Genomic DNA, 217500 nt, shown 5'->3' with positions numbered 1-217500 from the left:
CGAATGGTGTAACCATGGCCATGCTGTCTCCACCCGAGACTCAGTGAAATCGAATTCGCCGTGAAGATGCGGTGTACCCGCGGCTAGACGGAAAGACCCCGTGAACCTTTACTACAGCTTGGCACTGAACATTGAACCTACATGTGTAGGATAGGTGGGAGGCTTTGAAGGCGTGACGCCAGTTGCGCTGGAGCCGTCCTTGAAATACCACCCTTGTATGTTTGATGTTCTAACGCAGGGCCCTGAATCGGGCTCGCGGACAGTGCCTGGTGGGTAGTTTGACTGGGGCGGTCTCCTCCCAAAGAGTAACGGAGGAGCACGAAGGTTGGCTAATCCTGGTCGGACATCAGGAGGTTAGTGCAATGGCATAAGCCAGCTTAACTGCGAGACGGACAGGTCGAGCAGGTACGAAAGTAGGTCATAGTGATCCGGTGGTTCTGAATGGAAGGGCCATCGCTCAACGGATAAAAGGTACTCCGGGGATAACAGGCTGATACCGCCCAAGAGTTCATATCGACGGCGGTGTTTGGCACCTCGATGTCGGCTCATCACATCCTGGGGCTGAAGTCGGTCCCAAGGGTATGGCTGTTCGCCATTTAAAGTGGTACGCGAGCTGGGTTCAGAACGTCGTGAGACAGTTCGGTCCCTATCTGCCGTGGGCGTTGGATGATTGAAGGGAGTTGCTCCTAGTACGAGAGGACCGGAGTGAACGAACCTCTGGTGTTCGGGTTGTCACGCCAGTGGCACTGCCCGGTAGCTAAGTTCGGAATCGATAACCGCTGAAAGCATCTAAGCGGGAAGCGAGCCCTGAGATGAGTCATCCCTGACCCCTTGAGGGTCCTAAAGGGCCGTTGGAGACCACAACGTTGATAGGTGGGGTGTGTAAGCGCGGCGACGTGTTGAGCTAACCCATACTAATTACCCGTGAGGCTTAACCATACAACACCCAAGAAGTGTTCTAAGGCTTGTAGCAAACCTAAGCGAACTACTAATTCAGTGATAATGACCAAGTCGTTATTCACGTCAGCTTTCTAGATTAAGAATTTGCCTGGCGGCCATAGCGCCGTGGAACCACCTGATCCCATGCCGAACTCAGAAGTGAAACGCGGTAGCGCCGATGGTAGTGTGGCATTCGCCATGCGAGAGTAGGACACTGCCAGGCTCCCAATACAAGAAACCCCGCTCATCGAGCGGGGTTTTTTATTACCTGCAATTTATTGAGTCGTCTGATATTTGACCTGATTTATTCCTTTCTTCTGTTTTATTGTTACTCGCTGTTGTCTTTCTGTTAAACGAATGGCCTGATGTTACGCTTTTACTCTTTCTTCATGTAAAGCCATTGCTCTGTATGGCAGGGCTGGCATCGCCATAACCCGTGAATCCCATGATCGCCTATACGTCATGCTCTCTTGCTTGGGGTCTAGGCTTCCTGAGTTAGCCGTCCCCTCTTTTTAAGCCGCAACCCCATCGTCCCTGCTTTTCTATGACTGTGTTAACCGGCTATGACTTTATTCCGAAGAGGGGTTATTGGCGGTACCAACATGCTGGAGCTGCGGTTGCTGAGTGTTGTCGTTGTGGTTTGGGGAATAAGAAAGTGGGCTGGGATGTGCGCAGTAACTCAGATCTTCGAGGTTGATTGGTGATTTTCTGGTGGTTATTGAGCCCGCAGACGGGAAGATTAGGAGGATGTTGAAGAAGACTAATGTGTTGAGAGCTATGAGGAGTGGCAAATAGCAGGCAAATAAAAAGCCCACGCAACATGGTTGCATGGACTCGGTATGAATGGCGGAGGAGGTGGGATTTGAACCCACGGATGGTCGCCCATCGCCGGTTTTCAAGACCGGTGCATTCAGCCGCTCTGCCACCCCTCCGCAGCAGTGCGGCGAATATTACCATGCTGATCCGGCTTGTAAATCCCCGTCCGGTTTGATTGCTGGTTAATTGCGCGAAATGATATGAAAAAGTGGCAATCAGGGCGCATCAAGCGCTTTTTTGGCCAGATAACTTGACTTGAAAACAGACTCAACCACTATAGTGGCCTCTATCATATCCTCTGCAAGATAACGTTATGACTATTAAAAATGCCCTGTTTTGCGCGCTGGCTGGCGTGACCCTGCTGGCGACGCCGGTACATGCAAGCGAGCTGACCAAAAGCGATGTCGAGCAAATCGTTCGCGACTATCTGGTCAAGAATCCCGAGATCCTGGTCGAGATGTCCAATGCCCTGCGTGCCAAGCAGGAGAGCCAGCAGGCCGAGAGTGACAAGGCGCTGATCAAGGCTCACTCCAAGCAGCTTTATGCCAATCAGGATCCCGAGATGGGGAATCCGAAGGCATCTCTGACCATTGTGGAGTTTTTCGATTACAACTGCGGTTACTGCAAGCGGGCCCATCCGCTGGTCAAGCAGCTGATGGCGGAAGACAAAGACATCCGGTACATCTACAAGCAGTTCCCGATTCTGAGCGAGTCCTCCTACTTCGCTGCCCGTGCTGCGTTGGCGGTCCAGCTGGGTCAGCCTGACAAATACCAGGCGTTCCACGAGAAGCTCTATAGCCATCAGGGCCCGCTCGCAGATGAAGCACAGGTCAAGCAGTTGGCAGTGGCGGCCGGTGTTGACTGGAGCAAGGTGGAGGCCAAGATCAAGGATGGCAGCATCGATCAGAATCTGGGAACCAACCGTGCGCTGGCGGAAGCGCTCGGCATCTCCGGTACCCCGGCCTTCATCATCGGTGATCAGATCCTGCGCGGTGCCCCCCGTGATCTGGCCAGCCTGAAGGGGTTTATCAAGGATGTGCGTGCCGGCAAGAGCATTCAATAAGCAGTTGTTATGGTCGAGGGCCCAGCGCCCCGGCCAGATACAGAAAGAGGGTCGGTATCACTACCGGCCCTCTTTTTTATTATGTCCTTTGGCACAGGTGGTCGTCGCGAAAGGACCATAACAACGTGCTCAGGACCCGGCCTGTTGGCCTCAGTAACAAGTATTAGCAGAGTCGTTCGGAGTCTACTGATAAATATTTCGCCTTGCAGAGGCGTGTCGTGAGCATTGCTTAATTCCGGTCAAGATTTTTTCTGCTGCTTGCCTTAGAATCGCCGCCCGTTGCAGGAGAAACCCCTATGTTAGTTGATATTTTACGGCTGGTTTTTATAGCCGGAGGCCTCGTATTCATCTTTATGCTGGTACAAGCCTGCTGGCGGAAGAAGCAGAGTGGATCCTTTGAGGCGACCCCCTTCTGGCCGGTGGCATTGATCGGTGGGGTTGCCAACTTCCTCGATACCCTGGGGGTGGGCAGCTTTGCGGTAAAGACCGCCTGCTACAAGCAGTTCAAGCTGATCGATGATCGAGTGCTGCCGGGTACCCTCAATGGGCAGTGCGTGCTGCCAACCGTGACTCAGTCGCTGATCTTCGTCGGCGCAGTAGCAGTGGAGCCGCTGACGCTGATCAGCATGATGATGGCCGCCGCAGCGGGCGCAGCCTGGGGGGCTCGCCATGTGGCCTCGTTTGATCGGCAGACCATCCGGTTGGTGATGGCCATCTCCTTGCTGGTCGTCGCAGGGCTTATCTTTGCCGGTCTGCTGGGGCTTTTCCCTGTAGGCGGCGATGCGATGGGGCTCAGCGGCTACAAGCTGGCGATCGCCCTGCTCGGCAATTTCATCTTCGGAGTGCTGATGAATGTCGGTATCGGCTTGTTTGCTCCCTGCATGACGCTGGTTTATCTGCTGGGGATGAATCCGCTGGCGGCGTTTCCGATCATGATGGGCTCCACCGCCGTGCTTAGCGTTTTCTCCGCAGGCACCTTTATCCGTAAAGGGGCATTCGATGCCAAGGCGGTGTTGGCGGTAGCCATCTTTGGCCCCATCGGTGTGGTGCTGGCCGCCATGCTGGTCAAATCCATGGATATGGAGATGCTGAAGTGGCTGGTTGCCTTTATCGTCATCTATACCTCCTGGACCATGTACGCTTCCTGGCGGGCGGCGCGTCGCTCCCCTGTGCAGCTGACGGTGGAGAGCGCAGGCTAGCCTGTACCAGTGCCGCTTCGGCCTTGGCCCCCAGAAAAACATAGAGGCCGAGCGCCAGCAGCAACCCCACCGCACACCCCATCACCCCGACCGCAGGCCAGAGCAGCTCGCTCTGGCCGAGCGAACCTTTGAACAGCAGCAACAGCCCCTCGATGGAGACCGCGATCAGAATGGCGGCGATAAAGCGGGTGATGGTGCGGCGAATGGCGCTGTGGCGGAAGATATCCTTATGCAGCAGTACCTCCTCTTCCAGAATGGTCTTGCCCAGATCGAACACCGCCAGTGCCAGCGTCAGGAAGATGATGGCGCTAAAGGCGCCGAGCTGGTTCTGCCGCTCGCCGCACAATAGCTGGTAGAGCTGCTCCAGCCCGTGCCAGATCAGGGTGGCGACGATGAGAAACAGCGCCATGCTGAGCACCACATAGACCGCCTTGAACCAGGGCATGGCGCGGCGGCGCTCCCTGTCCCATCAACCAGCCAATCAGCTGATTCAGACAGACGGTGATCTCCCGTCCTTGCCCCTGCACAATAAGGTGCAGCCGGTTATGGGCCGCCGGTGCCGCAGGCTGGATGCACATCGGCCCCTGATAATGGTCAATGCTGACCACAAAGGGATACCCCTTGAGCGAGGCAAGGGGAGCGTTGAGCAGCCCCTGCAGTAGCGGGGTCAGCTCCTCCTGATACTCCTGATAGCGCCGCAGCACATCGATGGGGCTCATCTCTGCCATATGGACCTCGGTGACGTGGGCTCTTGTGGTGAATGTGCAAATAGTGGGCCTGCTTTATGACAGGGATGGCGGGGTAAGTTGCACCAGAGAATGACAAATCGGTGGATGACGAGGGGGTAATGCACCAGAAATGGGCGTATTGCCGCCCTGTGTGGTGATGGAGTCTCTGTAATAGAAAAGGGCCCATGACGGGCCCTTTGCGACAACCAGCGGCGATTTAGCCAGCCAGCTTGGCGAAGCTGCGTTCGGCGGCGGCCAGAGTGTGTTCAATCTCCTTGTCGCCGTGAGCCAGCGACAGGAAGCCTGCCTCGTAGGCGCTCGGCGCCAGATAGACGCCCTCTTCGAGCATCAGGTGATAGAAGCGCTTGAAGCGTTCCATATCGCAGCGAGTGACCTGCTCGTAGCGGGTGATTTCGGGCTCGTCGGTGAAGAAGAAGCCGAACATGCCGCCCACATAGTTGATGGCGAGCGGGATACCGTGTTTGGCGGCGGCCGCTTTCAGTCCCTCGGCAACACGAGCTGTCTTGGCGCTCAGCTGCTCATAGAGACCCGGCTCCAGCAGCAGATCCAGCATGGTCAGACCGGCCGCCATGGCCACCGGGTTGCCGGAGAGAGTACCCGCCTGATAGACAGGGCCGGTCGGGGCAATGTGCTGCATCACCTTCTTCTTGCCGCCGAAGGCGCCCACAGGCATGCCGGCACCGATGATCTTGCCGAGGGTGGTGAGATCCGGGTCGATGTTGTAGTGACCCTGAGCACCGCGCAGGGAGACGCGGAAGCCGGTCATCACCTCGTCCAGGATCAGCAGGGCACCGAACTCGTCACAGATGGCGCGCAGCCCTTCCAGGAAGCCGGGGACCGGCGGGATGCAGTTCATGTTGCCTGCGACCGGCTCGACGATGATACAGGCGATCTCGCTGCCGTACTGGGTGAAGGCTTCACGCACCGAATCCAGATCGTTGAAGACGCAGGTCAGGGTGTGTTTGGCGAAATCGGCTGGAACGCCCGGGCTGTTGGGTTGACCCAGGGTTAGGGCGCCGGAACCGGCCTTGACCAGCAGAGAGTCGGCGTGGCCGTGGTAGCAGCCCTCGAATTTGACGATCTTGTCGCGGCCGGTGTAGCCGCGGGCCAGACGGATGGCGCTCATGGTGGCTTCGGTGCCGGAGTTGACCATCCGAACTTGCTCCATGGAGGGGACGATCTGGCGGACTTTCTCGGCCATCAGCACTTCGATCTCGGTCGGCGCACCGTAGCTCAGCCCCTTCTCAACGGCCTTGATGACGGCGGCCTTGATGGCCGGGTGGTTGTGACCCAGCAGCATGGGGCCCCAGGAGCCGATGTAATCCACGTAGGCCTGACCATCCACATCATAGAGATAGGCGCCATCGGCGTGATCGATGAAGCGGGGCGTGCCGCCGACCCCATTGAAGGCGCGGACCGGTGAGTTGACGCCACCCGGAATGGTCTGGCGGGCCTGTTCAAACAGCTGATCTGATTTTGACATGGATCATCCTTAATGGGATTTTGGTCGTCACACAAGGGATTGCAGCCGATTGAGACTCGGCAGGCCGGAGCATCAGGAGTATGCTTTGCGCTCTCGCCACCCGGACTCTCGGTCTGCTCCCGTGACAAAAATTTAACGGGCCGACTATAGCAGAAAGCCCCAGCCCTGGGCAGCCGAGCAACGCGCCGGGTGATCCTGATCTCAGCTAGCTGACGATATGGTTTTTCCAAGTTGGTGTAACAAGATGGCGCAACAAGCTCTCTCCTCTGAAGCCGATACCTCTTCGCGGGGGCCGCTTTCCCGCATTATCCGGCAAGACAAGATGCCCTTGCTGGTGCTGCTGCTGGCGGCGCTGGTCGGTACCCTGGCTGGACTGGTGTGCGGCCTGTTTGAATCGGGAGTCCACTGGCTGGCAGAACAGCGCATCGCCTTGCTGGCAGAGCGTCCCTGGTGGCAGCTCGGTCTGCTTGGCTTTGGCTTCAGCGCCTTGCTGGGATTTGTCGGTTACTTCCTCACTCATACCTTTGCCCCGGAAGCGGGCGGCTCCGGCATTCCCGAGATCGAGGGGGCGATGGACGATCTACGCCCGGTGCGGTGGTGGCGAGTGTTGCCGGTCAAGTTCTTCGGCGGCATCTGTACCCTGAGCTCCGGCATGGTGCTGGGGCGGGAGGGGCCTTCGGTACAGATCGGCGGCAACCTCGGCAAGATGGTGGCGGATATCTTCCGGCTGCCCAAGGAACATGGCCATGCCCTGTTGGCCGCCGGTGCGGCGGGCGGTCTGGCGGCAGCCTTCAATGCGCCGCTGGCGGGCATCCTGTTCGTGATGGAGGAGATGCGACCGCAGTTTCGCTACTCCTTTCTGGCCATCAAGGCGGTGGGGATCTCCGCCATCATGGCGACCCTGATGCTGCAGAACATGAAAGGGCAGGGGGCGGTGATCACCTTGCCCCATTACGATGCGCCCGCCCTCAAGGCGCTCTGGCTGTTCCTCTTTATGGGGGCCACCTTCGGGGTGCTCGGTTTTGTCTTCAACAAGCTGGTGCTGGCCTGTCAGGATGGCTATCTGGCGTTGCATCAGAACAAGCGCCACCGTTTCGTGGCCATCGGCATGCTGGTCGCCGGAACGTTTGGCGTGCTGTCGCTGTTTGCTCCTTCGGTGACGGGCGGCGGCACAGAGCTTATTCCTCATCTGATGGGGGATAAGTATGCGATGGCGACCCTGTTCCTCATTTTCTCGGTGCGGCTGGTTGCGACCCTCATCTGCTTCTGCTCCGGTGCCCCGGGCGGGGTATTTGCACCGACCCTGGCGTTGGGCACCCTGTTTGGCGTGGTGTTTGGCCATCTGTTTCATGCGGCGTTTCCGGAGCTTGGCATCGAGCCCGGCGCTTTTGCCATTGCAGGGATGGGGGCGCTGTTTGCTGCCACAGTGCGTGCTCCCATCACGGGCATCGTGCTGGTCACCGAGATGACCGACAACTATCAGCTGATCCTGCCGATGATGATCACCACGGTCGGTGCGACTCTGGTTGCCCAGTGGCTGGGTGGCCGACCCATCTATTCCCAGATCCTGGAGCGAACTTTACGGCTCGCCGCGCGTCAAAAGCGGGGTGATGGCAGCGCCACGGCCAGTTAATTTTTCCCTTTATCGCCTGTGACCCCGGTCAGGGCGGTATAGTGAAGGGAGAGGCGCTGCCGTAAATGGCGTGATAACGGGATGAGGGGCTATGTCCAATCTATTGAAGTTATTGGTCGTGTTAGCCGTTGGCGGGCTCATCGGTTACTTTGTCGGTAACCGTCAGGAGCTGGCCCAGAGCAGTCTGTTGGTGGTACAGCAGGAGACGCTGGATCGTCAGAGCAAGGCCATCGGCCAGCTCAAGACCGAATTGGGGGTGAAAGATACCCAGCTGGCGACCCAGAAAGCGGCCTTTGAGCAGTTGCAGACCACCCTGAAGAGTCAGGAGGCGCAGGTGCAGGAGCTCAAACGCCAGCTGGCCTTTTTCGAGCGGATCATGCGCCCCACCGGCGAACAGGTGGGGGTAGTGATCGACAACCTGACTCTGCAGGAGACCAGCATTCCCGGTCGCTACCACTATCGTCTCGCCCTGACCCAGCCCGCCAAAAAGCGGGAGCTGTTCCGTGGTCAGGTGCAGATCCGGGTCGAGGGGAGCCTGGCTGACAAGCCGAAGACGCTGACCGGTCGCGATCTCGGAATGAAGGTGAGCGAGTGGCGTTATGCCCTGCGTTATTTCCAGCTGCTGGAAGGGAATTGGCAGTTGCCGGAAGGCTTTGTGCCGGATCGGATCCGTGTCACCATCAACAAGGACGGCAGGCAACCGGCGCAAGAGCTGCTGGTTGAGTGGGGTGAGGTGATCAAGCCGCTGGTCGCTGCACCGCCTGCTCCGGTTCCCGCGGCCGGTTAAACGTGGTGAATACTTGAACTGAATGGTCGGGTATTGGATAATTTCGCGGTTTCCATGTTTGTGGATCTAATGGTTGTGAGGTCAGTAATGAGTGCAGTAGCAGAAGCCCCGTTGCCCATCCAGATGACGGATGCGGCGGCCAACAAGGTGAAGAACCTGATCACCGAGGAAGAGAATCCCGAGCTGAAGCTGCGGGTATACATCACGGGTGGGGGCTGCTCCGGTTTCCAGTATGGCTTTACCTTTGATGAGAAGATCAACGACGGGGACACCGTAGTCGAGAAGAATGGCGTCACCATGGTGATCGATCCCATGAGCCTGCAATATCTGGTAGGCGGCAGTGTGGATTACACCGAGGGTCTGGAAGGTTCACGCTTCACCGTGACCAACCCCAATGCCACCACGACCTGTGGCTGTGGCTCCAGCTTCTCCATCTGATCGGCATTATCGGTCTGATGAAACGGCTCTCGGCAACGAGGGCTGTTTTTGTTTGTGGTGATCAGTGAACGCCATCAAACAGCATTTCTCTAAAACGATAAAGGCGCCTCGATGGCGCCTTTGTTGTTTCAGGATGGCTTAGCGGGAGCTTGCCGCCGCGACCAGCGGGATCCGGTTCACTGCCTTGCCCATGTAGGCGAGGGTGATGGTCACAATGATGCAGGTGAAGCTCAGCCACATGTAGGGCAGGTAGTCGAGGGTTGCCACCCCCAGCACCCCGGCCATGAAGATGCCGTTGTCGCTCCAGGGCACCATGCCGCAGGTGAGGGTGCCGCCAAACTCGGCGTTGCGAGAGAGGTTCTTGCGCGCCAGTCCCAGTCGGTCGTAGTTTTTGGCCATGATCTTGGGGGTCAGGATCAGCGATACATACATTGCCGAGCCAAACACGTTGGCCAGAAACGCAGTGCCGATGGTGTGGCTGGTCAGGCTGCCGACGCTGTTGATGCGCTTCTCGAAGGCGCTGGCGATCACTTCCAGAATGCCGACCTTCTCCAGCAGGCCGCCAAACCCGAGACCGAAGATGATGACCGCGACCGAGCCCAGCATGGACTCCATGCCGCCGCGACCGAGAATGTTGTCGATAAAATCGATGCCGGAGGTGATGGCAAACGGACTATAAGCCGAGTGCATTGCCTTGACCGGATCCATGCCCTGGAAGGCGATGGCCCAGATCAGGCCCAGCAGGGCGCCGAAGCTGATCACCGGGAAGGCGGGCTTGCGATTGGCCAACAGGCCCAGTACCAGCACCACCGGCACTATGGCCAGTGGGGTAATGTTGAACTGGTTGTCGAGAGCCTCCATCACCAGATTGACCTGCTCCAAGCTGACGTTGCCCGAATACTGCATGCCCACCACGGTGAACAGCACGGCGGTGATGACATAGGAGAGCAGGCTGATAGGCAGCATCCCCTTGATATGCTCCACCACATCGACGTTGGACATGGTGGACGCCAGCACTACTGAGTCGGAGAGCGGAGAGAGCTTGTCACCGAAGTAGACGCCGGAGAGCACGGCACCGGCTACCAGTGGCGCAGGCACGCCGAGGCTGTGGCCGATCCCCATCATGGCGATACCGGCGGTGGCGGCAGAGCCCCAGGAGGTGCCGGTGGCCAGCGAGGTCAGGGAGCAGATGATCAGGGTTGCCAGCAGGAAGATGGACGGATGGATCACCTTGAGGCCGAAGTAGATGATGCTGGGGACTATGCCACCGGCAATCCAGGTGCCGACCAGAGCACCGACGGAGACCAGGATCAGGATGGCCCCCATCCCCTTGGCAACGCCGTCAACGGCAGCCTGTTCCAGGGATTTGTAATCGTGGCCGAGTTTGATGCCAAGCCCCATGATGACGAACCAGGCGATGAACAGCGCCAGCTGGATCGGCAGATCGAGCACGCTGGTGAACGAGAATGCCAGGGCCAGGAAAATGGCCAGACAGGCAAACACCTGTGCCATGCCCGGTAGTCGGATGTGGTTTTGTTGGTTTTGCATAGATACTTCCTAAACTCTTGCTCGCCAAGGTCACTCCCTCTCGTCCTGTGGATACATCGATCCCGAGGAGGCAACCCAAAAAGAGGCCGCAATCTACCACAAACCCGGCGGGTTAAAGCCCCATCAAATTGGCAAAAATGCACATATGATTGAAAAAATCACAAATTAGTTGATCTCATAACCCGTTTTTGAGCGGCCTGTTGACACAGGGGGTCACATACGAAGCTTGCCTGTGACGCCACTTGCATCCCCAATAGATGCAGATGATAATTATTATCAATTTCTGATTGGGGAGAAAACAATGCGCTGGATATTGCGGGGTATGATGTTGCTGGTGGCGGTGGCCGTACTCGCATGGGGTCAGGATAAAGAGTACGGCACCTGGAGTGTAGGTTTTCTGCTGGCTGCTTGGGTGATGCTGGAGCCCGGATTGCGGCCTGCCTTGATCTTGCTGCCAGTGGCTGGGTTGACCGGTATCGTTACCCTGCTCTGGCAGCAGCCCTGGTTATGAGCTTTTGACGGGAGCCTGCTTGATCTTCTGCTGTGCCACCTTGAGCGATTCGACCACCAGTTTCTCCATTTCGGTGCGCTTGGCGTCGGTCAGGAAGTAGATCATGTCGACATTGTGGCGAATATAGTGGGCGGGGAGCTGGTTGAGGGTGAGGCAGCAGAGGTCGGCCATCTGATCGCTGTTGAGCTTTTGCTGCAGCCCCTGTTTCTCAATCTCCTTGAGCACCAGATGTTCGTAAAAGTTGTGAATGTCGGTATCCAGTATCATATGCGTTCCTTGGCATGACGATGAGCGGGGAGTCGTCAAAAGCATAGCCATAACAAGGAGTAAAAACAAAAGGCCCATCACTTTCGTGATGGGCCTTTTGCGTAATGAATGGTGCGAAGAGAGGGACTCGAACCCTCACATCCGTGGGACACTAACACCTGAAGCTAGCGCGTCTACCAATTCCGCCACCTTCGCACACTGATTTTCTCCAGCTGGTTTTTAAATGCGGTTGGAGCGCATTGCTCTGTTTTTACATGTCAGAAGCATGGTGCGAAGAGAGGGACTCGAACCCTCACACCCGGGGGGCACTAACACCTGAAGCTAGCGCGTCTACCAATTCCGCCACCTTCGCACATTCGGGTTTCCAGTCTGGATTTACATGCTGTCTGGATAAAGCATGGTGCGAAGAGAGGGACTCGAACCCTCACATCCGTGGGACACTAACACCTGAAGCTAGCGCGTCTACCAATTCCGCCACCTTCGCACATTGTGTTACCAGTTTTGATTTACATGCTGTCTGGAGAAGCATGGTGCGAAGAGAGGGACTCGAACCCTCACACCCGGGGGGCACTAACACCTGAAGCTAGCGCGTCTACCAATTCCGCCACCTTCGCACATTCGGGTTTTCTAGTTGGATTTACATGCTGCTGAATCAGCATGGCAGTATTGGTGCGAAGAGAGGGACTCGAACCCTCACATCCGTGGGACACTAACACCTGAAGCTAGCGCGTCTACCAATTCCGCCACCTTCGCATCACTGCGGAGGGGGATTCTATAGAGTTTTGGGGGAGCGTCAACAGCCAAAGGGGACTTTTTTCGCTGTTGACGCCCAAAGTGGCGCCAAGGGTACAAAACTTCAGCAATTAGCTGACGTCTGGCATTCAGTAACGGCCCAATGCGTTCTGATACATCCGTTCATACTGGGTGACCGAGTCAGGCCAGTTGAAGCGGGTGCTCATGGCATTGCGCTGTACCTTGGCAAAACGCTCTTTGTCCTGCAGGAAATAGAGCAGGCTGCGGCGCATGGTATCGAGCAGGATGGCGGCAGTCGGATCGTTAAAACAGAAGCCGGTGGCATGCTCGGGATCGGCATCCCAATCCACCACGGTATCTTTCAGACCACCCACGGCGCGCACCAGTGGCAGGGTGCCATAGGCGAGACTGTACATCTGGTTGAGGCCGCAAGGCTCGAACAGAGAGGGCATCAGGAAGAAGTCGGCACCGGCTTCGACCAGATGGGCCAGCCGATCGTCATAGGTGTTGATGAAGGCGAGCTTGCCCGGATAATCCCGGGCCATGGTTTGCAGTTGCGTGGCGAGCGCAGGATCGCCAGAGCCGACGATCACCACTTGTACCTGATGGTGGAGGAATTTCTCCAGCGCAGGGAGCAGCAGGGGAACACCCTTTTGCTCGGTCAGGCGGCAAACCATGCCGTAGATGGGCAAGTCCGCCACGGCCAGCCCCGCTTCCTGTTGCAGGCTCTCTTTGCAGAGCTGTTTGCCAGCCATGTTGTTGATGCTGTAGGTCGCAGGCAGGAATTCGTCGAACTCCGGATCCCAGTCCTTGTAGTCGCAACCGTTGAGGATGCCGCAGAGATCCGCCGCCCGTTGCTGGAAGATATGCGCCATGCCGTGGGCGCCGAGGTGAGTCAGCAGCTCCTGGGCATAGTTGGGGCTGACCGCATTGATCTTGTCGGCGTAGAGCACCCCGCATTTGAGCAGATTGACGTGGCCGTAGTCGTAGTTGATGCGGCGTTCGTAGTCGGCGATCTCGGGCATGGCCCAGAACTGCTCTCGGCCAAACACCCCCTGAAACGCCGCATTGTGAATGCTAATTACGCTGCGGGTCTGCTGGAAGAAGGGGTTGTGAGCGTGGCGGGTTTTCAGCAGCAGTGGCAGCAGGCCGGTGTGCCAGTCATTGCAGTGGGCGATATCCGGGGCAAAGCCAAGCTGCTCGCAGGCATGGAGGGCCGCGGCCGAGAAGAAGGCAAAGCGCTCGCCATTATCCGGATAGGCCTGATTGTTCTCGGCGTAGAGCTGGGGACGATCGAAATATTGCGGGCAGTCGAGCAGATAGACGCAGACGCCATCCAGCTCCATCTGGTAGATGCGATAACCGATATCAGGCAGCCCGGGGTGGGTCGGCAACCAGCGTGACGCCACCAGTCTGGCCTCATCCCGTCGCTTTATCGTCTTGTAGAAGGGGAGCATGATCCTGACATCATGCCCCTTCTGGGCCAGGTACATCGGCAGGGCTCTGGCGACATCGGCCAGGCCCCCGGTCTTGACCAGCCCCTCAACTTCCGAGGCAACAAACAGGATTTTCAGTGGGTTAATAGCCAACTCTTGCTCCCTTAGGTACCACCACGATACCGCCTTCGGATACGGTAAATCGCTCTCTATCGTGGTCCAGATTTTCACCGATAACGGTGCCGGGCGCAATTTCAACATTTTTATCTATAATCGCGCGCCGGATGGAGCACCCTTCACCAATCTTCACGTCCCCCAGCAGCACGGATTCACTTATATGGCTGCACGCGCCGATATTGCAGCGGAAACCGAGGATGGATCGCTGGATCTGGCTGCCCTGAATGAAGCAACCGGCGGAGATCAGCGAGTTGGCGATCTTCACCTTGCACTCGTCGCTGTCGATGAAGGTAGCAGGCGGCAGCGCCGGATAGTGGGTGTGCAAGGGCCACTTGCGGTTATAGAGGGAGAAGGGGGGATTGTCGGCCACCAGGTCCATGTGCGCTTGCCAATAAGAGTCGAGGGTGCCCACATCCCGCCAGTAGACGTGCGGTTTCTCGCCGGGGATGACGTTGGTGCTGTAGTCGTAGACATAGACGGGGGCGCGCGGGTATAGGCTCGGGATCACATCCTTGCCAAAGTCATGGCTGGAGTTCTCCTCGGCGGCATCCCGCTTCAACTCGCGGCAGAGGGCATCGGTCTCGAAGATGTAGTTGCCCATGGAGACCAGCGCCTGGGTCGGATCGCCGGGAATGTGCTTGGGCTGCTTTGGTTTTTCCTGAAAACCGATCATCCGCCCTTCAGTATCCACCTCGATCACCCCGAAGGCGCTCGCCTCTTCGATGGGCATGCGCAGGGCCGCGACCGTCATGGCGGCGTTCTTCTGTTTGTGGAAGGTGACCATCTGGCTCACATCCATCTTGTAGATGTGGTCTGAGCCGAAGATGCAGACGTGATCCGGTTCGGCCCGCTCGATAAAGCCGAGGTTCTGGTAGATGGCATCGGCGGTGCCGTCATACCAGCGTTTGCCCATCCGCATCTGGGCCGGGATGGGATCGATAAAGCGGTCGGTGATGCCGACGATATTCCAGCCCTTCTTCATGTGCAGGTAGAGGGACTGGGATTTGAATTGGGTCAGTACATAGATGCGCAGAAAGTCGGCGTTGACGAAGTTGTTGAGGACAAAGTCGATCAGCCGGTAGCTGCCACCAAAGGGGACGGAAGGCTTGCTGCGGGTAGTGGTCAGAGGCTGCAGGCGAGTACCTTCGCCACCAGCCAGGATCATGGTCAAAATGCCTGCCATCGTATTTCTCTCCCTGAATGAACAACATGAAAAGGTTTTCAAAACTCGGCATAAAAACACCCCTAAAGGGGTGGTTTTTATCGTGCTCTTAGTACCTTACCAGATCCCGTATGGGGCTCTCTAGCTGTTTTCTTGTACTGCTTACACTTAATTACACTTTGCTCAGATAGACCTTGAATTTGGCATCACTGCTGATCACTTCAGTCCGTTTGAAGTGTGTCTCCAGTATAGGCTGGTAGCGCAAGAAGGCGTTGGCAACAATGGTCAGCGAACCATTTGACAGCAAAAATTCCGGCGCCTTGGCCAGGAACTGCTCGGTTGCCGCATAGAAGGTTTTGAGACCCGCATGGAATGGCGGGTTGGAGACGATGTGCTGGAAACGGGTGGAGACATCCGAGTAGACATCGGAAGCGGTGACCTTGCCCTGCAGACCGTTGATCGCCAGGGTGCGGCGGCTCGATTCGAGTGCCAGTGCGCTGATATCCACCATGTTGACTTGCAGATCCGGATTGCGCTTGGCCAGTACGGACCCAATCACCCCGGCGCCGCAGCCGAAATCGAGCAATTCGCCCGTCATCGGTGGCACGGCAGCCAGCAGCATCTGGGTGCCGAGATCCAGCTCGGCGGCGCTGAAGACGCCGGGCAGCGCCAGCACGGTCAGTTCGGTATCACCGGCCTTGCACTGATAGCGGCCAAACCAGCTATCCAGATCGAACGGGGCGACCGGTTGGCTCAGCTCACCGTGATAGAGGGAGCAACGGCGTGCCGAATCGCGCTTGATCGGCTTTTCGCTATAGGGGGCCAGCAGCTTGTCGGCGCCATTGATGCCGCCGCGGTTTTCACCGGCGAGGAACAGATCGGCACCCGCTTCCAGCAAGGGGGTCATCATGGCCAGCAGATATTGTGCCTCGGCCTTGGCCTTGGGCATCAGTAGCAACAGGGCATCGAAACGGGGGGCGCCACCTAGCTGGTGGTCGAACAGGATTGCCTCGCCGAGGGCGGCCTGCTGGCTGCGGTAGTAGCAGTAATCGGTGGTAAAGACGGTCAGGGTCCGGGCCAGGCTCGCCAGTTGGCGGGGGTAGTCATCCTCCAGCGCGCCGCAGACAAGTAGCCGCTTGCCGACAAAGAGGGCTTGGTTTCGTTCCAGCATCTGGCTGACGGCACTGATAGGGCTGCTCATCGGGTCTCTCCACGCAATTTTGGGCGGCCATTATACATAGCCCCTTTCGCCTTGACATTTATGCCGTGTTCCCGAAATATGCCCAGACACCATTTTTTGACCAGAGATGACGAAATGCGGTTCAACGGGTTGAAACGAAAGCACAAAAAAAGCCTGAAATTCGGGCCTGCCGACGTTCGCGCGTAACCTCTCATCCCTGAGAAGCTTCAAACCCCGGTTGCGCACATCGTACCGGGGTTTTTTATTGCCATATGCGCGTCATTTAGGAGAAGGAGATCCCATGTTTCAAGGTTCAATCGTTGCGTTGATCACCCCGTTTCGACAGGGAAAGCTGGATGAAGAGGCGCTGCTGCGTCTGGTGGAGTGGCATATCGAGCAGGGTACTCACGGCATTGTGCCGGTGGGTACCACGGGGGAGAGCCCGACCCTGACCCACGACGAGCACTGCCGGGTGGTGGAGCTGGTGGTCAAACAGGTCGCTGGCCGTATTCCGGTGATTGCCGGAGCGGGCTCCAACAATCCGGTCGAAGCCATCGAGTACACCCTCCATGCCGAGCGGGTGGGGGCTGATGCCACTCTGCATGTGGCCGGTTACTACAACCGCCCCAATCAGGAGGGGCTCTACCACCACTTCAAGGCGGTACACGATGCCACCGCCAAGCCGATCATCGTCTACAACATTCCGCCGCGCGCCATCGTTGACGTGCAACCGGCGACCCTGGCCCGTCTGGCCGAACTGCCGCGCATTGCCGGGGTGAAAGATGCCACGGGCGACTTGGCCCGCCCCTGGACCGAGCGCCAGCTGATCAAAAAGCCCTTCGCCTGGCTCTCCGGTGAGGATGCCACTGCGGTTGCTTACAACATCGGCGGCGGTCAGGGCTGTATCTCTGTGACCGCCAACGTGGCGCCCAAGCTGGTGGCCGAGGTTCAAAATTTGGCGCTGGCTGGCAAGTGGCAAGAAGCGCGTGAGCTGCAAGACCAGCTGATTCCGCTCCATCAGGCGATGTTTGCCGAGCCGAGCCCGGCCGGTGCCAAATATGCCGCTTCCCTGCTCGGTTTCTGTAGCGAGGAGTGCCGACTGCCGGTGATGCCGCTGTCAGAAGCGACCCGCGAGCGCATTCGCAGCGCCATGCAGCAGCTCAACCTGCTGTAGTGCAAAACGGGTGAGCCAAGGCTCACCCGTTTTGTTTTCGGCTTTTGTTTCCGGTCTTTATTTCCGACCTTTAGTACAGGTATGGCCACGCTCAGGCTGCGTGATGCAGCCATGCGGCGATGGCCAGCTGCAACTCGACATACGCCGGATAGGGGAAGAGATCGGCCAGCTCGGCAGGCCACTCGTCATGCTCGTCCGACTGGGCTTGCAGATGGGCTTGCAGGTTGGTCAGGGCGGGTAGCCAGCGCGCTGGTTGTGGCAGCGCGGCCGCACTGCGGGCGACCAGATCGATCCCCTGGTACAGGGCCGCGAGTGCCTGCTGTTGAATGCCTTTATCCTGAGGATGCTCCAGCCAGAGCTGCTCGTGATGCTGCCAGTGGCGCAGCCCCTCGCTTACCCCCGTTATACCATCCATACCTTCATGTTCGACCAGCGCCTGCAGGGCCAGCGGTTTGCCAAGACCAGCCAGTCGATAGCCACGCTGGGCCTTGGATTGGGCGCCGAGACGCAGCCTACCAAGCTTGGCGAGGCGTTGGGCCAGTGCAAACAGCGCCGCGGTCGCGCCTGATTTGAGCTCCAGTTCCAGCTCGTTGATGGTGGTGCTGCCTTGACTGCCGACGATCTCTCCCTGATCCCAGGCCAGCTCAATCTCGGCTCCCTCGAAGGCGATCAGCCAATGGCGGCGCAGGAAGTCAGTACGAAACTGAGCGACCAGCTGTTGCTGAATGTGGTCGCGCTCGGTCAGGGTCGGCCAAATCTCATCGGGAAAGGCCGAGAGGGTCGGCAGATCGCCGCTCACGGGGGTGTTGTACTCGGGTCTGGCGTGCAGGCCGCCCACCACCTTGCCGCGGCATTTGATGGTCTGTTCGGCAAAGGCATCGCAGCGGCGGATCCGCAGTCCCATCTCCAGCTGGCGCAGAGCCAAGGTCGGCGTATCGAAATAGACGTTGCCGAGCTGCTGTTGTGATGATTCTTTAATCTCAAGAGAATTCAGCAGGTTGGATAACTCGGCTTGAATGTCGCTGGCGACAAAAAACTTTATCTCGATCTCAGTTTGCATAGTCATTCCGGGCTGGCAGGCAACTTTGGGGGGCAGGATTCGGGTCGCGGGGATATAATGCCCGCGAGACGACTAGATTAATTCGCGGTTTAATTGAGGGCGCAGTTCGGTTACCATGCGCGCCTCATAAAATCGTATCGAGTGTTTTTTCACCGACACAGGTTTGGCCATGCCAGTAAATACTATTTTGGGGCTTTTTGCCAAGTCCCCCATCAAGCCGCTGCAGAAGCATATCGTCAAGGTTCACCAGTGCTCCCAGCAGTTGGTTCCCTTCTTTGACGCCGTTGCCGAAGACCGTTGGGAAGATGCCGAGAAGATCCGGCAGCAGATCGCCCAGCTGGAAAAAGAGGCAGATACCCTCAAGCGTGAAATCCGTCTGAAACTGCCTCGCGGCCTGTTCCTGCCGGTTGCACGTACCGACCTGCTGGAGCTGTTGACCCAGCAAGACAAGATTGCCAACCGTGCCAAGGATATCTCCGGCCGCATGCTTGGTCGTCGCATGGAGTTCCCCGCCGAAATGCGGACGGATTTCATGGCTTACCTCAAACGTTGTATTGATGCGACCGCTCAGGCCGAGAAAGCGATCGGGGAGCTCGACGAGCTGCTCGAGACCGGCTTCAAAGGACGGGAAGTGGAAATGGTTGCCGAGATGATCCACCAGCTGGATCTGATCGAGGACGATACAGACACCATGCAGATCGGACTGCGCCAACAGCTGCAAGCGGTTGAGCACAATTACAATCCGATCGATGTGATGTTCCTTTACAAGATCCTCGAATGGGTAGGTGACCTGGCAGATCAGGCTGAGCGCGTAGGCGCCCGTCTGGAACTGATGCTGGCTCGTTCGTAATCGACTGACTGGGTAAACACTACTAATGGACATTATCGCGAATTACGGCACCACTCTGGTGCTCGTGGCGGCCTTGTTCGGCTTTTTGATGGCTTGGGGCATTGGCGCGAATGACGTGGCCAACGCCATGGGGACATCGGTCGGCACCAAATCCCTGACCATTCGTCAGGCGATCATCATTGCCATGATCTTCGAATTTGCCGGTGCCTATCTGGCCGGTGGCGAAGTGACGGCCACCATCCGTAACGGCATCATCGACAGCAATGCGTTTGTCGATAGCCCGGACCTGCTGGTGCTCGGCATGATCGCCTCCCTGCTGGCGGCGGGCGCCTGGTTGATCCTCGCCTCCTACTTCGGCTGGCCTGTTTCCACCACTCACTCCATCATCGGCGCCATCGTCGGTTTTGCGGTGGTGAGCATTGGCCCGGAAGCGGTGCAGTGGAGCAAGTTTGGCGGCATCGTCGGCTCCTGGGTCATCACCCCGGCCATCTCAGGTGTCATCGCCTACTTCATGTTCATCAGCGTGCAGAAGCTTATCTTCAACACCGATGACCCCCTGAACAACGCCAAGCGCTATGTGCCGTTCTACATGTTCCTGACTGCGCTGGTGATCTGTCTGGTGACCATCAAGAAGGGGCTGACCCACGTCGGTCTGCACCTGAGCGATGGCGAGGGCATTCTGCTCTCCATCGCCATCTCCATCGCAGTGGCGTTTGCCGGCTGGATCTACATTCGCGGCCAGAAGTACAACCCGCAGGATGACAGCAAGATGCACTTCGCCAACGTGGAGAAGGTGTTCGGCATCCTGATGGTGATCACCGCCTGTGCCATGGCCTTTGCCCACGGCTCCAACGACGTGGCCAACGCCATCGGCCCGCTCTCTGCGGTGGCCTCTATCGTGGCTTCCGGTGGCGAGATTTCCAGTCAGGCTGCCATTGCCTGGTGGATCCTGCCCCTCGGCGGTATCGGTATCGTGATCGGTCTGGCGACCATGGGCGAGAAGGTGATGGCGACGGTCGGTACCGGCATCACTCACCTGACCCCGAGCCGTGGTTTTGCTGCCCAGCTGGCGACTGCCGCGACCGTAGTGATTGCCTCCGGCACCGGTCTGCCCATCTCCACCACCCAAACCCTGGTCGGTGCTGTGATGGGGGTCGGTCTGGCGCGCGGTATTGCGGCGCTGAATCTGGGGGTGCTGCGCAACATCGTGGTCTCCTGGATCATCACCCTGCCTGCCGGTGCCATTCTGGCTATCGCGATCTTCTACGTGCTGCAGGCCTGCTTCTCCTAATCGAAGCGGCATTCAGCAAAAAGCCCGAGTCATCGACTCGGGCTTTTTTATTGTGCGCGGGAGCTGAGGCGCAGCTCCCTTTGCATATCAGCCTTAGAGGTTGGCGCAGATCTGCCACAGATCGTACTGGATAGCGGCGGCGGTCACTTCCCGACCCGCCCCCGGCCCCTGAATCACCAGTGGGTTGGTGCGGTAGCTGTCGCTCTCGATGGCGAAGATGTTGTCGCACGGCAAGAGGTTGGCAAACGGGTGATGGGGCTCCAGCGCCTCCAGTCCGACCCGCGCCTTGCCGTCATGCTCGAAGCGGGCCACGTAGCGCAGCACCTTGCCGAGGCGCTTGGCCCCTTCGAAGGCGGTCTGGATCGGGCCATCCAGCTCTTTCAGTCTGTCCATGAACTGATCGGCGGTCACCTTGCGCAGCGTGACGGGCACCAGATTCTCCAGCTCGATATCGGCGGAGTCGAGCTCGAAGCCCGCTTCCCGCGCCAGAATGAGCAGCTTGCGCCGCACATCCTGACCGGAGAGATCTTCGCGGGGATCCGGCTCGGTCAGGCCGTGCTGCCACGCCTCGTCCACCAGCTCGGAGAAGGGGCGGGTGCCGTCATACTGCTGGAACAGCCAGGAGAGGGTGCCGGAGAAGATGCCGGAGACCCCCTGAATGCGGTCGCCGCTCTGGCGCAGCATCTGGATGCTGGACTGGATCGGCAGCCCGGCGCCCACGGTGGCGTTATAGCGCCACTGCACCTGATGGTCGCGGCAGGTCTGCTTGATGCGCTGGTAGAACTCGCTGTCTGCGGCACCGGCAAACTTGTTGGCGGCGATTATGTGAATGCCGAGCTGGGCAAAGTCCGGGTAGTAGCGGCTCACCGTCTCGCTGGCGGTCATGTCCAGTGCAATCAGCGCATCGAAGCCGTGCTGCTCAAGCTGGGAGAGCAACTCCGGCCAGATCAGCGGTTTGGGGTTGAAGTTGTCCTGTACCTTGAGGGGGTTGAGTCCCTCTTCATCCAGCAGGCCGCCTTCCGAGCTGAACACCCCGTAGAGGGTGAGCGCCAGATTGAGTTCATGTTCCAGCCGTGCTTTTTCGCGGGCATAGAGGCTTAGCCAGTGGCCGCCGATATTGCCCTTGCCGAACAGCACCAGACCGACCCGGTTCGGGCGGCTGAAGAGGGCGCTGTGCAGGGCGATGAGCAGCGGCTCAAGCACTACCTGACGCAGCACGGCCACCAGACTCAGGCCATCTCGGGCCACCTGTACGAACTCCAGCGGTTGATCTGCCAGCAGCTGATAGAAGCGATGACACTGCTCCGCGTTGTCGGTGACACCGGCGCCGACCAGCGCCACCAGACTGAACCCCTCTTTCTGGATGAGGCCGGTGAAGCTCCCTTGCAGCTGGAAGTCGCGCAGCAGCTCGAAGGCGCCTTGTGCCACCTCGAGGGTGTAGGCGAGACGCAGGATCCGGCGATCCGGCTGGCGCTGCAGGGTGAGCGGGTTGAGGCGGTGACGGGCCAGATGGGCCTCGATGGTGGCCACCGTCTGCTCATAGTTGGTCTGCGGCAGCACCTTCAGCTCGATGAGGGCGATCTGATCCACCGAGGAGACGATGCGGGCGCCGCCGGAGCGGGGGGCGCGGCGCAGGATATGGGTGCAGCCCTCGTCCGGGTTGTAGCTGCAGCGCAAAGTGAGGCGCTGGCGGCTGTCGGCCACAGGTTGCAGGGTGCGTGAGTGCAATACCGAAGAGCCAAGGCGGGCCAGCTCGTTGGCTTCGGCGAGGCTCAGTCGCTCCAGCAGACGCGCCTCCTTCACCCGACGGGGGTCGGCGCTGTAGACCCCGGCCACATCGCTCCAGATGGTGGTGGATTCGCCGTCCGCCAGCAGTGCCAACAGGCTGGCGCTGTAGTCGGAACCGTTGCGACCGAGCAGCAGGGAGCGCCCCTCCATGTCGGCGGCGATAAAGCCGGTCACCACGATGCGACCGGCATGTTCGGCCAGCCGTGCCTTGAGCAGCTCGCTGGAGAGGGCGGTATCCACCTTGACCAGAGCGCCATCCTCGGCGCGCAGGAAGCTGCGGGCATCGAGCCAGATGGCCTTGTCGCCTCGGCTGGTGAGCAGGGCCGCCAGCAGGCGCGCCGACCACACCTCGCCAAAGGCGAGCAGGCCGTTGCGGGCGAAGCGGTCAAACTGCCCCTCAAGCGTCTTGGCGATGAGCTGCATGTCGTCGGCCAACTGCTTGCTCAGGTCGAGCTGCAGTTCACCCTCCAGCAGGCCGTCGATCAGGCTCTGCTGATAGGCCTGTAGGGCAGAGATGGCTTCACCTGCGGCTTCATCCCCCGCTTCGGCCAGCTCCACCAGCTGGATCAGCCGGTTGGTGGTCTTGCCGGCGGCGGAGACCACGATCAGTTCATCCCCGCCCACCTGTTGTTCAACGATACTGGCGACCCGGCGATAACAGACCGGATCCGCCAGACTGCTGCCACCAAATTTGTGGACGTGACGTCGCTTCAATCCTGCTTCTGCTGCCACCGCGATCTCTCCTTGTTGCTGCTGTTCCATTACTTCGCTACCTGTTCTGCCTGCTGCGCCTGTTCAAAAGCCTGAGCCAGATCGGCCACCAGGTCTTCACCGTGTTCAATACCGACCGACAACCGCAGCAGCTGGGCGCTGATACCAGCTGCCTGCTGCGCCGCCGGGGTCATGGCCCTGTGGGTCATGCTGGCCGGATGGGCCACCAGACTCTCCACCCCGCCGAGGGACTCGGCCACCGAGAAGAGGGTGAGGGCCGCGAGGAAGGCGCGAATGCCTGCCTCGCTGCAATCGAGTTCAAAACTTAGCATGGCGCCGAAGCCGGACTGTTGACGGCGCGCAATATCGTGGCCCGGATGGCTCGGCAGGCTGGGGTGATAGATGCGTTTCACCAGCGGCTGCTGTTGCAGGAAGGTGAGGATGCGATCGGTATTCTCCTGATGGGTGCGCAATCTGGGGGCCAGAGTGCGCAGGCCGCGCAGGGTGAGGTAGGAGTCGAACGCCCCGGAGGTGAGCCCCAGACAGTTGGCCCACCACACCAGCGACTCGGCCAGTGCGGCCTCCTTGGCAATTGCCACTCCGCCCACCACGTCGGAGTGACCGTTGATGTACTTGGTGGTGGAGTGCACCACCACGTCGGCACCGAGGGCCAGGGGTTGTTGCAGCAGGGGGGAGAGGAAGGTGTTGTCCACCACCACCTGCGCACCCACCTCGTGGGCGGCGCTGGCAATGGCGCTGATATCCACCACCCGCAGCAGCGGGTTGGAGGGGGTCTCCACCCATACCAGCGCAGGCTTCAGGGCCAGCGCGGCGGCCAGTGCGGCCTCATCCCCCTGATCGACAAACTGCACCCGGTAGTGGCCCTTGGCCGCCAGATACTCGAACAGGCGCCAGGTGCCGCCGTAGCAGTCGTGGGGGGCGATCAGCAGATCTCCCGCCTTGAGCAGTGCTGTGGTGACCAGATGGACGGCGCCCATGCCGGTGCCGGTAACCACGGCGCCAGCGCCCCCTTCCAGCGCCGCCAGCGCGTCCGCCAGATTGGTGCGGGTCGGATTGCCGGAGCGGGCATAATCGTATTGACGGGGCTCGCCAAAGTCGGCAAAGGTGTAGTTGCTGGAGAGGTAGATGGGGGGCACCACGGCACCGTGCTGTGTGTCTGTCTCAATCCCGGTGCGAACCGCCAGGGTGGCCTTGTGGGTCATATCACTCTCCTTGATGTCTCTTCACACGCTGGCATCTTGCTGCCACACGCCATCCCGCCATTGCGGGCTCATGGTCAACCACACTACGCCAGCTTAAAAAGGCCGTCAACACTTCCAGACGTCTAAGTGGCTTTGCTGTTGGATTGCCATTAATTTCCTTAAGGGTTAAAATCCGCGCTCACGGCTAAATGAGAACAGGTGAGTCATGGGAACAGAGTGGAACGGCGACTACGTCAGCCCCTACGCGGAACACGGTAAGAAGAGCGAACAGGTCAAGAAGATTACCGTCTCGATCCCGCTCAAGGTGTTGAAAGTGTTGACCGATGAGCGCACCCGCCGTCAGGTGAACAACCTGCGTCATGCGACCAACAGCGAGCTGCTCTGTGAAGCCTTCCTGCACGCTTTCACCGGCCAGCCGCTCCCTTGCGACGAAGACCTGCGCAAGGATCATCCGGACAGCGTCCCTGCCGAAGCGCGCGCCATCATGGAAGCGCTGGGCAAAGAGATCGAAGATTTCGACAAGGAATAACCCCCAATGACGCGGCCCTGGCCGCGTCATTGCTATCTGCCATGTCCCGCTTCAGTTTGCGCCACTATCACCATCACGTCTGCAGCCATAGCCACGACTTTGCCCAGCTGGTGATCCCCCTCGATGGCCCCCTTGAGATCGAGGTGCAGGGCCATGGGCGTCGGCTTGCCCCCGGTTCTGCCTGCATCATCGCTCCCGGCGAGCGGCACGACTACGCCGCCGATCCGGCGCTTTCGTTTCTGGTGCAGGAGAGCGACTGGCTGCCCGGCGATCTGGCGGCCCGCCCCTTTATCGAGCTGGATGAGCCCCAGCGTCACTACCTCGCTTTTCTGCACAGTATGGTGGCCGAGGGTCGGCAGGTAGCGGGCATGGCGCAGGTGTGGCTCTCCCTGCTGGCGGAAGGGCAGGGGATGCAGAGCACTGCCACGCCGCGCCTTGCCGCCCGCATCCTCAAGGTGCAACGCCATATCGATGCCAACCTCGCCGCCCCGCTGACCAATCAGCAACTCGCCGCCATCGCCTGCCTTGGCCAGAGCCAGTTCAAGCTCGCCTTTCGCCAGCAGTTGGGGGTGAGCGTCTCCCACTACATTCGCAGTCGGCGCATGGCGCTGGCGTGTACCCTGCTTGCCAGCACGCAGCTGCCCGTCGGCGAGATTGCCAGCCGTTGTGGTTACCAGAATCAGGGGGCCTTCAGCGAGCGCTTCCTGGCCGAGACCGGGCTCACTCCGTCCCTCTGGCGCCAGCAAAACGGCCGCCTGCCGTAACGAAACGGCTGATCGCCGAAGACGGGATGCTCTCTTTGGGCCATGCTGCGGGTCATGCAAGGTGCACGATAAACTGGAGCCGAAATGGAGACGATTAGCTGGCAGGATTTCGAGATGGTAGAGCTGAGGGTGGGTACTCTGGTGCGGGTCGAGCCGTTCCCCGAGGCGCGCAAACCGGCCTACAAGGTGTGGGCGGATTTTGGCCCCGAACTGGGGACACGCAAGAGCAGCGCCCAGATCACCGCTCTCTACCAGCCAGAGCAGCTGGTGGGCCGCCAGATCATCGCCGTAGTCAACTTCCCGACCAAGCAGATCGGCCCGTTTCAGTCTGAATTTCTGCTGACCGGTTTCTATCGGCCGGATGGCGCTGTAGTGATGGCTATCCCCGAGCAGGCGGTGGAGAACGGCGCCAGGCTGGGCTGAGCTCACCCCCGAATAGAGACAAGAGAGGCGACCCCGGGGTCGCCTCTCTTTTTGTTATCTGCTGCGAGTCGTTACTTCAACAGGCTGAAGATCAGCGCCGATACCGCCAGCGAGCCGGTCAGCAGGATAAAGCCGTTGGTCCAGCCGTGACGGAAGCGGGCCAGCGCCTCCACCTTGTAGATGGCAATCACCGGCATGATAAACAGGATCATGGCGATGACCGGGCCGGAGAGGGTCTCCATCAGCCCCAGAATGCCCGGGTTGATGACGGCGGCACCCCAGATAGATAAGAACATCAGGGCGATACCCAGTTTGTCCGCCTTGGCCAGCGGCAGGCCGGTGGGCTTGGCGATCAGGCTTTTCAGGCTTTCGCGGGCACCGAGGAAGTGGCCGAGGAAGGAGGAGCTGATGGCGATAAAGGCTATGAGCGGCCCCAGAGTCACGATCACCGGGTTGTCTGTGATGTTGGCGAGATAGGAGAGCACAGAGACGTTCTGGGCCTTGGCTTCAGCCAGCTGGGCTGGCGAGAGGCTCAGCACGCAGGAGAAGACAAAGAACAGCACGAAGCCCACCAGCATCACTGTGGTGTTGCGCAGGATCAGGCCGCTCTTGGCTTCCGCCTGCTCGCCATATTCCCGACGCTGCACGTTGGCAAAGCCGGAGATGGCGGCGGCGTGGCTGAAAGCGAACACGGTGACCGGCAGTGCCAGCCAGACGGTATTGAGGAAGCTGACCCCTTCAAACGCGGTCACTTCCGGCCATTGCCACTGGGGAATGAGGTAGCAGGAGAGCGCCGCCAGAATGGCCGCCAGCGGATAGACCATAAAGGCGAAGGCGCGCAGCATCGCTTTCTCCCCCGCCAGCATCACGGCGATCATGGCAAACACCAGCACGCCGGAGAGCATCACCCGATCCGGGGTCGCCATGCCGAGCTGGTTGACCATGAAGCTCTCTACCGTATTGGTAAGCCCGACCCCGTAGATGAGCAGGATCGGGAAGATGGAGAGGAAGTAGAGCGCCGAGATGAGGCGACCGGCCATCTTGCCGAAATGCTCCTCCGCCACTTCGGTGAAGTCGGCGTGGGGGCGTGACGAGGAGAGCACGAAGCGCGCCAGCCCGCGGTGGGCGAGGAAGGTCATGGGGCCTGCCAGTACCGCGACGATAACGAGGGGCCAGATCCCGCCCAGACCCAGATTGATGGGCAGGAACAGGATGCCGGCGCCAACGGCGGTGCCAAACAGACTGATGACCCAGTGGGTGTCGTGACGGCGCCAGCGGGTGGTGCTGGACGTGGTGGAGCAGGAACCGGATAGCTCCTTGGTAGCCTCTACAGATAAACTCATTACTAATTCACTTTTTGTTAGTGTTTTAATCTGAGTTCATTGTGGTTTATCGGGATTTAATTCTCAAAAAGCGAGACTGAAACATATCACTGCCATTGCGGGGTTTAGCCAGCGAGATTGGGAATGGAATCTGGGTCACAGAATGGAACAAAACTGATATTTGTGATTTATCTGAAATATAAAACCAAAATTTAACCTACTGTCATTTTTTTATTTTGGCTAATCAGGTGTTTTCAGAATTACGTGAAAAATCGTACCATTTCTCGCCGACCGATTGTGATGTTTCACTATCATTTCGCTTCTTTGCCAGCGTATCACGCTGTTCAAGAGCGCCTTGACCAGCGGATCACACCGGCCATCACCCGGGGCAACTTCCCTGAAAAAGCAGGCGGCCATCGGGCCGCCTGCTTGTCGGGTGTGATGATATCGCTATCCGCCTAGTGGGCCAGAATGTTGCCCCAGGCGAGATCCGGATCTCCCATCACGATAAAGTCAGGGTTCTCCAGCGACTCGGTTTCGTTGTAGCTGAGTGGCTGCAACCCCAGGCTGAGGATGCGGCCACCGGCCGCCTCGACGATGCACTGGGCGGCGGCGGTGTCCCACTCGCCGGTGGGGCCGAGCCGCACGTAGCAATCGGCAGCCCCTTCCGCCACCAGACAGGATTTGAGGGAGCTGGATCCGAGCGGGATCAGCTCGTAGTTGATGGCCGGGTTGAGGCGGCGGGTGAGGTTCTCCAGCTTCTGGCGGCGGCTGATGGCGACCACCAGCGAGTCAGGCTGGTCATGCTCGTGGTGCATGGCGCTGATGGGCAACACCTCGCCATTCACCTCCTTGAAGGCGCCGTAGCCGCGCACCGCCCAGTAGAGCACGTCAGACTCGGGGGCGTAGATGACCCCGAGTACCGGCACATTGTCCCGCACCAGGGCGATCAGGGTGGCGAAGTCGCCGCTGCCCGCGATAAATTCGCCAGTGCCGTCGAGGGGATCCACCAGCCAGTACTGCCGCCAGTTGGAACGCTGGCTGAAGGGGATGTCGGCCGCCTCTTCGGTCAGCACGGGAACGTGGGGAGTGAGCGCCGAGAGCGCCTGTTTGAGGTAGGCATCGGCAGCAAGATCGGCACTGGTGACCGGGGTCGCATCCTCCTTCAGCTGACGCTCGAACTGACCGCCGTGATAGATGTCGTGAAGGATCCTTCCGGCTTCGCGGGCAATCTCCTTGACCCCCGGCACCCAGGCCAACAACTCCTGCATCTCGTTATCCTCTGTCTGTTAACTGCCCGTCTGCGGGCTACTCTGCCTGCTCCGCCAGCCACTTCTGGGCCAAGAGCAGGGCACTGATGCTGCGCGACTCGGTGAAGTCGGGCCGCGCCAGCAATTCGTCGATCCGGTTCAGCGGCCAGGGGATCACCTCCAGCGGTTCGGGTTCATCGCCGATCCGCTGTTCGGGGAAGAGATCCCGCGCCAGTAAAATGTCCATCCGACTGGAGAAGTAACCCGGCGCCAGCGACACCTGTTTGAGCAGGGTGAGGCTGTTGGCGCCAAACCCCGCCTCCTCCATCAGCTCCCGGTTGCCCGCCTCGAAGGCATCTTCACCGGGGTCGATCAGCCCCTTGGGAAAGCCCAGCTCGTAGGAGTGGGTGCCGGCGGCATATTCGCGCACCAGCAGCAGGGTGTGGGCATCGAACAGCGGTACCACCATGACGGCGCCACGATTACCGCCGCGCATCCGCTCGTAGACCCGCTCTTCGCCGTTGGAGAATTTGAGGTGTAGCGATTCCACCTTGAACAGTCGGCTCTCGGCCACGATATCGGCCTTGAGGATCTCCGGCTTGCTCTTGGGGTGATCCAGTTGGTCGGCTGAGATGTGCTCGGGTTTGCTCTTGTGGGGGTCGCTCATCGGACGCTGGCTGCTCGTTAAAAAATCGTGCTTCAAGAGTAAACGACTCCCACACCGAACACCACGGGGCAGGGAGGGGAAAGGGGGAGGAAAAATCCGTTATACTGCCGCCCCGTTTTCCGAGATCCGCGATCAAGAGGCCCGATGTCACACTCCTGCTCCACCACCTTGCCCTGGCACCAGATAGATACCGTCTTGCTCGATATGGATGGCACCCTGATCGATCTGCATTTTGACAACCACCTCTGGCAGCAGCTGGTGCCGGAGCGTTACGCCGAGCGGCTCGGGCTGCCACTGGATGAAGCCAAAGCGCAGATCGACGTCCACTATCACGCCGTCAACGGCACCCTCAACTGGTACTGCGTAGATTACTGGAGCGAGACCCTGGGGCTCGACATTCGTGCCCTCAAGCAGGAGCTGCTGGCGAAGATCCAGTGGCGTCCCCATGCCATCCCTTTTCTGGCCGAGCTGCGCGCCGCGGGCAAGCAGCTGGTGCTTTTCACCAATGCCCACCCCGCCAGTCTGTCGGTGAAGGATGCGCAGCTGGGACTAAGCAACCATCTGGATCTGATGGTGAGTACCCACGAACTGGGCTGGTCGAAGGAGAGCCAGCACTGCTGGAAGGCGCTGGCCGAGCGGCTGGCGTTCGATCCGGCCCGCACCCTGTTTGTGGATGACAGCGAGCGGATCCTGCGGGCTGCCGCCGACTATGGCATCGGCTATCAGCTGGCGATCCAGAATCCGGATAGCTGCAAGCCGGAGCAGAGCATCACCGCTTTTCCGGCGATCCGCGATTATGCGGAGTTGCTGCCGTTGGCAATCTGAATTTGCTGAAACGAAAGAGGGCTGCATCGTGCAGCCCTCTCAGTATCTGAAACCTGGCGGTGGAAAAATCACAGCTCCCGAAACGGGCGCCGCTTCTCCTCTTCGATGACGATCGCCTCCAGATTGGCGACCCGCTCCTGCAGCTCCCGAATGACCAGATCCTGCTTGCCGAGGCGGTCGGTGATGCGGGCATCCCCCATCTGATAGCGGGCCCGCTTGCCGAGATATCCGAACAATAGGCTGATAAATACGATCAGGACTATGCCTGTCCACATGGTCATGTCACGACTCCTTATCGATATCAATATGGTCGTCATAGACGGCGAAAACGCTGATGAGATCTGCTCTGTTTTCTCACAGCCGCCGGGCGGCCGCAATGGGGCCCATTGTCCCTTTATGACGCAGGCAGCTATTGCTGCCAGAGAGGGCGGCCAAGCCAGAGTCCCCACAGGGTGAGGTGCAGCAGCACGATAAACCAGAAGACCAGCCGGTAGCTGCGCTTCTGGGTCTTGTGACGCAACCACTGGCGGGCAACCAGCGCCCCCGGCCAGCCGCCGCACAGCTCCAGCAGATGGAGCCTCGATTCGGGAATGCGCCACTCTCCCCGCACCGCCTGCCGCTTGTCCCAGGCGTAGGCCGCCACTGTCAGCAGACTCATGGTCAGCAGTGTGGCCAGCGGCCACCACTGCTGTTCGCCTAGGCCGAGCCAGAGAGCGGCGCCCAGTGGCAGCAGCGCCAGCGCCATCATTGGGCCAACTCCCAGCAGCGCTCCTCATCCTGCTTGAGTTTGCGGATCACCTTGGCCGGATTGCCTACTGCTACCGAGTCAGCCGGGATGTCGCGGGTCACCACGGCGCCGGCGCCAATGATGGAGCGCGGCCCTATGGTGACGCCGGGGCAGATGATGGCGCCGCCGCCAATCCAGCAGTCGTCACCGATCCGCACCGGCTTGTTGTAGGCGGTCCAGTTGCGTCGCTCCAGATAGTTCATGGTGTGGGTGGCGGTGTAGATCTGCACGTTGGGGGCCAGCAGCACATGGCTGCCGATGTGCACTTCGCCCACGTCGAGAATGGTGACGTTGAAGTTGAAGAAGGTCTTCTCGCCGATGTGGATGTTGCGGCCAAATTCGCAGGTAAACGGCGTGCTGATCCAGCAGGAGTCGGGGCAGTGGCCGAACAGCTCGCGGCAGATCTGCTGGCGCAAAGAGGCATCGCCCGCCGATGAACCATTGAGCCGGGCCAGCAACGCCTGACCGCGGATCCGGTCGTTGGCTATCTCCTCGCTCTGGCTATCCAGTGCCCCGCCAGCCAGTACCTTGTCCCAGTCGCTCGCCATTGCTACCTCCTCATGCTGCAAGAGCAGGCAGTATACGTGACTGTCAGGGGCGCCGTCAGTCTGTCACTTGTTGCAGGTGATCCCCGTCAACCTGCGGGCCAGACGAGGGGCAGGATCAGCAGGGCCGAGACGAAGTAGGGGAGCAATACCCGCAGCCCGAGACTGCGACCGCCGATGCCGAGGGCCAGCAGCCCCTTCACCAGCGAGTTGACCAGCCCGGCCAGCAGGATGCCGCGGGCGGCGACCTCCAGTGCCAGCTCCTTGTGGGAGAGCTGGGAGAGCGACAGCGTGATGGCGTCCACATCGGTGATCCCCGACACCAGCGCCAGCAGGTAGACCCCCGAGTTGCCCACCTTGCTCTGCAACAGGGTGGCCATAAAGCCGATCAGTGCCAGCAGCAGGCCGAACTTGATGGCGGTGGCCAGATCGAGCGGGTTGCTGGTTTCCGGTTTTACCGGGCCGTCGGTCAGCTCTTCGCGCTGGTGCCAGAACCAGAAGGCGAAGCCGTAGACTGTGGTGGACAGCAGCAGCAGGGGGGCGACGAGGCGCATCGCCAGCTCGCTGTGAATGAGCAGCACCAGCACCAGCAGCCGCAGCCACATGGTGGCCCCTGCCAGCAGGATACCGGTGGCCAGCAGCCGCTCCAGCCCGCCCTGCTCCTTGTTTAGACGGGCGAACTGCAGGGTGAGGGCGGTGGAGGAGGCCAATCCTGCCAGTATGCTGGTGAGCACCAGTCCGGCGCGAGTACCGAGCAGCCGCACCGCGAAGTGGCCACAAAACGAGATGCCGGCGATCACCACCACCATCAGCCAGATCTTGAAGGGGTTGAAGGCATCGAGGGGCCCCATCTCCTCGTTGGGCAGCACCGGCAACAGCACCAGCGAGATGAGCAAAAAGCGCAGGGTGGCGTGAAATTCGGTTTCGCTGAGAAACAGCATCCCCTGCTGGATCTTGCCCTTGAGCCCCATCAGCAGGGCCGCCAACACAGCGCAGGCGACCGCCTCGCTCGGGCTCAGCAGTACCGACATCAGCCCCAGCAGATAGGTGAGCAGCATAGCCACCGAGCTGGTGAGGCCGAACTCCCCCTGCCAGCGTTGGGCCAGCCAGACCGAGAGGCCGCAGCCGATCACCACCGCCAGCAGGCCGAGCAGCGGCAGCCAGGGGCCCAGGGTCGGCAGCAGCAAACCGCACACCCCGCCGAGCAGGCCGATGAGGCCGTAGGTCCGCATCCCGGCGATGCGCTGGTTATCCCCCAACTGGCGCACCTGCCAGCCCCGCTCCAGTCCGATAATCAGGCCGATGGCCAACGAGACCAGGGCTCCGTTGACCGGTTCTGCATTGATCCACATAACGACTTCCTTTTCGTCATCTGCCTGCCTTGTTCCCATGATGGCACAGCGAGCAAGGGGCCAGAGGGGCATGGCTCACAGAGTCTGCGTCCGGCTCCCGGTGCGGGTGGCTGAGCTGATATGAGCAAAAGAGATAAGCAAAGAGTTATTTCTTTCTTCTGGGCATAACAACTCCACGGCATGCTGTTCTCAACCCAACAAGATATGGAGAATCACCATGAAACTGCGAATGACCGCCCTGACCCTGCTCTCTCTGCTGGCATTTGGTCAGGCCAATGCCGATCCGCCTGCTCAATGTCTCTTACGATCCGACCCGCGAGCTGTTTCAGGAGTACAACGCCGCCTTTGCCAAGGAGTGGAAGGCGAAGACCGGCGACGACGTGGTGGTGAGCCAGTCTCACGGTGGCTCCGGCAAGCAGGCCCGCGCGGTGGTGGATGGACTGGAGGCCGACGTGGTATCGCTGGCGCTGGCCTACGATGTCAACGCCATCGCCAAGGCGGGGCTGACCGCTGCCGACTGGCAGAGTCGCCTCGGCAACAACGCCTCGCCCTATACCTCCACCATCGTCTTCCTGGTGCGCAAGGGCAATCCCAAGCAGATCAAGGATTGGGATGATCTGGTGCGCAAGGATGTCGCCATCGTGACTCCCAACCCCAAGACCTCCGGCGGGGCACGCTGGAACTATCTGGCCGCCTGGGGCTATGCCCTGAAGAAGAGCGGCAGTGAAGAGGGGGCCAAGCAGTTTGTCGGCGATCTCTTCAAGAACGTGAAGGTGCTGGACTCAGGCGCCCGCGGTGCCACCACCAGCTTTACCGAGCGGGGTCTCGGTGACGTGCTGCTGGCGTGGGAGAACGAAGCCCTGCTGGTGCTTGGTCAGACGGGTGCCAGCGACAAGTTCGAGCTGGTGGTGCCTTCGGTCTCCATTCTGGCGGAGCCGCCGGTCACGGTGGTGGACAAGGTGGCCAAGAAGCACGGTACCGAAGCGGTGGCCAAGGCCTATCTCGATTATCTCTACTCTGACGAGGGGCAGCATATCGTCGCCAAACATCACTATCGCCCCAGCAACCCGGCGATCCTGAAGGAGACGGCAACCCAGTTCCCGCAGCTTGCCTTCTTTACCGTCAAGGATCTGGAAGGGGATTGGGAGAAAGCCCAGAAGAAACACTTCGCCCAGGGCGGTCTGTTTGACCAGATCTATCAGCCGGGTCGTTGATAGCTTCGTTATCCATCACTGAACTGGCCCCTGTGCCAGCCGATAGGAGCACCAAGATGAACAAGATCCTCCTGGTTCCCGGTCTGCACAACAGTGGGCCGGATCACTGGCAGAGCCGCTGGCACGATCATTTTCCCCAATGGCAGCGGATGACCGGGCTGCCGTGGGACAAGCCGGATCTCAGGGTCTGGAGTGCCAAGCTGGCGAGCAAGTTGAAACGTCGCCGCAGCCGGGTCCATCTGGTGGCCCACTCTTTCGGCGCCCTGACCGCCATCGCGGCGGCCCGCTTGCAGCCGGAGAAGGTGGCCTCGATCTTTCTGGTGGCGCCCGCCGATCCCGCCCGTTTTGGCATTGCGGATGAGGCCTTGGCCGGGCCGCTGCAGGTGTCGGCCCAGCTGGTGGCCAGCCGCAATGATCCCTGGATGAGCTTTGAACGGGCCGAATACTGGAGTCGCCAGTGGCAGGTGCCGCTGTTCGATGCCGGTGAGGCGGGCCATATCAATGCCCAGTCCGGTCATGGGGACTGGCATCAGGGGCTGCATTTGCTGGGGGCTCTCTACCGCCGTGGTGAGCTGGTGGTGGCACCGGTCAAGACCGCATCGCCCCGGCCGGTCGTACTGGGCTTTCGCTAGGTATCTGTGAAGTGGTTGGAGGGTTGGCGAGCGCGCTGTTCGCTGGCTACTCCATGCCCCCGTTCTTTGAATGCTCCGCTCCGTATTGCTCCATTTCTTAGGTCTTTTATTTATATAAAAGACCTTTTTTTATTTGGATCGCTCTAAAAGCCTTGTCCCACCGTTGTTAGATAAAAAAGTAATTAGCAAAGTCGCAAATGGTGTTTGTTGCCGATGAGGGGAGTGAGCAGAATCACCATATCGAAAATTCTTCATAACAGATGGATGTGTTATGCGATTTGGTTCTTATTCTGTCCTGCCCGGTTTTGGCCCCACCTTGGGGTTCAGCCTGCTCTATCTGGGCCTGCTGGTGCTGTTGCCGCTCTCGGCCCTGGTGCTGTTTGCGATCAACAACCTGACCGCCGCTGAGTTCTGGCAGGTGATCGGTTCCCCCGGGTGCTCGCCTCCTTTCGCCTGAGCTTCGGTGCGGCCTTTGTCGCTGCGCTGCTCAACAGCCTGTTTGGCCTGATCCTGGCCTGGATCCTGGTGCGTTACACCTTCCCCGGTCGTCGTCTGGTGGATGCGCTGATCGACCTGCCATTTGCCATGCCGACCGCCGTTTCCGGCATCGCCCTGTGCGCCATCTTCGCCCCCAACGGCTGGATCGGCCAGTTGCTGGCGCCGCTCGGCATTCAGCTCGCCTACAACCCTATCGGCGTCGTTATCGCACTCACCTTTATCGGATTGCCGTTTGTGGTGCGTACCCTGCAGCCGGTGCTGCGGGAGGCTGAAACCGAGCAAGAGGAGGCGGCCGCCAGCCTCGGCGCCGATCGCTGGCAGACCTTTCTGCGGGTGCTCTGGCCGACCCTGGTGCCTGCCCTGCTCACCGGTTTTGCGCTGGCGTTTGCCCGCGGGGTAGGGGAGTACGGTTCGGTCATCTTTATCGCCGGCAACCTGCCGATGGTCTCCGAAATCGCGCCGCTGATGATCATGAGCCACCTGGAGGAGTATGACTACGCAGGTGCCTCCGCCATCGCCGTGGTGATGCTGCTGATTTCGTTCATTTTGTTACTGCTAATCAACAAGTTGCAGGCCTGGAGCTGGTCTCGCATCGGAGGGAGCCGGATATGAGTTCATCTGCTATCGCCATTGAGGCGGCCTCTGTGGAGGCGACCCCCGCTCGCAAGGCACCGGTCGTGATCCGTGAACCCCAGTGGGTAAAGTGGCTGCTTATCACGGTCGGTTTGGGCTGGTTTGCCGCCCTGTTGCTGCTGCCGTTGGCCACCGTCTTTATTCAGGCGCTGACGCCGGGGCTCGCCTTCTTCTGGCACGCCATCAGCGAGCCGGATGCCTTGAGCGCCCTCGGTCTCACCGCACTGGTAACGTTCTGCGCCGTTCCACTCAATCTGCTGTTCGGGATTGCGGCGGCCTGGGCCATCGCCCGTTTCCGCTTCCCCGGTCGGCAGCTGCTCATCACCATCATCGATCTGCCCTTCTCGGTGTCGCCGGTGATCGCCGGTCTGATGCTGGTGTTGATGTTCGGCAGCCGCGGCTGGTTTGGTGACTGGCTGAGCGAGCACGACATCAAGATCATCTTCGCCACCCCGGGGATCATCCTGGCCACCACCTTCATTACCGTGCCCTTCGTAGTGCGCGAGCTGCTGCCCCAGATGGAGGCGCGCGGCCCGGAAGAGGAGGAGGCGGCCATCATGCTGGGGGCGAGCGGTCTGCAGATGTTCTGGCGCGTCACCCTGCCCGGCATTCGTTGGAGCCTGATGTACGGCCTGCTGCTCTGTACCGCCCGCGCGGTCGGGGAGTTTGGCGCGGTGTCGGTGGTTTCCGGCCATATTCGCGGCCAGACCAATACCCTGCCGCTGCATATCGAGATCCTCTACAACGAGTACCAGACCGGCGCCGCCTTTGCAGTGGCAAGCCTCTTGGCTCTGTTCGGGATCTTCACCCTGCTGGGGGAAACCCTGTTGGCCCGGCTGCGTGCCCAGCCCACCAAATCTCAATGAATTACCGTTTTAAAGAGGCAGCCATGAGCATTCAGGTTCAACAACTCAACAAGCATTTCAATCAGTACGCGGCGCTGGCAGACATCAACCTCGACTTTCACGACGGTGAGCTGGTGGCGCTGCTCGGCCCCTCCGGTTGCGGCAAGACTACCCTGCTGCGGATCATCGCCGGGCTGGAGCAAGCCGACAGTGGCAGCGTCATCATCCGCGGTGAGGATGCCTCGGATCTCCATGTGCGCGAGCGTAACGTCGGCTTCGTGTTCCAGCACTACGCCCTGTTTCGCCACATGACGGTGTTCGAGAACGTGGCGTTTGGCCTTAGGGTCAAACCGCGCAGTGAACGCCCGGCCGAGGCGGCCATTCGTGCCCGGGTCAAAGAGCTGCTGGATCTGGTGCAGCTCAGCCACGTGGCCGAGCGCTATCCGACCCAGCTCTCCGGCGGTCAGCGTCAGCGGGTCGCGCTGGCCCGCGCGCTGGCGGTGCAGCCCAAGGTACTGCTCTTGGACGAGCCCTTCGGCGCCCTCGATGCGCAGGTGCGCAAGGAGCTGCGCCGCTGGCTGCGCGAGCTGCACGACGAGCTGCACGTCACCAGCCTGTTCGTCACCCACGATCAGGAAGAAGCCTTGGAGGTAGCAGATCGGGTGGTGCTGATGAACGCCGGACGGGTCGAGCAGATTGGCACCCCGGCCGAGGTCTACGACCAGCCCGCCAGCTCCTTCGTCCACAGCTTCCTTGGCAGCGTGAACCAGTTCCGCGGTCGGGTGGCGGAGCAGGGATTCGGTGTCGGCGAGCAGCTGCTCGGCGGGCCGTCGGCTTCTCATCTGGCCCACGGCAGTGCCGCCATCGCCTATGTCCGTCCCCATGAACTGGAGATTCTGCCAGCCGATGCGCCGGGCGGGATCCGCGCCACCATCACCCGTCTGCTGCCCATGGGGCCACGCATTCGGGTGGAACTGCGTGGCGATGGCGAAACCAAAGGGGCCCACTATGAGGCGGAGCTGAGCAAGGAGGCGGCCAAGCTGTTTGCTCCGGGACAGGGGGTGAGGCTGGTGGCCAGACAGGCGCAGTTCTATCCCGATTATCAGATTTGATGCTGTGTTGCGGGCGGTGTGGTCGCCCGTTTCAGGCTGTTAGCCGGGCATGATCCCGGCCAAATAACAAAAATGAGAGGGGCGGGCAGATTGTGTCGCCCACTCTTCGCAGGAGGCGACAAGGTGAATTTTCAGCAGTTACGCATTATCCGGGAGGCAGCGCGGCGGGATTACAACCTGACCGAGGTGGCCAACGCCCTTTTTACCTCGCAATCCGGGGTGAGTCGCCATATCCGCGAGCTGGAAGAGGAGCTCGGTATCGAACTATTTATCCGCTACGGCAAGCGGCTGCTCGGTATGACCGAGCCTGGCAAGGAGTTGCTGGTGATTGCCGAGCGCATTCTCAATGACGCCAACAACATCCGCAAACTGGCCAGCACCTTCGCCAACCGCGACTCGGGCCGCTTGCTGGTGGCGACCACCCATACCCAGGCGCGCTATGCCCTGCCGCGGGTGGTGAAGGCGTTTCGCGAGCAGTTCCCGCTGGTACAGTTGGAGCTGCGTCAGGGCAGCCCGGAGGAGATAGTGCGGCTGGTGCAGACCGGCGAGGTGGATATCGGCATCAGCAGCGAGCAGCTCGACAAGAGCGAAGGGGTGGTGGCATTCCCCTACTACCGCTGGCACCACAATATCGTGGTGCCCGGGCAACATCCGCTGGCGGGTGAGCGGGATCTGACGCTGGCGGCGCTGGCCAACTGGCCTATCGTCACCTATCAAGCCGGGTTGACCGGGCGGGTACGGGTGGATGAAGCCTTTGCTGCGGCTGGTATCGAGCCGCAGATCCTGTTGACGGCGCAGGACTCCGATGTCATCAAGACCTATGTCGAGCTGGAGATGGGGGTCGGCATACTGGCTGACATGGCGTTCGACGGCCAGCGTGATCAGGGGCTGGTACAGCTCGACGGCAGCCATCTGTTTGCCCCCCACACTGCCTGGATTGGCCTCAAGCAGGGGCAGTTCCAGCACAACTTTGCCTGGCAGTTTATCCAGCTCTGCAACCCCGAGCTGGCGCTGGCGGATATTCAGGCCCGCGCCATGGGCAGCGAACCCGCCCTCGACTTCCAGATTTGAATCGGAAGAGACGACAGAAGGGGAGCCAATGGCTCCCCTTCTGCTATCCGGTGGCGAGTTACTTCACTTCATCCCACGCCATCTGCCAGTGGGAGCCGATGCCCGGCTCGTACTGGGTGGCTGTGGTGGTCCACTGCTGGCAGTAGCCGCTGTAGGGGAAGGGCTTGCACTGATAGACCTTGCCATTTTTCGGCTGCTGCACCTTGGTGCCGGCGGCATAGGATTTGAGCGAGTTCGGGAAGACGAAGTCGTATTCGCCGCTGCTCTGCTCCTTGAACATCAGATCCATGGTCTGCTGAATGGTCTCGCCGCCCGTTTTCGGGGTGGCCTTGATCACCAGCTGGTGGTGACCTGCCTTGAGCCCTTCCAGCGCCATGGTGAAGGTGTGGCTGCTGTCTTTGATATCTGCACTGCTTTCACCTTTGGCCACGCCGCCGTGGTCATAGAGGGTGTTGGAGACGGCCAGATCGCCCTGTGCGGTGACGGTGAAATCGAGGGTTGCCTTGCCGTTGTCCAGCACATAGTCGCTGGCCAGACCGCTGACGCTGATACTGTCCACCACCGGCGGTTGCTGCTGTTGCAGGTCAATCTCGACTCGCTTCAACTCGCTGTTTCGCTTCAGATAAATGGGGTTCATGCCATAGACCGGATTGAACTTGCCATCGGCTCCTTGCTGACCGGCGCGGATCAGGCTTTGCTCGGCGTTGATCTTGCTGGCGAGGGCATGGGCCCAGTTGTTCTTCTGGCCCTGTTCGGCATTGGTGATGGTCAGCACGGTTTGCAGATCGGGGCGCTCGCCGTTGGCATCGAATACCCGGGTCATCGCCTTGTCGCCTGCCGTGAGGTCGATGGAGGGGTAGATGGTGCCGGACTGGCTCCACTCCAGCGGCGGCTGACTACCATCTTTGAACTTGGCATCGATGATGTTGTAGAAGCTGTTGCTGGTGTCGCCCACTTCCCACACGCCGAGGATCACTTGATAACCGGTGCGCTCCGGCAGGATACAGTTATGGGTCACCTGCTTGGGCGGCTGTACCATGTTGCCATCGATGACGCAGAAGGGATTAAGGTCAAACGAGGCACGGGTGAGCGGCTGGTTGGGGTTCCAGTCCTGCTTGGTGAGGTAGTAGCGCCAGTTGCGGGTGACGTGGTTGGCGGTGAAGGTCCAGCTGATGGCGAAGGGGCCGGGCTGTACTTCACGTTTGGTCCAGCGGTCGCTGGTCTGGATGTTCAGCTCGCTCCAGCGCGGGCTGCCCGCCGAGGCGATTTGACCATCCTGCGGGCCGGTTTGCGGGAAGCCTGATGGGCCCTCCACGCTCTGGGGTTCCCACTGTACGCCTCCACACTGGCTGTTGCCGCCGGTTTTGCACAGGTAGTTGCGGCTCTCGGGCTGGCTGATGTAGCCATGCGCCAGAGCGCTGCCGCTGGCCAGCAGGGCCAGCATCGCCGCGATGTGATTGAGTTGGATTTTTGCTGCCATACATTCCTCTGTTCGATAGATGTGGGCAGTCAGTTGGCCGGGGAGTTCCCCGATGCACACTTGCGTGTGGCAACCCCGCTATCCTGGACAAAACGTCTGTAGACCGGAGGCTTTGCGTCCCGACCTTTCGGTCAGTTTGCCAAATGACTAGATGGTTAGTGATGGGCCAAATGTTCGGCCATCAGCATTGTGCACTGCATTGATTAATTATTTGAAGTTAAATGTTTAAATGCACCGTTCAACGGCACATTGCTCATTCTAACTGACTGTTTTTAAATTGTTCTCTTATCTGTGAATGGCGTCGAATGCCGTTGAATATGCCGATAAGATGCATGCTGATTGCGTGTTGGCGGCGTAAAAAAACCTGCCAGCTTGGCTGGCAGGTCGGGTGACAAGGCGACACAGGTTGACGCCATCAATGACGGGCGTGCTGCTCGCCGGAGGGGGGAGATTGGGGCGCCATCATCGGCGCCGCGGCGGACTCCTTGCCCAGTTTGAACACCGCAAGCCGCTCATCCAGGCTGCGGGAGAGACCGGCCAGCAGCTCGCTCTCCTGCGCCAGTTGCGAGGCGGACTGGGACATCTCCAGCGCCGAGTCGTTGATGCCGCTGACATTGCGGTTCATATCCTCGGCCACCATGCTCTGCTGCTCGGCGGCGGTCGCGATCTGGGTTGCCATGTCGCTCACATGCTGGATGTGGTTGACGATCAGGGTGAGATCCTGCCCCGCCTGCTGGGACTGGTTGACGCTGCTCTCTGCCAGTTTGCGGCTGGTGTCCATGGCATTGGCGGCGGTGACGGCCCGTTGCTGCAGCTGGGCAATGGTGCTCTGGATCTCTTCGGTGGACTGGCGAGTACGGCTGGCCAGCTGGCGCACCTCGTCGGCCACCACGGCAAAACCGCGGCCCTGCTCACCGGCACGGGCTGCCTCGATGGCGGCGTTGAGGGCCAGCAGGTTGGTCTGCTCCGAAATAGCGCTGATGACGGCGGTCACTTCGCTGATCTGCATCACTCCCTCTTTGAGCTGGTTGACCTGCTGGGTGGCCTGCTCCACCTCGGTGGCCAGCGCCTTGATGCCGTGCACGCTGGCATGAACGTCACGGTTGCCGAGCCCGGCTTCACCGGTCGCTTCCTGGGTATCCCGCGCGGTATTTTCGGCGTGTCCGGCCACATCTGAGATGGTGGCGCTCATCTCGTTCATGGCGGTAGCGAGCTGGGCCAGCTGATCCCGCTGGCTGGTGACCGCCTGATTGGTCTGCTCGGCAGAGGCGGCGATGCGCAGGGCGGCATCCGCCACGTTGCGGGCCCCCTGGCTGGCCTCCAGCAGGGCGTGACGGATGGCATCGAGACTCTGGTTGGTGCAGCGGGCGACCACTCCCAGCTCATCCTTGCCCTGTACCGGGATGCTCACTACCAGATCCCCCTTGGCGACCCGCTGCATGGCGTGGTTGATCTGGCTGAGGGGGGAGACGATGGAGTGGGTGATGCGCCAGCCCAGCAGCCCCATCAGCAGGATCACGATGGCGGTGGCGGTACCCATCTTCATGTACTGGGCCCAGATGGTCTGCTGAATATCCTGCAGCAGCATGCCGGAACCGAGGATCCAGCCCCAGGGCTGATAGCCGGAGACCATGGAGAGCTTGTCGGCGGTCTCACCGGACGGGCCGACCCACACATATTGCAGAGTGCCCTGTTTGCCCCCTTTGGCGATATCCACCATCTGATACCAGAACTGCCCGGCGGTGGCGGCACCTCCTTCACCCATCTTCTGGCCGACCAGTTCGGGACGGATGGGGTGAACCACCATGGTGCGGTTCTCGTCGATGACGAACAGGTAGTTGTTGCCATCAAAGCGGGTGTTGGTCAGCAGCTTGCGCGCTTCCTGCTGGGCCTGCTCTGCTGGCAGGGTGCTGGCCAGAAACTGGATCTGGCTCATGGCCTGCTCCAGTACCGCATTGAGCCGCGCCTCTCGCTCGCTCATCAGATTGCGCTGGAGCGCGTTGGCCGAGATAAGCAGCAGCGAGACAAAACCGACAAACGCCAGTGCGAGCAGCAAAATCAATTTGCGGCTCACGGTAATATCACCGAGCTTGAACATGACTAAACCCTCATTTCCCTGTTGATTTTATGTGGCTCTGTACCGCGGCAGCCAGTTCGTAAGAGTTAACAACTCATTTACTTTCAGTCTCTTGCCGAGCTTTCTCAAATGAGCGTTTTAACATCAGTATAGTCAGCAGACAGCAACCCCCACTTTTTGGTAGCGTGTTGATGCGCATCCCAGCGCAATTTTTGCCAAAGAGTGTGAATGGTTTGGCATTTCTTCAAAAAAAGGAGTGGGCCCCGCTGCGGGTGACCCCATAACAAGAGGGAATTTATGAGTTCCATTGCCAGGAATTACTTCAAACAGCTCAACGCCGACTACCTGCAGGTGCACAGGCGCAAGGAGGATCTCTTCTGGTCCACCTATATGGGCACCAGCGATGATCAGGCCGGTTTCACCGCGGCCGAGCAGGCCTACAAGGCCTTTTGTGCCAATCCGGCCCGTCTGCCCGAATTGCGGGAGATGCTGGTGCAGGCCGACGAGGATGACCTCAAGCGCGGTCTGCAAGGCTGGATCGCCTTCTTCGAGTGCAATGTGATTGAAGATCCCGCCGCTGCCGCCCTGATGGATGAGCTGGTAGCCGCCGAGGCGGAGCTGTTCGCCCGCCGCAAGGGGCTGAAACTGACCCTGCTGGATGAGCAGGGCCAGCAGGTCGCAGGCAGCCTGCCCGCCGCCAGTACCTCGCTCGCCGCCAGCCCGAACGAGGCGGTGCGCCAGAGCTCGCTCGCCATGTTCCACACTCTGGAGCAGTGGGTGGTCGGCAACGGTTTTCTCGAGGTGGTAGCGATCCGCAACCGCTTTGCCCGCGCCATGGGCTATCGCGACTACTTCGACTACAAGGTGCGCAAGAACGAGCAGATGAGCCCGGAGCAGCTGTTCGCCATCCTCGACGACTTTATCGCCCGCACCGATGGGCGGCTGCAGCAAAGCCTCGCCGAGCTGAAGGCCGCCAAGGGCGAGGCGGCCCTGCTGCCCTACAACCTGCGTTACAGCGTGAGCGGCGATGTGACCCGCCAGCTCGATCCTTACGTGCCCTTCTCGCGGGCGCTGCGGGATTGGGTCGAGAGCTTCCGCCGGCTCGGCATCCAGTATCGCGGGGCGACCCTGACGCTGGATTTGCTGACCCGGGAGGGGAAATACGAGAACGGCTTCTGCCACGGCCCAGTGCCGAGCTTCTTCCAACAGGGGGAGTGGGTGCCGGCGGTGGTCAACTTCACCAGCCTGGCCGATCCGGCGCAGGTGGGCAGCGGCTGGAGTGGCCTCAACACCCTGTTCCACGAGGGTGGCCACGCCGCGCATTTTTCCAATGTCACCGGCAACGCCCCCTGCTTCTCACAGGAGTTTCCGCCCACCTCAATGGCCTATGCCGAGACCCAGTCGATGTTCTGCGACAGCCTGCTGGACGATGCCGACTGGCTCAAGCGCTACGCCAGAAATGCGGCGGGAGAGGCTGTTCCCGACGCCCTTATCAAGGAGATGATTGAAGCGCGTCAGCCGTTTCGCGCGTTTAATGAACGCCAGATCGCGCTGGTGGCCTACTTCGAGCGGGATCTCTACGCCATGGATGAGGCCGAACGTAGCCCCGAGGCGGTGCTGGCGCTGGCCCGCCAGTGGGAGCGCAAGATTGTCGGAGTGGAGAGCCCGCGTCCGTTGCTGGCCATTCCGCACCTCCTTAATCAGGAGTCGGCCTGCGCCTATCACGGCTACCTGCTGGCGCTGATGGCGGTGGAGCAGACCCGCGCCTATTTCCTCAAGCGTGATGGCTACCTCACCGACAACCCGCGTATCGGGCCGGATCTGGCCGCCCACTACTGGGGGCCGGGCAACGGCATGACTCATGATGAGACCTTGCGCAGCCTGACTGGTGAAGGCTTCAGTGCCGTGCCGCTGGCCGAGGCATGCAACCTGAGCGCCGCCGAAGCTTGGCAACAGGCGCAAGCCTGCATGGCCGCCGCCCAGCAGCGCCCCGCGGCTGGCGAGGGAAGCCCGCTCGACGCCCATATCCGGGTGGTACACGGCGCCGAGCTTATCGCCGACAACAGCGAGTCGGAAACCCGCATGCTGGCCGATTTCGAGGGGTGGATCCTGAGCCACAGCGCACGAGCCTCAGTTGCGTAAGCTGGAATGCTCCCGGTTCTTGAGCCGGGGGCACTCTTGGCGTGGTTCTGATGTATGTTCGCGGCTATGGCTGGTACAGCTGCAGAAATGTTGACGACACAGACTGTCGCATAATGCTTTTGGTATGCGGATTTCAGATTAAATATGTATTCATATGAATAGGCCTGTGCAGAGCAGGTCATAAGCTCACGGAACCTTATCGCCTCGGGTTTTTGTTTATTTTGTTAATAGTGTTTTCTGTAGTTATCTTTGTGCATAAAGATTGATCTATTCATCTTTTTGAGAACCATTCCCATCTTGTCGGATTGACTAAATTGTCCACAGCTGCAAAATCGCCCACCTTGCCACTCCCGATGTGAATCGGGTTCGGAAAGCCTCAGATCTCCGCCCGGAGATGGCTGGGCCGCACATAGGAAAGGTGTGGCCGCTGCCCGCCTTTCACCCTCGAAATCAGCACACAAGTCAGGAAGCCCTCTTGCTCATCAGGCAGGAGCGGACGGGTGTGTATATCCGTATGGTCGTGCAGGGACGATATGACCAGCGTTTGTTATGGGTGGTATGTTGCGAATGAATCGCATCTTTTTGATGTTGGCGCTGTTGCCCCTGCTGGTGTGTGCCAGTGAGGTGGACAGAGTGCGTGAAGCCTGGGTGATCAAGGCCCGAGCGGGAGAGCTGGATGCGGCAGCGCACGGGCTGGATGCTCTCTATCGACAAAGTGGTGATGGCAAGGTGCTCGATGATCTGATTGCCGTGCAGCTGTGGCGGGGTGATCGCAAGGGGGCGTTGGCCGCCTGTGAGCCGTGCGAGCTCAGCCCCATCAGCAACAGTACGCTGGAAGGGGTGGCCCGTGCCGCCCGCGACGAGAAGCGCTACTCCGAGGCGATCAGCTATTACCGCATCCTGCAGGGACGCGATCCGGCCAACCGCAATGGCTGGCTCGGGCTGTTTCTCACTGCCAGTGATCAGGGCAACCGCGAGCTGGCCCGCCACGCAGCGGCTGATTATGAAGCCCGTTTCGGCCGCGACCAAGCGATCCTCGAAGCCCGCATCTATGCCGCCCGCCAGGGTGAAGATCCCATGGGTGAGCTGCTGGCCCGTCAGCAGTGGCTGGACCTAGAGCCGGACAACCCCGAGCAGGTGCTGGCACTCTATCGGGTAGCCGTGAGCCTGGGGGCGGGGCCTGCGGCAGCAGACCTGATGGGCCGTTACCCCAAGCTGTTCAAACCCGTCGACCGGCTCTGGCTCGACTACTACCAGGCGGTTAATCTGCTGCGGATCTCGGCCCAGACCGAGGATCCGGTGCTGGCCCGTCGCTCCCTTACCCGCACGCTGGCGCTGCAAGAGCGGATCTTGGCCCGCGCCCCCCACGATCATGTGCTCTATATCAGTGCCCGCCGAGATGTAGTGGTGACGCTGGTGGCCCTCGGCGAGTTTGCCCGAGCCGAACGGGAGTCCGCTACGCTGCAGGCCGAGGGGCCATTGCCTGACTATGTGCTGGAGGCGCGCGCCGATGCACTGGCCGGGCTGGGGCGGGTGGATGAGGCTTCCGTGATTTACCGGCAACTGGCGACCCCTGCACGGGCCAAAGACAAACGCCTGCTGGAGAAGCGCTTCTACGCCTATTCGGATGGCGAGCGCTATGGTGCGGCACAGGGTCTGCTGGCTGGTTGGCAGGAGCCACCGACTCGCTGGGATTTCACTGGCAACATGCGGATGGCCAATGACGACTACGAGAAGGTATTGCAGCTGAAAACCTTGCTGCAGGCCTGGCGTGGTGAGGCGGGTGCGGCAGAGCAGCAGCTGGAAGGGTGGCTGAAGAGTGCGCCTGCCAATCCCTGGCTCTGGCTGCAACTGGGGGATATTCGCCGCTGGCGGGGTCATCCCGACGGGGCCGAGCAGGCGTATCGGCAGGCCGTGCGCTGGCTGCCAGCAGGACGCACCGTGCTGGCCGAGCCGGGTCGCCTCAACGCCCGGCTCGACAAGGGGGACTGGCAGGGCACGCCACAGGCCGTGCGCACCCTTGGCAACCTGACCCGGGATCGTCAGGAGTTACAGCAGCGGCTGACTCTGGAGCAGGCGCCACAATTTGTTACCGACCTGACCCATGGCCGCAACGAAGGGGGCTCGGTGCAGGCCAGCCGTGACTGGAGCTACGACAGCCGCCTCTACAGCGCTCGCACTGATGGCGGTGATCGGCTGTTTGTCCGTCGTCAGGGCAGCTTTGGCGAGTTCGACCAGCAGCCCGAGCGCGCCGCCTATACCGGGCTGGGGGCCGAGATCTTTTTCTACCCGCTGCAACTGACGCTGGAGGGGGGCACGGGCAGCGAGCTCAACCACAAAGGCTATCTCTGGAGTCGCCTCGATTGGCGGCTGGATGATCACTGGACATTGGGTGCAGCCATCAATCTCAACAGTGCCGACACCCCGCTGCGGGCATTGGCGCGCGGCAACTACGCCGATCAATACCAGTTCGATCTGGGCTGGCGTCAGGATGAGACCCGCGAGGGGGCGCTGCGGCTGGAGCGGATGGATATCAGCGACGGCAACCGGCGGCTGACCGCCTCCGGCTGGCTGCGTCAGGATCTCTGGCGTCGGGATCGCTGGTGGTTCGATACCACCTTGCGCGGCGCCACCTCCCGCAACGAGGCGTTGGAGGTCGACTACTTCAACCCCTTGCAGGATCGCAATCTGGAGCTGGAGCTGGCGGGGCGCTACCGGCTGCCGCTGGATGGGCGCCGCTCTTTACTACAGAGCCTGACCATGAGTGGCAACCACTACTGGCAGCAAGGCTATGGCAGCGATCAGGGGTGGCAGCTCAGCTATCGCCACGACTGGATCCTCTCTCCCGCCCTCAGCCTGGGCTATGGCCTTGGCCGCCGTCAGGCCATCTATGACGGCAATCCCGAGTTCGGAAATTTCATCTTCGCCAATCTGCAATGGAGTTTCATGTGATGAGACGCTGGCTTGCTCCTTTCGTTTTGCTGCTTGCACTGCTGCCTTCGCTGACGCAGGCAGCCCGGCAACCCGATGACTATGTGGTGCTCTGCTACCACGATATCGTCGATCTGAAATTGACCCCCAACCTCAAGCTCTATCCCCAGACCATCCGGCGCGACACCCTGATCCGCCACTTCAACTGGATCAAGCAGCAGGGCTATCACCCGGTCAGCTTCCAGCAGATCCTGGATGCCAAAGCGGGCAAGGCACCGCTGCCGGAGAAGGCGATCCTGCTCAGCTTCGATGACGGCTACGAGAGCTTCTACCGGCTGGTCTATCCGCTGCTCAAGCTCTACAACTACCCGGCGGTCTTTGCGCTGGTGGGCAGCTGGCTGGATGTTGCCGATGACAAGATGGTCCCGTACGGCAATGACAAGCTGCCACGCAGCTACTTCGTTGGCTGGCCTCAGATCCGCGAGATGCAGGACTCCGGACTGGTGGAGCTGGCCTCCCACACTTTCACCTCCCACTACGGGCTGCTCGCCAACCCGCAGGGCAACGTGCAGCCGGCGGTGACCACCGCAGGCTGGAGCCAGAATGGCTACGAGAGCATGGCCGACTATCGGGCCCGGATAAAAGCGGACTTCGACGCATCGGCCAGCCAGCTCAGGGAGCAGACCGGTCGGGCACCACGGATCCTGGTCTGGCCCTACGGCGCCTTCAACCAGACGGCGTTGGAGCTGGCCAGTGCGGCGGGGATGCCCTACACCTTCACCCTGGCGGAAGGGCTCAACAAGCTGAGTGACTCGGGCAGTACGGTGCGCCGCTATCTGCTGGAGGAGGACACCAGCCTCGAAACCCTGGACGAGATCATGGGGGGCAATACCTGGGAGCGGCAGGTGGAGCGCTTGGTGCACGTGGATCTGGACTATGTCTACGACAAGGATCCGCAGCAGATGAACAAGAACATCGACATGCTGCTGGACCGGATCAAGGGTTACGGTATCACCACCGTCTATCTGCAGGCCTATGCCGATGACAACGGCGACGGGGTTGCGGAGGCGCTCTATTTCCCCAACCGTCATATGCCGGTCAAGTCGGATCTCTTCAACCGGGTGTCCTGGCAGCTCAAGACCCGTGCCGGGGTCAAGGTGTTCGCCTGGATGCCGGTGATGGCCTACGACATGGGGCCGAACCACGCCTATGTCACCGACAGCCGTACCGGCGCCCCCGCCAAGGGGCAGTATCTGCGCCTCTCGCCCTGGGATCCTGCCAGTCGCCAGCTGCTGCTGGATATCTACGAGGATCTCGGTTTTTACACCAAGTTCGATGGTCTGCTGTTCCATGACGATGCGTTCCTCAGCGACTACGAGGGGCCGATGTCGCTGGCTCGCACCCCGAATGCGCTGCAGGCGCAGGGGGAGCAGAAGACCGATTTGCTGATCGACTTCACCATGGCGCTGCGTGATGCCGCTGCTCGTTACCGGCAAGGGGGCGCCGACGGCCTCAAGACCGCCCGCAACATCTATGCGGCGCTGGTGACCGAGCCGCAATCCCAGCAGTGGTTTGCCCAGAGCATGGCGGCGTTTGCCAAGGCCTATGACTACACCGCCGTAATGGCCATGCCCTATATGGAGCAGGCAGAAAACCCCGATGAGTGGCTGGCCAGGCTGGCGGAAGATTCGCTGGCACAGGTGCCGGCCAATCGGCTGGTGTTCGAACTGCAGAGCCGCAACTGGCGCACCGATCAGCCCATCCCCGATGCCGAGTTGGCGCGCTGGATGCAGATCATCCAGCGCAAGGGGGTGACCAACTTTGGCTACTACCCGGATGATTTTCACAACAACCAGCCGGATCCGGCAGTGCTCAAGCCGGTCTTCTCGGTGCAGACCCAGCCTCAGCCGACCCAGCTGCCGGTGACGCCGGTCGCAGTCAGTGCAGCTAAAGCCACCCCAGGGGAGGCGATGCGGTGAAGGATCTTCTGGAAGGGATAGCCATCTTTACGTTGGCCTATCCCAGTCTGATGGCCATGGTGTGGGTTTGTGGTGGTCTCTATTACTACTTCCAGTGGGAGCGAAGGGATATCGCGCTGGCCAAGCGGGGGCTGGAGCTCCCCTATTACCCCAGAGTGACCCTGATGGTGCCCTGCTACAACGAGGGGGCCAACGTCGAGGAGACCATCGGCCACCTGCTGCGCCAGCGCTATCCCGATTTCGAGGTGCTGGCCATCAACGACGGCAGCAAGGACGACACAGGCGCGCGGCTGGATCGACTGGCGCAGCAGGATCCGCGCCTGACCGTGCTCCACCAGCACAATCAGGGCAAGGCGATGGCGCTCAACAACGGGTTGACCGTGGCCAGCGGGGAGATCCTGGTCGGTATCGACGGCGATGCGGTACTCGACTATGACGCGGTACGCTGGATGGTGAAGCACTTCATCGAGAGCCCGAGGGTCGGGGCGGTCACCGGCAATCCGCGGGTCCGCACCCGTTCCACCATCATCGGCAAGATCCAGACCGGCGAGTTCAGCTCCATCATCGGCCTCATCAAGCGGGCCCAGCGGATCTACGGTACCGTCTTTACCGTCTCCGGGGTGGTGGTGGCCTTTCGCAAGCAGGCGGTCGAGGCGGTCGGTGGCTGGAGCAATGACATGGTGACCGAGGACATCGACATCAGCTGGAAGCTGCAGCTTGCCGGCTGGCTCATCCACTATCAGCCGCAGGCGCTTTGCTGGGTGCTGATGCCGGAGACTGTGCGCGGTCTCTACAAGCAGCGGCTGCGCTGGGCGCAGGGTGGCGCCGAGGTGTTTCTGCGCTACGGGTTGCAGGCGATGCGCTGGCGCAACCGCCGCTTCTGGCTGCTGCTGCTGGAATATCTCTCCAGCGTTGCCTGGTGCTACAGCATGCTGCTGCTGGCGCTAATCTGGCTGATTGAGCCTGACGTGAGCGGACTGGCGGTGGGCCACCTGTTCCAGTGGAGCGGGGTGATGATGACCGCGATTTGTCTGGTGCAGTTCGGGGTCAGCATCCTTATCGACAACCATTACGACAAGCGCATGGCCCGCAGTTTTATCTGGTGTGTCTGGTATCCGCTCATCTACTGGCTGCTCAATCTGGTGACCGTGGTGGTGGCGGTGCCCAAGGCGATCCTGCGTCGTCGTGGCCAGTTGGCGGTGTGGGAGAGTCCTGACAGGGGGGAGTCGTTCCGTGACAAAACATAAGTTGGCGAACGAGATGATCATCAGCAACGGTACCCGGCGCAGCTGGAAGTATCGGCTGCGGGATCTGCTGATCCTGCTGGTGACCTGGGTCGGCTGGATTTTTCTGGCCCTGCAACCCTGGCTCAACTATCTGGAGGCGGAGGAGGATGAGAGCTTTATCGGCTCGCTGGATGCCATCGAAGTGGGACAACTGTTTCTGGCCCTGCTGTTCGGCATCTTCCTGCTGATCCACTCCTGGGCAAAATACAATAGGCTGCTGCACCGGTTGGTGGGCAAGCGAACGGCCTCAAAAGCGCCGTAATCATGAGGGGCCGGTCGGCCCCTCACTTTTTATTACCGGTCACGGGCAGCGAAACGGGCGGGGTATCCGGAGCATTTTTCCGGGCCGGTTTGCCATAGCGATGTCGCCGACACTCCCAAAACCAGTCGTTTTTCCCCTAATTTTTCATTCATCAATAACTTTATTTCCGCAATTTTCACAGATGGCGTGGCGCTCAAAGCGATCCATGTTGGCCAGAAAGAGGCCGGCGGCCCAGCCGGTAATGAAGTCCTTGATAAAGGCTTTGCGCTTTTGCTCCGGGGTCAGCTGCTGGCCAAAGGATTTGTCGACCAGCACCACGACATGGTTGGTCTCGCGTTGACAGCTTGAGCAGACGCGTTGTTCGGTGGATGAAAGCAAGGGGGAGCTCCTTGTCCGGAAGGTGGGCAGCAGGGTTTCCGCCGCAGATATGTGTCGTCCCCATTTGATTCCTTTTGCAGGTAGATCGTCAATCACGGCAGAGGTGGATTTTGCACTATTCCCCATGAAGAGAGGGCCAGTCAGCAAGGGTGACCAGAGGGGCCGGCGGGCCCCTCTGCTGTTGCCGTTTGTCACACATTGCCACACAAGCTTCCCCCTCTGGCAAAGTCTTGTGACCGGACGGGGTTGTAATGGAGCCATGAGCAGGGATGAGGCCCTGCCGCGATGGAACCAGGGAGCATGTTATGACGGGTAAACGGGTGTGGTGGCTGTTGCCGCTGCTGGCGGTTGGAGTCTGGTGGCTGGGTTATGCGGGGGACGCCAACGGGGTGTGGCCCTGGCGCCATGAGATGTTGCTGCTGACGGGCCTGCTGGGGATGGCCTATATGGCCATTTCGCTTTTGCTGGCGTTGCGCCTGCCGCAGTTGGAGGTGTGGTGTGGCGGTCTGGACCGGATGTTGCGATGGCACCGCCAGACGGCCATCGGCGGCGCAGTGGCGCTGACCGCCCACTGGCTGCTGGTGGAGGCGCCCAAGTGGGCGGTCTCGGCGGGTTGGCTGAGTCGTCCCGCCCGGCATGGGGCCAGTGCAGCTGGAGCTGGTGCAGGTAATGGCATCTCGCTCCATGCCCTTGGCAATACCCTGGGTGAGTGGAGTTTCTATCTACTGATCGCGTTGGTGGTAGTGAGCTTGCTGGCGCTGGTGAGTTATGGCCGTTTTCGGCTGATCCACCGGCTGGCGCCGCTCATCTATCTGGCGGGATGGGGACACGGGCTTTGCCTGTTGCCTCAGGCAGGGGCCATGACGCCTGTTGGGGTATCGATCTGGTTGATCGGCGGGATCGGTGCTATCGGGGCCCTCTACTCCCTGCTGGGACAAGTGGGGGCGAGGGATCGCCATCCCGGCCGGGTCATTGCGGTGCGGGCGTTGGCGGATCACACCTGCGAGCTGACCATGCAGCTGGAGCGGCCGCTCGCCCATTACCGCCCGGGTCAGTTTGCCTTTTTCGAATTTGATGCCAAGGAGGGGCCGCACCCCTTTACCCTGGTGCGGGTGTCAGCGGATCGGCGCCAGCTGGTGATCGCGGTGCGGGCGCTCGGGGATCATACCCGTCAGCTGGTGGCAGAGGCTCGCGTCGGGGATGGAGTGGTGGTGACCGGCCCCTATGGCGCCTTTGTTGCGCAGCAAGGGGGAGGGCGAGCCCTCTGGCTGGGGGCCGGGATCGGTATCACGCCGTTCGTCGCCTGGCTGGAGGGGCTGGCTGCCCGTGGGGAGCGGGGCGAGGGGATCACCCTGATCCAGTGCGCGCCGGATCTGGCGGGGGCCGTTTACCACCGACGGTTGGCCGAGCTCTGTCAGCGCACCGGCGTGCGCTATCAGCTGCATCTGGACAAGGCGGCTGGGCGGCTGGATCTTACCCGCATCGCGCAGGATGCCCCCGAGCAGGTATGGTTTTGCGGGCCAGAGGGGATGGCAGATGCCCTGACCCGGCTGTTGCCGGACGGGCATCTGCATCGCGAGCTGTTTCGCTTTCGTTGAGCGCAGTTATTTGGCGTTGGCTGGCAACTGCTTGAGGGCGGCTTGTACCGCCGCCTCCAGCTGCGGGTCGCGCCCAGCCACCATGTCGGCGGGGGTGAGCGGCACCTGCAGATCCGGGATCAGTTCCTGATTCTCGTAGAAGGTGCCGTCCGGTTTGCGCAGCCCCAGGGTCGGAATGCCGTAGGAGAGGCCCGGGATTAGCCGGGAGTCGTGGCTGTAGACCATGGTGCCGGTGCCGGGCACCGGATCGCCGACGATGGGGCCGACCTTGAGGGTGCGGTAGTACTCGGGGAAGGCGGAGCCTTCCGAGTAGCTGCCAGCGTTCACCAGCACCACCGAAGGCTTGGTCCACTGGCGAGTGGCGGCGTCGGTTTCCCCCTTGCCCTGACGGGGCCAGCTGCTGGCCATCCCCTTGGTGCTGCCGCTGCCGGTCAGAAACTCCACCAGGGTATTGGCGAGATAGCCGCCGCTGTTGAAGCGGACATCGACAATCAGCGCATCGCGATTGCGCTGTCTGCCGAGGGCATCCGCCACCACCGCATCGTAGACCTCGCTATTCATCGCCGGCAGATAGACGTAGCCGACCCGTCCTCCGCTCAGTCTGGCCACCAGCTCCCGCCGTTTCTCAATCCAGCGATCCTGTTGCAACTGGTACTCCTGCTGTTTGTCGATGGCGGTGAGCTCCACCTCGTCAGTTTGCTTGTTGCCCGCCTGCTGGAAGGTGAGTGCAAGCCGGGCGCCAGCCTGATGGTTGAGGGCCCGATCCAGCTCGGCCAGATTGGCAATCGGGCTGCCGTTGATGGCGAGCAGGCGGGCGCCCGGGGCGATATCGCTCTCCTGATCCAGCGGGCCGCCAGAGAGCAGGGCGGTGAGCATCACCCCCTGCTCGCCATCCTGCCAGTAGCCGCCAAGGCTGGCGGTCTCGTCCGCCATGCGCGGGAAGGGGGCGGGGCCGCTGCCCCAGGTGTGGGAGACATTGAGCTCGCCAGCCAGCTCCGCCAGCAGGTTGCCAAAGTCCCGCGGGTTGCCGATGCCCGGCAGCAGGCGGCGGTAAGCGGAGACATAGCTATCCCAGTTCACCCCGTTCATGTCGTCCAGATAGAACTCGTCCCGGGTGAGCCGGGCGATCTGATCGAAGGCGGCGGTCATGCGTTCCTGCCAGCGGCTGGTGGGCTGCAAGGCGAAGGGGGCGCTGGTGGCCTCGCCGGAGTCGAGGTGGATCCGGGTGATCTCCCCATCCCGCACCAGGGTAGCCAGGGTGCCCTGCTGGTTGAGGCTTGCCAGCGCTGGGCCGGGCTGCTCGCCAAACAGTTCGCTGGTTTTGCCTTTGCGCAGATCCTGGCTGTAGCCCTTGATCTCGCTCTCGCTGTTGACCCCCATCTCCTCCACCAGATAGATCAGCTGGTCGCCGATGATGCGGCTGGCGAGCAGGGTGCCGGTGGGTTGCAGCAGCAGCGCTTCTCGATGGTTGAGACGATCGCTCTCAAAGCCGTATCCCCCTTTCGGCGGCTCCAGTTCGGCAATGGCATCAGCTCTGGCGGCGCGGCTGCTGTAAATGCCGAGCAGGTTGGTGACGAGGGGCTCGCCATCGGGCCCCAGTGCGCCAAACCGGGTCGATTGCCAGTAGAGGATGGCGCCATCCTGACTCCAGCCCGGTTGCCCATCCTGATAGCCGTTGAGGCTGACATTGACCGGTTTGGCCTTGAGGTTGGCCGTGTCGATCACCGCGATCTCCTGCTCTGCCGCATCGGGGCGGAAAGTGAGCGCCAGATGGCGTGAGTCGGGGGCAAAGGCGAGATGTACCTCGTGGCGCGACGGGTTGAAGCTGGCAGGCACCAGCTCCCGCTGCTTGTTGCTCGCCAGATCCAGCAGATGGATGGCCTGGCCATCCACCACGAATGCGAGCTGTTTGCCATCGGGGGAGAGCACCGGACGGCTGATCCCCTTGTCGGGAATCGCCAGTAGCAGACTCTCGGTCAAAGTGCCGGGATCGCTGAACAGCAGATCAGGGTCCCCCTTGCGCAGGCGATAGAGGGCGGCTTGCCCCTGCTGCTCCGACAGATAGATGAGGGCGCGCCCCTGCTCGGCGAAGAGAGGGCTGGATTGCTCGCTCGGATCGCGGGTCAGCTGACGCACCCGCTCCCGCTCGGGGTCGACGGCAAACAGGTTGCCTTCGCTCACCAGGATCAGCTCATCCGCCTCTTCGCTGACCAGCGCTTCGTCTGCCAGGGTCAGGGCCTCGCTCGCCTCATCCGGCGCGCTCGCCACTTGCGGGGTGAGGGTCAGCTTGCGTGGCTCGCTGCTACCGGCATCGAGGCGATAGAGTTCACCCAGCCATGACCAGACCAGATCGCCATTGCGAGAGGCGCTGAGCCCCCGCACCGGATGGCCCTGATAGTGGGTCAGCTGTTGCTCCTTGTCGCTGGCGAGATCCTGGCGCCAGACGTTGAAATCGCCGCTGCGCTCGCTCAGGTAAAAGAGGGTATCTCCCTTGTCGCTCCAGACCGGATCGGTGGCCGCCACCCGATCTTCGGTCAGTTGCTTGTGCTGCTTGCCATCAAACAGCCAGAGACGGGGCACCGCGAACGAGTGCTGATGCTTGCGAAAGGGTTGATCCGCCGCGGGCATCTGGTAGACGAGCCGCTCTCCGTGGGGGCGGGCCAGGGTCGCAGGCAGCGGCAGATCGGCCTGCAAGGTGCCGCCGGTGATCGGGGTCCAGTAGAGCTCGCCCCATTGGTAGCCTTCCGCGACAAAATGGTCGGCATCGGGTGCACCCAGGCGCTGACTGCTCAGCAGCAGCCGTTTGCCATCGGCGCTGAAGGCTTGCGGCAGATCGGTGCGCGAATCGTGAGTGAGGCGCACCATCTCGCCGCCGTTGGCGGGTACCACGAACACATCCTCGTTGCCGTAGAGATTGGCGGCAAAGGCGAGCTGTTTGCCATCCGGCGACCAGATTGGCCGCTGGCTCAGGTAGTCGCTGCCGGTGAGCGCCGTGGCGGGGCCACCCTCGGCACTGGCGACAAAAATGCGCCCCTGCCAGGTGAAAGCAAGCTGCTTGCCATCGGGGGAGAGGGCGGGCTCGCGTAGCCAGAGCGCATCGGCGGCGACACTGGCGGGCAGCCAGAGCAGAAGTGGCGAGAACAGCAGGGTGGCGAGGCGGCACGAAGAGCGCATGGCATGATCCTGTCGGGGAGTGGAGTGTTATCTTCGCCGATCATTGCCCCGGGTGCCAGCGCGATAATTTTTTGTATCTTGTTGTTTTAACTGTTAATTACCAATGCCAAATGACGGCGTTCAAGGAAGATGGCCTGGCTGCGGCAAGATATGTTTTGCCGGGCATATTGAGTATTGATGGCGATCCAATATCATGGCGCTCGCTCGCCGCTCGGCGGGCATCGTTCAGATGATCTGGTAACAAGAAAAGCCCGCACCAGAGGCTTGTCGAGGGATGGAATGAGAGCCGTATTACTGTGTTTGTTGGGGCTTTGGCCCGCATTGAGTTTTGCCTTGACCGAAAAAGCCGATTTGGTGGTGGTCAAGAAGTCGACCTATAGCCTGACCCTGATGAAGGATGGCAAAGAACTGAAGCGCTACTGGATTGCTCTGGGCCCGGCGCCCAAGGGGCACAAGCAGCAGGAAGGGGATCAGCGTACGCCGGAAGGGCGCTACACCCTCGACTACAAGAAGACCAATTCCGGCTACTACAAAGCCATCCATATCAACTATCCGAACCTGGATGACATCAAGCGCGCCAATGAGCTGGGTGTTCGTCCGGGTGGCATGATCATGATCCACGGCCAGCGCAACAGTATTGGCAACCGCAGGGTTCAGCCTTCCAACTGGACCAATGGCTGTATCGCCATGCTCAACCACGAGCTGGATGAGGTGTGGGACGCCGTTGACCCGGGTACGCCCATCGTCATCGAGCCCTGATCCCCTTGTGCACGCCCGCGACTCCGCGGGCGTTTTATTTCCCGCCAGTGATGACGTGACAGCGCTTGCTGTCCCGTGCTAGTTTTTTCGGCTCGCTTTGGCTGTGACAAGGAAGATCACATGATGTCAGTAACGAGCGTGCCCGAGCGAACGGGGATGCTCTGGTGGCGTGCCACACTGGATATGCTCCCGCTCTCCATTTCTGTGATCCCCTGGGGGATCCTGTGTGGCGCTTTGGCGTTGCAGGCAGGGCTGAGTCCGCTTCAGGCTCAGCTGATGTCGTTGCTAGTCTACGCCGGAGCCGCCCAGCTCTCGGCCACGACCCTGTTCGGGGCGGGCACGCCCCTGCTGCCCATCATGGGCTCCACCATGGTGATCACTTCCCAGCATCTACTATACGGCTTCACCTTCCGCCGTGACGTATTGCCGCTCTCCCTGCGCTGGCGGGCCAGCCTTGCTTTTTTCCTGACTGATGAGATGTTCGCTGTGGCGCTGAAAGACCGGGAGCGCAGCGGCCACTTTGATCCGGCCTACGCGCTCATCGCGGGATTCGTCTTCTATCTGTTCTGGAATCTGGCGACCCTGCTCGGCATCGCGGCCGGTCAGTACATCGATGGACTGGACAGCATGGGGCTGGATTTTGCCATCGCGGCCACCTTCATCGCCATGACCATTCCCGCCATGAAAAACTTGCCCATGGTGGCGGCCACTCTGGTGAGCGGCGGCACAGCGTTGATTACCAAGCCGCTGCTGGCGGAGATCCACATCATCGTCTCGGCTCTGGCTGGCATGGTGGTGGGCTATGTGCTGCACCGGATGAGGAGGTAGCGTGAGCTGGCTGATGATTGGCCTGCTGGCCCTGATCACCTTTTTCAACCGCTTCGCCTTCTTTTCTCGGTTGACCCGATATCAGCCGGGTGCCGAGATGGGGGCGTTTCTCGGCTTCTCGGCCCAGTCGGTGCTGACTGCAATCTGGTTGCCCATCGTCTTTAGCTACGAGCCGGGGATAGGTCTTGACTGGGATCCTGACTACCTGACTACCTGACTGCCACCCTGTGGGTGATGCTCTTGACCCTGTTGCGGCTGCCGACTCTGGTTGTGGTGGTGGGCGGAATGGGGGGCTTCTTTCTGCTGCGCTGGCTGGGAGGCATAGCCGAGCTCTTGCCTTTGTGAAGCGCGAGCCGTGATCTTGTGTAATGGATGTCATTATTCGACATCCGTCATGTCATGAATGTCACTTCAAAAAAAGCCTGCAAATGGTGAGGATATGGGCTCTATCCGTGAAGGAGTGTCCCATGTCTTTGATCGAAACCTGTCAGCGCATCGTGCGCGATCCCCATCTCTCCGCCGCCCAGAAGAGCCACGCGCTGGCGCTGGCCGCCGAGAATGCGTTGCCCTACCCCGACCTGCCTGCCGCAGTCGCCGAGGCGATGGAGCAGGGTTTTATCTGCGACATGTTCGAAGGGCACGCCCCCTACAAGCCGCGTTATGTGCTGCCGGACTATGAAACATTCCTGACTCAGGGCTCTGCCTGGCTGGAGTTGGCGGCGCCGCAGGATTTCGACGAGGCGCTCAATGCCCTGCGCATCCTCTATCACCATGTCCCCTCTGTCACCGGCATGCCGGTCTGGCTGGGGCGGCTCGACCACCTGCTGCTGCCCTTCGTCGGCGAACTGGATGACGAGACCCTCTATCACAAGCTGAAGGGGTTCTGGGTCTATCTGGACAGGGTGCTGCCGGACGCCTTCATGCACGTCAACATCGGGCCGGATGACAACCGCATCTGCCGCCTGATCCTGCGTATCGACAACGAGCTCAAGCAGGTGGCGCCGAACCTCACCTTCTTCCACGATCCGGAGCAGACCCCGGACAGCCTGCTGCTGCAGGCGGTGAAGAACATCGCCGAGTGCAGCAAGCCGCACATCGCCAACTACCCGATCCACCGCGATACCTTCGACGCTCGTGGTTTTGGTATCGTCAGCTGCTACAACGCCCTGCCGCAGGCGGGTGGCGCCAATACCCTGGTGCGCATCTCCCTCAAGCGGGTCGCCGAGCAGTGTCAGGGGATCGATGATTTCCTCGGTTGCCTGCTGCCCCATTACTGCCGCTTGGCCTCTCAGCTGATCGACGCGCGGACCGCCTTCCTCCACGATGAGTCCGGTTTCTTCGACAGCTTCCTGGTGAAAGAGGGGCTGCTGGATGAGGATCGCTTTGTCCCCATGTTTGGCATCTACGGCATGGCGGAAGCGGTCAATATCCTGATGGATAAAGAGAATCTGCCGGATCGCTACGGCCATGGCGAGGAGGCGAACCAGCTTGGCTATCGCATCTCGGCCCAGCTCTCGGAATATGTCACTGCGACGCCGCAAACTCATGCCTGGGGTGGCCGCGCTTTGTTGCATTCGCAAGGTGGCCTCAGCATCGATGTGGCTGTGACCCCCGGGGTGCGCATCCCCTACGGGCAGGAGCCGGATCCGGCAAGCCATGTGCTGGCACTGGCACCGCACCACACCTATTACCATTCGGGGATCAGCGAGATCCTGACGCTGGATCCCACCATCCGCCAGAACCCGCAGGCGCTGTTGCAGCTCTGCAAAGGGGCGCTCGCTATCGGTATGCGCGAGTTCACCGCCAACGTGGCCGACAGCGATCTGGTGCGGGTGACCGGCTACATGATCCGCAAGAGCGACGTGGCCCGCTTCGCAGAGGAGGGGTCGCGCTTGCAGACCACCTGTCTCGGTGCCGAGGCGAGTGAAGTGACCGCCATTCGTCAGCGGGCACCACGAGTGGTCGCCCACGAATCGACTATCGGCGAGTATTGAGTTCGCACCGATGGCTGATGTTTTGCCAACACGCAGCGCCCTGGTAAGCAGAGTGCTGCCGTTCTCCTGTGTCGACGGGCCGGGCAACCGGCTGGTGCTGTTTCTGCAGGGCTGCAACTTTCGCTGCCCCGGCTGCCACAACCCGCACACCATAGGGCTGTGCGACGATTGTGGCGACTGCCTCGAGGTCTGCCCGAGCGGTGCCCTCACCTTGAGCGAGGGCAAGGTGCAATGGCAAGCAACGCTCTGCACCGATTGCGACGCCTGTCTGGATGTCTGCCCCCGTAGTGCCAATCCCAAGACTGCCACCATGACGGTGGCCGAGGTGTTGGCCCTGCTGCGCCGCTACGGCCCACTGCTGAGCGGGATTACCGTCTCCGGTGGTGAGGCGACCACCCAGCTCCCCTTCGTGGTTGCGCTGTTTGCCGCCATCAAGGCCGCGCCGGGTCTGACCCATCTCACTTGCCTGCTCGACAGCAACGGTTCGCTGGCCGAAACCGGCTGGCAGCGGCTGCTGCCGGTGCTCGACGGCGCCATGCTCGATCTCAAGGGGTGGCGTGACTCGGTGCATCACACCCTGACCGGCTATGGTCGCGAGCGGGTGCTAGGGTCGCTGCAACTGCTGGCACGCCACGGCAAGCTGACCGAACTGCGGCTGCTCCATGTGCCGGGCAAGAGCGATTTTCTTGATGCGAGTGGTGAGCTGGACGCAGATCTTGCCGCCTTCTTGCAGCGGCTGGGGCCTGTGCCCATTCGCCTGAACGGCTTTCGCCATCACGGAGTGCGGGGAGAGGCGGCGCAATGGCCAGAGGCTCACCAAACCGAGTTGGAACAGCTGGCCAGCCGTTTGCGTGCAGCGGGATTGGGGCCGGTCTCACTGCCTGCCTTGATGGGCTGAGTGGCTGCGTCATCCGGTGATCGTCATGGCGTGAGGTGTGGCATGGAAAGGCCGCAACTGTGATTTCTGTCTATTGGAGGGGGCGAGAACGGCGGCTAGAATAATGGCCATCTTCTTACCCCTCAATGACAGATAATCATGAGTGAAAGCAAGGCGTTATATCGGGTTCAGTTTATTTGCCACAGCGAGCGCTACGAAGTCTATGTGCGCGAAGTCAATCAGGGCCAGCTGTTCGGTTTTATCGAGATTGCCGACTTTGTCTGGGACAACCACACGGCGCTTATCGTCGATCCCAGTCACGAGAAGCTCAAGAGCGAATTTGCCGATGTGCGCCAGACCCTTATTCCCATGCATCAGGTGCTGCGCATCGATCAGGTGAAAAAGCAGGGGGCTGCCCGCATCACGGATCTGGGCTGCAATGTCGCCTCCTTCCCCAGCCCCATCTATACCAAACGTCCCTGATCCCTTATTGCCCTTGATGTTTCGCCGCGGTGAAACATCAATCTCTGCTCGTTGTCGCCCGGCTCAGGGCTCAATCAATTCGCGACCCAGTTGCAGGATCCGCTGGCGGAACCAGTGGCGGGCCGAGCCATCACCGGCCGGGCCATACCAGACCAGACTGTGACTCACCTTGCCGTAATCGAACGGTGCCGGACGCATCACCAGATCCGGCTGACTGGCCATGCAGGCCGCCCAGCCACCGATGGCGGTGAGGATCAGGTCGGTCTGGGGGAGCAGGGCCGCCGCGCTGGCAAAATCGGGCAGGGTGGCGCCAATCTGGCGACGCACCTGCTGCTGGGCCAGGCTCTGTTCGAAGAAGGGGTTGGCCAGCTCCTGATCCCGGATGGCGATATGGCGCCAGCTCAGGTAGGCATCGAGATCCCAGGGCTTGGCTAGCGCGGGATGGTTTTTGCGCAGCAGGCAGACCAGTTTTTCTTCCTGCAGGGTCTCCCACACCAGCCCGGGCTGGCGCGGCAACGGCTGGCTCTGGTCATGGGGCAGGATCACGAAGTCGAGTTTGCCCGCTGCCAGCGCCTCCAGCCCCTGCTCATCCTTGTTCCAGATCTCCGGCACCATGCCCGGCACCTCTTTCATCAGCTGACCCAGAATGGGGCCCACCGGCCAGGTCATCACGCTCTCGCGCAATCCCAGCCGCAAGCTGCCCTGCCACTGCTGCGGGTTGAAGGCATTCTGGCGAGTGAGGCCGTTCAGCTCCCCCAGCAGTCGATGCAGGGTGGGAGCCAGTCGCTCGGCCATGGGGGTGAGCAACAGCTGGTTGCCCTGACGGTAGAGCAGTTGATCCCCCAGCAGATCTCGCAGTTGGTTGAGGGTTTTGCTGACGGTGGAAGGCGTGGTGCAGAGCCGCTCGGCGGTGCGGGTGACGCTCTGGTTGTCGAGCAGCAGGTGCAGGGTGACCAGATGGCGACCTCCCAGCCTAGAGAGAGCGATCAGATCCATAGTGGCTCCTGAAATTGATGAAGATAAACAGGCTTGGAATCAGAAAGATTCAACGTGACCTGCTGGCATTCTCTCACAGCAGGGGGAGGGTGAGCAGACCCATCAAGAGGTGACCGCGAACGCAACAGACAAAAAGCCCCGCCAAAGCGGGGCTTGCGCGGATTAGCCTTTGAGCACCGCCGCCATGGCGTCAGCCACGTAGTCGACGTTGCGGCTGTTGAGGCCCGCCACGCACATGCGGCCGGAGCGCACCAGATAGACGGCGAACTCTTCGCGCAGTCTGTCCACCTGCTCCGGGGTGAAGCCGGTGTAGCTGAACATGCCGCGCTGGTTGATGAAGTAGCTGAAATCACGGCACGGTACCTTGGTGTTCAGCACCTCGAACAGCTTCTGGCGCATCGCCTTGATGCGGGTGCGCATCTCGGTCACTTCATCGACCCACATGGCGTGCAGCTCGGGCTGGCTCATCACCGCCGCGGTGATCTGGCTACCGTGGGTGGGAGGGCTGGAGTAGTTGCGACGCACGGTGGCCTTCATCTGGCCCAGCACCCGGCTAGCCTCTTCGGCATCCTTGCAGATGACCGACAGGCCACCGCAGCGCTCGCCGTAGAAGGAGAGGTTCTTGGAAAACGAGTTGCTGACGAAGAAGCTGACACCGGCGGCCACCATGGCGCGGATGGCGTAGGCATCCTCTTCCAGTCCGTCACCGAAGCCCTGATAGGCGATATCCATAAAGGGGATCAGGTTCTTCTCGACCACCAGCGCAATCACCCGATCCCACTGGGCGCGGGAGAGATCCACCCCGGTCGGGTTGTGGCAGCAGGGGTGCAGCAGCACGATGCTCTTGGCCGGCAGGGTGCTCAGGCAGTCGATCATCTCATCGAACTGCACGCCGCCAGTGGCCGCATCGTAGTAGGGGTAGTCGTGCACCTTGATGCCGGCTCCCTCGAACATCGCCTTGTGGTTGTCCCAGGTCGGATTGCTGACCCATACCTCGGAGGTCGGGAAGTAGCGCTTGAGCAGATCGGCGCCGATCTTGAGCGCGCCTGAGCCGCCGATGGTCTGGATGGTGGCGATACGTCCCGCCTTGACCGCTTCATGGTCGGCACCAAACAGCAGGTGCTGCACCGCGGTGCGGTAGTTGGCGGCGCCTTCCATCGGCTGGTAGGGGCGCGGGGCCGGGGCGGCGGCGCGCTGGGCTTCGGCCTGCTGCACCGACGGCAACAGCGGAATGCGGCCCTGCTCGTCGTAGTAGAGGCCAATCCCCAGGTTCACCTTCTGCTCGCGGGTGTCTTTGTGGAAGGTCTCGACCAGGGTCAGGATGGGGTCGCCAGCATAGGCATCGACGTGTTCAAACATGGGGGATCCTTGAAATTGACTGTCCAGTAAAACCGGCGGTCAGCCGGGCTGGACATCATGGCGCAAAGCTGGCGGTGGCTCAAGCCCGACGCTGGTCGAGCCTGAAGGGATGGCGCCGCCATCCTGCTTACTTCAAATAGGATCGCAGGACGCTGACCACCTGATCCAGATCCTCCAGCCGCTCGGCCGGGGTGGCATCGGGGGCGCCGAGATGCTCGCGCATATGCCCTTCCAGCACCTCCAGCATCAGGCCGTTGACGGCGCCGCGGATGGCGGCGATCTGCTGCAAAATAGCGGCGCACTCGCTCTCCTGCTCCAGCGCGCTCTCCAGCGCACCGGCCTGTCCCTTGATACGGCGCACCCGTGCCAGCAGCTTCTTTTTGTCGTGAATGGTGTGGGACATGACGGATCCTCTCGATCAATAAAACTATACTGGGGTATAGTATATTGCATCATCGCTCTCAGGAGAAATCCATGTCATCCCTCGCTCAATCCCACTGCCATCACCCCGTCATCCACGAGGGCAATCCGCTGGCTGAACAGAAGACCCGCTGGGCCGTATTGCTGACCGTCATCATGATGGTGGCGGAGATCGGCGGCGGCTGGTTCTACAACTCCATGGCGCTGCTGGCCGATGGCTGGCACATGAGCTCCCACGCGCTGGCGCTCGGTCTCTCGATGCTGGCCTATCGTGCCGCCCGCCACTTCGCCCGCGACCACAGATTCAGCTTCGGCACCTGGAAGATCGAGGTGCTGGGTGGTTTCACCAGCGCCCTGTTGCTGGTGGGAGTGGCAGTGTTGATGCTGTTCGAGTCGGTGTTCCGGCTGCTGGATCCCAGCCCGATCCACTATCAACAAGCGATCGCTATCGCGCTGGTGGGGCTGTTGGTGAACCTCGCCTGTGCCTGGCTGCTCAAGGATGATCACGGCCACCATCACCATGGGCATGACCACCATCATGAGCATCACGACCACGATCATCATCATGACCATGACGATCACCACGGCCATCAGGATCTCAACCTGCGCGCCGCCTATATCCACGTGCTGGCGGATGCGGCCACTTCCGTGCTGGCGATTCTGGCGCTGACGGGAGGTATGTTGTGGGGGGCCGACTGGCTCGACCCGTTGATGGGTATAGTGGGTGCCGGACTGGTGGCGGTATGGGCCTGGGGTCTGATGCGCGACTCCGGCCGGGTGCTGCTGGATGCCGAGATGGATACCCCGCTGGTGGCGGAGATCCGCGAGGTCATCGCCGAACTGCCGGGCACTGATATTCGCGATCTGCACGTCTGGCGGGTAGGGCAGCAGCAGTATGCCTGCGTGCTCTCTTTGCTGATGGTCAATCCGCTACCGGCGCAGCAGATCCGCGAACGGTTGGCGATCCATGAAGAGCTGGTGCATGTGACCATCGAGATCGCCAGCGAACAGGATAAATAACGGGGGCCCTTGGCCCCCTTGGTTTCAGTGCCGTTGGCACTCTGATGTCAGTGCGGCTGCCCGGTGATTTCATCCTGGGGCTTGTGTTGCCACACAGCGCCGAGCAGCAGCTTGAGCAGCAGTCCGGGCGGGTTGTCCAGCAGCTTGCCGGACTCCAGCAGCAACTGGCCATCGGCGCGAAATCCGAGGCTGGCATCTATGGTGCCATCCTCCGAGACCACCTGGATCAGGCCATTGAGGGCGGAGCGCTCACCGGGCTGACAGCGCAGCCGCAGTTCGCGGGGTTCCCCCAACAGGGTGAAGGCGCGGCTCAGTGGGGGCGAGTCTTCATAATCGGGCCAGTTGAAGAAGTGATACTGTTCGGCCAGGGCGCCAGCCTGCTGGCAGAACTGGTCGAACAGCTGCCCGATCGCCTGATACTCCTGATCGAGTCGTCTTGCCTGCTCTTCAATCCGTTTCATTGTTTACTCCTTGTCTATCCACTTGATCAGACATTGCTTTTCTGACCCCGTGACTGCCGTTTTCCAGATATGAGGCCAAATGGCTGCGAGGTCTGTGAGCCGGATCGAAGTTTCAGTCTGAAAACGTTATCTTGTTGAAACTGGGTGGTTTTTTTGCCCTTCTGCTCACATTTGAATCGATTGCCGCTGATTAATATGGCACCGCCTGGCAATGACCGGGTGCTCGACTATCGAGACTAACTACAGCGGGAATTATAAAAATATGGATATGAAAAAGACCAAAGTGGCGCTGGTAACAGCCTCACTGCTCGCGCTTTTGTCTGGCTGTAATGACAACAGCTCTGATGCCTCCGGTGTGAACCCCGTCCCCCCTACACCGCCTACACCTGAAGTCACCGATGGGCCTGTCGCTCGTCTGCCCAAGATGGATCCCCCGAAAGAGTTGCTGGTTGCCGGCGAAAATCAGGTGGTCATTGCGCTGGTGGATACCCAGTCGGCAGCCAAGGGAGCCAAGGCACCGTTTGACAGCTACAGCCTGCATCTGTGGAACAAGGACGCCTGCCTGGCAACGGCTGATAGTGGCCTGAACAGCGGGTGGGATGACAAGAGCAAGACACCTGCCACCGCCGACAGCTTTGGTCCGGCCTGGGTCGTGCCGCTCAAAAATGTGGAAGGGTGCATCAACTTTATCGCTCGCAACGGCGATCTGGCCAACCTGACCGGCAGCGATATGAAGGTGATCTTCAATGAGCACCCGGATCGCACCGTGGCCATCGTCGCGGGCAAGAAAGATCTGTTTGGCAGCCGTGCCGAAGCCTTTACCGCCGCCTTTGGCGTGGCGGGGGCCAGCGCTCATCTTATCGATGGCAATACCCTGATTTGGCAAGGGGGCAAGGACAAGCCCCACGTTCGCCTCTATTACACCGACTCGGGCACCATCAAGGCCAATGCCGATGGGGTGTTCGATTTCCCCTATATCAGCCTGACCGCGACCACTCTGACCGCCGAGCAGCAGGCCAAATATCCGCATCTCAAGGATGCCGCCGCTTTTGCCCTGCCTGCCGGTAAAGATCTCAAACCCCTGCTCAAGGGTGAGCTGGTGGCTATCGGCACCGATGCCGACGGTATCCTGCAAGGAGCCACCCTGGTGCAGAGTGCCGGCGCCCTCGATGCGCTTTATGCTCCCGAGGCGACCAAGCTGAGCTATGGTGCCGTGGTGGAGGGTAACCGGGTGACCTTCCGTCTCTGGGCGCCGACCGCCAAGTCGGTCAAGCTGGCCCTCTACAACGCCAGCCACCAGAAGAGTGGCGAGGTAGCGATGACCTTTGACAGCGCCAGCGGCAGCTGGAGTTATGAAGGGGGCAGCGAGCTGATCGGCCAGTTCTACCGCTACGACATGGAGGTCTACCATCCGCTGAGCCGCAAGGTCGAGCACTACGAGGTGACCGATCCCTACTCCTTGAGCCTCGCGATGAACTCCGAGTTCAGTCAGGTAGTGGATCTCGACGATCCGGCCCTGAAACCGGAAGGGTGGGACAGCCTCAAGGCGCCCCACAGCCAGCAGAACCCTGCCGACATCACCATCTATGAGGCCCATGTTCGCGACCTGACCGGTAACGATGCCTCCACCGATGAAGAGAAGCGCGGCAAGTTTGTCGGCCTGACCCAGCCTGACTCTGTGCCGGTCAAGCACCTGCAGGCACTGGCCAAGAGCGGCGTCAGCCACCTGCACCTGCTGCCGGTGTTCGATATCGCTACCGTCAACGAGGATCCGGCCAAGGTAGCCAATCTCGGCGATGACTTCAGCAAGCTCTGCCAGGTCAATCCGGATGTGAAAACATCCAGATTTGGTGGCTATTGCGGTGGCGGTCAGACCGTGGGAGATGTGCTGGCCGACCTGCAAGGGGGCGACAGCAAGGATAATCCGCAGGTGCAGGAGCTTTCCGGTTACCTGCGCGGCGTCGACTCCTTCAACTGGGGTTATGATCCCTACCACTACACCACGCCGGAAGGCTCCTACGCCACCAACGCCGAGGGCACCAAACGTATTCTGGAGTTCCGCGAGATGGTCAAGGCCATCAAGCAGAACATCGGCATGAACGTGGTGATGGACGTGGTCTACAACCACACCAACGAATCCGGGCTCGGCCCCAAGTCGGTGCTCGACAAGATAGTGCCCTGGTACTATCAGCGCCTCAATCCGGAGACCGGCTCGGTGGAGAACTCCACTTGCTGCTCCAACACGGCGCCGGAACACGCCATGTTCGCCAAGCTGATGGATGACTCCTTGGTCACCTGGGCGCGCGACTACAAGATCGACGCCTTCCGCTTCGACCTGATGGGCCACCATCCAAAAGATCAGATGGTGCAGGCGCTGGCCGCGGTGAAGAAGGTCAATCCCGAGATGTACTTCTACGGCGAGGGGTGGAACTTCGGCGAAGTGCAGGATGACAAGCGCTTCGTGCAGGCGACCCAGAAACATCTGGCTGGGACCGGTATCGGCTCCTTCTCCGACCGCTTGCGCGATGCGGTGCGCGGCGGCAGTCCGTTCGATGGCGGCGATACCATTCGCAAGACCCAGGGCTTTGGCAACGGTGCCTTCGTCGATCCTAACGAAATGAGCAAGGTGGAGCTGGCAACGGCCTTGCACCAGTCCGATCTGGTACGGCTCGGCATGGCGGGTAACCTCAAGGAGTTCGTGCTGACCGACAAGGATGGCATGCCGAAGAAAGGCGCCGAGATCGACTACAACGGTCAGAGCGCCGGTTATGCCCAGGATCCGGTGGAAGTGCAGAACTACGTCGACAAGCACGACAACCAGACCCTGTTCGACAACCTGATCTACAAGGCGCCTGCCGGAGCCGATCTGGTGCGGATGCAGGGGGTCTCGCTGGCGACTGCCATGCTGGGTCAGGGCATTCCCTTCACCCACGCCGGTGTCGAGCTGCTGCGTTCCAAATCCATGGAGCGGGACAGCTATGACTCGGGCGACTGGTACAACAAGGTCGACTACACCCTGGGCGACAACAACTTCGACAAGGGGTTGCCGCGCAAGGACAAGGATGGCGACAACTATCCGCTGATCGAGCAGGTGCTCGGCAAGCATGCCAAGCCGGGCTCGGCCGAGATGGCGCAGATGGTGAGCTTCTATCAGGAGCTGGCGGAATTGCGCAACTCCTCCTGCCTGCTGCGTCTGGGCAGCGGTGCCGAGGTGATCAAGCGGGTCGACTTCCGCAATACCGGCCCGGATCAGGTGCCCGGCCTTATCGTCATGACGGTGGATGATGGCGTCAATGCGGGAGCGGATCTGGATCCGGCCATCGACGGTCTGGTGGTGATGATCAACGCCACCAACCAGAGCCAGAGCATCGGCGACTTCCGTGATGGCAACGATCAGCCCATCGATCTGAGCGGTATGGTGCTTGGCAGCAAGCATCGTGCAGTCGACAGCATCGCCAGCGGCGCCGCCTATGATAATGGCCAGCTGACGCTGGGGGCCTGGTCTGCCGCCGTGTTCGTCAAGCCGCAGTCTGGCGCCCAGGGCGCGGGCCTGCCGGTCAGCAAGAAGACCGACTTGAGCACCCTGCCACCGTTTGGCAACACCGATGTTTATCTGAAGGGCTTCTTGGACCCCAGTTTTGGCGACAAGAATCCGCTGACATTTACCAGTAACTTCATGTACGAGTTCAGCGCAGAAGTGACGGCGGAGCAGCTTGGTAGCACCGAATTGAAGGTGGCGGACTCTAGCTGGAGCATTAACTACGGCAGTTGCAACGTTGGTGACAAGCTGGTGGTCGGCACTCCGCTGACCCTTTGCAAGGGGGGAGAAACCGGCAATATCGGTGTCGATCTGGCCAAGGCAGGCAGCTACAAGTTTGTCTTCACCGCCATGAACAAGGACAAACCGACCCTGAGCGTCAGCTTCACCGAGCCGGTGCAGAGCTGCAAGGTGCTGGATACGGTGGCGGGCAATCCGCTCGGCTACAACCTGTTCGTCAAGGGTGAGCTCTCCGGCTGGGGAGCCCAACCTCAGTACCAGCTGAGCTACAAGGGGATGGACGGTGATCTTGCCATCTATCAGGCGGCGTTCAACTACACCGGCAGCACCGAGTTCAAGGTGGCCAACGAGGACTGGAGCAAGGAGTACCTGCTCAACGGTGGCGGCGCGGTGAACGCTGAAACCGGCTATTCGTTCGCCTTCTCCAAGGGGGGCAGTGCCAATAACAGCATCACCCTGCCGCAGGGGCTGTGGAGTGTGCTGGTGAAGGTTGACCCGGCTGGCGTCAAGGCGGGTACTGCCGTCATTCAGGAGTGCAGCGTCAAGTAAGCAAGCCATTGAGTCCGGGGGATGGCTCGGCGCCCCCGGGTTGAATTCCACCTTGCCAAGGGTGGGATAACTCCGAGAGAGTAAGCAAAGCGCGACTGCCGACCGGCAGGCGCGCTTTTTCTTTTACGGGGTGCCGTGAGAGGAATGAGAGGAAAAAGAAAAGCCGTCCCGGTTAGGGGACGGCTTTTGGCTGGGATGCCATTGGCTGGCTTAACGCTTGCGCAGCAGCCGCAAGGCGTTGGCGGTCACCAGCGCAGTGGCGCCGGTATCGGCCAGCACCGCAATCCACAGGCCGGTGATGCCGAGCAGGCTGGTGACCAGGAAGATGGCCTTCAGCCCCAGCGCCAGCGCGATATTCTGGTGAATATTGGCCAGTGCCGCCCGCGACAGCCGGATCATCGCGGCGATGCCACCGAGCTGGTTGTGGGTCAGCGCCGCATCGGCGGTCTCCAGCGCCACATCGGTGCCGCCCCCCATGGCGATGCCGATACTGGCCCGCTTCATGGCGGGGGCATCGTTGATGCCATCGCCGATCATCGCGACTTTCTGCGAGCTGGCGAGCTTGGCAATTTCATTGACCTTGCCCTCCGGCAGCAGACCGGCGCGCCAGCCCATGCCCAGCTCGGTGGCGATCGCCTCGGCGGCACGGGGGTTATCCCCGGTTAACATGATGCTGTTGAGCCCGAGTCGGTTGAGCTCTTGCAGCGCGGCTGCCGCCTCCGGCCGGATCTGATCCCGCAGCGCCAGCAGGGCGACCGGCAGAGCCTTGTCGCCGATGCTCTGGCAGAGCACCACAACGGTCTTGCCCTGCCGCTCCAGCGAACCAATCCGGGTTTGCTGTTCCATATTCAGGGCCGCCACCCGGCTCGGTGCCAGCAGTTGCCACAGTTCACCGTTGATGCGTCCCTCAACCCCCATGCCCGGCAGTGTGCGCAGGTCGCGGGCCTCCGCCAGCGTCAGCCCCTGTTCGGTCGCGTTGGCGACCACGGCGCGGGCCAGCGGGTGGTGGGAGCCCTGCTCGATGGCAGCCGCCAGTGCCAGCAACTCGGTCTCCGGTTGGCCATTGAGGCTCACCAGCTCGGTCAGCTGCGGCTTGCCCAGGGTCAGGGTGCCGGTCTTGTCAAACGCCACGGTATCGATATGGGCCAATCGTTCCAGCGCGGCCCCCCCTTTGATCAGCGCCCCCTGACGGGTTGCGGCGGCCAGCGCCGAGGTAACCGCTGCCGGGGTGGAGATGACCAGCGCGCAGGGGCAGCCGATCAGCAGCAGCGCCAGCCCGCGATAGATCCACTCGTCCCAGCTCTGGCCGAAGGCAAGGGGCGGCACCAGCACCACCAGCAGGGCGACCAGCATCATGGCCGGGGTGTACCAGCGGCTGAAGCGGTCGATAAAGCGCTCGATGGGCGCGCGCTGACTTTCGGCCTCCTCGATGAGGTGTAGAATGCGGTCGATGGCGTTGTTGCCGGGCTCGGAGACGACTTCAAGGCGCAGCACTCGATCTGCAGCCAGACTGCCGGCCGGCACCTTGTCACCCTGACGGCGTTCCACCGGAATGGATTCACCGGTCAGGGCGCTCTCGTCAAACGCACCGAGCTTATCGAGCAGGCGGGCGTCGGCAGGTAGACGGGCACCCGGGGCGATTTCGATAATGTCGCCGGGACGCAGCTCATCGGCGCCGACCTCTTCGCGCACCTCGCCCTCGGCAGTGGTACGGATGCGCAGCGCCTTGTCAGGCACCAGCGCCATCAGCGCGGTCACTCCGGCCCGGGCGCGTCCGGCGGCGTAGGCCTCCAGATGTTCACCCAGCATAAAGAGCAGCAGCACCATGGCCGCTTCGGCGGTTTCACCGAGGAACAGGGCGCCTAGGGCGGCCACCGTCATCAGGGTCTCGATGGCGAAGGGGGAGCCGCTTTTGGTCAGCGCCCACGCCTTGCGGGAGATGGGCCACAGGCCCCAGAGGGTGGCCAGGGTAAAGAGCGGCTGACCGAACTCTTTCGGCAGCAGGGCGGCGACCAGCATCAGACTGGCCAGTGACAGGGGCTGCCAATATTTGCCCAGTGTGGTCAGCAGCGGGCTTTGGCGTGTTGCTTCCTTTGTGATTGTGTGGGCTGTATTGGCCTGAGCACCCTTGAGCTGGAAACCGGCGGCCAGCACGGCGGCGGTGACGGGATCTGGGGAGAGGCCTGGGGCCAGATCCACTACCAGCTTCTCGGTGGCAAACAGCACGCGCGCCTGTTGCACGCCGCTCACCCGGCTGACGGCGGTCTCGATCTTGCGGGCGCAGCTGGGGCAATCCATCCCCAATACCTGCCAGCTGTGGCGGCTGTTGCCTTGTACCGGTGCAACTAGCGGGTCGGCAGGGGGCATATCGTGCTCATGCTCATGCTCATGCTCATGCTCATGTTTATGATCGTGAGCTGGCGATAAGGGGGCGCTGCAGCACGCTTTATCGTGACAGCCCCCTCGGGGAGGCTCTTCATCCCCGGGGGATTCATTGCCGTCACGGGATGCGTGCTCATGAGGTGTCTGGGTTGAACAGCAACTGACGGGCGTGGTGTTGTCGCAGCAGTGGCTATCGTGGTGATGCTCACTCTGGCCGGAGGCCGCCTTGCTGACGGCCTTGATGGGGGCAGCGTGCTGATGATTGCAGCAGGATTTGCTCATGATGAGTCCCTCTTGATGGATCCCGCCCCTGCGAGATCCCTGATTACCGAGAAGGAGTCTAAACCTTGGTGTTAAGTCCAAGGTCAACCCCTTTATATCCCTTGTCTTCGCGGGTGTTTGTCTGGTCCCGCCGCCCCTATACTGATCACTCGGATTTTTACTACACCAATAAAGGACATAACACATGAGCAACTCAGTCACTCTGCAAGGCAACCCGGTCTCCGTCGCTGGTCACTTCCCGGTCGCCGGTGAGCAAGCCAAGCCCTTCTCCCTGGTGGCCAAGGATCTCTCCGACGTGACCCTGGCAAGCTTTGCCGGTCAGCGCAAAATCCTGAACATCTTCCCGAGCGTCGATACCCCGACCTGCGCGACCTCTGTGCGCAAGTTCAACGAGCAGGCCAGCGCGCTGGAGAACACAGTTGTGCTGTGCATCTCCGCCGATCTGCCGTTCGCCCAGTCCCGCTTCTGCGGCGCCGAAGGTCTGGACAAGGTAGTGACCCTCTCCACCCTGCGCGGTGCGGCCTTCATGGAAGATTACGGCGTGGCCTTCTCTTCTGGCCCGCTGGTAGGTCTGACCGCTCGCGCCATCGTGGTGCTGGATGGTGACAACAAGGTGCTGCACAGCGAGCTGGTCGCCGAAGTGGCCGACGAGCCGAACTACGCTGCGGCGCTGGCCGTGCTGTAAGGCTGCAAGCCATAAAAAATCCCGCTTCGGCGGGATTTTTTATGCGGGAATTGTCCGTTCAGGGCGTAGCTGGCGGGGTGGTCGCCGGTTCAGCCTTGGCGGCAGGGGAGGGTTGCCACTCCACATAGGGGCGGTGGATCTTCTCGTAAATTTCGGCCAGTTTGCCGGTGGCAGCCAGCTGATCGATGGCTTGGCGGAGAAATTCGTCCATCTCATCACCTGCTGCCCCTTTCTGGATGATAAAGACATCCTCGAAATCCCCGAAAAATTCTCGCCTGATATTGGTCAGCCCCAGCTGCTTGAGCATCAAGTCGGCCTCCTCTTGTGCCCAGACAAAGGCGTCGATACGGCCGCGTGAGAGCTTGCGCAGTGACTGCTCGATACTCATCGAGCGCTGCACCGGGAAGGGCATATAGTCGGGTACGGCCTCGATCAGCAGATCCCGTTTGGTGGGCACTATGCCATAGGCCATATCCGTGGTGACCGGATAGGCGGTATTGCTGTAAATCACATGGGCAACCTTGCCAAAACTGCGGGTGCTGAAGCGATAAGCCAGCATATCGATATCCTTGAGGTTGCGGATGGCGGGCAGCCCCAGATCAGCCTTGCCGACACTCACCCCAGCCATGGCGCGCCATGGGGTAGATGGTGATCTTGATGGTCACATCGGAGTAGAGATCATCGATGGCATGCACCAGGTCGACAAAGGGGCCTGTCTTGTCGGCATTGATCAGCCCTGGCAGCTCGCCAAGGTGGGCATTGAGGATGCGCACCGGTTTAGACGGCTCGGGGGCAGCGTTGTTCTCCGGAGTCTGCGACAGGCCGAGAGTGGCGCTGCCGAGCAGGGTGACCACGAGCAGCAGAAGGGGGATGTGTCTGGTCATGGCGGGTCTCTCTTGGTGATGGGGCTGCTAAAGTGTAGTCAGCCGGTCGCCAGCCCCTCTCGGCCGGGCCATCATGGATAGGGTTTTACTTCTCGGCCCCCGCTCACTAGACTTCGCCTCCCACTTCTTTGTTGACGTAGCGCCATGACCTTTAGCGAACTTGCCCTCCATCCCGCTCTGCTTGCCTCTTTGCCCGCCACCTTGCAGACGCCGACCCGCATCCAGCAGCTGGCGATTCCGGCTGCGCTGGCGGGGCAGGATCTGCTGGCGCTGGCCCAGACCGGCAGCGGCAAGACGCTGGCGTTTGGCTTGCCGCTGCTGCAACGGCTGGATCCTGCCTCCAGCCAAGTGCAGGGTCTGGTGCTGGTGCCGACCCGCGAGCTGGCGATTCAGGTCACTGCCGCGCTAAAAGAGGGGGCCGAGGCGCTGGGGCTGCGTATCGTGACGCTGTGTGGGGGCGTTGCGCAGGAGCGGCAACAGGCCGAACTGGCGCAGGGGCCACAGCTGCTGGTCGCCACGCCGGGGCGGTTGCGGGATCTGCTGACCCAGCAACTGTTGGGGCTGGATGGTTTGCAACTGCTGGTGCTGGATGAAGCGGATCGCTTGCTGGAGATGGGCTTTGCTCCCGACATCAAGGCGCTGCTCGGCTTTATTCCGGCGGATCGCCAAACCCTGCTCTTCTCCGCCACCTTGCCTGCCGAGCTGGAGGCGCTGGCCAACGGCTTGCTGAGCGAGCCTACCCGCATCGAGGCCAACCCCCTCAACAGCGTGGTGAACGAGATCGAAGAGCGGCTCTATCTGGTCAACAAGAGCAGCAAGGTACCGGCGCTCATCAGCCTGCTCAAGGAGCAGGCGTGGCCGCAGGTGCTGGTCTTTATCAGTGCGCGGGATGATGCCGACGGGGTTGCCAGAAAGCTGGCCAAGGCGGGCATTGCGGTGGCCGCCCTTCATGGCGAGAAGGAGCAGGCGGTGCGCGAGCAGGCGCTCGGCGATTTCAAAGAGGGCAAAATTCGGGTGCTGGTGGCCACCGACCTGATGGCGCGCGGCATCCATGTGGAGGCGCTGCCGGTGGTGATCAATCTGGACTTGCCCGCCAGCGCCCCCGTCTATGTACACCGCATCGGTCGTACCGCCCGGGCTGGTCGCGAGGGGTTGGCCATTTCGCTGGTCTGCCATGGCGAGAGTGACATGCTGCAAGCCATTCGCACCCTGACCGGCCGCGAGCTGCCGTTGGGCGATCTGGCGGAATTCCCGGTTACCGACCAGCCTGCCAGCGGGGAGGGCAAGCGCCCCCCGCGTGACAAGCAGGCCAATCGCCGTACTCAGGCCAAACGCAGCGTCAAGCTGTTCAAGGGCAAGCGCTGACCTCAGGGTTTGCCTTGCTCCCGCGCGAAGAAGTCACGACGCCACTGGCTCAACACCTCCTCCTTGTGCTGTTGCCACAGCGCAGGATCCATCTGCTGTTGGCTGGTCGCCAGTTGCTGCTCCAGCTCGGCCAGCTCTCGCTGGTAGCGGCTGCGTTGATCGAGCTGCTGCTGGCGCGCCCCGGCAAACGCCAGCGTGGCTTCAGCCTTCTCTGCGGGGAGGAAGTGGCGGGCCAGGGTGGCCAGATCCTCATCTCCCCAAAGCTGACGAGCTTGCTGCAGGCGGGCATCCGGGTTGAACAGATCCACCGCCAGATCCGGGTGATCTGCTGCCCACTGATCCTGCAAGCGGCTGAGGGCGTCCAGTCGCTCGGCCAGCGGTAACTGCTCGTTTTCTTGCGCCAACTGATCCAGCGCCAGGGCATAGCGCCCCTGTAACCGGATCAGACTCTCCCCCTCGCTCAGCCACCCGGCCTCTGTTGCTTCCAGATTGCTCACACGCTGCGCCAGCGGCAACTCGCTGTCGCTGATCTCGCTGGCAAGCTGGTTGATCAGTTCATCCGGCATCGCCTGCCAGCTGCTGGGCACTCCTTTGCTTTTGCCATCCATCCCCTCAGCGTTTGGCATGCGGGGAGGCGGGCTCCCCGGTTCTGCTGGCAACTGCACATCGGCCGGAGAGGTCGTCTCCGACCGTTCTGGCGATATCGGGGACTGCTCTTCCTGCCAGCCCAGATTCACCAGCAAAAGGGTCAGGATAGCCAGCGCCAGTATCCCGTAACGGCGAGTCATCGGCTGATCTCTCCCTTGACCGGGAAGTGGTCTGAGAGGTTGCTGGCGGGCCAGAGGCTGCCATCGCTGCTGCGCGGGATCCAGACCGTGTTGAGGTTGTGGCTGGCGCTGCCGTACTCCCGACTCACTACCAGATAGTCCAGATACTCGACGTTGGCGCCACCGGAGAGTGGGCCACCGGCATAGGGGTTGATCCTGGGATCGAAAGTGGCTTCGGTGTAGCCGCCATAGGCAGGTTCATGAGCGTTCAGATTGGCCAGCATATTGGCGTAGTCATCGGCAAACTTGCGCTTGTTGACGTTGAAGTCGCCGCCGTAGATGACGGTGTCGCTGGCGGGGATCTTCAGGCTGGCAGCCAGAGAGCGGATCTGACCGAACTGGATCTGGCGCAGCTTGCGCGCCTCGTCGGTGTCGAAGCTGGCGGTGTGGGTGGCGAACAAGTGCCACGCCTTGCCCCCCTTGATCACCTCGGCGTACATCACCCCCTTGTCGGCGAAGCAGTCGGTGCCGGTGCATTGGGGATAGACCAGCTGGGCCTCCCGCACTATGGGATAGCGGCTGACGATCACCACGCCGCCGTCGTGGACGTTGACCCCGGGCTTGTCGAGCACCTTGGTCTGGTAGGGATACTCTTTTGCCAGCGCCTGCAAAAAGCCGTCGCGGCGGCCATCGAACACCTCTTGCAGCAGCAGGGCGTCATAGCCCTTGAGGTAATCAGGCAGCAAGGTCAACCGCTCGCCGATGCTGGAGGCGATCACCGGCAGTGCCCAGACGTTGTAGCTGGCCACCTTGAGCCTGTGTTCTGCCGGTTCCGGTTGCTCCCGTTTTTGGGGGGGCGTGATCATATAGTGCAGATCGTCGTAGCGGCCGGTGAACTTGGCGGCAAAGGCCAGCTCTTGTGGCCCGGCAACGCGGTGGATCGCCCGATCGTTTTGCCAGCCGGATGCGCTGGTCGGCGTTTCGCCACCGTGCTGCAAGGTGGTGTTCCACCAGGTTCCCTCCATCAGCTGGTTGAGCCGATAGACGTCGCCACCCGCTGTGGTCACGCGGGTTTCGAACAGATAGCTCTTGCCCGCCTTGACCCCCTCATAGCGATTGAAGCTGAGTACCATGGCACTCTCCCATGGGCCCAGTTCGGTGCGGTGCTGACTCCACTGACTGCCGGGTTGCAACTGGCCGCTGCCGCTTTGGCGGATGTCGATCTGAAGCGGTTCAGGACTGTTGTTGGTGAGATAGACATCGGTATCGGCCAGTGCCAGTTGCGGGAACTGGCTGACCAGCAGCAGGGCGGCATAACTGAGGGTTTTCTGCATCACAGGATCCTTTTGGTTGCAGGGCAATGGAAAGTGACTGTTATGGCGAATGCAGAGGTCAGTTTGTTTACATTTTGGTTACAAGTAAATGAATTGGTTTTGTTTGGAGCTTTATGGGGTGTAAAGCGAGCGAGGCAGCACGCTTAAAGAGAGAGGGAAGAGCGAGGGAAGGCGCCCGTGTCAGGCGCCTTCAGGAGTTAGCGGTGGGCCAGCGGGTAGGTGAAGAGCGCCAGATGGGCGAAGTTGAAGGCGAAGTGGATCAGGATGGCCACGGAGAGTCGCCCGCTGAGCTGGAATGCCAGGCCATAGCAGCAGCCTGCCAGGGTCGCAAACAGCGCCAGCAGCGGGCCACCGGGCAGGTGGATGGCTCCGAACAGTAGCGCAGCCACGACGATGCCAATCCAGGGGCGGTAACGTTCGGTCAGCGCCTGCTGGATCGCGCCACGAAACAGCGCCTCTTCCGCCACGCAGGTGAACAGCAGATTGTTGAGTGCAAACAGCCACCACCAGTGGGGCAGACCCACTTCCGGTTTCAGTGCCCCCAGTTGCCAGGCGATGACCAGCAGGGCACCCAGCGGCAGCAGCAACAGGGCCAGTGGGCGCCAGCGGATGGTGCCCCCCTTGCCCAGCAGCATCGGGCAGGCCAGCAGCAAGCCAAAGAGCAGCAGCGGTTTGTCGAGGTTCAGATACATGTTGAACGGCACGCTGGCGGGGCCTGCCAGCGCCTGATCCAGCACCTTGAGATTGTTGAAGCCGGGGATCAGGTGCAGGGTCAGCGCAATCGCCCAGAGGATCAGCACCACTCTGGCCGCCATCGCCCGGCGGGCGGGGAGGGTTGGCGTACGCCACGCCAGCAGTAATCCTGCGACCGAGACCAGCAGGGCGGGTAGCGTCATTCGGTCAAGCCACAGGGCCAGCAGCAGGGAGAGTCCCAGCAGGGCAAAGGCGGGAAGACGCTGGCGGAAGAGGGCAAGCAGCACGGCCAGCGCCAGCGCGCCCCAGATAAATGAGTCGGGAAGGGGTAACATTGGATCTCCTTGATCGAGGCAGGCGGCAACCTTAACAAGAGGGCGTCAGCAGGACAACCGCGCAGGAGGTGGTCGGATCCCTTCTCTATACTCATCAACAGGGTAAAGGGAGAGCAGCTGATGAAGCACTGTCTGTGGTTGTTGTGTTGTTGGTGTGTCTGGCTGCAGGCCGCACCCTTGCTGCTGGTGACCGGTGAGTTCACCCCTTATACCGGCAAGGCACTGCCTGAAGGTGGCGAGAGCACCAGGCTGGTGACGACCCTGCTGCAAGAGGCCGGGTATCGAGAGCTCCAGGTCGACTACCTGCCCTGGCCCCGCGGCTATCAGTTGACCCGCAATGGGTTGGTCGCGGCCACCTTCCCCTACGCCTGGACTGCCGAGCGGGCCAAGCTCTTCCACTACAGCGCTCCCATTCATATAGATCGCCTCTCCTGGTTCACCTATCGGGGGAGTGAGGCCATTCAGGCTGGCCGCTGGCAAGGGTTGCGTGTCTGTATTCCGCTGGGGTGGAGCACCAGCCATGCCGACGGGGTGATCAAGCGTTTCGGGCTGGATCTGCAGCGCCCCAAGACTCTGGCACAATGTCTGCAACTGCTGGCTCGCAAACGGATCGATCTGCTGCCGATGAACGAGACGGTGACCCGGGATGCCAGCCGTCAGCTGTTTGGCGACCCCTGCCATCTGCAGGCATTGCCCCACTTTCGCCAGAGCGATACTTTTTATCTGATCATTTCACGGCAGTACCCGGAGGCCGCCAGCCTGCTTGAGCGCTTCAATCATGCCCTGGCTGCCGCCCGTGCCGATGGCCGCTATGACCAACTGATCTCCCGAGCCGGAAAGGGGATCGATTGCCGTTGAGAGTGCACGGCCGGAAAACAAAAAGCCGGAGCAGTGGCTCCGGCTTTCTTTTATGCCTTCAGGGGCGATTAGCGGCCTGATTCTGCGATCACGCGGGCGATGATATCGGCGCGCTTGCCGGCTTCCAGTTCGCCCAGGGCGATCAGGCCAGCCTTGAAGATGACGTTCTTCGGCAGGCTGACATCGTCCAGCGTGGCGATCGCTTCAACGTGCATGCCGTTCAGACGGCTGGCATCGCGCGGGCTCAGGTTGACCTGAGTGTTCATCACCTGCTTGCCTTTCTTCTTGGCAGGTGCAGCCGCTTTCTTGGTGGATTCCTGTTCTTCGTCTTCCGGCAGTTCGTCATCAAAATCGTAAATAGACATAGTCAATCCTGTTGAGTTAGGCAAAAGGGCACATTTGCCCGACATTGGGTCAATCAGCCCATATCCTCGTTACGGATAAAGGCGCGCCAGGAGCCGAGCACCTGGGCAAAATCTTCCAGCCCGCACATGGCCAGCTGTTCATCATCGTAGTAGGCGAGATCGTCAAGATCCTCACCCAGCTCGATATTGAGGGCGTTGGCTTTCACCTCCGCCTCTTCATGGGTCAGCAGCAGGGAGTAGTCACCGCCGTTGAGCCGGTATTCGACTCGGGTGCGGTTGGAGAGCTGATCAATGATGGAGAAGAGCTCGTCGAGCTTCTCCTCATCCTTGCCAACCTCGTCGATCAGCCACTGACCGATGGCTTCATGGCCCATGGAGAACCGGGCGCGATAGCCACCAAACGGGTCGCGGCGAAATTCATAATCCATAGCACAGTCCAGATCGGAGGGATGGGCCATCACGGGCAGGCGGGTGCAAGCACGCAATTCCTGCTCCATGGCGGGGCACACATCGGGTAAAGTGGCCTATTCTAGCGATCCCCCTCTCGCTTGTCTTGATGATGTGGCATCTTTGCGCCCATGTGCTCTGAATCGCCCCGTGGTGGCGCTGCCAGATCAGCCCCTTGTCCGGAGATGTTATGCAGCTAAACGATAACCTTGCCCGCCAGATCGTCGCACGGGCGATGAAGATCCTCTCCTTTTCGGTCAACGTGATGGACGAACATGGCCTCATCATTGCGTCCGGCAATCCGGAGCGGATCCATCAGCGCCACGAAGGGGCCGTGCTGGCATTGACCGAAAACCGGGTGGTGGAGATCAGCGAAGCGACAGCCCTGCAGCTCAAAGGGGTGCGACCCGGCATCAATTTGCCCATCTCCTATCAGGGGGAGCTGATCGGGGTGATCGGCATTTCCGGCGATCCGGAGGAAGTGCGTGCTTACGCCGAGCTGGTGCGAATGACGGCAGAGCTGATCCTGGAGCAGGCGGCGCTCACCGAGCAGTTGCAGTGGGACAAGCGCCACAAGGAGGAGCTGGTGTTGCAGCTAATTCGGGGCGAGGGGCGAGTCGATCAATTGCAGCAGGCGGCCCGCTTTCTCGGGCTGGAGTTGGCCCAGCCTCGGGTGGTGGCCGTGCTGGCGCTGGAGGAGGCGGATCCGGCGCGTCTGCGAGAGCTGGTTCATCAGCTGGAAAATCCGGAGCGGGACAATCTGGTCGCCATCAACGGGCTCGACGAGATAGTGGTGCTCAAACCGGCGCAATTGAGTGAGGGCGTCTGGCAATCGGCGCAGGAGCGCAGCCGGATCAAGCAACTGCTGGCGCGGATTCCCCACTTCAAGGTGCATATCGCGGTGGGCGATTACTTCGCCGGGATCGACGGGCTGGCTCGCTCTTATCAGACGGCGCGCGATACCCTGCGCCGTGGCATGCGCCAAGCGCCGCGCAAACAGGTCTACTTCTTTGAGGATTACCGTTTGCCGGTGCTGCTCGGCAGTCTGGCGGACTCATGGCAGGCGGATCAGCTGCGCACACCGCTGCAGAAACTGGCCCGGGAAGATGGCAAAGGGGCGCTGCAGAAGACCTTGCGCCACTATTTCTTGCAGGATTGTGATCTGCATCGCTGTGCCGAAGCCCTGTTCATTCACCCCAATACCCTGCGCTATCGGCTGGGGCGGATAGAGCAGATAACCGGGTTGAATTTCAACAAGTTAGACGACAAATTTTTGCTCTATCTCGGCCTTAATCTCGACTTGTGATTGTGAATTTAGACAAAAAAATACATTTACATGATGTGATTTTTGGCTATTCAGCCAAAGCATTCTGATTGCAGATCTCCATAATGGCGGCCATTCACTCCCATTGAAGGTGTCCGTCATGATCCCGGTTACAGCCCTTGGCGCCATCGCGGCGCTCTCCATCGCCATCATCCTCATTTTGAAGAAGGTGCCGCCCGCTTACGGCATGATCGTGGGTGCCCTTGCCGGTGGCCTGATTGGCGGTGCCGATCTGACCCAGACCGTCGCCCTGATGATCGGCGGTGCCCAGGGGATCACCACAGCTGTGATGCGGATCCTGGCGGCCGGTGTACTGGCGGGCGTGCTGATCGAATCGGGTGCGGCCACCACTATCGCCGAGACTATCGTCAAGAAGCTGGGTGAAACCCGCGCCCTGCTGGCACTGGCGCTGGCGACTCTGATCCTGACTGCGGTCGGCGTATTCGTGGATGTGGCCGTTATCACGGTCGCCCCCATCGCGCTGGCCATTGCCCGCCGTGCCGACCTCTCCAAGGCGGCCATCCTGCTGGCGATGATCGGCGGCGGCAAGGCGGGTAACGTCATGTCCCCCAACCCCAACGCCATTGCCGCGGCTGATGCCTTCCATCTGCCCCTGACCTCAGTTATGGCTGCGGGCATCATTCCGGGTCTGTTCGGTCTGGTGATGGCCTACTGGCTGGCCAAGCGGCTGAACAACAAGGGCAGCAAGGTTGCTGCTGATGAAGTGGTGAGCTTTGCCGGTGCCAAGTTGCCGGGCTTTGCCGCCGCCATCAGCGCGCCGCTGGTCGCCATCCTGCTGCTGGCCCTGCGGCCGGTCGCCGGTATCGTGGTGGATCCGCTGATTGCACTGCCGCTCGGTGGTCTGGTTGGTGCCCTGATGATGGGTAAATTCAGCAAGGTGAACCAGTTTGCGGTCTCCGGCCTCGCCCGTATGGCGCCGGTTGCCATCATGCTGCTGGGTACCGGTACCCTAGCGGGCATCATTGCCAACTCCGGCCTGAAAGATGTGCTGATCAGCGGCCTGACCGCCTCCGGTCTGCCTTCTTACCTGCTGGCGCCTATCTCCGGTGCCCTGATGTCGCTGGCAACCGCCTCGACTACCGCCGGTACCGTGGTGGCCTCCAACGTATTCAGCTCCACCCTGATTGAACTGGGGATCAGCAGTCTGGCCGGGGCGGCGATGATCCATGCCGGTGCCACCGTGTTTGACCACATGCCCCACGGCTCCTTCTTCCACGCCACCGGTGGCAGCGTCCACATGGGGGTGGGGGAGCGTCTGAAACTTATCCCTTACGAAACTGCAGTCGGTCTGACCATTGCCACTGTCTCCACCCTGATGTTTGGCGTGTTTGGCCTCGCCTAAGGAATTGATATGAAAATTGTTATTGCCCCCGATTCATTCAAGGAGAGTCTGAGCGCCATGGCGGTGGCTGATGCCATCGAGGCTGGTTTCAAACAGGTGTTGCCGAACGCCACCTACGTCAAATTGCCGATGGCCGATGGCGGTGAAGGTACGGTGCAATCGCTGGTGGATGCCACCGGTGGCCGCATCCTGCCGGTCGAAGTGACCGCCCCCCTTGGCAACAAGGTACAGGGCTTTGTCGGTCTGCTGGGTGATGGCGAGCGCGCCGTCATCGAGATGGCCGCTGCCTCCGGTATCCATCTGGTGGCGCCCGAGCAGCGCAATCCGTTGCTCACCTCCAGCTTCGGCACCGGCGAGCTGATCCTGGCCGCGCTGGAGATGGGGGTGAAGCACCTCATTCTCGGTATCGGCGGCAGCGCCACCAATGACGGCGGTGCCGGCATGATCCAGGCGCTCGGCGGCAAGCTGCTCAAAGCGGATGGCTCTGCCATCGAGTTGGGCGGCGCAGGTCTCAGTGAGCTCGCGACCATCGATCTGAGCAGTCTGGATCCGCGTCTGAGCGATCTGGTTATCGAGGTGGCGTGCGATGTGAACAACCCGCTGTGCGGCCCGAAAGGTGCCTCCGCCGTGTTTGGCCCGCAAAAGGGGGCGACTCCAGAGATGGTTGTCGAACTTGATGCCAACCTCTCCCGTTATGCCGACTGCATCGAGCAGGCGCTCGGCAAGCAGGTGAAGGATATTCCGGGGGCGGGTGCTGCCGGTGGCATGGGGGCCGCGCTGGTCGGTCTGCTTGGCGCCGAACTCAAGCCTGGCATCCAGATCGTCATCGAAGCGTTGAAACTGGCCGAGGAAGTGGCCGATGCGGATCTGGTTATCACCGGCGAAGGTCGTATCGACAGCCAGACCATCCATGGCAAGACGCCAATCGGTGTCGCACGTTGCGCCAAGCAGTTCGGCAAGCCGGTGATCGGCATCTCCGGTTGCCTGACCGACGATTGCGGTGTGGTACACGATCACGGGCTGGACGCGGTATTCGCCGTGGTCAACCGCGCCATGTCTCTGCCGGAGGCGCTGGAGAGCGCCAGCACCAATATTCAACTCACTGCGCGCAACGTAGCGGCGCTCTATCAGCTCAAGGGCTGATCCGGTTCGGCCGATGCGCCCCATCGGCCACTCAATATCCCCGTTTGGGGCATCTCCCATCCCGCGAGATGTCTGACTGCCCTGGCACTTATTTGCCGATCCATCGTGATCGGCTCTTTTCTTTCTGTTCCTTTGTCTTGCCACACTTTTGACTCCATGGGTCAGCGCGGTTTTGATAGGCGCACATCTCCCTTTACGGCATAGTGGTCGTACCAAGTACAAGGAGAGACTCATGTTCCTGCTGACCCTGGGGGTTGCGCTGTTTACCCTGATCCATCTCTACCCCTGTTTTGCGGTGGCCCATCGGGCGCGGCTGCGCGAGCGGCTGGGTGAGAATCGCTACAAGGGGCTCTTCTCCCTGCTGGTGTTTGTCGCCATCGCCTGCATCATCGCCGGTTGGCGCTCGGCCAGCTCGCTGCCGCTCTACTTCCTGCCGGATTGGGGGCCGATGACCATGACGGTGATGATGCCCTTTGCGCTGATCCTCTTCTTCTCCGGCCAGGGGCCCAACCATCTGCGCCGTTGGCTGGTGCATCCCCAACTGCTCGGTACCCTGCTCTGGGCGGTGGCCCATCTGCTGGTCAACAGCGAGGCGCGATCTCTGGTGCTGTTTGGCGGCATCGGGCTCTGGGCGCTGGTGAGCATGGTCTGGATTTCGGTGCGGGACTGGCAGCGATATCCCCGTCCGGCGGCCAACTGGACTGGCACCGGCATCAGCGTCGGGGCGGGCCTGGCTGCCACCGCGCTGCTGGTGTTCTGGGGCCACGGCTGGCTGACCGGCATTCCCCTGCATTGAGAGTGAACTGCGGCTCTGGTAACCGCGTATGATGGACAAAACAAAAGGAGTCTTGGCGATGAAATGGTTCACTCTGTTGCTGTTATTGGGGGCCGGAGCGGCCTCTGCGGCGTGCCCCGATTATTTCAATGTGGAGATGCGGGAGCTAAACAACTCTCAGCGCCATAACCTCTGTCAGCTGACCGAGGGCAAGGTGGTACTGGTAGTCAATACCGCCTCCTACTGCGGCTACAGCGGCCAGTTCCGCGATCTGGAGCAGCTCTACCAGAGCTACAAGGATAAAGGGCTGATTATTCTGGGCTTTCCCTCCAACGACTTCTGGCAGGAGGCGGGCAACGAGACCAAGACCGCCGAGGTATGCCGCCGCGACTATGGCGTCACCTTCCCGATGTTCAATCGGGTAGCGGTGCGGGGCTCCGATGCAGTGCCACTGTTCAAGGGGCTGGCGGCGGCCGCTGACGGGGATGAGCCGAACTGGAACTTCCACAAATATCTGGTGGGGCGGGATGGCAAGCTGATCGCCAGCTACGGCGCCAACCAGAATCCGGCTGACGACCCCCTCAAACTGCAGATCACCCGGGCGCTGGGGCTCTGACCCTACCCCTTGGCGGGCGGCTCTGGAATAATGGGCTCCCGCCACTCAATCCGGTTATCTTGTGCTGCAACGTCTTCCTCAAATGGTGATCTTCGATGCGCTGGTGCGCGAGCAGGGGATCTCTGCCGCCGCCCGTCGTCTCGGGGTCTCCAAATCCCATATCAGCAAGCAGCTGGCGCTGCTGGAGACCACCCTTGGCGCCCAGCTGGTCCAGCGCACCACCCGCCGCTTCGTCCTGACCGAGCTGGGTCAGGAGTATGCCCGTCATTGTCATGCGCTGGTGGCGGTGGCGCAGGAGGCGGACTCCATGATCGCCGAGCGGCGCGGCAAGGTGAGCGGCGTGCTCCATCTCGGGGTGGGCCAATCATTTGGTCGTCTGCACGTCATTCCTCATCTCAAGGCGTTTCAGGATCGCTATCCCGAGCTGGAGCTGGAGGTCTCGCTGTTCGACCACAGAACCAATCTGGTGGATGAGGGGCTGGATCTCTGGCTCACCACCTATGAGGACAAGCCGGAAGGGCTGGTGGGACAGCGGCTGGCCGACATTGGCTTCGTGGTGGCGGCTTCGCCGGATTACCTGCTGAGCCACGGCACGCCGCTTCATCCCAAGGATCTGGCCCAGCACAACTGCATCACTTACCAGAGTCGGGAGCGGCGCTATCACCAGTGGTCGTTTCGCCAGGGCAAGGAGCGTCAGACGGTGCAGGTGGCGGGCAACTATCGGGTGGATATGGCGGAGGCGGTGCGGGATGCGGCGCTGGCCGGGCTCGGTATTGCCTATATTGCCAACTACTTGCTGGACAAGGAGTTACAGAGCGGCAAGCTGATCCCTGTGCTGCCAGGGTGGCGACCGAACCAGCAGATGGCGGTACATGCCGTTTATGCCCGTCGCGAACATCTGGATCCCAAGATCCGTCTCTTCATCGATTTCCTCAAGGCCCGCTTTGGCCCTGAACCCTATTGGGAGCAGCGACTGGCCCCCTGGCTCGGGGGTAAATTGTCCGGCGGTGAGGAATAATTGTTTCCATATAAGAACTCTCGATTTCTCCTGATACTAAAATCGAACCAAATCAGCCAGTTGGCGCAACCGATATCGTGCAAACGTTTTTTCTAACAGGGTTGTAACCAAGCGGACTTGCAGTGACGGGGTGAGAGGCGCAGAATCCGCGCCCATCTTTTGCCCCACCTGATGGAGTCCCTATGATTGCCCTGCTCGGCATCCTGAGTATCCTGGCGCTTGCCGTCATCTGCTCTGATAATCGTCGTCGTATCCCGTTGCGAACAGTTGGCCTTGCCCTCTGCCTGCAAATCATGTTTGCCGGTCTGGTGCTCTGGCTGCCTGCCGGTCAGCATGTGCTGAACGGGGTCAGCGAGAGCGTAAGCAGCGTGATCGGTTATGGTCAGGAGGGGATCGCCTTCCTGTTCGGCGATCTGGCCAAGTTCAAGCTGGGCTTCATCTTTGCCTTCAACGTGTTGCCGGTCATCATCTTCTTCTCCGCGGTGATCGCCATCCTCTACCACATCGGCATCATGCCTCGGGTGATCGCCCTGCTGGGTGGTGGCTTGCAGAAATTGCTGGGCACCGGCCGTGCCGAGAGCCTCTCCGCCACTGCCAACATCTTCGTTGGCATGGTGGAAGCGCCGCTGGTGGTCAAACCCTACCTCTCCAAGATGTCCGATTCCCAGTTCTTCGCAGTGATGAGCTGCGGTCTCGCCTCCGTCGCCGGTGGCACCCTGGTGGGCTATGCCAGCCTCGGGGTTGAGCTGAAATACCTGATCGCTGCTGCCTTCATGTCTGCCCCTGCCGGTCTGGCGATGGCCAAAATCCTGGTGCCGCCGGGAGCTGAAGAGGTCGATCACCATCAGGATGTGGAGATCCCCCGCGCCACCAACGTGATCGAAGCGGCGGCCGATGGCGCCATGTCTGGCCTCAATATCGCGGTGGCGGTCGGTGCCACCCTGCTGGCCTTCGTTGGCGTGATCGCCATGCTCAATGGCCTGCTCGGCTGGGCTGGCGGTCTGGTAGGGCTGGATCTGAGCTTCCAAATCATTCTGGGCTGGCTGTTTGCCCCCGTCTCCTGGCTGATCGGTGTGCCCTGGGATCAGGCGCAAGCCGCTGGCGCCCTGATCGGTACCAAGATCGTGGTCAACGAGTTCGTCGCCTTCATCGGTCTGGTGCAGGATCAGACCCTGAGCGAGTCGAGCAAGGCCATCGTGACTTTCGCCCTGTGTGGCTTTGCCAACATCTCCTCCATGGCGATCCTGATCGGCGGTCTGGGCTCCATGGTGCCGGAGCGCAAATCCTTCATCGCCCGTTACGGCATGCGCGCCATTCTCTCCGGCGTGCTGGCGAACCTGATGAGCGCCTGTCTGGCCGGTCTGTTCCTCGCCCTGTAACCGCTGCGGTACGGAATAGATGTAACAAGGGCGCCCTGATGGCGCCCTTGTCATATGGATAAAATGAAGCCCCGGCCTTGGTCGGGGCTTCTTGTTGCTGCTCAGTCGACGTAGAAGGTTTGCTGGAAGCTGAGGTTCTGTTGCTGCCCGCCGCCCATGATCTTCAGGGTGAACTGATAGGTATCTTCGTTGCGGTAGGGGAGGGTCGCCAGATAGTAGATGGCATCCCCCTCTTTTACCTCCTGAAAGTTCAGGGTGCGGATGGTGCCGGTCAGGTTCTTGGCCTCACCGGTGATCCCTACGGCTTGCGCCACTTTCTGCTTGTCCTGTACCGCGATATTGATGATGGCGTTGTAGCGACTGCGCTCCAGTCCATACGCCTTGGCGACCTCGGGGGTGAGGAAGCTGGAGTTGAAGGCGTTGTAGTGCACCAGCCAGGGCCCCAGCTCCTTCATCTGTTCTGCCTTGAGCGGCAGGGTCATCAGCAGTGCCAGCAGGCCACTCATCCAGGCTGTTTTCATCTGTCATCCCTCTCATATCTACGGTTGGCGCAGGCCGATTCATTCAGCCTTGCGTGTCATTCAGCAGTGCACTCACTTCTTGCGGCAACTGTTTGGGGCTGTCGATGGCGACGGTTTTGTGTCGCCCCAGCTCGCCCCGCACTATGGTGATCTGTCCCTTGGCCACCTTGAACTGCTTGGCCAGAAACTTGATCAGATGGCTGTTGGCCTGGCCATCGACGGGCGGCGCCGTGATGGCCACTTTCAGCTCTTCGCCATGCAATCCGATGATCTGGTCCCGACTCGCCTTGGGCTGGATCACCAGATGCAGTACCAGTTCATCCCCTTGTTGCAGGACGGCTGGCATCAAATCATCCACCACAGCTGGCCGAACAGGTCACCCAGCAGGTAGTTGATGGCTTGCAGGCCGATAAAGGCGACCAGCACCGAGAGATCCAGCCCGCCCAGTGCCGGCAGTACGCGGCGGATAGGGGCGAGGAATGGTTCGGTCAGCTGATGCATCACGTATTCGATGGGGTTGCGGCCCTGGCTGACCCAGCTCAGGATGGCGCGGATCAGCAGTACCCAGAAGATCATCGAGCCCGCTTTTTTCAGCACAGTCAGCGCGGCAAACAGGCTGATGCTGAGCCAGTCCGCCAGCAGCACGTTCATGCTCTTGAGCAGGGCCAGCTTGGCGAAGGCGATGGCCAGCGCCAGCACCACGGAAGCGAGATCGATGCCGCCAAAGCCCGGGATAACGCGGCGCAGCGGGATCACCAGCGGATTGGTCAGTTTGACTACCATCTGGCTCATCGGGTTGTAGAAGTCGGCACGGGCCCACTGCAGCCAGACGCGCAGCAGGATCACCATCAGGTAGAGATCGAAAACGGTGTTAATCAGAAAGTAAGCAGTGTTCATCTGGGCTCCTGTTAGAAGAGAGTTTCCATTTCGGTGGCGCGAGCAACGGCCGCCTGCATGGCTTGCGCAGTCAGCGGCATCAGCCCCTGCTGCTGGAATGTCTTGATGGCTTCGGCTGTGGTGCCGCCCTTGCTGGTCACCTGTTCACGCAGGGTCTGCAGCGCCAGCTCCGGGTTTTGCTCCACCATGGCGGCTGCGCCCAGCGCGGTCTGCTGCACCAGCAGGCGTGCCTGTTCGGGCGAGAAGCCCAGTGCCTCCGCCTCTTCGGCGATGGCCTGCATAAAGAGGAAGAAGTAGGCCGGGGCACTGCCCGCTGCGGCGATGATGCCGTTGATGCCGGACTCCTGCTCCACCCAGAGGGTCTTGCCGACCGCCTGCATCATCTGCTCGGCAAACTCGCGATCCGCGGCGGCAATATGCTCGGGCGCATAGAGGCCGGTCATGCCCAGACCCAGCAGGGCAGGGGTATTGGGCATGGTGCGGATGATGCGGTCGTGGCCACCGGCCATCTCGCCAAGGCGCGCCACCTTGATACCGGCCGCGATGGAGATGAGCAGCTTGCCTTCAAGGGAGCCCAGCTCTTCAACCAGTGCTGCCAGCATGCCGGCCATCAGCTGTGGCTTGACTGCCAGCACGATCACTTCGGCGTCTCGGGCCGCCTCGGCATTACTCTGGGTGATGCGAATGCCATGTTCGCTCGCCAGCGCTTCCAGCTTGGGCAGACTGGGGTTGGCAGCAGTGATCTGCCCGGCGGGATAACCCGACTTGACCAGTCCGGCGATGATGCTGCGGCTCATGTTGCCCGCGCCGATAAAGGCCAGCGTTCTATGCTGCATCAGATGCTCCTGTAGCATATGGGGTCGCGGCGGGGTTGGCGCTGCCTGCACCACCTGACGCCAGAATTCGGTGTTCCATCAAACGCTCCTGTTGATGAAGTCGCGGCAAGAGGCGGACTTATGGGTTATCCGCTGGCCTTGCCTATGAGTAGTCACGGGCGCCGAAGATGGCGGTGCCGACCCGCACCATGGTGCTGCCGTGGGCTATCGCCAGTTCAAGATCCTCGGTCATGCCCATCGAGAGGGTATCCACCGTGGGGTATTGTCGCGCAAGCTCGGTGAACAGAGTCTGCATGCGGGTCATTTGGGCGGCCAGTACGCTCTCGTCACTGGTGTGCTCGGGAATGGCCATCAGTCCCCGCAGCACCAGTCGCTCACTTTGAGAGACCTGCTCGGCAAGGCGGAAAATCTCTTGTTCCGACGTTCCGGATTTACTGCTCTCTCCGCTAATATTGATTTGCAGACAAACATTTAGCGGTGCCATTGTAGTTGGGCGCTGGTTGTTGAGGCGGTCGATCAGCTTGTCCCGATCCACGCTCTGCACCCAGTCAAACCGTTCGGCGACCAGTTTGGATTTGTTCGATTGCAAAGGGCCGATAAAGTGCCACTCTATGTCTCTATATTCCGGCTGCTGGCGCAAGGTATCGATCTTGGCCGCTGCTTCCTGAGCGTAGGATTCGCCAAAGCAGCGCTGACCTGCGGCATGGGCGGCCATGATGGCCTCGACAGGCTTGGTCTTGCTCACGGCCAGCAGGCGGATCTGCTGCAGGTTGCGGCTCGCCCGTTCGACGGCCTGGGCAATACGTTCCTTTACCTGAAACAGGTGCTGGGCAATCTGGTTCATATTTCGTTAGTGATCTTGTGATGGGAGAATGACAAGTCTATGGATATCACAGAGTTATTGGCTTTCAGTGTAAAGCATAAAGCCTCGGATCTACACCTCTCGGCCGGGGTTCCCCCGATGATCAGGGTTGATGGTGAGGTTCGCAAGATCAATTTGCCCGCCCTGGAACACCGGGAAGTGCATGCCCTTATTTACGACATCATGAACGACCATCAGCGCAAGGAGCTAGAGGAGAACTTCGAGGTCGACTTCTCGTTCGAGGTGCCCAATCTGGCCCGTTTCCGGGTCAACGCCTTCCAGCAGGCGCGCGGCTCTGGCGCGGTATTTCGTACCATCCCCAGCACTGTGCTGAGCCTCGAAGATCTCGATGCGCCGGAGATTTTCCGCAAGATCGCCGAGTTCCCGCGGGGTCTGGTGTTGGTGACCGGCCCGACCGGTTCCGGTAAGTCGACCACCCTGGCGGCCATGGTCAACTACATCAACGAGAACTTCCATCACCATATCCTCACCATCGAAGACCCCATCGAATTCGTCCACGAGAACAAGCGCTGTCTGGTGAACCAGCGGGAAGTGCACCGCGATACCAAGAGTTTCAGCAACGCCCTACGCTCGGCACTGCGGGAAGACCCGGACATCATTCTGGTGGGCGAGATGCGCGACCTTGAGACCATTCGTTTGGCCATGACCGCCGCCGAAACTGGCCATCTGGTGTTTGGCACCCTGCACACCTCGTCGGCGGCCAAGACCATCGACCGTATCATCGACGTCTTTCCTGGTGCGGAGAAGGACATGGTGCGCTCCATGCTCTCCGAATCCCTGCGGGCGGTCATCTCCCAGACCCTGCTCAAGCGCATTGGCGGCGGTCGGGTTGCGGCTCACGAGATCATGATGGGCATTCCGGCGGTCCGTAACCTGATCCGGGAGGACAAGATTGCCCAGCTTTACTCGGTGATCCAGACCGGGATGACCCACGGCATGCAGACCATGGATCAGAGCCTCAAGCAGCTGGTGAGTCGTGGCGTGGTGGCATCCCTCGATGCCAAGGCCAAGGCTGTTGATCCCAACAGCATTTAAGCGACTCGCACCCAGGGAGGGATAGATGATGAATCTGGATGATCTGCTGAGCGAGCTGGTCGAGCGAAAGGGATCGGATCTGTTTGTGACGGTGGGCTCGCCGCCCACCCTCAAGGTGAATGGCCATCTGGTGTCGCTGGGGGGGGAGGCGCTCGACAAGAAGGGGGCGCTGACGCTGGTCAGGGATACCCTCAGCAGCGATCACTTCGAGCGCTATATCCGCACCAAGGAGGCCAACTACGCGATCTATCGCGAAGCGCTTGGCCGTTTTCGGGTCAGTGCCTTCTGGCAGCAGGAGCTGCCCGGCATGGTGGTGCGGCGTATCGAGACCCGCATTCCCACCTTTGAAGATCTGCAGCTACCCAAGATCCTGCAAGAGGTGGCGATGGCCAAGCGGGGACTGGTGCTGTTTGTCGGCGCCACCGGGGCGGGCAAATCGACCACCCAGGCGGCGATGATCGGCTATCGCAACCAGCATGCCGATGGTCACATTCTGACGGTGGAAGATCCGGTGGAGTTCGTCCATCAGCATGGTCGCAGTCTGGTGACCCAGCGAGAGGTGGGGATCGACACCGAGTCATTCGATGTTGCGCTGAAAAGTTCGCTGCGTCAGGCGCCGGACGTGATCCTGATCGGCGAGATCCGGAGTCAGGAGACCATGGAGTTTGCCCTGCAGTTCGCCGAGACGGGACACCTTTGTCTCGCCACTTTGCATGCCAACAATGCCAACCAGGCGCTGGATCGCATCCTCCATCTGGTGCCGCAAGACAAACACCGCCAGTTCCTGTTCGATCTCTCTTTCAACCTCAAGGCCATCGTCGCCCAGCAGCTGGTGCCGAGTATGGATGGCAAGCGGCGCTGCGCTGCGTTCGAGATCCTGCTCAATACCCCGCTCATCACCGATATTATTCGCAAGGGAGAGATGCATCGCCTCAAGGAGGTGATGACCAAATCCACCGAGCTGGGTATGCAGACCTTCGATCAGGCGCTCTTCAGCCTGTTTTGCGCCGGCCAGATTGGCTACAGTGAGGCACTCGCCCACGCTGACTCGGCCAACGACCTGCGACTGCTGATCAAGCTCTCCGGTCGCGAACGGCTCGGCACCGGTACGCTGGACAATGTGACGCTGGATGAATGAATCATGGGGCCGCTCTGCCGTTCGGCCCCTCGCCATAAAGGAACGTTATGCTGATTGTGGTTTCCCCGGCCAAGACGCTGGATTACGAGTCACCGCTGGTGACACCCCGTTTCACCCAACCCGAGCTGCTGGATCACTCTGCCGAACTGATTAGCCGGGCCCGCCAACTGAGCCCGGACCAGATCGCCACTCTGATGAAGATCAGCGACAAGCTGGCCGGTCTCAATGCCGCCCGTTTTGCCGAGTGGCAGCCAGACTTTACTCCTGCCAATGCCCGTCAGGCACTGCTGGCTTTCAAGGGGGATGTCTACACCGGTTTGGCGGTAGAGGATTTCAGCGAGGCCGATTTTGACTTCGCTCAGGCACACCTGCGGATGCTCTCAGGCCTCTATGGCGTGTTGCGTCCCCTCGACCTGATGATGCCCTACCGGCTGGAGATGGGGACCAAGCTCGACAACGATCGCGGCAAGGATCTCTACCAGTTCTGGGGCGAGGTGATCACTCACCATCTCAACGACGCGTTGGCAGCGCAGGGGGATGAGGTGTTGATCAATCTGGCTTCCGACGAGTATTTCAAGTCGGTACGCCCCAAGAGCCTGAAAGGGCGGATTGTCACCGGTGTTCAAGGATGAGAAGAACGGCCAGTTCAAGATCATCAGCTTCTACGCCAAGAAGGCGCGCGGCATGATGGCTCGCCACATCATCAAGCACCGTCTGACCGAGGTGGAGCAGCTGACCGGTTTCAACGCCGAGGGCTACTACTTCGTACCGGAAGAGTCGGACGCCAATACCCTGATGTTTAAACGCGCCGAAAATTAATTACAAAAAGAGGGAACCAATCTTTCGACCCGCGGGTCTGAATAAGTGAATCCTCTGTTGTAAGCACTTTTTATTCGCCGACGTTTGATACGTCGGCTTTTTTATTGCCGTTTTTATTGTCCATCGATTGCCTTCGCCGGGACTATGTGGTTCAGATAGACTCAAGACAGGGAGCGAGTCGTTGCGAGGTGAATATGGAACAGAAAAATGCCATTCGGCAGGTTGCCGTCCCTTGGGCTCCGTCCCGCCAGCTCCCACCCGGGCTGGTCGTTGCCGAGCTGCATCAGGATCTCTGGAGCGACTCTCTGACCATCATGCTGGGGCGGGCACGCAGCATCGATCTGCCCCCGCAAATCCTCTGCCGGGTCTATTTTCGCCATATCTACGCCCTGCGTGTTATCGAAGATTGCGATCTGGCCGAGGGGAAGGATAGTCATGCCATCGAAGAGCAGATCCAGCTCATCACCCCATCCCGTTTTGCCAGCTGGTTCCATCAGGAGTCGGACGGTCTGCATCTGGATGAAGATCTGCAGCACTATCGCATCTCGACCTGGGATTATTGCGCCGATGTGCTGACCTCTTCGGCGCCGGAGCTGCAGTTCCTGCCCCAGAGCGAGTAGCCAGCTGTTACGTCAGAGGCGAAGGATGATCCTTCGCCTCTTGGTTTTTGGGCGGGCGCAGATTTTGTGGCGTTCAGGCCATTCAGCCCAAGTGGTGGCCTGTTGTGTTAGCACAAAAAAAGCGCCTCAGAGGAGGCGCGGGGAAAAAGACAGATTGGAAGCGTCACATGGGTGCTACTTGAATCAGCGAATGAGCCGTGCCATTCAAGTATGGAGCCATCATGCCAAGCTCAATCTGAAGTAGTTCTGAGGCGATTCTTCATTTTCTGTTCATCTTGTCAGCAAAGCGTGGTCACTGACTGAAAGCCTTTTCATTCTGGTCGCGATATTGTCCCGCCCTCTCCAAGGCGCTCATCGTCTCATGGGGCCAGCTCGAATGCTGTGCCTACCTGTTCCAGTGCCAGCAACCAGCGCTTGATGGGAATGCCGCCAGCATAGCCGGTCAGCTCGCCGCTGCGTCCGATCACCCGATGGCAGGGCACTATGATGCTCAGCGGATTTCGCCCATTGGCAGCGCCCACAGCCCGCACCGCCTTGGGATTGCCGATAGCCTGGGCAATCTCGAGATAGCTCACGGTCTCGCCATAGGGGATATCACACAAAGCGTTCCACACCGTTTGCTGGAACGGGGTGCCCTTCGCTGCCATGGGCAGGTCGAACTGCTGCAATTTTCCGGCAAAATAGGCGGTGAACTGGGCAAGATAGGGCGCCAGCGCCTTGTCATCCCGTTGCCAGTCAGCTTGCGGCATGACGGGCCGCTCCCCGAGCATGAACTCTACGTGGCGCAGGCCATCCTGATCGATGGCGACCAGCAGCGGGCCGCGGGCGCTGTCGCAAAAACTGTATCTCATCGGCTGACATCCTTTGGGAGTTGGGGGTTGGCTCAGTCCAGAACCGGTTTGCCGCGGGCGGATTTGATATCCCCCTTGCGCTTTTTGGCATCGACCCGTTTGCGCTGGGAGCTGCGGGTCGGCTTGGTGGCATGACGAGCCTTGGGGCGCCAGGCTGCTTTTTTCAGCAACTCCACCAGACGGCTCATCGCCTCCTTGCGGTTCATGTCCTGGCTGCGATGGCTCTCGACCCGGATCAGGACAAAGCCATCGTGTACCCGGCTGTCGCTCAGCTTGTCGAGACCCTCCTTGTAGAGGGGCGTCAGGCTGGGAGAGTTGCGGTAATCGAAGCGCAACCAGACGGCGGAGTCGGTCTTGTTGACGTGCTGTCCACCGTTGCCCTGTGCCCGCATGGTCTGAAATTGCAGCTCATGCCAGGGAATCGTGACGCTGTTGGAGATAACTAACATGCTGTTTTGCTCTTGTTTGGTGCATACCCGCTGACCGCTGCAGCATGGTGCCTCATTATGGGGCGTGCTGGCCGGTTATGGGGATGTGCCTGGCGAATGGCGCAGGCATTAAACTCTATCTATATGAAATAAAACAATAAAAATACTTGGCATAAGAATTGAAACCCGATTCATGACACACCATGGATTGGGAGCAACCAGATGAAGCTGATTAGTGCGATTATCAAACCGTTCAAGTTGGACGATGTCCGCGAGGCTATTGCCAACCTGGGGGTGGAAGGGCTGACCGTGTCCGAGGTCAAGGGATTTGGCCGCCAGAAGGGACACACCGAATTATACCGGGGAGCCGAGTATCAGGTCGACTTCCTGCCCAAGGTGAAACTGGAGATTGCTACCGCCGATGATAACGTGGAAGGGGTGATCGAGGCGATCTGCAAGGCGGCCTATACCGGCAAGATCGGCGACGGCAAGATTTTTGTCTACGACTTGCTGCAAGCGGTGCGCATCCGCACCGGCGAGAGTGACGACGAGGCGCTGTGATGAACCGCATCCGTGACGTACAGATCTGTTGACCTCCCGATCTCGGGAATTCCCGATGGCGTGAGCGCTTATTGAAGCCTGATCAACATAACGTTTTGCTCAGAAGAGGCCGAATGGGATTCCATCCGGCCCTTTTCATTTATGGGCGATTAAATATGTGATGTGGCGACGGCAAGCTTTCTTGATCCACTCATAAGATGTATGCAGAATGCAAACGGAAATCGTTATCACTCTGTATAGCTAATCAAGGAATGGATGATGAAAATGAAGATGTTGGCACTGGCTTTCTCTGCGTTGGCAGCTCAGTCGGCATTGGCGGCCGGGGAAGTGAATGTCTACTCCAACCGGCAGGATGAGCTGATCAAGCCCATCATCCAGCAGTTCGAGAAGGAATCTGGCATCAAGGTGAACGTGGTGTTCGCCAAAGAGGGATTGAACGAGCGTCTGGAGCGGGAAGGCAAGCTCTCTCCGGCCGACCTGATGCTGACCGTCGATATCAGCCGTCTGACCGATCTGGTGGACAAGGGGCTGGTGCAGCCGGTGGACAGCAAGATCCTGCAGGAGAACATCCCCGCCATCTATCGTGATCCGGAGAACCGCTGGTTCGCGCTGACCACCCGGGTTCGCGCCATCTACTCCAGCAAGGATCGCCTCGGCAAGCTCGATACCATCAGCTACGAAGATCTGGCCAAACCGGAATTCAAAGGGAAAATCTGCACCCGCAGCGGCAAGCATGAGTACAATGTGGCGCTGGTCTCCTCCATGATTGCACATCACGGCATGGCCGAGACCAAAACCTGGCTGGAAGGGGTCAAGGCCAACCTGGCGCGCAAGCCGCAGGGCAACGACCGGGATCAGGTCAAGGCGATCAAGGATGGTATCTGTGACGTGTCGCTCGGCAACAGCTATTATCTGGGCGCCATGTTGAAAGATCCTGCGCAGAAGTCCTGGGCGGATGCGGTCTATATCAACTTCCCGAACCAGGCTGACCGCGGTGCCCACGTCAACGTGAGTGGCGTGGCCATGACCAAGTATGCCAAGAACAAGGCCGAGGCCCAGAAGCTGATGGAGTTTCTGGCTGGCGACACCGCCCAGCACATGTATGCGGACGTGAACGCCGAATATCCGGTCAAGGCCGGAGTCGAGCCTTCCGCCATGGTCAAGTCCTGGGGCAGTTTCAAGTCTGACGCACTACCGGTCAGCGATTACGCCAAGCACCGCAAGGACGCCTTGCAGTTGCTGGATGAAGTGAAGTTCGATTTGTAATCAGATGGGGCCAACGGCCCCATCAACATCTGTGGTCTCATGAAAAATTTTGGATGGATGACCGGCAGCTGGGCCATCGCCCTGCTGCTGGGTTTACCGGTTATAGCCCTGCTTTTCTCTGCCTTCTCGGCTGAGAGGGAGCTGTTTCGCCACCTCGCCGATACCGTGCTGCTCGATTATCTGGGCAATACCCTGGGGCTGGTGGTCGGTGTGGTACTGCTAAGCCTGCTGTTTGGTGTACCCACCGCCTGGCTGGTGGCCATGTGTCAGGTGCCGGGGCGGCGCGCTTTGCAGTGGGCCTTGATGCTGCCGATGGCGATGCCCTCCTATATCGTTGCCTACGTCTATACCGACTTGCTCGATTACTCGGGCCCGCTACAAACCGGGTTGCGAGCGCTCTTTGGCTGGAACAGTCCGGCCGATTACTGGTTTCCTGCCATTCGCTCCCTTGGTGGCGCCGCCTGGGTGCTGGCGCTGGTGCTGTTCCCCTATGTCTATCTGTTAACCCGCGCCTCCTTTCTCGAGCAGTCAGTCAGCCTGATCCACTCCAGCCGCCTGCTCGGCTGCACCCCGTGGCAGAGCTTTCGTCGCCTCAGTCTGCCGCTGGCGCGCCCCGCCATCATGGTGGCGGTATCGCTGGTAGCCATGGAGACGCTGGCCGATTTCGCCACCGTACACTTCTTTGCCATCAACACCCTGACCACGGCTGTCTACGACACCTGGCTCGGCTACGGTAGTCTGGCCACCGCGGCCAAACTCTCCTGCCTGATGCTGCTGGTTGTGGTGCTGCTGATCGCGCTGGAGCGTCGCTCGCGCAGTCGACAGCAGGTGTTCCAGAAGTCCATGGGCCATGAGCAGCCGCTGCGCTATCCGCTCAAGGGGATTGGCCGTTGGTTGGCCGGTCTCTGGTGCTGGGGGCTGGTGCTGGCCGGTTTCGGCCTGCCATTCGTCATCCTGCTCGATTACGGCGTGCGTTACTTCGAGTTGTCGTGGACGCCGGAGTTTGTCCGCTTCGCCGGCAACAGCTTGGCTATCTCGGCGCTGACCGCTCTGCTGGCGATGGGCATCGCCCTGCTGCTCGGCTTCTTCCGCCGTCTCGATGGCGGGTTCAAGAGTTTGCTGCCCCTGCGCATCGCCGCCATGGGTTACGCCATGCCGGGCACCGTGCTCGCTATCGGGGTGCTGGTGCCGCTCACCGCCCTCGACTTTGCCATCAACGATCTGGCCGAGTGGCTCGGGCGTCAGGGGCCGGGCTTGCTGCTGACCGGTACCATCACCGCCATCGTGTTCGGCTATCTGGTGCGCTTCGTGGCCATCGCCATCGGCTCGGTGGAGAGCAGCATGGGCAAGATCTCCCCCAGCCTCGACATGGCGGCCCGCTCTCTGGGGCAAGGGGATGGCGGCATGCTGCGGCGGGTTCATCTGCCGCTGGTGCGCCGGGGTCTGTTTGCCGGTGCCATGCTGGTATTCATCGAATCCATGAAGGAGCTGCCTGCCGCTCTGCTGCTGCGGCCCTTCAACTTCGATACCCTGGCGACCCACGTCTACCAATTCGTCTCGGACGAGATGCTGGAGCGCGGCGCGCTCGGGGCCATCGTCATCGTGCTGGTGGGACTGTTGCCGCTGATCTGGGTCAACCGCAGTCTGGACACTCCGGGCCACTGAGTCGCCACGTCGGCCAATGATATTGCATGCGGTGCGCTGAAAAAGGCCGCGCACCGCCAGAAACGAGAGGAAGTCAGCCTTGTCCTGTTTGCAGGTTGAAAATGTCAGCTGCCGTTATAACGGCCGCAATGTGCTGGAACAGCTCTCCCTGACGGTGGCAGACAACGAGATCGTCTGCCTGCTGGGAGCCAGTGGCTGCGGCAAAACCACGCTGCTCAAGGCCATCGCCGGGCTGCTGCCGCTGGCCGATGGCTCGATTCGCCTCGGCGATACCCTGCTCGACGGGCCGGGTGCCAGCGTGCCGCCCGAGGCGCGCAACATCGGTATGATCTTTCAGGATTACGCCCTCTTCCCCCACCTGACGGTGGCCGACAACGTCGGTTTCGGTCTGACCAAATTCGATCGCCGCGCCCGCCAGCAGCAGGTTGACGAGGCGTTGGCGCTGGTCAATCTGCAGGGGCTGGGGGAGCGTTATCCGCACCAGCTCTCCGGCGGCCAGCAGCAGCGGGTGGCCATCGCCCGGGCGCTGGTGTGCAAGCCACGGCTGATGCTGCTGGATGAGCCCTTCTCCAACATCGACACCCAGGTGCGGATGAAGTTGATCCTCGAGATCCGCGCCCTGCTCAAGCAGCAGGGGATCGGCGCCATCTTCGTCAGCCACAGCAAGGAGGAGGCGTTTGCCTTCGCCGATCGGCTGGCGTTGTTTCGCGCCGGTCACATCGAACAGGTGGGGCAGCCGGAGCAGCTCTATCGCCGCCCGCAAAACCGCTTCGTGGCGGAGTTTCTCGGCGGGGTCAACTATCTGGCTGCCGAGGTGGTGGACAGCCACTGTGTGCAGACGGCGCTCGGGGTCATTTGTGGCAGCGAGCCTCATGGCCGCGCGGTGGGCGAGCAGTTGCAGCTGATGCTCAGACCTCAGCAACTGCTGCTGGAAAACGCCGCAGATGGGGCGCTCAAGGTGGTGGAGCAGCAGTTCCTCGGCCACCACTGCCGGGTGCTGTTCGAGTGTGGCGATCTGCAGCTGGAGGCGAGCATTGGTGAGCCCCTTGATGGGATGCGGGCACGGATCAAGGTTGCCCCCCATGGGCTGGTGTTGTTTGACCCTTTACCCTGAACGCGTGATATCGTCGTGAAATCAAAGAACTGGATCCACTCTGGTTTATAATCGCGCAACGCTAATAGCCCATAACGCTAACGCCTACTCAGGGGAGAGATATATGAAAGCCCAAGCCGGGATCTGCGCAGAGCCGAATCTGCACACCCTCTATCTGATGTTCAATCGCACCGGCGATGCCGCCGAACTGGTCGGCCGTCTGGCCAAATTGCCCGCCCTGTGGCAGGCGGTGGCTGCCGATTTCCCCGAGGCCGGTTTCAGCGGTCTGGTCGCCGTTGGCGCCGATGCCTGGGATGGTCTCTACCCTGCTGCCCGTCCCCCCCAGTTCCGCAGCTTTATGGCGCAATCCGCCAACGGTCAGGAAGCCCCCAACACCCCGTTTGATCTCTTTATTCAGCTGCGCGCCGATCGGGTGGATGTGCTGCACCACGCCGGTCACCGTGTGATGGCACTGCTGGCCGGACTGGTCGAGCTGGCCGAAGAGGTGCGCGGTTTCCGCAACCTGGATTGTCGTGACCTGACCGGTTTCGTCGACGGTACCGAGAACCCGCAGGATGAGCACCGTGCCGAAGTGGCGCTGGTGGCCGATGGCGAGTTTGCCGGTGGCTCCTACATTCATGTCCAGCGCTGGGTACACGCCATGAGCGACTGGGAGAAGCTGGCGCAGAAAGAGCAGGAAGACATTATCGGTCGTACCAAGCCCGACAATATCGAGTATGAATCTGCCGCCAAACCGCTGACCGCCCACATCAAGCGGGTCAACCTCAAGACGCCGAAAGGGGAGTCTATGGAGATCCTGCGCCAGAGCATGCCCTGGGGCACCATGACCGAGCAGGGGCTCTACTTCATCTCCTGCTGCCGCACACCGCAGCACTTCAACGCCATGCTGGCCAGCATGTACAAGGGGGAGGGCAGCCACTTCGATCACCTGTTGCGCTTTACCAAGGCAGTGACCGGCGCGGCCTTTTTCGCCCCATCTGAAGGTTTTCTGATGGCGCAGGGCAAATAAGCCCGCCTGACGAAGACTCAGAAAACAAAAATCCCGGCCTTGGCCGGGATTTCTCGTTCTGGCGTGACTGCTATGATGCGGTGGCGGCCATTACGGCGTCTGTTCGAACAGCTCGAGGGCGGAGAGATAGAGCTCTTCGATATCGGTGTCGCTGGTCGGGGTGATGAAGATGGTGTCATCACCGGCGATGGTGCCGAGGATCCCCTCTGCCTTGCCGAGGGAGTCGAGCAGGCGGGCAATCAGCTGGGCTGCGCCCGGGCTGGTGTGGATCACCACCAGTGCGCCGTTGTGATCGACGTCCAGTACCAGATTCTTGAGCGGGCTGGAGGTGGTGGGCACGCCCAGTTCCACCGGCAGGCAGTAGACCATCTCCATCTTGGCATTGCGAGTGCGAACGGCGCCGAAGCGGCTCAGCATGCGCGATACCTTGGACTGGTTGATGTTCTCGAAGCCCAGCTCTTGCAGGGCGGTGACGATTTCTGCCTGGGAGCCAAAGCGCTCTTCTTTCAGCAAGGCTTTAAAGGCCTTGGCCAGTTTTTCTTGCTTGTCGTTGTGTTTCATCTTGGTCTCACGAATGAGGAGGTGTGGCGGCCTGTGCGATACAGGCGGCAGATACGAACAGCGGGGCCATTTTGCATTCATATGCCGTTTTTTGCAAGGAAGCGGCGCTTGTTCTGCATATTGATTCAAAAATGGCTTGCATCAACCTTTATTAGGGATAGAATCGGGATGAAATTTTGAAAACTTATTCAATTGGGCTGTATGGGTATTGAATTAATAGGTATCGAGAAGTCCTGGCACAAGGTGCCGGTTCTGCAACAGGTCAGCTTTCGGACATCCCCCGGTGAAACCTTGGTGTTGCTGGGCCCGAGCGGTGCTGGCAAGAGTTCCCTGCTACGGATGATGAACCTGCTGGATACCCCGGATGCGGGTGTTCTGCGGATTGGCGAAAGTGAATTTTCTTTCCCGAACTCCCTCTCTGCTGCCGAATTCAACCGCCAGTCCCAACTGCTGCGTCGCAAGGTGGGGATGGTGTTCCAGCAGTACAATCTGTGGCCACATCTCACTGTGATGGAGAATCTGATTGAAGCGCCGGTCAAGGTGCTTGGCATGAGCAAGGAGGCTGCCATCGAGAAGGGGGCCTATCTGCTGGCCCAGCTGCAACTGGCGGACAAGCGCGATGCCTGGCCGGCACGCCTCTCCGGCGGTCAGCAGCAGAGGGTGGCCATTGCCCGTACCCTGATGATGGATCCGGAAGTGCTGCTGTTTGACGAGCCGACTGCTGCCCTCGATCCCGAGATCACCAAAGAGGTGGCCGAGATCATCCGCAACCTGAGCCAGACCGGCATTACCCAGGTGGTGGTGACCCACGAGGTCGACTTTGCCCGCAAGGTGGCCAGTCAGGTGATTTATCTGGAGAAGGGGCGGATCATCGAATCCGGCACCGCTGCAATTTTCCAATCCCCGCAAACCAGCCGGTTTGCCGAATTCTTGATGCATTGATATTGAATCGATAAGGAAGCTGTCATGAAAAAGAGTCTGTTGTTGGTTGCTGCCATGGGCCTGTTGAGTACCTCCGTCATGGCCAAAGAGATCAAGTTCGCTACCGAGGCCACCTACGCGCCGTTCGAATACCTGGATAACAAGAACGAGTTTCAGGGTTTTGACATCGATCTGGCCCGTGCCATCTGCGAGCAGGTCAAGCTGGAGTGTAGCTTCCACAACCAGGCCTTTGACAGCCTGATCCCCAGCCTGAAATTCCGTCGCTACGATGCTGCCATCGCCGCCATGGACGTAACCCCGGAGCGGGCCGCTCAGGTCGATTTCTCCGACATCTATTACGAGAACTCGGCAGTATTCGTCGCCAAGAAAGGTGCCTTCAAGGGGCCGGAAGAGATGGTAGACAAGACCGTCGGCGTGCAGAACGGCACCTCTCACCAGTCATATCTGGTGGATAACTGGGTGAGCAAGGGCCTGCTGACCGTGCCGTACGCCAGCTACCAGAGCGCCTTCCTCGACATGATGAATGGCCGTACCGATGGCGTGTTTGCCGATACCGCCGTTGCTGCTGACTGGCTGAAGCTGCACAAGGAGTATGCGGTGGTGGGTGCGCCGGTGACCGATGCCAAGTACTTCGGTACCGGCTTTGGCATCGCGGTCGCCAAGGGCAATCAGGAGCTGCTGACCCAGCTGAACAAGGGGCTGGCCGAGATCAAGGCCAACGGCACCTATCAGAAAATCTTCGACAAATACTTCGCGCAGTAAGCCATGTTGAGCCTGTTGTTGGATGCAGCCTGGATGACCCTCGGGCTGGCCCTGGCATCACTGGTCGGGGGCATGGTATTGGCACTGGCGTTCAGTGCCGCCGAGCTCAGCAAGCAGCGTGCATTGGTGTGGCCGGTGGCCACCCTGACCACGCTGATCCGTGGCCTGCCCGAGTTGCTGGTGGTGCTGTTCATCTACTTCGGCTCGACCCAGGTGTTGTTCCTCATCACTGGCGAGTATGTGGAGTTCAGTCCGTTCGCCTGTGGCGTGCTGGCGCTTTCCCTGCTGTTCGCCAGCTATGCGACCCAGACCCTGCGGGCGGCGCTTAATGCGGTGCCTTCAGGTCAACGGCTGGCGGCGCTGGCGTTGGGGTTGAGCAAGAGCCACATCTTCTTTCGCATCGTGTTGCCGCAGGCGTGGCGTCACGCCCTGCCGGGCCTCGGCAACCAGTGGCTGGTGTTGCTGAAAGATACCGCGCTGGTGTCGCTTATCGGGGTCAACGAGATGATGCGTCAGGCGCAGATGGCCTCGGCCAGTACCTATGAGCCTTTCACCTGGTATGCCGCTGCGGCCCTCATCTATCTGGCTATCAGTCTGGTGAGCGAGTACGGCCTCGGGCTGGCTGCCCGCTACACCCGCCGCTACGGAGGATAACCGATGCAAGAGTATCTCGTTACGTTGCTGGGCGGTCTGGTCACCACGCTGGAGCTGACCCTGTTCAGTCTGCTGCTGGGGATTGTGTTGGCGGCCCTGATGACCTGGGTGCTGGAGCTGCGCCTGCCGGTGGCGACCCAGCTGGTGCAGCTGTGGGTGCTGCTCTTTACCGGTACGCCGCTGCTCATTCAGATCTTCCTGATTTACTACGGGCCGGGTCAGTTTGAGTGGCTGAAAGCCAGCCCGCTCTGGCCGCTGCTCAAGCAGCCCTGGTTCTGCGCCGTGCTGGCGCTGGGTCTCAACACGGCGGCTTACTCTACCCGGTTGTTCAAGGGGGCGCTCGATGCCATCCCGGCCGGTGAAGTAGAGGCGTGTCGTGCGCTTGGCTTTAACGGCCGCCAGACCTTGTGGATGAAGGTGCGCCATGCCGCCCGTCATCTGGTGCCTGCCTACTCCAACGAGGTGATTCTGGTGCTCAAGGGGAGCTCCCTCGCCAGTACCATCACCATCATGGACATCATGGGGCTGGCGCAGGGGTTGAACGCCCAGACCTACGATACCCTGGCTGTGTTCGGGGTGGCTGGTGGGCTTTATCTGGCGATGAACGGATTGTTAACAATTGGTTTTCGCTGGTGTGAAAAACGGGCGCTGGCATTCCAATCCTGAGACCCTCAGATCTACCTCTTTATGGTAAGGAGAAGTGCAGAAAAACTGTGCTTCTCCTCCAACTTTTTGTATTTCCCTCCAATTTTTGCTCCCGCATGTTTCGTGGCTCACAGAACCCGTGACTGCAACTGTTATCAGATTGTTTTTTATGGGGGGATCCATTAAGGTTGGGCGCACAACAACAAACAACCTTAAACCTACGCTTAAACATGGAGTTGATCATGAAAGTTGCCGTTCTGGGTGCCGCTGGTGGCATCGGTCAAGCCCTCGCTCTGCTGTTGAAAAACCGTCTGCCGGCTGGCTCCGAGCTGAGCCTGTATGACATCGCCCCGGTTACTCCGGGTGTGGCCGTTGACCTCAGTCATATTCCTACCGACGTCGCCATCAAGGGCTTCTGCGGTGAAGATCCGACTCCTGCGCTGGTTGGGGCCGATGTGGTGCTGATTTCCGCCGGTGTGGCACGCAAGCCGGGGATGGATCGCTCCGACCTGTTCAATATCAACGCCGGTATCGTCAAGAATCTGGTCGAGAAGTGCGCGGCCACTTGCCCGAAAGCACTGATCGGCATCATCACCAACCCGGTCAACACAACTGTGGCTATCGCCGCCGAAGTGCTGAAGAAAGCCGGTGTCTATGACAAGCGTCGCCTGTTCGGTGTCACCACCCTGGACGTGATCCGCGCCGAGACCTTCGTGGCCGCTGCCAAAGGGTTGAACATCGACAAGGTACGCGTCAACGTGATCGGTGGTCACAGTGGCGTCACCATCCTGCCGCTGCTCTCCCAGATTGAAGGTGCCTCCTTCACTGCTGAAGAAGTTGCAGCCATGACCAAGCGCATCCAGAATGCCGGTACCGAAGTGGTTGAAGCCAAGGCTGGTGGCGGTTCCGCAACCCTCTCCATGGGTCAGGCGGCTTGCCGTTTTGGTCTCTCCCTCATCAAGGGTCTGCAGGGCGAAGCCAACGTTGTCGAGTGTGCCTACGTGGAAGGCAACGGCGAGCACGCCACCTTCTTCGCACAGCCGGTACTGCTGGGCAAGAACGGCGTCGAAACTGTACTGGATTACGGCAAGCTGAGCGCCTTCGAGCAGGAAGCGATGGAAGGCATGCTGGCTACCCTGAAAGCCGATATCCAGCTGGGTGTCGATTTCGTCAAGTAAGCGGGTCAACCGTGCCAACAAGGGAGCTTCGGCTCCCTTTGTATTAATGGGAACCGCCCGGCAGGCTAAGGGGATGGGGCTTGGTGCCGATAACAGAGTGCAGCAGGAGATCCTTATGATGAAACCCCTTACCCTTCTCGTTCTTGTCGGTGCATTCACCGCGCCCCTCTATGGTGCCGAGGCGGTATCGGCTGCCGTATCGAGCGATGTGCCTGCAGCAAGTGCATCGGCACCGACCGCAAGCAGTGCTGCGGTGGCAACGGCCCCTGTCTCTGCTGCTACGCCAGCGCCCTCTGAGGCAGTCCCCGTCTTGCTTCCGGCCGAGCCGGTCACACCCGTTGCCAGCAGTGGCGAGGGGGCCGCGCCGCTGCCAAAACCGGTTGAGCCTGCCGCTGTGGTGGCGCCTCCCGCACCTCTGGCCGCAGGCGAGTTGCAGGCGGTGCCGCTCTATCGTCAGGACGAGCTGCTCAACTGGATTGAGCAGGGGCGCCACCTCACTCAGGTTAAACAGGATCGCTGTCAGCTGACTCAGGATATCGAAGCGCGCGCCTCGGTGATGAAGATCCCGGCCTATCAATTCCTCTGGGGGGATATGCTGGCGTGGGGGGTCTGTACCAAATCCAATGCCGAACTCGGGGTGCAATATATGTGGGAGGCGGCCAATCAGGGGTTGGCGCCAGCGCTGGAGCAGTTGGGCCGCTACTACTGGAAAGGAACTTTGGTGCAGAAGGATTTGGTGCGAGCCGAGACCCTGATGCGCGAGGCGGCCAGCCTCGGTTTTCTGCGGGCCCGCATCGAGTGGGTCGAGATGCTGCTGCAGGGGATGGGCAGTCCGCTCGATTATGAGGACGCCTATCGCTGGCTCCATGGCTCCGTCATAGGTGACAAGGCGCTGCACCAGAAGGCGGCGAGTCTGCTCAACCGTCTTGGCAACCGGATGCCGGCCAACGTGGTGGCCCGCGCCAAGGCGATGCACTGATCCAAAAAAAATGACCCACAGATCAGCACCTGTGGGTCCGGTTCCAGCCGCCGTGCCATGACAGGCCGGAACCTCCCTCTGTTATATGGCTGCCCGCGCCTTAGAGATCTTGGTGGGGGCCAAAAACTTCGTAATGGAGCTGCCCCGTTGGTACTCCAGCCGCCAGCAGCTGCCGCCTGATCTCTTGCATGAAGCCGACAGGGCCACAGAAGTAGTAGTGGGCCTCTGGCGTGATGCGCTCCTTCACCACAGTCAGATACATGGTGCCGGCCAAGTCGTAATCTTCACCCTGTACATCGCTGGCCTCCGGCTCCCGATACCAGACCCGGCTCAGCAAGTTGGGATGCTGGCGGGATTTTTGCTTAATATCCTCCCGGAAGGCGTGTACAGCGCCCTGTTCGCAGGCGTGCAGCCAGGTGATCTCTGCCTGATGGCCGCTCGCCAGCAGCTGGTTGAGCATGCTCATCATCGGTGTCACGCCGACACCGGCTGAGAGCAGTACCACCGGGGTCTGGCTGTCGGCTTTCAGGTAGAAATCGCCGGTAGGGGGCATCACCTCGATCTTGTCACCCGCCTGCAGGTGATCGTGCAGCAGGTTGGAGACCTGACCCTGCGGTTCACGCTTGACGCTGATGCGGTAGTCCTGCCCGTTGGGGGCATCGGAGAGGGAGTACTGGCGGATTTCCTGATATTCCAGCTCGGGGTGAACCAGCTTGATGCTGAGGTATTGGCCCGGTTTGAAGGCCAACACTGGCTTGCCATCTTCCGGCGTCAGCAGGAAGGAGGTGATGAGGGCGCTCTCGGCTCGCTTCTCCTTGATGATGAAGGTGCGGGTACCTTGCCAGCCGCCATCCTGATTGGCCTTCTCCTGATAGATCTCCCGCTCGCGGCCGATGAAGATGTTGGCCAGCACGCCATACGCCTTGCCCCATGCCTCCAGCACCTCGTCGGTGACCGCACTTCCGCCCAATTCTTTGAGCGTGGCCAAGAGATGACTACCTACAATGTGATATTGTTCCGGCTGGATCAGGAATCCGGTATGTTTGTGCGCAATCCGCTCGACCGCACCGGCGAGCGCTCCCAGATTGTCGATATTCTTTGCATACGCGGCGACTGCATTGAACAGGGCCAGCGGCTGGCCGCCACTGCGTTGGTGGGCCAGGTTGAAGATATCTTTCAGCTCCGGGTTATGGCTGAACATTCGTTGGTAGAAGTGCTGGGTGAGGGCAGGGCCTGCCGATTCGAGCAGCGGAATAGTGCTTTTGATGACGGCAACGGTGGTTTGATCTAGCATATGGGCCTCTTTCTAATTGAACATATAAAATGTCATTTAATAAGTGGCATCCTAGATGTTTATTTGATTTGAATCAATACTCCACTTTTCGCATCGCGCTAATCAGGTTTTATGAGACTAACCAGTTATACAGATTTCGGATTGAGAGCCCTGCTCTATCTTGCCACCCTGCCGGAAGGGGAGTTGTCGAGCGTTGCCAAGGTATCGGCCCTGTATGGCGTTTCCCGCAACCACATGGTGAAGGTGGTCAATCAGCTGGTGAAGCTGGGCTATCTGCAATCCCAGCGTGGCAAGAATGGCGGTATTCGCATGGCTTGCGATCCCGCCACCATCAATATCGGGCAGGTGATCAGGGCGCTGGAAGGCAATCTGGACGGCATTGACTGCGGCTCGCCCGCTTGCCACATCGTCTCTGTCTGTCTGCTCAAGAGTGCGCTGAAAGAGGCGATGGATGCGTTTCTGGCGGTGATGGACAGCTATACGCTGCAAGACCTGCTGGCCAACCGCGACGAGTTGCAACGGGTGTTTGGCGAGTTGATCCCGACGCTGGTGCTGGAGCCGGATGATGAAGATGAACAGTGACGATGAGCAATAGAAAAGGGCTGCCACTGGCAGCCCTTTTTCAATCTTGCGAATCCGATTCCGCCCGGTACGATGCCGGCATGATCCGCGCCATCTTGACCATGTTGTTCTCCACATCGAGGATCTCGATAGGATAACCGGCCAGCCGGATCCCGATGTTGGGCTGGGGGATCTCCTCCAGATATTCGAGGATCAGACCGTTGAGGGTGCGCGGGCCGTCGATGGGTAGGTGCCAGTTCATCTCCTTGTTCAGCTCACGAATATTGGCTGAGCCTTCGACCAGATAAGAACCATCTGACTGGGGGTGGATCTCGTCGCTCGGCGCTGGCGTCATGGAGGTGGTGAAGTCGCCCACGATCTCTTCCAGAATATCGTCCAGGGTGATCAACCCCTGAATGTCGCCGTATTCGTCGACGATCAGGCCAATTCGCTCCTTGTTGCGCTGGAACTTGGCCAGCTGCACGTTGAGCGGCGTACCTTCCGGAATGAAGTAGATCTCGTCCACTTCCCGCAACAGACTCGATTTGTTGAACTGGTCCCTGGCTACCAGCCGCAGGGCATCGCGCGCGTGTAAAAATCCGACAACGTCGTCGATATTGTCGCGATAGAGCAGGATCTTGGTGTGAGCGCAGTGGGCCAGCTGGCGCTGGATGCTCTTCCAGTCATCGTTGATGTCGATGGCGTAGATATCGCTGCGCGGCACCATGATGTCCTCGACCAGCATCTTGTCGAGATCCAGAATGCTCAGCAGCATCTCTTGATGACGCTGGGGGATCAGGTTGCCCGCCTCATTGACGATGGTGCGCAGCTCCTCGGTGTTGAGGGAGTCATCCTTGTTGGGATTGATCTTCAGCATCTTGAGCAGGCCGCTGGTGATGCCGTTGATCAGCCAGACCAGCGGTGAGAGCGGCACCATCAGCCCCTTGAGGATCCAGGAGGCGGGATAGGCGATCTTCTCCGGAAACATGGCGGCCAGGGTCTTGGGGGTCACTTCACCGAATACCAGTACCACCAGCGTCAGCCCGAAGGTGGCGATGGCGACCCCGAGATCACCAAACAGTCGGATACAGACGATGGTGGCGATGGCGGAGGCGAGGATATTGACCAGATTGTTGCCGATCAGGATCAGCCCCAGCAGGCGATCGGGGCGGGCGAGCAGTTGCTCGACGCGACGTGCGGCTTTGTGTTTGGTCTGTGCCAGATGCCGCAGTTTGTAGCGGTTGATGGACATCAGGCCGGTTTCGGCACTGGAGAAAAAGGCGGAAAGAAGGATCAAGATAACGAGAACAATCAGTAATGTACTCGTTGAGATGCTGTCCAAAAAGGGCTCCTGTTGGATGGTATGGCTAAAAGAGTATAGGTGTCAGCTCAACAGCACTTCTTTGACGAAGCGGCTGCCAAAGTAGGCAAGAGTCAGGATGAAGCTGCCGATCAGACTGAGCGTGATGACTTTGCGGCCGCGCCAGCCATAGGTGTGATGACCCCACAGCAGCAACACGTAGACACACCATGCCAGGATGGAGAGCACTGCCTTGTGAGACTTGCCCTGGGCGAACATATCTTCGAGGAAGAAGAGGCCGGAGGCGATGGAGAGTGTCAGTAGCAGCACCCCTGCAGAGATCAACTGAAACAGTCGTTTCTCCACCGTCATCAGTGGCGGCATGGCTGGCAGGTTGCTGATTTTTCGAGATTTAAGCTGCTTGTCCAAACAGGCGAGCTGCAGCGCAAACAGACAGGCGATCATCAATACCGAGTAGGCCATCAGGGCGAGGCCGATGTGCAGCAACAGCTGGGGATGGGCCTCCAGATGGGTTATGTAGCGACCCGGGATCAAGGCGCTGGCAGCCAGCAACAGGGCCGAGAAGCTGTAGACCACCGGCAGCAGGATCCAGCCGTTGAAGCGGCGGGTTACGCAAGTCATGAAGCAACTGATAATAAGGCTGACCAGCGAGGCAACGTTGAGCATGCTCAGGTTCTGGCCGTAACTCTGCAATACCTCTGAACCGAGGGCACTGGCGTGGGCGATCAGGGCCAATCCGATACAGGCAAACAGGGAGCGCTGTCTCACCGGCTTGGCGCTCAGTAACAGATGCAGGGAGGCGATGATGGCCAGCAGATAAAACGCCAGGGCCAGAACAGAGATTACGATCATAACCAGGTCGTTGTTGCACAAGCTTTTGAGGGTAAGAGGGGCAGTATACCTTGCACGAGAAGTGCTCGCCAGTTGTGCAACGGCCGATCTGCCCATATATAGGGAGAAGCTCCCTGCTGCTGCGGTGCGGTGAATAATCGTCCTCGCGCCCGCTCTGGGTTATAATGCCCCCAATTTATTACGCCAAGAACCGGAATCCGTCATGTTTGAGAATTTGACTGAACGACTCTCGCGCACCTTGCGCAATGTCAGTGGCCGTGGTCGCCTGACCGAAGACAATATCAAGGAAACCCTGCGCGAAGTCCGCATGGCGCTGCTCGAGGCGGATGTCGCCCTGCCTGTCGTGCGTGATTTCGTTGCGCGTGTCAAAGAGCGCGCAGTCGGGCAGGAAGTGGCCAAATCCCTGAGCCCGGGCCAGGCATTCATCAAGATTGTGCACGGTGAACTGGTCACCGTAATGGGGGAGGCCAACGAACAGCTCAACCTGGCTGCCCAGCCGCCTGCGATCATCCTGATGGCCGGTCTGCAGGGTGCCGGTAAGACCACCACGGTTGGCAAACTGGCCAAGCTGCTCAAAGAGCGCAGCAAGAAGAAGGTGCTGGTAGTCAGTGCCGACGTCTATCGTCCGGCGGCGATCAAACAGCTGGAAACCTTGGCCAATGATATCGGTGTCGACTTCTTCCCGAGCGATGCCAGCCAGAAGCCGGTCGATATCGCCACCGCCGCCATCGACCAGGCGCGCAAGAAATTCTATGACGTGGTGATCGTCGATACTGCCGGTCGTCTGCACGTTGATAGCGAGATGATGGCCGAGATCCAGGATCTGCATGCGACCATCAAGCCGGTCGAGACCCTGTTCGTGGTGGATGCCATGACCGGTCAGGATGCCGCCAACACCGCCAAGGCGTTCAACGAAGCGCTGCCGCTTACCGGTGTGATCCTCACCAAGGCGGATGGTGACGCCCGTGGTGGTGCAGCCCTGTCGGTGCGCCACATCACCGGCAAGCCGGTCAAGTTTATCGGTATGGGTGAGAAGACCGATGCGCTGGAGCCGTTCCACCCGGATCGTCTCGCCTCCCGCATCCTCGGTATGGGCGATGTGCTCTCTCTTATCGAAGAGGTCGAGCGCAACGTCGATAAAGAGAAAGCGGCCAAGCTGGCCAGCAAGGTCAAGAGTGGCAAGGGTTTCGATCTCGAGGACTTCCGCGAGCAGCTGGCCCAGATGCGCAACATGGGCGGCATGATGGGGATGCTCGACAAGCTGCCCGGCATGTCCGGTCTGCCGGATAACGTGAAAGATCAGATGGATGACAAGCTCACCGTGCGGATGGAGGCGATCATCAGCTCCATGACGCCCAAGGAGCGTGCTCACCCCGATCTCATCAAGGGTTCCCGCAAACGCCGTATCGCCGCAGGTTCCGGCATGCAGGTGCAGGATGTGAACAAGCTGCTCAAGCAGTTCACCGAGATGCAGCGCATGATGAAGAAAATGTCCGGTAAAGGCGGCATGCGCAAGATGATGAGCCAGATGAAGAACATGATGCCCCCCGGTTTCGGTGGCGGTCGCGGCCCGTTCTGATCCGGCCTGCGTGTTGATGGGGGTCTGCAGCGGCAGGCCCCTTTTCATTGCCGCTCTGCGCAAAAAATGGCTGGCTTGGTTGCAATTATTACGAATCCAAGTAGAATTACGCGGCTTATTTTAAGCTAGGGTCCGCGTGTTTGCGGGCCTTGTTCATTAGATGTTAATGAGGACGATATGGTAACCATTCGTTTACAACGTGGTGGCGCGAAAAAGCGTCCGTTCTACCAGGTAGTAGTTTCTGACAGCCGTTGCGCCCGTGACGGTCGCTTCATCGAGCGCGTTGGTTTCTTCAACCCGGTTGCTGCTGGTCAAGCTGAAAAGCTGAACCTGGACCTGGCTCGTATCGAGCATTGGGTTGCTACTGGTGCCGCTGTTTCTGACCGCGTTGCCAAGCTGATCAAAGACGCTAAAAAAGCTGCTTAATCAGCCCAACGGTAAGGAGTTAAGGTGGAAAAACCTGTAGTTCTGGGCACCCTGGGTACCGTTTATGGCATCAAGGGCTGGCTTAAAGTGAACTCCTTCACCGATGTTGCCGAAGCGATTTTCGATTACAACCCCTGGCTGATTAATCAGAACGGGGCGTGGCGTGAAATTCGGGTTTCATCCTGGAAACGTCACAACAAGGGTCTGATCTGCAAACTCGATGGTATCGATGTGCGCGAAGATGCCCTGGCATTGACCAATGTCGAGATTGGCGTACCCGCCGATCTGTTGCCTGCGTTGCCTGAAGGTGAGTTCTACTGGCGTGACCTGATTGGTTGCTCCGTGGTGACCACCAAGGGATACGACCTGGGCAAGGTGACCGAATTGATGGAAACCGGCTCCAACGATGTGTTGGTGGTTGAGGCCAATGTAAAAGATGCCTTTGGTGCAAAGGAGCGGTTGATTCCGTTCCTGGAAGAGCAGGTGATCAAGAATATTGATCTGACTGCTCGAACAATCGAAGTTGATTGGGATCCTGGTTTCTAGTTTCCCGCGCTAACACGGGTGCCGGAGGTTTCTTATGTGGATTGGGGTCATTAGCCTCTTCCCTGAAATGTTCCGAGCCATTACCGAGCACGGGGTAACGGGTCGGGCCGTCAAGAGTGGCCTGCTGCAGATTGAGTGCTGGAACCCCCGGGAGTTTACCCACGACAAACACCGTACGGTCGATGATCGTCCTTATGGTGGTGGGCCCGGCATGTTAATGATGGTTCAGCCGCTGCGTGACGCGATTCATGCAGCCAAGCAAGCGGCGGGAGACGGGGCGAAAGTCATCTATCTCTCTCCTCAGGGACGCAAGCTGACTCAAGCGGGCGTAACCGAGTTGGCGACGAATCAGAAACTGATTCTGGTAGCCGGTCGATACGAAGGTATCGATGAACGCGTGATACAAACCGAAGTCGACGAAGAGTGGTCTATCGGGGATTACGTGTTAAGTGGTGGCGAGTTGCCTGCCATGACCCTGATCGATGCGGTTTCGCGTCTGGTTCCAGGAGTCTTGGGTGATCAGGCCAGTGCCGAGCAGGACTCCTTTACGGATGGCTTGCTGGATCATCCCCACTATACTCGGCCGGAGGTGTTGGATGGATTGGCGGTGCCCGAGGCGCTGACAAGCGGCAATCACGAAGTGATTCGACGCTGGCGTCTCAAGCAGTCGCTCGGACGAACCTGGCAAAGAAGGCCGGAACTTATTAACAACCTAGCTCTGACTGACGAGCAAGAATCACTTCTTGCCGAGTATGTCCGCGAAGTGCGTGACAGCGTTAAGTAGAGTTTTCAGTTTATCCTAGGTAAGGAAAGACAATGAGCAAGATTATTCAGCAGCTTGAACAAGAGCAACTGCGTACCGACATCCCGGCTTTTGCCCAGGGCGACACTGTACGTGTTCAAGTTCGTGTTAAAGAAGGTGGTAAAGAGCGTCTGCAGGCTTTCGAAGGCATCGTTATTGCCAAGCGTAACCGCGGTCTGCACTCTGCTTTCACCGTTCGCAAGATCTCCAACGGCGAAGGTGTTGAGCGTGTATTCCAGACTCACTCTCCGCTGATCCACAGTGTAGAACTGAAGCGTCGTGGTGATGTTCGCCGCGCCAAACTGTACTACCTGCGCAACCTGTCCGGCAAAGCTGCTCGTATCAAAGAGAAGCTCAACTAATTCGATTCGAATTAGTGTCGGTATGTCGGCAAATAGCTCGACAGGTAGTGAAAAGGCTCGCCAATGGCGAGCCTTTTTTGTATCCGTCTATTGGCTCTCTGGTTGCCGTTACTGGATGACCCGTACCACCGAGTTGTCACGCCCGAAGGGGCCAGGCACATAGTCGTCCGCAGCCCAGTCATTCTCGTAGAGGGTTTCCCCTGCCGGGGTGATGAGTTGGTAGCAATATTCAAAGTAGCCCGGGCCGTCGGTCGGCAGATTGAGGGTGGCTTTGAACTCGCCGCTCTTCATGCGTTTCAGCTCGACCGGTTGCCACTGGGTGAACTCGCCGATCAGCATCACCTGTTCCGCCCCTGCAGCCGCCTCTTTCTCTACGGCAAAGGTCACCTTGACCTCGGGCTTGGACTTCAAAAACTGTTTGATCAGTGGCATGACGCCTCCTTGTCTGTGAGTTAAAAATGGCTCCTGTCTATTTTTATACCACCATATGACAAAGATGTTGATAAGGCAGATCAAGTCGGCAAGGCAAAATAGCGTTGCAGCAAACTGTGGGTGAAGTCGATCTTGAGATAGAAGCCGCGGGGCAGGGTCATGATGGGTTGACCATCGCGGCCGATAGCGCGAGTCAGCGCCTTGTTGTTGGCCGCCTTGGGCCGCAGTTGCATCACTTGGCCGTGGCGGGCGCTGATCTGCTCCACTTCTCCCAGCACTATCATGTCCATCAGCTCCTCCCAGTCCTGACGCAGTAGCCGATCTTCCTCTTCATTCGGGCTCCACATCAGCGGCATGCCGACTCGCCGCTCGCCAACCGGGATCTCGCGACTGCCTTCCACCGGGATCCAGAGCACCCGGGAGAGCTTGTTGCGTACGTTGGACTCCTCCCAGCGCTGGCCGCTGACGCCGATCAGCGGGGCGACGCAGACGAAGGTAGTCTCCAGCGGTTTGCCTTGAGGATCCACGGGGATCGTCTTGAGTTCGATCCCCAGCTCCGGGAAGTCCTGCTCCGGCTTGCTCCCGGCGCTGGCCCCCAGTTGCAGCTCGATCAACTGACCGACCCACCCCTTGTCACGTCGCAGGTCTTTGGGCACAGCGACGCCAGCCTCGACGGCCAGCTGCGCTAGCGTGAAGCCGGCCATGGCATAGGCGCGGCTCAATAACTCCTGCTCGGATTGGGGATTACTTGGCATGTTTGGCTCCATCTTGCTCGCCATATTCTAACAGGGGAGGATCCCGAGAAGGATCGCTGTTTTTATAACCGATCCTGAGTGGATAAGATCAAATGCAGAGAATTTGGGGGCTATCAGTTCATCGTTATGATTTTAAAGGGTTTTGTCTGTTTTATCGAGCAGTAAGCCAGGTCTGGTTTGACCTCGAAATAGTTGTCCAAGGGTTTGTGCATGATGTTACACACAGTTATCCACAGAAATCTTGGATAAGTGGATGAAAGTGGGTGGAGTCGCTGATATGTTACAAAAAATTGTGAATGCCACCCCATTTTTACAGGGTGAACGGGGTAGATATTGTGCCACTCCTGTGGATAATTTCGCCGCGGTGGATCTTTGAGCAGTTGAACTTGTTCACAATCTGGATCATGGATCTGGCTCTTGGGGGGACATGGATCTAGATCCAGTTGTTTCACATCAAGCTTATAAAAAATAATGATTTTTTATATTTTATGTCGCGTGATGATGCGGAGAGGCACTTTCCGCGTACAGTTAAAAAGTACTGTATATACCCGTTTGCTAACAGCTTTATGCACAGCCTGGGTGGGCAACTTGGGGGAGCGGATCCTTGGATTTGTTTATAAGTATGTTTGAAATCGAAAGTTATTCATGAAACAGGGGATTCACTCCTTGTTTGCTGCCACGGAGTGAATGTGGAACAATCTCCTTATAGATTCAGCCTTTATAAGGTGATCACGTGATTGATGGCGACGGATTTCGTCCCAATGTCGGTATCGTGATCTGTAACCGTGAAGGACAAGTGTTGTGGGCTAAACGCTATGGGCAGCACTCCTGGCAGTTTCCGCAGGGGGGAGTTGATGATGGTGAAACGCCAGAGCAGGCCATGTATCGAGAGCTTTATGAGGAGATTGGCCTCAAGCCCGAAGATGTGACCATCATGGCCACCAGTCGTAACTGGCTAAAGTACCGTTTACCCAAACGTCTTGTCCGCTGGGACAGTTCACCGGTCTGTATTGGCCAAAAACAAAAATGGTTCCTGTTACAGCTGAATTCGGGCAAGGAGTCGCGGATCCAGTTCGGCTGTCATGGCCATCCCGAATTTGACGACTGGCGTTGGGTCAGCTTCTGGTACCCGGTGCGTCAGGTCGTCTCGTTCAAGCGGGAGGTTTACCGCCGGGTCATGAAAGAGTTTGCCCCGCTGGCGATGCCAGTGCCGGCAGTGCAGGTCAACAAGAAGGATGGGCGACGCAATCGCGCCCGTTAAGGAGCACAGATTAGTTGTTAACGGAACTGAGACGTATCGTCGAGAGCATGGCCGAGGCCAATACCCTCGAGCAGGCCTTGCAGGCATTGGTGAGCCAGACCCGGCACGCCATGGCAGTGGACTGCTGCTCCGTCTATGTCTCGGAACCCGAGGTGCGCCGCTATCGCTTGGCGGCTACCGACGGCTTGGCCCCGTCCGCAGTCGGCAAGGTGACTCTGCCTTACGAGCAAGGCATCGTCGGTCTGGTGGGTCAGCGGGAAGAGTTGATCAACCTGGCTGATGCCCCCGCGCACCCCAGTTTCAAATTCCTGCCCGATGTTGCCGAAGAGGCGTTCCGCTCCTTCCTCGGCGCTCCCATCATGCATCAGCGTCAGGTGGTCGGCATTCTGGTGGTGCAGCAGAAGGAGAGCCGCCGCTTCGATGAGGGGGAAGAGTCCTTCATGGTCACCCTGGCGGCCCAGCTGGCGGCGCGGATCGCCCAGGCGCAAGCCAAGGGGTGGTTGCAGAAGACCGACTGGAGCAAGCCGCTGCGTGGTATTGCCGGTGCCAGCGGCATCGCCATGGCCAAGGCCTGGGTGTGGCGGCCCCGTAAGGCGCTCTCGTCCATTACCCCGCGCAAGGATGAAGACCATGCCAGCCAGCTGGCGCGGCTGGAGCTGGCGGTTGAGGAGGTGCGCCACGATCTGGAGAGTCTGGCGCTGCGCTTTCGCGAGAGCTACAGCCAGGATTCGGTGGCGATCTTCGATATCTACCTGCATCTGCTGAACGATCCCGGCTACATCAAGCCGATTCGCAACAAGGTGAGCAAGGAGCACTGGACTGCGGTATCTGCGGTCAAGCTGATCAGTGATCGCTTGATCGAGCAGTTCAAAGGGATGAAGGATCCCTACCTGCAGGAGCGTTCCACCGACGTGAAGGATATTGCCCAGCGGCTGATCAGCCGACTGGTGCAGAATGAACCGGAACATATCTCCATCGGTGAGCCGGTGGTGCTGGTTGCCGACGAGGTGACGGCCACCATTCTGGCGGAAGTGCCCCGCGAGTATCTGACCGGCGTGGTCTCGCTCAAGGGGGGAACAAACTCCCACGCGGCTATTCTGGCCCGCGCCATGGGGGTCGCCGCCATCATGGGGGTTGATCTGCCTCTTGGTGACATCGGTGGTCGCATGCTGGTCGTCGATGGCTACAGCGGCGATCTCTTCATCGAACCCAATCAGGTGATCCTGACCGAGTATCGTCAGCTGCTGAGCGAAGAGCGGGCGCTCGATACTCTGGTGCGCAGCGTCGACAACCTGCCATCCGAGACGGCCGACGGCACCAAGGTCTCTCTGCTGCTCAACGCCGGGCTCAGTGCCGATACCGAGATCTCCCTCAATCAGCTGGCGGACGGGGTCGGGCTCTATCGCACCGAGATCCCCTTTATGCTGCAGGAGAGCTTCCCCTCCGAGTGGGAGCAGACTGCCCGTTATCGCGGTATTCTGGAGACCTACCGCAACCGGCCGGTCTGCATGCGGACGCTGGATGTGGGCGGCGACAAGCCGTTGCCCTATTTCCCCATCGTCGAGGAAAACCCCTTCCTTGGCTGGCGGGGGATCCGGATCACCCTGGATCACCCCGAACTGTTTCTGGTGCAGCTCAAGGCGATGCTGCGGGCCAGCGAAGGACTCGACAATCTGGCCATCATGCTGCCGATGATCAGCAGCGTTAGCGAAATCAAAGCCTCCCGTCGTCTGCTGGATCAAGCATGGCGGGAAGTGTCGGAAGAAGCGGCGAGCCGCGATGCGGTGATCCGCTACCCCAGCCTCGGGGTGATGATCGAGGTGCCCTCAGCCCTCTTTATCTTGCCGGAGATGGCGCCGCTCATCGACTTCTGGTCGGTGGGCAGTAACGACCTGACCCAGTACCTGCTGGCGGTAGATCGCAACAATTCCCGGGTTGCCAACATCTACGATGCCTTCCATCCTGCGGTGATCCGCGCCCTGCAAAAGCTGGTTGATGCTTCCCACCGTTACCAGAAGCCGGTGTCGGTGTGTGGCGAACTGGCCGGTGATCCGGTCGGTGTATTGCTGCTGCTGGCCATGGGCTATCGCCGCTTCAGTATGAACACCCACAACATCGCCCGGATCAAGTACGTGCTGCGTCAATCCACCCTGAGCGAGTTGACCGAACTGATGGCCGATGGCCTCAAACATGACAACCCCCACGTACTGCGCGGCCTGTTTGCCCGTTATCTGGAGGAGCACGGTTTGGGCGGTTTGCTGCGAGCCGGTCATAAATCGAAACAGAGTGATTGATAATCATGCCTTGTCCCTGCTGACGAATGATCGGAAAATGCGGCTTTTATTTTGACTGGGGCCGCATATGCAGCACGATGGATATTGGGTTTTCTCGCAGATTGATCCCGTAGCATTCAGTTTGGGACCACTATCGGTACGCTGGTATGGTCTCATGTACCTGTTCGGTTTCGCTTTTGCCATGTGGCTGGCTGGCCGTCGCGCCGATGCACCGAACAGCGGCTGGACCCGCAACGAGGTGTCGGATCTGTTGTTCTACGGTTTCCTCGGGGTGATCCTCGGTGGCCGTGTCGGTTACGTGCTGTTCTACAACTTCGATCTCTTCCTCGCGGATCCCACCTATCTGTTCAAGATCTGGACCGGCGGTATGTCGTTCCACGGTGGGCTGATCGGGGTGATCACCGCGATGATCTGGTTTGCCCACAAGACCAAGCGCCACTTCTTCACCGTGGCCGATTTTGTGGCACCGCTCATTCCGTTTGGTCTCGGCGTCGGCCGGATCGGCAACTTCCTCAACGGCGAGCTGTGGGGCCGGGTCACCGATGTGCCCTGGGCCATCATCTTCCCGGAGGCCGGCCCCGAGCCGCGTCATCCCTCCCAGCTCTACCAGTTCGCGCTGGAAGGGGTGGTGCTGTTCATCATCCTCAACCTGTTCTGGCGCAAGAATCCGCCGCGCGGCGCCATCTCCGGCATGTTCCTGCTGTTCTACGGCCTGTTCCGCTTCCTGGTGGAGTTTGTGCGCCAGCCGGACAGCCAGCTCGGTCTCTACTTCCAGGAGATCAGCATGGGTCAGATCCTCTCCACCCCGATGATTATCGCCGGTGCCCTGATGATCTGGGCCGCCTACAAGCGTCCGCAGTTGTTCGGTAATGCCGTGAAGGAGGCGAAATAATGCGAGCTTATCTCGACCTGATGCAGAAAATCCTCGATGAGGGCACCGTCAAGTCTGACCGTACCGGCACCGGTACTGTCTCCCTGTTCGGCCATCAGATGCGCTTCAATCTGGCGGAAGGTTTCCCGCTGGTGACCACCAAGAAGTGCCACCTGCGCTCCATCATTCACGAGCTGCTCTGGTTCCTCAATGGGGATACCAATACCGCCTATCTGAAGGAAAATGGCGTCAGCATCTGGGATGAGTGGGCCGACGAGAATGGCGATCTGGGGCCGGTTTACGGCGCGCAGTGGCGCTCCTGGCCTGCTGCCGACGGGTCTGTCATCGACCAGATCCAGAAGGCGGTGGATGACATCAAGCACAACCCGGATTCGCGCCGCATCATCGTATCCGCCTGGAACGTGGGCGAGCTGGACAAGATGGCGCTGGCTCCCTGCCACGCCTTCTTCCAGTTCTATGTGGCGGACGGCAAGCTCTCCTGCCAGCTCTACCAGCGCAGTTGTGATGTGTTCCTCGGCCTGCCGTTCAACATCGCCAGCTACGCCCTGCTGACCCATATGATGGCCCAGCAGTGCGATCTGGAAGTGGGTGACTTCGTCTGGACTGGCGGTGATGTGCACCTCTACTCCAATCACATGGAGCAGACTGCGCTGCAGCTCTCCCGCGAGCCGCGCCCGCTGCCGACCCTGGTGATCAAGCGCAAACCTGACTCCATCTTCGACTACAAGTTCGAGGATTTCGAGATCGAGGGTTATGACCCCCACCCCGGCATCAAGGCGCCCGTCGCCATCTGATAGCAAGGCGCCTCAGGGCGCCTTTTTTATGCAGTTAAATAATTGAAAATTCATTTTATTGATTAATAAGACGGTAGCCAGAGACGAGGAAAAACCTGCTTATAGCAGGTATGTTCTATTTTGCCTTCGGTTTTTTCGTTGTATTGAGCAGCAAGAAACGATTTTCCATTGGTTGTTGCAGGAGATAGACTCAAACCAAAGCAATACGGTGGAAAATTTAACCATGAGTGACGTAATCAAAAAGTTCCTGAAGCTGGAGGCCGCCTCCGGAATTATTCTGATCATGGCTGCCATGCTGGCAATGATTTTAGCCAATACCGCGCTGGCTGGCGGGTATCAGGCGTTTCTCGACACGCCGGTGCAGGTGCGCATCGCGGCCCTAGACATCAACAAGCCGCTGCTGCTCTGGATCAACGATGGCTTTATGGCGATCTTCTTCCTGCTGGTTGGTCTGGAAGTGAAGCGTGAAATGCTGGAAGGGGCGCTCTCCTCTCGGGTGCAAGCGACTTTTCCAGCTATTGCGGCGGTGGGCGGCATGCTGGCTCCGGCCTTGATCTACGCCTTTTTCAACTATTCGGATGAAGTGGCGCGTGCTGGCTGGGCGATCCCGGCTGCGACCGACATCGCCTTTGCCCTCGGGGTGATGGCGTTGCTTGGCAAGCGGGTGCCGGTGAGCCTCAAGGTATTCCTGTTGGCACTGGCCATCATGGATGACCTCGGTGTCATCATCATCATCGCGCTCTTCTATACCCAGCAGTTGTCGCTGGAGGCGCTGGCCATCGGTATTCTGGCAACCCTCACTCTGCTTTGGATGAATCGCCGTGGTGAGGACAGGATCAGCCTCTACATGCTGGTTGGTCTGGTGCTCTGGGTTGCGGTGCTGAAGTCTGGCGTCCATGCGACCTTGGCTGGCGTGGTAGTGGGCTTTATGGTTCCGCTTAACGGCAAGCGTTACGCCTCGCCGCTCAAGTATCTGGAGCATCAGCTGCACCCCTGGAGTGCCTATCTGATCCTGCCGCTGTTTGCCTTTGCCAACGCCGGGGTATCGCTGGAAGGGATTGGTATCTCCTCCCTGCTGAGTCCGGTACCTATGGGGATCATGCTGGGGCTGTTTATCGGCAAGCCGCTCGGGGTGTTCACCATCAGCTGGCTGTCGGTCAAGCTGGGCATCGCCCAGTTGCCGCCCGGGGTCAACTTCAAGCAGATTTTTGCGGTCAGCATCCTCTGTGGCATCGGGTTCACCATGTCGATGTTTATCGCGTCGCTCGCCTTCGAGCACGGTGGGCTGGATTACGGCAGCTACTCTCGCCTCGGGATCCTGGTGGGCTCCACCATGGCGGCGGTAGTCGGCTATCTGGCCTTGCGCATGGCCCTTCCCAAGGGTGAAGGGGAACAGAGTACGGAGGGACTATGAAGCTGCATACAGGGTTGTTGATGCTGTTGTTGAGCCCCGCGGCATGGGCCGGCGGGCTGGAGGATTGCAAGCAGGACGCCACTTCGGCGAACTGCTCTGCCTATCTGAACGGAGTGGTAGACAGCGCCCTGCTGCTGGGGGACAAGCAGGCCAAGGCGCGCTTTGGCGAGACCTTCTCCGAGCGGGCGCTGAGCAGCCGGGCTGGCGAGATGGTCAAACGCTCCAACAAGCGTTATTGCGCTGACCGGATGCCGGACAAAGCACGCCTCAAGGCCACTCTGATGGAGCAGTTTGGCGCGAACAAGGTTGACTCGGTTAGCGACATGTATGACATTCTGGCGGTTGAACTCAGCTGCTACCGGAGTCCGCGTCAAGCGGGAACCCCATCGGATGTCACACCTTAACTACAACCATCTCTACTATTTCTGGATGACTCAGAAGAAGGGCTCCGTTACCCAGGCAGCGGAAGCCCTTTTTTTGACCCCGCAAACCGTCACCGGTCAGATCAAGCTGCTGGAGCAGCGCCTCGGGGGCAAGCTGCTCAAACGCAAGGGGCGCTCTCTTGAGGCGACCGAGCTGGGCCAGCTGGTGTTTCGTTATGCCGACAAGATGTTCAGCCTCTCCTACGAGATGCTCGATATCGTCAACTACCGCAAGGAGAGCCAGATCCTGTTCGACGTCGGCATCGCCGATGCCCTCTCCAAGCGCCTTGCCAGCCGCGTGCTGCTCTCCGTCATCCCCAACGATGGTTCCATCCATCTGCGCTGTTTTGAATCAACCCACGAACTGCTGCTGGAGCAGCTGAGCGAGCACAAGCTCGATATGATCCTCTCCGACTGTCCGGTGGACTCCAGCCAACATGCGGGGCTGCTCTCCAAACGGCTGGGCGGCTGTGGCGTCAGCTTCTTCTGCAAGGCGCCGCTGCCTGAAAAGCCCTTTCCCGCCTGTCTGGAAGAGCGCAAGCTGCTGATCCCCGGTCGCCGTACCGCCATGGGGCGTCAGCTGACTCAGTGGTTCGAGCAGCAGGGTGTCTCCCCCAGCATTCTTGGCGAGTTTGATGATGCCGCCTTGATGAAGGCGTTTGGCTTCTTCAATCAGGGCATCTTCATGGCGCCGACCATCTATCGGGAGGAGATCCTCGAGGGGGAGGGGGTGATGCTGATCGGGGAAACCCAGGATCTGATGGAGGAGTATTACGTCATCTTCGCCGAGCGGATGATCCAGCATCCGGCGGTGAAGCGGGTCTGCGAGAGCGATTTTACCTTTCTCTTTTCCGGCCAGGAGAACTTCTCCGCCATCCAGCCGGCCACCCTGTCGTTTTAAAACGACCCGTCACCACGTATCATCGGCGATCAGTGGTAGAGGAGAGATGTGATGCAACTTGAAGAGATGGAAGCCAATGCGAGTAAAGCGGTGGCCTTGCTCAAGGCGCTGGCCAACGAACGGCGGCTGTTTATTCTGTGCCAGTTGCTGGAGCGCGAACTGTCAGTGGGGGAGCTCAACGAGCGATTGGGATTGAGTCAGTCGGCATTGTCACAGCATCTGGCGCTGCTGCGGCGGGATGAGCTGGTGACGACGCGCAAAGAGGCCCAGACGGTCTACTATTCGCTGCGCAGCCATGAGGTGCGTGAAATGATCAGCTTGCTGCATCGACTTTATTGCAGCGCAGATAAATAAAAAACCGGCACTAAGGCCGGTTTTTTCAGCTTTGATCAGCAGACGCTGATTAAGCCATAGCTTTGATCTGGGCAGACAGGCGGCTCTTGTGACGAGCAGCTTTGTTCTTGTGGATCAGGCCTTTGGTCGCCATACGATCCATGATCGGCTGAGCAACAGCGAAAGCGGCAGTCGCGGCAGCTTTGTCGCCAGAGGCGATAGCAGCAATGACTTTCTTCAGGTAGGTACGGGTCATGGAACGACGGCTGGCGTTGTGCTGACGGCGTTTTTCTGACTGAAGAGCGCGCTTCTTAGCAGATTTGATGTTAGCCAAGGTAAAACTCCTAAAACTGTCTTAGCGAGTGTATTGAAAAGGCCCGGAAATATGCCCTTCCAACCACATATTGTCAAATGATTTGTGCAAATAAACACCGCCTCCCGGTGGTGTGTCAGTAGGGAGACGGTTAAACTGTCGGCCGATTCTAGCAGCATTCTTTTCATTCTGACAGTTCCAGAGGCCTCGTCTTGAGTAAGAAATTGATCAAATCCGGCATGATAGTGTCCGGAATGACGCTGGCATCCCGCGTAATGGGCTTGGTTCGCGATGTGGTCATCGCAAATCTGCTCGGTGCCGGGGTGGCCGCCGACGTCTTCTTTTTTGCCAATCGCATTCCCAACTTTCTGCGTCGTCTGTTCGCCGAAGGTGCCTTCAACCAGGCCTTTGTTCCCGTGATGACGGAGTACAAGAAAAATGGCGACGAGGGGGAAGTGCGTGAATTGCTGGCGGCGGTAGCGGGCACGCTGGGGGGGATAGTGACTGTGGTCACCCTGCTCGGGGTGCTGGGGTCGGGTGTGCTGACCGCGCTGTTTGGCTGGGGCTGGTTCTGGGACTGGCTGCACGGCGGCCCTGCGGCCGAGAAGTTCGAGCTCGCCAGTCTGATGCTTAAAATCACCTTCCCCTACCTCTGGTTTATCACTTTTACCGCCATGGCGGGGGCCATCCTCAACACCTTCGGCCGCTTTGCAGTCTCGTCGTTTACGCCGGTGTTTCTCAACATCACCATGATTGCGGCGGCCTGGTGGATTGCACCGCTGATGGACAAACCTGAGATCTCGCTGGCGATTGGTGTCTTTTTGGGCGGTTTGGTGCAGTTTTTGTTCCAGTATCCCTTTTTGCGCCAAATCAACATGCTGGTATGGCCCAAGTGGGGATGGAATCACCCTGGGGTGGTGAAGATCCGCACCCTAATGATCCCCGCCCTGTTCGGGGTATCGGTCAGCCAGATCAACCTGCTGGTCAACACCATGCTGGCTTCGTTTTTGGCGACCGGTGCCATCAGTTATCTCTACTACTCGGATCGCCTGCTGGAGTTCCCCCTCGGTCTGTTTGCTGTGGCCATCAGTACCGTGATCCTGCCTGCGCTGGCGAAGAAGCATGTGGATGCCGATCCGGCCGACTTCTCCCGCACCATGGATTGGGGGGTGCGGATGGTAATGCTGCTCGGCCTGCCCGCCATGATAGGCATTGCGGTGATGCGCGAGCCCATTTTGCGAGTGCTGTTCATGCGCGGCGAGTTCGGCCTGCATGAAGTGAGCATGTCGAGCGCGAGCCTGCTGGCCTCCACTACCGGTCTGCTCTCCCTGATGCTGATCAAGGTGCTGGCGCCCGGTTACTATGCCCGTCAGGACACCAAGACGCCGGTGCGGATCGGGGTGATGTCGATGATTGCCAACATGGTTTGCAACCTCATTTTCATCTACCCGCTCGGTTACGTGGGGTTGGCGCTCTCGACCGCCTGCTCGGGTACTCTGAATGCGGCCTTGCTGTTCAAGGGGTTGTACCAGCAGAGCGTCTATCGTCCCTCCCGCCATACCGGCGTGTTCTGCCTCAAGCTGCTGGTCGCCAGCGTGCTGATGGGGGGCGTGCTCGCCTATCTGTCGCCAGACTTGGCCCAGTGGGGCGCATGGAGCATGGGCAAGGCCAGTTTGCAGCTGACCATGCTGCTGTCGCTGGGGGCCGGGGTCTATGCCGTGGTGTTGCTGCTGCTGGGCATTCGGCCGCGTCACCTTAAATCGGGGCAGCAGTAGCCGTGATCCTGCGGCGCCATGGGGATAGTGCCTCATGGCGCCGCAGATGGGCGGGCTTGGGCCCGGATAGTTGAAATCAGGCTATGAGGGCTGACCCTGCCTGCTGCCTGATATATAATCCGCCGATTTCCATGGCAGCAACGCACAAGGCACTGATGGAGCTTATTCGCGGCATTCACAATCTCAAGCCCCGTCACCGGGGATGTGTATTAACCATTGGCAACTTTGATGGGGTTCATCAGGGTCACCATGCGGTATTGGCACGTCTCAAGGAGAAAGCGGCCCAGCTGGGATTGCCCGCCTGCGTCATGCTGTTCGAACCGCAGCCGCTGGAGCTGTTTGCCGGCACGGCTGCGCCCGCCCGGCTGAGCCGGTTGCGGGAGAAGTATGAAGCGCTGCAGGGGCTGCATATCGACCGCATGCTCTGTGTGCGCTTCAGCCACCGCTTTGCCGAGCAGGCGGCCTCGACCTTCATCGAGCAGTTGCTGGTGGAGAAGCTCGGGGTGCGCTATCTGGTGGTCGGCGATGATTTTCGCTTCGGCAAGGGGCGGGAAGGGGACTTCCACCTGCTGGAGGAGGCGGGTCATCGCTTCGGCTTTGAGGTGATCAGTACCCAGAGCTTCCAGCTCGAACGGCAGCGGGTCAGCAGCACCCTCGTACGCGAGGCCCTGAAAGCGGGCCGGATGGCGGAGGTGGAGCTGATGCTTGGCCGCCCCTACATCATCAGCGGCCGGGTGGCCCACGGCGACAAGCTGGGGCGCACCATAGGTTTTCCCACTGCCAATCTGGCCCTCAAGCGTCAGGTGATCCCGGTCGGTGGCGTGTTTGCGGTGGAAGTGATATGTTCCGGCAAGACCTTCCCCGGTGTAGCCAATGTGGGTGTACGGCCGACCTTGAGCGGTACACAAGCCAGATTGGAAGTACATCTATTTGATTTTTCTGGTGATCTATATGGTCAGCAGGTCAAGGTGCTGCTTCGCCACAAGCTGCGCGAAGAGCAGAAGTTTGCCTCTTTCACTGCCTTGAAAGAGCAGATCGAACGAGATGCCCTGGCGGCCCGAGCCTGGTTCGGGCTGCCACAATTCAATTTACCCAGCACTCTTTTAGAAAAGAAGGGAACCCAGGACTGATGAGCGACTATAAACACACCCTGAATCTTCCGGAAACCGAGTTTCCGATGCGTGGCGATCTGGCCAAACGCGAACCCAACATGCTGAAACGTTGGTACGATCAGGATCTCTACGGCGCTATTCGCCGCGCCAAAGCGGGCAAGCCTTCTTTCATTCTGCATGATGGCCCCCCCTATGCGAACGGCAACATTCACATCGGTCACTCGGTCAACAAGATCCTCAAAGACATCATCATCAAGTCCAAGGGCCTCTCCGGTTTCGATTCCCCCTATGTGCCGGGTTGGGATTGCCACGGTCTGCCTATCGAACTGAAAGTGGAAGGCATGGTCGGCAAGCCGGGCGAGAAGGTCTCTGCTGCCGAATTCCGCGCCGAGTGCCGCAAATACGCCAAGACCCAGATCGAAGCGCAGAAGACCGACTTCATCCGTCTGGGTGTGCTGGGCGACTGGGAACACCCCTATCTGACCATGGATTTTGGCACCGAAGCCAACATCATCCGCTCCATGGCCAAGATCGTTGAAAACGGCCACTTGCACAAAGGCTCCAAGCCGGTGCACTGGTGTACCGATTGCGGCTCCGCGCTGGCTGAAGCCGAGGTTGAGTACTACGACAAAAACTCCCCCTCCATCGATGTGCGCTTCAAGGTCGTTGATGAGGCGACCGTTGCCGCCAAGTTTGACTGCGCCGAAGGCCACACCGGCAAGGGCCCGATCTCTGCGGTGATCTGGACCACCACTCCGTGGACCCTGCCAGCCAACCGCGCCATCGCCATGCACGCCGATCTGGATTACGCACTGGTGCAGGTTGAAGGTGAGCATCCCGAGCGTCTGATCCTGGCCGCCGAGCTGGTCAAGGATGTGATGGATCGCGCCGGTATCGAGCAGTTCCACAATCTGGGCTACGCCAAGGGTGCCGCACTCGAGCTGCTGCGCTTCAACCACCCCTTCTACAGCTTCGACGTGCCTGTGGTACTGGGTGACCACGTCACCCTGGATGCCGGTACCGGTGCCGTCCACACCGCCCCTGGCCACGGTCAGGAAGACTTTGTGGTCGGTCAGAAGTACGGTCTGGAAGTGGCCAACCCGGTTGGCAGCAACGGCGTGTACCTGCCGGATACCGAACTGTTTGCTGGCCAGCACGTATTCAAGGCCAACGCATCTGTGGTCGAGGTGCTGACCGAGCGTGGCGCCCTGCTGCATCACAAGGTGTTCAACCACTCCTACCCGCACTGCTGGCGTCACAAGACCCCTATCATCTTCCGTGCCACCCCGCAGTGGTTCATCAGCATGGAACAGAAGGGTCTGCGCAAGCGCGCGCTGGAAGAGATCGAGCGTATCGAGAAGGACGGTATCAAACAGCACGGCCAGAGCGGCTGGGTACCTGCCTGGGGTAAAAACCGCATTCAGGCGATGGTCGAGAACCGTCCTGACTGGTGTATCTCCCGTCAGCGTACCTGGGGTGTGCCCATCTCCCTGTTCGTCCACAAAGAGACCCAGGAACTGCATCCGGAATCCGTGCGCCTGATGCATGAAGTAGCCAAGCGTGTCGAGCAGTCCGGCATTCAGGCATGGTGGGATCTGGACAAGGCCGAGCTGCTGGGTGCCGATGCCGACATGTATGACAAGGTGCCTGACACTCTGGACGTCTGGTTCGACTCCGGTTCTACCCACGCTTCCGTGGTTGATGCCCGTCCCGAGTTCAATGGCAAGCCGGCCGACATGTATCTGGAAGGTTCTGACCAGCACCGCGGCTGGTTCATGTCCTCCCTGATGATCGGCGTGGCCATGAAAGACAAGGCTCCGTACAACCAGGTGCTGACTCACGGCTTCACCGTGGATGGTCAGGGTCGCAAGATGTCCAAGTCCATCGGCAACGTGGTGAGCCCGCAGGACGTGATGAACAAGCTGGGTGCCGACATCCTGCGTCTGTGGGTAGCGAGCACTGACTACACCGGCGAGATGACTGTCTCCGACGAGATCCTCAAGCGCTCTGCCGATGCTTATCGTCGTATTCGCAACACTGCCCGCTTCCTGCTGGCCAACTTGAACGGCTTCAATCCGGCGACCGACATGGTGGCACCTGCCGACATGGTAGTGGTGGATCGTTGGGCTGTGGGTCGTGCCAAAGCGGTACAGGCCGAGATCATGGCGGCATTCGACGAGTACAACTTCCACGGTGTAACCCAGAAGCTGATGCAGTTCTGCTCCATCGAGATGGGCTCCTTCTATCTGGATGTGATCAAGGATCGTCAGTACACCGCCAAGGCTGACAGCCTGGCCCGTCGCTCCTGCCAGACCGCCCTGTATCACATTGCAGAAGCCATGGTGCGCTGGATGGCGCCGATCATGAGCTTCACCGCCGACGAGATCTGGGCTCTGCTGCCGGGCGAGCGCGGCGAGTTCGTCTTCACCGAGGAGTGGTACGACGGCCTGTTCGGTCTGGAAGCGGGTGAATCTCTCAACGACGATTTCTGGGCCGAGATCCTCACCGTGCGTGGTGAAGTGAACAAGGCGCTGGAAGTGGCCCGTGGCGAGAAGCGTATCGGCGGTTCCCTACAGGCCGAACTGACCCTGTTCGCCAAGCCGGAGCTGGCTGCACGCCTGAACGCCCTGGCTGATGAGCTGCGCTTCGTGCTGCTCACCTCCAAGGCCAAGGTGGTCGTGGCTGACTCTGCGCCGGAAGGCTCTGTGGCGACCGAGCGTGATGACCTGTGGCTGAGCGTGGCCCAGTCTGCCGCCGCCAAGTGCGACCGCTGCTGGCACCATGTAGAAGATGTGGGCACTATCGCGGGTCACGAAGAGATCTGTGGTCGCTGTGTGACCAACGTTGAGGGTGACGGCGAAACGCGTCAATTTGCCTGATGAACATGACTCAACATAAAAGTGGCCTGCGTTGGCTGTGGCTGGCAGTGCTGGCCTTTGTACTGGACCAGGCGAGCAAGCTCGCCGTGGTCAAGTTGCTGCCATTTGGTTACCCGGGGGTGGAGATCACCCCCTTCTTCAACCTGGTTCATGTCTACAACAAGGGCGCCGCATTCAGCTTTCTGGCTGATCAGGGGGGCTGGCAGCGCTGGTTCTTCGCGGTGCTAGCTTTTGCCATCTGTGGATTGCTGATCCACTGGCTGCGCAAGCAGTCGGTGACCCAGCGTTGGAGCGGTATCGCCTATTCACTCATCATCGGCGGCGCCCTCGGCAACGTCTTTGATCGACTGGTGCTGGGCCATGTGGTCGATTTCCTCGACTTCTACTGGCAGCGTGCGCACTGGCCGGCATTCAATCTGGCCGACAGCTTTATCTTTATCGGGGCCGCCATGATTGTGCTGGACGGTTTCCGTGGTGAGAAAAAGGAGCAGGCATGAGCCAGCAGATCACCGCTAACAGCAGCGTGCTGTTCCACTTCTCCATCAAGCTGGAAGATGGCTCGGTTGCCGACAGCACGGCGCTGCACGGCAAACCTGCCCGCCTGCGGATGGGCGATGGCAGCCTGACCCCCACCTTTGAGCAGTGTCTGCTGGGGCTGAGCGAAGGGGAGAGCAAGAGTTTTACTCTGGCGCCGGAAGAGGCCTTTGGCCTCTCCAACCCCGACAACATCTACCATCTCGACCGTGCCAAATTTGGCGCCGATGTGGAGCCAAAAGTCGGCACCATCATCCTGTTCGATCAGCCCAATGGCAGCGAGCTGCCGGGCATCATCCGGGCGGTAGCCGGTATGTCGGTCACGGTCGATTTCAACCACCCGCTGGCCGGTCATACCGTCACCTTCGAGGTGGAGATCCTGGGCGTTGATGATGAGGAGAAGGTGCATTAATGGATATTCTGCTCGCTAACCCTCGCGGTTTTTGCGCCGGTGTCGATCGCGCCATCAGCATTGTCGAGAGCGCGCTGGAGAAGTTCGGTGCCCCCATCTATGTCCGCCACGAAGTGGTGCATAACCGCTATGTGGTGAACAAGTTGAAAGATGCGGGCGCTGTCTTCGTCGAGGAGCTGGACGAGGTGCCTGACGACAGCATCGTCATCTTTTCTGCTCACGGCGTGGCCAAGACAGTGCGCGAGATGGCCAAGTCCCGCGCCCTCAAGGTATTCGATGCAACCTGTCCGCTGGTGACCAAGGTTCACATGGAAGTCCATCGCGCCAGTCGCAAGGGCTCCGAAGCCGTGCTCATCGGCCACGCCGGTCACCCCGAGGTGATCGGGACCATGGGGCAGTACGAGAATCGCGAAGGCGGCATGTATCTGGTGGAGACGCCTGAAGATGTGGCCAAGCTCAAGGTGAAGAATCCGGATGACCTCTGCTTTGTCACCCAGACCACCCTGAGCGTGGATGAGACCTCTGACGTCATCGATGCGTTGCGCAAGCACTTCCCCAAGATCCAGGGGCCGCGCAAGGATGATATCTGCTACGCCACCCAAAACCGTCAGGATGCGGTGCGGGAGATGGCGGGGCTGGTGGACGCCATGCTGGTGGTGGGATCTCGCAACTCTTCCAACTCCAACCGTCTGCGCGAGCTGGCCGAGAAGGTGGGTGCCAGAGCCTATCTTATCGACGATGCGTCGATGATCGAGGCGAGCTGGCTGGAAGACGTGAAGGCGATTGGCGTCACTGCAGGTGCATCCGCCCCCGAGGTGCTAGTGCAAAACGTGATTGCCCGCCTGCGCGAGCTGGGAGGCAAGGTGGTTGCCGAGCATCCTGGCCGTGAAGAGAACGTAGTCTTTGAGGTTCCTCCCGAACTTAGAATAATTTGAGTGCAGCCAGGAAGGCTTAAGAATAAAGTGTGTTGATAATGACGCCGGGTTTGTTCAAGAGACAGGCTCGGCGTTAAACTTATGAAGCAGTCTGTCACCAAGGATGGGATATGATTGGATACTTTCGTGGCTTTTCTCTTATTGAGTTGATGATTGTCATCGCCATCGTGGCGATTCTTGGCACCATCGCTTATCCCGCCTATCAGCAATATGTACTGACCAGTCATCGTGTCGAAGCCAAGAGCATGCTGTTGAATGCGGCCAATCGGCAAGAAACCTATTTTATGGATTTCAATCAGTATGCATCCTCTGCTGCTGCTCTTGGTATCAGTAGTGCATCTGAGAATGGCCTGTATCAATTATCTATTGCCGTATCAGGCAACACCTACACCTTGTCAGCCAGTGCTGGTGCGACGACGGCCCAAGCCAAAGATACCGATTGCACGGTGTTTTCCATTAATCAGTTGGGTGTCAAAAGTGCTTCCGGTGCAGCTAGCAATAGCTGTTGGGAATAGCCATGGCCATTCATGTTTCATCACATGAGAGAGGATTCAGCCTGCTGGAGGTGATGATAGCTGCAGTAGTGTTGTCATTTGGCTTGCTGGGACTGGTTGCTATGCAGGCTCAGTCGAAGTTTTCCGGATATGAAGCCCGACAACGAACAATTGCCAGCTGGTTGGCTAACGATATGGTCGAAAGGCTCAGAGTCAACCGTGGAGCCTGGGAGTCGCAAGCTAACAATACCTGGATTGTCAGCGCCGGAACTTCATCATTGCCAGCCTGCGCTAATGAAAATGGCACTATGAGCAGCTGTAGCGATGCTCAGTTACGGGATCTCGATCTTTATTATTGGCGACAGTCATTAATTGGAAGTGCTGCTTCGGGGGCCGGAGCAACATTACAAAATCCCACCGGCTGTATTATCAAGGGAGCCAGTAATGCATTGACGGTCTCAATTTTTTGGGCTGGACGTGAATCATCTCATGATGGGGCAAATGGCGTTGCGTCAACGATTACGACGGCATGTGGAATTGCAGGTGTTGATTTAACGAGGCGTCAGTTCGTTCTGATGACGACGCTATGAAACATCATGGATTTACGCTGGTTGAATGGCTCATCACAATGGTGATTGGTGTTTTTCTACTCGGTGGGGTGATGAGTATTTTTGTGGCCTCCCGCGCAACCACCAATGAGTCCTTCGATCAGAGTGAGCTGCTCGAAAATGGTCGAATTGCCATGCGTCTCATCACTCAGGATTTACGCTGGGCCGGGTTTTGGGGGGATTTCACGGGGGGGGCTCTGATTGCGGGTGATGAGCTCACTTTGTCTGCTGATGCTACCGTGACAAATGACTGTCTGGATGAGAGAAATGAAGGGAGTCTACCCTCCAACCTTTTTCCAGTACGCCCGCTGTGGGTTACTCATATCAGTGCTGCAGGCACCATGAGTGGTTTTGCCTGTATCTCATCTTCTACTCGCGTTGCTGGCTCGGATGTTATCAGTATCAAGCGCCTGATTGGCAATCCGGTGACAGGAGGACTAGATGCCAATCGTTTCTATATGGCCACCAATACTCAACAGGCTCATTTATTCAGAGGTAATGAGACTGCGCCTTCCGAGGCGGCCATGCCGATGCGTCAGATTTGGGAGTACCAGCATCATGTCTATTACCTCTCGCCTAATGGTCGTGGTGGTTTTGAACTGCGCAAGCGTATCCTCACTGCTGATGGCGGTTCTTGGTTGATATCTGGGGCTTTGGTTGATGGTATTGAACGCATGGTGCTGTTGTTTGGGGTCGATACCAGCAATGTGCCGGATGGTCGTGTAGACAAGTTTTCCGCCATAGATGCAGTCACCTCGCAAGAGTGGGGCGAGGGGCGGGTCATCGCAGTCCGTGTTTTTTTGCTTGTGCGCTCGCTGCAGGCATCCAGTCGCTATACCAACAACAATGTCTATCAACTGGGAGATATCAGCGTGGCTGGCAATGGGGATGGGTTTCGACGCTTGTTGCTGGAAAGTACTGTGGTACTGCGTAATCCCATGGTGATGGCGGGAGGTGGGTAGTGAAGCATTCACGTGGCGTGGCATTGATCGTGGCGCTGGTGATTCTGGCCCCTTTGACTTTGATTGCCGTGGTGTTGATGCAATCTGGGGGCATGGATTTACGTGCTAGTGGAGCGGCGGCAGCGTTACAGCAAGTCGAACACAGAGTAGAGGGCATCATAGGTGGCGCCATGCAGCAAGCAGGGCTTGCTACCCAGATTGCTCAGATGCCTTCGGTTTCGACGGCAACATCAACAGTGAGTGGCTCTATGGGTAACGCCACCATGCAATATAGAAGTGAAACAGTGTGCAAGCGCCGATTTGACGCGACCAGCAAGAACGTCATACCAGCCTGCCGTTATGTAGAGCTCGAGGCAAGCCAAGCGTACGGAAAACAGGGGCGTCCTATGACGTGGACGGTTGGAGTCGAACAGCCATTGTTAAAGACGGCTGAATAGGAGCGACAGCGATGTTACATCATGGAAAACTGTGGCTGATGGCCCTGTGTGCACTTAGTGTGCCAGCTGTTGCCAGCGATGCTTACTCGGATGATACCGAACTGTTCATCTATGACTTTTCGAAAGCGGGAGATTATCGGCCCAAGGTGCTGATCATTTTCGACAACTCTGGCAGTATGGCCGAAACCATGGAGCTGGAGCGGGAAAAGTATAATCCTGCCACTGTCTATCCAGCGCTGAGCCGGGATCCTGATACCAGTAATTCGCGTAATTATATCTATTACTCGACCGATGGTTCTGTGCCCGCCATCAATAGTTATCAGCGTTTTCGCGACAGCATCAATGCTTGCGCCTCATCAAAGCCCCCCCTAAGCACGGTCGGTTATTTTCAGTCCCAAGTCTGGACGTATGTCTATTCAAGTTATCGCAATGGATTACCTCGTCAGGGGGATTGGGAGACCATCTCTGGCAAGTACGAAGATGACATCACCATTGTCGACTGCAAGCAGGATATTCAGAACCGCAATCCTGCCAATCCTTTCAACGGAACGCTGGTGGTGGGGGCGGTCGGCGATGGTTATCCGGTCGACAAAACCAGCAACACTCGCGGCGAGTGGTATTACACAGCTAATGCGAATAATGCCACATCGGGTAGCAATACCAGTGTAACTCTCTACACTGCCAACTATATCCGCTGGTATTACGGGCCGACGGGTTATGCCGTTGAATCACGCTTGCGTATCGCCAAGGATGCGGTCAAGTCGGTGATCTCCTCCACTCCTGGGGTTGATTTCGGCTTGGCCATATTCAATACCAACAATAGTACCAGCACCAATGGTGGCAGAGTGGTACGCCGCATCCTCAGTAACGACGATATTGTCGGCACCATTACTGCCGAACAGGACTTGCTCAATACTGTGGAAGACCTGTCGGCTACGACCAATACGCCATTATGTGAAACCCTCTATGAAGCCTACCGTTTCTATGGAGGGCAATCTGTACTTTATGGCAAGCAAGGTGGTACGCGGGACAAGCTTGCTGAAGAGCCGGAAGGTACTTACACCTCGCCTTATGACAAATGTTCAAATAATGGCTATGTCATCTATGTCACTGATGGAGCGCCTACCAGCGATACGGCTGCTGACAGTGCAGTAAAGGCGTTGACGGATTCGCTAAGTGCAGATGAACGGGCTGCCTACGGCTCAACAGTGGGATATGGTTCCGGCACCTCCAAGAGCTATCTGGCCGCGATGGCTGGTTACATGAAGAACAAGGATGTAAATACTTCATCGCCCGGCAAGCAGACTGTTACCACGTTTACCGTGGGATTTGGTGATGACGCGATCTCTGGGGCGGGCAATCTGCTGGCAGAAACGGCGAGACGTGGAGGTGGCCAATATTACCCTGCGGTCAGTGCTGAAGCGCTCACACAGGCGTTGCGATCTTCCCTGTTAGCCATTTTGCGGATAAACACCTCTCTGGTGTCGCCAGCTATCACCACTAACAACTTTGACCGGACTCGCAGCCTCGATAATATCTATTACGCCATGTTCGAGCCTGATACCGGGCCGCGCTGGAAGGGTAACCTGAAGAAGCTGGTTTTGTCTGGTGATGGGTATGTGGCAGATGTTAACGGTTTGCCCGCCATCAAGGTAGATGGTTCCATTCTGGATCAGGCTCAGACCTACTGGTCATCGGAACGGGATGGCAATCTGGTTGCCAAGGGCGGTGTGCAGTCCATGCTGGCAGAGAAGACCAATCGCAATATTTATGTGATCAATACGGTTGCATCGCCCAAGCGATTGGACGCTTTTAACAAAGCCAATTTGGTGTCGATCGCAGGCTCTGCCGACAATTTGGCCAGCTACATGCGGTTAGCCAGTGCCACCGAGCTTGACGGACAGATCGACTGGACAAAAGGTGTCGATGTGGACGATGAAGATTATGATGCCAGTACCACCATTCGGCCATACATAGTGGGAGACCCCCTGCACTCTCGTCCATTGGTGGTCAATTATGGTTGCTCCATTGCTTCAGGCCAGAGTACCTGTACCCCTGATTTGCGGATCCTTATGGGAACCAATGCTGGTTTCCTGCATATGTTCAAAGATCTCGGTAGTACGGTTGATGAAAGCTGGGCCATGATCCCCTATGAACTGTTGCCCAGGCAAGAAGCTCTACGTCTCAATGCCGAGTCTGGCGATCATATCTACGGTGTTGATGCTTCACCGGTTGCGTTGATCAAGGATGCCAACAGGAATGGTGTTATCAAGGCATCCGAGGGAGACTTTGTCTGGCTGCTTTTCGGTTTGCGAGGGGGTGGTAGTAGCTACTATGCACTCGATATTACCAATCCAGATGCCCCCAGCTTGAAATGGACGATCAATAGTCAGACTGCGGGCTTCTCATTACTGGGGGAAACCTGGTCAGTACCGGAGGTGGCTTATATTCCTTGGGATGCTCCTCCGAGCAACAAGCGATTGGTGATGGTTTTTTCCGGTGGTTACGATGCCAATAAGAGTAAAGTCGGGATAGGTAGCTCTGACAGCAAGGGTATGGGCGTCTACATGGTCGATGCCGATAGTGGTGCTCTTGTGTTCAGCGCAACACCTGGAGCTGGCTCCAGTACCAACAAGCAGGTGACTGCGATGGTTGATAGCATGCCGGGGTCAGTTTCCACTCTAGACAGTGATGGTGATGGGAAAACTGACCGAATTTATGCTGGTGATACAGGCGGCAATATCTGGCGCCTGGATATGCCTTCAACCAGTACTAGCTCCTGGAGTATTTTCAAGTTTGCCAGTCTTGGGTCTGATGATGTACAGGCTAATGACCGCCGCTTTTTCACTCAGCCTGTATTGGTACGTACTATAAACAAGCAAGTGACCAAGACGGTAATTAGTGGCGAAGATTATTTCTCGTTCAAAGATAGGCCATTCGATGCAGTGTTGATTGGTTCTGGTGATCGAAACCGCCCATCGTCCGAGTCTACCGTGCAAAACGCCTATTTTATGTTGCGTGACTACGGGGTAGTTACCAAGAGTTATAACACTGCTGCTCCAGCCCCTATCACGATGACGGACTTGTATGACGTATCGGTGGATCCTCTGGCTGGTGTCACGGACACCAATGACCTGCTTAGTTTGAGAGCTGCCATTACCAGTAAATTGGGTTGGAAATATTGGCTAGCCGAGTCAGGAGAGAAGTCGATGGGGTCTGGGGTTGTGCTGCAAGGCAAGCTCTATTTCACCTCTTTTTTGCCGCAGGTTCAGTCATTCGAGGAGTGTACGATCCAGTCGATAGGCGCCATGCGGCAGTATATGGTCGACATGCATTACGGTACCTCTTTCAAATATGTGGTGGATCAGGATGGTAATGAAATCCCGGAACGCTATGTGGAAGTAAATAACAAGGTGGCCGATGATCTGGTGATCCATGCTGGTGATGATTCAAAGATCCGGATTATTGGTGGTGCCCCGGGTGAAGAGGTGATTCTCAAAGACGAAGGAGAAGGGGTTCCTGAGCGTTGTACCGGCGAGGGGGAGTGTTCGGAAGGTGCGGAGGAGGCTGAAATGGATATGACGCCCAAGAAAATATACCTGTATGAGGATGAGCCACAATGAAAATGATCCTCTGGCTGATGGCGTTGTCAAATGCGGCCAATGTCTATGCTGTCGTGGATAGAAAATGCTATGTCGAGTTGGCAAATGATACCTATGTCGTTATTCAGGGAACGATAAAGGATAGCCAGAGTGCTGAAATCGTCTTTCAAAAGAAAGGGTTTGAACTGAATGGGCAACTCCTGATGGTGAAGAGAGTTATCGAGTGTCAGTCAACCGAACAGCCATTTAATCTTGAGGCTGCGCAACGGCAAGAGAAACTGCAGCCAAGATAGTGGTCAAGGGCAAATGCTGGTGGTTTCGGATTTACTGCTGCGACCTGATGCTGCGATTACAACATCAACTCTGGGTTCTTCGCTGATGCAGACCCTTACGGTCATATTGGTACCTAGGCTGGTTCCATCAGCGGCAAACAAGACTCGTGGTCTGGTTGAACTGATGGTGGCATCAGGAGTAAAAGCTGGTGTGCGTGCGAGTTCTACTTCCCCTTCGCCCAGCTCGGCATTACCGTCATCATCGATGAAAACCAATAATTGAACCGGATCCTGTTCAACACACTCGTTATTGTTGTTTATTAGGCATGCGGTGACGGTTTGCTGGTCACTGATAGCTTGGGTGCGGGCAAAGCGCAGGAGCTTAATCAACCGCTCGCTTTCATAGTTAGCCGTGCTGTCTTTGAGCAGAGAGCCTAAAGAAGGAATACCAATCCCCAAGAGAATGACGCCCAGTGCAATGGCTATCATCAACTCCATCAGGGTAAATCCGGCGTTTTTCATATCTGCGAAGGCCTGTCGTTCCGTGACTATCTACAGCTTATCCTTCTCACTGGTTGCTGTCACACGGTTACGCCTGTCTTGAACTGGCAGATTGCCCCCCTTTTCTTTATCATTCCCCATCATTTTCGAATTCAAGATGCATCGCCATGGCAAAAGCCCTCTCTCTGATGCTTGCCCAGTTGAATCTGACGGTAGGCGCCATCGAAGATAACACTGACAAAGTGCTCGCTGCGGCAGCTCAAGCCGAACAGCAAGGTGCCGATCTGCTGGTCTGCTCCGAGCTGGCCCTGACCGGCTATCCACCGGAAGATCTGCTGCTGCGCGCCGATCTGATGATCCGGGTCGAAGCCGCGTTGGCTCGTGTAGCCGAATGGCAGGGCAACTGTGCCATTTTGGTGGGTCACCCTTGGCGTGAAGGAGAGGCGCTCTACAACGCTGCCTCCCTCTATGAGCACGGCAAGCTGATTGCCCGTTACTTCAAGCAGGACTTGCCCAACTACGGGGTATTCGACGAGAAGCGCTACTTCACCGCCGCGACCGAAACTTGTGTGGTGCCGTTCCGTGGTCACAATCTGGGGCTGCTCATCTGCGAAGATCTGTGGCAGCCTGGCCCGGCGCTGGCCGCCAAGGCGGCAGGGGCCGAGCTGCTGCTCACCATCAATGCGTCGCCATACGATCAGGAGAAACCCTGGATCCGCCGCGAGCTGATGGCGGAGCGCTGCGATCAGACCGGTCTGCCGCTGGTCTACCTCAATCAGGTGTGCGGTCAGGACGAGCTGATTTTCGACGGCTGCTCCAAGGTGTTCAGCAGCCAGGGCGAGTTGACTCACAAGCTGGCCCCGTTTGCCGAAGAGCTGGCGCTAGTACGTTTTGCTGATGGCCAGCCGGTGAAGGAGCGGGAACCCGCTGCGCCGCTGGAGCCGTTGGCCGAGACCTATCAGGCGCTGGTGCTGGCGGTGCGCGACTATGTCACCAAGAACGGCTTTCACGGCGCTGTGCTGGGTCTATCCGGTGGTATCGACTCGGCGCTGACGCTGGCCATTGCGGCCGATGCCATCGGTGCCGACAAGGTGCAGGCGGTGATGATGCCGTTCCGCTACACCGCCCAGATGAGTGTGGAAGATGCCAAGGAGCAGGCCGAGCGGATGGGGGTTGAGTTCAACATCATCTCCATCGAGCCGATGTTCGAAGGGTTTATGACCCAGCTGGCGCCGCTGTTTGAAGGCACCGCTCGCGATACGACCGAAGAGAACCTGCAGGCCCGCTGCCGCGGCGTGCTGCTGATGGCGCTCTCTAACAAGCGTCGTCGTATCGTGCTGACCACCGGTAACAAGAGCGAGATGGCGGTCGGCTATGCCACTCTGTACGGTGACATGGCCGGTGGCTTCGACGTGCTGAAAGATGTGCCCAAGACGCTGGTATTCAAGTTGTGCGAATATCGCAACTCGGTGGACTATGTGATCCCGCAGCGGGTTATCGACCGTCCTCCTTCAGCGGAGCTGGCGCCGGATCAGGTGGATCAGGACAGCCTGCCGCCATACGACATCTTGGATGCCATCCTCAAGCGTTACGTGGAAGAGGATGCCTCGGTCGCCGACATGGTGGCAGAAGGGTTCGAGGAAGCGGTGGTGCGCAAGGTGATCCGGCTGGTGGATCTCAACGAATACAAGCGCCGTCAGGCGGCGGTCGGGCCCCGCATTACGGCTCGCAACTTTGGTAAGGATCGCCGTTACCCCATTACATCCGGGTTCGGCAAACAGAACTGGTAAGGAGTCACCATGAAGAAGATTGAAGCCATCATCAAACCGTTCAAGCTGGACGATGTGCGCGAGGCCCTGGCCGAGATCGGCATCAACGGCATGACCGTATCCGAAGTCAAAGGCTTCGGCCGCCAGAAGGGCCATACCGAGCTCTATCGCGGCGCCGAATATATGGTCGACTTCCTGCCGAAAGTGAAGGTGGAGCTGGTGGTGCAGGACGAGGATCTCGATGCCTGTCTGGAAGCGATCCAGAATACCGCTCGCACCGGCAAGATTGGTGATGGCAAGATCTTCGTCTGTGAGGTGGAGCGTGTCATTCGTATCCGTACCGGCGAAGAGAACGAAGACGCGATCTGACCTTGGCTATCTCTTTACCTGACCAGAGGTGCGAAGTGCGGCCTCATTTGATGGGGGGGATGCGTTTTGTGGTTGTGGCCAGCCTGTTGGCGGGCCTGACTGCTTGCAGTAGCCGTCCACCGGCTCAGCCGGAGAATCTGTGCCAGATCTTTCGCGAGAAGCCGGACTGGCACAAGGCCGCGCTCAAGATGAACGAGAAGTGGGGGACGCCGATCCATGTGGTGATGGCCATGATGTATCAGGAGTCCTCTTACGTACATGATGCCCAGCCGCCGATGCAGTATTTCCTCTTCATCCCGACCGGGCGGGCCAGTTCGGCTTATGGTTATGCTCAGGTCAAAGATGAAACCTGGGCGGATTACCAGCGAGAAACCGGCAACAGCTGGAGTGACCGCGATGATTTTTCCGACGCCATCGATTTTATGGGTTGGTACACTAACAAAGCCCAGCGGCTCAATGGCACCTCCAAGTGGGATGCCTATGGCCAGTACCTCAACTATCACGAAGGGTGGGGTGGCTACCGGCGTGGCAGCTATCGCAGCAAGGGGTGGTTGATGAAGACCTCTCGCAAGGTAGAGGCTCGCGCCCAGCGCTACGGCGCCCAGTACCGTCAATGCAAGGATCAGCTCTCCCGTGGGGGCTGGTTCTGGTAACCAAATCAGGAGTCAAAAATGCCGTTATTGGACAGTTTTACCGTTGACCACACCCGTATGGAGGCGCCAGCGGTGCGTGTGGCCAAGACCATGCAGACCCCGAACAAGGACACTATTACCGTGTTCGACCTGCGTTTCTGCGTACCGAATCAGGAGATCCTCTCCGAGCGCGGTATCCATACGCTGGAGCACCTGTTCGCCGGTTTTATGCGTGATCACCTGAACGGCAATGGCGTGGAGATCATCGACATCTCTCCTATGGGTTGCCGTACCGGCTTCTACATGAGCCTGATCGGCGCGCCGGACGAAGCCCGTGTTGGCGCCGCCTGGCAAGCTGCCATGAGCGACGTGCTGACCGTGCAGGATCAGGCCAAGATCCCCGAGCTGAACGAGTATCAGTGCGGTACCTACAGCATGCACTCGCTGGAAGAGGCGCACGCCATCGCCCGTCATGTGCTGGAGCGCGGTATCGGCGTCAACCACAACGACGAGCTGGCCCTGCCGGAAGAGAAGCTGAAGAGTCTGTGAGGCTGATGAGCTGTCGCTCATCGGATAACCTCTTCAGGGAATGTTAAAAGAGCCGGTCAGCCATGCTGACCGGCTCTTTTTTATTCCGCCTGATCGCGGTTATGGGGATGACTTGCTCCCCTTGCCGACTCTGATTAGGATGGTTTTTGACCTGAACCTGTTGGCGGAGGTGTGACGATGAAGGGGATATTGCTGCGTTGGCTGGCCCGTTACGATGCATGGTGTGAGGAGTGGGGGCTCACTCAGGAGAACCGGCGCTGCTGCACGCCGGTTCGTTATGATGATGATTCAAGCAAAGAGCGAGCTTGCGCAGAAGAGGCTGAGCTCAATCAAAATTGCGGGTCACGGCGCCGGTAACGCTGTTGTACTCGAAGCCGAGGCCGTTTTCATACTCTGAGTCAGCCGGGAAGCGACCCATCGAGTCGCGCAGGATATAGCGGCAGTTATCGTGGTGTAGTCCATTTTCAACCTGGCTGGGGATTTCAATTATTTGCGAGTAATAATCAGCTTTTTCCTCTAATTTCTTTGAGACTGTTTGGTCTGTGTCGAGGAGTGCCTCGAATAGGAGTTTGCAGTCGTTTATGCTGCTTACTGATATTTGCTCGCTAGTTCCTCCTGTAAAAATGACATCAGTTCCTTGTATGTTGTAGTCTTCTTCTGTCCCCACAGGCCAGCCGTAGTGGTTGATATCCAGATCTTTCTTGCCCATCCCACTGAAGTTATACAGTGCGAGGTCTTGTCCCTGAACTTTCACCGCCCAGCCAGCATGAGCCAGCTGAACTGCACTGGCAAAGCTGCCTGCGGTCGCCGAAACCGTGCTTTTCAGGGCATCATCCTTGATATTGATAAAGCGGGGCAGGGCGGTGACGGCCAGGATCCCCAGCACTATGATCACCAGCACCAGTTCAATCAGGGTAAAGCCGTTGTTTCTGTTGTTCATCATGTTCAATGACCCATTAAATACCGCAAACAGGTGTGAGTGATATGCAGCTGATAGATACCCATTGCCATCTCGACTTTCCGGTGTTCGACCAGGACAGGGAGGCGCTGCTGGCCCGTTGTCGGGCATTAGGGGTGACGGAGTATATCATTCCTGCCATCGCAGAGGATAACTGGACTCGTGTGATGGCACTGGCAGAGCAACATGACGGCCTCTTTTATGGTCTGGGCATTCATCCCTGGTATGCCGGTGAACAGCGGGAGGGGGTGATGGAGCGGTTGAGAACGCTGGTGATGAGCCAGCCTGCCGGGCTGGTGGCCATTGGCGAGTGCGGGCTGGACCTCCGTTCTCACGTGCCGCAGGAGGGGCAGCTTGCGCTGTTTGAGGCTCAGATCCGGCTGGCTGCCGATGTCGGGCTTCCCCTGATGATCCACTCGGTGCGTGCCAATGACACTGTGGCCAAGCTGTTGCGCCGTTTCAAGCCGCCTCGTGGCGGGGTGATCCATGCTTTCAGCGGTTCGTTGCAGCAGGCGGAGGCTTTCTGGCAACTAGGCTTTCGACTCGGGGTGGGCGGGGTAATCAGTTTTGAGCGGGCGAACAAGACGCGAGAGGTATTTCGGGCTATGCCGCTCGAGGCTTTGGTGCTGGAAACCGATTCGCCAGATATGCCGTTGCAAGGCGCACAAGGCACCCGGAATACCCCGGAAGCGCTGCCGAAAATAGCGGAAATATTGATGACCTTGCGGGATGAACCATCGGCAGATGTTGCCGAGGTGTTATTTGAAACTGCCCGGCATATTTTCCATCACGACCAATAGCCATGAAACAAATTCGCAACACCTGATTTAGTTGTCAGGAAAAAAAATGAGCGTAAAAATCGTTTGCTGTCTAATTTTGTGACACTTGGACATTTTGATAACGATAAAATGTGACCAGCATTCTATTTTATCGGACTTTAATTAGTATAATGCGCTCCCCTTGATTAGTTGGGTTTAATAACAACTCGCTAACAAGTCAGGTGCTACTAGAGGAAGATAATAATGAATTTGTTCATGGGTCTGGTAGGGATGGCGACGCTCGTCCTTATCGCGGTGCTGTTCTCCAGCAATCGCAAGGCAATCAACGTCCGTACCGTTGTCGGTGCGTTCGCAATTCAAGCCGGTCTGGGGGCGTTTGTTCTCTATGTTCCGGTTGGTCGCGATATCCTGGTCGGCGTGTACGCGGTATCCAGCGTGATCAGCTACGGCCAGAACGGGATCGACTTCCTGTTTGGCGGTCTGGTCAGCAACAAGATGTTTGAAGTGTTCGGTGGCGGCGGCTTTGTCTTTGCCTTCCGTGTTCTGCCGGTCATCATCTTCTTCTCTTCCCTGATTGCAGTGCTCTACTACCTGGGCATCATGCAGATGGTCATCAAGTTGCTGGGCGGCGGTCTGCAGAAAGTACTGGGTACTTCCCGCACCGAATCCCTCTCTGCAACTGCCAACATCTTCGTCGGTCAGACCGAAGCGCCGCTGGTGGTTCGTCCTTACATCGCCAAGATGACTGACTCCGAGCTGTTCGCCGTCATGTGTGGTGGTCTGGCTTCCGTTGCCGGTTCCGTACTGGCCGGTTACGCCTCCATGGGCGTGAAGATGGAGTACCTGATTGCTGCCTCCTTCATGGCTGCACCGGGTGGTCTGCTGTTCGCCAAGCTGCTGGTTCCCGAGACCGAGACCCCGAACTACGACGAAAGCTCTGCCGATGCCGAGCTGGATGACAAGCCTGCCAACGTCATTGACGCTGCTGCTGCTGGCGCTTCTGCCGGTATGCAACTGGCCCTGAACGTCGGCGCCATGCTGCTGGCCTTCATCGGTCTGATCGCCATGATCAACGGCATCTTCTCCGGTGTGGGTGGCTGGTTCGGTTATCCGCAACTCTCTCTGGAACTGCTGCTGGGCTGGATCTTCTCCCCGCTGGCCTTCCTGATCGGTGTGCCCTGGAATGAAGCAGTGGTTGCTGGTTCCTTCATCGGTCAGAAGCTGGTAGTGAACGAGTTCGTGGCTTACCTGAACTTCGCTCCGTACCTGAAAGACGAAGTGCTGATCAACGGTGTAGCCATGTCCGATCACACCAAGGCGATCATCTCCTTCGCGCTGTGTGGTTTTGCCAACCTCTCCTCTGTTGCCATCCTGCTGGGTGGTCTGGGGTCCATGGCGCCGAACCGCCGCGGCACCATTGCACGCTTTGGTCTGAAAGCCGTACTGGCAGGCTCTCTGTCCAACCTGATGTCTGCAACCATCGCAGGCTTCTTCCTGGCACTGTCCGGCATGTAATCGCCGCCTGACTGACAGGGTATAAACACGAACGCCACGGCATCTGCCGTGGCGTTCGCGTATGGAGCGGTGACAACCGTTTTCCTATCTAAACTAATAATAAAATGAGTCAAATCGGAGGTTATATGAATGAAGTGCTACTGGCGATGGTGGCCGGCTTTATAGTTGGTTTGTTGTTTTCTTTCCTCAAATTGCCGATCCCGGCGCCTCCCGTTTTGTCCGGGGTAATGGGGATCGTCGGGGTCTATCTGGGGGGATTGGCCTACTCCTGGATCCTGACTCGTTTCTTTTCGTAAGGCTTTTTTAGACCTGGATTTGCCAGATGTGAGGTACCTCTGAAATTGGCAAATCCGGCTTGCAAACAGGGGGTATCTCGGCTGAAATAGGCGTTGCCAGCAGGGTGCTGGCAATGACTAATGCTCGATGAAATCGGGTGTTGGCGGTCAAATGGAATTGATTGGGAAGTCGGGTCAGATGTTGTCGGCCTTTCTCAAGTCTTCATGGAACCAAGTCCGCACTTTTGTAAGAAAGTGACAGGGCTCTTGCCTTATTTACAGTCGCAGTGCCTGCAGGGTGTTTTGAATAGCATCCCGATAGTGCCGGTGCCTTCGCACTGTAATTCCATTCCCGTATAGCTGGGGATTACTGCCTGTGCATCCATCGCTGGATGGTATGGTGGTGCCCAGTTATCTGGATTAAATCGAGACTTTGGAGAACAGAATGACTGATCTGAAAGTGGCCGCTCAGCGCGCCCTGAACCTGATGGACCTGACCACCCTGAACGATGACGACACCGATCTGAAGGTGATCGACCTGTGCCATAAGGCCAAGTCACCGGCTGGCCTGACCGCCGCCGTCTGCATCTACCCCCGTTTTATCCCTATCGCTCGCAAGACCCTGCGTGAATCGGCGCTGCCGACGTACGCATTGCGACCGTGACCAACTTCCCGCACGGCAACGACGACATCGAGATCGCCGTGGCCGAGACCCGTGCCGCTGTCGCCTACGGTGCCGACGAAGTGGACGTGGTGTTCCCGTACCGCGCCTTCATGGCTGGTAATGAACAGATCGGTTTTGATCTGGTCAAAGCCTGTAAAGAGGCCTGCGGTGCCAACGTGCTGCTGAAAGTGATCATCGAAACCGGCGAGCTGAAAGAAGAGGCGCTGATCCGTCGCGCTTCCGAGATCTGTATCGATGCCGGTGCCGATTTCATCAAGACCTCCACCGGCAAGGTGCCGGTCAATGCGACCCTGGAAGCGGCGCGGATCATGATGGAAGTGATCAAGGCCAAGAACCCGAAAGTCGGCTTCAAGCCTGCTGGTGGCGTGAAAGACGCAGCCGTTGCCGGTCAGTATCTGGCCATGGCCGAAGAGATCCTCGGCAACGACTGGGTGTCCGCCCGTACCTTCCGCTTTGGTGCATCCAGCCTGCTGGCCAGTCTGCTGGCCACTCTGGGGCATGGCGACAAGCCGGCCAACACCAGCGGTTACTAATAGGTTGATGAGAGGGCGGACTGCTGTCCGCCCTGTTAGCCCCCACCATGCGGTGTGCGGGCAAGGATTCAGGCTTGTGTAACGCCAGCAATGGCGGAGGGAATGAAAGATGTTTTTGCCTCAAGAAATTATTCGCAAGAAGCGCAACGGTGAAGCGCTCAGTACCCAAGAAATTCAATTCTTCGTTCAGGGCATTACCAATAACACCATCGGCGAGGGGCAGATCGCCGCGCTGGCGATGGCGGTCTACTTCAAAGACATGACCATGGATGAGCGGGTTGCCCTGACCTGCGCCATGCGCGACTCCGGCATGGTGCTGACCTGGGATCACCTCAATCTGGGTGGCCCGATTGTCGACAAACACTCCACCGGCGGTGTGGGTGACGTTGTCTCCCTGATGCTTGGCCCGATGGTCGCTGCCTGCGGCGGTTTCGTGCCGATGATCTCCGGCCGTGGTCTGGGCCACACCGGCGGTACCCTCGACAAGCTGGACGCCATTCCCGGCTACCAGACCTCGGTCGACAACGATCGTTTCCTGAAAGTGGTGAAAGAGGCGGGTGTCGCCATCATCGGCCAGACCGGCGATCTTGCCCCGGCTGACAAGCGTATCTATGCAGTACGGGACATCACCGCCACCGTCGAATCCATCGCCATGATCACCGGCTCCATCCTCTCCAAGAAGCTCGCCTCCGGGCTCGAAGCGCTGGTGATGGATGTGAAAGTGGGCTCCGGCGCCTTTATGCCGACCTTCGAAGCCTCCGAAGAGCTGGCCAAGAGCATAGTCGCCGTGGCCAACGGCGCCGGCTGCCGCACCTCTGCGCTCTTGACCGATATGAACCAGGTGCTGGCCTCCAGCGCCGGTAACGCGGTGGAAGTGCGTGAAGCGGTGCGTTACCTGACCGGTGAATACCGCAATCCGCGCATCCACGAAGTGACCATGGCGCTGTGCGCCGAGATGCTGATCTCTGCAGGCTTGGCCAGCGACGAGCGCGATGCCCGCGCCAAGCTGCAGGCGGTGCTGGATAACGGCAAGGCGGCCGAGATCTTCGGTCGCATGGTGACAGGTCTCGGTGGCCCGGCCGATTTTATGGAGCGTTACGACGCTTACCTGCCCAAGGCAGCCATCGTACGCCCGGTCTTCGCGGCCAACAGCGGTTTCGTAACCGCCATGGATACCCGCGAACTGGGTCTGGCTGTGGTCGCCATGGGCGGTGGTCGGCGCGCTGCCGGTGACAAACTTGATTATGCGGTCGGTCTGACCGACTTTATCCGCCTGGGTCAAAGCGTCGATGCTGACAAGCCGATCGCGATGATCCACGCTCAGACTGAAGAGCAATATGCTCAGGCTGCCAGCATGGTGCAGGCGGCTGTCCGGATTGGTGGCGAGCGGCCGGAGGCACTGCCTGAAGTGTACCGCCGTATCACCCTGGCCGATTTGTAACAAGGGGAAGACCCATGAAACGTACCTTTATTCTGATGATGGACTCTTTCGGTATTGGCGCTGCTGCCGACGCCGACAAGTTCGGAGATGTGGGTGCCAACACCCTTGGCCATATCGCCAAGGCGTGTGCGGCAGGTGAAATTGAAGGCCGTGGCGCCCTCAATCTACCCAACCTCAACAAGCTGGGCCTGGGCCACGCTTGCGAGCAGGCTTCCGGCTACTTCCCGGAAGGGCTGAAAAAAGATATCGAGGTGGTCGGTGCCTACGGCTTTGCGCAGGAGCTCTCCTCCGGCAAGGACACCCCGTCCGGTCACTGGGAGATCGCCGGTGTGCCCGTGCTGTTCGAATGGGGCTACTTCAAGGATCACCACAACAGCTTCCCGCAGGAGCTGCTGGACGCCATCGTCGAGAAGGCTGGTCTGCCGGGCTATCTCGGTAACTGCCACGCCTCCGGTACCCAGGTGCTGGACGATCTGGGCGAAGAGCACATGAAGACCGGCAAGCCGATCCTCTACACCTCTGCCGACTCCGTGTTCCAGATTGCCTGCCACGAAGAGACCTATGGCCTCGAGAAGCTCTATGAGCTGTGCCACATCGTGCGTGAGCTGCTGGAGCCCTACAACATCGGCCGCGTGATTGCGCGTCCGTTCGTGGGTACTGGCAAGGGCAACTTCAAGCGTACCGGCAACCGTCACGACTACTCAGTGCTGCCGCCGGCGCCGACCGTGCTGGATTACATGAAAGATGCGGGCGGTCAGGTAGTCTCCATCGGCAAGATTGCCGACATCTATGCCCAGCAGGGCATCACCAAGCAGGTGAAAGGGACCGGTCTGACCGAGTTGTGGGATCGCACGCTGGAAGAGGTGAAAGCGGCCGGTGACAACACCATCGTCTTCACCAACTTTGTCGACTTCGACTCCTCCTACGGCCATCGCCGTGATGTTGCCGGTTATGCCGGTGCGCTGGAGTATTTCGATTCCCGTCTGCCGGAGCTGTTTGAGCTGCTGCAGGATGGCGACGTGGTGGTGCTGACTGCCGACCACGGCTGCGACCCGACTTGGGGTGGCACCGACCACACCCGCGAATACATTCCTGTGCTGTTCTTCGGCAAGCCGGTCAAGGCTGGCTCCGTCGGTCGTCGCGAGACCTTTGCCGATATCGGCCAGAGCATCGCGGCTTACCATGGCCTGCCGAAACTGGCGTACGGTACCAGCTTCCTGTAATTTACCCGCCCGCCACTTCGGCGGCGGGCAATTTATAAAACAATAAAACTCAACCTAGTGTGAAGGAATCAAGAGAATGGCAACTCCTCATATCAATGCGAAAGATGGCGCCTTTGCTGATACCGTGCTGATGCCGGGCGACCCCCTGCGCGCCAAGTACATCGCTGAAACTTTCCTGGAGAACGTCGAGCAGATCTGCGACGTGCGCAACATGTTCGGCTTTACCGGTACCTACAAGGGCCGTCGTATTTCCGTCATGGGTCACGGCATGGGTATCCCGTCCTGCTCCATCTACGCAAAAGAGCTGATCACCGATTACGGTGTGAAGACCCTGATCCGTGTGGGCTCCTGTGGCGCCGTGCGTGAAGACGTGAAACTGCGTGACGTGGTGATCGGTATGGGTGCCTGCACCGACTCCAAAGTAAACCGCCTGCGCTTCAAGGATCACGACTTCGCTGCCATCGCCGACTTCGACCTGGTTGCCAACGCTGTACAGGCCGCCAAGAACAAGGGCGTTGCCGTGCGTGTGGGTAACATCTTCTCCGCCGACCTGTTCTACACCCCGGACCCCTCCATGTTCGACGTCATGGAAAAATACGGCATCCTGGGTGTCGAGATGGAAGCCGCCGGTATCTACGGCGTGGCCGCAGAGTACGGTGCCAAGGCGCTGACCATCTGCACCGTCTCCGACCATATCCGTACCGGTGAGCAGACCACCTCTGAAGAGCGTCAGCTGACCTTCAACGACATGATCGAAATCGCACTGGATTCCGTCCTGCTGGGCGACAAGTAATTCCCTTGCGAATAAGAAACGGCGGCCTTCTGGCCGCCGTTTTTGTATCTGCTTTCTGGTTGCGCCATCAGTTTTCCGGAGGTGGCGAGGGGGGCGTACTCTTTTTCTTGTGCTTGCGCACCCGCATGTAGTTGCGGCGCACGCCGTAGGAGATGAGCACTCCGGCCAGCAGGGCGACCAGCAGCATCAGCCGCTGTTTCTCCTGCACCACCTTGAGCCGGGTGTCCTTGTCTGCCAGCATCCGCTGCTCTTCCAGGGTGATGCGCAGGAAGCCGATGGTCTGCTCGCCATCCCGGATCTCCTGCACGAACTGGATCCGCCCCTTGCCCTGCTCCGGCAGCGACTTGTTATCGCTGCCGATGGGCAGCAGGCTCTCCAGCGGCACCGCCTGCTCAGATTGGGCGAGGGGAATGCCGCGTCCGTCGTAGAGGGTGGCATCGAGGATCTCCGGCTCCGCCGCCAGATCCCGCGCCAGACGCTCCAGCTCGCTGCTCTTCTCCTCCTTGATCCAGCGCTTCATGTCGCGGGAGGCATAGGCGACCAGCGCCTGTGCCCGGTTGCGCGCTTCGCTGTGCAGCGAGGCCTGGCTTTCACCCTGCATATGAATGAGCACACCGAGCACCCAGCATCCGAGCAGGATACCGGCACCCAGGCTGAGAACACGTTTGATGGGAAGATGACGCTGCAAGCGCGAGACCTCATGGTAACAAGGAGTGGCGGGATCTTGGCGCTTGCCTGTACAAAAAGCAATACGCTACTCTGGGCCAGCATTGTTAACCCCCCTGATCACCAAGGAAGGCGTATCCCTTATGTTGTTGTCCCGGCTCCCCCCTCTGTTATCCGATTGGCCCGCGTTGTTGTCCGGCTCACCCTGTTGGCAGCTCAGCGCAGATGCGTTGCAACCGACAGAGACTCCGCAGGCTGGCGGCTGGTTGGTGCTGTTTGGCAAGGGACTGGGCGCCTCCCATCTGGCGCGTCTGTCGTCACTGTTGGCTGTACAGGAGTTGGCGGCCACCCTCTATCCTCCCACCGAGGTGGCGGGCGTGCCGTTGCTGCTGCTTGGCTGCGATCGCTTCTCTTCCGAGCTGGTGGCCGAGCTCAAGAGCGGTGAGTGGGAGATCGATCTCTGCCATCTGCCCGCCCTGCCGACCCTGAACGAGCCCGGCCTGCTGGTGATGGACATGGACTCCACCGCGATCCGCATCGAGTGTATCGACGAGATTGCCCGGCTTGCCGGGGTTGGCGAGCAGGTGGCGGCAGTGACGGCCGCAGCCATGCAGGGCAAGCTGGAGTTTGCCGACAGCCTGCGCAATCGGGTGGCCCTGCTGGCAGGCGCGCCGGTCACCATTCTCGACGAGGTGGCGGCATGGATGCCCTGGATGCCGGGCTTGCAGCTGATGGTCGATACCCTCAAACAGGCGGGGTGGCGTGTTGCCATCGCCTCCGGCGGTTTTACCCGTTTTGCTGGCCAGTTACAGCGCGAGCTGGGGCTCGATGCCATCTTCGCCAACGAGCTGGCGGTGGAGGGGGGCCAGCTGACCGGCAAGGTGAGTGGGCGCATCGTTGATGCCAGCGTCAAGGCCGAGGTGTTGCAGCAGCTTGCTCAGGAGTACGGCATTGCTGCCGACCAGACCGTGGCCATCGGCGATGGTGCCAACGATCTCAAGATGATGGGGGTCGCGGGTCTTGGCATTGCCATTCACGCCAAACCACTGGTGCGGGCGCAGGCGGCGGCCACCCTCAATCATCACGATCTGGAGGGGGTGGTCTGCCTGCTGGCGGCGCGGGCCTGCAGCGAGCAACGCTGGGACAAGCGCTGACAGTGTTTCAAGGAGGAAACCAATAAAAATGGAATTGTTGCAGCAGTCTCTGTTTATCCCCTGTGGTGGCCATCAATTGCATGTTCGCCACATCAAACCCCGGGTCGCCGTGCATGGAGAGCCGATCCTGATGGCGCATGGCGCCATCGAGAACGGGCGGATCTTCTATACCGAATCGGGCAAGGGGCTGGCCTGCTTTCTGGCCCGCCATGGCTATCAGGTTTATGTGGCTGATTTGCGGGGGCGGGGGCTCAGTACTCCTGCCATCGCCGAGCAGGCAGAGCACGGCCAGCATGAGCTGATTACCGAGGATCTGCCCGCCCTGCACCGCTGGATTGCCGAGCGTCACCAAGGCTTCAAGGTGCACTGGGTGGCTCACTCCTGGGGCGGCGTCATCATGGCCTCCACGCTGGTGCGCTTTCCCGAACTGGCGGAGCAGGTGGCCAGCCTGCTCTTCTTCGGTACCAAACGCGGCGTGTCGGTGCACAATCCCGAGCGCTGGCTGAAGGTGGATCTGATCTGGAATCGGTTGGCCCCCTGGCTGGCCCGCCGCCGTGGTTTTCTGGCGGCTCGCACTCTGAAGATCGGTGCTGACGACGAGCCGCTGCGCTATCTGCAGGAGACCATCCCCTGGGTCAAGTGCGGCCCCTGGCAGGATCCTCACGACGGTTTTGCCTATGACGAGGCTGCGGCACGGGTCAACTGGCCACCGCTCTGGATGATTTCGGCCAAAGCGGACAAGGTGCTGGGTCACCCGACCGATGTGCGCCGCTTCAGCGACGAGATGGGTTCGGCCACACGTCACACCCGATTGGGGCGGGATAATGGCAACCGCCTCGATTATGACCACATCAATATGCTGACCGCCCCGCAGGCGCAGGAGGATCACTTCCCCCAGATCCTTGACTGGCTGCTCAACCCGCAGGCGGCATGACAAGAAACAGGGCGCATCGTGCGCCCTGTTTCTTGTGGGGGTGTTTCGGGATGTTCAGTTCAGCGGCGGCGTGATGCCAAAGCGGAACAGGGTGGCCCGGGTAGTATCGGTCAGCTCGCCGACACCCACCACGCTCCACAGCTCCTCTTCCAGCTTTTTGGCCTTGTGGATGGCGAACTTGGCGATGTAGTCCAGCTCGTTGGCGATGAAGTTGGTGTCGGGCCGCCCGGTACGGGAGATGCCGACCAGTACCGAGTAAAACTCTCCCTGTTGTTGTGCCAGTTCGATGAACTGACGCTTCTCTTTGACATTGGCAAAGCTGCTGGCCAGTCGGCTGCTGAAGATGGGCAGGCCGGCCTTGGTCTGGATGCTGGCGATATAGACCTCGTCTTCTCTCGGTTTGTCCTCCCGCTCGATGGCACGTAGCGGGTTCATCAGCAGCTCCTTGAGCAGCTCCCCCTGAAACAGCGGGTAGAGGTTCTCCTGCTCCGGCAGCTCGGCACAGGCTTGCAGCAGCCGCTGCAGACTGCGTGGTTGCAGAGACTTGCCGATGGAGGCCGGTTTGGGCGCGCCTTTCAGCTTGTTGACATAGACCGGCGAGTTGAACAGGTGGTGGGTGTAGATGTTGCGCAGTGCCCGCGCCAGCCCACGATAGCGGCGCTGCTCCTGCGCCGCCTTGAGCTTGTTCTGGTTGCTCTCGATCAGCAGGCTGAAGAATTGGCGGCCGGTATGGCGATCCGAATCCCCTTCGATGCAGAGGTGCAGCACGGTGCGGGTCATGTTGAGGCTGACCAGCCGGTAGGAGAGGCGCTGCAAATCCATGCTCTTGGAGAGCTCCTGCAAGCGGGGCAGGGCGATGGTCACCACATCGTTTTTCTCGCCGATAAAGGCATCTTCCAGCTCGATTTGCAGGCCGTGAGTCGAGATGTCGCGGGTCCAGCCGATCCAGGATTTGCCGTTGTGATGGATGGCAACCGCCGTCTTGTGGATGTAGCGCGATTCCTTGCGCAGCTGAACATAGTGCAGGGTCTCGATCTCGAACGGGGCAACCCCCTGTTCGTGACCAAAGCGCTGCAGCTCGTTGGCGTTGTTGCTGACCCCTTCCTGATGGAACTCTTCTCGCTGGGACTCTAGGCCGATCTCCTGCAGCAGGCCGCAATAGCCGATCTGCTTGAGCCGCTCGAGCAGCAGGATGTCTTGTAACTGCGGATTGTCCTGCCCCTGCAGTTGCCCCACATCCGCCTCGACCAGATCGCATGCCTCCAGCGTGAACTTGTAGACACGCCAGCTGGGGCGGCGGGAGCCTACCTGGAAGAAGAGGGCGGTGAGGCCACTCTGGCGCAGCTCCTCGGCGGTGGCGGAGAAGAAGTAGATGTGGCTGCGCACCGTGTGGGTAAAGCAGTAGATGATGGTCTCGGTGGTGGTGCCGGGGGCCGGGCAGAGCCGTTTCATCCGCTCTGCGCTGAAAAGCCCCGCGAGGGCATCGCGGTTTTTCTCATCGCGCCAATACTCCAGCAGGTGCTGGTTGTTTTCCGTACGCAGGGCAATCTCGAGATTGGGGCTGTCGCCAGTGCCGAAGAAGAGCGGCATGCCGGTCATCCGCGGCAGGTAGAACTGCTCATACCCCTTGATGATGGCGGCGGAGAGCAGATAGTCGACACTGACCCGATAGCGGATCTTGTTGGCGTCGATAAAGTCGCTGAGGAAGGCATCAAAGGCGGGCTGTTCGCCGGAGCGCACCAGTCGCAGCCAGTATTTCCCCTCTTTGCTCTCTTCGCCGAGGATCTGATAGCCGACCGGCTGATGCAGCACCGGATTGGGGGTGTCCCGCTCCAGTCCGGTAAAGAAGACCTCTACCTGGGCGCCTGTGTGATAATTCGGCAGATAGGGCACCGAGACCCGCATGCCACCCAGCGAGAGATCGGAACTCTTGGCGAACAGCTTCTCCCCGTCCTGAAACTTGATCAGCACCGGCGAGCTAAAGTGCATCCGCTCCTGACGGCGGCCGTAGTAGCTGGCAAAGGCAATGGTGTTGACATCATATTGCCGGAAGGGGCTGGCCGGCGGCGACAGCTGACCATCCACGCGGGCGTTGTGGTGCTGTTTTTGCCACTGTTGCAGCGCCTCGTAGACACCGAGGGTATAGATATCGCGGTAGAGATAGCACTGGGACTGGAACAGGGCTATCGCATCGGCGGGCATGAAGTGAGTGATGCCGTCGAACTCATGCACCAGGCACTCATCCTCCAGCTCATCGCGCATGTCGATGACCCTGCGGCAGGGGGAGCACTTGCGCTTGAGCTCCATCTTGATCAGAAAACGGCTGTTGCTGTTTTCCTCCTGAGTCATGCGGTTGAAGATCTCCTCGAAATCTTTCTCCCGCAGCAAGGGGACGAGTTGTTCAATCAGATGTTGCTGGTGTTCTGAATCCATTTGTTCCTGCCACGGAAAGTCACTTTTCCGATTCTGGGTTTGATCTGTCGGTCGCAAACAAGTATATCAAGCAGGAATTCATCCTGTCCCCGAGTTATCAATGGCCAAAAATAAAACTGCTTATGTTTGTTCCGAATGTGGTGCCGACTTCACACGCTGGCAAGGTCAATGCAGCGAGTGCAAGGAGTGGAATACCATCACCGAGGTGCGCCTCGGCTCGGTGAGCCCCGCTGGCAAGAGTGCCCGTTACACCGGTTATGCTGGCGCGGTCGGCAGTCAGGTACAGACACTGGCAGAGATCGCCACTACCGAAATTCCCCGTTTTACCTCAGGTTTCAAGGAGCTGGATCGGGTGCTTGGTGGCGGTGTGGTGCCCGGTTCGGCCATTTTGATCGGCGGCAACCCGGGGGCGGGCAAGTCGACCTTGCTGCTGCAGACCATGTGTGGTCTCGCTGAACGGATGAAAACCCTCTATGTCACCGGCGAGGAGTCGCTCCAGCAAGTCGCGATGCGGGCCAACCGCCTTGGGCTACCCACCGACAAGTTGCGGATGCTTTCCGAGACCAGCGTCGAGCAGATCTGCCTGATTGCCCAGCAGGAGCAGCCGCAGATCATGGTGATCGACTCCATTCAGGTGATGCATGTGGCGGATGTGCAATCGTCCCCCGGTTCTGTCTCTCAGGTGCGTGAAGCGGCGGCGCTGCTGACCCGCTACGCCAAACAGAATCATGTGGCCATCTTTATGGTGGGTCATGTGACCAAGGATGGCAGTCTGGCGGGTCCCAAGGTGCTGGAGCACTGCATCGACTGCTCTGTGCTGCTCGATGGTGGCCATGACTCCCGTTTTCGGACTCTGCGTTCCCACAAGAACCGCTTCGGTGCGGTCAACGAGCTGGGGGTCTTTGCCATGACCGAACAGGGGATGCGCGAGGTGAGCAATCCCTCCGCCATCTTCCTCAGCCGGGGGCAGGAGCAGGCGCCCGGTTCCATCGTCATGGTTATCTGGGAGGGCACCCGGCCGCTGCTGGTGGAGCTGCAGGCGCTGGTGGACTACTCCCAGCTCTCCAACCCGCGCAGGGTGGCGGTGGGGATGGATCACAACAGGCTCGCCATGTTGCTGGCGGTGCTGCACCGTCACGGCGGGTTGCAGATGGCGGATCAGGATGTCTTCATCAACGTGGTTGGCGGGGTCAAGGTCGAGGAGACCAGTGCGGATCTGGCGCTGCTGCTGGCGATGGTCTCCAGCTTCCGGGATCAGGCACTGCCCAAGGATCTGGTGGTGTTCGGCGAAGTGGGTCTTTCTGGTGAAATTCGCCCGGTGCCGTCCGGCCAGGAGCGGTTGCAGGAGGCGGCCAAGCACGGTTTCCGCCGTGCCATCGTGCCGCACGCCAATGCCCCCAAGCATCCCATCGAAGGGATGGAAGTGGTGCCGGTCAAGAAGCTGTCTGAGGCACTCGAGGCGCTGTAATCCCTCAGCATTGCAATCGATATAACCGCACAACGAAAAAAGAGCGCCTCGGCGCTCTTTTTTATGGGCTGGAACCTGCCATCAGGGCTGGCTATGTTCCAGATGTTCGCTCAGCAGTTGTTCCAGCTCGCGGTGGAGCAGCTCTTCGTCACCGACGTTGAGCTCGATCATCCGCTTGAGGTGGGTGGCGCTGTCGATATCGATGTGGTGGCAGTAGAAACCCAGCTTCTTGCTGGCTTCGTGGGTCAGCTCGACCTGCATCTTGATTTCGATATCACTACCGCTTAGCACAAAGCTGAGCTGGTACTCCTTGTTGTCACGACTCTCCCAGTCGTCGGGGCGGATCAGCAGGGCTCCCTGCAAGGAGACGTCGACAAGCTGGGTCTGCCACTTCTGTTCCCCCTGGGTGAGTTCTGCCATGGTCAAGTAGAGGATTCGTGCAAAACGGCGGCGCTCAGACATGCTCATCTCCTGTATGCAATAAGTGTGGACGCTAGGGTCATTGCTCTGAGTGTAATCCACCTTGGTTGCCAGTATCTTGAACTTGCTCCGAAAATGGCATTCAGGCTTGCTGGGTACTTAAGGATTCCACCACATGAAGCGCCTTGACCAGGCGGTCTTCCTGTTTGAACCGCTCTTCCAGAACCGGACCCAACTCGTTGAGATCATCATCCAGTAGCAGCAATTGGGCCTCGTCGGCATCACTGTATTTGTCGTTGAACTCGAGGGCGAATTCAGTGCTGTTACGAATATGGGGATAGATGCGCTTGGCCAGCTCCAGTGTTTCGCCGCTGGCTTGCTCGAAGGCGGTGACGACGTGGTGGTAGATCTCGAAATGGCCTGCACTGACATAGTCGACCAGGCGGTCGCAAAACTGATGCAGCTCTTCTGTTTTGGGCAGGCTGCGTTGCTTGGTCCGCGCCGGAGTGAGGCCTGCCAGCTGCATGTATCCAACCAGCAACGCTTGCCTTGCATCCAGCCAGTCGTCGATAGCCTTATGCTTGCCTGCCAGCGCCTGCTTGGTCTGTTCCAGTTTCGTCAACATAATCCCTATCCCTCCGTGGGGCAAAGGCCGGCCGATTGTTCGGTATTCCGAGCCGTCTGAGCAGTGACACAACCTATAACTAGGGAAAATCTGGGCAAGCGTCAATAGCCATGGGGGGATAATGTTAAGTGACGAAGAAATAGTCAGCGGATCGTGTCTGCGTGCTAGCAGGTTTCAGGCCTGCTCACGGTTTTTCGCGTGTGGAATGTGACTATTTCCGCAGATCTTGATGAAAACCCCAGCGTTTGACGCGTTCGGCTCGATAAAGGCTTTGCCTGTGCGTTTTTTTTTGCATAGAGTGACCCAGCGCTAAATGCCCGATCATAAAGGAAATGTTATGAACAAAGCTCAACTTGTCGATGCGATTGCCGCCAAAGCAGATCTGAGCAAAGCTCAGGCCAAAGTGGCTCTGGAAGAGATCATCAATGGTATTACCCAGAGCTTGAAAGAAGGCGATGCTGTGCAACTGGTCGGTTTTGGCACCTTCAAGGTCACCCACCGCGCAGGCCGCACCGGTCGTAACCCGCAAACTGGTAAAGAGATCCAGATTGCTGCTGCCAACGTGCCTTCATTTGTGGCTGGCAAGGCTCTGAAAGACGCCGTCAAGTAAGTCCGAAAGTCTGTTTTGTCCAATGCCAGTCAGCTTGCTGACTGGCATTGTTTTTATGGGATTCTCCCATCCTTCCTATTAGTCCTTCCTGACTTTTCCTTCTGTCAGCCTCGTTGCGGCTGAGGCCTTATGCCGTTTGCGGGTTGGATGGCAGCGGCCAGATCCGCTCATAGGCCCAGGTAAAGACCATGATGTAGACGAGGTAGAAGGCGACGAAGCCGAGATCCAGCATCAGGGCGTCCCACACTCCCAAATCGAGCCAGAACATGACACAGGGGAGGGAGAGCATCATAAAGCTCGCCTCATAGCCAAACGCGTGCAGGAAGCGGTCCAGTGGTCGTTTGTTGGTGCGCCCGCACAGTTTGAGCAACCCCTTGTCGAACAACAGGTTCCAGCCGTAGGTCCAGGCAGTGGCGACGATGGAGAAGAAGATGGCCAGCGAACCGACCTCGGCGACGCCCTGACCGAACAGCTGGCTGATCAGCGGTGCGACCAGTGCCAGCCCGATGCCTTCGTAGAGAACCAGATAACGAAGTCGATCAGGGGTGGTGCGAAGTTGAGTACTACTCATGGGGATATGCCTCCTGTGGGAGGCGCATTCTAATCAGGGAGTGGTTAAAAGAGAAGCATCGGCCCGTCGTGACTGGCGTTGAGGGGCATGATGATGCCCCCTCTTTGCGATACGTCTCTATTGCCAATTTGGGCGTTAGCCCTGAGTGGTCAAGTCTGCGACTCAGGCGCCGGTTGGCGTGACCCGTGTCAGCATGGCAAAGCCCTCTTCCACTTGTGTGAGCTCTACCTTGACCTCCCCCAACTCGGCGAGCGAGGCAACATGAGTGCCACCACAGGGAATGGTCACCTCCTGGCCTTCCAGCATGCAGTGCCAGTAACGGGAATCGATGATCGCCTCGCCAGCGCGGCTACGGCGGATCTCGCCTCCGGCTGCGATCCAGTCGGCCAGTTGCTGGTTGACCTTCTCTTCAATCACCGCCAAATCTGCCAGCAGCGCCTCGCTGTTGACCCCCTTCTTGCGCAGGCTCTTGCCGATGCGGTACTGCTCCCGTGATCCGTTAGGCTCGACCCGAGAGCTTTGAATAGCCAGACGGTCGAAGTCGGGCTGGCCCAGTGCATCGCGCTCGCTTACCTCCTTGCGCCAGTAGGGAATCAGTACTCGATTGAGCGCCAGCGCCGCCAGATGGCAGCCGCTATGGCCCAGACTCAGGGCGTGGCGGGCAGCGCTATCTACTTGCAATTCGACCTGGCTGCCAACGGCTAGCGCGTGGTCACCGGTCAGTGGATGGACCACCACGAAACGCCACCCCTCAGCGCCCCGTTTGACCGGAATGGCAGTATCGACGAACAGTTCGCCATCCGGGCTAATGGCCCCCATTCGGCAAGGGCCAATGGTGGCTTCGCCCCCTTCCCAGCGTACATGGCCCACATCCCCCGGCTGATCGGGCCAGAGGTGGCTCTGGGGATGAAAAGGGGTGAGGTCGGTGACCAGCAGCGTGGTGTCACCGCGCTGGCAGCAGACCACGCTGGCCTGCTCCTGATGATGGCCCAGTACGAAGCTGGCTCGGGTATGTTCCATGGCAAGGCTCCCGCAACGATAAATGAGAAGAGAAAGCGGCAGCATACGCCAAAGTGCGAAAGGGCTCATTAACCAGTGTTAATGAGCCCCTCTTCTCGGTTTTACGGTTCGCTAGATCATGGCAACCAGCAGATAGGCGTTGAGCCCGATCACCAGCGCAACGATAAGGCGTCCTACCGCCTGGGTGACGGGGTGGTTACGATGTTGTCCCATCAGTGCCCGATCGCCGGTCAGCATCAACAGCGGGATCAGGGCCAGCGCGATGCCAAAGCTCAGGACCACCTGACTCAACACCAGAATTTCGGTGGTGTTGAGCCCCATGGCGATCACCACAAAGGCGGGTGCCATGGTGATGGCGCGACGCAGCCAGAGCGGGATGGTAAAGCGGACAAAACCCTGCATCACCACTTGCCCGGCCAGGGTGCCCACCACGGTAGAGCTGATGCCGGAGGCGACCAGCGAGAGACCAAACAGGGTGGCGGCAGCCTGACCCAGCAGCGGAGTGAGGGTCTGGTAGGCGGATTCCAGCTCCGCTACCTGCTGGTGGCCCGAGCTGTGGAACGCGGCGGCCGCCATCGCCATCATCGCCAGATTGACGAAGCCGGCGATGGTCATGGCAATCGCCACATCGACCCGGGTGGTGTGCAGCCGCTGGCTGACCGAGCCCTGATCCTGCGTGTGCTGGGTCAGGGCCGAGTGCAGATAGATAACGTGGGGCATCACGGTGGCACCGAGCACACCTGCGGCCAGATAGACGGCATCGCTGTTGGGCAGACCGGGGAAGAGGGCGCCCTCCAGCAGGCTGGGCAGATGGGGGCGGGAGAAGATCAGCTCGACGATGTAGGCCGCCGCGACAAACATCAGCAGGCCACCGACCACGAACTCCAGCGGTTTCTGGCCACGGGATTGCAGCATCAGGATCCCCCAGGTCACTACGGCGGTGATACAGGCTCCTTCAAGCAAGGTCACGCCAAGCAGCAGCTTGAAGCCGACTGCGGCGCCGATAAATTCGGCCAGATCGGTGGCCATGGCGATGATCTCTGCCTGCACCCAGTAGGCCCAGACCGCCGGTTTTGGCAGTCGGTCGCGGATGTGCTCCGCCAGATTCTTGCCGGTGACGATACCGAGTTTGGCCGAGAGGGTTTGCACCACCATTGCCATCAAGTTGGCCCATACCACTACCCAGAGCAGTTGGTAGCCAAAGGTAGAGCCCGCCTGAATATTGGTGGCGAAGTTGCCTGGGTCGATATAGCCGATGGCGGCGATAAAGGCAGGCCCGAGCAGGGTCAGTTTGAATTTGCGGGCTGGAATCGTAGTCGTCAGTGCGGGTTGCATGGCATCACCCTCCATAAGGATATGGAGAGAGAATAGATCTAAGTGATAATCATTATCAATTGTTGTTTCTGATGATTTCCATCGGGAAAAACATTTAAGGCAGTCAGTTGCAGTGAGGGATGTGATTTCGTACAATACGCCGCCCTAGAAAAGCAGCGACTAAACACCTTTATGTTCCTTGCCTCCGAGGTCTGGCTGCACCTGGGCGGAGGCTGAATTAATCCGTAAGGAGCTAAAATGCGTCATTACGAAATCGTCTTCATGGTTCATCCGGACCAGAGCGAGCAAGTTCCCGGCATGATCGAGCGTTACACCGGCGCCATCACCACCTCCGGTGGTACCATTCATCGCCTGGAAGATTGGGGCCGTCGTCAGCTGGCTTACCCGATCGACAAACTGCACAAAGCCCACTACGTTCTGATGAACGTAGAAGCAGAGCAAGCCGTTATCGATGAGCTGGAAACCAACTTCCGCTTCAACGATGCCGTTATCCGCAACATGATCATGCGCACCAAGCACGCCGTGACTGAAGTTTCTCCGATGGCCAAGGCCAAAGAAGAGCGCTTCACCCGTCGTGACGACGAGCGCCGCGAAGAAGCTACTGAAGCTGCTTCCGAAGAGTAATTCTGGATCACTGACTAGAGGATAAAGGCCATGGCACGTTATTTCCGTCGTCGTAAGTTCTGCCGCTTCACCGCCGAGAACGTTACCGAGATCGACTACAAAGATATCGTTACTCTGAAAAACTACATCACTGAATCTGGCAAGATCGTACCGAGCCGTATCACCGGTACCCGCGCCAAGTATCAGCGTCAGCTGGCACGCGCCATCAAGCGTGCTCGTTACCTGGCTCTGCTGCCGTACACCGATCTGCACAACAAGTAAGAATCGGCCCGGCACTTAAGCCTAACTCAACGAAATTTATAGAGGAAAGGTAATGCAAGTTATCCTGCTCGACAAAATCGCCAAACTGGGCGGTCTGGGTGACCAAGTTTCCGTGAAATCTGGTTATGCCCGTAACTACCTGATCCCGCAAGGCAAAGCTGTTATGGCCACCAAGGCCAACATCGAAGCTTTCGGTGCTCGTCGCGCTGAGCTGGAAGCCAAACTGGCTGCCAACAAAGCTGCTGCTGAAGAGCGTGCTGCCAAGCTGGCCGAACTGGCTACCGTGGTTATCGCTTCCAAGTCTGGCGACGAAGGCAAGCTGTTCGGTTCCATCGGTACCCGTGACGTGGCTGAAGCCATCACTGCTGCTGGCGTAGCCGTTGCCAAGAGCGAAGTCCGCATGGGCAACGTTCTGCGTAACACCGGTGACTACGAAGTTGCTGTTCAGCTGCACGCTGACGTTAAAGCAACCGTACAGATCCAGGTTGTTGCCCTGTAATAGCGATTCGCTTTTGCAGAGAAAACCCGCGCACTTGCGCGGGTTTTTTATTTTCCGGCCCGGGGGTAGAGTGAAGGTCTGTTCCACTGGAGGAGATCTTTATGGCTTGGGTAGAAGGTCGCGTCATCGAACGCATCGAATGGACACCCACTCTGTTCTCCCTGCGGGTAGCGGCCGAGCTGGCTCCCTACAAGGCAGGCCAATTCACCAAGCTGGCCCTCGAGCAGGGCGATCGCCGCATTCAGCGCGCCTACTCCTTCGTCAATCCCCCCTCTGCGCCATATCACGAGTTCTATCTGGTCGAGATCCCGAGTGGTGAGCTGACTCCGTCCCTCGGCTCGCTGCAAGCGGGCGATACCCTGCTGGTGCAATCCCAGGCCACCGGCTTTCTGACGCTGGATGAGGTGCCCGCCGGGCGCGATCTCTGGCTGCTCTCGACCGGTACTGCCATCGGCCCCTTCCTCTCCATGCTGGCCGATGGGGAAGCCTTCAACCGTTTCGAGAATTTGGTGCTGGTGCATGGGGTACGTAAAGGCGAGGAGCTGAGCTATCAGGATTTGATCGCCAGCTTTGCCGAGCAATATGGCGCGCGCTTTCGCTATGTCCCCTTTGTCAGCCGCGAGCCCTGGTCCGATGCAATGGCAGGGCGGATCCCGGCGGCGATTGCCAATGGTCAGTTGCAGGATCGAGTGGGGTTGGAGTTCTCACCCGAGCTGAGTCAGGTGCTGATCTGCGGCAATCCGGAGATGGTGAAAGAGACCCAGCAGACCTTGCTGGCGCTGGGGTTGGCCAAGAATCTGCGGCGTGCGCCGGGCAATATCAGTGCGGAGAATTATTGGTAAAAAAATCAGCACAGGGGCGCCAGGCCCCTGCTGCATCAGGAGAGGGCGTTCAGTTCTTCTTGCCGTTGCCTTTGTTTTTATCTTTCTGTTTGTCGTGACCTTGCCCGGGGTTATTGCCGCTGTGGATGCTGCGGTTGTAGTGAGCCCGGTACTTGCCATCCATCTTGTCGCAGTTGAGTTTGATCCGGCTGTCGCCAATGCCAAGATCCAGACAGTTGTCCTGCCACCAGTCGTACTCTTTGTCATCCCAGTCGAGATTGATCTTGATGTCATCACCGGAGATCTTGATGCCATCGCTGTTTTTGCTTGGCGGTGCCGCAACCGCGATGCAATGTGCCATCAGCAGGGAGAGCAGCAGGGCACCACGCTGGATAACGGGGTTGTGTTTGGCTTGGGTCATCGCAAGGGTACTCCTGTCGTTATTGGCCACTCTGCGAGTTGGCAGGGAGCTGGTTGGTTTGCGGTGGCTGGTTGCGGTTCTCTTCATCTTCCAGATTGAATTTGACCGCCCTGCAGTCGGCCGGGGCGGTTTCGCCGACCCCCAAGTCGAGGCAGTCGTTCTGGGTCCAGCCGAACTGCTTGTCATCCCAGTCCAGATTGAATTTAAGCTCATCGACGGAGAATTCGGAGCCACTGCTCTCTTGATATTGCTGTGTCGCTGCGGCGCTGCCGGTAACCAGGAGAAGGGAGAGTAGCAAAGTGGTCTTACTGTTCATGATGGCCTCGGATAATTGCAACGGTGGATGAGTGTACAGACCGGAGCTGAACCCGGGCGGAACTGTTCCCCATCTCACCACATGATCAAGTCAGGGAGGGATTGTATCGCTTTTCTGCTGCCGATTTGTCCGTTTTGGTCGCACTCTGGGCAGCTGGTTGCCAATCTGAAGGAATTCAGTCATTTGCCCTTCTCTGAGCGAGTCTGGCGACTATAATCGGCAGCCAACTTTTCCTGCACAGCACACCCCTTCATCATGACCACACAGGACTCCTCCACATTGCGCTACCCCAAGGGGTGGTTTGCTCTGACGACGGTATACAGTTTCACCGGGTTGGCCATTCTGGCTTCCATTATCTTCTCCCTGCTGCTGTTCCTCTCCATCGATGACAACCCGCTGATGAAGTGGCTGTTCGGCGGCTTGGCCATCATCTTCGAGCTGGGCAAGTTTTATGTCTGGTACGAGTACGGCGAGCGCAAGGCGCGGCGGGATTTGAGTGGTGCTTTCTGGTCGCTGCTGTTCTACAGCGTGCTGGCGGCCATCTCCATCGGCGGCAGTATTGGTGGCATCAACAGCGCCACCAACACGGTACTGAGCCAGCAGGCGCGCCACGAACGGGAACTGGCCCGTTTCGACGAGCAGATCGCCAGCATCGAGCGGCAGATCCAGCTCAACGAGGAGGCGGCCCGCAAATATATCGAGCTGGAGCGTATCTCCAGTGGCGTCTCCTCGTTGCAGCACGCCAACACCAAGCTGCGCTTGCAGCAGGATGAGCTGCGTCAGCAACGCGATGCCAAGCCGGTCAACGAACAATCTTCCATGCTGGGGCTGATGAGCAGTCTGGCGGACGGGGTAGGGATGAGCATCAGTCAGGTGCAGTTCCTGCTGGTCTGCTTCCTCTCGGTGCTGCTCGACGTGTTCGGTGCCTTTTTCGTCAGCCTGATCGGCGAGGAGAACCGCTTTCGCCGGATGTGGCGCTGGCAGCAGGATCAAGCTCGCAGAGAGGCGCAGGCAGCGTTGGCGATGGCAGCCCAGCCTGAGCCCATCATGCCCCCCGAGCCCGCCCCCGAAGTGCTGGCGCAGGTGCGCGGTGCGCTGGTGAGCGGTGAGCTCAAGTGCAGTAAGCGCTCGGTGGCACAGGCGCTATCACTCTCGCTGGAGGAGGTGGATCGGGTGTTCCACCATCTGCTGTCGCAAGGGGTGCTGGGGCAGGGGAGCAATCGACACTACTACCTCAATCCGGCGCTGGAGCAGTAACCCGGATAGTGAGAAGGCCACCGGAACTCGGTGGCCTTTTTCGTTATCGAGTGGCTGTGGCACTCAGTGAGTCAGCACCATCATCAGGCTGAGGAAGGCGGCCAGTCCGCCACCGATGCCGATGATCCAGTAAAACCCCTTGGCCCCCTGTTTGAGCGGGATGCGGAAGTAGAGCAGAAATGCCCACCACCCCAGTGCCAGCAACAGAGGAATAAGAAACATTCGAGCCATGGTGTCCTCGCTGTTATTCTGTTGACCCTTGATCAATCAACAGGATGGATTGTGCAATGACGCAACTACAGATTACCGCATTCGGTGACCCCTCGGTACTCAAGCTCAACCCTTCCCTCGATAAGGTGCCAGCCGATGGCGAAGTGCGGGTACGCATCTGCTTTGCGGGGGTGAACCCCATCGATGCCAAAACCCGCGCCGGTCTTGGCTGGGCGGCGGCCCAGAACAAGGACAAGCTGCCCTGGACGCCGGGTTATGACATCTCCGGCGTGGTGGAGAAGGTAGGCCCCGGTGTGACCTCGCTGGTCGAGGGGGATCGGGTGTGCGGCATGGTCGGTTTTCCCCTCGCCGCAGGTGGCTACGGGGAGTCTGTGGTGGCAAGCGAGAGCGAGCTGGTCAAGCTCGACGGGGTGAGCCTGCAGCAGGGGGCGGCGCTGCCGCTGGCCGGTCTCACCGCCTGGCAGGGGCTGCTTGAGCACGGCGGCCTCCAGAGCGGTCAGCGGGTCTTGATCCTCGCCGGTGCCGGTGGGGTCGGCCATCTTGCGGTGCAGTTTGCCAGCGCCTATGGCGCCGAGGTGGTGGCTACCGCCAGCCCCGACAACCATGGCTTCCTGCATGCTCTGGGGGCGCGCTGGATGGTGGATTACCATGATGCGAACTGGCCAGCACAGGTGGTGGCAGAGGCCGGTCAGGTCGATCTGGTGCTGGATCTGGTGGGCGGCGAGAGCGGCAAGGCGGCGCTCGCTTGCGTCAAGTCGGGTGGCCGTCTGGTGACGGTACCCACCATCACTGCCCAGTTGATCAAGGATGCTGGGGTTGCGGCGGCTATCGAGGTGGTCGGCATGCTGGTGCACCCCGACCAGAAGCAGCTGGGTCAGATGTTGATGCTGCTGCGTCAGGGGGAGGTGAAGGTCACCCTCGCCGGTGAATTCCCCCTGGCCGAGGGGGCGCTGGCCCATCAGGCCATCGAAGGGGGCCATGTACGCGGCAAGTTGCTGCTGCGCATGCCTGCGGCCGATGGCCTGCCCGGATGAGCGAGATGATGGAGATGGGGCTGGGGTGGCTCTTTTTAAGCGCATTCACCTCAGCCACCCTGCTGCCCGGTAGCTCCGAAGTGCTGCTGGGGGCCATGGCGGCCAAGGGGGAGTGGAGCATGGCGAGCCTGCTGCTGTGGGCGACGCTGGGCAATACCCTCGGCTCCATGACCACTTGGTGGCTCGGCTGGCTCGCCACCTTCAAGAAAAAACCGGAAGATTTTCAAGGCCGTGGGGAACAAAAAGCCTTAGGCTGGCTCAAACAACATGGTCACTGGTGTCTGCTGCTTGCCTGGACGCCGGTGGTCGGTGATGGTCTCTGTCTGTTGGCCGGTTGGCTGCGCCTCTCCTTCTGGCGCTCTCTCATTCTGATCGGGCTCGGCAAATTGTTCCGTTATGCCCTGGTTTTTCTGCTGGCCAGTCACATTTTCTAGCCTGTTTTTGTCACTCACGAGGTTACCGTGAACAAAGTCATACCTTTAACGATTCTGCTGGGCTTCACCCTGCCGGTGCTGGCGGCACCGACCCTGATTGCCGAACAGGGCAAGGAGGAGGGCAAGCTCGCCATCCCCTACCAGATGTACAAGCTGGACAACGGCCTGACCGTGATCCTGGCCCCCGACCGCTCCGATCCGCTGGTGCACCTCGATGTGACCTATCACGTCGGTTCATCCCGCGAGACGGTCGGCAAGTCCGGTTTCGCCCACTTCTTTGAGCACATGATGTTCCAGGGCTCGAAACACGTCGGTGATCAGGAGCATATGCGGATCATCAACGAGGCCGGTGGTGACATGAATGGCACCACCAACAAGGACCGCACCAACTACTACGAGACTGTGCCTGCCAACCAGCTGGAAAAAGTGCTCTGGCTGGAGGCGGATCGGATGGGCTTCCTGCTCGATGCGGTGAGCCAGAAGAAGTTCGAGATCCAGCGCGCCACCGTCAAGAACGAGCGGGCCCAGCGGGTCGATAACCAGCCCTATGGGCTGGTGAGCGAGAAGGTGGGGGAGGCGCTCTATCCGCGTACTCACCCCTACTCCTGGCAGCCCATCGGTTACGTGGAAGATCTCGACCGGGTCGATGTGAACGACCTCAAGCAGTTCTTCCTGCGCTGGTATGGCCCCAACAACGCAACCCTGACTCTGGGCGGCGACTTTGACAGCAAGCAGGCCCTCGAATGGATCGAGAAGTACTTCGGCTCCATCCCGCGCGGCCCGGACGTGGCCGAGCCGACGCCAAAGCCGGTGACCCTGCCCGAGACCCGCTACGTGACGCTGCAGGACAAGGTGCACCTGCCGCTGCTCTATATCAGCTACCCCACCGTATCCCTTGGTGACCCGCAGGAGCCGGCACTCGACATGTTTGCCGACGTGCTGGGCGGTTCCGCCAGCTCCATGCTCTACCAGTCGCTGGTGAAAACCGGCAAGGCGATCGATGTGGGGGCGTCCCACTACTGCGAAGAGCTGGCATGTACCCTGACCGTCTACGCCTACCCCAATCCGTCGCAGGATGGCAGCCTCAAGACCCTCAAGGGGGAGGTGGACAAGGTGATCGGCGAGTTCGCCCAGCGCGGCCTCAAGCCGGAAGATCTGGAGAAGGCGATCGCCAAGTACCGCGCCTCCGCCATCTGGGGTCTGGACAGCGTCTCCGGCAAGGTGAGCCAGCTCGCCATGGGTCAGGTGTTTGCCCAGGATCCCAACTATGTGTTCAAGACTCTCGATGCCATCGGCAAGGTGACACCTGAGCAGGTGAAGGCCGCCTACGACAAGTTCATCGCGGGCAAGCCTGCGGTGGTGCTGAGCGTGGTGCCCAAGGGCAAGACCGAGTGGCAGGTTGCCACCCCGAACTTTACCCCCGCCAAGCGCGAGCTGCCGGATTACAGCAAGCATGACGAGGCGCTGGCCGAACGACCGGTAAAAGACAATTTCGATCGCAGCGTGCAACCCAAGGCGAGCGAGGCGGTGAGCGTCAAGGTGCCCGCCATCTGGCACGGCAAGCTCGACAAGAACATCGAGATCATCGGCACCAAGAGTGACGAGATCCCGGCCGTCTCCATCATGATTGCCCTGCCGGGCGGCATTCGTGCCGAAGATAAGGGGCAACTGGGGCTGGCCAATCTGACTGCTGCCATGATGGGGCAGGGCACGGTGCGCCTGACTGAGGCTCAGCTGAGCGACGAGCTGCAAAAGCTGGGCTCAAGCATTGATGTCTCCAGCGCCCAGTACAACAACCTCATCACCGTCAGCTCGCTGGCGGACAAGTTGCCCCAGACCCTGGCGCTGGTGCGCGAGGTACTGGAGCGCCCGGGCATGCGGGAGGCTGACTTCGAGCGGGTCAAGGCGCAGCTGCTGCAAGGGATGCAACAGGCCCAGCAGCAGCCCGAGTGGCTGGCCGGGCAGGCGTTCCGCGAGCTGGTCTACGGCAAGCAGAACCGCCTCGGTCAACCTACCGACGGGGTAGCGGCTGATGTGGCCAAGCTGACCCTGGCGGACGTGAAGCATTTCTATCAGGCCTACTACAACCCCACCAATGCCAAAGTGGTGGTGGTCGGTGATGTGGACCAGATGCAGATCGAGGAGCAACTTGGCTTCCTGACCGAGTGGAAGGGGGCCACGCCGACTCTGGGGGATCTCAAGCTCAAGGGGGAGCAGGCCAAGCCGGGTATCTATCTGGTCGACAAGCCGGGGGCGCCCCAGTCGGTGATCCGCATCGGTCGTCGCGCCATGCCGTTCGATACCACGGGGGATTACTTCACCGCCGGGCTGATGAACTTCAACTTGGGTGGCAACTTCAACAGCCGCATCAACCTCAACCTGCGGGAAGACAAGGGCTACACCTACGGCGCCAGCTCGGGTTTCTCCGCCAACCGCGAGGTGGGCACCTTCGCCACCGGCGCCAATGTGCGGGCCGATGCAACCGTCGATGCCATCCGCCAGTTCCTCAAGGAGATGGACAACTACCGCAAGAGCGGCCCGACACCGGTGGAGCTGGCCTATATGCGCAGCGCTGTCTCCCAGCAGGATGCCCTCTCTTACGAGACCTTGGGCCAGAAGGCGGGCTTCCTGCTGCAGATGGTGATGTATGACCTGAAACCGGACTATGTGCAGGCCCAGAACAACCTGATCAAAACGGTGTCGCCCGAGGCGCTGAAGGCCAGTGCTGCCCGTTGGCTCAATCCGGCCGACATGGTGATCGTGGTGGTGGGAGACAAGCAAAAGCTTGAAAAACCCCTGAAGGAGCTTCATCTTCCCATCTATCCGCTGCAGTTGCCGTAACTGACGCTTTATAAAAATCAAGAGCCGTGAATATGACTACAACAAGCTTGTCGCTCACCGAGTTGCTGAATGCGTTGGGATCACCGGAGCGCCTCACCGCGCTCAAGGGGATCCGGCGCGGGATCGAACGTGAATGCCTGCGCATCACGCCGGATGGCCGACTCGCCCAGAGTGACCATCCCCGGGCGCTGGGCTCGGCCCTGACCCATCCCAATATCACCACCGACTACTCGGAGAGTCTGCTGGAGTTCATCACCCCGGCCACCGACTCCATCGACAGCCTGATGGAGCAGCTCGGCGACATCCATCACCATGTGATTCAGCATCTGGGTGACGAGCGGATTTGGCCGCTCTCCATGCCCTGCTTCGTCGGCGGGGAAGAGAGCATCCGACTGGCTCAGTACGGCAGCTCCAACATCGGCAAGATGAAGACCCTCTACCGTCAGGGCTTGAAGAACCGCTACGGCAGCCTGATGCAGGTGATCGCCGGGGTGCACTTCAACTTCTCCATGCCCGACAGCTTCTGGAGCGAGTGGCAGGATCTGGTGTGCGAAGGGTGCTGCAGCCAGCGCTTTATCTCCGACAAGTACATGGGGCTTATTCGCAACGTCTACCGCTTCGGCTGGCTGGTACCCTATCTGTTTGGTGCTTCCCCGGCCATCTGCGAATCCTTCCTCAAAGGGCGCAAGAGCAACCTGCCGTTCGAGAAGACCGGCAAGGGCACCCTCTATCTGCCTTACGCCACCGCGCTGCGTCTCTCCGATCTTGGCTATACCAACAGCGCCCAGGCTGGGCTCAAGATCAGCCACGACAATCTGCCGGCCTATGTCAGCAGCCTGCGCCGCGCCATCAACACCCACAATCCCGACTTTGCCAAGATCGGCGTCAAGGTGGATGGGGAGTATCGTCAGCTTAACGACAACGTGTTGCAGTTGGAGAACGAGCTATACGCCCCGATCCGCCCCAAGCGCACCCCGCGCAGCGGCGAGAAGCCCTCGGATGCGCTGGATCAGCGCGGCATCGAATACATCGAGCTGCGCACCGTGGACGTCAACCCTTTCACCCCGCTCGGCATCGATGCAGATCAGATCCGCTTCTTCGACCTGTTTCTGGTCTGGTGCCTGCTGCGTCCCTCTCCGGTGCTGAGTGACGAGGAGATTGCCCGCAACCGCCGCAACCAGAACAAGGTGGTGCTGGAAGGGCGTCGTCCCGGCCTGACGCTGGAAGATGAGCAGGGCAATGCCATCGGCCTCAAAGAGTACGGCCTCAAACTGTTTGACGAGCTGGCTCAGGTGGCCGACTTGCTGGATCGCTGCTGTGGCCGCAACCGCTATCGCGAGACGCTGGCGATGCATCGCGAGAAGCTGCTCAACCCCGAGCTCACCTACTCTGCCCGCATGCTCAAGGAGCTGCTGGAGAGTGGCAAAGACAACGGCTGCTACGGCGACAAGCTGGCGACCCGCTATCGCGAGGAGCTGCTGGCAGGGGAGCTGCAGTACTGGGATGAGGCCTACTTTGCCGGTGAGGCGAAGGATTCGCTGGCCAAGCAGCGCGAACGCGAGCGCAGCGACAGCCTGTCGTTCGATGACTTCCTGGCCGACTACTTCGGGACCAGTAAGACCCCGGCCTGAAGGCGGGTTCGTACCAACCAAAGTGCCAACAAAAAGCCGCTCGAGTGAGCGGCTTTTTGATTTCTCTGAACCTGAGCGATATCAGACGTGGTTGTACATGGCCTCGATTTCGCTCTGGTATTTTGCCTCGATGATCTTGCGGCGCAGCTTCATGGTGGGGGTGAGCTCACCCAGCTCCATTGAGAAGGCGCTCGGCAGCAGGGTGAACTTCTTCACCTGCTCGAACTTGGCCAGCTCTTTTTGCAGATCGGCGATGCGGGCTTCGAAGAACTCCATTACCCGGGAGTGGCGCAGCAGCTCGGTCTTGCACTGGTACTGCAGGTTGATGGAGCGGGCGTACTCCTCCAGCGACTCGAAGCAGGGGACGATCAGCGCCGAGACGAAGTGGCGGGCATCGGCGACGATGGCGATCTGCTCGATAAAGCGATCCTTGCCGATGGTCCCTTCCACCAGTTGCGGAGCCACGTACTTGCCGTTGGAGGTCTTCATCAGCTCCTTGAGACGCTCGGTGAAGTAGATATTGCCCTGGCTGTCGAGCTCACCGGCATCGCCAGTACGCAGGAAGCCATCCTCGGTCATCACCTCGGCGGTCGCGTCCGGCTTGTTGTAGTAGCCGCGCATCACGGTGGGGGAGCGCACCAGCAGTTCGTTGTTCTCACCCAGCTTCACTTCGATGCCGTTCAGTGCCGTGCCGATGGAGCCCAACTTGAACTGGCTATCCTCGTAGCAGCAGACGGTGGCGGTGGTCTCGGTCATGCCGTAGCCGTACTTGAGGTTGAGCCCCATCGCCTGGAAGAAGAGGTTCACATCGTCGGCCAGGCGGGCGCCCGCCACTGGCAGGAAGCGGGTGCGGCCGCCGAAGCGGGCGCGCAGCTTGCGAAACACCAGTCGCTCGGCAAGCCAGAGCTGGCCGTAGAGCAGCGGGGAAGCGGACTTGCCCGCCTGACGGGTGGCAACCATCTGCTTGCCGACCTTGGTCGCCCAGCCAAACAGGGCGCGCCGCAGAGCCGGAGCCTGAGCGACTTTGGCCTGGATCATGGCGTAGGCCTTCTCGTAGAGGCGCGGCACGGCGCACATCACGGTCGGCTGCACCTCGCCAATCACATCCATCACCTTCTGCGGATCGCGGATATAGACGTTCTCGGCGCCGCAATAGAGCACGTAGTAGCTCCAGGCCCGCTCAAACACGTGGCTGAGCGGCAGCATGCAGAGCGACACATCCTGCTGATTGAGGTCGAGGCGGCTGTTGTGCATCTCGAAACAGGCGGCGATGTTGCTGAAGTCGAGCATGACCCCCTTGGGCTCGCCTGTGGTGCCGGAGGTGTAGATCAGGGTCAGCAGATCATCCATCCGGTACTGGGTTTCCCGCTCGCGCAGCTCCTGCTCGCTGGGCTGATGGTTGCCGGAGACCAGAAATGTCTGGAAGTGGCTCGCCTGCTCGCAGCCGCGCAAGTTGACGCTGCCGTCGAGGGCGATGAGCTGGCGGATCTCGCCGCTTTCAATCAGTTGCAGCGCCTGATCGAACTGGGGTTGTTCGCCAACGAACAGCACCTTGATGCCGGCATCTTTGACGATGTAGCGCAGCTGATCGAGCGTGCTGGTGGGGTAGATAGGGACGCTGACACCGCGGGCGGCAAGGATGCCGAGATCGGCCTGGGTCCACTCCGGCATGTTGCGGGCATAGATGCCGACCATTTCGGTTGGCTGGTGGCCGGCACGGATCAGCGCCTGTGCGCAGTAGTCCATGGCCTGGCCCAGAGTACGCCAGCCGATGGTGCGCCACTGGCCATCTTGCTGAACCCGCAGGGCAGCCTTGTTGCCAAGCTGGGCAATACGTTCACGCATCAGTCGAACCAGATGAAGCTTCGGCATCAGTTAAACATCCTTTAATTACAGTTGTACGCCCGCGAGGGCACTAAAAATCGGGCTAGAGTTTAAACTCCAACATTACGGCTTACAAGTGTTCGCCATTTGTCTTGGATCACAAAGAGCGCAAATAGCTCTCCCTTTGCGCAGACTGGCCGATACTGCTAGGAGGCAGAGAGAGGGTTAACGATATGAATCTGTGGGTGAAAGGGGCGTTGGCCGCGGTCGGGCTGATGGTGGTGGGGGGCGCTGCGTTTTGGTTCTTTGCCGGAACGTCATCACAGGGGCCCGCCAATCCCTGGTATCAGGGGGCCGAGGGGTATCAGCAGGCGCAGCAACAGGCGCTGGCGTTGGGCTATCCGCTGCTCTATGTGCTGGAGACCCCCAAGTGCCGCCGCTGCGGCGATCTGGAGAAGAAATTCTGGCAGAGCAAGGAGATGGCTGGCCCGCTTGCCCGGCTGGTGAAGGTGCGGCTCAACCCGGGCAAGGGGGATGGCAGCGAGCAGATCCTGCGCCGCTTTCCCAAAGTCGCCACGCCGCCCGGCATCTATATCCAGCAGCCGGGCCAGCTCCTCAGACCCATCAAGATAGTGGTGGATATCGACCAGATCTGGATGCCGGGGAAAACCTGGCAGCGTGGCTTCTATATGCCGCTCTCCGGTGCCGGATTCGAGGCGGTGGTGCATACCACCCTGGCCTTGCAGGATCCGGCACTGGACAATGCCCCCCTCGATTGAGGGGGCCAAGACGCCTGAGTACGGCGAACAGCCGGATCAGCCGAAATCGAACAGTCGCGACATCAACACCGCATCTTCCCTGTCGTTGCCGGTGCCGTAGTAGTCGGCGCGGCGGCAATATTCGGCAAAACCGGCGCTCTCGTAGAGGTTGATGGCGGTCTGGTTACCGGCCCGCACCTCGAGAAACCAGGCCTCTGCCCCGGCTTGCTTGCTGCGCGCCAGATAGGCCTGCAACAGCGCCCGTCCCAACCCCTTGCCCTGAAACGCCGGATGCACACAGATATTCATCAGCGAGCTGTCTCCGGCCACCAGATCCGAGATATAGAAGCCCGCCGGGGAACCATCGACCAGCATCAAGCCGTTGAGATAGCGAGGGCCGAAGCAGGAGAGCAGGTTGGCCTCACTCCACGGCTCCTTGTGAGCGGCTTGCTCGATGGGGTAGACAAGGTCGAAATCGCTCTCGAGCAGGGGGCGAAACTCAGGCATGGGGGCTCCGGATGGCAAGGTGTTGGGTACTGGGGTTGGCAGAGGCGGCATTTGTAAAATCAGGTAAAAAGAGCAGCATCACAGTGGGACTTGGCGGCATGATGCAGGATCACGCCGCGCTGGCCGCAAGGTGCTGGCGCAGCTGTTGCCACAGGGCGCGCTTTTGCGCGGCGCTGGGGGCGAGCGGGCAGATCAGCGCATTTGGCCGCTCGGGGTTGGCCTCCGTCAGCCAGAGCAGAGGGGAGGCGCCCGCCGTTTGCAGATCGGCAGGCGGCAGCTCGCTGAGCAGTGAGACCTCGTCGGGGGTCATGCCGAGCAACTGGCAGATATCCGCCAGCAGCGTGGTGGCAGGCAGCTGAGGCGCCAGCAGCCAGAGTTTGCCGCTGGGCAGCGGAGCGCGGGTGGCCGGTGCCGTCTGGCCCGGCTGTGTGGCGTTTTGCTCAAGCTCGGGAGCGGGTGCTGCGCCCAGCAATGCCGGACGACGCAGTTGCCAGCTTTGAATGCCCATGCGGGCCAACATGCTCTGACGAACGGGATCTTGCATTTGAGGCGACTCACTCTTGATCTGCATTGGGGAAAATTGTGTTGCGCAGGGTACACTCGAACCGCTTTTGCTGCACCCTTTGCAACGCATCATCTGGCGCATGCGGGCATGGTGCCATCACGACACTGGCTATGCATGGGCGCAGCACGCTGCCGATATGGTATCGCACTACCTTTGCGTTTTTTCCTGCCAGAGGCGGGTATTGTGCGGCAAGAGATACCAGAATAAACATCATAACAAGACAAAACCCAAGGTCGAGCAAATGGATATCGCGCCTTGGGGCTAACATCATCCCAGCTTCGGAACACTCTCTATGTCGTCTTTAGCTCAAGCCCAGAACCCTGCGCGTCTTATTCCCATCCAGGAGCGATTGCCCCGGCTGCTGGCCGCCCTCGGGGAGGGGCTCTACGAACGGCAGGATGCCCTGCGCCTCGGTCTGCTGGCGGCCCTCAGTGGCGAGAGTGTCTTCTTGCTGGGGCCACCCGGTATCGCCAAGAGCCTGATCGCCCGCCGCCTCAAGCTGGCCTTTCACGACGCCCGCCACTTTGAATACCTGATGACCCGTTTCAGTACGCCGGAGGAGGTGTTCGGCCCCCTCTCCATTCAGGCACTGAAAGAGGATGGCAAATACCTGCGCCTCACCACAGGTTATCTGCCTGAGGCCGAAGTGGTGTTCCTCGACGAGATCTGGAAGGCGGGCCCTGCCATCCTCAACACCCTGCTCACCGCCATCAACGAGCGGCAGTTTCGCAACGGCGACAGCCAGCACCCCATCCCGATGCGATTGCTGGTGACCGCCTCCAACGAGCTGCCGGCACCGGACAGCGGGCTGGAAGCGCTCTACGACCGGATGCTGGTGCGGATCTGGATGGACCGGGTGCAGGAGAAAGCCAACTTTCAATCCATGCTGGCCAGCGATGGTCACGCCCACCAGAACTTGCCGGAATCCCTGCAGATCCGGGGGGATGAGTATGAGCAGTGGCAGAGCCAGATTGAACAGGTGCGCCTGCCGGATGCCTGTTTCGAGCTTATCTATCAGCTGCGCCAGCAGCTCGACAGTCAGCTGGCCCATCGCTGCTATGTGTCGGATCGCCGCTGGAAGAAGGCGGTACGGCTTATCAAGGCGAGCGCCTTCTTCAATGGCCGTGACGAGGTCGCACCGGTAGATCTGCTGCTGTTCAAGGATTGTCTCTGGCATGACGAGGAGTCCCGCACCGCCCTGCTGGAGATGATGACCGAATTCTCCCGTCTCTACGGCTATCAGCAACTGGCGATGACCCGTCAGCTGCTGGCGTTGCGGGATCAGTTCAAACAGCTCAAACAGAGCGTGGCCCAACGCCTTTGCACCAAGGCCCGGCAACGCAAGCAGTGGTTTGGCCGGCGGGCCCGGGGTATCGAGATCCCGCTTGCCAATGCCAGACCCTTTGGCAAGCAGGTGCACTTCCATCTGCTCACCCCGGCGCCGCTGGATGGCAGCGATCCCGAACGTCTCACCCGCACCCTGGTGTTCGATCGCACCTTGCTCTCCCATTGGCATCCCACCGGCGAGGCGCTGGTGGGTTATGAGTTCGGCAACCCGAAAGAGGGGCATTACGAGCTGGTGCTGGACGATGAGCTGCGGCTGCAGGTGCTCGATATCCAGCGCCAGCAGATCCCGCTGGTTTTGATGGAGCGCAACGCCATCCCCGAGGTGGTGCTGGCGCCCTGGTTGCAGTCGCTCGACGAGCAGCTGGTTCAGGTCGGCAAGGTGATGCAGGAGCTCAAGCAGCAGCGCAGCCTGTTCGAACGTCACCAGCAACACCTCTTTATCGCCCAGCGCTGGCTGCAGCAGGTGGAAGACAGCTTCTTTGTGCTGAACCGGGATCTCGAACTGCTGCGCAGCGAGCTGACCCAGTGGCGCGAGCGGTTGCCAAGGCTGGACGAGTAAGGAGCGCTCATGCTTGAGATCGGCATGCTGGATCTGGGCCTTCTCATGGGAGAGGGTGAGCTGGCGGGAGAGGTGGTGGCGCTGCTGGCGGCCTCACCCAAGATTTCCGAATTTATCAAACGCTCCCCGCTACAGGGCAAGCTGCTGAAAAAGCGCCTGCAGAGTTGGGGCGAGCAGCTTGGTGAGGAGATCCGTCACAAGCCGGTGCCGGTGGCGCTGGAGCAGGAGTACCTGCTCTATCAGGCACACCGGCAACTGCCGATGACCGATCTGATTGGTCGCTTGCCCGGCCTACTGGAGTCGCTGGAGCAGTACAGCCCCTTCGCCGGTGAGGCCAGATCCTTGGTGCGTCAGCTGACGGCCCACCCCACCGAGGGGCTGCGCCAGCTCTTTATCGACAAGTGGCGCGCCAGTCTGGTGGGGAGCCTGTTGCAGTTGCAGCAGCAGATCGCCGAAGCGGAGCGGGAGAAGCAGCGTCAGGAGATTGAAGATCAGCTGCTGGCGAGCCGCACCCTAGCCGATGCCCTCGACCCCAACCAGATCTCCGCCGGTGGTTTGTGGGATCTGGCGCAGGGGCACTGGCACAAGCGCAGTCTGGTGCTGGTCAAGCAGTATGCCCGCATGTTGCAGCGCGAACCCTTGCTGGCGGAGATTGCCGGCCTGCTCGGGCGCAGCGAGCGGGATCGGCGGGCGCAGGAGCAACCTGTGCCGCCGGTGCAGGTGCTGGAGTTGGAGCCAGCACCCAGCGACGATGTGCCGGACGATCTGGTGGGCATCCATCAGGCGAACGATCTGATGCGGCTGCTGCCAAGTGAAGCTGTGATGCTGGGGCTGCCGGAGCTGGAGCTGGAGTTCTATCGCCGCTATCTGGAACGGCGCCTGCTCAGCTATCAGTCACGTGGCACCTTGCCGCGCCAGCGCATCATGCTGCGCACCCCGGAGCAGGGTGGCCAGCAGTTGCAGCAGCGAGGCCCCTTTATCGTCTGCGTCGATACCTCCGGTTCCATGGGGGGCTATCCCGAGGAGTGTGCCAAGGCACTCTTTCTGGCGTTGCTCAAGGTGGCGATGGATGAGAAGCGCGGCTGCTACCTGATGCTCTTCTCCACCGAGGTGGCGACCCTCGAGATCACTGCAGATACCGGGCTGGACAAGGCGGAGCGCTTCCTCTCCATGAGTTTTCACGGCGGTACCGACCTGGTGCCCTGCCTGGAAAAAGCGCTGGCCAAGCTCGATGATCCCGCCTTTGCCAAGGCGGATGTGCTGGTCATCTCCGACTTTATCGCCCAAAGCCTGCCTCATCCCCTGCTCGATCAGATGAACCGCTATCGCCAGCGTCAGACCCGTTTTCACGCTGTCGCCATGTCCCGCCACGCCAAGCAGGCGCTGTTGCGGGTCTTTGACAACAGCTGGCTGCTCGATTGCGGCCTGCGTGGCCGGCTGCTGCGGCGCTGGCAGCATCACTAGTGACCGGAGGGGGCAACCCCTCTTGAGTTGTTATCCCGCCCCTCTTTTTCGCTGTGCGTCCCCGCTTTCATTCCAACGCGATGATATCGCAGTAAAATGTGACTAGCCTGCCATTCGGGCTCTCTGTCCGGGTGATAGCCTTTACAACCATTGTTACAGGGGAAAAGATGATGATTTTCCGGCATCGGCTTGCCCGATGATCTTTCCCATTGATCCGGAGTATGTATGAGCCGACTTGCCTTGCTGCTGTTGCTGGCGGCGTTCGGGCTGGCAGCCAACCCCTTGTCCCCCGAGCAGTTGGAAAATGAACTGAGAGGGATGGAGCGGGTCTACCAGCCGATCGAGTTGCTGCGGGAGCGCGTTGCCCGTTTGCAGCGGGACGGCAACGCCTATCCGCCGTCGCAGCAGATGCGGATCAGTCGTCTGGCTTGCTGGGCCCAATCGGCCGATGACATGCAGGAGTCCCGAACCGCCATCGCCAATGCGGAGCGGATGCTGATCGTTGCGCGCGAGCAGAGGAATGACGCCGCCGTGGCGGAGCTGACGATTTGCCGCGGCTGGTTCAATCAGCTGCTCGGCGAGGTAGCGAAGGCTCGTCACGATTACGATGAGGGGCTGCGGCTGGCAAGGGAGGCCGCCGTGCCGAAGCTGGAGGCGCTGGCGCTGGCCCGCCGGGGGGCCATGCTGTCGTTTCAGGGGGTCTCAGGCCAGGGACTGATGGATCTCACCAAGGCGCACAATATCTATGAGCAGCTGGGGTTGCCCACCTGGTATCACCAGGCACAGCTCGAGATTGCAGCCACATTTCGTCGTATGGGCCTCTACGCCGAAGCACTCGCCACCCTCAATCGGTTGAGCGAGCATTTTGTCAGAAGTCACGATGGATTTGGCTCGGCAAGGCTCAGTGATCAACTGGCGATGGTCTATCTGCAGACCGGGCGTTATCAGGATGCGCTGGGCGAGCTTGAACGCAGTGCGGCCTTTTATAATCAGCCTCAATATCTGATTGAGCATGCCGAACGCATGGTGATGCAGGCCGAGGCTCTGCTCGGGCTGGATCGCCCCGCTGATGCCGGACGCTTGCTGGCACAAGCGGCGGAGGTGCTCTCTCCCGATGTTGACCCCATCCTCCATGCGCATCTCGAGCTGGTGCGGGCGAGGTTGAGAGTCGAAGAGCAGGAACCAGTGCCAGCCTTGCGTGCGCTTGAGAAGATTGAGCCGATTTTGAAGGTGGAAGGGCACGTACGCTTTTTGCTCGAGCTCTACTGGGTGCGCAGCCGGGCGCTCGAGTTGCAAGGTGACTATCCGGCGGCGCTCGCCGCATTGCGGGAGCATCTGGTGCAGGAGCAGCGGCTCGATCAGCTGTTACGGGAACAGAGCACGGCCTGGGTTCGCGGCGAGTTTGAGCTGGCCCGTCAGGAGGGGGAGAACGAGCGACTGCGAGTCGAGCAGCGACTGCAGCAGCAGGAGCTGGAGCAGGTCAAGGAGCGTCGGTTCTGGCTGCTGGTGGTGATGGTGCTTTGCGGGGTACTGGCGCTGCTGACGATGGGGTGGCTGCTTGATCGCAACCGTCGGATGCGTCGTCTGGCCTTTACCGATGAGCTGACCGGCATCAACAACCGCCGTCGGGTGCTGCGGCAGGGCAGCGATATGTTGGCGCAGGCTCGCAGGCAGGGCTCGCCATTTTGTCTGCTGGTGTTCGATATCGATCACTTCAAGCGGATCAACGATACCCAGGGCCATCATCAAGGAGACAGGGTGCTGCAATGGGTCTCTCGGGCGGCAGATCGTCAGCTGCGGCACCAGGATCAGTTGGGGCGTACCGGCGGAGAGGAGTTCTTGATCCTGCTGCCGGATACCAGCCTTGAAGAGGCGTGCCGGGTGGCTGAGCGGATCCGTCACTCGGTCGCCAACCGGGCGCTGCCCGGCATGTCGTACCCGGTAACTATCAGTATCGGGTGTGCCTCTCTGCGAGACGATGATCAGGATCTGGCGGCCTTGATCCAGCGTGCAGACAATGCGCTGTATCGTGCGAAAGAGGCGGGTCGCAACCGGGTGGAAACAGACGAGTGACGGGCTGGGTATTGTCACTCAGCAGGATGTCATCGCCATTTGGGAGCACTCTGATACGGCGATGGGACTCGTCCCCTGCGCTCGTTCTTGCCTGCGATGACAGATTGGCAATCACGAGCGCAGAAGACCGTCAGAAGGGCGTTATGCCCAGGCAGTGCCGCCATTGAGGTGAAGCACTTCACCATTCATGTTGTTATTGCTCATCAGGAATAGCGCGGCCTGCGCATAATCCTCTCCCTCTCCCAAGCGTTTCAACGGCAGGCTTTGCGCCACGGCAGCCACTTTTTGTGGGTCATTGCCCAGCGCTTTAAGCAGCATGGGAGTGCGCATGGGGCCCGGGTTGATGACGTTGATCCGACGGGGGGTCAGTTCGGTAACCAGACTGTGAGCCAGCGTTTCAACCGCGCCAGCTGCAACGGCAGGGAGTGCCTTACCTAGTTGTGGGCGGCGCGTCACCATCCCGGACGTGAGCACGATGGAGCCGCGTTCGGACAGTTTGGGTGCTGCGGCGCGGATCGCATGAACACTTCCCCAGAAGCGGCTGTCCATGTTGATTTTCAAGTCCTCGATGGCTGCGGTGAGAAAGCTGCCTGGTCGCATGACGGCGGCGGTGATGACGAGATGATCCAGCGAATCCAGCTGGCTGAAAAAGTGATTGACGGAGTCGACGTCGAGAATATCCAGTTGATGGCCACTGGCATTTGGGCCCAATTCAGCCAGTGCAGTGTCAAGCTGCTCACGGCTGGAACCGCCGATAATGACCTTGGCGCCTTGCTCGATCGCTTGGTGGGCGGTGGCCAGGCCAAGACCCGAGGTACCACCGATAATGACGATCTGTTGATTGTGCAGGGTGGAATGTTTCATGTAATGACCTCTCCATTATGTAGATACGATTTACATATTTGTAGCTGGATAGGGAAAGTCCAAGTATGAAAATTTATCAAGAGTGGTTGTTGCTGGCATGAGGAGGGAGCCAAGTCCACGTGGTCCGGATGCTGCCATCCGATTCGGAGTGTTTGATTTTCTGTTCAGTTGGAACCAGTGGAACGGCTGAGCGGCTAAATTATCATCTCTTGTCAGGCTGGGTATTTTTCACTCGCGCGGGTATAATGTCGCGCAATTTTGCTTTGACTCAGGCGAGAAGACCCATGTAACGCAACCCTCCTCCCTCTCTCCACCAGGTTGGCAACACGCCAGCTGGCGTGGCTTTCGTTGCGTATACATGTGCCGTGAGCGGCATTCCGGATTTATTCCCACGGTGGCTGATGCCACCGCTCAATAGAAGAACGTTGAATTATGTCAGCTGAATTTCTGAGTGAAGTCTCCAAGAGACGCACTTTTGCGATCATTTCGCACCCGGATGCGGGTAAAACCACCATCACCGAGAAAGTCCTGCTGTTCGGACAGGCCATTCAGCGCGCCGGTACCGTCAAGGGCCGTGGCTCGGGCCAGCACGCCAAATCCGACTGGATGGAGATGGAGAAGCAGCGTGGTATCTCCATCACCACCTCGGTGATGCAGTTCCCCTATGCCGACTGTCTGGTCAACCTGCTCGATACCCCGGGTCACGAGGACTTCTCCGAAGATACCTACCGTACCCTGACCGCGGTCGACTGCTGCCTGATGGTCATCGACGCCGCCAAGGGTGTTGAAGACCGGACCCGCAAGCTGATGGAAGTGACCCGTCTGCGTGATACCCCCATCCTCACCTTCATGAACAAGCTGGACCGCGAAGTGCGCGATCCGATGGAAGTGATGGACGAGGTGGAGCGCGAGCTGAAGATCATGTGCGCCCCCATCACCTGGCCTATCGGCTGCGGTAAATCCTTCAAGGGGGTCTATCACCTCTACAAGGATGAGACCTATCTCTATCAGAGCGGTCAGGGCCACACCATCCAGGAGAAGCGGGTGGTCAAGGGGCTGAACAACCCGGATCTGGATGCCGCCGTCGGCGAAGATCTGGCCCAGCAACTGCGTGACGAGCTGGAGCTGGTGCAGGGCGCCTCTCCCGAGTTCGATCACGATGCCTTTATCGCTGGCGAGATGACCCCGGTCTTCTTCGGTACCGCGCTCGGTAACTTCGGTGTTGACCACATGCTGGATGGCCTGACCGACTGGGCGCCGTCTCCCATGCCGCGCAAGGCCGAGAGCCGTGAAGTGGTAGCGACCGAGGAGAAGTTCTCCGGTTTCGTATTCAAGATCCAGGCAAACATGGATCCGAAGCACCGTGACCGTATCGCTTTTATGCGTATCGTGTCAGGTACTTACAGCAAGGGCATGAAGATGCGCCACGTGCGTATCGGCAAGGATGTGAACATCTCCGATGCCGTGACCTTTATGGCCGGTGACCGTGAGCAGGCGGAAGACGCCTTCGCCGGTGACATCATAGGTCTGCACAACCACGGCACCATCCAGATCGGCGATACCTTCACCCAGGGTGAAGATCTCAAGTTCACCGGTATCCCGAACTTTGCACCGGAACTGTTCCGCCGCATCCGTCTGCGCGACCCGCTCAAGCAGAAGCAGCTGCTCAAGGGGCTGGTCCAGCTCTCCGAAGAGGGTGCGGTGCAGGTGTTCCGTCCGCTGATCAGCAACGATCTCATCGTTGGTGCGGTCGGTGTGCTGCAGTTTGACGTGGTGGTTTCGCGCCTCAAGAGCGAGTACAACGTCGAGGCCATCTACGAGGCGGTCAACGTCTCCACCGCCCGCTGGGTGGAAGGTACTGACGTCAAGAAGTTCGAAGAGTTCAAGCGCAAGAACGAGGTCAACCTGGCCCTCGATGGCGGTGACAACCTCACCTATATCGCGCCGACCATGGTCAACCTGCGCCTGGCCCAGGAGCGCCACCCCGACGTCGAGTTCCGCCAGACTCGCGAGCACTGATCACTGCTGGTTTGCTTATTGGCAGATAATCAAAGAGACCCCGCTTCGGCGGGGTCTCTTGTTTTGTGCCGTTTTGCCTGTTTTAAGGAGGGATGCAGGGGGGAATGGTTCAGCATATACCAGTCGCAAGCAGCCCTCACCCTAGCCCTCTCCCAGAGGGAGAGGGAACCGTCGGAGGTCAGCCTGAAAGATCGCGGAAGTGTTTTTGCCCCCTTCTCCCCTTGCGGGAGAAGGGTTGGGGATGAGGGGGGCTACCCCAGTGTCAGCACCATGCAGATCTCGCAATCCCCGTGGCCGGTGCAGCCAAGGGGGCCGGGCAGGTGTTCAAAGCCCAGTGATTCATAGAGGCTGGTGGCGTCGCGCAGTACTTCGGTAGTCTCCAGATAGCAGCGCTGATAACCAAGTGCGCGCGCCTCGTCCAGTGCCTGCAATACCAGCCGTTTGCCAAGGCCCAGTCCGCGCAGGGCGGGCATAAAATACATTTTCTGCAGCTCGCAGACCCCCTCTTCTCCCGCCAATGGCGCGATACCGCCACCGCCGAGGATGGAACCGTCCGGCCCTTCGATAACCCAGTAGCGACTCTTCTCCCCCTGATAGCTCTGGGAGAGGGTGTCGAGATTGGGATCCGAGACCCCATACCCCTTGTCGGCGGTGAGGCCATATTCGGCCGAGACGGCGCGGATCACCAAGGCGATCTGGGCATTGTCTGCCGCCGTGATGGGGCGGATCTGGTAACCCCGCTGGCGACGTGCGCGGGAGAGGGCGCTGCGATAGAGCCGCAGTCCTTGCCACAGCTGCTCCCGCTCGGGCAGGCTCAACTGCGCCAGCATCTCTTCCATCGCCCCGTCCATCTCCCGGTGCAACTCCAGCAGCATCCCCTGACCGTTGACGGTGAGGCGGGCCTCCTTGCTGCGCCCATCAGAGGGGTGCGGGTGCCAGCTGATGAGCTCTCGCTCGGCGAGGCGGGCCAGCGGACGGCTGGCGTTGGATTTGTCGATGTGCAGCTTTTCTGCCAGCTGCTGATTGGTGGCCGGGGCGTTTTCCAGCTCGATCAGCAGGTGAGCCTCGATGGGGGTGAGGGCCAGATTGCCGCACTGCTGGGAGAGCATGCCGAGTTCGCGAACCAGATCGCGCGACAGGGCGCGCAGGGGACGGGGATCCATATCGTGGTTTCCTGTTTAGTTGTGCATGACAACTAAAATAGCGTAAAAGTTGTAATTCGCAACCTTTTGCTGTGATGACTTGCAGAATATGGGGTGAGCGGCAGCACCGTTGGCGGGGCTGCCGTAGGCAGGGGGGTCGTCAGGCGGCGGCTCTGATAGCCAGCTCCGGGCGGCGGGAGAAGCAGCGGGCCAGCAGCAACATGGTGGCGACGCCTATGGTACCGAGCACCAGCCAGGGGAGGGCCGGTTGTCCCTGTTGCAGCGAGAAGTCATAGAGGGAGCCGCCGCCCACGTAGCCGGTCATGCCCCCCAGCGCCAGTCCGAGGCGGCTGAAGCCCATGTAGCTGCCGCGGGCTGTGGGGTTGGCAAGCCGGGTCATCAGGGTCTCCCGGGCCGGTTCACAGATGATGATCCCCAGATAGAAGCAGGCCAGCAGTACGAAGATGCCGGAGAGGGTGCTGACAAAGGCGACCAGCCCGATCCCCACCGTCATCAGCAGGATACCCGCCATCAGCCGGCTCTCCAGCCGATAGCGCCGCTCGCTGAAACGGGCGATAGGGTAGAGCAGCGCCAGTGACAGCGCCGTTTCCAGGCTGTACATCCAGCCCACCGCCGTGGTGGTGCCGGAGAGCTGCTTGACCAGAATGGGGAAAATCAGCATCACCTGTACCCACAGCATGTAGTAGCCGCTCAGGATCAGTACCAGTCGGCAGAAGGCGCGATCCGCCAGCACCTGGCCCAACCCTTCCCGCATCGGAGTCGGTTTGACCGAGAGGCGGTAGGCGGGCAACAGGGTCCAGTTGCAGAGAGCCGCCATGGTGAAGAGTCCGGCCCCCAGCAGGCAGACGTAGGTGAAGTCAAAGCGCAGCAGCCAGCTGCCTAGCAGGGCACCGGTGACGGCACCTGCGCTCTCCAGCATCATCAGCAGGGAGATAAAGCGGCCCCGCTCATGGGGACGGGTAAATTTGATCACCAGTGCGGCCCGTGGCGGGTCGAACAGGCAACCGCCCAGTCCGGAGAGGAAGCAGGAGAAAATCAGCATGGCGCCGCTGTCGGCCCAGGCCAGGGTGGCAAAGCCGACGGCGCGCAACAGCATGCCGGTGACGATGAGCGGGCGGGCGCCGAAGCGGTCGGCAAGCGAGCCGCCAAAGATCCCCAGCCCCTGCTGGGTCAGCTGGCGCAGGCCGAGGGCCAGCCCCACCAGACCGGCCGCCCAGCCGAGTTGATCGACGAAGCGCAGGCTGATCATCGGCATCACCACAAAGAAACCCAGGATCACCAGTGTGGTATCCAGCGCCAGAAACCAGCGTCCCCAAAACCTCGCCCTATCGACCATAACGCCCTCTCATTTACAGATAACTTCATTCTGGAGAGGGTTTAGATATAGTGGTAGACGACAACTACCTATATTTCATATCAGGATTATTTATGTCTATGGATCTGGACGATCTGCAACTGTTGCTGGATGTGGCCGAGCTGGGCAGTTTTAGTCAGGCTGCGGCCATTCGTGGCTGGTCACAGCCGCTGGTGAGCCAGCGGATTGCCCAGTTGGAGGAGAGCCTCGGGGCGCCGCTGTTTCAGCGTCATCGACGCGGGGTGACCCCGACCCGTGCCTGCGAGGAGTTTCTGCCATCGGCCCGCTCTGCGCTGGCGATCCTGAGCGAAGGGCGGCTGGCACTGCAGGGGGCGCCTGCGCTGCCTTGTATCCGTCTCTCCAGCCTGCCATCCCTCACTTCGGTGGTGTTTGGCTCGCTATTGATGGAGCTGGTGGACGAGCCGTTCGAAATCCGCTGTACCACGGATCACTCCGGCGAGATCATGCAGTCGCTGCTGACCGGCGAGGCCGATATCGGCTTTGTACTCAAGCGTCCGCCGGTTGCGGGCCTGCAGATGGAGCTGCTCTGCTGCTCCCCCATCATCGCTATCGCCTCGCCATTGCATCCGCTGGCCGGTTGTCACGGCCTCACCCTGGAGGATATTGCCGACCAGCGGCTGGCGCCCCAGGTGTGGGGGCCGGGGTGTGACGTCTTTATCCAGCAGTTGCGGCGGCTGCGGCGGGCCGCCAGCCCCCTGCATGCGGTGCAGCCCGCCAGTGCGGCGCGGGATCTGGCGCTGGAACACGGGTTTATCACCCTGATGCCGGAGCTGGCCATCAAGCGGGATCTGGAGGTAGGGCGGCTGGTCAGGCTCGATGTGCGCAATCTGCCGCAAGAACATTGGGATGTGATGATGGCGTGGCGCGGTGGCAAGCGGCCCAACCCGGCTAGGGAAACCGTGTTGGCCACCGCTCGCACGCTGGCGAAACGGTGGCGCAATGAGTAGAGCGATGCGGGACAAGGCCCGCATCGGGTGGATCAGTAGCTGGCCTTGAGGGTCACGCCACTGAACGCGGAAAATCCTGACAACTGCACATGCCAGGTACCCGCCTTGGGATTGGTGAACGAGCAGCTTTCGTTATTGCCCCCCTTGTAGGGGCGGCAGTCGTAACTGCTGCTGGTAGGGGCGCTGCCAAAGCGGACGTAGAGGTCGGCATCTCCGGTGCCGCCGCTGCTGCTGATCTGCAGCGACCTGGTGCCCGCCGGTACGTTCAGGGTGTAGTTGAGCTTGCCACCCTTGCTGGCGGCGAGGTTGCTCACCGGCACGCCGTTTTGCAGTACGTTGTCGCTCGGTGGCGGCGTGCTGCCGCAGCTGGCATCAACCCCGACGGTCTGGAAGGCCCGTGCCACATCCGCCTGACTGTAACCCAGGTCGGCGGTCGCCCGGCTGACGCCGCAGGCCCCTTGCTGGTAGTTGGTGTTGGCGCCCCAGTAGAGGCGGTTGGCCAGCAAGAAGACTTCAAATGCCTTGCGGGTGTTCCAGCCACTGCTGGTGGCCAGCAGATAGAAAGCGCGGTTATAGACCCCGGAGCTGTGGTGTACATCCATCCCCTCCTGATAATCCGCCGCATGGCCGATGGATCTGCCATCCCGGGTCGGATCCTCGAAGTAGCGCAGTGAGCCGTTGCCCTTGAAGATCTGGGCGCCGACCAGCCAGTCGTTGCTCCCCTTCATGTAGAACTCGGCCGCTTCACCCGCCATATCGGAGAAGGCCTCGTTGATGCCACCGGATTGTCCTGAATAGACCAGCCCGGAGTTCTGTTCGGTAAAGCCGTGGCTCACCTCGTGGGCCGCCACATCGAGGCTCACCAGCGGGTGGAAGGTGGTGGCGCCGTCACCGAAGGTCATCTGGCTGCCATCCCAGAAGGCGTTCTCGTAATTCTTGCTGTAGTGAACCCGCATCTTCAGTTTGAAGGTGAGGGGCGCCGTGTTGTACCAGTTGCGGTACATGTCGAACACCACGTTGCCGAAGTAGTGGGCGTCGTTGAGGGGCGAGTAGGCACCGTTGATCTCCTTGACCCGGTTCTCCGGGCAGGTGAACTGGTGGATGGCCCCGCCGGAGGTGGCGTGGTTGAGGTTAATGGTATCGACGTTGGGGCTGGTCATCCGGCAGTTGTCATCCACGATGAGCGGGCCAAAATCGGTGCCGTAGAAATATTTGCCGGTCTTGATGTTGCCCCCCGGGCCGGTGGCGTCCTTGTGGTTGATCCCCTCCCAGCGTTTGAGCTCCTCACCGCTCTGGGCATCAAGTATGACGAAGGGGCGGCTTGGCTTGTCACCTTCGGCGATGAAGGAGACCTGATAAACCAGCCGGGCCAGCCCGTTCTCATCCTGCATCACGTAGAGTTTGACCTGCTCGTTGCTCCCCTTGCTGCCCCCCTTGGCCTTGCTGGCGGCGTCCTGTGGCGAGAGGGTGGCGGCCGGGCTTGCCACATCCTGATCGATCTGGCGCAGCATGCGCCCGCTGGCCTGTTGCAGCTGGCCGTTCAGGCTCTTGTCAGCCACCACCACCTGACCCATTACCGGGATGCCGTTCCAGACCTGCTCGTAGCGGATCCGCTGCTGGCCGTTGGGCAGCTTGACCACCCGCACCTGACGAAACTCGCCATCTTCCAGCTGCAAGGTACCACTCGCGGCACTGAGGCCTGTCATGGCCCGGATGCCGTTTGCCGTTACGTTGATCTCTACCTCTTGCGCCGCCAGTGCGGCGCTTCCCCAGCAGGCCAGCGCAACGGCCAGATAAATTTTATTCATCTCTTCTTTCCTTAAATCGATGAGGTTGATAAACCGACCGAAGGTCGGGCGTTTTGAAGCTAGTGCCGGTGGGGGAAAGTGCCCCCTGTCAAAAGTGACAGCGCAGCACAAAGGGGTAGCAGGATCTGCCAAAGTGCCGTTTTGGGGCATTCGTCGGCGCCATGTGGAGAGCATTATCCGGTTTCAGACACCAACCCTCCTCTTTTGAGGGAGGAGAGTACGTGCGCTGTGACCCTCTGCGAGACCTGCCGGAGGGGAGGCGTAAAAGTGGCTGGTGCGGCCAGTGGCGATTGGCTACATTGGGTGCTGGCTTTCGATTTGATCACTGATTTGAAAGGAGAATCCCATGTTTTCATGGCAGTTGGACGACGAGCTTGCGCTGCTCTTCTTGCAGCCAGATATGGCGAGCGAACTGTTTGCCCTCTGCAATGACAACCGGGAGTACCTCTCCCAGTGGCTGCCCTGGCCGCCACTGATCCAGCGCCCCGTCGACAGCGCCCTCTTCATTCGCAGTGCCATCGAGAAGTTCGCCCGCGGCGAGGGGCTCACCACCGCCATCGAGTATCAGGGGGAGGTGGTGGGAGTCATAGGTTACAACAGCATCGATCACGACCTTGGCAAGGTGGTCATCGGTTACTGGCTGGCGGAGCGCTGGCAGGGCAACGGCATTATCACCCGTGCCTGTCAGGCCCTGATCCACCACGCCTTCGAGGAGATGGGGATGGAGAAGGTGGAGATCAGCGCCGCCACCGATAACGAGCCCAGCAGAGCCGTCTGTGAACGGCTTGGAATGCAGCTGGAGGGGGTGACCCGGCGCGCAGAGCGGCTGGGCAACCGGATTGTGGACCATGCCCACTACAGCTTGCTGCGCGATGAGTGGCTAAGACAGAGGGAGTCCTGATGGCGCTGCCACATATCAAGACGGCTCGTACCCACCTGACCATACTGTCGCCGGATCAGGCCCCCATGATGCTCGACTTCTACCGGCGCAACCGTGCCCATCTCGCCCCCTGGGAGCCGCTGCGCGATGACCATTTCTACACGCTTTCTTACTGGCATAACCGGCTGCAGGATAGCTACAGCCAGTTCTTCAACGGTACCGGCGTCAATCTGGTGGCCCTCGATCCGGCTGGCGAGCGGGTGGTCGCCACCTGCAATTTCAGCAATATCCTGATGGGAGTCTTCAAGGCGTGTCATCTGGGCTATGCCATCGACCAACAGCATCAGGGGCAGGGGGTGATGAGAGAGGTGCTGTCAGCCGCCATCGACTACCTGTTTCGGGAGCACGATCTTCATCGCATCATGGCTTGCTATATGCCAGCCAATCAGCGCAGTGGCGCCTTGCTGGAGCGGCTCGGCTTCGAGCGGGAGGGATTCGCGCGGGCGTATCTGATGATCAATGGCCGCTGGGAGGATCACATCCTCACCTCGCTGATTAATCCGGCGCCCTGAGCGACAGATAAAAAAACGGGCCTGAAGTTGCCTTCGGACCCGTCTTCGAATGAGGTGCAGGCTTAGTTGGCCTTGGCATCGCTCACTGCAGCTTCAACCTTGGTAGCGGCTTCGGTAGCAGCTTTTTCTACGGTTGCAGTCGCTTCGGAGGTGGCCTTCTCTACGGTAGAGGTGGCTTCGCTAGCGGCTTTTTCTACAGTGGCAGCAACTTCGGCGGCCGGAGCAGCAGCAGGAGCGGCAGCTTTTTCTTCTTTCTGACCGCAAGCAGTCAACATCAGACCCAGGATACCGGCTACCAGTACTTTGTTCATGTGCATTCCCTCAAATAAATATGGAGAGATGGTCTGTGCAACCATCACAGCGCCCACCGTTGCCCGGTATTGAAACAAGAAGCCGGGAGGCAGCAGGCGGGCGCAATATAGCCCCATTAGTTACCGATGAAAACGGATATCACAATGACATTTTTTCGTGCCGTGGATAAAAAGCTCCACTGCAACGACTGATATCAATACAAGATGCCGTTAAATGGCACTAATTGCACAATAAAACACCGCTTTGCTGCCATCTTGTGGCGGTTTAACAAGGTCAAGGTTGATCAATTGCGGCCGATGACTCGCACCTTAGTCAGACAGCTTCTGACAGGGCAGCCGTTTTCCCTCAAGGTGGCTCTGACGGGCCAGATCCAGCAGCGCCATCACCGCCAGCGCTTCACTTGCTGGCACCGGGTTGCTTCCCTCGTCCTTGATGGCGGCGCAGACACCGCGATAGTAGGCGCCATAATCCCCCGGCTCACCCACCACGCTCTGCTGCTGCAACTGACCATCGACAATGCGGCTGAGCTGACCGGGTTCGTTATCCATGCCCCAATCCGCCGCCGGTGGCCGCAAGCCCTGCTTGAGCTGATCTTCCTGCACATCCATACCGAATTTCACGAACGAACCCTGGCTGCCGTGAATGACAAAGCGCGGCATGGTGGCTGAAACCAGACAGCTGCCGTGCAGAATAACCCGCAGAGCACCGTAACCCAGCACCACATGGAAGTAGTCGTCCGCCAGTGCGCCGGGGCGTTGCTCGGCCAGATCGGCCTGCAGCCAGTCCGGCTGGCCGAACAGCTGCAGCGCCTGATCCAGTACATGGGGGCCGAGATCGAACCAGAGGCCGGAACCCGGGCCACCCGCTTCGCGCCAGCGCTGGCGCACTTCGGGGCGATAGCGATCGAAGTGTGACTCGAACTGGGCGATCTGCCCCAGCGTCCCCTCGGCAATCAAACGGCGCACGGTAAGGAAATCCCCGTCCCAACGGCGGTTGTGGAAGATGCTGAGCAGCCGCTGCTGCTTTTCGGCCAGTTCGACCAGCGCTTGCGCCTCGGTCAGATCCAGTGCAAAGGGCTTGTCGATCACCACATGTTTGCCTGCCAGCAGCGCCTGGCGGGCGAGGGGGGCATGGGTGTCGTTGGGGGTGGCGATCACCACCAGATCGACGGTCTCATCGCTTAGTACATCCTCCAGTGAACCGACCCGGCAGTCGGGCAGATCGGCCTGCACCTTGGCGGCATCGCGACTCACCACCCAGCTCAGGGACAAGCCCGGCGTGGTGGAGAGGAAGGGGGCGTGAAAGGTCTTGCCTGCAAAGCCATAGCCCACCAGGGCTGCGTTGAGAGTGTGGCTCATCGGGAGTTCTCCGCTGACATCGAGTGAGTGGGGTTGCCATCGCAGGCAATCTGCCGGATGGCCATATGCTGTAAAGGCGATACAAACGAGAAGGGGGCCGATGGCCCCCTGAGTGTGCCCATCAGAGCACAGGATTTATTGCAAACACAAGCGGCGACCGCGTCGGGTCATCAGCATCACCAAGGGCGGCAGCAGCAGCCACATGTGCAGTGCCAGCTGGCTGAGCGGGTCGTGCATCAGGGCGCCGGTCAGGCCAACCAACGCGCCGGAGCCGCTCATCTGGAACAGGCCGAGCAGGGCGGCGGCGGTACCGGCGCAGTGGCCGAACGGTGCCAGCGCCATCCCGGCGGCAGAGCCCAAAATCATGGCAAAGCCGATGCTGGAGAGGAATACCGGCCCCATCATCGCCAGCGGATGTTCGATGTGCATGGCCAAAGTCAGGATGATAGCCGAGAGCATCAACACCAGCAGGCCGATGCGCAGGGTGCGTCTTGGCCCCACCTTGGCGATAAAGCGCGGCGCCATGAAGCAGGCCAGAATGTTGAGCGCGGCGTTGGCGGTAAACCAGTAGCTAAAGCCGCTCATATCGAGCCCCAGTTTCACCATCAGCTGCACCGGTGCAGCGGTCACATAAGCGAGGATCACCGCCATCGCCAGCATGCACAGCACCGCGTTGAACAGGAAGCTGGGGGAGCGTAGTACCGGGCTGTAGCGCGACCAGCTGATGAGGGCCCCTTCGCTGCGGGTCTCCTCCGGGCGGGTCTCCGGCATCCGCCACATCAGCCAGCTGCCGACGATGAGCGCATAACCGGCCATAAACCAGAAGTTGGCAGACCAGCCCGCCTTGGCGGTGAGCCAGCCACCGAGCAGGGGGGCCAGCGCAGGAATAAAGCAGATGGCGCCATTGAGGTAGGAGATCATCTGACCGCTCTTTTTCGGGCCATAGCTGTCACGCACCACCGAGAAGGCGGCGACCGAGGTAGCGCAGGCGCCGAAGCCCTGCAACACCCGGGCCAGCATCAATTCACCGAGGCTGGCTGCAAAACCGGCCCCCAGCGCGCTCAGGCCATAGAGCAGCACGCCGCCCAGCGCGATGGGCTTGCGACCGTAACGATCGGCCAGCGGGCCAACAAGCAGTTGCCCCAGTCCCATGCTGAACAGGAACCAGGTGATGGTGCCCTGCATCAGGGTTACTTCGGCGCCCAGCTGCTCGGCCATCTGCGGAATGGCGGGCAGGTAGATGTCGATAGCCAGCGGACTGAACAGCACCAGTAGTACGAGTAAAAGTATCAATGGCATCTGTCACCTCTTTAGTCAGCCAGGTTAATGAATTGGGGCGCGAGTCTACTGACTCACAGTAATGAATAGAAATGGTATTTAATCACTTTGGTTATTCCATTATGGAAACATGTATTAAAAAGCTGGTTATTCGATGGCGGCAAATCCCCCGTAACCCCATCACAGCGGGTGTAATTGGCGCTTTTACTAAACGCTTGCGCCGCATAGAATGCGCAGATTATTTTTGCGGAGGTGCTCGATGAACAAGCTTGTCCTGGCAACAGGTAACCAGAAAAAGGTGAAGGAATTGGCCGCCATGCTGGCCGATATGAAGATCCAGGTGATCCCACAGAGCGAGTTTGCGGTCTCCGATGCCGATGAGACCGGCACCACCTTCGTCGAGAATGCCATCATCAAGGCCCGCCACGCCGCCCGCATTACCGGTCTGCCCGCCGTGGCCGATGACTCCGGACTGGAAGTCGATCTGCTGCAAGGGCGCCCCGGCGTTTACTCCGCCCGCTTTGCCGGTGTGGGTGCCGGTGACAAGGCCAACATCGAGAAGCTGCTCGGCGAGCTGCAAGGTGCCCCTGAGTACCTGAAAAGTGCCCGCTTCTGGTGTGTGCTGGTCTATATGCGCCACGCCGACGATCCCACTCCCATCATCTGTCAGGCGAGCTGGGAAGGGATGATCATCGACGAGCCGCGCGGTCAACATGGCTTTGGCTATGACCCGGTATTCTTCGTGCCGGATCACGACTGCACTGCCGCCCAGATGCCGGCCGAACTGAAAAACCAGCTTAGCCATCGCGGTCAGGCGCTGGCCAAGCTCAAAGCGGCGCTGGCTGCGGCGCACTGAGCCACTTCGCCATCTTGTTGGTTACACACGGTCAATCACACATAGTCATCTACAATGGGGGCCTTGAGCCCCCGTTTTATTGGAAGCCCCATGCTGCAACTGCCGCCGCTCTCTCTCTATATTCATGTGCCCTGGTGCGTCCAGAAGTGCCCTTACTGTGACTTCAACTCCCATGCCCAGAAGGGGGAGTTGCCTCACCTCGAATATGTCGCTGCCCTGCTGGAGGATTTGGATCAGGATCTGAAGTGGGCGCAGGGGCGGCCGCTCTCCTCGATCTTTATTGGCGGCGGCACCCCCAGCCTGCTGACGGTGGAGGCGATGCAAACCTTGCTGGACGGGGTGCGGGCCCGCATTCCGCTCACCGCAGATTGCGAGATCACCATGGAGGCCAACCCGGGCACGGTGGAAGCGGACAAGTTCGCCGGTTTCCAGCGCGCCGGCATCAACCGCATCTCCATCGGGGTGCAGAGCTTCCAGCAGGAGAAGCTGACCCGCCTCGGTCGCATTCACGGCCCGGAAGAGGCGCGCAAGGCGGCGGCACTGGCCCACGCCATCAAGTTGCCCACCTTCAATCTGGATCTGATGCACGGTCTGCCGGATCAGAGTCTGGATGATGCCCTTTATGACCTGCAGCAGGCTATCGACTGCGCCCCGCCGCACCTCTCCTGGTATCAGCTCACCATAGAGCCGAACACGGCCTTTGCCTCCAAACCGCCCAAACTGCCGGAAGATGACACCCTGTGGGACATCTACGAGCAGGGTCACGCCATGCTCACCGCCAGCGGTTATCGCCAGTACGAGATATCGGCTTATGCCAAAGAGGGCTACCAGTGCCATCACAACCTCAACTACTGGCGCTTTGGTGACTATCTGGGGATCGGCTGTGGTGCTCACGGCAAGGTGACTGATCTCGCGGCTCAGCAGATCCTGCGCACCGCCAAGGTGAAGCATCCGAAAGGGTATCTGGACAAGAGTCGCCCCTATCTGGACGAGCAGTGGCAGGTGACGGCAGACGATCTGCCGCTCGAATACTTTATGAACCGCTTCCGCCTGTTTGAACCGGCCCCCAAGGCGGAGTTCGAGGCCTATACCGGCTTGCCGCTGGAGCGGGTCGAGACAGTGCTCGCCATCGCCCAAAGCAAGGAGCTTATCGAGGATCTGGGGGATAGCTGGCAGCTCACTTCTCTCGGCCATCGCTATCTCAACGTGCTGCTCGAACTCTTTATGGATGAGTGAGCGGCCTGTTGAGGCTGTGAGTTGGCGTTGCCAAATCGCTTCTTCTGTCAAAACAATCAGGGCGCCATTGGCGCCCTGATTGTTTATGGTCGGTAGAAACCCGCTCAGCAGCAGACGCGGATCATCTGCTGTTGGCCGGGCTCCCACCGCTTGCCGAATTTGGCCTTGCGCTGGTAACTCCCCTTGCCCTTCTTGTTGCGCTCGACCCGGCTGCGAAACAGGGGATCGGAGAGCAGGGCATGCAGATGGTTATCCTTTATCTCGCCGCGCTGATGGGCATAGTTGCCCCCTTGCGCATTTTCCTCACGGGGGAGGGCGGGTTGGTCGACCCGAATTTTGGCCATAATGGCTCCTCTTCTTTTCTCTTGCTGTGTTGATTCTTGTGTCTGGATGGCGGTTTTCACTGCGAGCGCCTGTGCAGGCTAGCGCCCGGCAACCGGATGCACTGGCACCGGTTAAAAACGCGGCGATTTTGTCACCAAATCGCCGCCGGAGCAATGCGTCGGGCGCGCCGAGTCAGTCACACTGAGCCAGGCACGCTCAGTCAGGCATACCATGTCAGCCGTGAACCGGGTCATGCTGGTCGTGGCTGTGGTGCTCGTGATGGGCCGGGGCACCAGATTCCAGCGTCTCGAGGATGGCGCAGTGCTCCGCCGAGCGCGGCCCGCCGCAGCAGATATTGGAGAGCTCGCGCAGATTGTCGCGAAAGCGGGTCAGTTCGATGATCTTCTGCTCCACCTGGGCCAGCTTGGTGTCGGCCACTGCTTTCACCTCCTGACAGGTGACTTTGGCCTTGTTGGTATCAAGGTCGAGCAGCTCGCCGATATCGGCCAGCGAGAATCCCACCGACTTGGCGCGAATGATGAACTCCAGCCGCCGCTTGTCCTGTTCACTGTAGAGGCGGTAGCCGGATTCGTTGCGGATCCCCGGTGAGATAAGCCCGTTCTTCTCGTAAAAACGCAGGGTATCTGCCTTGACCCCGCACGCCTTGGCCAGTTCACCGATCCGATACATGCTCTCTCTCCCCTTGAATGTATGCCGCCACAAAAACCGGAATCCACTATCACCCCTTTGCCCATGGATTGCCAGCCAAGGGCATAAAAGGGGCAGATAAACATCTCCTGGCGACCCTTTTTTCCATAAAACGCTGAAAGTGCAAACGTTTCGAGAAAATCAGGTGGAAAACGTTTAACGCCGCGCCAAATAAGGCTTTGCTGTTTCAAAAAATCCACCACAGGTCACATTTTTTGTGTAGAATACGCGCCCATAACAGAGTGCCGCACCAAGCGGGCATTTCCTAAAACGCTTTTGCCGGATGTCGGGGCGAGAGTGGTTTGCGAAATCCCCCACTTCCATTTATTTGGGGACTCTCTGTGTTGAGCCTCGCCTCCCATGGAACGGTCCCCGTTATGTTGAGGACGATAGTGTGATGGAACAAGCTCGACCCATTCGCCGTGCACTGCTGAGTGTGTCTGACAAAACTGGCATTCTGGAATTTGCCAAGGCACTCAACGAGCGTGGTGTTGCCCTGCTCTCCACGGGCGGTACCGCCAAGCTGCTTGGCGAGGCGGGTCTGCCGGTGACCGAGGTCTCCGACTACACGGGTTTCCCTGAAATGATGGATGGCCGGGTCAAGACCCTGCATCCCAAGGTTCATGGCGGCATCCTCGGCCGTCGGGATCAGGATGACGCCATCATGGCCCAGCACGCTATCTCCCCCATCGACATGGTTGTCGTCAACCTCTACCCCTTTGCTGCCACCGTGGCCAAAGCGGGCTGCACCCTGGCGGATGCGGTCGAGAACATCGACATCGGCGGCCCGACCATGGTGCGTTCTGCCGCCAAAAACCATAAAGATGTCGCCATCGTCGTCAAAGCTGCCGACTATGATCGGGTTATTCGCGAAATGGATGCCAACGGCAACAGCCTGAAACTGGCGACCCGTTTCGACCTGGCCATCGCCGCCTTCGAGCACACCGCTGCCTACGACGGCATGATCGCCAACTACTTCGGCACCATGGTGCCCTCTTATGGCGACAACAAGGAGGGTGACGAGGAGTCCCGCTTCCCGCGCACCTTCAACAGCCAGTTCATCAAGAAGCAGGACATGCGTTACGGCGAGAACAGCCATCAGGCAGCCGCCTTCTACGCCGAAGAGCATGCCGCTCCGGGTTCTGTTTCCAGTGCTACCCAGTTGCAGGGCAAGGCGCTCTCCTACAACAACATCGCTGATACCGATGCTGCGCTGGAGTGTGTGAAGGAGTTCGACGAGCCAGCCTGCGTCATCGTCAAGCATGCCAACCCCTGCGGTGTGGCCATCGGTAGCGACCTGCTGAGTGCCTACGATCGTGCCTACCAGACCGACCCCACCTCTGCCTTTGGCGGCATCATCGCCTTCAACCGCGAGCTGGATGGCGCCACTGCGGCAGCTATCGTTGCCCGCCAGTTTGTTGAGGTGATCATCGCCCCGACCGTCAGCCAGGAGGCCCGCGACACGGTCGCCGCCAAGCAGAACGTGCGTCTGCTCGAATGCGGTCAGTGGACGGCTCCGGCGCAAGGGTTTGACCTCAAGCGCGTCAACGGCGGCCTGCTGGTGCAGGAGCGGGATCTCGGCATGGTGACGTTGGGCGACCTGACCGTGGTCAGCAAGCGTCAGCCGACCGAGGCCGAGCTGCAGGATCTGCTGTTCTGCTGGAAAGTGGCCAAGTTCGTCAAATCCAACGCCATTGTCTACGCCAAAGATGGCCAGACCATCGGCGTCGGCGCAGGCCAGATGAGCCGTGTTTATTCGGCCAAAATCGCCGGTATCAAGGCGGCGGATGAAGGGCTGACCGTGGCGGGCTCCGTGATGGCCTCCGATGCCTTCTTCCCGTTCCGCGACGGTATTGATGCTGCCGCGCAGGCCGGTATCTCCTGCGTGATCCAGCCGGGTGGCTCGATGCGCGATCAGGAGGTAATCGACGCCGCCGACGAGCACGGCATGTGCATGGTGTTCACCAACATGCGCCATTTCCGTCATTGATGGGTCAGGGGCTGCCGATGGCGGCCCTTTTGTTGTCTCTTTTCAACTGACTATTTCCACTGACTGACGGCCAGAGAGGCCGTCCAGTGACCACAAATAGAAGCGAGCGATACGATGAAAGTACTGATCATTGGCAACGGTGGCCGCGAACACGCTCTGGCTTGGAAGGCCAAACACTCCCCACTGGTACGTCACGTTTTTGTGGCGCCGGGCAACGCAGGCACCCAGCTTGAGCCGGGTGTCGAGAACGTCGCCATCGAGGCGACCGATATCGAAGGGCTGCTGGCCTTTGCCAAAGAGAAGCAGGTCGGCCTCACCATCGTCGGGCCGGAAGCGCCGCTGGTGAAAGGGGTGGTGGATGCCTTCCGCGCCGCCGGTCAGCCGATCTTTGGCCCGACCGCTGCCGCTGCCCAGCTGGAAGGCTCCAAGGCTTTCACCAAGGATTTCCTGGCCCGTCACGCCATTCCGACCGCCGAGTACCAGAACTTCACCGAAGTGGAGCCTGCGCTCGCCTACTTGCGCGAGAAGGGTGCCCCCATCGTCATCAAGGCCGATGGTCTGGCGGCGGGCAAGGGGGTTATTGTCGCCATGACCTTGCAGGAGGCGGAAGACGCGGTGCGCGACATGCTCTCCGGCAATGCCTTTGGCGAAGCGGGTTCCCGGGTGGTGATTGAGGAGTTTCTGGAGGGGGAAGAGGCGAGCTTCATCGTCATGGTCGATAGCGAGCACGTGCTGCCGATGGCCACCAGTCAGGATCACAAGCGGGTTGGCGACGGTGATACCGGCCTCAACACCGGCGGTATGGGGGCTTACTCCCCGGCGCCTGTAGTGACCGCCGAGGTACATCGACGCGTGATGGAGCAGGTGATCATGCCGACTGTGCGCGGCATGGCGGCCGAGGGCAACGTCTACACCGGTTTCCTCTACGCCGGTCTGATGATCGACGGCGCAGGCAATCCTAAGGTGATCGAGTTCAACTGCCGGTTCGGCGATCCCGAGACCCAGCCCATCATGCTGCGGATGCAGTCCGATCTGGTAGAGCTCTGTCTGGCGGCTTGCGCAGGCAAGCTGGATCAGAAAGAGGCCATCTATGATCCCCGCGCCGCCATCGGCGTGGTGTTGGCGGCGGGAGGCTATCCCGGCGATTACAGCACCAACCACCCCATCAGCGGCTTGCCGGTGGATGAAGTGGCGGGTGAGAAGGTGTTCCATGCCGGTACCCGTCTGGAGGGCGATACCAGCCTGACCGCTGGCGGCCGCGTGTTGTGCGCCACCGCCCTCGGCCACACAGTAGCAGAAGCCCAGCAGCGTGCCTATCAGCTCGCTGGCCGCATCAAGTGGGATGGCGTCTTCTACCGCAAGGATATCGGCTGGCGCGCCATTGCTCGCGAACAGGAGTAACTGACGCCAGCAAATGGCCAGCTGATCCAGACCCCGCTACGGCGGGGTTTTTTGTCCCTGTTTACCGCTTTCAACCATCCCCATAGTGCTTGTCACCTGCGTTCAATCAGTTACCAAGTGCAAACAAGCGCGGCATACTTGTCACTATTTGCCACAAAAAACAGCATTTTTCACAAACGTTTCACCATGAGTCATGGCATCATGCTGGTGATGAATTCTTGTTTGGATTCATAAGTACCCCTAACAATTCGAGCATGTCGTTATATAAGGAAATCCCATGTTGAAAACCGTCCGCCCCCTGCTGCTGCCCCTGATGTTTGGCCTGATGACCCTGCCTGCCGTGGCGGGTGATCTGGAACAGCCGATGAAGAAGATTGGCTTCAACTACAAGCAGGCCGTCAAGGCTGATGATGCAGCCACCATGGAGAAGCACATCAACGAGATGAAGGCCCAGCTGGATGTGGCCAAGCAGAAGAACATGCCGGCCGCCAAGAAAGATAAATTCCTTGAAGGGATGAACGAGGTACAGACCGAGCTGGACGCCAGCCTGGCCGCACTCAAGGCGGGTGATGAGGCCAAGGCGCGCGAACATCTGGCCAAGGTCAACGACCTGAAGAAGGAGTACCACAAATATGCCAAGCAAAAAGGGTGAGTCCTTTCGCTGGGATCCGCTGGTTCGCCTGACCCACTGGGGCTTGGCTGCGGTCTGCATCGGCAACCTCTGGGTTAACGAAGCGGGGGAAGAGTGGCACGAGTGGCTGGGTTACGGTGCCATTGGGCTGGTCTCCTTGCGTCTGCTCTGGGGGGTTACTTTTGCCCGTGGCTACGCTCGCCTTGGTGCCCTCATCCCCAGTGGTGAGGATTTTCGCCAGCAAGCGCGCGAGATGCGTGAGCGGCAGCCTCCGGCACCGGGTCATCACGGTAGCGGCAAGCTGGCCGTGTGGACGCTCTGGCTGGTTGTGCTGGCCACTGCTGGCAGCGGCTGGTTTCAAAATACCGAGACGGGATTTGAACTGGGGGCTGACGAGTGGCATGAGTGGTGCGTGGTGGCGCTGCAGGGACTGATTGGTCTGCACCTGCTGGCCATCGTCTTCACCTCCTGGCGTCAGCGCAGCAATCTGGTTACCCGGATGCTGCCAGCCATCGGGCGTCGCTCATCCATCCAGAGTGGCAGCAACGAGCAAACCTGAGGCTCAGCATTAGGCTCCTTGTCTCTGAGTGAGGCGCCTGATCCGGACCCTGCCCAGACCCGCCCATGGCGGGTCTTTTCTATGGCCTCCTCGAGCTTATCACGGGACATTGCTCGATCCGCAGATGCAAAAAGGCCGCTCATCATGAGCGGCCTTTTTCAATTTGGTGGCCCCTGGGGGACTTGAACCCACGACCAATCGATTATGAGTCGACTGCTCTGACCAACTGAGCTAAGGGGCCAAATTGTGCGTTTAGCGGCGTGGATTATAGGGGAAGAGGAAAGGGCAGTCTATAGGCATATCAACCACTTGGCGACTAATTGTCCAGCTTGATTGAGGGCGCAAAGCGGGTCGCAAGGGTAAATGCCAGACAAAACAAAGCCCCGCATGGCGGGGCTTTGGCAGAGTAGTTTGACACAGGGTCAGGACTATTCGTCCAGGAAGCTGCGCAGTACTTCCGAGCGGCTCGGGTGGCGCAGTTTGCGCAGTGCCTTGGCTTCGATTTGACGAATACGCTCACGGGTAACGTCGAACTGTTTGCCCACTTCCTCTAGGGTGTGGTCAGTGTTCATGTCGATACCGAAACGCATCCGCAGTACCTTGGCTTCGCGGGCGGTCAGGCCAGCCAGCACTTCGCGGGTGGCGTTGCGCAGGCTTTCGCTGGTCGCCGCATCCGCTGGCAGAGCCAGGGTGGTATCTTCGATAAAGTCGCCCAAGTGGGAATCTTCATCATCACCGATGGGCGTCTCCATGGAGATAGGCTCTTTGGCGATTTTCAGTACCTTGCGGATCTTGTCTTCCGGCATGCCCATGCGCATGGCCAGCTCTTCCGGGTTTGGTTCACGACCCATCTCCTGCAGCATCTGACGGGAGATTCGGTTGAGCTTGTTGATGGTCTCGATCATGTGTACCGGGATACGGATGGTACGGGCCTGATCCGCGATGGAGCGGGTAATAGCCTGACGGATCCACCAGGTAGCATAGGTCGAGAACTTGTAGCCACGACGGTATTCAAACTTGTCTACCGCCTTCATCAAACCGATGTTGCCCTCCTGGATCAGATCCAGGAACTGCAGACCGCGGTTGGTGTACTTCTTGGCGATAGAGATAACCAGACGCAAGTTGGCCTCAACCATCTCTTTCTTCGCGCGGCGGGCCTTGGCCTCACCGATGCTCATGCGACGGTTGATATCCTTGATCTGGGCAATCGACAGACCGGTCTCTTCTTCAATCTGCTGCAGCTTGCCGATGGCGCGCTGAATATCCTCGTCCATTTCAACCAGACGGGGAGACCAGGCTTTGCCAGCCTGCTTCTGGTATTCGAACCAGGCAGTTTCACACTCGTTGTTGGTGAAGGCCGCGACGAAGGTTTTCTTCGGCATCTTGGCCTGCTCAACGCAGAGTTTCATGATGATGCGTTCCTGCACGCGGACGCGCTCCATCATTTCACGCATGTTGTTGACCAAGCGATCGAACTGCTTGGGCATCAGGCGGAATTGACGGAATACATCGGCCAGCTGGGCGATGGCGGCCTGGGTATCTTCGTGCGCGCGACCATTCTTCTGAATGGAGAGACGGGTCACTTCATACTGGGCACGCAGTTCGCCAAACTTCTCGCGAGCGACTTCCGGATCCGGACCACCGTCACCGTCGTCGTCAGAGCTGTCGCCATCTTCGTCTTCGTCTTCTTCGTCCTCTTCATCTTCGTCGGCCAGATCGTCTTCGCCGAGCTCGGAACCGATATGCGTGGCGGTAGGTGCCATATCTTCAGTTTCGTTCGGGTCAATAAAGCCAGAGATAATGTCAGAGAGACGCAGCTGCTCGGCTTCGTACTTGTCGTACTGTTCGAGCAGGTAAGTAATTGCTTCAGGGTACTCGGCTACGGAGCTTTGTACCTGGTTGATACCGTCTTCGATCCGCTTGGCGATGTCGATTTCGCCTTCGCGGGTCAGCAGTTCGACGGTACCCATTTCCCGCATGTACATGCGGACGGGATCGGTCGTGCGACCAATCTCAGATTCAACAGATGCCAGAGCCTGGGCCGCTGCTTCGGCAGCGTCCTCATCGGCGGTACCACCTTCAGCCATGATAAGGTCATCGGCATCCGGAGCGTTTTCAACCACTTGAATGCCCATATCGTTGATCATCTGAATGATGTCTTCGATCTGGTCTGAATCGACAATGTCTTGCGGGAGGTGATCGTTCACCTCGGCATAGGTCAGGTAGCCCTGTTCTTTACCTTTGGCAACGAGGAGTTTAAGCTGAGACTGCGGGGTTTGCTCCATAGAACTCATCCGGTTGGTGTTGCTAGGTTGCGCGTACAGTGCGCTGCTGCGCAAATAGCCAATTCTAATAGAAAACCGCCAGACATGCTATGTCTGGTTGCGGCGTCGGTCATGAGAAACCCCTGCCCGCAGTATTGTCGGGGCCAGGCGGTTATAAAAATTTTGCTTTTCATCCCGTCGATTCGGGCAACGCTATCCATATTGGGACTAATCACTCAAATATCAAGCCCCACTCTCATTTCTTTTCTCAATTTGCACCTCTCTTATCAGCATCATCAGCTCTTGGGTTTCTTCGGAGCTTAGTCCTTCCTGAGCCACTTTGGCCTGCAATTCTTCGATCCGCTGTTTCAGAAACTGGTTGATGAAGCCGACGAAGGTGTCCTGCAATTCTCCCAGAATATCCGGCTCCTGATCGAGTTTGATCTCCTCGAACAGGTCGTGCATGGCCAGCTGAGCAAGGATCTCTCCCTCCTTGGTACCACGCCAGTGTTCCAGCAGGATACCGGTTGTGATACCGGGCTGTGCCAGGATTTGCTGGTGCAGTTGCAGCAGGAACTTGATGCCTTGTACGCGTAGTCCGGCCAATTCCGGCATGGGGGGAAGCTCAGCCGTTACTGCCGGATATTGCACCATCAGTGCCAGCGCACGCCGCAGTGGCGTCAGCTTGGCTGCCTTGGGTTTGTTGACCTCGGCCTTGGGCTGACTGTTGCGGGCAAAGAGCTCGGCGATGCGCTGTTTGTTCTCGCCCCAGCGCATCATGCTGGAGAGACGAGTGATCAGCCCTTCGCGGGTAAACCCTTCCGGTACGCGACGAATAAGCTCGGCAGCCTTGTTGGCCACTTCGAACTTGCCCGCCTCACCGGAGAGCGCCGCATCGCGACCGAGACGCTCGAACATGAAGTCGGCGAACGGTTGGGCTTCATCGAGCAGGGCTTCAAAGCCCTCCTTGCCGATCTGGCGTACCAGCGAGTCGGGATCCTCGCCATCGGGCAGGAACACGAACTTCAGCTCGCGGCCATCCTGCAGATGAGGGAGGGCATTATCCAGCGCGCGCCAGGCGGCTTCACGACCGGCGTTGTCGCCGTCGTAGCAGCAGACCACCTCGGCGGTGGTGCGAAACAGGGTGTGGATATGGTCGCTGGTTGTTGCAGTACCCAGGGCCGCCACCGCATAGTCGATGTCGTACTGACCGAGTGCCACCACATCCATGTAGCCTTCCACCACCAGGATCCGGCGTGGATCCTTGTGTGCCTGCTTCACCTCAAAGAGACCGAACAGTTCCCGCCCTTTATGGAAGATGGGGGTCTCCGGCGAGTTCAGGTATTTGGGGGTGCCATCACCCAGCACCCGGCCACCGAAACCGATGACCCGGCCACGCTTGTCACGGATCGGGAACATGATGCGATCGCGGAAACGATCATAACTCCCCGGGCCATTGTCACGGGTGATCAGCATGCCGCCCGAGATAAGCAACTGCTCGTGATCCCGGCTGGTACCAAAGCGTCGGCGCACCTGATCCCAATCGCTCGGTGCATAGCCAATGTTGAATCGTTTGACCACTTCACCGGTCAGACCGCGGCCTTTGAGATACTCCACCGCATGGGGAGCACTCTTGAGGTTGCTCTCGTAGAAGCGGGCGATCTGGTTCATCAGCTCGAACAGATCCTTGCTAACGGCGGGCTGACTATTGGCCGAGCCGCCGATACTCTGCTCGCGAGGTACCTGCATGCCTTGCATGCTGGCGAGCTCTTCGATGGCATCGGGAAATTCTAGACCGTCGTACTCCATGACAAAGCCGATGGCGTTGCCGTGGGCGCCACAACCGAAACAGTGGTAGAACTGCTTCTCCTGGCTGACGGTAAAAGAGGGGCTTTTTTCGTTATGAAAAGGGCAGCAAGCCTGGTAGTTCTTACCGGCTTTTTTCAGCCGCACTCGCGAGTCGATCAGCTCGACTATGTCTGTGCGTACGAGCAGATCGTCGATAAAGGATTGGGGGATCCTGCCTGCCATAACCGTCCTGTTTCATTGCGGAGAAAATAAAAAAGCCGCGCATTCCAAGGGAAGCACGGCTTCTTCGACCAAACAAGAGAGTTGCCTGTTACGCCAAGCGGGTTTTCACCTGAGCACTGACGGCGCCGACATCGGCACGCCCCTGAATTTTCGGCTTCAAGACAGCCATGACCTTGCCCATATCAGCCATGACGGCAGCACCACTTTCAGTGATGGCTTGCTCGATCAGGGCGGCAATTTCATCTGCGGTCAGCTGTTGCGGCAGGAATTCCTGCAACACAACGATCTCGGCGGACTCTTTGTCGGCGAGATCCTGGCGACCGGCAGCTTCAAATTGGCTGATGGAATCGCGGCGCTGTTTGACCATTTTGGTCACGACAGCGAGGATATCCTCATCATTCAGCTCGATACGGGTATCGACTTCACGTTGCTTGATTTCTGCCATCAACAAGCGGATCGCTCCCAGACGTGCCTTATCTTTGGCAAGCATGGCGAGTTTTTGCTGATCCTTGAGTTGATCCTTCAGAGACACGGCAATATCTCCCGATTAGTACAGGCGGATACGACGTGCGTTTTCGCGAGACAGCTTCTTGGCGTGACGCTTGACAGCAGACGCTTTGGCGCGCTTACGAATGGTAGTCGGCTTCTCGTAGAACTCACGGCTACGAACTTCGGACAGGATACCGGCTTTTTCGCAAGAACGCTTGAAACGACGCAGAGCAACGTCAAACGGCTCATTTTCACGGACTTTGATTACTGGCATGTGCCTTTCACCTCAGTGATAAATTGTTAGCTGACCTTCAATCGATCAGCATGTCTTAAAATGGTGCGAAATTATACTCTGGACAGGGAATGAAAGTAAACCCGCAGAGATCGCTCTGGTTTAAAAAACCCGCGAAGGTTACCATAGCCGTCTCATTTTAGCAGTGAAATTTTTTAGCAATGCGTGTATTGGGCATAGAGACATCCTGTGACGAAACCGGGATCGCGATCTTCGACGATCAAAAAGGGATCCTTTCCCATCAGTTATACAGCCAGGTCAAGCTGCATGCGGACTACGGTGGCGTTGTCCCCGAGCTCGCCAGCCGGGATCATGTTCGCAAGACGATCCCGTTGATCCAGGCCGCATTGCAAGAGGCGGGACTGGGCAAAGATGACATCGACGGCATCGCGTATACCGCGGGTCCGGGTCTGGTTGGCGCCATTCTGGTGGGGGCGACCATTGGCCGCTCGCTGGCGATGGCGTGGAACAAGCCGGCTATCGCCGTCCATCATATGGAAGGCCACCTGCTGGCCCCCATGCTGGAAGAGAAAGCCCCCGAGTTCCCCTTCGTGGCGCTGCTGGTCTCCGGTGGTCACTCCATGCTGGTGCGGGTTGATGGCATCGGCAGCTATCAGCTGTTGGGTGAATCCATCGATGATGCCGCTGGCGAAGCGTTCGACAAGACCGCCAAGCTGATGGGGCTGGACTATCCGGGTGGCCCGCTGCTCTCCCGTCTGGCCGAGAAGGGCACTACTGGGCGCTTCCACTTCCCCCGTCCCATGACTGACCGTCCCGGGCTCGATATGAGCTTCTCCGGCCTGAAGACCTTCACCGCCAACACCATCGCCGCCAATGGTGATGATGAGCAGACCCGTGCCGATATCGCTCGGGCGTTTGAAGATGCGGTGGTTGATACCCTGGCCATCAAGTGCCGTCGTGCTTTGAAAGAGACCGGTCTCACGCGTCTGGTGGTCGCTGGTGGCGTCAGTGCCAACCGTCATCTGCGTGCCCAGCTGGCCGAGCTGATGGAGAGCCTCAAGGGTGAGGTGTTCTATCCGCGCACTGAATATTGCACCGATAACGGCGCCATGATCGCTTACGCCGGTATGCAGCGCCTGAAAGCGGGCGTGTTTGAGCCGCTGGCGGTCAAAGCCGTGCCGCGCTGGCCGCTGGATACCCTGGATCCGGTCTGATCCGGCGGTTCCCGCCTTCTGGCGTGGTGCTGAGTACCATGGTGGCCTACTACTCCGGCAATCCAGCAGCGGTGGTTATAGCGCAGCTGGTAGGCTGTTGTAGTGTCTGCTGTCGCCGTGGTTGAGCCATCCGGATAAGAGGTCAGCCCTCTTGCTGTCAGACAGCCAAGCCAACCACAGAGTAAAAAGAGATAAAAAAATCCCCGCCAACTGGCGGGGATTTTTGTTTGGTAATCGGCAGGCGATGAATTACAGCAGGATGCCGCCGAAGAAGAAGCCCAGTGCCACGGCGATGGCGATGGTGGCGGTGCCCGGTACGAAGAAGGGGTGGTTGAAGACCGCCTTACCGATACGGGTGGAGCCGGTGTCGTCCATCTCTACCGCGGCCAGCAGGGTCGGGTAGGTCGGCAGTACGAACAGGGCGCTCACGGCTGCGAAGGAGGCAATCGCAGTCAGCGGGCTGACACCCAGTGCCAGTGCGGCAGGCATCAACGCTTTGGTGGTGGCGCCTTGTGAATAGAGCAGCATGGCGGCAAAGAACAGCACCACGGCCAGCAGCCAGGAGTACTGGTTCAGCAGGTCGCCAGCGATCAGCTGGATGGTGTCCATGTTGCCTTTCACGAAGACGTTACCCAGCCAGGCCACACCCAGTACGCAGATACAGGCGGACATACCGGACTTGAAGGTCGGCATGTTGGTGACCTGGGTGGCGTCCAGTTTGCACACCAGGGTCATGATGGTGGCCGCGGCCAGCATGATGCCCATGATGGCACCGTCACGGGGGATCGGCGGGTTGGTGATCAGGCCCACTTTACCGGAGATGGCAGTGGCATAAGCCATGACAGCAACGATGGCGGCGATGAAGATCCAGACAGACAGTTTGGCGTACGGTTTGATCTCGAGCTTGGTAGTACCACGCAGTTTGATCAGGCCCTTGGCTTTACGCTCCAGATAGACTTCGTCCTGATCCAGCGGTTTGCCCATCATGTTGGCAATGAAGGCGCCCAGGATACAGGCCAGGAAGGTAGAGGGGATGCAGATGGCCAGCAGGGTCAGGTAGTCAACACCGAACGGCTCGAGCATGCCGGAGAAGGCAACCACAGCGGCAGAAATTGGGGAGGCTGTGATGGCGATCTGGGAAGCGACAACCGCGATGGAGAGAGGACGGGATGGGCGGATCCCTTGCTCTTTGGCCACTTCAGCGATCACCGGCAGGGTGGAGAAGGCGGTATGACCGGTACCGGCCAGCATGGTCATCAGGTAGGTGACCACCGGGGCGGCGAAGGTGATGTATTTGGGGTTCTTGCGCAGCGCTTTTTCTGCCAGGAAGACCAGATAGTCCATCCCGCCAGCCAGTTGCATACAGGCGATGGCGCAGATGACGGACGCGATGATCATGATCACATCCCAAGGGATGTAGCTGACCAGTTGATCGCTCGGGATGGGCATGCCCAGACCCCACGTCAATACCAGTACCCCCAGACCACCGGCAAAGCCGATGCCGATGCTGCCTATCCGGGCCCCCAGATAGATAGCGGCGAGCACGACAAGTAACTCGATTCCAATCATAGCGATAACTCCATTTTTTAGTTTTTGGTTTTTATTTGGCAAAAAGCCAATTCCCGATCGGGCTGGGGATAAAGACCAATCGGGAACTGACTTTATGGGCCGGGAAGATCCCGGCCCACACTCGCTTATACGGCAGCTTCGCGGGTGAAACGCTTGGCTTTGTATTGCGGGTTCATCAGGTTCTCGATGGAGAGAATTTCGTCCAGCTGCTCGGCGCTCAGCAGACCGCGCTCAAGAACGACTTCACGGACGTTCTTGCCGGTCTGGGCACAGATCTTGCCGACGATATCCCCTTCGTGGTGGCCGATGAAGGGGTTCAGGTAGGTCACGATACCGATGGAGTTCAGCACGTGATTCATGCAGATTTCCGGGTTGGCGGTGATACCTTCCACGCACTTCTCGCGCAGGGAAATACAGGCTTTTTCCATCAGGCTCAGGGATTCGAACATCGCCTGACCAATCACCGGCTCCATGACGTTCAGCTGCAGCTGACCGGCTTCGGCGGCGAAGGTGATGGTGATGTCGTTACCGAATACCTTGAAGCAGGATTGGTTGACCACTTCCGGGATAACCGGGTTGACCTTGGCCGGCATGATGGATGAACCCGCCTGCATTTCCGGCAGGTTGATCTCTTTCAGTGCAGTGCGCGGGCCGGAGGAGAGCAGACGCAGGTCGTTACAGATCTTGGACAGCTTCATGGCCAGACGCTTGATGGCGCCGTGCAGCATGACGTAGGCGCCACAGTCGGAGGTCGCTTCGATCAGATCTTCTGCCGGCACATAGGCACGACCGGTGATCTGGGCCAGACGCTTGATAGCCAGTGCAGAGTACTCGGGCGGAGTGTTCAGACCGGTACCGATGGCGGTTGCGCCCAAGTTCACTTCCAGCAGCAACTCCTGGCAACGCTTGATGGACTTGATCTCTTCACGCAGTGTCACGGCGAATGCGTGGAACTCCTGACCCAGGGTCATCGGAACCGCATCTTGCAGCTGGGTACGGCCCATCTTCAGGATGTTTTTGAACTCTTTCGCTTTGGCATCGAATGCCGCGATCAGGTGCTCCAGCGCATGCAGGGTCACGTCAGTGCTGTTGACCACAGCAACGCGGAAACCGGTCGGGTAGGCATCGTTGGTGGACTGGCACTTGTTGACGTGGTCGTTCGGGTTGATGACGTCGTAACGGCCTTTCTCCAGACCCATGATTTCCAGGGCGATGTTGGCCAGTACTTCGTTGGTGTTCATGTTGACGGAGGTGCCGGCACCACCCTGGTAAACGTCGACCGGGAACTGGTCGAAGCATTTGCCGGTGTTCAGCATCAGGTCGCAGGCTTCTACGATCTTGTCAGCAATTTCAGGACGGATGGTACCCAGTTCACCGTTTGCCAGCGCAGCGGCCTTCTTGGTCAGCACCATACCGCGGACGAATTCCGGAACGTCAGAAATCTTCTGAGAGCTGATCTTGAAGTTCTCGACAGCGCGCAGGGTGTGCACACCGTAGTAGAGATCATTGGAAACTTCTTTGGTGCCCAGCAGGTCTTCTTCAATGCGGACGTTCTTGATGTCGCTCATTGTAATGCCTCAGAAATCAGATAAATGGAAAAATCCTCACCGAGTGGTCGCGAGTTCCTTGCGCACAGCTCATCCTGAAGCACCACACATCGAGTGGGGCGGTTGGGAGAATAACCTCCCGAAAAACTAATCAATATACTACTCCAATTGAGGTATCGGTTATTAGAGGTGGATCACTAAATTTGCGACATTTTCAAATTACTTTGAGAAAAGTACACATATGTTATGAAGTTTTTATCGTGATGATTTTTATAAGTTTTTGTGACTTTTTGCTGGTTTTTTAGATTGCTGATGACGTAGGAGTCAGTTGGCCAACTTGAAAAGAGGGGGGCTGCCCCCATTTATTCAGGGCAGAAAGTGGTGATGACGGGGCGGCAAAATCGCCTCTGACCATCGTTGGATGGGGGCCACTTTTTCTCAATTTACCGGTGCTGGAGTGGATATGGGCAAGTTGTTTTTGTTGTTGGTGGGTCTGGTTGTGCTGGAGCTCACCGTGATGATCGAGGTCGGCTCGGTAATCGGGGCGCTGCCGACTGTCGGCTTGCTCATCCTGACTGCGGTATTGGGCTCCTCGCTGGTGCGCAGTGAAGGGATCAAAACCCTGTTCAGCGCCCAGCAAAAGATGCAGATGGGCGAGATGCCGGGCCGCGAGGTGATGGGGGGCATGATGCTGGCGTTGGCCGGCTTGCTGCTGATTATCCCGGGTTTCGTGACCGACATTTTCGGTGTGCTGTTGCTGCAACCCTGGCTGCGTAACAAACTGGCTGACAAGCTGATCGGCAGCAGCCAGTTCCGGATGCAGATGGGCGGTTTCCAGCCTACTCAATCGCCGTTTGGCAACGCGCCGTCCGATGATCATCTGGGGAACGCCAAGCAGGGCGGCACCACCATCGAAGGCGAATTTGAGCGCAAAGAGTAATCGACGAGACGAAAACCCGAGGCGAGTGACTGAATCAGGGTTTGCCCTGATGGCACAAGGCCTCGAAGCGATGTCGGGCATACCACCATGCGAGGGTGCCCGCCGCCAGATTGGCCAGCAGTATTCCCATATATATCCCCTGTTCTCCCCCCAGCTTTGCCCCCAGCCAGGCTCCTGGCAACAGAAAACCAAACAGTCGCAATCCGTTGAACAAAAACGAGATACTGGATGCCCGCACGCCATTGAGTGCAGAGGCCAGCAGCATCACCATGCCCTGAAAGCCGTAACCGATCGGCACCAGATGCAGATAGAGAATGATGAGGCGAATGACCTGCGGATGATCGCTGAACAGGTTGGCGATGAGTGGCGCCAGTAGCCAGGTCAGGCCATAGATGGCGAGCTGGAACAGCAACGCAAACCTCATGCAGCTTTGCAGCGCAGCCTTGGCGCGGGCCGGATTGCCAGCGCCGCAGTTTTGCGAGATGAAAGGGGCCAGTACGGAGGCGAGGGCCATCATCACAATCAGCAACAGCGCCTCGACCCGCGACGCGGCGCCGTAAGCGGCCACCACCTCGGTACCCAGTCCTGCAAAGATCGTCATCAGCACCGCATTGGCCAGGGGGTTGAGCATATTGGTAAAAGAGGCGGGGACGGCGACATGGAGTAACGCCCGCCAGTGGGATAGCAACCGGGCCCGCGGCGAGAGGCGCCACAGCAGCAAGCCCTCCCGATGACGCAGGATATAGAGGCTGACCAGCATGGCCATCAACCAGGAGATAGAGGTGGCGATGGCTGCCCCGCGGATCCCCCATTCGGGAAAGGGACCGATACCGAAGATCAACAGAGGATCCAGTACCCCGTTGACCAACCCGGCTACGGCCATCACCAGACTGGGGGTTTTGGTATCGCCGGTCGCCCGGATGGCGGCATTGCCCACCATGGGCAGCACCAGCATGGGGACGGTGAGATACCAGATCAGCATGTAGTCATGGATGAGGGAGATAAGCTCGGCACTGGCCCCCAGCAGAGTAAACAGGGGTTTGATGGTGAGAGCCCCCCCGGAGAGCAGGGCTACCATGATCACCGCCAGAAACAGGCTGTCGGTGGCGAGATGGGCCGCCTCATCGTGTTTGCCCTGCCCCAGGGTATGACCGATCACCGCTGACAATCCGGCGCCCAATCCCATGGCGAGCGAGGTAACCACAAAAGTGACAGGAAAGGTAAAGCTGATGGCGGCCAGAGCTTCGGTTCCCAGCATACCGATAAAAAAGGTATCGACCAGATTGAAGGCCAGAATGGCGATGATGCCGAAGATCATGGGGCCCGTCATCTGGCGCAGTACGACCGGAATAGGGGCTGTCAGCATGGGGTTGGTGCGGGTCAAGGGCTCGTCTCTACGGCTGGCTTTGAAGGTTCTGGCATGGAAACCGGGCGGCTTGAAGCGACCTTGCTCCAGGGTGCGGACATGGCTGAACCATCGAAGATGTTTATAGTACGTGAAAAAATTTTTTTTGTATTTGCCCTTGAAGGGTTAGCAACTCTGCCCCACATCAGGGACATATCTAATTTGGCCTGGAACGGCCATTCCTCAAAGCAACAATGAGACTCATTTTGGGAGAGTTATCGATGAAAATTCGTCCACTGCACGACCGCGTCATCATCAAGCGCATCGAAGCTGAAGCCAAATCTGCCGGCGGTATCGTCTTGACTGGTACTGCGGCCCAGAAGTCCACCCGTGGTGAAGTGCTTGCCGTGGGGACTGGTCGCATCCTGGATAATGGCGAAGTCAAAGCGCTGGCCGTGAAGGTTGGTGACAAAGTTATCTTCAACGAAGGCTACGGTGTGAAGACCGAGAAGCTGGATGGTCAGGACGTCCTGATCCTCTCCGAAACCGACATCCTGGCGATTGTCGAAGAGTAATCCATCCTCCTTTTCCCTGAATTGATTTAAGGATTGAAGAAAAATGGCAGCTAAAGACGTTAAGTTTGGTAACGAAGCCCGCATCAAAATGCTGGAAGGCGTAAACATCCTGGCTGATGCCGTCAAGGTGACTCTGGGCCCGAAAGGCCGCAATGTGGTGCTGGACAAGTCCTTCGGCGCCCCGACCATCACTAAAGATGGTGTGTCTGTTGCGCGCGAAATCGAGCTGGAAGACAAGTTCCAGAACATGGGCGCCCAGATGGTCAAGGAAGTGGCTTCCAAGGCGAACGATGCCGCCGGTGACGGTACCACTACTGCAACCGTTCTGGCTCAGGCTATCGTCAACGAAGGTCTGAAAGCCGTTGCCGCCGGTATGAATCCGATGGATCTGAAACGCGGTATCGACAAGGCCGTTGTGGCTGCTGTTGCCGAGCTGCAAGCACTGTCCCAGCCGTGCGCTGACAGCAATGCCATTGCTCAGGTGGGCACCATCTCCGCCAACTCCGACGAGAAAGTGGGCAAGCTGATTGCTGAAGCCATGGACAAAGTGGGTCGCGATGGCGTCATCACCGTTGAAGATGGTCAGGGTCTGGAAGATGAGCTGGCAGTTGTTGAAGGTATGCAGTTCGACCGCGGCTACCTGTCCCCCTACTTCATCAACAAGCAAGAGACCGGTTCCGTTGAACTGGACGACCCGTTCATCCTGCTGGTTGACAAGAAAGTCTCCAACATCCGCGAAATGCTGCCGGTGCTGGAAGGCGTTGCCAAAGCTGGCAAGCCGCTGCTGATTGTTGCTGAAGACGTGGAAGGCGAAGCCCTGGCGACTCTGGTGGTCAACACCATGCGCGGTATCGTGAAAGTGGCTGCCGTCAAGGCGCCGGGCTTCGGTGACCGTCGCAAAGCCATGCTGCAGGATATCGCTGTACTGACTGGCGGTACTGTCATCTCCGAAGAAGTTGGCATGGAGCTGGAAAAAGCGACTCTGGAAGATCTGGGTCGTGCCAAGCGCATCGTCATCACCAAAGAGAACACCACCATCATCGATGGCGTGGGTGATGCCGGTGTGATCGAAGGCCGTGTTGCCCAGATCCGTCAGCAGATCGAAGAGACCTCTTCCGACTACGACCGTGAGAAGCTGCAAGAGCGTGTAGCCAAGCTGGCTGGCGGTGTTGCCGTGATCAAGGTTGGCGCAGCCACCGAAGTCGAGATGAAAGAGAAAAAAGCACGCGTGGAAGATGCCCTGCATGCTACCCGCGCCGCGGTTGAAGAAGGTGTGGTTGCCGGTGGTGGTGTCGCGCTGGTTCGCGTTGCAGCCAAACTGGCTGGTCTGCGCGGTGACAACGAAGACCAGAACGTCGGTATCAAGGTTGCCCTGCGCGCCATGGAAGCCCCGCTGCGTCAAATCGTCATCAACGCCGGTGAAGAAGCCTCCGTCATTGCCAACGCAGTGAAGAACGGCGAAGGCAACTTCGGTTACAACGCTTACAGCGAACAGTATGGCGACATGCTGGCCATGGGCATCCTGGATCCGACCAAGGTAACCCGTTCCGCCCTGCAGTTTGCCTCTTCCATCGCCGGTCTGATGATCACCACCGAGTGCATGGTCACCGAACTGCCGAAGAAAGATACCCCTGCCATGCCTGACATGGGCGGCATGGGTGGCATGGGTATGATGTAATCATCCCCCCTTGCTCTGTTTGACAAACGGCTCGCTCAAGGCGAGCCGTTTTTTTATATCTGGCTAAACTGAGTCTGTTGAGACAGCAAATCTGGGGGCGATATGAAAATGTTTGGTTGGCTGACACTACTGTGTTCATTGGTCATCATGCCGGTGATGGCTGCTGAGGCACTGACTGGGCCGGTGATCCTGAAAGTGGGTGGTAACATCAGGTCGGCAGATGAAGTTGATGGCAAGGTGTTGTTTGATCTGGCCAAACTGCAGGCTCTGCCGCAACATGAGATAGTGACCGGCAACCCGTGGGTAGATAAGCCGCACACCTACAGAGGCCCAAAATTGGCCGATGTATTGACTGCAGTCGGTGCGGATGGCAAGACCATTACGTTGACGGCACTGAACAGTTTCCAGATCCGCATTGAATGGGACAAGGTTGCCAAATACGAGCCCATTCTCGCATGGGAAGACAATGGTGCTGTCATGCGGGTACGTGACAAGGGGCCGGTCTGGTTTATGCTGCCTCTTGATCAATATCCGGAATTGAAGCGATCCGAATATACCGACATGATGATCTGGCAGTTGGATTTGATAGACATTCAGCACTGATAAAAACAGCACGGGAGCATGGGGTGAAAGGAAAGACCAGGGCGTGGCCACTGCTCGTCATTCTGTATGTATCCATCCTGTTGTTTACCGGGAGCACCCTCTATTGCCTGATGCAGATTCAGAATGCGACCAGAGCGATGGAGAAATACACCTATGATGTCTCCTGGGCGCTGATGCAGTTGCAGCTGGAGCTCGGTCGTTTCCTCAATGCAGTAGAGGTCTATCACTATGGCGGGATTGATCATGACACTTTGATGCTGCGTTATGACATTCTCTGGAGCAGAACGCCCATCCTGTTGAGCGGCCAGCTGCGCAAGAGCATGCTGGACAAGCAGAAAACCTTGCGTCTGGTGCAGCTGATTGAAACCAATATTCGCCAAATAGAGCCCGACATCACCAAGTTGCAAAGCGGGGCATCTGACTATCAGCAGATCATGATGCGCCTTGCCCCGCTGCAAGAGCCGCTCTCCTACTCCCTCGCTTCTGTGATGCAGAAGAACATCAACGTCTATTCCGAGAACGATCGTCATTTTGGGCAGTTGCGCAATGCCTTGTTGCTGATGGTCTCCGGTCTGGTCATGTCAGTGCTGCTGCTCAGCATGCTGCTTATATATGAAGGGCGTCGTCATTTCAGAGCGGCCAGACGGGATCCGCTGACCGGGTTGTCCAATCGGGTTGCTCTGCTGGAGCGGATGGAGCTGTACGCCACACAGGAAGTGCCGTTTGGGCTGGTGCTGGTCGATATCAACGACTTCAGGGATATCAACAGCAAGTTTGGCTATGACACCGGTGATTATCTGCTTTGTGAGTTTGCCACCCGGATCAGAGTGCTCTGTGAAGAGGGGGAGTGGAGTGGACGTCTGGGGGGAGATCAATTTGCCATTATTCAGCGTGGCAGCAGCGATCTGCGTCAGGTCAGGGAGCTGGTAGCGCGATTGCTGCATGCGCTGAAGCAAGATATCGTCTATGACAACTATCCCTTCCGGCTTGAAGTCGGGATCGGGATTGCCTTCTATCCGATGGACAGCGACAAGACTCAGGAGCTGCTGAGTCGTGCGGAGCAGGCCCTGTTCCATAGTCGCAAGACCCATGTCCCCTATGTAATTTACGATAACTCCCTGCTCAACGAGACGGCGCGGCGCAAGCATCTGGCGTCGGACATGATCATGGCGCTGGAACACAATGCGTTGGAACTCTATTACCAACCCATCGTCAATCTAGAGAGTGGCCGCTGCGAAGCTGTCGAGGCTCTGTTGCGCTGGCGGCATCCGGAACTCGGTTTCATTCCGCCAAACGAAGTGATTATGGTGGCTGAGGAGTTCAAGCTTGCCGAACGGGTTGGCAGCTGGGTGCTGAACACAGCTTGCGAGCAGCTCTATCAGTGGCACCAGCTTGGTATGGTTGATCTGCAAATGTGTGTGAATATCTCGCCAGGCATGTACCAGCGTAATTTGCTCAAATTGGTGGCCAAGGCATTGATGGAGCACCACCTG

At 59.4% G+C, this 217500-nt stretch carries 198 protein-coding genes, 7 tRNA genes, 2 rRNA genes, 7 pseudogenes and 1 riboswitch (2 of these 215 running past the window's edge); of the genes and pseudogenes, 130 read left to right on the top strand and 84 right to left on the bottom strand.

What is annotated here, in order from left to right:
- A 23S ribosomal RNA gene (locus ACTG2W_RS10785) occupies nt 1–939 on the top strand; it begins 1951 nt to the left of the window's first position.
- Nucleotides 940–1047: 108 nt separating this feature from the next.
- Nucleotides 1048–1162, top strand: a 5S ribosomal RNA gene (gene rrf, locus ACTG2W_RS10780).
- Between the two features lie 621 nt (nt 1163–1783).
- Here rrf and ACTG2W_RS10775 read toward each other — a convergent pair.
- Nucleotides 1784–1871, bottom strand: a tRNA-Ser gene (locus ACTG2W_RS10775).
- 197 nt (nt 1872–2068) lie between these two features.
- Here ACTG2W_RS10775 and ACTG2W_RS10770 point away from each other — a divergent pair.
- On the top strand, nt 2069–2818 hold the full coding sequence (locus ACTG2W_RS10770; RefSeq protein ID WP_005340211.1) for a DsbA family protein: 750 nt from the start codon (nt 2069–2071) through the stop codon (nt 2816–2818).
- Between the two features lie 296 nt (nt 2819–3114).
- On the top strand, nt 3115–4017 hold the full coding sequence (locus ACTG2W_RS10765; RefSeq protein ID WP_064338862.1) for a sulfite exporter TauE/SafE family protein: 903 nt from the start codon (nt 3115–3117) through the stop codon (nt 4015–4017).
- On the opposite strand, the pseudogene ACTG2W_RS10760 reads toward ACTG2W_RS10765, so the two are convergent.
- Nucleotides 3932–4745 (bottom strand): annotated as a pseudogene (locus tag ACTG2W_RS10760) (hypothetical protein). The gene ACTG2W_RS10765 and the pseudogene ACTG2W_RS10760 sit on opposite strands and share 86 nt — an antisense overlap.
- A gap of 217 nt (nt 4746–4962) precedes the next feature.
- Complete coding sequence (gene hemL, locus ACTG2W_RS10755; RefSeq protein WP_029302267.1) at nt 4963–6249, bottom strand: glutamate-1-semialdehyde 2,1-aminomutase; 1287 nt, start codon at nt 6247–6249, stop codon at nt 4963–4965.
- 244 nt (nt 6250–6493) lie between these two features.
- Between hemL and clcA the strand changes: the two genes are divergently transcribed.
- The 3 genes from clcA to erpA all read left to right on the top strand — a co-directional run bounded on the left by clcA (nt 6494) and on the right by erpA (nt 9107).
- Nucleotides 6494–7882: a H(+)/Cl(-) exchange transporter ClcA gene (gene clcA, locus ACTG2W_RS10750; protein WP_440016197.1), complete on the top strand. Its 1389-nt coding sequence runs from the start codon at nt 6494–6496 to the stop codon at nt 7880–7882.
- 91 nt (nt 7883–7973) lie between these two features.
- Nucleotides 7974–8669, top strand: coding sequence for a DUF6776 family protein (locus ACTG2W_RS10745; RefSeq protein ID WP_421309423.1), 696 nt, complete (start codon nt 7974–7976; stop codon nt 8667–8669).
- A gap of 87 nt (nt 8670–8756) precedes the next feature.
- Nucleotides 8757–9107, top strand: a complete 351-nt coding sequence (gene erpA, locus ACTG2W_RS10740) for an iron-sulfur cluster insertion protein ErpA (protein WP_005340225.1) — start codon at nt 8757–8759, stop codon at nt 9105–9107.
- A gap of 138 nt (nt 9108–9245) precedes the next feature.
- On the opposite strand, the gene nhaC is transcribed toward erpA, so the two are convergent.
- On the bottom strand, nt 9246–10655 hold the full coding sequence (gene nhaC, locus ACTG2W_RS10735; RefSeq protein WP_005357819.1) for a Na+/H+ antiporter NhaC: 1410 nt from the start codon (nt 10653–10655) through the stop codon (nt 9246–9248).
- Between the two features lie 301 nt (nt 10656–10956).
- Here nhaC and ACTG2W_RS10730 point away from each other — a divergent pair, with 301 nt between their 5' ends.
- Nucleotides 10957–11166 (top strand): hypothetical protein, encoded by a 210-nt coding sequence (locus ACTG2W_RS10730; RefSeq protein ID WP_005343034.1) that lies wholly within the window; start codon nt 10957–10959, stop codon nt 11164–11166.
- Here the strand turns inward: ACTG2W_RS10730 and ACTG2W_RS10725 are convergent.
- From ACTG2W_RS10725 to rsmC, 9 genes are all read right to left on the bottom strand, one after another.
- On the bottom strand, nt 11161–11433 hold the full coding sequence (locus tag ACTG2W_RS10725) for a late competence development ComFB family protein (RefSeq protein WP_005343036.1): 273 nt from the start codon (nt 11431–11433) through the stop codon (nt 11161–11163). The genes ACTG2W_RS10730 and ACTG2W_RS10725 overlap by 6 nt on opposite strands.
- A 109-nt stretch (nt 11434–11542) precedes the next feature.
- Nucleotides 11543–11628 (bottom strand) — tRNA-Leu (locus tag ACTG2W_RS10720).
- 71 nt (nt 11629–11699) lie between these two features.
- Nucleotides 11700–11785 (bottom strand) — tRNA-Leu (locus ACTG2W_RS10715).
- 46 nt (nt 11786–11831) lie between these two features.
- Nucleotides 11832–11917 (bottom strand) — tRNA-Leu (locus ACTG2W_RS10710).
- A 44-nt stretch (nt 11918–11961) separates the two neighbouring features.
- Nucleotides 11962–12047: transfer RNA gene (locus tag ACTG2W_RS10705), tRNA-Leu, on the bottom strand.
- A gap of 53 nt (nt 12048–12100) precedes the next feature.
- Nucleotides 12101–12186: transfer RNA gene (locus tag ACTG2W_RS10700), tRNA-Leu, on the bottom strand.
- A 128-nt stretch (nt 12187–12314) separates the two neighbouring features.
- A complete protein-coding gene (gene glgA, locus ACTG2W_RS10695; protein ID WP_158112672.1) occupies nt 12315–13775 on the bottom strand; it encodes a glycogen synthase GlgA in 1461 nt (486 codons plus the stop codon).
- Entirely contained in the window at nt 13765–14982 is a 1218-nt protein-coding gene (glgC, locus tag ACTG2W_RS10690) for a glucose-1-phosphate adenylyltransferase (protein WP_005340236.1), read from the bottom strand. The genes glgA and glgC overlap by 11 nt, the downstream gene beginning before the upstream one ends.
- A gap of 151 nt (nt 14983–15133) precedes the next feature.
- On the bottom strand, nt 15134–16162 hold the full coding sequence (gene rsmC, locus ACTG2W_RS10685; RefSeq protein ID WP_128834878.1) for a 16S rRNA (guanine(1207)-N(2))-methyltransferase RsmC: 1029 nt from the start codon (nt 16160–16162) through the stop codon (nt 15134–15136).
- 280 nt (nt 16163–16442) lie between these two features.
- Here rsmC and dapA point away from each other — a divergent pair, with 280 nt between their 5' ends.
- Nucleotides 16443–17315: a 4-hydroxy-tetrahydrodipicolinate synthase gene (gene dapA / locus ACTG2W_RS10680; RefSeq protein WP_005340240.1), complete on the top strand. Its 873-nt coding sequence runs from the start codon at nt 16443–16445 to the stop codon at nt 17313–17315.
- Nucleotides 17316–17406: 91 nt separating this feature from the next.
- On the opposite strand, the gene ACTG2W_RS10675 is transcribed toward dapA, so the two are convergent.
- Nucleotides 17407–18375, bottom strand: coding sequence for a CYTH domain-containing protein (locus ACTG2W_RS10675; protein WP_128834880.1), 969 nt, complete (start codon nt 18373–18375; stop codon nt 17407–17409).
- Nucleotides 18376–18544: 169 nt separating this feature from the next.
- Between ACTG2W_RS10675 and ACTG2W_RS10670 the strand changes: the two genes are divergently transcribed.
- Entirely contained in the window at nt 18545–19225 is a 681-nt protein-coding gene (locus ACTG2W_RS10670; protein WP_005340244.1) for a TIGR00153 family protein, read from the top strand.
- Nucleotides 19226–19250: 25 nt separating this feature from the next.
- Nucleotides 19251–20516 (top strand): inorganic phosphate transporter, encoded by a 1266-nt coding sequence (locus ACTG2W_RS10665; RefSeq protein WP_005343043.1) that lies wholly within the window; start codon nt 19251–19253, stop codon nt 20514–20516.
- A gap of 93 nt (nt 20517–20609) precedes the next feature.
- Here the strand turns inward: ACTG2W_RS10665 and ACTG2W_RS10660 are convergent, their stop codons facing one another.
- Together ACTG2W_RS10660 and metB are read right to left on the bottom strand one after the other, a co-directional pair.
- On the bottom strand, nt 20610–23066 hold the full coding sequence (locus ACTG2W_RS10660; RefSeq protein ID WP_194495223.1) for a bifunctional aspartate kinase/homoserine dehydrogenase II: 2457 nt from the start codon (nt 23064–23066) through the stop codon (nt 20610–20612).
- Nucleotides 23066–24238: a cystathionine gamma-synthase gene (metB, locus tag ACTG2W_RS10655; protein WP_440016196.1), complete on the bottom strand. Its 1173-nt coding sequence runs from the start codon at nt 24236–24238 to the stop codon at nt 23066–23068. The genes ACTG2W_RS10660 and metB overlap by 1 nt, the downstream gene beginning before the upstream one ends.
- Nucleotides 24239–24443: 205 nt before the next feature.
- Between metB and metJ the strand changes: the two genes are divergently transcribed.
- The 3 genes from metJ to ACTG2W_RS10640 all read left to right on the top strand — a co-directional run bounded on the left by metJ (nt 24444) and on the right by ACTG2W_RS10640 (nt 25954).
- Nucleotides 24444–24767 carry a met regulon transcriptional regulator MetJ gene (gene metJ / locus ACTG2W_RS10650; protein WP_005343046.1) on the top strand — a complete coding sequence of 108 codons (324 nt, stop codon included), beginning with the start codon at nt 24444–24446 and terminating at the stop codon, nt 24765–24767.
- 41 nt (nt 24768–24808) lie between these two features.
- Nucleotides 24809–25531: a helix-turn-helix domain-containing protein gene (locus ACTG2W_RS10645; protein WP_440016195.1), complete on the top strand. Its 723-nt coding sequence runs from the start codon at nt 24809–24811 to the stop codon at nt 25529–25531.
- A gap of 84 nt (nt 25532–25615) precedes the next feature.
- Entirely contained in the window at nt 25616–25954 is a 339-nt protein-coding gene (locus ACTG2W_RS10640) for a tRNA-binding protein (protein ID WP_440016194.1), read from the top strand.
- Nucleotides 25955–26025: 71 nt separating this feature from the next.
- Here ACTG2W_RS10640 and ACTG2W_RS10635 read toward each other — a convergent pair whose 3' ends face one another.
- The 3 genes from ACTG2W_RS10635 to nudE all read right to left on the bottom strand — a co-directional run bounded on the left by ACTG2W_RS10635 (nt 26026) and on the right by nudE (nt 29193).
- Nucleotides 26026–27297: an aromatic amino acid transport family protein gene (locus ACTG2W_RS10635; protein ID WP_440016193.1), complete on the bottom strand. Its 1272-nt coding sequence runs from the start codon at nt 27295–27297 to the stop codon at nt 26026–26028.
- A 437-nt stretch (nt 27298–27734) separates the two neighbouring features.
- A complete protein-coding gene (gene cysQ, locus ACTG2W_RS10630; RefSeq protein ID WP_440016192.1) occupies nt 27735–28547 on the bottom strand; it encodes a 3'(2'),5'-bisphosphate nucleotidase CysQ in 813 nt (270 codons plus the stop codon).
- A gap of 37 nt (nt 28548–28584) precedes the next feature.
- The gene (gene nudE, locus ACTG2W_RS10625; protein WP_005340262.1) at nt 28585–29193 is read right to left on the bottom strand and encodes an ADP compounds hydrolase NudE; all 609 of its coding nucleotides are present in this window, start codon (nt 29191–29193) and stop codon (nt 28585–28587) included.
- 144 nt (nt 29194–29337) lie between these two features.
- On the opposite strand from nudE, the gene yrfG reads away from it, so the two are divergent.
- Nucleotides 29338–30018: a GMP/IMP nucleotidase gene (gene yrfG, locus ACTG2W_RS10620; RefSeq protein ID WP_421206146.1), complete on the top strand. Its 681-nt coding sequence runs from the start codon at nt 29338–29340 to the stop codon at nt 30016–30018.
- A gap of 68 nt (nt 30019–30086) precedes the next feature.
- Here yrfG and ACTG2W_RS10615 read toward each other — a convergent pair whose 3' ends face one another.
- From ACTG2W_RS10615 to ACTG2W_RS10600, 4 genes are all read right to left on the bottom strand, one after another.
- Nucleotides 30087–30299, bottom strand: a complete 213-nt coding sequence (locus ACTG2W_RS10615) for a hypothetical protein (protein WP_068977307.1) — start codon at nt 30297–30299, stop codon at nt 30087–30089.
- Between the two features lie 128 nt (nt 30300–30427).
- The gene (locus tag ACTG2W_RS10610) at nt 30428–30766 is read right to left on the bottom strand and encodes a DUF1294 domain-containing protein (protein ID WP_421206147.1); all 339 of its coding nucleotides are present in this window, start codon (nt 30764–30766) and stop codon (nt 30428–30430) included.
- A complete protein-coding gene (locus ACTG2W_RS10605) occupies nt 30763–31353 on the bottom strand; it encodes a sugar O-acetyltransferase (RefSeq protein ID WP_368152892.1) in 591 nt (196 codons plus the stop codon). The genes ACTG2W_RS10610 and ACTG2W_RS10605 overlap by 4 nt, the downstream gene beginning before the upstream one ends.
- An 86-nt stretch (nt 31354–31439) precedes the next feature.
- The gene (locus tag ACTG2W_RS10600; RefSeq protein ID WP_440016190.1) at nt 31440–32702 is read right to left on the bottom strand and encodes an MgtC/SapB family protein; all 1263 of its coding nucleotides are present in this window, start codon (nt 32700–32702) and stop codon (nt 31440–31442) included.
- A 217-nt stretch (nt 32703–32919) separates the two neighbouring features.
- Between ACTG2W_RS10600 and ACTG2W_RS10595 the strand changes: the two are divergent.
- The 6 genes and pseudogenes from ACTG2W_RS10595 to cbl all read left to right on the top strand — a co-directional run bounded on the left by ACTG2W_RS10595 (nt 32920) and on the right by cbl (nt 38707).
- Nucleotides 32920–33916 (top strand): annotated as a pseudogene (locus ACTG2W_RS10595) (sulfate ABC transporter substrate-binding protein).
- Nucleotides 33917–33972: 56 nt separating this feature from the next.
- Complete coding sequence (locus tag ACTG2W_RS10590) at nt 33973–34548, top strand: RBBP9/YdeN family alpha/beta hydrolase (protein WP_058058574.1); 576 nt, start codon at nt 33973–33975, stop codon at nt 34546–34548.
- 271 nt (nt 34549–34819) lie between these two features.
- Nucleotides 34820–35658: pseudogene (cysT, locus tag ACTG2W_RS10585) on the top strand (sulfate ABC transporter permease subunit CysT).
- Nucleotides 35655–36545, top strand: a complete 891-nt coding sequence (gene cysW, locus ACTG2W_RS10580) for a sulfate ABC transporter permease subunit CysW (RefSeq protein WP_106843853.1) — start codon at nt 35655–35657, stop codon at nt 36543–36545. Before cysT ends, cysW begins: the two are co-directional and overlap by 4 nt.
- Nucleotides 36546–36568: 23 nt before the next feature.
- Nucleotides 36569–37636 carry a sulfate/molybdate ABC transporter ATP-binding protein gene (locus ACTG2W_RS10575; protein WP_106843854.1) on the top strand — a complete coding sequence of 356 codons (1068 nt, stop codon included), beginning with the start codon at nt 36569–36571 and terminating at the stop codon, nt 37634–37636.
- Between the two features lie 123 nt (nt 37637–37759).
- Nucleotides 37760–38707: an HTH-type transcriptional regulator Cbl gene (gene cbl / locus ACTG2W_RS10570; protein WP_106843855.1), complete on the top strand. Its 948-nt coding sequence runs from the start codon at nt 37760–37762 to the stop codon at nt 38705–38707.
- A 58-nt stretch (nt 38708–38765) separates the two neighbouring features.
- On the opposite strand, the gene gbpA is transcribed toward cbl, so the two are convergent.
- On the bottom strand, nt 38766–40187 hold the full coding sequence (gene gbpA / locus ACTG2W_RS10565; protein ID WP_106843856.1) for an N-acetylglucosamine-binding protein GbpA: 1422 nt from the start codon (nt 40185–40187) through the stop codon (nt 38766–38768).
- Between the two features lie 65 nt (nt 40188–40252).
- Nucleotides 40253–40338: riboswitch (cyclic di-GMP riboswitch) on the bottom strand.
- Nucleotides 40339–40602: 264 nt separating this feature from the next.
- Nucleotides 40603–42285 carry a methyl-accepting chemotaxis protein gene (locus ACTG2W_RS10560; protein ID WP_005348806.1) on the bottom strand — a complete coding sequence of 561 codons (1683 nt, stop codon included), beginning with the start codon at nt 42283–42285 and terminating at the stop codon, nt 40603–40605.
- A gap of 276 nt (nt 42286–42561) precedes the next feature.
- Here ACTG2W_RS10560 and ACTG2W_RS10555 point away from each other — a divergent pair, with 276 nt between their 5' ends.
- From ACTG2W_RS10555 to ACTG2W_RS10535, 5 genes are all read left to right on the top strand, one after another.
- Nucleotides 42562–44406, top strand: coding sequence for a M3 family metallopeptidase (locus ACTG2W_RS10555; protein WP_128834905.1), 1845 nt, complete (start codon nt 42562–42564; stop codon nt 44404–44406).
- A gap of 567 nt (nt 44407–44973) precedes the next feature.
- Entirely contained in the window at nt 44974–47358 is a 2385-nt protein-coding gene (gene pgaA / locus ACTG2W_RS10550) for a poly-beta-1,6 N-acetyl-D-glucosamine export porin PgaA (protein ID WP_235657026.1), read from the top strand.
- Nucleotides 47358–49316, top strand: a complete 1959-nt coding sequence (gene pgaB, locus ACTG2W_RS10545) for a poly-beta-1,6-N-acetyl-D-glucosamine N-deacetylase PgaB (RefSeq protein ID WP_106843858.1) — start codon at nt 47358–47360, stop codon at nt 49314–49316. Before pgaA ends, pgaB begins: the two co-directional genes overlap by 1 nt.
- A complete protein-coding gene (pgaC, locus tag ACTG2W_RS10540; RefSeq protein WP_106843859.1) occupies nt 49313–50563 on the top strand; it encodes a poly-beta-1,6-N-acetyl-D-glucosamine synthase in 1251 nt (416 codons plus the stop codon). Before pgaB ends, pgaC begins: the two co-directional genes overlap by 4 nt.
- Nucleotides 50550–50864 carry a hypothetical protein gene (locus tag ACTG2W_RS10535; RefSeq protein ID WP_064337383.1) on the top strand — a complete coding sequence of 105 codons (315 nt, stop codon included), beginning with the start codon at nt 50550–50552 and terminating at the stop codon, nt 50862–50864. The genes pgaC and ACTG2W_RS10535 overlap by 14 nt, the downstream gene beginning before the upstream one ends.
- Nucleotides 50865–51008: 144 nt before the next feature.
- On the opposite strand, the gene ACTG2W_RS10530 is transcribed toward ACTG2W_RS10535, so the two are convergent.
- Nucleotides 51009–51368: a hypothetical protein gene (locus ACTG2W_RS10530; RefSeq protein ID WP_235657027.1), complete on the bottom strand. Its 360-nt coding sequence runs from the start codon at nt 51366–51368 to the stop codon at nt 51009–51011.
- Between the two features lie 179 nt (nt 51369–51547).
- Between ACTG2W_RS10530 and ACTG2W_RS10525 the strand changes: the two genes are divergently transcribed.
- Entirely contained in the window at nt 51548–52840 is a 1293-nt protein-coding gene (locus ACTG2W_RS10525) for a ferredoxin reductase family protein (protein ID WP_106843861.1), read from the top strand.
- 6 nt (nt 52841–52846) lie between these two features.
- Here ACTG2W_RS10525 and ACTG2W_RS10520 read toward each other — a convergent pair whose 3' ends face one another.
- The gene (locus ACTG2W_RS10520; RefSeq protein ID WP_106843862.1) at nt 52847–56014 is read right to left on the bottom strand and encodes a S41 family peptidase; all 3168 of its coding nucleotides are present in this window, start codon (nt 56012–56014) and stop codon (nt 52847–52849) included.
- Nucleotides 56015–56293: 279 nt separating this feature from the next.
- On the opposite strand from ACTG2W_RS10520, the gene ACTG2W_RS10515 reads away from it, so the two are divergent.
- The 6 genes and pseudogenes from ACTG2W_RS10515 (at nt 56294) to ACTG2W_RS10490 (ending at nt 60955) form a co-directional block, all read left to right on the top strand.
- Nucleotides 56294–56773, top strand: a complete 480-nt coding sequence (locus tag ACTG2W_RS10515) for a L,D-transpeptidase family protein (protein WP_031227763.1) — start codon at nt 56294–56296, stop codon at nt 56771–56773.
- A gap of 120 nt (nt 56774–56893) precedes the next feature.
- Nucleotides 56894–57601, top strand: coding sequence for an AzlC family ABC transporter permease (locus ACTG2W_RS10510; RefSeq protein WP_106843863.1), 708 nt, complete (start codon nt 56894–56896; stop codon nt 57599–57601).
- A 1-nt stretch (nt 57602) separates the two neighbouring features.
- Nucleotides 57603–57946, top strand: a pseudogene (locus ACTG2W_RS10505) (AzlD domain-containing protein).
- A gap of 122 nt (nt 57947–58068) precedes the next feature.
- On the top strand, nt 58069–59595 hold the full coding sequence (locus ACTG2W_RS10500; RefSeq protein WP_106843864.1) for a YjjI family glycine radical enzyme: 1527 nt from the start codon (nt 58069–58071) through the stop codon (nt 59593–59595).
- Between the two features lie 10 nt (nt 59596–59605).
- On the top strand, nt 59606–60493 hold the full coding sequence (locus ACTG2W_RS10495) for a YjjW family glycine radical enzyme activase (protein WP_106843865.1): 888 nt from the start codon (nt 59606–59608) through the stop codon (nt 60491–60493).
- Nucleotides 60494–60631: 138 nt separating this feature from the next.
- A complete protein-coding gene (locus tag ACTG2W_RS10490) occupies nt 60632–60955 on the top strand; it encodes a DUF1820 family protein (protein ID WP_106843866.1) in 324 nt (107 codons plus the stop codon).
- 63 nt (nt 60956–61018) lie between these two features.
- On the opposite strand, the gene ACTG2W_RS10485 is transcribed toward ACTG2W_RS10490, so the two are convergent.
- The 3 genes from ACTG2W_RS10485 to ACTG2W_RS10475 form a co-directional block, all read right to left on the bottom strand.
- Complete coding sequence (locus ACTG2W_RS10485; protein ID WP_106843867.1) at nt 61019–61951, bottom strand: LysR family transcriptional regulator; 933 nt, start codon at nt 61949–61951, stop codon at nt 61019–61021.
- Nucleotides 61952–62113: 162 nt separating this feature from the next.
- Nucleotides 62114–63310 (bottom strand): amino acid aminotransferase, encoded by a 1197-nt coding sequence (locus tag ACTG2W_RS10480; RefSeq protein WP_106843868.1) that lies wholly within the window; start codon nt 63308–63310, stop codon nt 62114–62116.
- Between the two features lie 127 nt (nt 63311–63437).
- Complete coding sequence (locus tag ACTG2W_RS10475; RefSeq protein WP_106843869.1) at nt 63438–63713, bottom strand: metal/formaldehyde-sensitive transcriptional repressor; 276 nt, start codon at nt 63711–63713, stop codon at nt 63438–63440.
- Nucleotides 63714–63784: 71 nt separating this feature from the next.
- Here ACTG2W_RS10475 and dmeF point away from each other — a divergent pair, with 71 nt between their 5' ends.
- On the top strand, nt 63785–64750 hold the full coding sequence (dmeF, locus tag ACTG2W_RS10470; RefSeq protein ID WP_213387655.1) for a CDF family Co(II)/Ni(II) efflux transporter DmeF: 966 nt from the start codon (nt 63785–63787) through the stop codon (nt 64748–64750).
- Nucleotides 64751–64797: 47 nt separating this feature from the next.
- On the opposite strand, the gene ACTG2W_RS10465 is transcribed toward dmeF, so the two are convergent.
- Entirely contained in the window at nt 64798–65211 is a 414-nt protein-coding gene (locus ACTG2W_RS10465) for a hypothetical protein (RefSeq protein WP_040067388.1), read from the bottom strand.
- A gap of 262 nt (nt 65212–65473) precedes the next feature.
- On the opposite strand from ACTG2W_RS10465, the gene pulA reads away from it, so the two are divergent.
- A complete protein-coding gene (gene pulA, locus ACTG2W_RS10460; RefSeq protein WP_106843871.1) occupies nt 65474–69538 on the top strand; it encodes a pullulanase-type alpha-1,6-glucosidase in 4065 nt (1354 codons plus the stop codon).
- A 210-nt stretch (nt 69539–69748) separates the two neighbouring features.
- Here the strand turns inward: pulA and ACTG2W_RS10455 are convergent, their stop codons facing one another.
- Entirely contained in the window at nt 69749–72202 is a 2454-nt protein-coding gene (locus ACTG2W_RS10455) for a zinc/cadmium/mercury/lead-transporting ATPase (RefSeq protein WP_421308722.1), read from the bottom strand.
- A gap of 184 nt (nt 72203–72386) precedes the next feature.
- Here ACTG2W_RS10455 and tpx point away from each other — a divergent pair, with 184 nt between their 5' ends.
- The gene (gene tpx, locus ACTG2W_RS10450) at nt 72387–72887 is read left to right on the top strand and encodes a thiol peroxidase (protein ID WP_005341463.1); all 501 of its coding nucleotides are present in this window, start codon (nt 72387–72389) and stop codon (nt 72885–72887) included.
- A gap of 58 nt (nt 72888–72945) precedes the next feature.
- Here the strand turns inward: tpx and ACTG2W_RS10445 are convergent.
- Nucleotides 72946–73771, bottom strand: a pseudogene (locus tag ACTG2W_RS10445) (ABC transporter substrate-binding protein).
- A 144-nt stretch (nt 73772–73915) separates the two neighbouring features.
- On the opposite strand from ACTG2W_RS10445, the gene ACTG2W_RS10440 reads away from it, so the two are divergent.
- Nucleotides 73916–75136 carry a DEAD/DEAH box helicase gene (locus tag ACTG2W_RS10440; RefSeq protein WP_440016187.1) on the top strand — a complete coding sequence of 407 codons (1221 nt, stop codon included), beginning with the start codon at nt 73916–73918 and terminating at the stop codon, nt 75134–75136.
- Nucleotides 75137–75138: 2 nt separating this feature from the next.
- Here the strand turns inward: ACTG2W_RS10440 and ACTG2W_RS10435 are convergent, their stop codons facing one another.
- The 3 genes from ACTG2W_RS10435 to ACTG2W_RS10425 all read right to left on the bottom strand — a co-directional run bounded on the left by ACTG2W_RS10435 (nt 75139) and on the right by ACTG2W_RS10425 (nt 78265).
- Nucleotides 75139–75924: a hypothetical protein gene (locus tag ACTG2W_RS10435; protein WP_440016186.1), complete on the bottom strand. Its 786-nt coding sequence runs from the start codon at nt 75922–75924 to the stop codon at nt 75139–75141.
- Nucleotides 75921–77237, bottom strand: coding sequence for a sphingomyelin phosphodiesterase (locus ACTG2W_RS10430; RefSeq protein WP_167573579.1), 1317 nt, complete (start codon nt 77235–77237; stop codon nt 75921–75923). The genes ACTG2W_RS10435 and ACTG2W_RS10430 overlap by 4 nt, the downstream gene beginning before the upstream one ends.
- 197 nt (nt 77238–77434) lie before the next feature.
- Nucleotides 77435–78265: a lysostaphin resistance A-like protein gene (locus tag ACTG2W_RS10425; RefSeq protein WP_440016185.1), complete on the bottom strand. Its 831-nt coding sequence runs from the start codon at nt 78263–78265 to the stop codon at nt 77435–77437.
- Between the two features lie 120 nt (nt 78266–78385).
- Between ACTG2W_RS10425 and ACTG2W_RS10420 the strand changes: the two genes are divergently transcribed.
- Complete coding sequence (locus tag ACTG2W_RS10420; RefSeq protein WP_368210070.1) at nt 78386–79123, top strand: substrate-binding periplasmic protein; 738 nt, start codon at nt 78386–78388, stop codon at nt 79121–79123.
- Nucleotides 79124–79191: 68 nt separating this feature from the next.
- Here ACTG2W_RS10420 and ACTG2W_RS10415 read toward each other — a convergent pair whose 3' ends face one another.
- Nucleotides 79192–79488 (bottom strand): hypothetical protein, encoded by a 297-nt coding sequence (locus ACTG2W_RS10415; protein ID WP_005348860.1) that lies wholly within the window; start codon nt 79486–79488, stop codon nt 79192–79194.
- Nucleotides 79489–79541: 53 nt separating this feature from the next.
- The gene (locus ACTG2W_RS10410) at nt 79542–79916 is read right to left on the bottom strand and encodes a YacL family protein (protein WP_031227767.1); all 375 of its coding nucleotides are present in this window, start codon (nt 79914–79916) and stop codon (nt 79542–79544) included.
- A 209-nt stretch (nt 79917–80125) separates the two neighbouring features.
- Between ACTG2W_RS10410 and ACTG2W_RS10405 the strand changes: the two genes are divergently transcribed.
- The 7 genes from ACTG2W_RS10405 to ACTG2W_RS10375 all read left to right on the top strand — a co-directional run bounded on the left by ACTG2W_RS10405 (nt 80126) and on the right by ACTG2W_RS10375 (nt 87553).
- Nucleotides 80126–81241, top strand: coding sequence for a sugar diacid recognition domain-containing protein (locus ACTG2W_RS10405; RefSeq protein WP_139442973.1), 1116 nt, complete (start codon nt 80126–80128; stop codon nt 81239–81241).
- A gap of 118 nt (nt 81242–81359) precedes the next feature.
- Nucleotides 81360–82622: a GntP family permease gene (locus ACTG2W_RS10400; RefSeq protein WP_005340326.1), complete on the top strand. Its 1263-nt coding sequence runs from the start codon at nt 81360–81362 to the stop codon at nt 82620–82622.
- A gap of 9 nt (nt 82623–82631) precedes the next feature.
- Nucleotides 82632–83765 carry a glycerate kinase gene (locus ACTG2W_RS10395; RefSeq protein WP_106843880.1) on the top strand — a complete coding sequence of 378 codons (1134 nt, stop codon included), beginning with the start codon at nt 82632–82634 and terminating at the stop codon, nt 83763–83765.
- Nucleotides 83766–83997: 232 nt separating this feature from the next.
- Nucleotides 83998–84561 carry an NnrU family protein gene (locus ACTG2W_RS10390; RefSeq protein ID WP_042053314.1) on the top strand — a complete coding sequence of 188 codons (564 nt, stop codon included), beginning with the start codon at nt 83998–84000 and terminating at the stop codon, nt 84559–84561.
- A 58-nt stretch (nt 84562–84619) separates the two neighbouring features.
- The gene (locus ACTG2W_RS10385; protein WP_076495785.1) at nt 84620–85156 is read left to right on the top strand and encodes a glutathione peroxidase; all 537 of its coding nucleotides are present in this window, start codon (nt 84620–84622) and stop codon (nt 85154–85156) included.
- A gap of 82 nt (nt 85157–85238) precedes the next feature.
- A complete protein-coding gene (locus ACTG2W_RS10380) occupies nt 85239–86174 on the top strand; it encodes a LysR family transcriptional regulator (protein ID WP_005340335.1) in 936 nt (311 codons plus the stop codon).
- Nucleotides 86175–86356: 182 nt separating this feature from the next.
- The gene (locus ACTG2W_RS10375; protein ID WP_005348874.1) at nt 86357–87553 is read left to right on the top strand and encodes a NupC/NupG family nucleoside CNT transporter; all 1197 of its coding nucleotides are present in this window, start codon (nt 86357–86359) and stop codon (nt 87551–87553) included.
- A 101-nt stretch (nt 87554–87654) separates the two neighbouring features.
- On the opposite strand, the gene ACTG2W_RS10370 is transcribed toward ACTG2W_RS10375, so the two are convergent.
- From ACTG2W_RS10370 to ACTG2W_RS10350, 5 genes are all read right to left on the bottom strand, one after another.
- The gene (locus tag ACTG2W_RS10370; RefSeq protein WP_005340339.1) at nt 87655–88074 is read right to left on the bottom strand and encodes a DUF4426 domain-containing protein; all 420 of its coding nucleotides are present in this window, start codon (nt 88072–88074) and stop codon (nt 87655–87657) included.
- A 43-nt stretch (nt 88075–88117) separates the two neighbouring features.
- The gene (yggU, locus tag ACTG2W_RS10365; RefSeq protein WP_005340341.1) at nt 88118–88420 is read right to left on the bottom strand and encodes a DUF167 family protein YggU; all 303 of its coding nucleotides are present in this window, start codon (nt 88418–88420) and stop codon (nt 88118–88120) included.
- On the bottom strand, nt 88420–88971 hold the full coding sequence (locus ACTG2W_RS10360; protein WP_005341416.1) for a YggT family protein: 552 nt from the start codon (nt 88969–88971) through the stop codon (nt 88420–88422). Before ACTG2W_RS10360 ends, yggU begins: the two co-directional genes overlap by 1 nt.
- 11 nt (nt 88972–88982) lie before the next feature.
- Entirely contained in the window at nt 88983–89807 is an 825-nt protein-coding gene (gene proC / locus ACTG2W_RS10355) for a pyrroline-5-carboxylate reductase (RefSeq protein WP_106843881.1), read from the bottom strand.
- 142 nt (nt 89808–89949) lie between these two features.
- On the bottom strand, nt 89950–90651 hold the full coding sequence (locus tag ACTG2W_RS10350; protein WP_106843882.1) for a YggS family pyridoxal phosphate-dependent enzyme: 702 nt from the start codon (nt 90649–90651) through the stop codon (nt 89950–89952).
- A 39-nt stretch (nt 90652–90690) separates the two neighbouring features.
- On the opposite strand from ACTG2W_RS10350, the gene tapT reads away from it, so the two are divergent.
- The 4 genes and pseudogenes from tapT to ACTG2W_RS10330 all read left to right on the top strand — a co-directional run bounded on the left by tapT (nt 90691) and on the right by ACTG2W_RS10330 (nt 94302).
- Nucleotides 90691–91725, top strand: coding sequence for a type IVa pilus ATPase TapT (gene tapT / locus ACTG2W_RS10345; RefSeq protein ID WP_005340354.1), 1035 nt, complete (start codon nt 90691–90693; stop codon nt 91723–91725).
- A gap of 28 nt (nt 91726–91753) precedes the next feature.
- Nucleotides 91754–92863: a type IVa pilus ATPase TapU gene (gene tapU / locus ACTG2W_RS10340; protein ID WP_005340356.1), complete on the top strand. Its 1110-nt coding sequence runs from the start codon at nt 91754–91756 to the stop codon at nt 92861–92863.
- 47 nt (nt 92864–92910) lie between these two features.
- Nucleotides 92911–93682 (top strand): annotated as a pseudogene (gene yaaA / locus ACTG2W_RS10335) (peroxide stress protein YaaA).
- Between the two features lie 194 nt (nt 93683–93876).
- Nucleotides 93877–94302 carry a hypothetical protein gene (locus ACTG2W_RS10330; protein ID WP_005340360.1) on the top strand — a complete coding sequence of 142 codons (426 nt, stop codon included), beginning with the start codon at nt 93877–93879 and terminating at the stop codon, nt 94300–94302.
- A 359-nt stretch (nt 94303–94661) separates the two neighbouring features.
- Here ACTG2W_RS10330 and ACTG2W_RS10325 read toward each other — a convergent pair whose 3' ends face one another.
- Both ACTG2W_RS10325 and arfB read right to left on the bottom strand, forming a co-directional pair.
- Nucleotides 94662–95153 carry a methylated-DNA--[protein]-cysteine S-methyltransferase gene (locus ACTG2W_RS10325; protein WP_106843883.1) on the bottom strand — a complete coding sequence of 164 codons (492 nt, stop codon included), beginning with the start codon at nt 95151–95153 and terminating at the stop codon, nt 94662–94664.
- Between the two features lie 32 nt (nt 95154–95185).
- A complete protein-coding gene (gene arfB / locus ACTG2W_RS10320) occupies nt 95186–95602 on the bottom strand; it encodes an alternative ribosome rescue aminoacyl-tRNA hydrolase ArfB (protein ID WP_019445599.1) in 417 nt (138 codons plus the stop codon).
- 201 nt (nt 95603–95803) lie between these two features.
- On the opposite strand from arfB, the gene glnK reads away from it, so the two are divergent.
- From glnK to ACTG2W_RS10295, 5 genes are all read left to right on the top strand, one after another.
- Nucleotides 95804–96142, top strand: a complete 339-nt coding sequence (glnK, locus tag ACTG2W_RS10315) for a P-II family nitrogen regulator (protein WP_005341406.1) — start codon at nt 95804–95806, stop codon at nt 96140–96142.
- A 258-nt stretch (nt 96143–96400) separates the two neighbouring features.
- Complete coding sequence (locus tag ACTG2W_RS10310) at nt 96401–97408, top strand: Fe(3+) ABC transporter substrate-binding protein (RefSeq protein WP_005340374.1); 1008 nt, start codon at nt 96401–96403, stop codon at nt 97406–97408.
- Nucleotides 97409–97447: 39 nt separating this feature from the next.
- Entirely contained in the window at nt 97448–99073 is a 1626-nt protein-coding gene (locus ACTG2W_RS10305; protein ID WP_106843884.1) for an ABC transporter permease, read from the top strand.
- Between the two features lie 79 nt (nt 99074–99152).
- Nucleotides 99153–100187: an ABC transporter ATP-binding protein gene (locus ACTG2W_RS10300; protein ID WP_106843885.1), complete on the top strand. Its 1035-nt coding sequence runs from the start codon at nt 99153–99155 to the stop codon at nt 100185–100187.
- Nucleotides 100188–100290: 103 nt separating this feature from the next.
- Nucleotides 100291–101196, top strand: a complete 906-nt coding sequence (locus tag ACTG2W_RS10295) for a Dyp-type peroxidase (RefSeq protein ID WP_106843886.1) — start codon at nt 100291–100293, stop codon at nt 101194–101196.
- A gap of 90 nt (nt 101197–101286) precedes the next feature.
- Here the strand turns inward: ACTG2W_RS10295 and argR are convergent, their stop codons facing one another.
- Nucleotides 101287–101757: a transcriptional regulator ArgR gene (gene argR / locus ACTG2W_RS10290; RefSeq protein WP_005340378.1), complete on the bottom strand. Its 471-nt coding sequence runs from the start codon at nt 101755–101757 to the stop codon at nt 101287–101289.
- A gap of 201 nt (nt 101758–101958) precedes the next feature.
- Between argR and ACTG2W_RS10285 the strand changes: the two genes are divergently transcribed.
- The 6 genes from ACTG2W_RS10285 to ACTG2W_RS10260 all read left to right on the top strand — a co-directional run bounded on the left by ACTG2W_RS10285 (nt 101959) and on the right by ACTG2W_RS10260 (nt 106917).
- Entirely contained in the window at nt 101959–102699 is a 741-nt protein-coding gene (locus ACTG2W_RS10285) for an ATP-binding cassette domain-containing protein (RefSeq protein WP_005357971.1), read from the top strand.
- Between the two features lie 24 nt (nt 102700–102723).
- A complete protein-coding gene (locus ACTG2W_RS10280; protein WP_106843887.1) occupies nt 102724–103461 on the top strand; it encodes a transporter substrate-binding domain-containing protein in 738 nt (245 codons plus the stop codon).
- A gap of 3 nt (nt 103462–103464) precedes the next feature.
- Nucleotides 103465–104115: an arginine ABC transporter permease ArtQ gene (gene artQ / locus ACTG2W_RS10275; protein WP_043826111.1), complete on the top strand. Its 651-nt coding sequence runs from the start codon at nt 103465–103467 to the stop codon at nt 104113–104115.
- Nucleotides 104116–104118: 3 nt separating this feature from the next.
- Nucleotides 104119–104781, top strand: coding sequence for an arginine ABC transporter permease ArtM (artM, locus tag ACTG2W_RS10270; protein WP_005348902.1), 663 nt, complete (start codon nt 104119–104121; stop codon nt 104779–104781).
- A gap of 221 nt (nt 104782–105002) precedes the next feature.
- Nucleotides 105003–105938 (top strand): malate dehydrogenase, encoded by a 936-nt coding sequence (gene mdh / locus ACTG2W_RS10265; protein ID WP_005340384.1) that lies wholly within the window; start codon nt 105003–105005, stop codon nt 105936–105938.
- Between the two features lie 394 nt (nt 105939–106332).
- Nucleotides 106333–106917, top strand: coding sequence for a tetratricopeptide repeat protein (locus ACTG2W_RS10260; protein WP_026034955.1), 585 nt, complete (start codon nt 106333–106335; stop codon nt 106915–106917).
- A gap of 100 nt (nt 106918–107017) precedes the next feature.
- Here ACTG2W_RS10260 and hmpA read toward each other — a convergent pair whose 3' ends face one another.
- Nucleotides 107018–108211 (bottom strand): NO-inducible flavohemoprotein, encoded by a 1194-nt coding sequence (gene hmpA, locus ACTG2W_RS10255; protein WP_106843888.1) that lies wholly within the window; start codon nt 108209–108211, stop codon nt 107018–107020.
- Nucleotides 108212–108322: 111 nt separating this feature from the next.
- On the opposite strand from hmpA, the gene ACTG2W_RS10250 reads away from it, so the two are divergent.
- Complete coding sequence (locus ACTG2W_RS10250) at nt 108323–108793, top strand: Rrf2 family transcriptional regulator (RefSeq protein ID WP_005340388.1); 471 nt, start codon at nt 108323–108325, stop codon at nt 108791–108793.
- Between the two features lie 40 nt (nt 108794–108833).
- On the opposite strand, the gene ACTG2W_RS10245 is transcribed toward ACTG2W_RS10250, so the two are convergent.
- On the bottom strand, nt 108834–110114 hold the full coding sequence (locus ACTG2W_RS10245) for an HlyC/CorC family transporter (protein WP_005348906.1): 1281 nt from the start codon (nt 110112–110114) through the stop codon (nt 108834–108836).
- Between the two features lie 42 nt (nt 110115–110156).
- Complete coding sequence (locus ACTG2W_RS10240; RefSeq protein WP_106843935.1) at nt 110157–110945, bottom strand: cytochrome C assembly family protein; 789 nt, start codon at nt 110943–110945, stop codon at nt 110157–110159.
- A gap of 202 nt (nt 110946–111147) precedes the next feature.
- Here ACTG2W_RS10240 and ffh point away from each other — a divergent pair, with 202 nt between their 5' ends.
- The 5 genes from ffh (at nt 111148) to rplS (ending at nt 114660) form a co-directional block, all read left to right on the top strand.
- Nucleotides 111148–112524, top strand: coding sequence for a signal recognition particle protein (ffh, locus tag ACTG2W_RS10235; protein ID WP_005357987.1), 1377 nt, complete (start codon nt 111148–111150; stop codon nt 112522–112524).
- A 177-nt stretch (nt 112525–112701) separates the two neighbouring features.
- A complete protein-coding gene (rpsP, locus tag ACTG2W_RS10230; RefSeq protein WP_005340392.1) occupies nt 112702–112950 on the top strand; it encodes a 30S ribosomal protein S16 in 249 nt (82 codons plus the stop codon).
- Nucleotides 112951–112974: 24 nt separating this feature from the next.
- A complete protein-coding gene (gene rimM, locus ACTG2W_RS10225) occupies nt 112975–113496 on the top strand; it encodes a ribosome maturation factor RimM (RefSeq protein ID WP_005340394.1) in 522 nt (173 codons plus the stop codon).
- A gap of 34 nt (nt 113497–113530) precedes the next feature.
- The gene (gene trmD / locus ACTG2W_RS10220; RefSeq protein WP_005340400.1) at nt 113531–114280 is read left to right on the top strand and encodes a tRNA (guanosine(37)-N1)-methyltransferase TrmD; all 750 of its coding nucleotides are present in this window, start codon (nt 113531–113533) and stop codon (nt 114278–114280) included.
- Between the two features lie 32 nt (nt 114281–114312).
- Nucleotides 114313–114660, top strand: coding sequence for a 50S ribosomal protein L19 (gene rplS, locus ACTG2W_RS10215; RefSeq protein WP_005313505.1), 348 nt, complete (start codon nt 114313–114315; stop codon nt 114658–114660).
- 108 nt (nt 114661–114768) lie between these two features.
- Here the strand turns inward: rplS and ACTG2W_RS10210 are convergent, their stop codons facing one another.
- Nucleotides 114769–115092, bottom strand: coding sequence for an isoamylase early set domain-containing protein (locus ACTG2W_RS10210; RefSeq protein ID WP_005348910.1), 324 nt, complete (start codon nt 115090–115092; stop codon nt 114769–114771).
- 80 nt (nt 115093–115172) lie between these two features.
- Nucleotides 115173–115847 (bottom strand): DNA mismatch repair endonuclease MutH, encoded by a 675-nt coding sequence (mutH, locus tag ACTG2W_RS10205; protein WP_106843889.1) that lies wholly within the window; start codon nt 115845–115847, stop codon nt 115173–115175.
- Between the two features lie 733 nt (nt 115848–116580).
- On the opposite strand from mutH, the gene rppH reads away from it, so the two are divergent.
- The 8 genes from rppH (at nt 116581) to ACTG2W_RS10165 (ending at nt 124179) form a co-directional block, all read left to right on the top strand.
- Nucleotides 116581–117108 (top strand): RNA pyrophosphohydrolase, encoded by a 528-nt coding sequence (rppH, locus tag ACTG2W_RS10200; protein WP_005340421.1) that lies wholly within the window; start codon nt 116581–116583, stop codon nt 117106–117108.
- Nucleotides 117109–117122: 14 nt separating this feature from the next.
- Nucleotides 117123–119402 (top strand): phosphoenolpyruvate--protein phosphotransferase, encoded by a 2280-nt coding sequence (ptsP, locus tag ACTG2W_RS10195; protein WP_043826126.1) that lies wholly within the window; start codon nt 117123–117125, stop codon nt 119400–119402.
- A gap of 67 nt (nt 119403–119469) precedes the next feature.
- On the top strand, nt 119470–120294 hold the full coding sequence (gene lgt / locus ACTG2W_RS10190) for a prolipoprotein diacylglyceryl transferase (RefSeq protein WP_031227775.1): 825 nt from the start codon (nt 119470–119472) through the stop codon (nt 120292–120294).
- Nucleotides 120294–121088, top strand: a complete 795-nt coding sequence (thyA, locus tag ACTG2W_RS10185; protein WP_019445582.1) for a thymidylate synthase — start codon at nt 120294–120296, stop codon at nt 121086–121088. The genes lgt and thyA overlap by 1 nt, the downstream gene beginning before the upstream one ends.
- A gap of 223 nt (nt 121089–121311) precedes the next feature.
- Nucleotides 121312–122502, top strand: coding sequence for a Na+/H+ antiporter NhaA (gene nhaA / locus ACTG2W_RS10180; protein WP_106843890.1), 1191 nt, complete (start codon nt 121312–121314; stop codon nt 122500–122502).
- Complete coding sequence (locus ACTG2W_RS10175; RefSeq protein ID WP_042053339.1) at nt 122499–122906, top strand: hypothetical protein; 408 nt, start codon at nt 122499–122501, stop codon at nt 122904–122906. The genes nhaA and ACTG2W_RS10175 overlap by 4 nt, the downstream gene beginning before the upstream one ends.
- A complete protein-coding gene (gene nhaR / locus ACTG2W_RS10170; protein WP_005340434.1) occupies nt 122893–123825 on the top strand; it encodes a transcriptional activator NhaR in 933 nt (310 codons plus the stop codon). Before ACTG2W_RS10175 ends, nhaR begins: the two co-directional genes overlap by 14 nt.
- A gap of 51 nt (nt 123826–123876) precedes the next feature.
- Nucleotides 123877–124179, top strand: a complete 303-nt coding sequence (locus tag ACTG2W_RS10165; protein WP_013724128.1) for an ArsR/SmtB family transcription factor — start codon at nt 123877–123879, stop codon at nt 124177–124179.
- A 49-nt stretch (nt 124180–124228) separates the two neighbouring features.
- Here ACTG2W_RS10165 and rpsT read toward each other — a convergent pair whose 3' ends face one another.
- On the bottom strand, nt 124229–124492 hold the full coding sequence (gene rpsT, locus ACTG2W_RS10160) for a 30S ribosomal protein S20 (RefSeq protein WP_005308808.1): 264 nt from the start codon (nt 124490–124492) through the stop codon (nt 124229–124231).
- Nucleotides 124493–124683: 191 nt separating this feature from the next.
- On the opposite strand from rpsT, the gene murJ reads away from it, so the two are divergent.
- The 12 genes from murJ to tapY2 all read left to right on the top strand — a co-directional run bounded on the left by murJ (nt 124684) and on the right by tapY2 (nt 138514).
- Nucleotides 124684–126246, top strand: coding sequence for a murein biosynthesis integral membrane protein MurJ (gene murJ / locus ACTG2W_RS10155; protein ID WP_064338809.1), 1563 nt, complete (start codon nt 124684–124686; stop codon nt 126244–126246).
- A 155-nt stretch (nt 126247–126401) separates the two neighbouring features.
- Complete coding sequence (ribF, locus tag ACTG2W_RS10150) at nt 126402–127376, top strand: bifunctional riboflavin kinase/FAD synthetase (RefSeq protein ID WP_106843891.1); 975 nt, start codon at nt 126402–126404, stop codon at nt 127374–127376.
- Nucleotides 127376–130237 (top strand): isoleucine--tRNA ligase, encoded by a 2862-nt coding sequence (gene ileS, locus ACTG2W_RS10145; protein WP_106843892.1) that lies wholly within the window; start codon nt 127376–127378, stop codon nt 130235–130237. The genes ribF and ileS overlap by 1 nt, the downstream gene beginning before the upstream one ends.
- Nucleotides 130237–130734, top strand: coding sequence for a signal peptidase II (gene lspA, locus ACTG2W_RS10140; protein WP_005340447.1), 498 nt, complete (start codon nt 130237–130239; stop codon nt 130732–130734). Before ileS ends, lspA begins: the two co-directional genes overlap by 1 nt.
- Nucleotides 130731–131183 (top strand): FKBP-type peptidyl-prolyl cis-trans isomerase, encoded by a 453-nt coding sequence (gene fkpB, locus ACTG2W_RS10135; protein ID WP_005341354.1) that lies wholly within the window; start codon nt 130731–130733, stop codon nt 131181–131183. Before lspA ends, fkpB begins: the two co-directional genes overlap by 4 nt.
- Complete coding sequence (gene ispH, locus ACTG2W_RS10130) at nt 131183–132118, top strand: 4-hydroxy-3-methylbut-2-enyl diphosphate reductase (RefSeq protein WP_106843893.1); 936 nt, start codon at nt 131183–131185, stop codon at nt 132116–132118. The genes fkpB and ispH overlap by 1 nt, the downstream gene beginning before the upstream one ends.
- Before the next feature lie 110 nt (nt 132119–132228).
- Nucleotides 132229–132633 carry a type IV pilin protein gene (locus ACTG2W_RS10125; RefSeq protein ID WP_019445575.1) on the top strand — a complete coding sequence of 135 codons (405 nt, stop codon included), beginning with the start codon at nt 132229–132231 and terminating at the stop codon, nt 132631–132633.
- Between the two features lie 2 nt (nt 132634–132635).
- Nucleotides 132636–133202 carry a type IV pilus modification protein PilV gene (pilV, locus tag ACTG2W_RS10120; RefSeq protein ID WP_106843894.1) on the top strand — a complete coding sequence of 189 codons (567 nt, stop codon included), beginning with the start codon at nt 132636–132638 and terminating at the stop codon, nt 133200–133202.
- Nucleotides 133199–134182 carry a type IVa pilus pseudopilin TppC gene (gene tppC, locus ACTG2W_RS10115; RefSeq protein WP_106843895.1) on the top strand — a complete coding sequence of 328 codons (984 nt, stop codon included), beginning with the start codon at nt 133199–133201 and terminating at the stop codon, nt 134180–134182. The genes pilV and tppC overlap by 4 nt, the downstream gene beginning before the upstream one ends.
- Complete coding sequence (tppD, locus tag ACTG2W_RS10110; protein WP_021230970.1) at nt 134182–134619, top strand: type IVa pilus pseudopilin TppD; 438 nt, start codon at nt 134182–134184, stop codon at nt 134617–134619. Before tppC ends, tppD begins: the two co-directional genes overlap by 1 nt.
- Before the next feature lie 11 nt (nt 134620–134630).
- A complete protein-coding gene (locus ACTG2W_RS10105) occupies nt 134631–138242 on the top strand; it encodes a pilus assembly protein (RefSeq protein WP_106843896.1) in 3612 nt (1203 codons plus the stop codon).
- Nucleotides 138239–138514, top strand: coding sequence for a type IVa secretion system protein TapY2 (gene tapY2, locus ACTG2W_RS10100; protein ID WP_064337341.1), 276 nt, complete (start codon nt 138239–138241; stop codon nt 138512–138514). Before ACTG2W_RS10105 ends, tapY2 begins: the two co-directional genes overlap by 4 nt.
- 3 nt (nt 138515–138517) lie before the next feature.
- Here the strand turns inward: tapY2 and ACTG2W_RS10095 are convergent, their stop codons facing one another.
- Entirely contained in the window at nt 138518–139015 is a 498-nt protein-coding gene (locus ACTG2W_RS10095) for a GspH/FimT family pseudopilin (protein WP_064337340.1), read from the bottom strand.
- A gap of 146 nt (nt 139016–139161) precedes the next feature.
- Between ACTG2W_RS10095 and ACTG2W_RS10090 the strand changes: the two genes are divergently transcribed.
- From ACTG2W_RS10090 to luxS, 4 genes are read left to right on the top strand one after another with little or no spacing between them, the layout of a single operon-like run.
- Complete coding sequence (locus ACTG2W_RS10090; RefSeq protein WP_106843897.1) at nt 139162–140784, top strand: NAD+ synthase; 1623 nt, start codon at nt 139162–139164, stop codon at nt 140782–140784.
- 9 nt (nt 140785–140793) lie between these two features.
- Nucleotides 140794–141132, top strand: a complete 339-nt coding sequence (glnB, locus tag ACTG2W_RS10085) for a nitrogen regulatory protein P-II (RefSeq protein ID WP_005308848.1) — start codon at nt 140794–140796, stop codon at nt 141130–141132.
- Nucleotides 141133–141191: 59 nt separating this feature from the next.
- A complete protein-coding gene (locus tag ACTG2W_RS10080) occupies nt 141192–141785 on the top strand; it encodes a transglycosylase SLT domain-containing protein (RefSeq protein WP_272939160.1) in 594 nt (197 codons plus the stop codon).
- A gap of 18 nt (nt 141786–141803) precedes the next feature.
- Nucleotides 141804–142313, top strand: coding sequence for an S-ribosylhomocysteine lyase (gene luxS / locus ACTG2W_RS10075; RefSeq protein WP_005340462.1), 510 nt, complete (start codon nt 141804–141806; stop codon nt 142311–142313).
- 325 nt (nt 142314–142638) lie between these two features.
- Here luxS and tppF read toward each other — a convergent pair whose 3' ends face one another.
- The gene (gene tppF, locus ACTG2W_RS10070; protein ID WP_106843899.1) at nt 142639–143256 is read right to left on the bottom strand and encodes a type IVa pilus pseudopilin TppF; all 618 of its coding nucleotides are present in this window, start codon (nt 143254–143256) and stop codon (nt 142639–142641) included.
- Nucleotides 143257–143297: 41 nt separating this feature from the next.
- On the opposite strand from tppF, the gene ACTG2W_RS10065 reads away from it, so the two are divergent.
- The 7 genes and pseudogenes from ACTG2W_RS10065 to deoD all read left to right on the top strand — a co-directional run bounded on the left by ACTG2W_RS10065 (nt 143298) and on the right by deoD (nt 150515).
- Nucleotides 143298–144071, top strand: coding sequence for a TatD family hydrolase (locus ACTG2W_RS10065; RefSeq protein ID WP_106843900.1), 774 nt, complete (start codon nt 143298–143300; stop codon nt 144069–144071).
- A gap of 222 nt (nt 144072–144293) precedes the next feature.
- Nucleotides 144294–145565 carry a NupC/NupG family nucleoside CNT transporter gene (locus ACTG2W_RS10060; RefSeq protein WP_440016184.1) on the top strand — a complete coding sequence of 424 codons (1272 nt, stop codon included), beginning with the start codon at nt 144294–144296 and terminating at the stop codon, nt 145563–145565.
- 125 nt (nt 145566–145690) lie between these two features.
- A complete protein-coding gene (locus ACTG2W_RS10055; protein WP_005340467.1) occupies nt 145691–145861 on the top strand; it encodes a XapX domain-containing protein in 171 nt (56 codons plus the stop codon).
- Between the two features lie 424 nt (nt 145862–146285).
- A pseudogene (deoC, locus tag ACTG2W_RS10050) lies at nt 146286–147058 on the top strand (deoxyribose-phosphate aldolase).
- 109 nt (nt 147059–147167) lie between these two features.
- The gene (gene deoA / locus ACTG2W_RS10045; RefSeq protein ID WP_005341327.1) at nt 147168–148499 is read left to right on the top strand and encodes a thymidine phosphorylase; all 1332 of its coding nucleotides are present in this window, start codon (nt 147168–147170) and stop codon (nt 148497–148499) included.
- Nucleotides 148500–148513: 14 nt separating this feature from the next.
- Nucleotides 148514–149722 carry a phosphopentomutase gene (locus ACTG2W_RS10040; RefSeq protein WP_021230981.1) on the top strand — a complete coding sequence of 403 codons (1209 nt, stop codon included), beginning with the start codon at nt 148514–148516 and terminating at the stop codon, nt 149720–149722.
- A gap of 76 nt (nt 149723–149798) precedes the next feature.
- Complete coding sequence (deoD, locus tag ACTG2W_RS10035) at nt 149799–150515, top strand: purine-nucleoside phosphorylase (protein WP_005340471.1); 717 nt, start codon at nt 149799–149801, stop codon at nt 150513–150515.
- Nucleotides 150516–150582: 67 nt separating this feature from the next.
- Here deoD and ACTG2W_RS10030 read toward each other — a convergent pair whose 3' ends face one another.
- Nucleotides 150583–151203, bottom strand: a complete 621-nt coding sequence (locus ACTG2W_RS10030; protein WP_106843902.1) for an AhpA/YtjB family protein — start codon at nt 151201–151203, stop codon at nt 150583–150585.
- Between the two features lie 121 nt (nt 151204–151324).
- Here ACTG2W_RS10030 and serB point away from each other — a divergent pair, with 121 nt between their 5' ends.
- Both serB and ACTG2W_RS10020 read left to right on the top strand, forming a co-directional pair.
- On the top strand, nt 151325–152335 hold the full coding sequence (serB, locus tag ACTG2W_RS10025; RefSeq protein ID WP_106843903.1) for a phosphoserine phosphatase SerB: 1011 nt from the start codon (nt 151325–151327) through the stop codon (nt 152333–152335).
- A gap of 28 nt (nt 152336–152363) precedes the next feature.
- Nucleotides 152364–153269, top strand: coding sequence for an alpha/beta hydrolase family protein (locus ACTG2W_RS10020; RefSeq protein ID WP_106843904.1), 906 nt, complete (start codon nt 152364–152366; stop codon nt 153267–153269).
- 54 nt (nt 153270–153323) lie between these two features.
- Here ACTG2W_RS10020 and ACTG2W_RS10015 read toward each other — a convergent pair whose 3' ends face one another.
- Nucleotides 153324–155702 (bottom strand): PilZ domain-containing protein, encoded by a 2379-nt coding sequence (locus ACTG2W_RS10015; RefSeq protein ID WP_106843905.1) that lies wholly within the window; start codon nt 155700–155702, stop codon nt 153324–153326.
- A gap of 100 nt (nt 155703–155802) precedes the next feature.
- On the opposite strand from ACTG2W_RS10015, the gene radA reads away from it, so the two are divergent.
- Nucleotides 155803–157170 (top strand): DNA repair protein RadA, encoded by a 1368-nt coding sequence (gene radA, locus ACTG2W_RS10010; RefSeq protein WP_005340481.1) that lies wholly within the window; start codon nt 155803–155805, stop codon nt 157168–157170.
- 81 nt (nt 157171–157251) lie between these two features.
- Here radA and ACTG2W_RS10005 read toward each other — a convergent pair whose 3' ends face one another.
- Both ACTG2W_RS10005 and ACTG2W_RS10000 read right to left on the bottom strand, forming a co-directional pair.
- The gene (locus ACTG2W_RS10005; protein WP_042063002.1) at nt 157252–157632 is read right to left on the bottom strand and encodes a PilZ domain-containing protein; all 381 of its coding nucleotides are present in this window, start codon (nt 157630–157632) and stop codon (nt 157252–157254) included.
- A 100-nt stretch (nt 157633–157732) separates the two neighbouring features.
- Nucleotides 157733–158215 carry an Rsd/AlgQ family anti-sigma factor gene (locus tag ACTG2W_RS10000; protein ID WP_005348975.1) on the bottom strand — a complete coding sequence of 161 codons (483 nt, stop codon included), beginning with the start codon at nt 158213–158215 and terminating at the stop codon, nt 157733–157735.
- Nucleotides 158216–158552: 337 nt separating this feature from the next.
- Here ACTG2W_RS10000 and hupA point away from each other — a divergent pair, with 337 nt between their 5' ends.
- A complete protein-coding gene (gene hupA, locus ACTG2W_RS09995; protein WP_005340484.1) occupies nt 158553–158825 on the top strand; it encodes a nucleoid-associated protein HU-alpha in 273 nt (90 codons plus the stop codon).
- Between the two features lie 127 nt (nt 158826–158952).
- On the opposite strand, the gene ACTG2W_RS09990 is transcribed toward hupA, so the two are convergent.
- The 3 genes from ACTG2W_RS09990 to ACTG2W_RS09980 all read right to left on the bottom strand — a co-directional run bounded on the left by ACTG2W_RS09990 (nt 158953) and on the right by ACTG2W_RS09980 (nt 161751).
- Entirely contained in the window at nt 158953–159396 is a 444-nt protein-coding gene (locus ACTG2W_RS09990; RefSeq protein WP_005358045.1) for a PACE efflux transporter, read from the bottom strand.
- A 162-nt stretch (nt 159397–159558) separates the two neighbouring features.
- Nucleotides 159559–160416 (bottom strand): hypothetical protein, encoded by an 858-nt coding sequence (locus tag ACTG2W_RS09985; protein WP_201906420.1) that lies wholly within the window; start codon nt 160414–160416, stop codon nt 159559–159561.
- Nucleotides 160417–160527: 111 nt separating this feature from the next.
- A complete protein-coding gene (locus ACTG2W_RS09980) occupies nt 160528–161751 on the bottom strand; it encodes an Nramp family divalent metal transporter (protein WP_201906419.1) in 1224 nt (407 codons plus the stop codon).
- 237 nt (nt 161752–161988) lie between these two features.
- Here ACTG2W_RS09980 and rpsF point away from each other — a divergent pair, with 237 nt between their 5' ends.
- The 4 genes from rpsF (at nt 161989) to ACTG2W_RS09960 (ending at nt 163977) form a co-directional block, all read left to right on the top strand.
- Nucleotides 161989–162375, top strand: a complete 387-nt coding sequence (rpsF, locus tag ACTG2W_RS09975; RefSeq protein ID WP_005308887.1) for a 30S ribosomal protein S6 — start codon at nt 161989–161991, stop codon at nt 162373–162375.
- A gap of 30 nt (nt 162376–162405) precedes the next feature.
- Entirely contained in the window at nt 162406–162636 is a 231-nt protein-coding gene (gene rpsR, locus ACTG2W_RS09970) for a 30S ribosomal protein S18 (protein ID WP_005308890.1), read from the top strand.
- A 52-nt stretch (nt 162637–162688) separates the two neighbouring features.
- A complete protein-coding gene (gene rplI / locus ACTG2W_RS09965; RefSeq protein WP_005340490.1) occupies nt 162689–163135 on the top strand; it encodes a 50S ribosomal protein L9 in 447 nt (148 codons plus the stop codon).
- Between the two features lie 101 nt (nt 163136–163236).
- Nucleotides 163237–163977: a ferredoxin--NADP reductase gene (locus ACTG2W_RS09960; protein WP_440016183.1), complete on the top strand. Its 741-nt coding sequence runs from the start codon at nt 163237–163239 to the stop codon at nt 163975–163977.
- Nucleotides 163978–164026: 49 nt separating this feature from the next.
- On the opposite strand, the gene ACTG2W_RS09955 is transcribed toward ACTG2W_RS09960, so the two are convergent.
- Both ACTG2W_RS09955 and ACTG2W_RS09950 read right to left on the bottom strand, forming a co-directional pair.
- Nucleotides 164027–164377 carry a hypothetical protein gene (locus ACTG2W_RS09955; protein WP_181281645.1) on the bottom strand — a complete coding sequence of 117 codons (351 nt, stop codon included), beginning with the start codon at nt 164375–164377 and terminating at the stop codon, nt 164027–164029.
- Nucleotides 164378–164396: 19 nt separating this feature from the next.
- On the bottom strand, nt 164397–164693 hold the full coding sequence (locus ACTG2W_RS09950; RefSeq protein WP_005348982.1) for a hypothetical protein: 297 nt from the start codon (nt 164691–164693) through the stop codon (nt 164397–164399).
- 255 nt (nt 164694–164948) lie between these two features.
- Between ACTG2W_RS09950 and ACTG2W_RS09945 the strand changes: the two genes are divergently transcribed.
- Complete coding sequence (locus ACTG2W_RS09945; protein WP_106843911.1) at nt 164949–165950, top strand: Preprotein translocase subunit SecY; 1002 nt, start codon at nt 164949–164951, stop codon at nt 165948–165950.
- 63 nt (nt 165951–166013) lie between these two features.
- On the opposite strand, the gene ACTG2W_RS09940 is transcribed toward ACTG2W_RS09945, so the two are convergent.
- Nucleotides 166014–166181, bottom strand: a complete 168-nt coding sequence (locus ACTG2W_RS09940; protein ID WP_005308905.1) for a hypothetical protein — start codon at nt 166179–166181, stop codon at nt 166014–166016.
- A gap of 56 nt (nt 166182–166237) precedes the next feature.
- On the opposite strand from ACTG2W_RS09940, the gene ACTG2W_RS09935 reads away from it, so the two are divergent.
- The 4 genes from ACTG2W_RS09935 to gshA are packed head-to-tail and all read left to right on the top strand — an operon-like array spanning nt 166238 to nt 172121.
- Complete coding sequence (locus ACTG2W_RS09935) at nt 166238–167215, top strand: NADP-dependent oxidoreductase (RefSeq protein WP_181281646.1); 978 nt, start codon at nt 166238–166240, stop codon at nt 167213–167215.
- Nucleotides 167212–167649, top strand: a complete 438-nt coding sequence (locus tag ACTG2W_RS09930; protein ID WP_005348990.1) for a YqaA family protein — start codon at nt 167212–167214, stop codon at nt 167647–167649. The genes ACTG2W_RS09935 and ACTG2W_RS09930 overlap by 4 nt, the downstream gene beginning before the upstream one ends.
- Before the next feature lie 27 nt (nt 167650–167676).
- Nucleotides 167677–170490, top strand: a complete 2814-nt coding sequence (locus ACTG2W_RS09925) for a M16 family metallopeptidase (RefSeq protein WP_440016182.1) — start codon at nt 167677–167679, stop codon at nt 170488–170490.
- Nucleotides 170491–170522: 32 nt separating this feature from the next.
- A complete protein-coding gene (gene gshA / locus ACTG2W_RS09920; protein WP_064338786.1) occupies nt 170523–172121 on the top strand; it encodes a glutamate--cysteine ligase in 1599 nt (532 codons plus the stop codon).
- Nucleotides 172122–172202: 81 nt separating this feature from the next.
- Here the strand turns inward: gshA and ACTG2W_RS09915 are convergent, their stop codons facing one another.
- A complete protein-coding gene (locus tag ACTG2W_RS09915) occupies nt 172203–173993 on the bottom strand; it encodes an AMP-dependent synthetase/ligase (protein WP_106843914.1) in 1791 nt (596 codons plus the stop codon).
- Between the two features lie 227 nt (nt 173994–174220).
- On the opposite strand from ACTG2W_RS09915, the gene ACTG2W_RS09910 reads away from it, so the two are divergent.
- Entirely contained in the window at nt 174221–174724 is a 504-nt protein-coding gene (locus tag ACTG2W_RS09910; RefSeq protein ID WP_374805807.1) for a hypothetical protein, read from the top strand.
- A gap of 36 nt (nt 174725–174760) precedes the next feature.
- Here ACTG2W_RS09910 and rimI read toward each other — a convergent pair whose 3' ends face one another.
- Together rimI and ACTG2W_RS09900 are read right to left on the bottom strand one after the other, a co-directional pair.
- A complete protein-coding gene (gene rimI / locus ACTG2W_RS09905; protein WP_005349003.1) occupies nt 174761–175210 on the bottom strand; it encodes a ribosomal protein S18-alanine N-acetyltransferase in 450 nt (149 codons plus the stop codon).
- 109 nt (nt 175211–175319) lie between these two features.
- Nucleotides 175320–175754, bottom strand: a complete 435-nt coding sequence (locus ACTG2W_RS09900) for a DNA polymerase III subunit psi (protein WP_106843916.1) — start codon at nt 175752–175754, stop codon at nt 175320–175322.
- A 313-nt stretch (nt 175755–176067) separates the two neighbouring features.
- Between ACTG2W_RS09900 and ACTG2W_RS09895 the strand changes: the two genes are divergently transcribed.
- The 3 genes from ACTG2W_RS09895 (at nt 176068) to ACTG2W_RS09885 (ending at nt 181218) form a co-directional block, all read left to right on the top strand.
- Entirely contained in the window at nt 176068–177681 is a 1614-nt protein-coding gene (locus ACTG2W_RS09895; protein WP_106843917.1) for an ATPase RavA domain-containing protein, read from the top strand.
- A 9-nt stretch (nt 177682–177690) separates the two neighbouring features.
- Nucleotides 177691–179145 carry an ATPase RavA stimulator ViaA gene (gene viaA / locus ACTG2W_RS09890; RefSeq protein ID WP_106843918.1) on the top strand — a complete coding sequence of 485 codons (1455 nt, stop codon included), beginning with the start codon at nt 177691–177693 and terminating at the stop codon, nt 179143–179145.
- 225 nt (nt 179146–179370) lie between these two features.
- Nucleotides 179371–181218, top strand: a complete 1848-nt coding sequence (locus ACTG2W_RS09885) for a tetratricopeptide repeat-containing diguanylate cyclase (protein WP_106843919.1) — start codon at nt 179371–179373, stop codon at nt 181216–181218.
- Nucleotides 181219–181359: 141 nt separating this feature from the next.
- On the opposite strand, the gene ACTG2W_RS09880 is transcribed toward ACTG2W_RS09885, so the two are convergent.
- On the bottom strand, nt 181360–182082 hold the full coding sequence (locus tag ACTG2W_RS09880) for an SDR family oxidoreductase (protein ID WP_421308700.1): 723 nt from the start codon (nt 182080–182082) through the stop codon (nt 181360–181362).
- A gap of 429 nt (nt 182083–182511) precedes the next feature.
- Between ACTG2W_RS09880 and prfC the strand changes: the two genes are divergently transcribed.
- On the top strand, nt 182512–184101 hold the full coding sequence (gene prfC / locus ACTG2W_RS09875; protein ID WP_085942998.1) for a peptide chain release factor 3: 1590 nt from the start codon (nt 182512–182514) through the stop codon (nt 184099–184101).
- A 251-nt stretch (nt 184102–184352) separates the two neighbouring features.
- Here prfC and ACTG2W_RS09870 read toward each other — a convergent pair whose 3' ends face one another.
- Together ACTG2W_RS09870 and mdtH are read right to left on the bottom strand one after the other, a co-directional pair.
- Nucleotides 184353–185264, bottom strand: a complete 912-nt coding sequence (locus tag ACTG2W_RS09870; RefSeq protein WP_106843921.1) for a bifunctional helix-turn-helix transcriptional regulator/GNAT family N-acetyltransferase — start codon at nt 185262–185264, stop codon at nt 184353–184355.
- Between the two features lie 139 nt (nt 185265–185403).
- Nucleotides 185404–186600: a multidrug efflux MFS transporter MdtH gene (gene mdtH / locus ACTG2W_RS09865; protein WP_106843922.1), complete on the bottom strand. Its 1197-nt coding sequence runs from the start codon at nt 186598–186600 to the stop codon at nt 185404–185406.
- A gap of 92 nt (nt 186601–186692) precedes the next feature.
- Here mdtH and ACTG2W_RS09860 point away from each other — a divergent pair, with 92 nt between their 5' ends.
- On the top strand, nt 186693–187586 hold the full coding sequence (locus ACTG2W_RS09860) for a LysR family transcriptional regulator (protein ID WP_005349020.1): 894 nt from the start codon (nt 186693–186695) through the stop codon (nt 187584–187586).
- A 32-nt stretch (nt 187587–187618) separates the two neighbouring features.
- Here ACTG2W_RS09860 and ACTG2W_RS09855 read toward each other — a convergent pair whose 3' ends face one another.
- Entirely contained in the window at nt 187619–189394 is a 1776-nt protein-coding gene (locus ACTG2W_RS09855; protein WP_106843923.1) for a M4 family metallopeptidase, read from the bottom strand.
- A 346-nt stretch (nt 189395–189740) separates the two neighbouring features.
- Between ACTG2W_RS09855 and ACTG2W_RS09850 the strand changes: the two genes are divergently transcribed.
- Together ACTG2W_RS09850 and rimJ are read left to right on the top strand one after the other, a co-directional pair.
- On the top strand, nt 189741–190295 hold the full coding sequence (locus ACTG2W_RS09850; RefSeq protein ID WP_005340529.1) for a GNAT family N-acetyltransferase: 555 nt from the start codon (nt 189741–189743) through the stop codon (nt 190293–190295).
- Entirely contained in the window at nt 190295–190846 is a 552-nt protein-coding gene (gene rimJ, locus ACTG2W_RS09845) for a ribosomal protein S5-alanine N-acetyltransferase (protein ID WP_106843924.1), read from the top strand. Before ACTG2W_RS09850 ends, rimJ begins: the two co-directional genes overlap by 1 nt.
- A 62-nt stretch (nt 190847–190908) precedes the next feature.
- Here the strand turns inward: rimJ and ACTG2W_RS09840 are convergent, their stop codons facing one another.
- From ACTG2W_RS09840 to ACTG2W_RS09830, 3 genes are all read right to left on the bottom strand, one after another.
- On the bottom strand, nt 190909–191157 hold the full coding sequence (locus ACTG2W_RS09840; protein WP_005340533.1) for a hypothetical protein: 249 nt from the start codon (nt 191155–191157) through the stop codon (nt 190909–190911).
- Nucleotides 191158–191466: 309 nt separating this feature from the next.
- Nucleotides 191467–192516: an oxidoreductase gene (locus ACTG2W_RS09835; RefSeq protein WP_440016181.1), complete on the bottom strand. Its 1050-nt coding sequence runs from the start codon at nt 192514–192516 to the stop codon at nt 191467–191469.
- 135 nt (nt 192517–192651) lie between these two features.
- Nucleotides 192652–193815: a multidrug effflux MFS transporter gene (locus ACTG2W_RS09830; protein ID WP_069530074.1), complete on the bottom strand. Its 1164-nt coding sequence runs from the start codon at nt 193813–193815 to the stop codon at nt 192652–192654.
- A gap of 238 nt (nt 193816–194053) precedes the next feature.
- On the opposite strand from ACTG2W_RS09830, the gene rdgB reads away from it, so the two are divergent.
- Together rdgB and hemW are read left to right on the top strand one after the other, a co-directional pair.
- Nucleotides 194054–194650: an RdgB/HAM1 family non-canonical purine NTP pyrophosphatase gene (gene rdgB, locus ACTG2W_RS09825; RefSeq protein WP_005340539.1), complete on the top strand. Its 597-nt coding sequence runs from the start codon at nt 194054–194056 to the stop codon at nt 194648–194650.
- A gap of 90 nt (nt 194651–194740) precedes the next feature.
- A complete protein-coding gene (gene hemW, locus ACTG2W_RS09820; protein WP_274160586.1) occupies nt 194741–195886 on the top strand; it encodes a radical SAM family heme chaperone HemW in 1146 nt (381 codons plus the stop codon).
- A gap of 104 nt (nt 195887–195990) precedes the next feature.
- Here the strand turns inward: hemW and ACTG2W_RS09815 are convergent, their stop codons facing one another.
- Both ACTG2W_RS09815 and zntR read right to left on the bottom strand, forming a co-directional pair.
- The gene (locus ACTG2W_RS09815; RefSeq protein WP_005340543.1) at nt 195991–196230 is read right to left on the bottom strand and encodes an alternative ribosome-rescue factor A; all 240 of its coding nucleotides are present in this window, start codon (nt 196228–196230) and stop codon (nt 195991–195993) included.
- Nucleotides 196231–196444: 214 nt separating this feature from the next.
- Nucleotides 196445–196900 (bottom strand): Zn(2+)-responsive transcriptional regulator, encoded by a 456-nt coding sequence (zntR, locus tag ACTG2W_RS09810; RefSeq protein ID WP_005341244.1) that lies wholly within the window; start codon nt 196898–196900, stop codon nt 196445–196447.
- Between the two features lie 415 nt (nt 196901–197315).
- Here zntR and purH point away from each other — a divergent pair, with 415 nt between their 5' ends.
- From purH to ACTG2W_RS09790, 4 genes are all read left to right on the top strand, one after another.
- Nucleotides 197316–198908 (top strand): bifunctional phosphoribosylaminoimidazolecarboxamide formyltransferase/IMP cyclohydrolase, encoded by a 1593-nt coding sequence (gene purH / locus ACTG2W_RS09805; RefSeq protein ID WP_421308697.1) that lies wholly within the window; start codon nt 197316–197318, stop codon nt 198906–198908.
- A 114-nt stretch (nt 198909–199022) separates the two neighbouring features.
- Nucleotides 199023–200309: a phosphoribosylamine--glycine ligase gene (gene purD, locus ACTG2W_RS09800; protein ID WP_440016180.1), complete on the top strand. Its 1287-nt coding sequence runs from the start codon at nt 199023–199025 to the stop codon at nt 200307–200309.
- Nucleotides 200310–200586: 277 nt separating this feature from the next.
- A complete protein-coding gene (locus ACTG2W_RS09795; RefSeq protein ID WP_042053398.1) occupies nt 200587–200961 on the top strand; it encodes a cytochrome b562 in 375 nt (124 codons plus the stop codon).
- Nucleotides 200942–201499, top strand: coding sequence for a cytochrome b/b6 domain-containing protein (locus ACTG2W_RS09790; RefSeq protein WP_106843928.1), 558 nt, complete (start codon nt 200942–200944; stop codon nt 201497–201499). The genes ACTG2W_RS09795 and ACTG2W_RS09790 overlap by 20 nt, the downstream gene beginning before the upstream one ends.
- Nucleotides 201500–201663: 164 nt before the next feature.
- Here ACTG2W_RS09790 and ACTG2W_RS09785 read toward each other — a convergent pair.
- From ACTG2W_RS09785 to rpsU, 5 genes are all read right to left on the bottom strand, one after another.
- Nucleotides 201664–201740: transfer RNA gene (locus tag ACTG2W_RS09785), tRNA-Ile, on the bottom strand.
- 187 nt (nt 201741–201927) lie between these two features.
- Nucleotides 201928–203823, bottom strand: coding sequence for an RNA polymerase sigma factor RpoD (rpoD, locus tag ACTG2W_RS09780; protein WP_263718854.1), 1896 nt, complete (start codon nt 203821–203823; stop codon nt 201928–201930).
- Nucleotides 203824–204006: 183 nt separating this feature from the next.
- Nucleotides 204007–205794 carry a DNA primase gene (gene dnaG, locus ACTG2W_RS09775; RefSeq protein WP_106843929.1) on the bottom strand — a complete coding sequence of 596 codons (1788 nt, stop codon included), beginning with the start codon at nt 205792–205794 and terminating at the stop codon, nt 204007–204009.
- 88 nt (nt 205795–205882) lie between these two features.
- Nucleotides 205883–206326 carry a GatB/YqeY domain-containing protein gene (locus tag ACTG2W_RS09770; RefSeq protein ID WP_005349081.1) on the bottom strand — a complete coding sequence of 148 codons (444 nt, stop codon included), beginning with the start codon at nt 206324–206326 and terminating at the stop codon, nt 205883–205885.
- A gap of 15 nt (nt 206327–206341) precedes the next feature.
- Nucleotides 206342–206557 (bottom strand): 30S ribosomal protein S21, encoded by a 216-nt coding sequence (gene rpsU, locus ACTG2W_RS09765; RefSeq protein ID WP_005309452.1) that lies wholly within the window; start codon nt 206555–206557, stop codon nt 206342–206344.
- Nucleotides 206558–206736: 179 nt separating this feature from the next.
- Here rpsU and tsaD point away from each other — a divergent pair, with 179 nt between their 5' ends.
- Nucleotides 206737–207750: a tRNA (adenosine(37)-N6)-threonylcarbamoyltransferase complex transferase subunit TsaD gene (gene tsaD, locus ACTG2W_RS09760; RefSeq protein WP_042052807.1), complete on the top strand. Its 1014-nt coding sequence runs from the start codon at nt 206737–206739 to the stop codon at nt 207748–207750.
- Nucleotides 207751–207999: 249 nt separating this feature from the next.
- Here tsaD and ACTG2W_RS09755 read toward each other — a convergent pair whose 3' ends face one another.
- Nucleotides 208000–209319, bottom strand: coding sequence for an anaerobic C4-dicarboxylate transporter (locus ACTG2W_RS09755; protein ID WP_042052808.1), 1320 nt, complete (start codon nt 209317–209319; stop codon nt 208000–208002).
- A 125-nt stretch (nt 209320–209444) separates the two neighbouring features.
- Nucleotides 209445–210887 (bottom strand): aspartate ammonia-lyase, encoded by a 1443-nt coding sequence (aspA, locus tag ACTG2W_RS09750; protein ID WP_106843930.1) that lies wholly within the window; start codon nt 210885–210887, stop codon nt 209445–209447.
- 442 nt (nt 210888–211329) lie between these two features.
- On the opposite strand from aspA, the gene ACTG2W_RS09745 reads away from it, so the two are divergent.
- Nucleotides 211330–211806, top strand: coding sequence for an FxsA family protein (locus ACTG2W_RS09745; protein WP_005358147.1), 477 nt, complete (start codon nt 211330–211332; stop codon nt 211804–211806).
- Between the two features lie 34 nt (nt 211807–211840).
- Here the strand turns inward: ACTG2W_RS09745 and ACTG2W_RS09740 are convergent, their stop codons facing one another.
- Nucleotides 211841–213172 carry an MATE family efflux transporter gene (locus ACTG2W_RS09740; protein WP_440016542.1) on the bottom strand — a complete coding sequence of 444 codons (1332 nt, stop codon included), beginning with the start codon at nt 213170–213172 and terminating at the stop codon, nt 211841–211843.
- 260 nt (nt 213173–213432) lie between these two features.
- Here ACTG2W_RS09740 and ACTG2W_RS09735 point away from each other — a divergent pair, with 260 nt between their 5' ends.
- The 4 genes from ACTG2W_RS09735 to ACTG2W_RS09720 form a co-directional block, all read left to right on the top strand.
- On the top strand, nt 213433–213726 hold the full coding sequence (locus ACTG2W_RS09735; protein ID WP_005340573.1) for a co-chaperone GroES: 294 nt from the start codon (nt 213433–213435) through the stop codon (nt 213724–213726).
- A 43-nt stretch (nt 213727–213769) separates the two neighbouring features.
- Nucleotides 213770–215404 (top strand): chaperonin GroEL, encoded by a 1635-nt coding sequence (groL, locus tag ACTG2W_RS09730; protein ID WP_005340575.1) that lies wholly within the window; start codon nt 213770–213772, stop codon nt 215402–215404.
- Between the two features lie 102 nt (nt 215405–215506).
- Nucleotides 215507–216007, top strand: a complete 501-nt coding sequence (locus ACTG2W_RS09725; protein ID WP_005358155.1) for a molybdopterin-binding oxidoreductase — start codon at nt 215507–215509, stop codon at nt 216005–216007.
- Nucleotides 216008–216030: 23 nt separating this feature from the next.
- On the top strand, nt 216031–217500 hold the 5' portion of the coding sequence (locus ACTG2W_RS09720) for a putative bifunctional diguanylate cyclase/phosphodiesterase (RefSeq protein ID WP_440016179.1). 462 nt of this gene lie beyond the right edge of the window; the window shows 1470 of its 1932 coding nt (coding positions 1–1470); its start codon is at nt 216031–216033; the stop codon falls past the right edge of the window.

The organism is Aeromonas sp. 96A (genome assembly GCF_051919165.1).
GTDB lineage: Bacteria > Pseudomonadota > Gammaproteobacteria > Enterobacterales > Aeromonadaceae > Aeromonas > Aeromonas veronii.
The sequence above is the reverse complement of the archived record's forward strand: the minus strand, read 5'-3'. Positions and strand labels throughout refer to the sequence as shown.

Excerpts from the sequence above, each read along its gene's own strand:
- ribF (WP_106843891.1), top strand. The coding sequence starts at position 126,402 with ATGGAGCTTATTCGCGGCATTCACAATCTCAAGCCCCGTCACCGGGGA.
- cysQ (WP_440016192.1), bottom strand. The coding sequence starts at position 28,547 with ATGCAGGAGTTGTTGGCCTGGGTGCCGGGGGTCAAGGAGATTGCCCGC.
- ACTG2W_RS09850 (WP_005340529.1), top strand. The coding sequence starts at position 189,741 with ATGTTTTCATGGCAGTTGGACGACGAGCTTGCGCTGCTCTTCTTGCAG.
- ACTG2W_RS10125 (WP_019445575.1), top strand. The coding sequence starts at position 132,229 with ATGATTGGATACTTTCGTGGCTTTTCTCTTATTGAGTTGATGATTGTC.
- lspA (WP_005340447.1), top strand. The coding sequence starts at position 130,237 with ATGAACATGACTCAACATAAAAGTGGCCTGCGTTGGCTGTGGCTGGCA.
- ACTG2W_RS10495 (WP_106843865.1), top strand. The coding sequence starts at position 59,606 with ATGGCTGATGTTTTGCCAACACGCAGCGCCCTGGTAAGCAGAGTGCTG.
- ACTG2W_RS10515 (WP_031227763.1), top strand. The coding sequence starts at position 56,294 with ATGAGAGCCGTATTACTGTGTTTGTTGGGGCTTTGGCCCGCATTGAGT.
- ACTG2W_RS10285 (WP_005357971.1), top strand. The coding sequence starts at position 101,959 with ATGGGTATTGAATTAATAGGTATCGAGAAGTCCTGGCACAAGGTGCCG.
- mdh (WP_005340384.1), top strand. The coding sequence starts at position 105,003 with ATGAAAGTTGCCGTTCTGGGTGCCGCTGGTGGCATCGGTCAAGCCCTC.
- aspA (WP_106843930.1), bottom strand. The coding sequence starts at position 210,887 with ATGAGCGACATCAAGAACGTCCGCATTGAAGAAGACCTGCTGGGCACC.
- arfB (WP_019445599.1), bottom strand. The coding sequence starts at position 95,602 with ATGTTAGTTATCTCCAACAGCGTCACGATTCCCTGGCATGAGCTGCAA.
- ACTG2W_RS10575 (WP_106843854.1), top strand. The coding sequence starts at position 36,569 with ATGAGCATTCAGGTTCAACAACTCAACAAGCATTTCAATCAGTACGCG.
- ACTG2W_RS10080 (WP_272939160.1), top strand. The coding sequence starts at position 141,192 with ATGCGTTTTGTGGTTGTGGCCAGCCTGTTGGCGGGCCTGACTGCTTGC.
- ACTG2W_RS10480 (WP_106843868.1), bottom strand. The coding sequence starts at position 63,310 with ATGTTTGAACACGTCGATGCCTATGCTGGCGACCCCATCCTGACCCTG.
- tppC (WP_106843895.1), top strand. The coding sequence starts at position 133,199 with ATGAAACATCATGGATTTACGCTGGTTGAATGGCTCATCACAATGGTG.
- lgt (WP_031227775.1), top strand. The coding sequence starts at position 119,470 with ATGCAGCACGATGGATATTGGGTTTTCTCGCAGATTGATCCCGTAGCA.
- ACTG2W_RS10420 (WP_368210070.1), top strand. The coding sequence starts at position 78,386 with ATGAAGCACTGTCTGTGGTTGTTGTGTTGTTGGTGTGTCTGGCTGCAG.
- glgC (WP_005340236.1), bottom strand. The coding sequence starts at position 14,982 with ATGGCAGGCATTTTGACCATGATCCTGGCTGGTGGCGAAGGTACTCGC.
- ACTG2W_RS09900 (WP_106843916.1), bottom strand. The coding sequence starts at position 175,754 with ATGCAAGATCCCGTTCGTCAGAGCATGTTGGCCCGCATGGGCATTCAA.
- ACTG2W_RS09860 (WP_005349020.1), top strand. The coding sequence starts at position 186,693 with ATGTCTATGGATCTGGACGATCTGCAACTGTTGCTGGATGTGGCCGAG.
- mdtH (WP_106843922.1), bottom strand. The coding sequence starts at position 186,600 with ATGGTCGATAGGGCGAGGTTTTGGGGACGCTGGTTTCTGGCGCTGGAT.
- ACTG2W_RS09930 (WP_005348990.1), top strand. The coding sequence starts at position 167,212 with ATGAGCGAGATGATGGAGATGGGGCTGGGGTGGCTCTTTTTAAGCGCA.
- proC (WP_106843881.1), bottom strand. The coding sequence starts at position 89,807 with ATGCAGCATAGAACGCTGGCCTTTATCGGCGCGGGCAACATGAGCCGC.
- glnK (WP_005341406.1), top strand. The coding sequence starts at position 95,804 with ATGAAGCTGATTAGTGCGATTATCAAACCGTTCAAGTTGGACGATGTC.
- rpsR (WP_005308890.1), top strand. The coding sequence starts at position 162,406 with ATGGCACGTTATTTCCGTCGTCGTAAGTTCTGCCGCTTCACCGCCGAG.
- tpx (WP_005341463.1), top strand. The coding sequence starts at position 72,387 with ATGAGCAACTCAGTCACTCTGCAAGGCAACCCGGTCTCCGTCGCTGGT.
- nhaA (WP_106843890.1), top strand. The coding sequence starts at position 121,312 with ATGAGTGACGTAATCAAAAAGTTCCTGAAGCTGGAGGCCGCCTCCGGA.
- ACTG2W_RS10280 (WP_106843887.1), top strand. The coding sequence starts at position 102,724 with ATGAAAAAGAGTCTGTTGTTGGTTGCTGCCATGGGCCTGTTGAGTACC.
- ACTG2W_RS10090 (WP_106843897.1), top strand. The coding sequence starts at position 139,162 with ATGGCAAAAGCCCTCTCTCTGATGCTTGCCCAGTTGAATCTGACGGTA.
- ACTG2W_RS10370 (WP_005340339.1), bottom strand. The coding sequence starts at position 88,074 with ATGAAAACAGCCTGGATGAGTGGCCTGCTGGCACTGCTGATGACCCTG.
- rimJ (WP_106843924.1), top strand. The coding sequence starts at position 190,295 with ATGGCGCTGCCACATATCAAGACGGCTCGTACCCACCTGACCATACTG.
- rdgB (WP_005340539.1), top strand. The coding sequence starts at position 194,054 with ATGAACAAGCTTGTCCTGGCAACAGGTAACCAGAAAAAGGTGAAGGAA.
- ACTG2W_RS09835 (WP_440016181.1), bottom strand. The coding sequence starts at position 192,516 with ATGAGCCACACTCTCAACGCAGCCCTGGTGGGCTATGGCTTTGCAGGC.
- dmeF (WP_213387655.1), top strand. The coding sequence starts at position 63,785 with ATGTCATCCCTCGCTCAATCCCACTGCCATCACCCCGTCATCCACGAG.
- ACTG2W_RS09840 (WP_005340533.1), bottom strand. The coding sequence starts at position 191,157 with ATGAACAAAGTACTGGTAGCCGGTATCCTGGGTCTGATGTTGACTGCT.
- ileS (WP_106843892.1), top strand. The coding sequence starts at position 127,376 with ATGAGCGACTATAAACACACCCTGAATCTTCCGGAAACCGAGTTTCCG.
- rpsP (WP_005340392.1), top strand. The coding sequence starts at position 112,702 with ATGGTAACCATTCGTTTACAACGTGGTGGCGCGAAAAAGCGTCCGTTC.
- ACTG2W_RS09755 (WP_042052808.1), bottom strand. The coding sequence starts at position 209,319 with ATGATTGGAATCGAGTTACTTGTCGTGCTCGCCGCTATCTATCTGGGG.
- ACTG2W_RS10105 (WP_106843896.1), top strand. The coding sequence starts at position 134,631 with ATGTTACATCATGGAAAACTGTGGCTGATGGCCCTGTGTGCACTTAGT.
- ACTG2W_RS10095 (WP_064337340.1), bottom strand. The coding sequence starts at position 139,015 with ATGAAAAACGCCGGATTTACCCTGATGGAGTTGATGATAGCCATTGCA.
- glnB (WP_005308848.1), top strand. The coding sequence starts at position 140,794 with ATGAAGAAGATTGAAGCCATCATCAAACCGTTCAAGCTGGACGATGTG.
- gbpA (WP_106843856.1), bottom strand. The coding sequence starts at position 40,187 with ATGGCAGCAAAAATCCAACTCAATCACATCGCGGCGATGCTGGCCCTG.
- ACTG2W_RS10560 (WP_005348806.1), bottom strand. The coding sequence starts at position 42,285 with ATGTTCAAGCTCGGTGATATTACCGTGAGCCGCAAATTGATTTTGCTG.
- ACTG2W_RS10765 (WP_064338862.1), top strand. The coding sequence starts at position 3,115 with ATGTTAGTTGATATTTTACGGCTGGTTTTTATAGCCGGAGGCCTCGTA.
- ACTG2W_RS09870 (WP_106843921.1), bottom strand. The coding sequence starts at position 185,264 with ATGGATCCCCGTCCCCTGCGCGCCCTGTCGCGCGATCTGGTTCGCGAA.
- ACTG2W_RS10605 (WP_368152892.1), bottom strand. The coding sequence starts at position 31,353 with ATGGCGAGCGACTGGGACAAGGTACTGGCTGGCGGGGCACTGGATAGC.
- ACTG2W_RS10510 (WP_106843863.1), top strand. The coding sequence starts at position 56,894 with ATGATGTCAGTAACGAGCGTGCCCGAGCGAACGGGGATGCTCTGGTGG.
- ACTG2W_RS10590 (WP_058058574.1), top strand. The coding sequence starts at position 33,973 with ATGAACAAGATCCTCCTGGTTCCCGGTCTGCACAACAGTGGGCCGGAT.
- ispH (WP_106843893.1), top strand. The coding sequence starts at position 131,183 with ATGGATATTCTGCTCGCTAACCCTCGCGGTTTTTGCGCCGGTGTCGAT.
- ACTG2W_RS10600 (WP_440016190.1), bottom strand. The coding sequence starts at position 32,702 with ATGTGGATCAATGCAGAACCGGTCAACGGAGCCCTGGTCTCGTTGGCC.
- metJ (WP_005343046.1), top strand. The coding sequence starts at position 24,444 with ATGGGAACAGAGTGGAACGGCGACTACGTCAGCCCCTACGCGGAACAC.
- luxS (WP_005340462.1), top strand. The coding sequence starts at position 141,804 with ATGCCGTTATTGGACAGTTTTACCGTTGACCACACCCGTATGGAGGCG.
- ACTG2W_RS10645 (WP_440016195.1), top strand. The coding sequence starts at position 24,809 with ATGTCCCGCTTCAGTTTGCGCCACTATCACCATCACGTCTGCAGCCAT.
- ACTG2W_RS10490 (WP_106843866.1), top strand. The coding sequence starts at position 60,632 with ATGAGTGAAAGCAAGGCGTTATATCGGGTTCAGTTTATTTGCCACAGC.
- serB (WP_106843903.1), top strand. The coding sequence starts at position 151,325 with ATGTTGTTGTCCCGGCTCCCCCCTCTGTTATCCGATTGGCCCGCGTTG.
- ACTG2W_RS10015 (WP_106843905.1), bottom strand. The coding sequence starts at position 155,702 with ATGGATTCAGAACACCAGCAACATCTGATTGAACAACTCGTCCCCTTG.
- ACTG2W_RS10165 (WP_013724128.1), top strand. The coding sequence starts at position 123,877 with ATGCAACTTGAAGAGATGGAAGCCAATGCGAGTAAAGCGGTGGCCTTG.
- nhaR (WP_005340434.1), top strand. The coding sequence starts at position 122,893 with ATGTCACACCTTAACTACAACCATCTCTACTATTTCTGGATGACTCAG.
- purH (WP_421308697.1), top strand. The coding sequence starts at position 197,316 with ATGGAACAAGCTCGACCCATTCGCCGTGCACTGCTGAGTGTGTCTGAC.
- trmD (WP_005340400.1), top strand. The coding sequence starts at position 113,531 with ATGTGGATTGGGGTCATTAGCCTCTTCCCTGAAATGTTCCGAGCCATT.
- ACTG2W_RS10615 (WP_068977307.1), bottom strand. The coding sequence starts at position 30,299 with ATGACCATGTGGACAGGCATAGTCCTGATCGTATTTATCAGCCTATTG.
- rsmC (WP_128834878.1), bottom strand. The coding sequence starts at position 16,162 with ATGAGCAGCCCTATCAGTGCCGTCAGCCAGATGCTGGAACGAAACCAA.
- ACTG2W_RS10530 (WP_235657027.1), bottom strand. The coding sequence starts at position 51,368 with ATGGGGAATAGTGCAAAATCCACCTCTGCCGTGATTGACGATCTACCT.
- ACTG2W_RS09830 (WP_069530074.1), bottom strand. The coding sequence starts at position 193,815 with ATGCCATTGATACTTTTACTCGTACTACTGGTGCTGTTCAGTCCGCTG.
- zntR (WP_005341244.1), bottom strand. The coding sequence starts at position 196,900 with ATGTATCGGATCGGTGAACTGGCCAAGGCGTGCGGGGTCAAGGCAGAT.
- ACTG2W_RS09735 (WP_005340573.1), top strand. The coding sequence starts at position 213,433 with ATGAAAATTCGTCCACTGCACGACCGCGTCATCATCAAGCGCATCGAA.
- ACTG2W_RS10330 (WP_005340360.1), top strand. The coding sequence starts at position 93,877 with ATGGAACAGAAAAATGCCATTCGGCAGGTTGCCGTCCCTTGGGCTCCG.
- ACTG2W_RS09940 (WP_005308905.1), bottom strand. The coding sequence starts at position 166,181 with ATGGCTCGAATGTTTCTTATTCCTCTGTTGCTGGCACTGGGGTGGTGG.
- artQ (WP_043826111.1), top strand. The coding sequence starts at position 103,465 with ATGTTGAGCCTGTTGTTGGATGCAGCCTGGATGACCCTCGGGCTGGCC.
- ACTG2W_RS10065 (WP_106843900.1), top strand. The coding sequence starts at position 143,298 with ATGCAGCTGATAGATACCCATTGCCATCTCGACTTTCCGGTGTTCGAC.
- ACTG2W_RS10210 (WP_005348910.1), bottom strand. The coding sequence starts at position 115,092 with ATGCCACTGATCAAACAGTTTTTGAAGTCCAAGCCCGAGGTCAAGGTG.
- rplS (WP_005313505.1), top strand. The coding sequence starts at position 114,313 with ATGAGCAAGATTATTCAGCAGCTTGAACAAGAGCAACTGCGTACCGAC.
- ACTG2W_RS09790 (WP_106843928.1), top strand. The coding sequence starts at position 200,942 with ATGCCAAGCAAAAAGGGTGAGTCCTTTCGCTGGGATCCGCTGGTTCGC.
- ffh (WP_005357987.1), top strand. The coding sequence starts at position 111,148 with ATGTTTGAGAATTTGACTGAACGACTCTCGCGCACCTTGCGCAATGTC.
- ACTG2W_RS10670 (WP_005340244.1), top strand. The coding sequence starts at position 18,545 with ATGCCAGTAAATACTATTTTGGGGCTTTTTGCCAAGTCCCCCATCAAG.
- groL (WP_005340575.1), top strand. The coding sequence starts at position 213,770 with ATGGCAGCTAAAGACGTTAAGTTTGGTAACGAAGCCCGCATCAAAATG.
- ACTG2W_RS10375 (WP_005348874.1), top strand. The coding sequence starts at position 86,357 with ATGATTGCCCTGCTCGGCATCCTGAGTATCCTGGCGCTTGCCGTCATC.
- ACTG2W_RS10310 (WP_005340374.1), top strand. The coding sequence starts at position 96,401 with ATGAAAATGAAGATGTTGGCACTGGCTTTCTCTGCGTTGGCAGCTCAG.
- ACTG2W_RS10485 (WP_106843867.1), bottom strand. The coding sequence starts at position 61,951 with ATGGATCTGATCGCTCTCTCTAGGCTGGGAGGTCGCCATCTGGTCACC.
- rplI (WP_005340490.1), top strand. The coding sequence starts at position 162,689 with ATGCAAGTTATCCTGCTCGACAAAATCGCCAAACTGGGCGGTCTGGGT.
- ACTG2W_RS09910 (WP_374805807.1), top strand. The coding sequence starts at position 174,221 with ATGGTGGTGGGGGGCGCTGCGTTTTGGTTCTTTGCCGGAACGTCATCA.
- ACTG2W_RS10060 (WP_440016184.1), top strand. The coding sequence starts at position 144,294 with ATGAATTTGTTCATGGGTCTGGTAGGGATGGCGACGCTCGTCCTTATC.
- ACTG2W_RS09960 (WP_440016183.1), top strand. The coding sequence starts at position 163,237 with ATGGCTTGGGTAGAAGGTCGCGTCATCGAACGCATCGAATGGACACCC.
- ACTG2W_RS10635 (WP_440016193.1), bottom strand. The coding sequence starts at position 27,297 with ATGAGTTTATCTGTAGAGGCTACCAAGGAGCTATCCGGTTCCTGCTCC.
- erpA (WP_005340225.1), top strand. The coding sequence starts at position 8,757 with ATGAGTGCAGTAGCAGAAGCCCCGTTGCCCATCCAGATGACGGATGCG.
- ACTG2W_RS10295 (WP_106843886.1), top strand. The coding sequence starts at position 100,291 with ATGAAAGCCCAAGCCGGGATCTGCGCAGAGCCGAATCTGCACACCCTC.
- ACTG2W_RS10040 (WP_021230981.1), top strand. The coding sequence starts at position 148,514 with ATGAAACGTACCTTTATTCTGATGATGGACTCTTTCGGTATTGGCGCT.
- nhaC (WP_005357819.1), bottom strand. The coding sequence starts at position 10,655 with ATGCAAAACCAACAAAACCACATCCGACTACCGGGCATGGCACAGGTG.
- ACTG2W_RS10395 (WP_106843880.1), top strand. The coding sequence starts at position 82,632 with ATGAAAATTGTTATTGCCCCCGATTCATTCAAGGAGAGTCTGAGCGCC.
- ACTG2W_RS10380 (WP_005340335.1), top strand. The coding sequence starts at position 85,239 with ATGGTGATCTTCGATGCGCTGGTGCGCGAGCAGGGGATCTCTGCCGCC.
- hmpA (WP_106843888.1), bottom strand. The coding sequence starts at position 108,211 with ATGCTAGATCAAACCACCGTTGCCGTCATCAAAAGCACTATTCCGCTG.
- pilV (WP_106843894.1), top strand. The coding sequence starts at position 132,636 with ATGGCCATTCATGTTTCATCACATGAGAGAGGATTCAGCCTGCTGGAG.
- purD (WP_440016180.1), top strand. The coding sequence starts at position 199,023 with ATGAAAGTACTGATCATTGGCAACGGTGGCCGCGAACACGCTCTGGCT.
- deoA (WP_005341327.1), top strand. The coding sequence starts at position 147,168 with ATGTTTTTGCCTCAAGAAATTATTCGCAAGAAGCGCAACGGTGAAGCG.
- ACTG2W_RS10400 (WP_005340326.1), top strand. The coding sequence starts at position 81,360 with ATGATCCCGGTTACAGCCCTTGGCGCCATCGCGGCGCTCTCCATCGCC.
- ACTG2W_RS10360 (WP_005341416.1), bottom strand. The coding sequence starts at position 88,971 with ATGAACACTGCTTACTTTCTGATTAACACCGTTTTCGATCTCTACCTG.
- nudE (WP_005340262.1), bottom strand. The coding sequence starts at position 29,193 with ATGAGCGACCCCCACAAGAGCAAACCCGAGCACATCTCAGCCGACCAA.
- ACTG2W_RS10465 (WP_040067388.1), bottom strand. The coding sequence starts at position 65,211 with ATGAAACGGATTGAAGAGCAGGCAAGACGACTCGATCAGGAGTATCAG.
- ACTG2W_RS10350 (WP_106843882.1), bottom strand. The coding sequence starts at position 90,651 with ATGAACCAGATTGCCCAGCACCTGTTTCAGGTAAAGGAACGTATTGCC.
- ACTG2W_RS09985 (WP_201906420.1), bottom strand. The coding sequence starts at position 160,416 with ATGGAACATACCCGAGCCAGCTTCGTACTGGGCCATCATCAGGAGCAG.
- yrfG (WP_421206146.1), top strand. The coding sequence starts at position 29,338 with ATGTCACACTCCTGCTCCACCACCTTGCCCTGGCACCAGATAGATACC.
- rpsF (WP_005308887.1), top strand. The coding sequence starts at position 161,989 with ATGCGTCATTACGAAATCGTCTTCATGGTTCATCCGGACCAGAGCGAG.
- ACTG2W_RS10425 (WP_440016185.1), bottom strand. The coding sequence starts at position 78,265 with ATGTTACCCCTTCCCGACTCATTTATCTGGGGCGCGCTGGCGCTGGCC.
- radA (WP_005340481.1), top strand. The coding sequence starts at position 155,803 with ATGGCCAAAAATAAAACTGCTTATGTTTGTTCCGAATGTGGTGCCGAC.
- tppF (WP_106843899.1), bottom strand. The coding sequence starts at position 143,256 with ATGATGAACAACAGAAACAACGGCTTTACCCTGATTGAACTGGTGCTG.
- rimI (WP_005349003.1), bottom strand. The coding sequence starts at position 175,210 with ATGCCTGAGTTTCGCCCCCTGCTCGAGAGCGATTTCGACCTTGTCTAC.
- ACTG2W_RS10730 (WP_005343034.1), top strand. The coding sequence starts at position 10,957 with ATGCGCTGGATATTGCGGGGTATGATGTTGCTGGTGGCGGTGGCCGTA.
- ACTG2W_RS10430 (WP_167573579.1), bottom strand. The coding sequence starts at position 77,237 with ATGCAGAAAACCCTCAGTTATGCCGCCCTGCTGCTGGTCAGCCAGTTC.
- gshA (WP_064338786.1), top strand. The coding sequence starts at position 170,523 with ATGACTACAACAAGCTTGTCGCTCACCGAGTTGCTGAATGCGTTGGGA.
- ACTG2W_RS09950 (WP_005348982.1), bottom strand. The coding sequence starts at position 164,693 with ATGAACAGTAAGACCACTTTGCTACTCTCCCTTCTCCTGGTTACCGGC.
- ACTG2W_RS10305 (WP_106843884.1), top strand. The coding sequence starts at position 97,448 with ATGAAAAATTTTGGATGGATGACCGGCAGCTGGGCCATCGCCCTGCTG.
- ACTG2W_RS10240 (WP_106843935.1), bottom strand. The coding sequence starts at position 110,945 with ATGATCGTAATCTCTGTTCTGGCCCTGGCGTTTTATCTGCTGGCCATC.
- ACTG2W_RS10660 (WP_194495223.1), bottom strand. The coding sequence starts at position 23,066 with ATGGAACAGCAGCAACAAGGAGAGATCGCGGTGGCAGCAGAAGCAGGA.
- ACTG2W_RS10390 (WP_042053314.1), top strand. The coding sequence starts at position 83,998 with ATGTTCCTGCTGACCCTGGGGGTTGCGCTGTTTACCCTGATCCATCTC.
- tapY2 (WP_064337341.1), top strand. The coding sequence starts at position 138,239 with ATGAAAATGATCCTCTGGCTGATGGCGTTGTCAAATGCGGCCAATGTC.
- ACTG2W_RS10525 (WP_106843861.1), top strand. The coding sequence starts at position 51,548 with ATGACGGGTAAACGGGTGTGGTGGCTGTTGCCGCTGCTGGCGGTTGGA.
- hupA (WP_005340484.1), top strand. The coding sequence starts at position 158,553 with ATGAACAAAGCTCAACTTGTCGATGCGATTGCCGCCAAAGCAGATCTG.
- dnaG (WP_106843929.1), bottom strand. The coding sequence starts at position 205,794 with ATGGCAGGCAGGATCCCCCAATCCTTTATCGACGATCTGCTCGTACGC.
- ACTG2W_RS10555 (WP_128834905.1), top strand. The coding sequence starts at position 42,562 with ATGAGTTCCATTGCCAGGAATTACTTCAAACAGCTCAACGCCGACTAC.
- ACTG2W_RS09980 (WP_201906419.1), bottom strand. The coding sequence starts at position 161,751 with ATGCAACCCGCACTGACGACTACGATTCCAGCCCGCAAATTCAAACTG.
- ACTG2W_RS10440 (WP_440016187.1), top strand. The coding sequence starts at position 73,916 with ATGACCTTTAGCGAACTTGCCCTCCATCCCGCTCTGCTTGCCTCTTTG.
- thyA (WP_019445582.1), top strand. The coding sequence starts at position 120,294 with ATGCGAGCTTATCTCGACCTGATGCAGAAAATCCTCGATGAGGGCACC.
- ACTG2W_RS09935 (WP_181281646.1), top strand. The coding sequence starts at position 166,238 with ATGACGCAACTACAGATTACCGCATTCGGTGACCCCTCGGTACTCAAG.
- ACTG2W_RS10020 (WP_106843904.1), top strand. The coding sequence starts at position 152,364 with ATGGAATTGTTGCAGCAGTCTCTGTTTATCCCCTGTGGTGGCCATCAA.
- ACTG2W_RS09945 (WP_106843911.1), top strand. The coding sequence starts at position 164,949 with ATGACCACACAGGACTCCTCCACATTGCGCTACCCCAAGGGGTGGTTT.
- metB (WP_440016196.1), bottom strand. The coding sequence starts at position 24,238 with ATGACCCACAAGGCCACCCTGGCGGTTCGCACCGGGATTGAGACAGAC.
- fkpB (WP_005341354.1), top strand. The coding sequence starts at position 130,731 with ATGAGCCAGCAGATCACCGCTAACAGCAGCGTGCTGTTCCACTTCTCC.
- ACTG2W_RS10725 (WP_005343036.1), bottom strand. The coding sequence starts at position 11,433 with ATGATACTGGATACCGACATTCACAACTTTTACGAACATCTGGTGCTC.
- ACTG2W_RS09745 (WP_005358147.1), top strand. The coding sequence starts at position 211,330 with ATGGGCAAGTTGTTTTTGTTGTTGGTGGGTCTGGTTGTGCTGGAGCTC.
- pulA (WP_106843871.1), top strand. The coding sequence starts at position 65,474 with ATGGATATGAAAAAGACCAAAGTGGCGCTGGTAACAGCCTCACTGCTC.
- artM (WP_005348902.1), top strand. The coding sequence starts at position 104,119 with ATGCAAGAGTATCTCGTTACGTTGCTGGGCGGTCTGGTCACCACGCTG.
- ACTG2W_RS10385 (WP_076495785.1), top strand. The coding sequence starts at position 84,620 with ATGAAATGGTTCACTCTGTTGCTGTTATTGGGGGCCGGAGCGGCCTCT.
- ACTG2W_RS10610 (WP_421206147.1), bottom strand. The coding sequence starts at position 30,766 with ATGATGGCGCTGGCGCTGCTGCCACTGGGCGCCGCTCTCTGGCTCGGC.
- ACTG2W_RS10475 (WP_106843869.1), bottom strand. The coding sequence starts at position 63,713 with ATGTCCCACACCATTCACGACAAAAAGAAGCTGCTGGCACGGGTGCGC.
- tapU (WP_005340356.1), top strand. The coding sequence starts at position 91,754 with ATGAATCTGGATGATCTGCTGAGCGAGCTGGTCGAGCGAAAGGGATCG.
- ACTG2W_RS09795 (WP_042053398.1), top strand. The coding sequence starts at position 200,587 with ATGTTGAAAACCGTCCGCCCCCTGCTGCTGCCCCTGATGTTTGGCCTG.
- tapT (WP_005340354.1), top strand. The coding sequence starts at position 90,691 with ATGGATATCACAGAGTTATTGGCTTTCAGTGTAAAGCATAAAGCCTCG.
- tsaD (WP_042052807.1), top strand. The coding sequence starts at position 206,737 with ATGCGTGTATTGGGCATAGAGACATCCTGTGACGAAACCGGGATCGCG.
- ACTG2W_RS10055 (WP_005340467.1), top strand. The coding sequence starts at position 145,691 with ATGAATGAAGTGCTACTGGCGATGGTGGCCGGCTTTATAGTTGGTTTG.
- ACTG2W_RS10415 (WP_005348860.1), bottom strand. The coding sequence starts at position 79,488 with ATGTCTATTTACGATTTTGATGACGAACTGCCGGAAGACGAAGAACAG.
- ACTG2W_RS10500 (WP_106843864.1), top strand. The coding sequence starts at position 58,069 with ATGTCTTTGATCGAAACCTGTCAGCGCATCGTGCGCGATCCCCATCTC.
- deoD (WP_005340471.1), top strand. The coding sequence starts at position 149,799 with ATGGCAACTCCTCATATCAATGCGAAAGATGGCGCCTTTGCTGATACC.
- ACTG2W_RS10325 (WP_106843883.1), bottom strand. The coding sequence starts at position 95,153 with ATGAGATACAGTTTTTGCGACAGCGCCCGCGGCCCGCTGCTGGTCGCC.
- mutH (WP_106843889.1), bottom strand. The coding sequence starts at position 115,847 with ATGCCAAGTAATCCCCAATCCGAGCAGGAGTTATTGAGCCGCGCCTAT.
- ACTG2W_RS10435 (WP_440016186.1), bottom strand. The coding sequence starts at position 75,924 with ATGACTCGCCGTTACGGGATACTGGCGCTGGCTATCCTGACCCTTTTG.
- clcA (WP_440016197.1), top strand. The coding sequence starts at position 6,494 with ATGGCGCAACAAGCTCTCTCCTCTGAAGCCGATACCTCTTCGCGGGGG.
- ACTG2W_RS10455 (WP_421308722.1), bottom strand. The coding sequence starts at position 72,202 with ATGAGCAAATCCTGCTGCAATCATCAGCACGCTGCCCCCATCAAGGCC.
- ACTG2W_RS09740 (WP_440016542.1), bottom strand. The coding sequence starts at position 213,172 with ATGCTGACAGCCCCTATTCCGGTCGTACTGCGCCAGATGACGGGCCCC.
- ACTG2W_RS10665 (WP_005343043.1), top strand. The coding sequence starts at position 19,251 with ATGGACATTATCGCGAATTACGGCACCACTCTGGTGCTCGTGGCGGCC.
- cysW (WP_106843853.1), top strand. The coding sequence starts at position 35,655 with ATGAGTTCATCTGCTATCGCCATTGAGGCGGCCTCTGTGGAGGCGACC.
- hemW (WP_274160586.1), top strand. The coding sequence starts at position 194,741 with ATGCTGCAACTGCCGCCGCTCTCTCTCTATATTCATGTGCCCTGGTGC.
- ACTG2W_RS09880 (WP_421308700.1), bottom strand. The coding sequence starts at position 182,082 with ATGAAACATTCCACCCTGCACAATCAACAGATCGTCATTATCGGTGGT.
- ACTG2W_RS10405 (WP_139442973.1), top strand. The coding sequence starts at position 80,126 with ATGCAGCTAAACGATAACCTTGCCCGCCAGATCGTCGCACGGGCGATG.
- dapA (WP_005340240.1), top strand. The coding sequence starts at position 16,443 with ATGTTTCAAGGTTCAATCGTTGCGTTGATCACCCCGTTTCGACAGGGA.
- ACTG2W_RS09815 (WP_005340543.1), bottom strand. The coding sequence starts at position 196,230 with ATGGCCAAAATTCGGGTCGACCAACCCGCCCTCCCCCGTGAGGAAAAT.
- ACTG2W_RS09990 (WP_005358045.1), bottom strand. The coding sequence starts at position 159,396 with ATGAGTAGTACTCAACTTCGCACCACCCCTGATCGACTTCGTTATCTG.
- ACTG2W_RS09895 (WP_106843917.1), top strand. The coding sequence starts at position 176,068 with ATGTCGTCTTTAGCTCAAGCCCAGAACCCTGCGCGTCTTATTCCCATC.
- rpsU (WP_005309452.1), bottom strand. The coding sequence starts at position 206,557 with ATGCCAGTAATCAAAGTCCGTGAAAATGAGCCGTTTGACGTTGCTCTG.
- argR (WP_005340378.1), bottom strand. The coding sequence starts at position 101,757 with ATGAAACACAACGACAAGCAAGAAAAACTGGCCAAGGCCTTTAAAGCC.
- ACTG2W_RS10005 (WP_042063002.1), bottom strand. The coding sequence starts at position 157,632 with ATGTCTGAGCGCCGCCGTTTTGCACGAATCCTCTACTTGACCATGGCA.
- ACTG2W_RS09955 (WP_181281645.1), bottom strand. The coding sequence starts at position 164,377 with ATGACCCAAGCCAAACACAACCCCGTTATCCAGCGTGGTGCCCTGCTG.
- ACTG2W_RS10520 (WP_106843862.1), bottom strand. The coding sequence starts at position 56,014 with ATGCGCTCTTCGTGCCGCCTCGCCACCCTGCTGTTCTCGCCACTTCTG.
- ACTG2W_RS10770 (WP_005340211.1), top strand. The coding sequence starts at position 2,069 with ATGACTATTAAAAATGCCCTGTTTTGCGCGCTGGCTGGCGTGACCCTG.
- pgaB (WP_106843858.1), top strand. The coding sequence starts at position 47,358 with ATGAGACGCTGGCTTGCTCCTTTCGTTTTGCTGCTTGCACTGCTGCCT.
- ACTG2W_RS09885 (WP_106843919.1), top strand. The coding sequence starts at position 179,371 with ATGAGCCGACTTGCCTTGCTGCTGTTGCTGGCGGCGTTCGGGCTGGCA.
- pgaA (WP_235657026.1), top strand. The coding sequence starts at position 44,974 with ATGAATCGCATCTTTTTGATGTTGGCGCTGTTGCCCCTGCTGGTGTGT.
- ACTG2W_RS10675 (WP_128834880.1), bottom strand. The coding sequence starts at position 18,375 with ATGCAAACTGAGATCGAGATAAAGTTTTTTGTCGCCAGCGACATTCAA.
- ACTG2W_RS09915 (WP_106843914.1), bottom strand. The coding sequence starts at position 173,993 with ATGCCGAAGCTTCATCTGGTTCGACTGATGCGTGAACGTATTGCCCAG.
- ACTG2W_RS09855 (WP_106843923.1), bottom strand. The coding sequence starts at position 189,394 with ATGAATAAAATTTATCTGGCCGTTGCGCTGGCCTGCTGGGGAAGCGCC.
- ACTG2W_RS10250 (WP_005340388.1), top strand. The coding sequence starts at position 108,323 with ATGAGACTAACCAGTTATACAGATTTCGGATTGAGAGCCCTGCTCTAT.
- ACTG2W_RS10640 (WP_440016194.1), top strand. The coding sequence starts at position 25,616 with ATGGAGACGATTAGCTGGCAGGATTTCGAGATGGTAGAGCTGAGGGTG.
- ACTG2W_RS10410 (WP_031227767.1), bottom strand. The coding sequence starts at position 79,916 with ATGGATTATGAATTTCGCCGCGACCCGTTTGGTGGCTATCGCGCCCGG.
- ACTG2W_RS10000 (WP_005348975.1), bottom strand. The coding sequence starts at position 158,215 with ATGTTGACGAAACTGGAACAGACCAAGCAGGCGCTGGCAGGCAAGCAT.
- ACTG2W_RS09725 (WP_005358155.1), top strand. The coding sequence starts at position 215,507 with ATGAAAATGTTTGGTTGGCTGACACTACTGTGTTCATTGGTCATCATG.
- viaA (WP_106843918.1), top strand. The coding sequence starts at position 177,691 with ATGCTTGAGATCGGCATGCTGGATCTGGGCCTTCTCATGGGAGAGGGT.
- hemL (WP_029302267.1), bottom strand. The coding sequence starts at position 6,249 with ATGTCAAAATCAGATCAGCTGTTTGAACAGGCCCGCCAGACCATTCCG.
- yggU (WP_005340341.1), bottom strand. The coding sequence starts at position 88,420 with ATGCCAGCCGTCCTGCAACAAGGGGATGAACTGGTACTGCATCTGGTG.
- ACTG2W_RS10175 (WP_042053339.1), top strand. The coding sequence starts at position 122,499 with ATGAAGCTGCATACAGGGTTGTTGATGCTGTTGTTGAGCCCCGCGGCA.
- ACTG2W_RS10745 (WP_421309423.1), top strand. The coding sequence starts at position 7,974 with ATGTCCAATCTATTGAAGTTATTGGTCGTGTTAGCCGTTGGCGGGCTC.